Raw genomic sequence first — 223744 nt, 5'->3', positions numbered from 1 at the left:
GTCGCCCCGCCTGCCCACCGCGATGGCAGGCGCCTCGATGAACGAATCCACCATCAACTTGATGCCGGGACGCAACAGTTCAGGCCGTACCTTCTCATCGGCCCGCGCAACCCGAGCCAGCCGGCGCAGGTGAGCTACCTCGTCACGGTCCAGCCGCAGGACGCGGGCGACAGAGTCCAAGACCTCGTCGGAGACGTTGGGGCTCTGCCCCTGCTCCAGCCGCGTGTAATAGCCAACGCTGACACCCGCGAGCGGTGCCAGCTCCTCCCTGCGCAAGCCACTCACCCGCCGATGTTTGACTCCGGGACTCAGCCCCACATCCTCGGGCCGAACCCGGGCCCGACGGGATCGAAGGAACTCACCAAGGGCAGAACTGGGATACATGCCACAAAGAATGCCAGGTCAACCGGACTCACAGGAAGCCATCGACGCTGGGAGCAGACGAGCTACACCACCCGGCGCTCAATGATGGACTGGGTCCCGCACCAGCCCGAGGACCGACGACGCCCAATGATGAACTTCATCTTCGATGGGCGGCGCCCTGCCCATCCTGCCCACCATCCGACTGGAGATCAACGAACCCGCACTGCCCGGGATGAACCAGCAGACGATCTCCCTACAGGCCGAGCAAACCGATCCGGGTGACTTCCGAGATTTGTTCAATCTCGGAAGTAGCCTCCCAGATGAGAGTTCCGAGATTACGCGCTCCGAACCCTCACAGGTGCCCGGATCCGCTCCGCCCTCACCGCACTGGACGACTTCCACGTCCGCCGAGGCTTGGGCAAGGCCGACATCGCCCGCGAAGACCTGCCCAAAAGCGCACCACGCGCCCTGGAGGAGCGCGCCCGCATCCGCTGGCTGCGCGCCGTGGAGGCACATCTGTCCCCCCGGGGCCGGTGCATCGCGCTGATCCCGTACTACGCCGGCGCCCGCATCAGTGAGATCGTCCGCCTCGACGTCGACGACATCCAAACGTCGGCCCGCAAGGGCCGGCTGCGCCTGTATGGCAAGGGCGACAAGTTCCGCGAGGTCGACATCCACCCCAAACTCCGCACCGAACTGCAACTCTGGCTCGACGAACGCTCCGACTGGCCCCACGCCAGCGACAACCGGGCCCTGTTCCTCAACGCCAAGGGCGGACGGCTGACCACCCGGGCTGCAGGCGGCATCATCGCCGAGATCGCCCAGACAGCCGGGCTGGGTGATCCCACCACGGCACATGTCCTGCGCCACACGCTCGCCACCACGCTGGTTCGCGGCAAGATCGATTTGGTCTTGGTCGCCGAGATCCTTGGCCACGCCCGCCTGGAGACCACTCGCCGGTACAGCTTGCCGTCCGACAAGGACAAGGAGGACGCCCTCAAATTGATCACGGTCGACCGCTGACCGCCCACCCGCCTGCGGAAACGGCCGTCAAGATCGACTTATGGCCGGTTTTACCTGTATCTCGGCTGGACCCGCAGACGTCCTCTCCGAAGCCGCCGGCTCCGCTTTCTCCAGCTCACGCTCAAGATCCTCGTCATCCCGTCCATCATGGCCGATCCGCGCCCAGCCCTCCCGCCACGTCGATGCTGCCCGGAACGCCGGCGTACGTACCTCCCTGCGCCACTGCGTCACTGTGTCGAATGGCCCGCCGTTCGCGCACGCCCGCGCCCCGGCGCTGCGCCTCGTCCCTTCGTCGAAGTCCAGGGGCGATCTTCGCTCGCGTCACCGCCGAGCACGACCCCGCCAATCGGCGCCGCTGTGCCCGCTGACCGCTGCACAAACCCTCCACAGGGCTTCGGCTCCGACACTCTGACCAGCGGTTCAGCGCTCGACTAGCCTTGTTTCTCGTGCTTGGTCCGGCCCTCGGCAGGAGTCTCAGGCTCGGGCTGATCAGATGGGCGGCGGGACTGCTGCTCGTGCAGGAGCGCCTGTGCGACGGCGGCGGCCGTGACGGCCTCTTCGCGTTGCCGCTGGGCGTTCTTCAGCGTGCTCGCGAGGCCGGCGAGTTCGTCCCGCAGGCGTTCCGTCTCGCTGAGGGACGCGGCTCTGGCCTGGTCGGCGAGGGTGCGGGCCTGGTCGGCCACGGCGGCCGCGGTGACGGCCTGTTCGCGCTGCTGCTGTTCGGCGGTGAGTGCCTGGCGTAGCCGGTCGATCTCCTCAGCGTGCGCCCCGGCCGTACCGCGAGCCTGGTCGCGTTCCTGCTCGGCCTTCCGGGTCTGAGCTTCCTGCTCCTGCAGCTGGCGGCGAAGGCCGGCGAGTTCGCGTCGCTCCTTCTCGGCCTGCTGCTCCAGTTCGGTGATGCGGGCGGTCGCCGCGGCGTGTTGGTCGGTGAGTTCGGCGGTTCGCCGGCGGGCGGCGTCACGGTCGTGCTCGGCCTGACGCTGCCGGTCGGCGGCTTCGGTGGCGAGTCGCTCGGCCTGGGTGCGCGCGTTCTGGTGCTCGCCGACCTGGCGCCAGGCGTCCTGTTCCCGTTCCTCGGCACGGTCGCGGGCGGTCTCGGCCTGCGACCTGGCCTGTTCTGCGGCGGCGGTCCGGTTGGCGGCGGTGTCGATCGCGGCCGCGGCGCGCCGCTCAGCCGCCGCGGCGACGGCCCGCGCCTCGCCGGCCGCGCCCCGTGCCTCCTCGGCGGCGTGCTCGGCGGCCTCGACCTGGGCAAGCGCGCCGGCGCTGAGTTCGGTCAACTGGGTACGCAGCGCGTCCTGGGCGGCCTGCCACTGCTCACCGGCGGACAGCAGCGGGCCGAGCAGGTCCTGGACGCGCAGCAGGGCGTTGGCGACGGGGGCCGCGTGGGCGGTGGTGCGCACCCGGTAGGCGGCGGCGCGGCAGGCGTCACTGCAGTACTTGGCCCGGCTGCTGCGGCCGGGCAACGCCTTGGCGCAACCCGGCCCGGCGCATCGCGGCGCATCTTCCAGAGGGTCGGTCGCGTTTTCGGCGGTCGTCGTTTGACCGGCTGTGTCGCCGGTCGTGGCGGCAACTGTCTCGCCGGTCGTCTCTGCAGGGGTCTCTGGGGCCGCGGTGCGCTGATCTTCTGCCACGAGAGACAGGTTAGCGTTCGTAGCGATCGAACGCATCTGTTTCGTACGTTCGCAAACGGAACGCTGAAGTGCCGCTGACCCGTGATAACCTTCCTTATCGTGGGTCAGGATGGGAGCCCGAAGCGAGGCAGGGGGACAAGGGTGGGTGACGGTGAGTGGATGCTTCCGGCTGCAGCGAAGGGGGAGTGGGGGCCGGGTGACGCGCTTCCCGAGAACGCGGACGCGCACACCGCCGCCGACTACACCCTCAGCCCTCGCACCCAGGCCCTGATCGCCGACGGCGTTCCGGCCAACACCCGCCGCGCCTACACCCGACAATGGGCCGCCTTCACCGCCTGGTGCGCGCGAAACGGCCGCATCGCGCTGCCCGCCACCGCACACACCCTGGCCGAGTACGCCTCCGGCCTCTGCGCGGCCGACCAAGCCCCGGCCAGTATCGAGCAGGCCATCGCCGCCGTACGCACGATGCACCGCCTGGCCGGCCACACCGGGCAACCCGCCACCGAATCGGCCCGCCTGGCGCTGCGCGCCTACAAGCGCCGCCGCGCCGAAGCCGGCGGGCGCGGCCAGCGCGAGGCGCCGCCCATCACCATCGACGCGCTGCGCGCCATGGTGAGCGCCTGCGACCTCGGCACCCCCGCAGGCCGCCGCGACCGGCTCCTGCTGGTGCTCGGCCTGGCCCTCATGGGCCGGCGCAGCGAGCTCGTCGCGCTCACCCGGGAGGACGTACGCCAGGTCGCCGACGGGCTGGAGGTCACCATCCGCACCTCCAAGACCGACAAGGACTCCACCGGCGAGACCATCGCCATCCCGCGCGGCACTCACCCGCTGACCGACCCTGTCGCCGCCTGGCGCGACTGGCTCCAGGTGCTCGACCAGGCCGGGCAGACCTCAGGTCGGCTGCTGCGCCGCATCGACCGGCACGGCACGGTCGGGCTCTCGCTCGGCGCCGACGCCGTCAACGTCATCGTCCGCGCCCTCGCCGTACGCGCCGGCGTTCCCTCGGCGGAGAACGTCACCGCACACAGCCTGCGCGCCGGCGGCGCCACCGTCGCCTACGCCGCGGGCGTCCCCGTCGCGGTCATCGCCAAGCACGGCCGCTGGGCCCCCGCCTCACCCGTCGTGCTGCGCTACATCCGCGCCGTCGACCGCTGGCGCGACAACGCCATGCGCAACGTCGGGCTCTGACCGCGGTCGCGTGCTGGAACCCGCGACGTGGCTCACGTCCTTGGTGTGAGACCGGAATACCAGCGAAGCGGGCCACGACCCGGTTTCACCGCTGGTAGAGACCTGTCGTTAACGAAGTTGCCACCAGGTACATGCGATTGCGTTATCCCTGCTCAGAGCAGCCTGAATCGGAAGTGGCCAACTGTGCGATCAATGCGCGGCTCGGTCGCGGCATCGGCGGGCGGCGTCATAGGACAGCGGCCCGCCGCGGCCGTTGATGGAGGCGCGAAACAGCGGCCCGGCGGTGTAGCCGGCGGGGGTCAGGTAGAGCTTGAGCAGGGCGACGTAGCCGCGGTCGTCCGAGCAGGACGGTGCGCAAGCTTCCGCCCTTGCCGTGGATCTGGACGTGTTGTCGTCCAGGCGCAGGTCGAGGTCTTCGACGTGCAGGCCGCGCACTTCGGAGGGGCGGGCGCCGCAGACGTAGGCGGTCTCGAACAGCACCCGGTCCCGTAGCCGGTCCAGTGGCGTCTCCTTACGCGGCCGCCGTGAGCAGATCTCCGCCAGCACCTTGGCCACATCGGCCGCGCTGGCGGGACGGGGCAGGGCCTTCGGGACCTTGACGGTGTCGATGCGGTCCATCGGGTTGGCGGCCAGCAGGTCGTGGCGGACGGCCCACTTGGCGAAGGAGGCGACGGCGGCGCGCTTGTGCTTGCGGCTGGCCGGCGACAGCTCGGTGAGTTCGGCCAGGAACGCGCGGACCGGCGTCGCGGTCAGCTGGCCGATGGCCATGTGAGGACTTTGCGTGGCAATGCGGGGATCCGGTCTCCCCGAAGCCGAACACGCGTGCGGCAAGATGATCCACTGTGCTCCTTCGCCTGCCCTGCCTTACCGTCACGAACATCGTCGTGCAGGTTGGCGAATGGTCAGCGGCAACGGGCTTGTCCGCCAAGATCCGCTCTCAGCCGGCGGTCCCGTCCGCCGCGCTGAGGGCGAACAGGATGCCGTTCGAGCCGCCTACATAGACGTGATCGCCCGCCACCACGGGTCCGACCATGACGTGCGTGACACCTGTCTGGAAGCTCCACCGGTCCGTCCCGGTGACCGCGTCGAAGGCGTGCAGCACCCCCTCCTCGTCGCCGACATACTCCGCCTCGCCATGAATTACCACCTCGGTCGAGGGGTCGTCGGGCAGGGCCCGGCTCCACTGCTGCACGCCGGAGGCGGAGTCCAGGGCGTGCAGCAGTCGCTCGTCAGGCCCGAGGATGTACGCGAGGTCCTGGGTGGCGGCCACTCTCCCGGAAACTTCCCGGACGGGCTCGCCCAGGAAGCTCCACCGGCGCTTTCCAATGGTGGCGTCCAGCGCGTACGTCCGGCCCTCACCGGTGACGTACACCGTGCCGCCAGCCGCGATGACAACCGAGTCGATCGAGCCGGACAGCCAGGTACGCCACCGGGTCTTTCCCGTGGCGGGATCCAGCGCGTACGCGTAGCCGTTGCCGTCCCCGGCGTAGACCGCGCGTTCGTTCACCGCCATCGCCCTGCCGCCGAGCCTTGCCCAGTGCCACCGAACCTTCCCTGACATCCGGTCCAGCGCGACGACGCCTCCGCCACCGCTGGCGTACAGGAGACCTCCGACCTCCGACAGAGTGCCGATGTCCTCATTCCCGCGTTCCCGGTACCGCCACCGCTGCCGCCCGGTGGCCTTGTCCAGGGCGACGACCCCATTCTCGCCAAAGACGTACACATGGTCGCGCCCGAGTACGACATCGTCGTTGGACGACATCTGATAACGCCACCGCTCGCGGCCCGTGGTGGCGTCGATCGCGTAGGTCCTCTCCTCTGCTGTCCCGTACACGACCCCGTCCACCACCGCGAAGAAGGACCACACACTGGTGGGCACGGTCCACCGTGGGCGCCCCGTGGTCTCCTCCAGCGCGTAGAACTTGTAACGATCGCCCTCGAGATCATCGCCCATGACATACACGACCCCGCCGTTCACCACGGGGGCGTCGCGAAGCCACGAGTCGGTGACATGGCTCCACCCGCTCCCGTGCACCGGACGCCCGCGGCCCGAGCCCCCCAGATTGGCGCGGATACGCGGAGCGAGGAGCCGCAGCACGCTCGGGCTGTCGGTGTTCAGTTCGGCGATGACCGGTCCCACGTTGACCAGCGTGTTGCCTCTCCGGCCCACGCCGTACACGTCCGGCATCGCCGAGAAGAGCCCGTCGCCATCGGCGACGGGGTCATAGTCGCAGCCGACGCTCTCGCTATCGCCGCACTGCCGCCTGAGCTCATTCACCGCGGCGTCGAACAGCGCCCGCGCCTCAGCGCTCGATCTCGCCACCCAGGCCACCGACACCGAGACCACCGCGCCGCTGTCGGTGGGGGGAATCCAGTCGCAGGTGGCTGGCTTCGGCCATGTCAGGTCCCCCAGCGCCCACCGGTAGGGGACCGGCCGGTAGCCGTCGGCCACGACCCGCAGGTCATGAGCGGTCAGCAGCGTACAGGCGTCCGGCCATGCGGCGGGATCGACCCCGCCCAGCGCGGCCGGGCCCGGCAGATGCCCGCGAACCCGCCGGTACGCCGTGATGTGCCCGCTGCTCTCGTCCTTGACGTATACGAAGGCCAGGTCGCCGGCCGTGCCCAGGAGCTGACCGGCCGAAGCCGGGATATCCAGGGGAAAGGCGCCCAGACGGCCGCTGCCGGACTCGATCGACGTCAGGTACGCGGGCAGCGGCCGCGCGCTGTCGAACCCCTCCAATTCGGCCGCTGGAGCAGGAGGTTCGCCGAACTCCAGGCGCTGGAGGGGCTGGCTCCAGCGGTCGAGCGGGGAGTCCAGCGTGGGCCGTGCGCTCAGAGCGGGCAGCAGCTGCCCGTCCTGCGTGAACGTGAAGACGAAGTCGTCCGTGAAGCCGAGGTCGTCGCCGGCCACCCAAACCTGTGTGGTCCCCTCGGCGGAGACCTGGAGCTCGACGCCGGGCGAAGTGTCCGCGTCACCCCCCGGCCTGCGCAGCGACGTCAGCGGGCGCGTCCAGACCTGCCGCAACGTGTTCGGGTCCATTGCCGTGACCCGTACGCCGTCCGGGCATTGCTCGGCGAACACGATCAACCGCGTCGAGGCGCCTTGGGAGGACGGCTGGCAGCCGACGGGACGGACCACGCGGGCGAGCGTCCGCCCGTCACGCACGTCAATGGATCGTAGGGGCACCGTACCCTTTTTTTCTCGCCCGACGACCACGACGGCGTGCTCGGTCACCATGATCGGCGGCCCTTCGTTCTCGACCACATCAGTGATCGTCTTCCAGACGTGCTCGCCGTCGGCCAGCTTGTACCCGTGCAGGGACCGATGCGCCGGACTGGGCGCCTTCGTGGCCATGACGAGCATCCCGGCGGCCGCCCCAAGGCCGGTCGGCTCGCGAGGCGCCGCGACCACACGCCGGACCGCGCCCGTCCGCGGATCGCGGACCTCTACCGTCCGTTGCCGCGTCGCCACCACCAGACCGTGCGCCGACACCGCCGCGATCGGCGTGTCATCATCCGGCGTCATGACGGGATCGACGGCCATCGACCACGCCGCCCGCCATCCCACCTCCGCCAGCGGCCACCGCGGATCGTCCCCGGCCGCCACCGAGCCGGTCACCAGCAGCACCGCCAGCAACACGATGACGGCACCCGCACCACGCACGCTCACCATCCCATCGCCGCCGGGTCTCCGCAGAATTGAATCAGCAGGCGTCACGGTGAACCACCCGTAAGCCCCCCAGCGGAGACTCCGTGTAGTACGCGTCATAGCCTTTGTTGGACTGGCCGGTCAACCGGAACGGGCCACCGCCGGGAGCCCTGACCACGATGCGTTCGTCATGGTTCCCCGCCGCCACGGTGAGCACGAGCTCAAACTCATAGAAGGCCTTCTCGGCGCGGAAGGTCATGCTGAACGTCACCCGTTCATCGCGTTTGAGATCGATCTGGGTTTCACGGAAGTAGGAGGTGTCGGGCTTGTCCTTGGGTGTGAACCGGGGGGACGGGCGATCAAGGTCGGCGGCTATCTCGACCGTCGGGACCTCTCCTTGCCTGGGCCGCGGCAGGCAGGCGCCCCGCGACACAGACCACCGCTTGAGTATCTGCGGCCGCATGTTCACGATGCGCATGCTGCTGACCCTGCCGACCAGCACGACGGTCACTTCCACGCTGCCGATCGGGGCTTCCTGGTAACGCTCCAGCAGCGCGTCTTGCGCGGTTGACGAGGTGCCCAGCAGCACTGCCCGATCGTCGGGATCGGTCACGGCCTTGCGGAGCGCCCTGTCGCGATCCGCATCATTGATGGAGACGTGCTCGATCGCGAGCGGGCCAGTCCCGCTGGGCCGGTCGATCGTGTCGGCTCCCCGCGCGTTGAACCAGCCGGTGAACACGACCCCGATCACCGCGATCAGCACGACGCTGACTATCCCCGTCAGCCAGGCCAGCATCCCCTTCCACGCCGCGGGCAGCGTGCGCAGCCGACCGGGACTGGCGCCGAGCAGCGTCCACCAGGCGTCGCGATCAGGGAGGGTGTCGATCAGGGTGATCGGCACGATGGTCAGGTCCGAGGCGCCGTGGCGCGGCGCGTGTTCCGACACCACCCCGATCACGCAGTCGCCGGCCAGCACCGCCGCTCCGGACATGCCCGACCAGGCCGACCCGGCCAGCGTGGTACCGGCCGAGGGCAGCGGCGGTCCCTCGGGGCGATGACCGGTCTGCAGGGTGAGCAGCCCCGGCCCCGGCCGCTGCGAGACCGGGATCCGGCCGCTGATCTGGGCGGCCTGGCGGACCACCGACGTGCCGTGGCCGCGTTCCAGAAACTGTGGGAACCCGACCGCGCCGCAGTCCTCGACCACTGCCAGCCGCTCGGTGCGGTCGGCGACGCGCGCGAAAGCGATCAGCGGCAGCCGCCCGATAGCCTCCAGCGTGTCCTCGGCCAACTCCAGCACGGCCAGATCCGCGTGCTCGACCTCGCCGCGCAGCAGCACTCGCGCCCGCCAGCTCCGCTTCGGGCCATCGGGCCAGGGCACGGCGCGCCGGACTTCGATCGCGCCGTCGGCGACGGCGTGCAGCGAGGTCAGCACGTGGCGGCCGTCGATCAGGAAACCCGAGGCGACCCGCCACTCCGTCCGGACCCGAGAGCCCTGGCCGACGGAGACCTGGGCGATCACCTCGACGAACCGGTCCTGGATCGCCACCAGCACGACCCCCGCCCCTCTCCGGCCAGCCCGGCTAGCCTGGCCTCGCCGACGAGCGACGGGCCACCCTGACCGGATCACCCTGCGCATCGACGGGCGGCTGCAGCACGACGGTCACCTTCTGCACCCGCTCGTACTCGACCTTGCCACCGATGCCGGCCTCCAGCACCCACACCTTGACCTTGCCGCTGCCCTCGCCACTCTTGGCCACCCCGACCTGAAACTCCAGCGTCACCTCCCCGACGGGGAACTGAACGTCCTCATCAGCGCCCGCGGCGATCGCCTCCCGCAGTTCCTGACGAATCTGCTCGATCACCTCTGGTAACCCGAGCTCCGCCACACGCCCTCCCACCGCACCAGGGACCGGTCAGGAACCCGATCTTAGGCGCCAAACACTCTGCGGCGCCGCACTTCCCGCCGATCCCGCACAAGCCCGGCACCAGATGACGATGACCGCCGGTACGGCGGCGCCGCCGGCGAACCTGCACCACCACCATCGGTCGGCCCGATAACCCGATCGCGTGAGGCCACGCATGCAGGCCACCGCCGGCCCCCTGTCGCGGCCACCAGGCCAGGGCACCCCCGATCCAGCCGGCGATTACGCCTCAACTGCACGGTTCGTACGACGTCATGTTGGTGGTGAACAGCGGGATCAGGCCGCGCCGGTCGACGTCGGTGAGTACCTGGTCCCATTCCGGCTCGGCGACCGTGTCCTGGATCATGAGCAGATTGATGTAGCCGAGGCTGCTCTGCAAGATCTGTTGGCCCGCTGATCGTTGAGGCATGTGTCGACGTCGATCGACCGAGCCGGGGCCATGACCTGCTGGGCACCGATCTGTCCCTGCACCGGGTGGGGCGCGCGGAACACGTTGTGCGGGTCATGGGCCTGCTTGATCTCCCGCAGTCGCGCGAGCACGCTGCCGGAGAAGGGCTTCGCCGCCGTGTCACCGGACGACATGGTGCCGGCAGATCGCGGCCACCATCGAAGCCGACAAGCGGCCGCTCAACCTGCCCAGCTACATCACCACGTTGGCCCTGGCCGACTGGCAGGACTACGTCCGCGAGCAGCACGCCCGCCCGCAGGGATGCGCGGTCGCCGTCGACCGCCGCACCCGGCCCTGCTGCCCGCACGGCGAATTCGGTGGCGCCGACCTCAACAGCGGCTTGGGCCTGTACGACGGGTCGGACGATCGAGCGTCATCGTGGGTTACTTCTCACCACCACGGTGAAGTGCACTTTGTTTCCCCGCCGACGATCCTTCCGCAGGCTCGGAAAACGTACTCCGCTAGCCCCGCTTACGGTCGAGACCAGCAGCTGCACCCTTCTTCCGCCACCTAAATCGACAGCGTCCTTATGGGTGCCGGACTTGTTGTAAGGGATGCTGACGAAATTGTAGGTGGTGCAGTCCTGAATGGTTGCCTGCGCCGGAGCGACGGCAATGCCTCCGAGCATGCCGGGGATGATGATTCCCGCTGCTGCCGTACGGGACAGGATTCTGTCATCGAACTCATGAGTCCCCTTCTCCTTGGCGGTTCGCTGGATGTGTACCTCTCGATGCTCCTGGTTCGGGGACGCTTTCTTCCAAGGCCAGGATCGGCGGGACGCCGTCACTTAGTAAGGGTGTTTCGTTGACGCCCGAAAGGCCGACGTCAACACCCATCCGGCAGCACTTGCGACCCGGCGCGGGACACGTTCAGCGTCTGCGTCGGAGCCGGGTCGGCTCAGCGTACGGTGAGGACCAATTTGCCGGTGGTGCGGCCCGTTTCTCCTAGAGCGTGGGCTCGGGCGCCTTCGGCGAGGGGGAAGGTGGCGGAGATGTGGGGGCGGAGACGGCCCCGGGCGGCGAGGTCGGCGATGGCGCGCATCCCGGCCTGGTCGTGTTCGACGATCAGGGTGGCGGTGAGGACCTGGGCCTTCTCGGCCGCGGCCGGGGTGTCGTCGGCGCCTGGCACCAGGGAGATGAGGATACCGCCGGGGCGGAGTACGCCTACGGAACGGGTGGCGGTCTGACCGCCGAGGGTGTCGAGGACGACGTTGTAGCGCTCCTCGGTGTCGGTGAAGTCCTCGGTGCGGTGGTCGATGCAGGCGTCCGCGCCCAGTTCGCGCAGGAAGGCGTGCTTGGGGGCGCTCGCCGTGCCGGTGACATGAGCCCCGCGTTCCTTGGCGATCTGTACGGCGAGGTGACCGACGCCGCCGGCCGCGGCGTGGATCAGCACCCGCTGCCCGGCCCGCAGGCGCGCGGTGTCGACGAGGGCTTGCCAGGCGGTGAGCGCGGCGAGCGGGAGAGCGGCCGCCTGGATGTGGTCGATCTCGGTGGGCTTGGCGACGAAGGCGCGGGTGGGACCGGTCACGTACTCGGCGTGGGAGCCGGCCCCCGACGGGTAGGGCAGCATGCCGAACACCTCGTCACCGGGCCGGAAGAGGGTGACGCCCGGGCCGGTCTCGACCACGGTGCCGGAGACGTCCCAGCCGAGGGTCAACGGCGGGGGTGGCAGGAAGATGCTCAGGGCGCGGTGCTTGAAGTCCGTGGGGTTGAGTCCGGCGGCGTGCACGGCGACGAGGATCTGCCCGGGGCCGGGCGCGGGGCGCGGGAGCTCGGTCAGCCGCAGCACGTCGGGGCCGCCGAGGACCGTCTGGTGCAGGGCGAGCATCACAGGGAGTGGGGATGCGGGGCCCGGGGAGCTGAGGGTGTCCGTGGGAGTCATGTCTCGATCCTGGCCGTACGGTCCGGCCCGGGGCGATGGCAGGAAGGTCAGCCTCCGATACATTCTTGCCATGTCCGTCCACCGCGCCCGACCCGTTCGTGACCTCGCTGATCGCGCGGCCGAGCTGGATCCGGCCCCGCCGCGGCCCGGTGCGCACAAGGTCGTCGTCCTCGCCCTCGACGGCGTCTACCCGTTCGAACTGGGCATCCCGCACCGGGTCCTGGGATCCGCCGACGGCCGCTACGAGGTGCTGTCCGCGAGTGTGGACGGGCAGCCCGTACGTACCGACGCGGACCTGACCGTCACCCCCGGGCACGGTCCCGAGGTGCTGGCCGAGGCGGACACCGTGATCATCCCTCCGTACGGGATCACGCCGGAATCAGCCGCCGACCCGGATCCGCGAGCCCTGGCCGCCCTGTCCCGGATCCGTCCCGGCACCCGGCTGGTGTCCATCTGCACCGGAGCCTTCCTGCTGGCCGCCGCCGGTCTCCTGGACGGACGCCGGGCCACCACCCACTGGGAGCTCACCGGGATCTTCCAGGAGCTGTTCCCCCGGGTCGAGCTCGATGCCGGCGTGCTCTTCGTCGACCACGGTGACGTGCTGACCTCCGCGGGGGCGGCGAGCGGTGTCGACATCTGCCTGCACCTGGTGCGCCAGGACCACGGCAGCGAGGTCGCCAACCAGGTCGCCCGCCGCTGCGTCGTGCCGCCGTACCGGGACGGCGGGCAGGCTCAGTACATCGAACGGCCGCTGCCGCCGGCCAGCGAAACCGGCACAGGACCGACCCGCGACTGGGCGCTGCAGCGGCTGGAACTGCCGCTGCAGCTGGAGCAACTGGCCGCGCACGCGGCAATGAGCACCCGCACCTTCGCCCGGCGCTTCCGGCAGGAGACCGGTCTGAGCCCCGGCCGCTGGCTCACCCAGCAGCGGCTGCGGCGGGCGCGGCATCTGCTGGAGTCCAGCGACCTGCCGGTGGAACGGGTCGCCCACGAGGTCGGCTTCGCCACCGCCACCTCGTTGCGGCGGCACCTGGCGGCGGAGACGGGGGTCGTCCCGTCGGTGTACCGGCGCACCTTCCGTGTCTCGGATCCGGCCGGGGAAGGGGATGTCTCCTCGCGCGCCGACGCCGGCAACGCCTGCAGGGGTTCCGGCGGCAATCGCGGATAATCCAACGAACCTACCTCTGACCTGCGGCTACTCGCCTTCTTGGGGCGGTTGACGATCTTTGCCGCTGCGGTTCGTACTGGTTGTAGCGCTTCCGCTGAGGTTGATGGGGTTGGCGACCCAGTTGGCGAGGTCGAGGCCCGGACATCGGCCGGGAGGAACTGATCCGGTTCTTCACGCTGACGCGGAAGGGTCTGGGCTTCATCGACAACCTGGACCGTGGCGGCGGGCGCGGGCCTGCGGCCGCTCGGCGCGGTGGCGTTGCCCAAGGCCGGCACCGCCAGTGCCGCTGTCGTAGACGAGGACGGCGTCTGAAGCGCGGACCGTTCGAATCCCGGTGACGTGAAGGCCGAGTTGTTCGACGGACGGTCCCAGCTGCTGGTCAAGCACTTCATGTTCCATCCCGACGCCGATGCCGGCTGCCTCAGCCGCTCACTGACCGCCGACCATTTCGACGCCGCGATGCCCCATCTCAACAGCCGCGACGTGACCCTCATCAGCGTCTCCCGCGCGCCACTGGAGAAGATCAACGCCTACAAGCGGCGGATGGGCTCGCGGCTCGGCCACCGACCCCGGCCCGACCAGCCACGGTTGGCGATAGCGAGCGACGGGACCTGGTAGCGAGGGATTCTCCACGAAGATGGGGACGGCCGCGTAGACAGCACCCGGGCCCTAGTCTCCGAGCGCGAGCCGGATTCCGAAGGCGGCGATCACGGTCCCGGCGACCCGGTCCAGCAGCCGCCTGGCCCGCTCCTTACGGAGCCATCCGCGCAGGCCGCGGGCGAAGGCGACCAGGGCCGTCGACCAGAGCAGCCCGAGCGCGACGTGCACCGAGGCGAGCAGGATCCCCATCGCCAGATGGCTGGTCTGTGCCGGGATGAACTGCGGCAGCACGGCGACGTAGAAGACGCCCACCTTGGGGTTGAGCAGGTTCGTCGTCAGGCCCTGCCGGAAGCCGCGGAGCATCGTGTCCGTTCCCGAGGTGACCGGGTGCCCGTCCATAGGGGTGGCCGGCTCTCCGTCGGCCGCCTTTCTGCGGAAGGTGCCGGCCAGCATCCGGACGCCCATCCAGACCAGGTACGCCGCCCCGGCCCAGCGCAGCGCCTCGTACGCGATGTGCGAGGCGGTGAGCAGGGCCGTCACGCCGAGCGAGGTGAGCGCACCCCACATCAGGGTGCCGGTCTGGATCCCCAGGACCACGCCCCACGCGCTGCGGTGGCGTCCGAGGGCCGCGGTCCTGAGGATCAGGGTGGTGTCCAGCCCCGGGGTGAGGGTGAGAAGCCCGACAATGAGCGCGAATTGCCATATGGAGGTGGTAACTGCCGCGGCAGGCACCTTACCCGGGGGCCGGCGGTGTCACGCGTACAGCAGAGAGACGTCGATGCTGGAGATGTAGTTGATCGCCATGTAGACGGCCCAGTTGCAACCGGCGGTCCCGGTTCCGCTGGACGACTGGCCCTTGTAGATGCCGTAGGCCCGGTTGGCGTTGAACCAGGGGCCCCCGCTGTCACCCGGGTAGCACTTCAGGTTGGCACCGGACACCCGGATCCAGGTGGCCGCGCAGGTGGGGCCGTCGCAGGCGTTGCGCCAGGTCGGGCGGTAGGAGATGGTGCTGACCCGGCCACAGCTGTAGCCGGTGGACTTCCCCCGGTGACAGACGTAGTCGCCGTTCTGGCCGCTTCGCACCACGCGCCCGGTGACCGGCCGCGTCGCCTCGGTGCTGGCGGCATGGAACCTCGCGTAGGCGACCATGTTGGGACGGGTGTGCCACTGCACGTCGCTGGTGGCGTTGCGTTCCTGCCTCCGGAAGGAGGTCGTCACCCAGGTGCTGGAACCGTAGAGGCGGTACCGCTGCGTGTTGCCGCAGTGCCCGGCGGTGAGGATGCCTTTCTCACCTGCGCCGTTCCTGACGGAGAATCCGCTGGTGCACGTGTCCATCCGCAGTCCGCCCCGCTGGCCGTCGCCGGCGGACTGCGGCGTGAGCCTGATCTCGGCGGAGCGGATCTCCGCGGGCAGGGAGGCGGGCAGCGTCGCCCTCAGCGAGGTGATCACCTCCTCCCGCGAGCGGTCGCCGGTGGCCGCGCCGACCATGTCCAGCACGAATCGCTCGTTGGTCGAGTCGTAGAAGACGCCGTCGACCGCGCCGTGCGTGTCGAGGGTGTTCCCCGTCGAGTCGATGATCTTCTCGGCCTGGATGAGGCTGTAGCGCGCACCCGCCTGGAGGGTGACCCCCGGCACGCCCTTCACGATCTGCGCGGCCTGCTCGGGGACCGTGTCACCGGTGAAACGGACGCGCAGGCCGAAGTCGCCCTCGTGTTCGACCGTCGATCCGGCGAACGTGTCGGGATGGGCCGCTTCGATCTCCTCCACCATGGCGCCGAAGTCGTTCTGCGCCGTGAGCCTGGCACGCGCCTGCTCTGTCGTGACCCCGAACTCCTTGGCGTAGGACTCGGCGTCCACGGCGAGACCGTCCTCGGTCCCACCGGCCTCGGGGTCGAGGTCCCCGGGGTCGTCGTCGACCACGGCGACGGACGCCGCCTGCACCGGGACCGGCGCCAGTAGTCCGCCCATGGATAAGAGGAGTACGGCCAGCACTCCCGGCACCCGCTTGCTGATCCCCATCTTCGTCCCTTCCTCGTCCGCCTGTCATGGTGATCATCGGCGGACTGGATTAATGATCGTTGCACGCGTCGGCAGCAGCGTGGAATACGTCGGGAATACGCCCGGTCTATCCGGCATCGAGAGATGACTTCGGGCGGAGCCCCTTTGCCGGGGGCGCCTGTCTTTGCAGTGATGCTGAAGGAGCCCGGGGTCGAGGGACCGGCGGACAGCCGTTGGCGCTGAGAAGGATCAAGACACGCTTAGGACTGGAAGATACTCACTTGTAACGCGTCAATCACTATGAGTTGATCACGACTGATATGGCCCTACCGTGCGGGCTATGCCTGCGGAATTTCTGTCTGCCGAGCACCGGGTTGCCTACGCCTCGTTTGTCGAGGTGCCATCGCTGTCAGACCTGGAGAAGTTCTTCTTCCTGGACAGCTTCGACCGGAATGTGATCGCGCAGTCGAGGGCCGATTCTCACCGGCTGGGCGTCGCCGTCCAGATCGGGACCGTACGGTACAAGGGGCTGTTCCTGGAGGATCCGCTCGCGGTGCCGTGGCCAGTGGTGGATTACCTGGCCGATCAGTTGGGGATCGGTGACGCGTCGCAGGTCAAGAAGTACGCCGAGCGGCCCAAGACGACGTACGAGCACGCGTGGATGATCCGGGACACCCATGGTTACCACGCCTTCGACGACCGAGACAGCTGATGCGCCAGTTCCGGACTGTCCTGCACGGCCGGGCGTGGACGCATGCCGAGGGGCCGGTGGCGTTGTTTGAGCAGTCGGTGGCGTGGCTGCGGCGGCATCGTGTGCTGCTGCCCGGGGGACCGTGCTGGAGCGGCTGGTGGGCGGCGTGCGGGAACGGGCCGATGTGCGCCTGTACGCGGTGGTGGCCAAGCAGGTGCGCCGTGCCGATCCGCGCCTGCCGGCGGCGTTGTCGGGTCTGCTGGTGGTGCCGGAGGGATCGCGCGTCTCGGAGCTGGAGAAGCTGCGGCAGGCGCCGAAGCGCACGTCGGGGACGGAGATGGTGCGGGCGCTGCAGCGGGTGGACAACCTGGCCGCCTTTGGGCTGGGCCGGGTTGCGGTGTCGATGGTGCCGGTGCGGCGGATGAAGACGCTGGCCAAGTACGGGGCGGGCAGCAAGGCGCCGGCCCTGGACCGGCTGGTCGAGCCGCGTCGGACGGCGACGCTGCTGGCGGTCACCCGGAGCCTGGAGGCCGAGGCGATCGACGACGCTCTCGATCTGTTCGCGCTGCTGATGGCCACCCGGTTGATCAGCCCGGCCCGCCGCAAATCCGCCGACGAACGCTTGCGGATGCTGCCTCGGCTGGAGCGGGCCTCCAAACTGGTGGCCAAGGCCGGCCGCCTCCTGGTCAACCACCTCGACCTGGTCGACCAGCAGGGCGCCGACCTCGATGTGGCGGCGATGTGGACCGCGGTGGCCGAGATCGCCGGCACCAGCAAGGAACAGGTCCGCGCTGCGCTGCAGGTGGTGGAGGAGCTGGTCCCCGAGGAGGACGGCGCGGCCGAGGCGGCGGTGCGGGCCGCGCTGGTGGAGAAGTACAACACGGTGCGCCCGTTCCTGCGGCTGCTGGGCGAGTCCAAGGCGCTGTCGGCGGCGCCGGGCGGGTGCCGGGTGCTGGCCGCGGTGCGCCGGTTGCCGGAGTTGTCACCTGGCTCAACGCAGTCACTCTGGGCTCCAGCCGTCTTGAAATGCCTGGTCGGTAACGGGGGTGTCGGTGACATGCTGACGCCCCGTTACCGAATCTGGTGCCAGTTGTTGCGCTTGATGCAGCTGGACAGTCGGCTGTGCGCAGTTTAATGATCAGTACGCGACGTACTTGACGTACCTAAGTCGGCGTGGCATCGTGGAGGTGCGCTTCGCTGGGAGGTTCGTCATGACCGCTGTTCACTTCGACAGCTATACAGAAGCTCGTGCACATCTCAAGGCGCTTTTGGATGCGGCCGAGAGAGGTCGCGTGGCAACGGTGCGTCGTGAGTCGGCCGTGACCGCCTTCGTGGATGTTGAAAGACTCCGGCACCACCTCGCGATGGTCACTCCTTCTCGAGCGCAGGTGCTTCCTGAAGCTGGCGGCTGGTCGGTTTTCATCCCGGGGCTACCTGTCGCCGCGGACGGTGCGACCTTTGATCAAGCCATTGCGGAGATGATCGAAGGCCTCCGTGAATACGCGGAGGATTGGCAGGGCCGTCTGCTCGACGCGCCGAATCACCGCGAGAACTGGGGGCTTGTGCAGTTGATCAGCCTCAGTGATGATGAGCAACTGCGCGAATGGCTGGTAGGGAAGGGTCGGTGAGCTGGCCCCAGCCTGCCCGTGAGCATCACGACCGGTTCTGTCGGATCGAGGGCTGGCGTCTGGTGCGGAACGCCCGGGGAGGAACGGGGACGTACCATGTCACCTACGAGCTGGATCTTCCCGATGGCAGGATTCTGAGGACCCGGATCTCTCATCCGGTCGACCGAAGCACTTACGGCCCGGGCATTTGGAGTCACATTCTCCGCGATCAACTTCAGGTGGACGAGGCGACCTTCTGGGCGTGCGTTCAGAACGAGGTGAGACCCGATCGCGGAGCCCCCGAGTTGCCATTGGAGGCCCTGCCTGCAGACCTCGTGTTCATGTTGATCTCCAGGGTGGGTCTTGACGAGACGACCGTGGCGGGGATGAGCAAGGAGGAGGCCATCGCGCGACTTCAGAAGTACTGGACCGACGGGGTCTGATCCTGAGGAATACCGCACCTCTCGAATAAGTGCACTGCCCCAGTAATGATCAAGTGGCGGGGATCGGGCAGATGGTGGTGCCGGGCACGCCCCGCGATTCCCTGTACGTCCTGGACTGCCTGATCAACCTGGACGCCGGCCCGAAACCCGAGGTGGTCACGACGGACCAGGCCAGCGACAGCGACATGGTGTTCGGGATCTTCTCCATGCTCGGCTACCGGTTCGCGCCCCGCTTCGCCGATCTGGGCGACCAGCGGTTCTGGCGCGCCGATCTGCCCGACGGCAGCGCCGGCGCGTACGGGGTGCTGGAGGCGATCGCCCGGAACAGGCTGAACCCCAAGAAGGTGATCACGCAGTGGCCGGACATGCTTCGGGTCGCCGGGTCGCTGGTGACCAACCAGGTACGCGCCTACGACCTGCTGCGCATGTTCGCCCGCCAGGGCCACCCGACCCCGCTGGGGCAGGCGTTCGCCGAGTACGGCCGCATCGACAAGACGATGCACCTGCTCAGCATGCTGGACCAGATCGATTCCAGCTACCGCCGCAACTTGGCCAAGCAGCTGTCGGTCCAGGAGTCCCGGCACCGGCTGGCCCGCAAGATCTGCCACGGCAACGCCGGCCGGATCCGGCAGGCCTACCGGGAAGGCCAGGAGGATCAGCTCGCGGCGTTAGGGCTGGTGGTCAATGCCGTCGTGTTGTGGAACTCACGGTATCTGTCGGCGATCGTGGACCAGCTGCGCGCCCAGGGTGTACCGGTCAAGGACGAGGACGTGGCCCGGCTGTCCCCGCTGGGCCACGCCCATCTCAACTGCCTGGGCCGCTACGCGATCGCTTCCTCGCCCCCGGACAAGGGCCTGCGGCCGCTCGGAGCGGCGGCGTTGCCCGAGGCCGGCACCGCCAGTGCCACTGGCGTGGACGAGAAAGGAAGCGCCGCTGGACCGGCGCCGGCTACACCGCCGGGCCGCTGTTCCGTGCCTCGATCAACGGCCGCGGCAGGCCCTTGTCGTACGACGCCGCCCACCACCGCTGGCAGAGCTACTGCGCGCAGGCCGGGGTCGAGATCGACATCCACCAGCTGCGTCACGCCCACGCCACCGAACTCATCAACGCCGGCGTCTCCATCGAGGCCGTGCGGCGGCGCCTCGGGCACGCCTCCACTGAGACCACCCAGCTGTATGCGTTGCTCGACGACAAGGTCGCCGACGCCGAGATCCGCGCCGCCCGCCGACGCCGCGACCGGGCAACCCGCTGAAGAACCTTCACGACCAAGAGCGACCTCACTCGTTGCGACCAAGATCCTTCTCAGCGCCAACGGTTGTCCGCTGGTTCCTCACCCCCGAAGCCGCCGACCATTTCCCCACGATCAAGGACGCAGTCGCTTCTCCGAACCTGAGCGACCCGGCCAGCAGCGGCCCCGCATGCGGGTAACGGGCGTTCGTCACGCCGGGGATCTCCACCCGCAGCATGGTGATCTTCCCCAGGTCACGGCCGGTCAGCGGCTTCCCGCGGACGGGGAAACCTTCCTCGAAGCCGGGTTCGTTGGATTCTGCTCGATAGCTGCTGAGACACCTGAGAGGTCAGGCCTGACGCCCTGCCGCAGCTTGCGGCGGTCACCGAAGGCGGTCACCGAAGGCGGTCACAGAAGAGGGAGCAGGTCTCGCGCGTCAGGGAGGGTGTCGAGGGCCATGACGTGCTCGGCCAGCGGCTCCCGGCCCGGCGCGAGGCCGTGGAACTTGGCCAGGAGTCGCTCGTCGGAGAGAGGATTGGCGGGGGAGCCGAGCGGGTGCCGCACCCTGGCGCGCCGGCGGGCGCCCGAGGTCGTGGTGACGGTCAGGACCGGCTGGTCGATGCCGCCCATCTCCGGGTCCACTTCCAGGTCGATGCGGTTCATGAGCTCGGCGGCCCGGGGGTCGGCGCGTCGTTCCGGGGAATAGGCGGCCAGGTCGGCGTCGCCGTACAGGACTCTGGCGGCGATCGCGTACGGCAGGCTGAGCTGGGCTTGGGGGAGGGTGGCGACGTCGCGTCCGCCGCACATGCCGGCCACGAGCGGGCTCAGGCGCACGTGGATGCGGGCGATCTCGTCGGGGAGCAGGTCCAGGCCGCCGATCGCGTCGATGGACGAGTGGGTGCTGCGGCAGGACGCGTACGGCTTGATCGAGCAGCGGGAGATCCGCCACTCCGTACCGAGGTCGCGAGTCAGGGCGCCGGGGTCGGCGTCGGAGCCCGCGTAGGTGCGCAGGAAGCCGCCCCACACGTCGTCGAAGACGCGGCCGGGGCCGTTCGTACCGGAGGCCGCCAGCAGCGCGGCGGTCAGGCCGCCCTCGGCGGCGCGGCCCGCGTGCAGCCGCTTGCTCGGCGCGCCGTCGTGCACGAAGGCCCACAGCCCGCCGGAGAAGCCGGCCGCCAGTCCCAGCGAGTCGGCGGTCCGCGCGCCGTCCAGCCCCAGCAGCCGCGCGCTCGCCGCCGCCGCGCCGAACGTCCCGCAGGTGCCGGTCGAGTGCCAGCCGGCCTCGTTGTGCGCGGCGTAGCCGCCACACGCCTCCAGTACGCGGCGGGCCACCTCGTATCCCAGGACGATCGCCTCCAGCAGCTCGGAGCCGGAGATCTGGCGGCCGGCGAGATCGAGGCAGGCCAGCACGGCGGGCACCACGACGGCTCCCGAATGATCGCAGCCGCCGGTGTCGTCCAGTTCCAGTGCGTGTGCCGCGACACCGTTGAGCAGCGCAGCGTCCCGGGGGGCCGCGGTGAGCCCGGTGCCCCAGACGGGTGCGTTCCCGGGCGCGGCCAGGCCGGGAGCCGGGGTGGCGGCCCCGGCCAGGGCGGCGCCCAGGGTGTCGAGGAGGTGCCGCTTGGCCCGCTCGATCACCTCGGCCGGCAACGGCGCGGGCTCGGCGACAAGGCCGGCGAGCTCGCCGAGGGCGCCGAGGGAGCCGCGAAAGCCGAGGGAGCCGCGAAAGCCGGGGGAGTCGAGGGAGCCGCGAAAGCCGGGGGAGTCGGGGGAGCTGGGGGAGCCAAGGAGATCGGGGGAGCCGGGGACACTAAGGGGGTCGGGGAAGCGATGGGGGTCGGGGGAGTCGGAGGAGGGAAGGGGTGTCACGAGGTCAGCTCCGCGAAGACGTCGGCGGGATGGCCGGGTTCGTTGCCCGTACGGGTGGCGCGCCAGTGATCGGCCACCTGGCTCCCGGTCGCGAACCACACCCCGGGCCGCTCCCGCATGGTCTCCAGCAGCGACCGCAGCAGCCCGATGCGCCCCGGCGTGCCGATCACCTCGGGCTGCAGGCGCAGCACGTAGCAGAGGCCGAAGCGGTGGTAGGCGTCGAACTCCTGGATCCAGTTCTCCAGCACGGCGGCGTAGGGCGCGATGCGCGACTGCCCGGCCGGGAAGGGCGGGTCGAGGTTGAACATGAAGGCGGGGTGGTCCTCCAGCTCGTGGTGGAGCGGGATCTCCACCAGGCCGGAAGGGTGGAAGTAGGGCAGGTCGTCGCCCCGCCACGACGAGGACCAGTCGACGCCCAGCGCGGGCAGCCCGGCCGCGAGCCCCGGCTTCCATTCGCCGGCCGGGGTGCGGAAGCCGCGCGGGAGCGTCCCGGTCGCCGCGGCCAGCGCGTCCTGGCCGCGCCTGACCGCGTCGAGCTGCCCGGCGAGGTCGAGCGGGTCGAAGTCCTCGTGGGCGTGGCCGTGGTTGGCGATCTCGTGGCCGGCCTGGTGCGCCTCGCGGACGAGCCCCGCGTTCCTGCCGGGCACGAACCAGGTCGACGGCACCCCGTCCAGCGCCCCGAGCAGCCGCTCGACGCCGCGGGTCGCGCCGTACCCGCCGACGGACAGAGTTTTGACGCGGTCGCGGGTGCTCGGGTCGGCGGCCAGGATCGCCAGCTCGGCGTCGAGGTCGACGGTGATCAGTACGGCGCAGCGCGCCTCATCCGGCCAGAGTGCCATGGTGCTCCTTCCACCAGGCGGCCACGTCACGACCGGTGGCGAACCAGACGTCGTCGTGCCCGCGCATGTGCTCGAACAGCCGCTCCAGCAGCAGGATCCGGCCCGGCTTGCCGGACACCTTGGGATGCCACAGCGTGCTCAGGCACAACCCCTCGGCGTGGTAGCCGTCGAACTCCCGCTTGAAGTTGTCCAGTGTCGAGCCGTATCCCGCGATGCGGTCCAGCCCGGCCGGGTAGTCGGGGCGGCGGGTGTAGGCGAGGTAGGCGTAGTCGTCCATGTCCCAGCGGACCGGGATCTCCACCAGCCCGCCGGGATGCAGGTAGGGGCGGTCGTCGCCGCGCATCGAGCTGGAGTGGAGAAACCCCTCCTCGGTCAGGATCCGCGCCGTGACCGGCGACCAGTCGCCCGACGGCGTGCGAAAGCCGGTCGCCTCGACGCCGAGCACGTTCTTGAAGACCGCCTGGCTGCGTGTGAGGATGTCGCGCTGCTCGGCCTCGGACCTGCCGAAGTACGGCTCGTGCCGGTAGCCGTGGTGGGCCACCTCGTGCCCGCGCTCCACGATCGCCCGGCACCGCTCCGGCCACGTCTCCACGATCCAGGCGGGCGTGTAGAAGGTGGCGGGCAGCTCGAAGGCGTCCAGCAGGTCGAGGATCCTGGGCAGTGCCCGCCACGGCCCGTACGAACCGAGTGTGAAGTACTCGGGCTTGCCCCAGATGCTGCCGTCCAGCATCGCGCCGCCCGTCGGCCCGTCGAGGTCGAACGCGAGCGACACGCACGACCTTTTCCCGTGCGGCCAGCGGCTCACGAGCGGGCTCTCACGCGGCGGCCCCGTTGAGGGTGACCTGCTTGATGGCGTTGCCCTTGAGGCCCCACTTGTCGAGCAGCCGCGCGTAGGTGCCGTCCTGCTGCAGCGCGCCCAGCGCCTTGATGACCGCGTCGCGCAGGCGCGGGTCCTGCTTGCCGAATCCCATGGCCTGGTTGACCTCGGTGAACGGCTCGCCGATGACGTTGAACTTGCCGGGGTCCTGCTTGGAGATGTAAGGGAGGGTCTCGCTGCCCTGGACCGCCGCGTCGAGCCTGCCCTGGGTGAGCTGGGTGCGCGCGTCCGCGGAGCCCTCCGTGCCGACGATCTTGATCGGCTTGCCGGAGCAGTTCTGCTCGCTCCACTTCTTGATCTCGCCGGGGAAGGAGGTGCGGCGGCTGGCGCCCACGGTCTTGCCGCACAGGTCCTTCGGATCGGCGATCTTGGAGGTGGAGAAGAACTGCGCGCCCGAGCTCATGTAGCCGACCAGGTCGAGCGTCTCCCGGCGCTCCGGCAGGTCGCTCATCCCCGACAGGATCATGTCGATCCGCCCGGTGGTGACCGCGCTCTGCAACTGCTCGAAGGAGGTCTCCTGCCACTTGACCGTGACGCCGAGCTGCTTGCCGACGGCGTCGCCGAGGTCGATGTCGAAGCCGGTGAGCTGGTTGGTCTTGGGGTCCTTGAACTCCAGCGGCGGGTAGTTGGGCACGTTGCCGACCACCAGGGTCTTGGACTCGGCGATCTTCGGCGGCAGACCGCCGTCCGAGGCGGTCTTGAGGGTTTCTGGCGCCTTCGCGGTGCACGCGGTCGCGGCCACGGCGAGGCAGGCGAGCAGGACGATGGGACGGAACAAAGCGACTCCTAGAGGACTGCTGAGAGAAAGGTCTTCGTACGCTCGTGCGCGGGGTTGACCAGGACCTGGTCGGGCGGTCCCGTCTCGACGACGCGGCCGTCGTCCATGAACACGACCTGGTTCGCGACCTCCTTGGCGAACCCCAGCTCGTGGGTGACGACGATCATGGTCATGCCCGAGCCGGCCAGGTCGCGCATGACCGCCAGCACCTCGCCGACCAGCTCGGGATCGAGCGCCGAGGTGGGCTCGTCGAACAACATCAGCCGCGGCCGCATCGCCAGGGCGCGGGCGATCGCCACCCGCTGCTGCTGGCCGCCCGACAGGGTCGACGGGTAGGCGCCGCCCTTGTCCTTCAGCCCCACCCGCTCCAGCAACTCCAGCCCCCGGGCGTGGGCGGTGTCGCGTGATTCGCGCAGCACCCTGATCGGGCCCTCGACCACGTTCTCCAGCGCGGTCATGTGCGGGAACAGGTTGAACCGCTGGAACACCATCCCGATGGGACGCCGCTGCCGGGCGATCTGGGCGTCGCTGAGCTGGTGCAGCTTCCCGTCGCGCTCGACGTACCCGAGCAGTTCGTCGTCCACCCAGACGGCGCCCTCGTCGATCGTCTCCAGCTGGTTGATGCAGCGCAGGAACGTGCTCTTGCCCGAGCCGGACGGCCCGATGACGCACAGCACCTCGCCCGCGGCCACCTCCAGCGAGATGCCCTTGAGCACGTGGTGGGCGCCGAAGCGCTTGTGCACGTCGACCGCCTTGATCATCTCTTCACTCCTCGGGAGAAACGGCGCTCGACGACCAGCTGGCCCAGGCTCAGGAGGCTGACCACGATCAGGTACCAGAACGTCGCCACGAACAGCAGCTCCATGACGCGGTTGTTGGCGTAGTAGATGTTCTGGGCGCTGTGCAGCACCTCCTGGTACTGGATCGCGCTGGCCAGCGAGGTGAGCTTCACCATGCTGATGAACTCGTTGCCGATCGGCGGCAGGATGACCCGCATCGCCTGCGGCAGCACGATCCTGCGCAGCGTCTGGAAGCGCGTCATCCCGATCGCCTGCGCGGCCTCGGTCTGGCCGTGGTCGACCGAGAGGATGCCGCCGCGGACCACCTCCGAGGTGTAGGCGCCCTGGCAGATGCCCAGCCCGAGCAGCGCGGCGACGAACGGGGTCATCAGGTCGACCGTGCGCGCCTCGACGATGCCGGGGATGACGAAGTAGGGGAAGACGAGCGCCAGGTTGAACCAGAGGAAGAGCTGCAGCAGTTGCGGCGTGCCGCGGAAGATCCAGGTGTAGAGGTAGGAGACGCCGCGGGTGACCGGGTTGCGCGACATGCGCATCACCGCGAACAGCACGCCCAGGGCCAATCCGACGATCATCGCGAAGACCGCCATGACGAACGTGTTGACCACACCGGTCAGGATGGCCCGCGCGGTCAGATACTGCCCGACCACGCTCCACTCGATCTGCCCGCCGGCGAACGAGACGACGATCGCCACGAGCACGGCCACCACGACGACCGCGGCCACGTACCGGCCGTAGTGTTTGCGCGCCACCCGGGGCAGATGGGCGACATCTAGGGACATAGGGATCTCCTCACGAGCGGGAGGTGAGCGCGGGCGCCAACACCCACAGGACTCGGGTGACCTCGTCACCGGGGTTGGTGAAGGTGTGGGGGGTGTCGCCGGGGAACAGGAACGAGTCGCCCTCACGCATCTCGACCCGCTCGCCCGAGGCGTCGATCGTGAACAGCCCCTTGAGGACGTGCACGAACTCGATGTCGACGGGCAGCGCGTACGGCTCGTGGCCCGACCCGCCGCCCGGCTCGATCTCGCTGAGCAGGACCAGCAGCCTGCTCTCGTCCTTCGGCGTGAGCTGGTACTCGGTCATGCCGGTGCCGCCGAACTCGAGCCTGCCCCGGTTCCCGGCCCTGACCAGCCGCCCGCTGGAGCCGTCGAACAGGTCGGCCACGTCCAGGTCGAGCGCCGAGCACAGGCGCAGCAGGGAGGCCACCGAGATGGACACCTGGCCGCGCTCGAACCTGGACAGGAAGCCCTTGGTGAGCCCCGCCCGCTCGGCCACCTCGGTCAGGCTGAGCCGGCGCCGGCGGCGCAGCTCGCGGGCCCGCGGGCCGAGACCGGGGGTGTCGGGAATCGAGATCACGTCGCAGGGCCCGCGTAGTCGCGTGCCCAGGCGCGCTGCCGCTCCAGCAGCCCGTCGAGGCGGTCGATCTGCTCGAGAACCCGCTCGGGCGCGGTGGCGCCGTAGCCCGTGCGCGCGGCCAGCGCCGCCTCGATCGTGAGGTGCGGGCGCACGTCCGGCGTCAGCCGCGGGTCCACCGCGGCCAGGTCCGCGTCCGACAGCTCGTGCAGGTCCAGGCCCTTGTCCTCGCACGTACGCACGAGCATGCCGGTGATCTCGTGGGCCTGGCTGAACGGCACGCCGCGCCGCGAGAGCCAGTCCGCCACCTCGGTGGCCAGCGTGAAGCCCGCGCTCGCCTGCGTGCGCAGCTCGTCGACGTTCACCGACAGCGTGCGCACCAGCCCGGCCATGGCCGGCAGCACGATGGCCAGGGTGTCCACGGTGTCGAAGACGGCGGCCTTGTCCTCGGCCAGGTCCCTGTTGTAGGCCAGCGGCATCGCCTTCAGCGTCGCCATCAGGCCGTTGAGGTTGCCGAGCAGGCGGCCCGCCTTGCCCCTGGTCAGCTCCGCGATGTCGGGGTTCTTCTTCTGCGGCATGATCGAACTGCCGGTGGCGAAGGAGTCGTGCAGCTCCACCCAGCGGAACTGGCGGGCGGCCCAGAGGCAGACCTCCTCGGCCAGCCGCGACAGGTTGACGGCGAGCATCGAGGCGGCGAACAGGAACTCGGCCACGTGGTCGCGGGCGGCGACGGCGTCGATGGAGTTCTCGCACGGGCCGTCGTAGCCCAGCTCCGCCGCCGACAACTCCGGATGGACGGCGATCGCCGACCCCGCCAGCGCGGCCGAGCCCAGCGGGGACAGCGCGGTGCGCCGGTCCCAGTCCCGCAGCCGGTCGGCGTCGCGGGCGAAGGCCTGCGCGTGGGCGAGCAGCTGGTGCCCGAACACGATCGGCTGGGCGGGCTGCAGGTGGGTGAAGCCGGGCGCGGCCGTACGGACGTGCGCGCGGGCCTGGGCCACCAGCGCGTCCTGCAGCCCGGCCAGCGCCAGCACCAGTTTCCTGGCGTGGTCGCGCAGGTAGAGCCGCAGGTCGTTGGCCGTCTGGTCGTTGCGCGAGCGGCCGGCGCGCAGCTTGCCGCCGACCTCGCCCAGCCGCTCGACCAGCACCCGTTCCAGGAAGGTGTGCACGTCCTCGTCGGAGTCGTTCGGGCCGACGCGGCCAGCACGGACGTCCTCGTCCAGCGTGTCGATCGCCGCCAGCAGCCGCTCCGCCTCGCCCTCGTCGAGGATCCCGGCCCGCCGCAGCTCACGGACGTGGGAGCGCGAGCCCGCCAGGTCGTACGGGGACATGCGGAAGTAGCTGTCGGGCGCCCGGGAGAGGGCGAGCAGGGACGGGTCGGCAGGCGAGCGGAAGCGTCCACCCCAGAGTTGATCGGACAACGCGGTTGCCTTCCGGTAAACGAGGTTTTCCGACATAGTGGTCTGCGTTGCCATGGGTGTCAATAGCGCCTTTTAAGCCGAAATATGCTGTTCACAAGGGGAGATTCATGCCGCAGGGACCCGTCGACGCCTCGCAGGTGCCACGCTTCGCAGGGCCCGACACCTACGCCCGGTTGCCCCGCATCGATCAGGTGGAGCGGGCCGACGTCGCGATCGTGGGAGTACCGTTCGACAGCGGGGTCTCCTACCGTCCGGGCGCCCGCTTCGGCCCGGCCGCCGTGCGTCAGGGCAGCAAGCTGATCCGGCCCTACAACCCCGCTCTGGACGTCTCGCCGTTCGCCGATCTCCAGGTCGCCGACGCCGGTGACATCGCCTGCAACCCGTTCGACATCGGGCAGGCCATCGAGACGATCGAGCAGGCGGCAGGGGAGTTCGACGCCCGGCTCCTCACCATCGGCGGCGACCACACCATCGCGCTGCCGCTGCTGCGGGCGGCGGCCCGCGAGCACGGGCCGCTGGCGCTGCTGCACTTCGACGCCCACCTGGACACCTGGGACACCTACTTCGGCGCCGAGTACACCCATGGCACGCCCTTCCGCCGCGCGGTCGAGGAGGGCGTCCTCGACACCGAGGCGCTGAGCCACGTCGGCATCAGGGGCCCGCTCTACGGCAAGGCCGACCTGAAGGAGGACCGCAGGCTCGGATTCGGCATCGTCACCGCGTCCGACGTCATGCGGCGCGGCCCCGACGAGGTCGCCGAGGCCCTGCGGCAGCGGATCGGCGAGCGCCCGCTCTACATCTCCGTCGACATCGACGCGCTCGACCCCGCCCACGCCCCGGGCACGGGCACCCCGGAGGCGGGCGGTCTGACCAGCCGCGAGCTGCTGGAGATCCTGCGCGGGCTGTCGGGCTGCAACCTCGTCGGCGCCGACGTGGTGGAGGTGTCGCCGGCCTACGACCACGCCGAGATCACCGCGGTCGCCGCCGCGCACGTCGCCTACGACCTGATCAGCTTGTTCGCACTGAGGAGGGGACAGGCGTGAGGACGGCGGGCGTGAGAGCGGCGGGCATGACGGCGGTGGGCGGCCTGGTCGCGTGGAGGTGGCGGGCATGAGGACCGGCGGCGACCTGGTCGTCGAGACCCTGGCCGCGCTCGGCGCCACGACCGTGTTCGGCGAGCCGGGCCAGCACGCGCTCGCCCTGTTCGACGCCTTGCGCCGCTCATCGCTGCGCTACGTCGGATGCCGTACCGAACTGGGCGTCGCCTTCGCCGCCGACGGTCACGCGCGGGCCACCGGGACGGTGACCCCGTTCATGGTCTCCACGGGACCCGGCGCGCTGGCCACCCTGCCCGCCCTGATGGAGTCACGCCTGGCCTGCGCGCCCGTGGTCGGGATCTCCAGTCAGATCCCGTCCGACGGGCTGGGCGGCCGCAGGAAGGGCTACCTGCACGAGCTCCCCGACCAGGCGGCCTCCTTCCGCGGCGTGGCCGTCTCGGTCCAGGTGGTGCGGTCGGCCGCGCAGATCCCGTCCGCGCTGGCCCAGGCCTGGGAGGCGGCGCTCAGCGTGCCGCAGGGGCCCGCGTGGGTCGAGATCCCGCAGGACATCCTGCTCGCGCCCACGGACGTCCCGCCTCCGGCCGATCTCAGCGTGCGCCCGCGCACGCCGCTTCCCCGTGCCGAGCTGGTACGCCAGGCCGCGCGGGCACTCGACTCCGCCGCGAACCCCGTCATCCTGGCCGGCGGCGGGACGTCCCTGTCAGGGGCGGGGCCGGAGCTCCTCGCCCTGGCCGAGCGGCTGCGTGCGCCGGTGGCCACCACGTTCGCCGCGAAGGGCGTCTTCCCCTGCGAGCACCCGCTGTCGCTGCGGTCGTGGCTGGAGGACCGGTACGTCACGGACTTCCTGGAGCAGGCGGACGTGCTGCTGGTCGCGGGCACGGGGCTGGGGGAGCTGTCCAGCAACTACCACACGATGCGCCCGAAAGGCCGCGTCATCCACATCGAGGCCGACCTCGGCAAGCTGGAGGCCAACACGAGCGGTTCGCTCGCCGTGCACGCCGACGCCAAGGCGACGCTGGGCGCGCTCGCCGCGGCGGTGCGGCCGCGGGAGGGCGACGGGCGCGCGGAGGCGGCCGTGGCCGGCGTGCTGAGGCGGGTGCGTGACCGGCTCGGCGGCCACGAGCAGGAGTTCGCGCTCCTGGAGGCCATCCCCACCGGCGTGCTGTCGTTCTGGGACATGACGATCCTGACCTACTGGGCATGGTCGGCCTTCCCCGGCCCCATGTGGTCGGCGCAGGGCGCGGGCGGCCTCGGGTACGCGCTGCCCGCCGCCGTGGGCGGGGCCGCCTCGGGACGGCGCGCGCTCGCGATCTCCGGCGACGGCGGCGCGATGTACGGCCTGGCCGAGCTCGCCACCATGCGCCAGCACGACCTGGACGTCACCTGGCTGATCGTGGACGACGGGGGTTACGGCATCCTGCGCGAGTACATGACGGACGCGTTCGGCGCCCCCGCCGGCACCGAACTGGTCAGGCCGGACTTCGCCGAGCTGGCCGCCTCGTTCGGCGTCCCCGCCCGGACCGCCACGCCCGCCTCCCTGGCCGGGCAGCTCACGGACGCCCTGGCCGAACCCGGCCCGAACGTCGTGGTCCTGCGCGCTCGTCCCCGGATGTTCGCCCAGACCTGAGCACCGGCGATCGCCGGCGGGTGCAGCGCTCCTTACGCTTCCTTTACTCTCTAGTTCTCTAAAGTGCTAGGAGACTAGATAAATGGAGCGCCGGTGATCGAGTTCTATCTGGACGGCGGGTCGGGCCTCTCGCCGTACCTGCAACTGGTCCAGCAAGTACGGCACGCGCTGCGGCTCGGCATGCTGCGCGAGGGCGACCAGCTGCCCACGGTCAAGGAGGTCGTTGCGCAGCTGGCGATCAACGCCAACACGGTCCTGAAGGCCTATCGGGAGCTGGAGCACGAGGGCCTGGTCGCCGCCAGGCCGGGGGTGGGCACGTTCGTGACGGCGACGCTCACCGACGCCTCGCTGGCCGCGCACGGCCCGCTGCGGCTGGATCTGCGGCGCTGGCTGGCCAAGGCCCGCCGGGCCGGCCTCGACGACGAGAGCATCGAGGCCCTGTTCATGTCCACCTTTCGCACCACAGCTCAGGAGGACATAGCGTGACCGCTGTCCTGCGGGCCCAGGCACTGGGCCGGAGATACGGCAGACGCTGGGCGCTGCGCGAGTGCACCCTCGACATCCCGGCCGGCCACGTCGTCGGGCTGGTGGGCCCCAACGGAGCCGGCAAGACCACGCTGCTGAAGCTGGCCGGCGGCCAGCTGGCGCCGACGGCGGGCGACATCACCGTGCTCGGCGGCCGGCCCGCCGGCGGCCCGGCGCAGCTGGCCAAGGTCGGTTTCGTCGCCCAGGACACCCCCGTCTACGCCGGGCTGAGCGTCGCCGAGCACCTGCGGCTGGGCGAGCGGCTCAACCCCCGCTGGGACACCGCCACGGCGCGGGAGCGGATCGCGCGGCTCGGCCTCGATCCCGCGCAACGGGCGGGCCGGCTGTCGGGCGGCCAGCGCGCCCAGCTCGCCCTCACCCTCGGGTTAGCCAAGCGGCCCGAGCTGCTCATCCTGGACGAACCCGTCTCCTCGCTCGACCCGCTGGCCCGCCGGGAATTCCTGCAGCACCTGATGGAGGCCACCGCCGAGCACCGCTTCAGCGTCCTGCTCTCCTCCCACCTGGTCCACGACCTGGAACGGGTCTGCGACTTCCTGGTCGTGCTCGTCGACTCCCGCGTGCGCGTGACCGGAGAGGTCGACGAACTGCTCACCACCCACCACCGGCTCACCGGCCCGCGCCGCGATCCCGACCGGCTGCCGGCCGGGCAGCACGTGGTCTCCGCGCGGCACACCGACCGCCAGAGCACGTACGTGATCCGCACCAACGACCCGATCCACGACCCCGCCTGGACGGTCAGCCGGCTCAGCCTGGAAGACCTCGTCCTGGCCTACATGGACCAGCGGACCGCCGAGCGGCGGGTCGCCCTGGAGGTGCAGAGGTGATCTGGCTGACCTGGCGCCAGTTCCGCGGCTCGGCCGCGACGATGGCCGCCCTGCTCGTGCTCCTCGCCGCCGCCCTGGCGCTGACCGGCCCCGGCCTGGCCGCCGACTACTCCGCCGGCATCGCCGCCTGCGCCCAGGACAACACCTGCGACCGCTTCTACGACCACTTCTTCGACGGGCACGACACCTCGTTCATGGCGTTGAGTCTCGCCGTGCTGCTGCTGCCTGCCCTCGCCGGGCTCTTCTGGGGAGCGCCGTTGATCACCCGCGAGCTGGAGGCGGGAACACACCTGCTGGTGTGGAACCAGAGCATCACCCGCGCCCACTGGCTGGCGGTCAAGCTCGGGCTCATGGGCCTGACCGCTATCGCCCTCGCCGGATTGTGCGGCCTCATGGTGACCTGGTGGGCCGACCCCCTGGACCGATCGGCCGCCGAGAACCTGGCCCTGATGGCCCCGCTGGTGTTCGGCGCGCGCGGCATCGCCCCGATGGGGTACGCGGCCTTCGCCTTCGTCCTGGGCGTGAGCGTGGGCATGCTGGTCCGCCGCACGCTCCCGGCCATGGTCCTCACCCTGGCCGTCTTCGCCGCGCTCCAGCTCGCCATGCCGCTGCTGGTCCGGCCGCACCTGATGCCGCCGATCACCGCGACCTTCGAGCTCGGCAGGACGAACGTGGACAGCATCAGCATCCCCCGGGACGGCGGGGCGAACCCGCGGATCTCCCTGGGCCTGGCCGTACCCGGCCAGGCGGGCGCCTGGGTCCTGGCCAACGACCTGCTCGACCCGTCCGGACGTGTGATCTCCGACGGCGGCGAGGGAGCCGTCGTCGCCACCTCCGCGACCTCGGGCCCCTGCGCGCCGACGGCGGGCGGAGGGGACGGCTGCATCGTCGAGATCAACCGGCTCGGCTACCGGCAGCAGGCGACCTACCAGCCGCTGGAGCGCTTCTGGCCCTTCCAGTGGATCGAGACCGGGATCTACGCCCTGCTCACCCTCGGCCTCACCTGGCTGTCGTTCTGGTGGATCCGCAGGCGCCTGACATGAGCGCGGTCAGGACCGCGGCCGCCGCCCTCGCCCTCCTGCTGGCGGCGGCCTGCACGGCACCGACGCCGCCGCGCGAGCAGGCGAGCAGGGCGGCCGGGACGGTCTGCGCGGCCCCCCAGGAACCTCCCGGCCCGCAGACGGCCACCACGATCGACGTCGTCGAGCAGGCGTACTTCTGCATCCTCGGCAACTACTACGGCGGCGCCACGCTGGACGCCCGCCCGCTGCTGCGCACCGCCTTCGCCGCACTGACCCAGGAGCTCAACCGGACCGGGCGCGACGTGCCGGGGGCCACCATGCCGGCGCTGACCGGGGACCGCGCAGCCGACTGGGCCGCGTTCGAGACCGCCTTCCGCGCGATCACCGATAAGGTCCCCGGCCTGCGCGACCGGCTGGGCGTCGTCACCCTTGAGGCCATGGTGGCCGGTCTGGGCGACAACCACGCCGTCTGGGCACATGACATCGTCCGGCATCCCGACCACTACGACGGCGACGGCTACGGCCTGGGGCTCCTCGCGAACGTCGGCGGCGCGCAGGCGGAGGGCGACCCCGGCACCGCCGTTCCGCCGCTGTTCGTCACCACCGTCCAGGGCGGCGCCGCGCGGGCCGCCGGGCTGCGCCCGGGCGACGTCATCGAGTCGATCGACGGCTCGGCCCCCTTCATCGACGGGAAGCCCACGCCCGCGATCGCCGCGCTCTATCCGCGCTACCCGCGGGCGCGCCCGGTCCGGCTGCGGGTGCTGCGGCAGAGCACCGGCCGCCGCTGGAGCGTGACCCTCGAACCCGGCCTGTTCCAGCAGGACCTGAGCGCCCTTCAGCTGGTGCGGTCGCGGCTGCTGGACGACGACATCGTCTACGTACGGGTGCGCGGGTTCGCCTCCGACTCCGCCGACCGGGCGTTGCAGGCGATCGCCCGGCTGCGCACCGGCCGGACGCCGGCCGGCGTCGTCCTGGACCTGCGCGGCAACGGCGGCGGCAGCCCCAGAGAGGCGATCCGGCTGGTGAGCGCGTTCGCCCACGGCGCGACCACCGCCTACCTGTGCACGGCGGACGACAGGTGCGAGAGCCTGCGGACCGACGACACCGTCGCCCTGGTCGGCCTGCCGCTGACGGTGCTCATCGACCGCGGCTGCGCCTCGGCCTGCGAACACTTCAGCTCCGCGATCAAGGACCTGCGGGCCGGCTCGCTGGTCGGCACCAGGACCGCCGGTGCCGTCTCCGGGCCTGCGCAGGGCTACCTGCTGCGCGACAACACCCTGCTGGCCCTCCCCAGCAGGCGCCACCTGGGACCCGATCGCGAGGTGGTCGACCGGATCGGCGTGCCGCCCGACCACCACGTGCCCCTGACCCCCGAGGACGCGGCCGCCGGGCGCGATCCGGCGCTGGCCAAGGCCCTGACCCTGCTGCACAAGTGAGGACGCCTCCATGAGACACCTCCTGGCCGTCGCCGCGGGACTGGTCGTGCTGGCCTCGTCCGCCTGCTCCGCGCCCACGCCGCCCCGCTCGGCCGTTCCCTCGACCACGCCGTCCGGGCCCGCCACCCTGCCCGCCCCCACCGGCGCCCGGCCGGTCGGCACCACCGTCCTGTATCTGAAGGACACCTCCCGGCCCGATCCCTGGAACCTCGACGCCGGCGCGCGCGAGCTCAAGGTCACCCTCTGGTATCCGGCCGCGCGGAGTGACGGGCCGAAGGCGCCGTACATGACGGCGCAGGAATCGCGGCTCGCCATCAGACGCTACGGCGTCATGGGCGTCCCGGACGACATCCTCAGCAGGACGCGCACGAACGCTGTCAAGGACGCCGAAGCCGCGGGACGGAGACTTCCGCTGGTGGTGCTGTCGCCGGGCTTCACCAACCCGGTGAGCACGCTCACCTCCCTGGCCGAGGACCTGGCCAGCCGCGGCTACGTCGTGGCGGGCGTCGACCACACCTACGAGAGTTACGCCACGACCCTGGCCGGCGGGCGGGTCGCCGAATGTCTCGCGTGCGACAGCGACACCGACCCCGGTTTCGGCTCCGGGGCGGTCGCGGGCCGGGCCGCGGACGTCTCGTTCGTCCTCGACCAGCTGCCCGCGAAGTGGGACGACTCCCACCGGATCGACCGCTCCAAGATCGCCATGGTCGGCCAGTCGATGGGCGGGGCGAGTGCCATAGCGGCCATGGTGCGCGACCCCCGCGTGCGAGCCGGCGTCGACATGGACGGCACCACCTACGCCCGCATCCCCAAGAAGGGGTTCTCCCGGCCGTTCCTGTTCCTGGGCACGCCGCAGCACGTCCCCGGCGGCCGCGACCCCTCCTGGGAGCGCGACTGGAAACTGCTGACCGGATGGAAACGCTGGCTGGTGCTGACGGGCGCCGAACACCAGTCCTTCACCGACGGCTCGCTGATGGCGGCCACGCTCGGCGTCAGGCCCGCCTCCGGCGTCCTGCCGGGGCCGCGCGCCGCCGAGCTCACCCGCACGTACGTGGCGGCCTTCCTCGACCAGCACCTGAAGTCGCGGCGCCAGCCCCTGCTGGACGAGCCGTCGCCACGCCACCCCGAGGTCAAGCTCTGCCCCGCGGCCTGCTCGGCTCCTCGTTGAGCCTGCCGTACGACGCCGCCGCCGACTGCCGGAGGACCTCCATCGCACATCCTGTGGGAGACGGCAGTTACGATCACGGCATGCCGAAGCTCATCGTCTCTGTCCTGACGTCCCTCGACGGGTACTACGAAGGTCCCGACAAGGACCTCTCCTCGATGCCGTTCGAGGATGCGTTCAACAGTCACAACCTCGGCCTTCTCCAGCGCGCGGGCACGCTCGTGTACGGCAGCACGTGGTTCCCCGGCAACTGGGAGCACTGGTCCGCCGTGGCCGCCGACGAGTCGCACAACGACCGCGATCGCGAGATCGCTGAGCTCGTTACCTCCCTGGATGCTGTGGTCATCAGCGACTCGATGAAGGTCGACCCTGACGCCCCCTGGGCGGCGACGACGCGGGTGGTGTCTCGCGGCGAGGCTCCGGAGGAGATTGCGCGGCTCAAGCGAGGCAGCGGCGCCGACCTGCTCATGTTCGGCAGCGCGACGACCTGGAATCCGTTGCTCGCGGACGGCCTGGTCGACGAGTTGATCGTCCTCGTCGGCGCCGCCCTGCTCGGTGACGGATCCAAGCTTTACTCGGGATCGCGAGCGGGCCTGAAACTGCTCGCAGCTCGTGTACTGCCCGATTCGCAGCTGGCTGAACTGCGCTATGACGCGACCGGCGTGAAGGACTGACTCTGCGCCTTGATCGACCCGGCTCGGTAGCATGCAACGCATGGCCATCAGACTTGAGAACGTCGGCATTGCCGTTCGCGACCTCGAAGCGGCGATCTCCTTTTTCACAGACCTCGGTCTCACGGTCGTCGGCCGTGACACGGTCAGTGGTGAGTGGACCGACACTGCCGTCGGCCTTGATGGCAACCACGCCAACATTGCGATGCTCCAGACCCCAGACGGTCACGGTCGCCTTGAGCTCTTCGAATACATCCACCCTGAAGCGATCGAATCGGAGCCCACTCGTCCCAACGAGATTGGCATGCACCGCGTCGCCTTCTCCGTCGACGACATCGACAAAGCCCTTGAGACAGCCGCGAAACACGGATGCCGACCTCTCCGCGGTGTGGCCACCTATGAGGACATCTACAAGCTCACGTACGTCCGCGGTCCCAGCGGCATCATCGTGATGCTCGCCGAGGAGCTGAAGAGCTGAGTTCAGTCGGCGGTGCGGGCTGGGCGGGTCGACCATACCTGTGCCACCAGGAAGGTGCCCGCGCCGAACAGCACCACACCAAGGGGCACGTGGATGGCAACGTCGCCGCTGGCGCCGACCACGAACTGGATGCCGGTCAACAGGACCATTAACGCGCTGACGATCAGATATCGCGCTGATCCGTGGCCCACCCGCCACACCAGGAGCGCGGTGATGACCTGGAGGACCAGCGCGACAGAGACGGCGCCGCCCGTGGCATCGTGCAACTGGCGGCCGCCCTCGTTCGACAAGAGCTGTCCAGCGGTGAACGCCTGCATCAGCAGGGTGGCGGCCAGGAACAGCGTTGTCGCCTTCATCAGGCCAAAGAACCGGGGAAGCGGGGCGTGCTCCGCGTGAGCCGGAAAGGGCAGCTTGGCCGACGATGACATGGGATCACTCCTTGGTGGTCGTTTTGCTGGGTGGGGTGAAGGGGTTTGCTGGCTGCGGTGACTCACCCCGGATCCGGACAAGTGCCGAGCCGCCCCCCTCCCGGACAGGCTTCAATGGATCTGCTCCTGGTTGCGGGTGGTGTCAGTTCTCAGCGGCCACCCGCTCACCAGATCACCCGCAGCGTGCGCACGCCGTACACCAGGCTGAAGACCCGGAAGTCCACCTGCTCGTATGCATCGGCCAGGGCCAGGTTGGGGAAGCGTCGCAGCAGGGCAGGGAAGGCGATGCGCATCTCCATCCGCGCCAGCGGCGCCCCGAGACAGTGGTGCACCCCGTGGCCGAAGGCGACGTGGCCGGCGGCTCCCCGGGTGAGGTCGAGGGTGTCGGGATTGTCGATGAAGGCAGGGTCGCGGTTGGCGGCGGGAAGCGAAAGGATCACGAGCGAGCCCGCGGGGATGGCATGCCCGGCGATCTCCACATCCGTCGTGGTCGTACGCGGTGGCAGCGACTGCACGACGGACAGCCAGCGCAGCAGCTCCTCGACGGCGGGCTCGACCTGCGCGGGATCGTCGCGGATCATCGCCAGCTGGTCCGGGTGCCGCAGCAGGGCCAGGGTGCCCAGGCCGAGCATGTTCGAGGTGGTCTCATGCCCGGCCAGCAGCAGAAGTCCCGCGATGCCGATCAGCTCATCGGTACGGAGATCGTGGCCGTGCTCGCGCACCAGCATGCCCAGCATGTCCTCGCCTGGATCCGCCTGGGCGCGGGCCACCAGGCCCGCCATGTAGGCGCGGTCCTCCCGCTGCGCCGCGAGGCGCTGCTCCATCGGCAAGGAGGTGTCCAGCAGGCGTACGGAACGCTCGTGGAACTCGGCGCGATCTGCATGCGGCACGCCCAGCAGCTCGCAGATCACCAGCGACGGCACCGGCAGCGCGAAGTGTGACACCAGATCGGCCGGCTTGCCGGCCCGCTCCAGATCGTCCAGAGCCGTCTGGACGATCTCGGTGATCCGCGGCTCCAGCCTGCGCATCCGCCGTGCCGTGAACTCCGGGGTGAGCATCCGGCGCAACCGCGTGTGCTCGGGCGGGTCGAATCCGATCAGCTGCCCGGCCTGCATCCTGGCCAGCTCGTCGGCGTCCATCTGCCCGGATCCCGGGAACGGCGTCAGGGCACTGCTGAACCGGGCCGGATCCGACAGTACCTGGCGAACATCCTCGTGGCGGCAGACCAGGTACGCGGGCGAGCCGAACGGCGTCTCGACCCGGACCACACCCTCTCCGTCACGAGCCCCGGCCAGCTCCTCAACCGGGTTGAACCCGTTCCGCCGCATGTGCAGCGGCAATTCCGGCGCTTGCGTCATCATCTGTCCATTCATCTGGTGATCGAGTGAGATCTTCAGGCGCGGGTCTTGGCCAGCAGGTCGATGACCTCGGCGGTGGTGGCGCTCTCGCCGAGAAGGGGAAAGATCCGTTCAACGCTGTTGCGATGCGCCTGCGCGTTCAGGTCGGTCATGGCGTCGGTCACCAGCGTGAGGTTGTAGCCGTGTTCGTAGGCGGCGCGGGCGGTGGACTCCACGCCGATGCTGGTGGCAATCCCGGCCAGCACGACCTGTGTGACGTCGCGACGGCGCAACTGCAGGTCGAGGTCGGTGCCGTAGAAGGCACCCCAGGAGCGCTTGGTCACGGTGATGTCGCCGGGGTGGCCAGCCAGGTCATCGACGATGACGTCCCAGCCCTCGGGCAGGGGGCCAGGCGGGCGCGGAATCTCGGTGCGTCCTGGAGCAGCATCCGATCCGTCCGCGCGGGCCGTGACCCGGACCAGGACAACCGGAGCGCTGTGGTCGCGAAAGGCGTCGGCCAGTTCGACCGCACGGGCCACCACCTCGGCGCCGGTGTAAGGGGTTGCGGGGCGGGCGACGATGGCGTTCTGCAGGTCGATGAGGACGAGTGCGGTTGTTGTGTCGATAGTGGTGACGGGCATGAGTGAGCCCCTTTCCGGGATGCGGTGATGAGTCCAGGCGTCAAACGGAGTCCCCGAACGCCGCTGGCGAGCGAGGTTCGGAGGAAACCTTGTTCTCGGAGCTCCGGGCCGTGGAGCTCCGAGAACAAGGCCAGGCCGCGGTCATAGGGCCGGCTCAGGGTTGGGTGTCGAGCCACTCCTGGAAGGTTGGGCCGGCGAGCTTGGCGTGCGGGCTCGGCAGGAACCCGCCCTCGGCGGCGATCTCGGCATCGGGCATGCCCGAGCCGTCGACGCCGACGACCTTGATGCCTCGGCGGGCGCCGAGGAGCCGGGCCGCCTCCGCCAAGATCTCCTTGCGGGGTCCGGCGATCTCGGGGATCGGCGTTCTTGGAGCGGGCTCGCCAGGGTTGAGGGCCAGGTCGACCAGTTCCTCGGCCACGGTGCGGCAGGCCACGAGCTGGGTGGGCAGATCCGGGATGTAGGCGACGTCGCCCTGCTGCCAGTCCAGAAGCTGACCGACGAACTCGTGGAACTGCGCGGCCCGCAGGATGCGGACGGGGATCGGGCCGGACAGGAGGAGTTCCTCGTGCACCTTCTTGGCGGCGAGGAAACCTTCGGTGGCCTTGTCGACGCCGATGATGGACGCCACGGTGATCTGGGCGACCTCGGCCTTCTGACCGTACTCGTGCAGATTGCGGGCCGAGGTGCGGAAGAATTCCGTCGCCGCCTCCTGGTCGGAGGCGTGCCACGAGGCGACGTCGATGATGACATCCACCTCGGTGAGCGCCTCGGCCAGGCCCTCACCGGTGATGATGTCCACGCCGGTGGCTCGGGACATCGGCACGACCTGGTGCCCCCGTGCGGTGAGGACGTCGACGACATGGCGTCCCAGCCGCCCGGTCGCTCCTGCCACCGCGAACGTGGTGATGCTCATGCTGGGTGCCTTTCTTACTCGCTGTAGTTCTGGCCGGGGGGCATGCCGGGGATCGGCTTGGCGATGAGAGCGGCGGGGGTGAAGAAGCCGATGTGGGCGATCGCCATGATGAGCGTCCAGAGCGCCTTGTCGTCGTAGTGCGCGGACGCCTTGGCGTACAGCTCGTCGGGGACGCGCTCCCCGGACGGGTTCGGGGTGAGGACCGCCTCCACGAGCTCCAGCGCGACTCGTTCGGCGTCGGTGAAGTAGGCGGCGTCCCGCCAGGTGGCCACGGCGGTGATGCGCTCCTCTGATTCCCCTGCCTGGCGGAGGTTGCCGGTTTCCCGGATGGTGAAGTACGTGCTGCCGAGCAGCTGCCCGGCGCGCAGCTGCAGCAGGTGGACGGTGGTCTGCGGAATCGCGCCGTTCTTGATGACCTTGTGCAAACCTCCGGCGACTTCTGCCATCTCGGGGACGAACGGGAGGGGGTTGGGCATGCGCGACCGGAGGTCGGTCGTCGTGGGTGCAGACATGGCGAGGGCTTCCCTTCTCAAACTCGGGCTCGTGGTGTCGCGTGCCGTACGGATCGTTCGCACGGCGTCCTGACGAACACGAGACGCCGGCTACCCGCCCTCCGTAACAGCGCTGTCATGTGACGTGGATCACCGATCGCGCGTGTTACGAAACGGTCGGGAGCGGCGTCTCATGCGTGTGGTAGAGCTGAATGTGGACAGGCAGGGGCCAGGCGTGAGTGAGCGCAGCGAGCGAACGACGGACACACCGGGGGCCGCTCGACCGTGCCGACCGCGTGGACCCCGCCACCGAGGCGTTCGTCGCCCATCGCAACCTGCTGTTCACCGTCGCCTACGAGATGCTCGGTTCAGCCACCGACGCCGAAGACGCCCTGCAGGAGACCTGGCTGCGCTGGGTGGACGTCGATCTCGACACCGTGCGGGAGGAGCGTGCCTACCTGGTGCGGATCGTCACCCGGCAGGCGCTGGACCGGCTGCGTGCGCTCGGCCGGCGTAAGGAGTCCTACGTCGGACCGTGGCTGCCCGAGCCGTTGCTGACCGCGCCTGATGTGGCCGAGGACGTGGAGCTGGCCGACAGCGTCTCGATGGCGATGCTGCTGGTGCTGGAGACGCTCCAGCCGATCGAGCGGGCCGTGTTTGTGCTGCGCGAGGTGTTCGACCTGGACTACGACGAGATCGCCGAGGCCGTCGACAAGAGCCCGTCCGCGGTCCGTCAGCTCGCCTATCGGGCCCGGGCACACGTCGCCGCGCGCCGGCCACGCGGCACCGGCTCCCCGGCCGAGCACCGAGCCGCCCTCCAGGCTTTCCAACGAGCGGTCGAGACCGGCGAGCTGCAGAGCCTGCTCGACATCCTCGCGCCGGACGTCGTCGCCCTGAGCGACGGCGGCGGTGTCAAGCATGCCCTGCTGCGGCCCATCGTGGGGGCTGACAACGTTGCTCGCTTGCTGGCCGTCGGCTGGTGGAAGCGCGACGCGGAAAGGTCCGTCGAGTTGGTGCAGATCAATGGCGGCCCGGGGCTGCTCGTCCGAGTCGACGGCGAGATCGATGGCGTGGTGGCGGTGCGAGTGGAGAACGGCTACGTTACCGGCACCTACCACGTGCGCAATCCCGAGAAGCTGTCGCGTATTGACCAGCAGACCGCCGTGACCCGCTGAGAACCCGTCAGAAGACCTGTCACCCGAGGAATCCTGAACGCGCGGATCTTCGCGCACGGTCGCGGCCGGTGTGGTCGCGGCCGTACGCCTGACGTCTCGGGCTCCTTGTCCGAGCACCTGCCGCTACAAGCCGAATACGAAATGCCGCTGGAAGGCGAAGAACACGATCGCGGTGGGGCGCGCCAGAATGCATCTCACAGGACACCAGCTCACGGTTGACACCCAAGCTGTGGCACAGAAGATGAATTATCTGTCGCACTGGCGGTTGCCGGATCCTGCCCAGTTCGGCCTTCGCCGCGCCGCGGGCGACTCGGCACCATTATGTGTCACATCCACGTGCAGGAGGACGGCCCGTGTCCGTCGTGGCGTTCCCCGCACAGCCCGACCCGACCCCTCTTCCCGGCACGGCCGGCTCGACGACCGCCGCAGCCATCGAGCGCTTCCTGGAGTCCCGCACCCCGGCCACTACCCGCGCCGGCTACGCCGAGACCCTCACCCACCTCGCCGCGATCACCGGACCGGATCATTCCGTCGCCGCGCTGACCCCCGAGCAGTACGCCGCGGTAATGGATCGCTGGCAGGCCGCGTCCGCCGCCACCTGGAACCGGCACCTGTCCGCCCTGGTTTCCTTCACCACCTGGGCCCAACGCCAGGAACTGCTGGCCACCAACCCCGCCCGGCGCCTGGAGCGCCGCAAACCCGGCCGCCGCGGCGACCGCGCCATCCCTCGCGCTCGGCTGGAGACGCTGTTCACCGACACCGCGCACGCGCTGCGCGAACGAGTCCTCTGGAGGCTCCCGTACGGCACCGCCGCCCGCGCCGAGGAAATCCTCACCCTCAACGTCGAGGACCTCGACCTGGAGTTCCGCCGCGCCCGCGGCACCAGCAAGGGTGGCGGCCTCGAGTACGTGCACTGGGCCACCCCCACCGCCCGCATCCTGCCCCGCCTGCTGGCATCACCGCCGAAGCCGACTCCGCCCAGCGCCGCCGCCCCCGCTGATCCGACACCGTCCCAGTGCCACGCGTGCCGCCGAACGGAACCCGTTCGTTCTGGACAAATCAAAGGCCTGGATTCTCGCCGATCTTGAGGGCTGCAGCGGCAACCCGAGCGGGCCGGCGCTCAGCACATCCATCAGGCACGCCGCCCACAGCTGCTTGGCCTGCTCCATGTCAGCCTCGGTGACCCGGTCGGCGTCGGCCAGCTTGCCGGAGGCGAGAAGATTCAGTCAGGCCGCCGGACCGGACGATTCTGATCGCAGTTTCGGCACTGATCGCTCTCGACGGTGCGCATGTTGACCGTGGGCTCATCGTTCATCGTTGGACGGTAACACCGGGATGGGCGACATGAGGAGAGCTGACCTGCTTCCAGGTCGCCGGCGCTGGCTGGCAGCAGGGAAGATCTGGGCCCTCAGAGCAGCCCTTCCCGTCAAGATCATTCTTGCTGCTAGTTCCAGCGACCCAAGTGACTCTCCAATAAGGGCGGGTCAGAGACGGCTTCGTTGGATTTTCCGCGATTGCTACCGGGACCTCAACGGCGTCGAAGGTGCCGGCAACCTCCGATCAAGCCGTGATCCGTGCGGCCGTCACGGCGGCCCGCTCGATCTTCGCGCGGTAGGCCGCGCGGGCCGCTTCGTCGATCTGCTGCTCGTGCTCGGGGCGCAGCCCGGTCCGGCCGTCGAGGCCCTCGCGCAGGATGTCGGCATGCCCGGCATGCCGGACGGTCTCGCCGAGGACGTGCACCATGATGGCGAACAGGTTCGAGTGCCGGGCCGGCGTCGACTCCGGCCACCACGGCACGTGGCCGGGGGCGTCCAGGGGAAGCGCGTCGATCGTCGCGTCCGAGTGCTCCCACGTGCGCCGGTAGAACCCGATGATCTGATCGCGGGTCTCGTCCTCGGCCGCCCAGTGATCGCCGCCGTCGGAGTCCTGCCACCGGGGCAGCGGCTCCGGTGAAGGGCGGCCGAAGACCTCGCCGAAGTACCTGGCCTCGACCATGGCCACGTGTTTGACCAGGCCGAGGAGGTTGGTCCCGGTCGCGGTCAGCGGCCGGCGGGAGTCGTACTCGGACAGGCCGTCGAGTTTCCACAGCAGCGCCTCGCGGTCGCGCCGCAGCCTCCCGTGCAGGGTGTCCTTCGCGCAATCATCGATCATGCGGCACGAGCCTGCCATGGGCCGAACGCCGTCTCCAAATCCCGCACCTGCTCCGCGGCCCTCACCGTGCTCCTCACCGTGCTCCTCACCGTGCTCCTCACTGTGCTTCTCACTGGGGCCCTCACTGGGGCCCTTGCTGGGGGACGGCGACCGATTCGGCGGAGAGCGTGACCTGGAGGGTGATGTGCGGGTTGTCCGGTTGCGGGAGCTCAAGCCCACGCCTGAACTCCTCGGCGTCGTCCGGCATCACCTTCGGCTGAACGGTGACCTCGACCCGGCCGGTCTCGTCATCCGCGTGCGCCGTCATCGTGGCCACCTCAGGACGGGAGCGGAGCCAGGAGACGACGGTGTCCTGGGCCCGCCGGAGCTCCGCGGCCGAGAATCCCTTGCCGCCGATCAGGGTGACCTCCATGGGCAGGGTCCTGGCCAGCTCGATCGCGCGAGCCGGAATGGGACCCTTGAAGCCGACGCGCAGCCCCTGGTGGTCCTCGACGTAGGCGACGCCGGAGATCTCGTCAGGGAACTCCGTATGGAGTTCGTCGATCACCCGGCTGTCGGACGACTGTGAGCCGAAGCGGTCGATGGCCTCCTCGTAGGAGATGCCCTCCGACCTGGCCATGGTCCCGAGGTCGACCAGCTCGGCGTAGGGAACGCCGTCGATCGCCACGGCAGGTTCGGTCGCCGCGGGGTCGTACCCGTCGAAGTCCGTCGGCCTGGGCGACGCGCTGGCGGCCAGCCGGGCCGCGTACCGCTTGACGACCTCCTCCAGAGGCCGGCCCGACGCCGCCGCCTCTCGCTTGAGCCTCTCCAGGGTAGGCCGATGCGGTTTCGGCTGATCGGCCCTCGGTAACACGATCGTCTCGGTCCCGGCCGTGCCGGGTGCCGGGCCGGCTACGGTCTGGCCGCAGGCGCACAGCGACGCGAGCAGCGCGAGAACGGCCAGACATGATCTCTTCATATCTTTGGGACGCGTTACCGGCCTGGAGGGTTCAGGCCCGTGGCTACTTGGCCGTTCTGGGCAGCACCATTCTGGACGCGTCGACGAGGAGGAGGCCGGCGACGCCGACGATCGGGAGCAGGGTGAGTTGCCAGAGGCCGGCGCCGTCCCAGCCGAGCGAGCCCACCAGGCGGGCGAACAGCAGCCCGGAGAAGGCCGCGGCCACGTAGTAGGTGAGGATGAACAGGCCGGCGCCGCGGCCGACCTGGTGCGGGCGGACGGCGCGCTGCATGGCCGTGCTGCAGTTGGTGAACAGGAAACCGCTGGCGAACGTGCCCATCAGGAACGACAGCAGGTACTGGGCAGGCGCCGCGGTGGCGATCTGGTACATCAGGTACGCGGTGACGCCGGTGGCGACCATGGCGAACATCAGCAGGCGGGCCTGGTTGAACCGGTCGCCGAGCCAGCCGGCCGGCAGGGCCATCATGGCGCCGAGGCCGCCCATGGACACGGCGAACGCGGCCTGGTCGGGCGCGAAGCCGAGCGCCTCGCGCAGGAACGTCGGGTAGAGGCCGAGGTAGCCGTAGAAGACCAGGCCGGAGACGGCGCAGGCGATGCCGATGCCGAGCGTGTTGCGGTTGTACGGGGAGGCCGGCACGTGGTCGTACGACGCCCCGGCCGGATCCGCGGCGGCGCCGGTGACCGCCTCGGTCATCCTGCGTGACACCGTCGCCGCGATGATCAGGCTCATGACAAGACCGGCGGCGGCGAACAGGAAGAACGGCGCCCGCCAGGTCCCCCAGCCCTCGGCGAGATCGTTGCCGAACAGCGGGCCGAGGAAGACGCCGAGGCCGAAGGCCACGCCGACGACGCCGGCGGCGAGGGCGCGGCGGTGGAAGAAGAACGCGCCGATCACGGCGTACAGGGCGGTGGCCTGGACGCCCTCGCCGACGCCGGAGACCAGCCGGTAGATGCTCATGTCGACGAATCCCACGGCCAGCGGTATGGCGAGGGTGCCGAGCGAGTAGACGAGCACGCTGACGATGACGATGGCCTTGCGGGAGAGCCGGTCGGCCAGGTATCCGGCCGGCGGTCCGGCGAGGGCGAGGCCGAGGGTGAAGCCGGTGGCCAGGAGCCCGCCCTGTTCGAGGGAGAAGCCGAGCTCGGTCCGGATGTCGGGCAGGAGGGGATAGAAGATCTGCCGGTCCATCGCGTTGAGCATGTACGAGGTGCACAGGACCGCGAAGCCGATCGCGATGGAGGTCTTCGTCAATGAACCGGAGTCGGAGCTCGTTCGGGCGCTTCCGCCCTCGGTGGCGCTGCTCATCAAGTGGCTCCTCTGTGGCGCAGGGGGTGAACCCACCTCCGGCCAGAACTTCATCGGACAATCGTCCGTAGAGCGGTCGGCAATGGGTTGGCCTCAGAATGATGCGTGCCGCGGCACCTGTCAAGGGGGTGTTGGGGCTTGTGAGGGGCCCAAGACGTGCGCAGACGGACGAATGTCCGCTCAGCGGCTCCAGACAAGAACGGAAGGCGCAGAGTAGGCTTGCCTGCTGTGGCTGTCACCACCTCCTTATGGCAATTCGCCCTCGTCGTCGGGGTGCTCACCCTCACTCCAGGTCTGGACACCGCCCTGATCCTGCGGACCGCGGCCCTCGGGCGCCGCCGCAGCGCGTGGGGTGTGGTGCTGGGGATCCAGACCGGCACCCTGATGTGGGGCGCGCTCACCTCGCTCGGGGTGACGGCTCTGCTCACCGCCTCGCACATCGCGTACGAGGTGCTGCGCTGGGCCGGGGCGGCGTATCTGGTCTGGATGGGCGTCCGGATGCTGGCCGGCACCTTCCGCGGCAGGACGGCGGGCGGGGAGCCGGACGGGCACCCGCTCGCCTCGGGAGCGGACGCGATGGTCCGCGGCTTCCGGCAGGGCCTGACGACGAACCTGCTCAACCCCAAGGTGGGCGTCTTCTACGTCGCCGTGCTGCCGCAGTTCATCCCGGCGCAGACCAATCACCTGGCGATGGGGGTCCTGCTCGCCTCGGTGCACGTCGCGCTCGGGCTGCTCTGGTCGGCGGCGCTGGTCGCCTTCGCCCGCGGCCTGCGCGGATGGCTCCGCACGGGCCGGGCCAGGCGGCTGCTGGACCGGGTCGCCGGGACCGTGATCGCCGCGTTCGGGATCAGGCTCGCGCTCGGCGACTGATCGTGCTGCACCAGGCGTACACCGCGGGCCCCGTCAGGTGCCGGACGGTCGCGCGCCCACCCCGTCGAGCAGCACCTTGAGCGAGCTCTCCAGCGTGCCCCGCGCGGCGATGTCGGTCAGCTCGCCCGCCAGGTCCCGCACCCGTTCGAAGCCGCGCAGGCGCGCGGTCGCCGCCATCGCGCGCCCGGCCTCCGCCTGCGCCTCGGCGTCGATGTCGCGCCGCGGCCGCTCGAACACGATGTGGCCGAAGGTGAAGGAGAAGATCCGCCAGAACGTCCGCGCCGCCTCCTCACCGGTGATGCCGCCGTCCTCCAGGTTCGCCAGGACGTGCTCGGCCAGCCGTCCGAGACCTTCGGAGTGGGCCGGAACGCGCCTGTTCACCAGCATCTGGACCACGCTGGGATGGGCGAGGAGCAGCTCCCGCCAGGCCACCATGATGTCGATGACCCGCTGTCGCCAGTCCGAGGCGCTGCTGTGCGGCACCTCCATCCTGCTGAGCGCGAGAACGAGCATGGCGTCGATCAGCTCGTCCTTGGAGTCGACGAACCGGTAGATCGTCATGGGGGAGATGCCCAGCTCGGTGGCGACGCTGCGGATCGTCACGGCGTCGAGCCCGGACTGGCCGGCCTGCCGCAGCGCCGCGTCGGCCACGTCGTCCAGGGTGACGGAGACGGCCTGCGTGCGTGACCCGCGGCGGGCTCGCCGGGGCTCGCCGGGCTCGGGACGTCCTTGGTCTGGGGCGGGTCGGGAGGTCACGCCTCCCACCGTACCGCAGACGGATACGTTGTACAGGCGATGAAGATCTTTTCATTCAGCTATTTACAACGTATATGAAATCTATACGCTGTATCGCCAGGAGGTGTCATGACCCACATCACCACCGGCGATCCGGCCGCCCTGCGCTCAGCCACCCGTAAGGCCGCCGTCCGGCTCATCCCCCTGGTCGCGCTGATGTACGTCATCAGCTATCTCGACCGGGTCAACATCGGCTTCGCCGCCGCCACCATGAACGCCGATCTCGGGCTGTCCAGCACCGCGTACGGCCTGGGGGCGGGGCTGTTCTTCATCGGCTACGTGGCGTTCGAGGTGCCCTCCAACGTCATCCTGCACCGGGTCGGCGCCCGGATCTGGCTCGCGCGCATCATGGTGACCTGGGGACTGATCTCGGGGGCCATGGGGTTCGTGCAGTCCGAGCTCGGCTTCTACGCCGTGCGCGTCCTGCTCGGCATCGCCGAGGCGGGGTTCGTGCCGGGCGTCATCTACCTGCTCACGCTCTGGTTCCCCGCGCCGGTACGGGCCCGCACGGTCGCGCTCTTCCTCATCGCGATCCCCGTCGCGGTCGTGCTGGGCGCGCCCCTGTCGGCGCTGCTGATCGAGCACGGGCACGGCCTGTGGGGTCTTGAGGGCTGGCGGTTCATGTTCGTGGCCGAGGCCGTTCCCGCCGTGATCGTGGGCGTGCTCGTGTTCTTCGTCCTGCCCGGCTCACCCAAGGACGTCCCGTGGCTGAGCGAGCACGAACGCGGCGCGCTCCGGGCCACGCTGGAGCGTGAGGCCGGCGCCGCCGCCGAGCACGGCCCGTCGGACGTCCGGTCGGCGCTGAAGGACTGGCGCATCTACGCCGTCTCCTTCATCGGGCTCTCGGTGAACATGGGCGGCTACGCCCTGTCCTTCTTCCTGCCCCAGGTCATCGCCAGCCTGGCCGCGCCGTCCGGCCGGCCGTTCTCGATCTGGGAGACGGCGCTGCTGACCGCCGTGCCGTTCGCGGCGGCGGCGCTGGCCATGTGGCTGGTCGGCCGCAGCTCCGACCGGCACCAAGAGCGCCACTACCACGCCGCGGTCCCGCTGCTCGTGGGCGCCGTCGCCGTGTCGGTGGCCCTCTACCTGCCCGGCACGACGCTCGTGATGATCGCGATCTCCATCGCCGCGGCCGGCAGCTACGCGGTGCTGCCCGTCTTCTGGCAGTTGCCGCCGCGCTTCCTGCGCGGCGCCGCCGCGGCGGCGGGCATCGGCGTGGCGGGCGGGCTGGCGAACGTGGCCGGGTTCGTCGCCCCGTACATGACCGGCGGCCTGTACGGGGCGACCGGCAGCTACCGGCCGGCCATGTTCGTCGTCGCCGCCGTCATGGCGCTCGGAGCCGTGGTCGCGCTGCTGCTCAGGCGGCGGCCCGAGTTCGCCGGCCCGCCGCGCGCCTAGCCCGCTCACCCGAAAGGCCGAACCCTTGCCAGAGATCATCGGACAGTACGTCGACCAGATCATGACCACCGAGCTACGCCCCCTCGGCAACATGCCCAGAGGCGTCGCCCACCAGCTGTACGAGGCCGTACGCCGGCGCACCGGCAAGCCGCTCAGCACCGCCATGGCGCAGGCGATCGTGAACCGGGTCGAACCCGGCGACCGCGTCGTCATCCTGTGCGGCGCGGGCGGCCCGCCGAGCCTGCCCACCGGCGAGATCGACGGCCTCCTCGGCGCGGTGGCCCTCGCCCGGATTCTCACCCTGGGCCTCGGGGCCGAGGTCCACCTCGCCTCCGTCGAACGGTTCCTGGGGCCGCTGGCCGAGGTCGTACGCGCGGGCGAGCTCAACGTCCGGCTCGGCGAGGACGACCACCGGCCGGGCACGGTCACGCTGCACGTCTCACCGCAGGACGACGACGCCGGACGCGAGTTCAGCCGCGCCATCCTGGACGACCTGCGGCCCTGCCTCGTCCTGGCCATCGAACTGCTCGCCCCGAACCGCGCGGGCGTCATCCACGGCGCCACCGGCAACCCCTGGCACGACGTGCACTTCGACAGCGCCGCGCTGTTCGAGCGGGCACACGCCCAGGGCGTGCTCACCTGCGGCATCGGCGACGCCGGCAACGAGGCGGGTTTCGGCGCCATCCCGGAGGTGGCGGCCATCCAGCCCGCGGGCGGAACGTGCCGCTGCCCCTGCGGCGCCGGGATGGCCGCCGCGGTGACGACCGATCACGTGCTCACCGCCGCCATCTCGGACTGGGGCGGGTACGCCGTCACCGCGCTCATCGCCTACCTCGTCGAACGGCCCGACCTGATCGCGGACGCCGACTACGTGGAGAACCTGCTGCGCGCCGCCGTGCGCGCCGGGGTCGTCTGCGGCTGGCACGCCCGTCCCACGCTGAGCGACGACGGCGTTCCGCTCGAGGCCCAGCGCGCCGCCGCCACCCTCATCCGGACGGCCGTCACCCAGGCCCTGACCAGGGCGCCCTCCCCGTCACACTGAGCACACCCGAGAGGCCGTCACGATGACGACGAACCCCCCTGCCACCGGATACGCCGACGTCGGCCGAATCCAGCGCCTGCTCGACGCGGGCCCGTTCGACGCGATCGTGTCGACCTGGCCCGAGAACACCCACTACCTGTCCGGCTTCTACCACCCCGACATGCGGCTCACCTGGGAACGGCTGCACATCGTCGTGTGGCCCGCGAACGGCGCGCCGCCCGTCTACGTCGTCCCGGCCCCGCGCGCCGACGCCTGGAACGGGGCCGGTACCTGGGCTCGCGAAGAGAGCCGCCCGCGCATTCAGGACATCCGGGGCTACCTGGGGGAGCACGACCACATGATCGACGTGGTCGCCGAGGCCCTCACCGGCCTGGGCATCACCTCCGGCCTGATCGGCGTCGAGCACCGCGCCACCCCGTACAAGATCGTGGAGGGTCTGCGGCGCCGGCTGCCCGGGTTGCGGTACGGCGACGCCTGGCCGCTGCTGAACGAGATGCGCAAGGTGAAGACGCCGGCCGAGGTCGCACTCCTCACGCACGTCAACCGGATGACGGCCCGCCACCTGGAGAACGGGCTGCGGAGCATCGTCGCGGGAGAGAGCGAACGGGCCGTCGCCGCGCGCGTCACCGACGCGCTCATGCGCGAAGGAGCGCAGGAACTGACCCATTCGATCTTCGGCGGCGGCTGCCGCGCCGGGCAGTGGCATCCGTGGCCCGGCGACCAGACGCTGGAGGCCGGGATGCTGATCCGGACCGACTGGGGCGTCCGCATCGACGGCTACTGCTCCGACATCGCCCGTACGGCCGTCGTCGGCACCGCGAGCCGGGCCCAACGCACCCGCTTCGACCGCATCAGCGCCGTCCACGACACCATCGTCGAAGCGGCCCGGCCGGGTGTCGTCGCCCGCGAACTCGTGCACCTCGCCCGGCGCGCGTACGAGCGCCAGGGCGAGGAGTTCCGCTGGAGCATCGTCGGGCATGGCATCGGCCTGGTCCTGCACGAGGAGCCCCAGCTGACCGTCGAGTACGACGAGCCGCTCGTCGAAGGCATGACCCTCGAGATCGAACTCGGCTGGACCGACCCCGCGCAGGGCTTCCACATCGAGGACTTCGTCCACGTCGGCCGCGACGAGACCGTCAACCTGACCACACCCCCAGGCACCCGCGTACTGATCGAGAGCGCACGATGACCCAGACCCCGTCCACGGACCTGCTCGCCACAGCCGGCGGCAAGGCGGCCAGGCGCCTCCTGCCGATCCTCATCGCCCTGCTGTTCGTCAACTACCTCGACCGCGTCAACGTCGGCTTCGCGGCCCCCCACATGAACCCCGACCTGGGCATGACCGCCACCGCCTACGGGCTGGGCGTCGCCCTGTTCTTCGTCGGCTACGTCGTGCTCGAAGTGCCCAGCAACTACCTGCTCTATCGGGTGGGCGCGCGCAAGTGGCTGGCCAGGATCGCGGTCACGTGGGGGCTGGCCGCCGCGGCGCACGCCCTGGTCACCGGGGCGGGCTCGTTCGCCGCGATGCGCGTCCTGCTCGGCATCGCCGAGGCGGGCCTGCTGCCCGGGATCCTGTTCTACCTCACGTTGTGGTTCAGCGGGCCGCAGCGCGTCGCGGTGCTCGGCGTGTACTACGTCGCGGTGCCGCTCTCGACGGCTCTGGGCGGCCCCGTCTCCAACTGGCTCATCCACCACGGGACCAGCACGTTCGGGATCGAGGGCTGGCGCTTCATGTTCGCCGTCGAAGGGCTGGCCGCGGTCGTCCTCGGACTCGTCGTGCTCAGGGCCCTGCCTTCGACGCCGCGCGAGGCGACGTGGCTGACCCCGCAGGAGCGGGAGGCCCTCGAACGGTCAAACCCGGCCCGGGAGGCCGGCGAGCACCGCTCGTTCCTGGCGGCCCTGCGCAGCCCGGTGACGATCCGGCTGGCCGGGGTCTTCTTCCTGCTCACCTTCCCGATGTTCGCGATCAGCTTCTTCCTGCCCCTCGTCACCGCCGCCCTCCCCAGCGGCGACAACGCCACCGCCCTCAGCCTCGTGACCTTCGTGCCGTTCACGCTCGGCGCGATCGCCTGCTGGGCGTGGAGCCGGCGCTCCCGTACGCGGGGGCTGCGCCCCTGGCGGTTCGCGGCGCCCGCCGTGCTCGCGGGCCTGGCCGTCCTCATCTGCTCCTACGCCGGCGACTCCTTCCCGCTCCTCATGCTCGGCGTCTCGATCACGGCCATCGGCATCTACGCGGCCATCCCCATCTTCTGGAGCATCGCCGGCGAGTCCCTCACGGGCGCGGCCGCCGCGGCGGGCCTGGCCCTGATCAACACTGTTGGCAGCCTCGGCGGCTTCGCGGCCGGCTACTTCACGGGCTGGCTGCGTGACCTGAGCGGCGGCTACCAGGCCCCGTTCACCGCGATGGCCGTCTGCCTCATCCTGAGCGGCCTGCTCGCGCTGACGACGTCCGCCTCCCACCGCGAGCCCGTCACTCCGATCTCTCCGCCCTGAACCCTCAGGGGTGCGCTTCGACCGGCCGTTGAGGCTTTCCGCGCACCGAGCCCAGGCAGGGGACAGGGCAGCAGGCGAAAGTCTCCGGAGCCCGTTCAACGACAGGCTTGAACGCATGACTGCTTCTGACAGCGCCGGAGTGACCACCGGCGACAACCCCGCTCCGGCCTCGTGGCGGGAACTGCTGGGCCCTGAGCACGCCGGGGCGGCGATCGTGCCGGCCGTCGGCGTGCTCGTCGGCGCGATCAACATCTACCTGGCGTCGAGCCTGCTGCCGACCGCGGTGGCCGACATCGGCGGCGCCGGCTTCTACGCGTGGAACATGACGATCTATCTCGTCGCGATGGTGATCGCGACGATGCTGGTCAGCCGCCTCCTCGCCCGGTGGGATGACGTCGGCGCCTACCTGCTCGGCTTCGGTGTCTTCCTGCTGGGCTCGCTGACCTGCGCGGTGAGCCCGGAGATGCCGGTACTACTGGCCGGTCGCGGCGCCCAGGGGCTGGGCGCGGGGCTGCTGTCCGGGCTGGGCTTCGCCGCCGTCCGATCGGCGCTGCCGCCGCGGTTGTGGGCACGGGGCAACGCGCTCATGTCGGCGATGTACGGTGTCGGCAACTTCGTCGGCCCCGCGCTCGGCGGGCTGTTCGCCCAGTTCGGCGGCTGGCGACTGGCGTTCGTCATGATGGCGGTGATCGCGGGGGTGTGCGGCCTGCTCGTGCCCCGGGTGCTGTCGCGCGGCGACCGCGGTGGAGCCGGGGCGCCGGTCCCAGTGCTGTCGTTGCTGCTGGTCACGGCGGCCACCGCCGCGGTCAGCGTGGCGGGGGTGCTGCCCGGCGCCGCCGCCATGGCGGCCGGCATCGCGGTGGCGCTGCTGCTGATGCTGGCCTTCGTCGCTCATGAACGGCGCAGTGAACGCCGGGTCTTCCCGGCCGCCACCTACCGGCCGGGCTCGGCGCTGAAGTGGCTGTACCTGACGCTGGCGCTGCTGGCCTTCGGCGTGGCGGTGGAGTCGTTCCTGCCGCTGTTCGGCCAGCGGCTGGGCGGGCTGACGCCGGCTGTGGCGGGATTCTTCGGGGCGGTCGTCTCCCTCGGCTGGTCGGCGACACAGCTCGTCAGTTCCTCGGCCGCCGGGGAGCGCACGATCGGCCGGCTGCGCGTCGCCGGGCCGCTGCTGCTGGCGCTCGGCTTCCTCCTCCAGGGGCTGCTGCAGCGCCAGGACGCGCCCGGCTGGCTGGTCCTGCTGTGGGTGCCGGTGCTGTGCGCCGCCGGGGCCGGCGTCGGGCTGGCCTACCCGCACCTGGCGGTGGCGGTGATGGCCGACACCCCTGATCCGGAGGAGGGCGGGCGGGCGGCCGCCGCGATCGCCACCGTGACCAGCCTGTCGATCGCGTTCGGTACGGCCACCGCGGGCGCCCTGGTCAACCTGGGCGGCTCCTCGATGCTCGACGCGGCCCGCTACGTCCTGTTCGGGTTCGCGATCATCTGCTCGATCGGCGCTCTCACCGCCCGTGCGGCGGGCCGCACGGGCGGCCGCCTGAGCCCTGAGCTCAGGTAGGACGCTTACCCGCAGGTTCACCCGCGCCGACCCGGCCGATGCCGGGACGGATCACGCGTCGGCGTCGCGAGGCGCGTCCATGTGGGTGACGAGGTTGATGCCGCCGTCGACGTTGATCACCTCACCGGTGACGAAGGGGGCCTTGACGAGCGCCAGGATCATCGCCGCGACGTCGGACGGCTGCCCGAGCCGGCCCATCGGTGTCATCGCCACGGTGCGCGCCATCCGGGTGGCGAGGCCGGCCGAGGTCAGCCGGGTCTGGAGCGGCCCCGGGGCGATCGCGTTCACCCGGACCTCCGGGCCCACGGCCTTGGCCAGCAGCCTCGTCATGTGGTCGAGCGCGGCCTTGCTGATGGCGTAGGGGATCGAGCTGCCGAGGGGGCGCGAGCCGCCCACCGAGCTGATGTTGACGATCTGGCCGCCGGGCTCCATGACCTTCACGGCGGCGACGGAGACCTGCCACGTCCCGACGACGTTGACACCGAGGATCCGGTGCCAGTCGTCGGCGGTGACCGCGTCCAAGTCGGCGTGGGGGACGGCTCGCGACACCCCGGCGTTGTTCACCAGCAGGTCGAGCCGGCCGTGCCGCGCCACGGCCGTCTCCACCAGGCGCACGGCGTCGGAGGGATCGGCGATGTCGGCCTGGACGTAGCTCGCCCCCGGAAGCTCGGCCGCGAGCCGCTCGCCGGCGTCGACCGAGGTGGCCGAGTTCACCACGACGGTGAAGCCGTCGGCCGCGAGCGCGCGGGCGATCCCTTCTCCGATCCCGGAGCTCGAGCCCGTCACGATGGCGACACGGGGCGCGCTCATCGGGCGACCCGCTCGGCGACCGGCGCCTTCACCGCGTTCACGATCGCCCGGCCTCCGCTGGCGAGGATCGAGGTGTCGTTGCTGACCACCACGTAGTCGTAGCCCCGGGCCAGTGCGGTCCTGGCCTGGTCACTCGTGGCGGACGCGGTGCCGATGGGGACGCCTGCCGCGGCGGCGGCCTCCAGCGCGGACGTGACGAGCCGGTCCACCTCGTCGCTTCCCGCCGTGACGCCCATCGACATCGAGAGGTCGGCCGGCCCGACGAACGCGGCGCCGATGCCGTCGACGGCCAGGATCTCCCTCGTGTTCCTCATCGCCGCCTCGCTCTCGAGCTGGACGACGCACAGGGCCTGCTCGTTGCCGTACTCGAGGTACTCCGCCCGTGGCAGCAGCCCCCAGCGACCCGCGCGGCTGGTGCCGCCGGACCCGCGGTCGCCGCGCGGCGGGAAGCAGGTGGCCCGCACGACCGCCCGGGCCTGCTCGACCGTGTCGACGTGCGGCACGACCACACCGGCCGCGCCGGCGTCCAGGACCCGCTGGATCACGCTGGGGCCGTGGTCGGGCACCCTGACGAGCGGATCCACCCCGAGGGCGCGGGCCATCGCGATGTGGGTCGAGGCGGCGGCCAGGTCCAGTGTCGTGTGTTCGAGGTCGATGACCACGAAGTCGAAGCCCGCGTAGGCCATGATCTCGACACTCTCGGGGCTGGACAGCTTGATCCAGGTCCCGAGCGTGCCGCCGTTGATTCCGTCGCGTACCCGTGTCATGGATCAGACCTCGCTGGCGGCGTTGGAGGGGGTGGCGGTCCAGAAGACCAGCCACTTGCCGAGCTGCACGACGACCGCGTGCAGGACGATGCCGACGGCCGACAGCACGACGATCACCGCGAAGGTCCTGGCCACGTCCAGGGTGAAGTTGCTCGCCTGGATCAGGTAGCCCAGACCTTCCGAGCTGCCCACGAACTCCGCGACCACGGCGCCGGTCACGGACAGGATGACGGCGACCTCCAGTCCCGCGAAGATGTGCGGAAGCGCCGACGGGATCTGCAGGTGCCGCATGACCTGCATGCGGGACGCGCCGAAGGAACGGAGCATCTCGACCTGCTCGTGGGCGGCGGACCTGAATCCCAGGACGGCGTTGATGAGGAGGGGGAAGAACGCGATCAGCGCCACGGTCAGCACCTTCGAGCTGATCCCGATGCCGAACCAGACGATCAGCAGCGGCGCCATGGCGACCTTGGGGATGGTCTGGGTCAGGATGAGCAGCGGGAAGAGCACGCGCTCCACCGTCCGGAACTGGGTGATGAGCACCGCGGAGACCAGCGCCGAGCCGACCGCGATGCCGAACCCGATCAGGATCTCCTTCATGGTGACGATCGAGTGGCTCACCAGGCTGCCGTCCCGGAAGCCGTCGACCAGGGAGACGGCGACGGCCGAGGGCGCGGGGACGAGGATGTTGGAGATGTCGAACATCTCCACCACGACCTGCCAGACCACCAACAGCCCGATGAACACCAGCACGCTGTAGGTGATCTCCGGTACTCGGCGGCGGCGTCGGGCCGGGGTGTCCGAGTTCGTGGGCGCCTTCCCCGGCACGGTCTCACCGTCCGGGACGGCGAGTTCCTCTCGGCCGGCTGCCTGGCGCTTGGTGTTGGTGGACATCAGGTCTCCTAGTGGGCGCTGTGCTCGGAGTCGAGCAGCTTGCGGATCTTCAGGACGATCTCGCCGAACTCCGGCGTGTTGATGTTCTCGAGCCGCCGCGGTCTGGGGAGCGCGACCTCGACGACGTCCGCCAACCGGCCGGGGCGCGGTGTCATGACCACGACGCGGTCGGCGAGGAGCACCGCCTCGGGGATGCTGTGCGTCACGAACAGCACGGTCTTGCGATCCTGGTCCCAGATCTTCAGCAGGTCCAGTCCCATCTGGTCGCGGGTCATCGCGTCGAGGGCGCCGAACGGCTCGTCCATGAGCAGGATGCGCGGGTCGTGCATCAGGGCGCGGCCGATCCCGACCCGCTGCTGCATCCCGCCGGACAGCTCGTTCGGATAGCGGTCGCCGAACTCCTCCAGGCCGAGCATCACCAGCAGTTCGTCGGCCTTCTCGTGGGTCGCGGCGTCCCGGGCGTGGTGCAGGTCCGGCGACGTCAGCAGGTTCTTCCGCACCGTACGCCAGGGCAGCAGCAACGGCTGCTGGAAGACCATCCCGAGCTGGTTGCGGTGGGTGTCCTCCGACGGCCCGAAGGTGACCTGCCCGGAGGTCTGGCGGGACAGGCCCATGATGATCCGCAGCAGCGTGCTCTTGCCGCAGCCGCTGGGGCCGACGATGGAGATGAACTCACCGGCCTGGACGCTGAGGGAGACGTCGTCGAGAGCCTGGACGGTCCCGCCGGACTTCGTCGGGTAGAGCATGGACAGCGAGTCCAAGCGGATCGCGCAGTCGGTGTCGGTGCTGGTCGGCATGTCTGTCATTCCTCACCTGGTTAAAGCGCAGGCTGCCCGCGCCTCGGTTGTCGTGCTGGCAGCGATCAGGCGGTCGCCTCGGGCCACGTGCCGCCCATCTCCTTGGTCAGTCGCTTGCAGACGGCCTTCAACGCCGTGGCCTCCCGGGAGTCCAGCGCGTCCGGCAGCATCCGCTCGGTGCCGACGGCCGCGATCGTGGCGCAGATGCCGGTCGCCGCGAACACCGGCGCCGCGACGACGCAGATGCCGCGGTGGTTGACGTGGCTGCTCATGCCGGCCTGCCGGATCGCCTCGATACGATGGCGCGTCTCGGTGCGCTGGGGCTCGGGGAGGCTGCCGGTGAGCCGGTCGGCGTGGAACTGGTCGGGCAGGAAGGCCAGGAAGACCTTGGCCTGCGAGGAGTCCAGGGCGAGCTGCGAGCCCACCCGCACCGTCACCACGGTGGGATGCTCGGCCTCCTCCACCAGCGAGACCACCGGACCGGAGGTGCCCCACAGCGACAGCACGGTGCTGATCTTGATCTCGAGCGTGAGCTCGCGCATGTAGGCCGGCGCCTTCTGCATGATGCGCTGCTGTCCCAGCATGAAGCTGCCGAGCTGCAGGATCGACCGTCCGGGACGGACGAAGGCGGAGTCCTCCACGCGCTCGAGCAGCCCGGAGCTGATCATCGAGCTGAAGTAGCGGTGCACCGTGGTCCGGTTCAGGCCGAGCCGGCGGGTGGCCTCCGCGACGGAGAGCTCCGGAGTCTCCGGGCCGAACAGCCCGAGGATCTGCGCGGTCCGGCTCACCGCCTGGATGTCCTGCTCGCGAGCAGCCACCGGTTTTTCGTCCTGGTTCTCCGTCATCGGCCCCCACCCCGTCGCGTTGATGTCCCAAAAAAAGTTCTCGCGGTTCGCAGTACGGACAGAGAGTAAGCGTGTCCGGCGTCTTGCTGCAAGGTTTTCCTGGTGTTTCGCGAAAGTGTTTCCGAACGCACCCTATTGACAGACCGGATAGTGAACTCCCAGTCTGTGATGCGAACGGTGATGTGAACCCCGTCGATACCCCGGAGACTTCATGACTGACTCGCCCGCCATCATCAAGCTGCTGAACGGCTGCGTTGACCTGCACTGCCATTCCGGCCCGAACCCGTTCCCTCGCCGCATCGACCATGCCGAGGCCGGCAAGGACGGTGAGCGGCTCGGCATGAGGGGCGTGCTGGTGAAGTCCCACCACCACAACACTGTGATGGACCTGCTCTCGATGAGCGACCGGCTGGCGAAGATCAAAACCCCGGTCTTCGGCGGCATCACGCTGAACAGCATGATCGGCGGCATCAACCCCCAGGCGGTGGCCATGTGCCTGCGCATGGGGGGCAAGGCCGTGTGGTTTCCCACGTTCTCGGCCGGCCGGCACATCGACTGCCATCCGGAGGGCGTCGGCTTCCCCACGGCGAGCGTCGAGGTGCCGTCGTCCCGGGTCGACGTCCACCAGGAGAACGGTGAGCTCATCCCCGAGGTCTACGAGGTGCTCGACCTGGTCAAGGAGACCGGCGCGATGGTGACCGGCGGCCACATGGAGACCGAGTCGATCACCCAGCTGTTCGCCGCGGCCAAGGACAAGGGTGTCACCCGGATGCTGCTCAACCATCCCGACTACGTCATCGGCGCGGACGAGGCGAAGTGCCGTGAGCTCATCGGCTACGGAGCGTTCATCGAGCACGAGACCGGCTTCTACGACCCCGAGGGGACCAAGAAGTGGGACCCGAGGATCCTCCTGGACTGGATCGAGAAGATCGGCCCTGAGCACACCGTGATCTCCTCCGACCTCGGCCAGAAGGATCGGCCGCTGCCGGTGGACTCCTACATCCGCGTCGCGACCGCGCTGCTGGACCTCGGCCTGGACGAGAGGTCGCTGCGGCAGGTCTTCTGCGACAACCCCGCCTTCCTGCTCGGCCTGGACGACTGAACCGGCATCTTGCCGCCGACCCGAAAGGACAGACGATGACCACCCTGGCCACCCCGCCCGAGGCGGAGTTCTCCTACCTCGGTACGGGGGATCCCGACGAGACGACCCCTGGCGGATCGTCGACGTGGTACTTCCGCGGGCACAACTTCGTGCTCGCCTACACGACGCTGGTCGCCGGCGACGTGCTGGAGCGGAGTGATCAGCCGGACGAGTACGTCCTGCTCCTCCCCTACGAGGAGTGCAGCGTCGAGGTCCGCGCGCCGGGGGAGGTCGAGCGGGTCTCGGGCAAGGCGGTGGTGATGGTCCCGCCGGGCGGCAGCGCGATCTCCGGCGTCGCCGACTGCACCGTCGTGCGGCTGTTCAGCTCCGAGTCCACCGACCTGCTGGACAAGGCGCGCAACCGGGACGCGTACGCGAACCCGCACCCGAACACCAAGCCGTTCGAGCCGTGGCCGGACCCGCCGGAGGGTTATCGCATCCGGGCCTACCGGCTGGCCGACCTGCAGGTGACGCAGGACGCCATCCGCCCGGGCCAGATCGTGCGGTGCAGCACCTTCATGATCAACTTCCTGGCGCCCAGGATCGGTCCGCGTGACCCGAACACCCTCTCGCCGCACGACCACGACGACTTCGAGCAGTGCTCGCTCGCCGTGGAAGGGGAGTACGTCCACCACCTGCGGACCCCGTGGTCCAAGCGCCGCACCGAGTGGCGCGAGGACCGGCACCTGCGGTGCGGCAGTCCTTCGGTGGCCGTGATCCCTCCGCCCATGCTGCACACCAGCGAGGCCGTGGGCTCGGGGACCAACCAGCTGATCGACATCTTCTGCCCGCCGCGTCTGGACTTCTCCCTGCAGCCGGGCCGAGTGCTCAACGAAGACACCTACCCACTCCCCAACCAGTAAGAGGCAGGTTCCATCGTGAAGACCGGACGAGCAGTGAAAGTCGTTAGTGGTGCGGTCGCCGTCCTGTGCGCGACCGTAACGCTGAGTGCGTGCGGTTCCGACAGCGGATCCGGCGACTCGGCTCAGGTCGGCGGCAAGCTGACGCCGGTGACGTTCGCGATGGCGTCCCCCAGCTGGAACGCCGGTTACGCGGTCATGGCCGTCGTGGAGGCCGAGGGCTTCTACGAGCAGGAGGGTCTGAAGGTCACGACTAACCTGTTCCCGTCGGCCACCCAGGCGGCGCAGCAGGTCGCCGGCGGCGGGGCCGACCTCGGCCTCATGACGGTCGAGCCCGTGGCCATCGGGCACGACAAGGACCTGAACCTGGCCTACTTCAGCTCCTACTGGGCGAAGTGGATCTACAGCCTGCAGGTGCCGGACGGTTCGGCCGTGAAGAGCATCGCCGACCTGAAGGGCAAGAAGATCGGCGTCTCCGCGGTCGCGAGCTCCGGCGCGACGTTCGCCCGGACCGCGATCAAGCTCAACGGGATGAGCGAGAACGCCGCCAGCCTGGTGCCGATCGGCGCCGGCGCCCAGCAGATCAACGCCATCAAGAGCGGCCAGGTCGACGTGCTGGCGCTCTGGGACATCCAGTACCAGATCGTCAAGAACGCCGGCGTCACCCTGACACCGCTCCCGGTCAAGGAGACGGCGGACGCGTGGGGCGGCGGCTTCGCGGCGACCAAGAAGAACCTCGAGGCCAAGAAGGACATCCTCGAACGGTTCGGCCGGGCGGTGGCGAAGGCGTTCGTCTTCTCCAAGGCCAACCCCGAGGCCGCGATCCGCGACCTGTGGAAACTCCACCCGGAGACCCGCGGGTCAGAACCGGAGGAGAAGGCGCTGGCTGACGGGGTCAAGGTCCTCCAGGTCCGCCTGGACGGACAGGGCTTCGACGACAAGACCCTGGGCCGGATCGACGAGGCCGCGTTCACCCGTTCGCTCGACTTCATGACCTCGGCCGGACTGATCAAGAAGTTCCCGGCGAAGGACATCTACACCGACGCGATGTTCAAGGCGTTCAACGACTTCAAGCACGAGGACGTCGTCAAGCAAGCAGAGAGCGCCGGCTGAATGCGGCTGGGGATCGCACTCGACCTGAGCTCCCAGGAGCCGGTCCGCCCGCAGGTGGATCGCACGGTCACGATGCTCGCCCGCGCGGAGCAGCATGGTTTCGACTCCGCGTGGGTGGGCGAGAGCTATCACGCGGCCTCTCAGCCGTTCCATCTCCCGTCCGTCCTGATGGTCCTGGGACATCTGGCCGGACGGACGTCCCTGGCGCTGGGATCGGCGGTGCTGCTCCTGCGGGCGTACAGTCCGGAGAAGCTGGCCTACGAGGCCGCGCTGCTCGACCAGCTGTGCGGCGGGAAGCTCACCCTCGGCCTCGGGCTCGGCAGCCCGGAGGTCGCCCGACGGGCCGGGCTGTCCGCGCCGGGTCCGGCCGGCGCGGCCTTCGACGCCACGCTGAAGCTGCTGCGCGAGGCCTGGTCCGCCGACGTGAACACCGATGCGCCGGTGGCGATCCCGCCCCCGGTGCGGCGCGGCGGGCCGCGGATCCTGGTGGGCGGCAAGGTGGCCGCCTCGGCCCGTCGTGCCGCGACGCTCGCCGACGGATTCTACGGCGCGACGAACTACTGCGACGACCTGTTGATCAAGCAGTCGGCCGCCTACTGGTCGTATCGCGGCGGACGGCCGGGCGAGACGGGGGGAGTGGTCGCCACCACCAGGTTCTGCGTCGTCCACGAGAATGCCGCCACGGCCCGCGAACTCGCCGCGCGCCACTTCAAGGCCGCGACCGCCTACTACACCGAGCGGGGCGCATGGATGGGTGCGGATGGGCCCGCTGAGCTGGAGCTCCCCATGGTGGGCACGCCCGACGAGATCGACGCGACTATCGCCCGATATGTCCAGGCAGGGGTAACGTCCGTCCAGTTACGGGTGGCCCCGTACGGCACGCCGCCGGAGGTCGCCCGCCACACGCTCGACCTCGTCGGGCGGCACGTCCTCCCGCACTGGCACGACACGACGACTTCAGACGCGATCACGAGTTTCGATGGGGAATGACCGAGGATGACGAGACGACTCAAGAGCGTGGCCGGCCTGTTCGCGGGCATCCTCGTGCTGGCCACGCTGGGCGCCTGCGGTTCGGAGGGGGGCGAATCGGCGGGTGGCGACGGCCTCGACACCGTCACCTTCGCCCTGAGCGCGCCCAGCTGGAACTCCGGCTACACCACCTTGGTGGTCCCCGAGGCCGAGGGCTACTTCAAGGACGAGGGGCTCGACGTCAAGGTCCAGCTGTTCCCCTCCGGCACGCAGTCGGCGCAGCAACTGGCCGCCGGCGGCGCCGACATCGGACTGATGACCGGTGAGCCGGTGGCGATCGGTCACGCCAAGAACCTGGGCCTGGTCTACTTCGCGTCGTACTACCCGCACTGGATCTACAGCCTGCAACTGCCCCAGGGCTCGAACGTGAAGAGCATCGCGGACCTGAAGGGCAAGAAGATCGGGGTGACCGCGGTGGCCAGCTCGGGCGGGACGTTCGCCCGGACCGCGTTGGAGCTCAACGGGATGACCGAGAACGCCGCCGGCCTGGTGCCGATCGGCGCCGGCGCCCAGCAGATCAACGCCATCAAGAGCGGCCAGGTCGACGCGCTGTCCCTCTGGGACACCCAGTACGCGATCGTCGAGGACGCGGGGATCAAGCTCACCCCGCTGCCGGTGCCCCAGACCGCGAGCATCTGGGGCGGCGGGTTCGCGGCGACGCGGAAGACGATCGACGAGAAGAAGGACGTCCTGGTGCGGTTCGGTCGCGCCATCGCGAAGGGCTTCGCCTTCGCCCAGGCCAACCCCGAGGCCGCGATCCGCGACCTGTGGAAGCTGCACCCGGAGACCCGGGGCAACGGACCGGAGCAGGACGCGATGGCGTCCCAGGTCAAGATCCTCAAGGTCCGGCTGGCCGACCAGGGAGTCGAGGACGGCAAGTGGGGCGGGATCGATCCGAAGGCGGCCACCGGGATGGTCGAGTTCATGGCGTCCGCCGGGCTCGTGGACAAGGCGTTCCCGGCCACGGAGATCTACACGCCCGACCTGCTCGACGCCATCAACGACTTCTCCTACGACGACATCCGCAAGCAAGCGAAGAACGCCTCCTGAGATGGGGCAGGAAGTGGAGACGACCCGAATGAGCAGCTCGTTCGTGTACGCGTCGGTCCGGACCCCGTTCGGCCGGTTCAATGGAGCCCTGGCCGACACGAGGACCGACGATCTGGCCGCGACCGCGCTGAAGGGACTGCTCGACCGCTCGCCGGGCCTGGATCCCGGCCTGGTCGACGACGTGTTCTGGGGGAACGCCAACGGCGCGGGCGAGGACAATCGCAACGTCGGCCGGATGGCCGTGCTGCTGGCGGGCATGCCCGTCTCGGTGACCGCCACCACGGTGAACCGGCTCTGCGGCTCGTCGCTGGACGCCGCCATGATGGCTTCACGCATGATCGAGGTCGGCGACGCGGAGGTCGCGATCGCCGGCGGCGTGGAGTCGATGACGCGGGCGCCGTGGGTCCTGCCGAAGCCGTCGCGCCGGTTCCCGGCGGGCGACGTCACCGCCGTCTCCACCACGCTGGGCTGGCGGCTGGTGAACGAGCGGATGCCCGCCGAGTGGACGGTCTCGCTGGGCGAGTGCAACGAGCAGCTGCAGGAGAAGTTCTCGATCTCGCGCGAGCGGCAGGACGAGTTCGGCGCCCGCTCGCACCGCCTCGCGGCAGAGGCGTGGAAGGACGGCTTCTACGACGACCTCGTGGTGCCCGTCCCCGGCGCCGACCTGGTCCAGGACGAGAGCATCCGGGCCGGCACCTCGCTCGAGGCGCTGGCCAAGCTGAAGCCGGCGTTCCGGCCCGACGGGACGATCACCGCCGGCAACTGCTCACCGTTGAACGACGGCGCGAGCGCGGTCCTGCTGGGCTCGGCGAGCGCGGCCGCGACCATCGGTCGTGATCCGGTCGCGCGGATCGCCGGTCGCGGCTGGTCGGCGCTGGAGCCGCAGCAGTTCGGATACGCCCCGGTCGAGGCCGCGAACGCCGCGCTCGAGCGGGCGGGCATCACCTGGGGCGACGTCGGCGCCGTCGAGCTGAACGAGGCGTTCGCCGTCCAGTCGATCGCCTGCGTCGACGCCTGGCTCAAGCTCGGGCTGCGGGACGCCGAACTCGTCAACGCCAAGGGCGGGGCGATCGCCATCGGGCACCCCCTGGGCGCCTCGGGCGGGCGCGTTCTCGGGACCCTCGCCGCGCGGCTCGTGGAGTCGGGTGAACGATGGGGCGTGGCGGCCATCTGCATCGGTGTGGGTCAAGGCCTGGCGGTCGTGCTGGAGAACGTCGCATGACGCTGCTCTGCACCTCCGTCGACGAGGCGGTCAGCGGCATCGCCGACGGCTCGACGGTGCTGGTCGGCGGCTTCGGCACGACCGGCATGCCGTTCGAGCTGATCTACGCGTTGATCCGGCAGGGAGCGCGGGACCTCACCGTCGTGTCGAACAACGCGGGCAACGGGGACACCGGGCTCGCGGCGCTGCTCGCGGCCGGGCGGGTGCGCAAGATCATGTGCTCGTTCCCCCGGCAGACGGACTCCTGGGTCTTCGACGAGCTGTACCGCGGCGGGAAGATCGAGCTGGAGGTCGTGCCGCAGGGGAACCTGGCCGAGCGCATGCGCGCCGCCGGAGCCGGGATCGGCGGGTTCTACACCCGCACCGGAGCCGGGACCCTCCTCGCGGAGGGGAAGGAGACCCGCGAGATCGACGGCCGGACGTACGTCCTCGAATCGCCCATCGCCGCCGACGTCGCGCTCATCAGCGCCCACACCGCGGACACCCTCGGAAACCTCGTTTACCGCAAGACGGCACGCAACTTCAATCCCGTCATGGCGACGGCCGCGACCACCACCGTCGTGCAGGTGCGGCACGTCGTCGAGCCGGGAGAGCTGGATCCCGAGGCCGTGGTCACCCCGGGCATCTACGTCGACCGGATCGTGCGGGTGCCGTCATGAGCGCGGTGTCTCCGAGCGTCGTCGAGCACACCGGCCGCGGCCCGCTCGGGCGGGACGAGATGGCCCAGGTGCTCGCGCGCGACATTCCCCCCGGGGCGTACGTCAACCTCGGCATCGGTCAGCCCACGACCGTCGGCGACCACCTCTCCCCGGAGTCGGGGGTCATCTTCCACACCGAGAACGGCATGCTCGGCATGGGGCCGGCGGCGACGGGCGACGCGATCGATCCCGACCTGATCAACGCCGGCAAGTTCCCGGTGACCGAGCTGCCCGGTGCCGCGTACTTCCACCACGCCGACTCGTTCGCCATGATGCGAGGCGGCCATCTCGACCTGTGCGTCCTCGGCGCCTACCAGGTCTCGGCATCGGGGGATCTCGCCAACTGGCACACCGGCGAGCCCGACGCGATCCCGGCGGTCGGCGGGGCGATGGACCTCGCCGTGGGCGCCAAGCAGGTCTTCGTGCTGATGTCGCTGTTCACCAGGAAAGGCGAGCCGAAGCTCGTCAGCGAATGCACGTATCCGCTCACCGCGCTGCGCTGCGTGAACCGGATCTATACCGACGTCGCCGTATTCGAGATCACCGGAGGGGATCAGGTCCTCGTCCGGGAGACGTGGGGGATCTCGTTCGACGAACTCCGCACGCGCCTCGACGTCCCGCTCGCCGCGGCGACACCATGAGGAGGTTGGACAGTGTCCACTAGGCACCAGTTCTACATCGGGGGTGCGTGGGTCGATCCGGCCACGCCGCGCACCTTGGGCGTCCTCGACCCCGCGACCGAGGAGACGTTCGCGGAGATCAGCCTCGGGACGGCCGAGGACGTCGACCGCGCGGTGGCGGCGGCGCGCGCGGCCTTCCCCACGTACGCGCAGGTCAGCGTGGAGCAGCGGCTGGAGTACCTCGAACGGATCATCTCCGGATTCCGGGCTCGGCTGCCCGAGATCGCGAGGACGATGACGCGCGAGATGGGGTCGCCGATCACGTTCTCGACGGAACGCCAGGCCACGGTGGCGCTGTTCCACTTCGAGGAGGCGGCCCGCGTGCTCGCGGACTACCCCTTCGAGGAGGAGATGGGGGCCGGGATCGTGCGGCGCGAGCCGATCGGCGTCTGCGGTCTCATCACGCCGTGGAACTGGCCGCTGAACCAGGTCGCGTCGAAGGTGGCCCCTGCCCTCGCCACGGGATGCACCGTGGTGCTCAAGCCGAGCGAGATCGCGCCGCTCAGCGCCATGGTGCTGGCCGAGGTCATCCACGACGCCGGGCTGCCGCCCGGCGTGTTCAACCTCGTCAACGGTGACGGTCCCACGGTCGGTGAGGCCATCGCGGCGCACCCCGGCATCGACATGGTCTCGCTCACCGGCTCGACCGGCGCCGGCATCAGGGTCTCCAAGCTCGCGGCCGACACGGTGAAGCGCGTCGCGCTCGAACTCGGTGGCAAGTCGGCCAACATCATCCTGCCCGACGCGGACCTTGAGTCCGCGGTCGTCGCCGGGGTGCACTCGTGCTACACCAACGCCGGCCAGAACTGTCAGTCGCCCACGCGGATGCTCGTGCACCGTTCGCAGCGCGACGAGGCGTACGCCGCCGCGCGCCGGGCGGTCAAGGAGGTCCGTCTCGGGGAGCCGCTCGATCCGTCGACCACGATGGGGCCCCTGGTGAGCCAGGCTCAGCTGGAGAAGGTCACCACGCTCGTGCAGTCGGGGATCGACGAGGGCGCGACGCTCGTGGCCGGCGGCCCGGAGCGCCCCGACGGGCTCGGCAAGGGGTTCTACGTCCGCCCGACCGTGTTCGGCGACGTCACGCCGCGGATGCGGATCGCCCGTGAGGAGATCTTCGGCCCTGTGCTGTCGATCCTGCTCTACGAGAGCGAGGACGAGGCCGTCGAGATCGCGAACGACACGCCGTTCGGGCTGGCGGGCTTCGTGCAGTCGAAGGACCCCGACCACGCCCGCAGGGTCGCCAATCGCATCCGTGCGGGCCGCGTCTATCTCAACGGCGCTCCGTTCGACCGCAGCCTGCCCTTCGGCGGCTACAAGCAGTCCGGGAACGGACGAGAGTTCGGGCGGTTCGGCTTCGAGGAGTACCTCGAGGTGAAGGCCGTGCTCGGTTATCCACGGTGAACGAGAGGACGACATGGTGAACCCTGACCACAGCGAGCGGCTGGCGGCCCTTCTGGACCGCGAGGAGCTCTTCGACCTGGCGCGACGGGAACGGTTCGCCCGCGACCAGCGACTCTTCGACGTGATGCGGGACTGCTTCCACGACGACGCCTACGTCCGGACCACCTGGTACGACGGACACGGCGGTGAGGCCTACGTCGAGGCGACGAAGACGTGGATGGGGCGGACCGGGAACAGCAAGCACTGGGTCTTCCCCGCCTACGCGCGGGTCGAGGGTGACCGGGCGACCGTCGAGAGCCCGGCGAAGATCTTCAACCGGACCACGGTGGAGGGGGTGGAGGTCGACTTCCACGCCTACTGCCGGTTCTTCTCCCGTGCCGTCCGGGAGGAAGGACGGTGGAAGCTGATGAGCTTCGAGGTCCTGATGGAGCGCGACGAGTTGCGCCCCGTCCACGCGGGTGAGGTGCTCCCGGTGGACGCGGCCCAGCTCGCTGAGCTGCGGCCGTCCTACCGGTTCATCACCTGGATCCAGTCGACCCGCGGCGTGACGGTGAGCCAGGACCTGCTCGGCGACGACCGGCCGGCTGAGCTCGACGCGTTCCACAAGGGCGAGACCGCCTGGCTCACCGGCACGGGGTGAGCGCGCGGAAGCCTGGGCGGGTGGCATTTCGGCCGCCACCATGGCGTGAAGTCGGGCGCCGGAAAAGTGGACGATATACCAACCGGTCGGTATCTTCGCCTGCATGACGTGGGTACGCCGCACTTGGCGGACGCTGGAGCCGTTGCACGGGATGATCTACTTTGCTCCGGAGGCGGACGCCGCCTACCGGCAGCTCGGACTGACCGGACGGATGGGATATTTCGCGTCCCGGGCTGCCGCGCTCGGCCCGGTTCGCGCGGAGGTGGTGGTCGCCACCTTCTACAACTTCAATCCGCAGGTGGTACGCAAGGCGATCCCGGCCGCATGGAGCCTGGCTTCCCCCGCCGACATCCTGGACGCCCGGCTGAACGCGGTCGACACGACGTTGCGCCGCGTGCTCGGCGACGCGATTGATTCGCCGGAGATGTCGCAGGCCGCCGCGCTGGCCAGGGAGGCGGCCGAAGCGGTCTCGGGCGAGCTCAGCGGGCGGCCTCTGTATGCCGCGCACACCGCACTGCCCTGGCCTGACGCTCCGCACCTGGTTCTCTGGCACGCCGCGACCCTGCTGCGCGAGTTTCGCGGTGACGGCCATCTGGCCGCCCTGCTGGCCGCCGGGCTCACCGGGATCGAAGCCCTCGTCACCCACGCCGCCACCGGTGCCGTCCCGGCCGAGACGCTCCGGGTCACCCGCGGCTGGACCGAGGCCGACTGGGCGGCCGCCGAGAGCCGGCTGGAGGATCGCGGCCGGCTCCGCGACGGCTCCCTGACCGACCAGGGCCGCCGCGAACGTGAGGCGATCGAGGAGGCGACCGACCGGATGGCCACGGCCCCCTACGCCGCGCTCGGCGACGATCGCTGCCAGGAACTGTGCGGCCTGGTGCGCCCCTGGAGCAAGCACGTGGCAGCCGAGCTGATGCCCTGGGCCGCGGCCCGCGCCTCCAGTCATCCGGGAACGGACTGACTCACTCCTCCAGGGCCTCCAGGGCGAGGGCCTGGGCAGGGCACACGTGCACCGCCTGGCGGGCCTTCTCGACCAGCTCGCCGTGCGGTGTCTCGTTCAGCACGACGATCGTGCCGTCGTCCTCGCTCTGGTCGAACAGCGCGGGCTCGGTGAGCACGCACTGTCCGGCGCCGACGCACCTGCCGGTGTCGGCGACGATCCTCATGGCCCTCTCCTCCTGAGGCGGGGATGACAGCTCGTCCGTCACCAGGTCACCGGGAGCTCGTAGAGGCCGTAGATGTTCGCGTCGTCCTTGAACGGCAGCTCGTCGAGATCCATCGCCAGCTCCAGCGTGGGGACGCGGCGGAACAGCGTGTCGAACACGATCTGCAGCTCCATCCGGGCCAGGTTCTGGCCCAGGCACTGGTGCGGCCCGAACCCGAACGCCACGTGGTGGCGCGCGCCGCGCTCGATGTCGAGCTCGTCCGGGTTAGCGAACGCCCGCGGGTCCCAATTGGCCGCATGGCCGAGCGCCAGCACTCCTTCGCCGGCCTTGATGAGCTGCCCGCCGACCTCGACGTCCTCGACGCACAGCCGGGCGGTCGCCACGTCGATGATCGTGAAGTACCGCAGCATCTCCTCGACCGCGTTGAGCGTCTTGCCCGGGTCGGCCTTGATCATCGCGAGCTGCTCCCCGTTGCGCAGGAACGCCGCGGTCGACAGCGAGATCATGTTCGCCGTGGTCTCGTGGCCCGCCACCAGCAGCAGGAAGCCCATGCCGGCCAGTGCCGTCCGCCGGTACGTGCCGTTCGCGCGCAGCTTGACGATCTGCCGCCCGAGCAGGTCGTCCGGCGGGCTGTCCTCCTTCTCCGCGATGAGGCCGTCCATGTAGCCCCACATGGCCCCCATGGCCGCCAGCCGCTCCTCGGGCGGCGTCGACTGATTGATCATCTTCACCGTGTGGTCCTGGAAGAACTCATGGTCGGCGTACGGCACGCCCAGCATCTCGCAGATCACCAGTGACGGGACCGGCAGTGACAGCGACTGCACCAGGTCACCGGGGCGCGGCCCGGCCAGCAGCGCGTCGATCCGCCCGTCCACGATCTCCTGGATCCGCGGCCGCAGCGCCTCCAGCCGGCGCACCGTGAACTCGCCGAGCACGGCCTTGCGGGCCGGCCCGTGCTCGGGCGCGTCCATCGCGATCAGGACCCGCTCCTCGTCCGGCCGCCGGGTCGCGGCCTCGCCCTTGGTCAGCTGCGGGAAGTCCGGATGCTGCCGGTCGGCGCTGAACCGCCGGTCGTTCAGCACGGTTCGCACGTCTTCGTGCCGGCTGACCACCCAGGCCCTGCCGCCGTCGGGCAGGCTGACCCGGGTGACCGGCTCTTCTTCGCGGATCTGTTCGTACGCCGGCGGCGGCGCGAACGGGCACGTGCGGGCCATGGGGAACGCGTACTTCTCGGCGGTGGTCATGACTTTCCTTCCACGACGTCACGGACAGGCGAGGATCCTCACGCCGCACCTCATGAGGTACGATCGAACTGGAGATAATCTCCACTTTCAAAATATGGAGACCATCTCCATTTGTCAACGCGAGGGAGCGCATGACCGCCGACAAGCCGCTGCGGGCCGACGCCCGGCGCAACCGCGATGTCCTGATCGCCAAGGCGCGAGAGATCTTCGACGCCGGCGACTTCTTCGACCTGCGCTTCGACGACTTCGCCCGCCTGGCCGGGGTGGGCACCGGCACGCTGTACCGCCATTTCCCCACCCGGGAGGCCCTGGCCGAGGCGGTCTACCACGGGGAGGTCGCCGCGATGTGCGACCGTGCCCGCCGGCTTGAGGCCACACTGCCCGCGGCGGAGGCTCTGGCGACCTTTCTGCGAGTGATGGTCGACCACATCCATGCTCACGAGGGCCTGGCCAGGACGCTGGCCACGCTCATGGCCGATCACATGGGCGTCCTCGCCGAGGGCAGCCGGGAGCTGGAGCAGGCCGTCGCCGACCTGGTGGCCGCCGCCGCGCGGGACGGCGCCGTTCGTGACGACGTGGACGCCGGCGCCGTGATGATGGCCCTGCACGGCATCGGCGCGGCCCACGACCGCCCGAATTGGCGAGCCGAGGCCGACGACCTCATCACGCTCGTCCTGGACGGGCTACGCCGCCCGCGGTGACAAGGCGCGACGGCTGTGCGGCCGGCTCCGGAGGGGGCGGCTGGATGGGTGGATCGGCCACCACGCGCAGGGCGGCTCGCGCGGTTCCGCTCTCGTCAGGCGGCCTCGTGCGTGGCGTCGCGAACGGGGGCCAGGCGCAGGTCCGGCCGGGCCTGCGCGTCGGGGAAGACCCACCGGCGCAGCGCCCAGAAGCGGAAGACCATGGCGATCAGGGTGCCGATGACCTGGGCGCTCATGAAGTCGGCGATCTCCTGGGTCAGGAGACTCACCTGCGGGGTGTCCAGGCCGAAGACGTACCGGGAGATCCAGAGTGGTGCGGAGCTGAGCACCAGGCCGATGGCGCTGACCAGGAAGAACAGCGCCGCCTCGTGGCGGCGCTCGCGGCCGCCCCTGGTGCGGAACGACCATTCGCGGTTGAGCACGTAGGACACGATCGTCGCCACGAGCACCGCGATGATCTTCGCGGTCACCGGCTTCGGCTCCAGGAAGGTCAGCTTCAGCCCATAGAAGACCGCGTTGTCCACTAAGAAGGTCGTTCCGCCCACCACGGCGAACTTGAGCAGTTCGCGGTGCTTCAGCGCGAACGCGCGCAGCGGTTCTGGTGATCTGGCGAGCAGGGCCTTCGCGATTCGGAGCACCCTCGATCTTCTCACCGGTCGAACACTCCGATGACCCGCCGATCGCCCTGGGACGGGCACTGCGGCGGTGACCGCCCAGGGACATGACTTGCGTCACATCGCTTGCCTCTGACGTCAATGTCAGGTTCTACCGTGGCGAGCATGCAGATCAACGGAGCACATGTGCTGGTCACCGGAGCCAATCGCGGCCTGGGCCGGCAGTTCGCCCTTTCCCTTCTTGAGCGCGGCGCGGGCAAGGTGTACGCGACCGCCCGCCGTCCGGAGCAGATCGACGTACCGGGGGCCGTCCCGCTGCGACTCGACATCACCGACCCGGCGTCCATCGCCGAGGCGGCGGCAGCGGCGCCGGACGTCAAGATCGTCATCAACAACGCCGGCATCTCCACCGGCGCGAACCTGATCACCGGCGACCTGGACGTGATCCACCGCGAGATGGACACCCACTTCTTCGGCACCCTCAACGTGATCCGCGCCTTCGCGCCCCAGCTGGCCGACGGCGCGATCCTCAACGTGCTGTCCGCGGTCTCGTGGCTCGCCGTCGACGGCGCGGGCGCCTACCACGCCGGCAAGGCCGCCGAGTGGGCGCTCACCAACAACGCCCGCCTCGAACTGGCCGGCCAGCGCACCCTCGTGTCCGGCCTGCACCTGGGCGCCGCCGACACCGACATGATGGCCTGGTACACCGGCGACAAGACCGCCCCCGAAGTGATCGTCAAGACCGCCCTCGACGGCATCGAGGAGGACCGGACCGAGATCCTGGCCGACGAGTGGAGCCGCCAGGTGAAGCTCTGGCTCGCGGAGGACTCCGACGTCATGTACCGCAAGGCCGCGGCCGCCCTCGCCGGCACCACCTGATCGCTCGGCGTAGGCCGCCTGGACGCACCTACCGGACTCACCCGCTCCCGCGGCATCCGCGCCCCCGCACCGATCGCCGCCGGGCCGGCGGGTGAGCCGGCCCCCGCCGTCCCACCCGCCTGCTTCCTCATCCGCCCCCGCCGTCAGGCCCGGTCTAGTTGAAGCAGTCCTGCTTGTGCAGCGCGATGCCGTACTCGGTGACCTTGCCGCGCTCGACGCTGAAGTTGTAGTACGCCTTCTTGTTGCCGGGGACTGTGATCACGTAGAAGCCGTGGAAGTCCTTCTTGATGCGCGGGTACGCCGCCTTCACCTGCTTGAGCGTGGACCCGATCTTGATGCCCTGCGGGGTCTTCATGCCCTTCGCGGCGAAGATGGCGGCCAGCCCCACGCGGGGCGAGATGTAGACGCCCACCGAGTCCTTCGGCGTCCTGAACTTCTTCAGGTCCCAGCCGGAGCAGCCCCCGCCGCCCGGCATCTTCTGGACCACGCCCCCGGTTGCCCTGGCCTGCTTGGCGGTCATCCCGAGCTTGACGCCCCCGTAACCGTACGGCCCCAGCGTCGGCTGTGCCTGGGCGACCGCCGCACCGGCCCCGGAGACCAGCAGCGAGCCCGCGAGGAGCGAGGCCCCGATCATCGTCTTCATCATGCCTGCTTTGACGCCAAGGCACCGGTAAAGGTTCTGAGTCACGATCATCCATTTGATCGCCATTAGCCCCATACGCCCTCCGACACGTCGCAAGGGTCAGCCCGGGCCAGCGTGGCGAGGTACCCCCGGAAGACCACGGTCAGCTCCCCGGCCGGGAAGACCTCCGCGAGCGTGCGCCGACACCAGTCGCCGGCCTCTTCGGCGCTGTCCGCCCCACGTGCGATGGCATTGGCCACGTTGACCTCGCCCAGCACATAGCGGAGATAGCCGTCGAACGTCATCGGCACCGAAACCTCGACGTCGACGTGGTCGAGCAGGCGCAACCCCGCCCCGGCGAGCGGCAACTCCGGCACGGCCAGCGGCCGCCGGCCGGCCGGCGATGGAAACCGCTGCTCGAAAGAGGTGAACCACGTAGCCAGCGCGTCCGCTGTCGGGGAGCACCGGCCTTTCGAGTAGTCGTACAGGAGAAACGTCCCGTCCGGTGTCAGGACGCGGGCCACCTCGGCGAGGGCCGACGGAAGATCGGCGTAGTCGAGCGAGCCGGCGGCGGCGACCAGGTCGAACGACGCCGAGGCGAACGGCAGCGCCTCCGCGGTGCCGACGGCGAAGCGAGCGGACGGTGCGACGGATCGCCGGTGCGCGAGCATCGCCGAGACCGGCTCCAGGCCGATGACCTGCCCGGCCGACGGTACGAGCGCGGCGGTGGAGACGCCGGCGCCGCATCCGATGTCCAGCGCCCGCCCGACAGGACCCTGGAGGCGAGCCGACTTGAGGATCCGCTGATGCACCGGAGGACGGTCGAAGGCGTAACTCGCCGCCAGTCGTTCGTTGTCATAGACGCTTGTCATGGCTGCTCCGTGCTCGTCATAGGCCCTGCGAGCGATCATGCCGCATGGCCTCATGACGGGTCAGCGCCGGATCGGGGTGGGGTGGTGAGGGGCTACTGTGGCTGCGCATGACGCACACCGAGATCGACATCAGCGCGGAGTTCGTCCGGGATCTGCTGCGTGATCAGCACCCCGACCTGGCCGATCGGCCCGTGCGACTGGGGGCGCGGGGGTGGGACAACCAGTTGTGGCGGCTGGGTGACGATCTGGCCGTGCGGTTGCCCTGGGCGACGGAAGGGGCCGATGAGTTGCTGCTCAAGGAGCACACCTGGGTGCCGGCTCTCGCGCCGCGCCTGCCGCTGCCGGTGCCCGTTCCGCAGCGGCTCGGTGAGCCGTCCGCGCGGTTTCCGCGGCGGTGGATCGTCACCACCTGGGTGCCGGGGGAGCCCGCCGACCGTGCCCCCGTCACGCGCGGCGCCGTGTCGGCCGATGCCCTGGCCGCCTTTCTGACCGCGCTGCACCAGCCCGCTCCCGAAGAGGTGGACACCGGCGGCCGGGGGCGCGGCGGGCCTCTGTCCGGATCTTCCGAGTGGGTGGAAAAGCAGATCGCCGACGCCGTCGAGCGGGAGCTGATCTCCGAGGGGGACGCGGAGGACGTACGCGCGGTCTGGGACGACGCCGCCACCGCCCCGGACTGGGCCGGCCCGCCGCTCTGGCTGCACGGCGACCTGCACGCGGCCAACGTCGTCACCGCCGACGGCGCCCTGTGCGGCGTGATCGACTTCGGTGACCTGTTCGCCGGCGATCCGGCCTGCGACCTGTCCGCCGCCTGGACCCTCCTGCCCGATGGCGCCGCCGAACGCTGCTTCACGGCCTACGGGCATGCCCTGGACGCCGCGACCCTGCGCCGGGCCCGTGGCTGGGTGGTGATCCGCGGCCTGGCCGGGCTGCACATCGGCGACGCCGGCGTGCACGGCCGGCCGGGTGGAAAGGCCACGTGGGGTCCGGCCGGCCGGGCGGCACTGCGGCGCGTCCTCGCGGCAGTCCGCCATTGAGAATTCACCCGGCGGCGGCCCGCTGCTGAAAATCCACCCGGCTGCGGCGCCTTCCTCGCGGCGGCCCCCCGCTCAAGGTTCATTCGAGCGGCAGGCCGTGCCGTCCGGCGACCTGGCGGATCAGCTCCAGCGGGTACGGCGTCTGCCTGCTCACACTCTGCCGGGCGTGGTAGTAGTCGTTCAGTACGGTGGCCAGCGGGCTGTGCCGCGACAGCAGCGCCGCGACCCCGTCGGGCACGCCGGCCGGCCGCGCCCCCGCCGCCCACTCCCGCACCAGCTCGCGGCGCTTCGGCCAGTCGGCCCCGTGAAAGGCGCCGGCCAGCCAGTTCACCAGGTACGCCAGCGTGAAGGTGCGGTCGTAGGTGAGGTGCCGCTGGTAGAAGGCCTGTTCGTCGGCCGACAGGTCGAACCGGTCCGACACCGCCTGCCCGAAGTCGGTCAGGTAGAGGCGACGCCCGTCGGTGAGGAAGTTCGCGAAGTGCGCGTCGAAGTGCAGCAGGCCGTTCGCGTTCATGAAGGACACGACTTCACGCAGCTTCCGGTCCGCGAAGGCGCAGGCGCGGTCGGCGTCGCCCGCGCGGACGCGTTCGTCCAGCCACTGGTTCAGGTCGGTGGGGACGTACTCCAGGAAGAGCGTCAGGCTCGCCGGCGCCTCGGCCAGCGCTTCGAGACGGCGGCGTAAGCCGGGGGCGTCCTCCCAGAACGCGACCGCCCGATCGACGTCGGCCAGGTCGCCGTACAGCGGGGCGGGCTCGGCGTTGGGCAGCGCCCGCCAGTGATACAGCAGCGGGAAGCCGGGGAAGCGGCCGGTCAGCACCCATTCGGTGGTCATCGTGTGCGCGGCCAGCTCGCGCCAGGCGCCGAAGCCGGGCGAGCCGATGCCGTACTGGCAGAAGGGCGGCAGACCGAACAGGTTGGCCGTCGAGTGCGGGTGGCGCAGCTCGGGCGCGGTGAGGGGGACGCGTTTGACGAAGACCGGGATGCCGCCGACGTCGAGCCGCGCGGACGTCCCGCCGATGCCGGTGCCGAGGGGCACGGCCGCACGCTCCAGCAGCGCGGCCAGCTCGCGGTCGTCGTGGCGGGCCAGGGCCGTGGAGACGTCGCCGTGCGTGGTCAGCCGCGTGTCGGTCATCATGATCACCCTAGTGGCCGGCGACGGCGCTCAGGCGGACACGGTACGGACGAAGTCGCCGGCCTGGGCCAGGGCGTCGGCGGCCTCGGGCAGGAACGACCAGTACAGATGGAAGCTCTGGGCCGCGACCGGATAGATCTCCAGCCGGACGTCGACGCCCTGGGAGCGCGCGTGGCCGCTCAGCCGTTCCGCGTCGGGGAGCCCTTCGTCGCCCGCCGCCGCCTGGATGAGCATGGGCGGCAGCCCGCGCAGGTCGGCGTGCAGCGGATCCACCGAGGGGTCGTCGAGCGGGTGGCCGTCGAGGTAGCGGGCGACGCCCCATGCCGCACCCCGGCGGGTGGCGCTCGGCGCGGGGAGGTCAAGCTGCGTTTCGGGGGCCGCGGCGCTGAGGTCGACGTGCGGCGTGAACAGGACCGACCCGGCGGGCAGCGGCTGGCCGCGATCTTTGAGCCGCAGGAGGACGGAGAGCGCGAGTCCGGCACCGGAGGTGTCGCCGGCCAGCACGACATCGTGCGGTGCGGCATCTTGGCTGATCAGCCAGGTGTAGGCGGCGTGGACGTCGTCCAGCGCCGCGGGAAACGGATGCTCGGGCGCCAGCCGGTAGTCCGGGGTGAGAACCCGCCCGTGCACGGCGCCGGCCAGCGCGCCGGCCAGGGAACGGAACCCGTACGCCGACCCGGTGGTGTAGGCGCCGCCGTGCAGCAGCAGGACCCAGCCGCGACCGGGTTCGGCCGGGCCGGCCACGAGCGCCGGCACGCCGCCGGCGTTGACCGGGGCGTAGGTGATCTCGGGCGGGATCGGCATCAGCGCGTAGTGGCGTTCGGCGGCGGCGCGGAGCGCTTCCACGTCGGCGTAGGTCAGGTCGGCGAACTGGTCACCCAGCCGCCGGACGCGTTCGGCCAGTTCGCCGCCGGCCGAGCGGGTCGCTCTGACGGCGTCGTCCAGGTCGTCGAGCACGGCCGGCACCCGGTCGAGCAGGGTCCGCCCGGCGGGCGTGAGGGCCACGTACTGGGTGGAGCGGCGCAGCAGCACGCAGCCGAGGACGCGTTCGAGCGCGGCGATCTGGCGGCTGAGCGTGGACTGCGACACGAACAGGCGGGTGGCGGCGCGGCCGAAGTTGAGCTCCTGGGCCACCACGACGAAAGCGCGCAAATGGCGCAGCTCCAGGCTGTCCGGCGTCTGCCCGCGAAGTGCTTCGTCGCTCACCTTTCCCATGATCGGGCATCTGAGCTGCGGTCCTGCACACCGTGCATGAGCGTCATGCGGAATGCGGCGTTCCCTTCTGCCCGCTTCGCCGCCAGGGTGAATCGAGCTGTCATCACCCTTTTCGCGGAACGGAGTAGCGACATGCGGAAGATGTTCTCCTTCATGGCGGTCAGCGCCGACGGGTATCACGCCGATCCAGATGGCGGGCTCGGCTGGCAGACCTTCGGGCCGGAGTTCGCCGACTATTCGGTGGAGCAGCTCGACGAGGTCGACACGCTCGTGCTCGGCCGCACCACGTACACCGGCATGGCCGCGTACTGGACGGGAGACCTCGGCGCGGACTTCGACCGGCGCATCGCCGACCGGATGAACAGCCTGGCCAAGCTCGTCGTCTCCGACACGCTCACCACGGTCACGTGGGCGGACTCGCCCATCGCGCTGACCTCGATCGACGAGCTCGCGCGGGTCAAGCACGCGCCCGGCAAGGACCTCGCGGTGCTCGGCAGCTCCACCCTCACCGGCGCTCTGCTGCGCGCGAACCTCGTCGACGAGGTACGCCTGATGGTCAACCCGATCATCCTGGGCGGTGGCGGCAGACTGTTCGCCGAAGCCGGGACGGTGCCGCTGGAACTGATCCGGGTGCGCCCGTTCCAGTCCGGCAACGTCCTGCTCTACTACCGTCCTCGGATTTAGCCCAGCGGACCGCGATGGAGGCGGAGGCCGCCGCGGGCGTCCACGACGCGCGGCTTCAGCGGAGCAGGAGGTCGATGGCCACCTTCAGTCGTTCCAGGTAGACCTCCCGTGAGGTGACCTGGTGCTTGAGGCCGATGGAGGTGCTGATCATCGTCTGGGAGAGAGGGGGAGCCGCCTGCCGGCCCGACTCGGTGGCGATCGCGTCGGTGATCAGCTCCTCGAAACGTCGCCGCGGCGTCTCGATGATCTCGCCGAGGAGTCCGGGATTGTCGTCGATGACCGCTTCGACGTCGCTCGTCAGCGGGCCGACATAGCGGCCCGCCCACTGGTCAAAGGCATCGGCGAGGCGGTCCCGAAGGGGTCTGCCCGTCGCGGCCAGGGCGTCTTCCACCGCCGTGATGTCGCGGTCCAGGGCCTGGCCGACCGCGGCGCGGAACAGGGTCTCCTTCGAGGAGAACAGGAAATACAGGCCGGGCCTGGAGATGCGCGCCGCCCGCGCCACCTCCTCCATCGAGGTCTTCCGGTAGCCGTAGCGCGCGAATGTGAGCATGGCGGAGTCCAGGACCAGGGCCCGGCGGCCGGTGTCGGCGGCTGTCGGTGTCGGGTGATCGACCTCGGTCATGGAACGAGCATACGAGTGGTAGGCGTACTAAACAAATTTTGTCTCGTCTGTATAGTTGCGGCCGTGAGCACTCATCGACCACTCGTCACCACGCCCTTCACCTCCGCCAGCACCGCGGCCGACGTGCTGCGCGGCGTCGACCTGACCGGCGTCCGCGCGATCGTGACCGGGGCCTCCTCCGGGATCGGGGCCGAGACGGCCCGCGCGCTGGCCTGCGCCGGAGCGGAGGTGACGCTCGCCGTCCGGAACCCGGTCGCGGGTGACGCCGTCGCCGAAAGGATCGCGGCTTCGGCCGGAGGCGTCCGGCCCCGGGTCGCCCGGCTCGACCTCGCCGACCGGGCCGGCGTCGCGCGCTTCGCCGGCGCGTGGAGCGGGCCGCTGCATCTGCTGATCAACAACGCGGGCGTGGTCACCGGCGGCCTCGAACGGACGCGGGAGGGGTGGGAACTGCAGTTCGCGACGAACCATCTCGGCCACTTCGCCCTGGCCGCCGGCCTGCACGACGCCCTCGCCCTGGGCGCAGGAGACCGCGACGGTGCCAGGATCGTCTCGGTCAGTTCGACCGCGCACATGCGTTCCGGCATCGACTTCGGCGACCTCCACTTCGAACGCCGCCCCTATGACCCGCAGCTCGCCTACGCCCAGTCGAAGACGGCCAACTCCCTGTTCGCCGTCGAGGCGACCCGCCGCTGGGCGTCCGACGGCATCGTGGCCAACGCCGTGAACCCCGGCGGCGTGGCGACGGGGCTGCAGCGGAACTTCACCGCGCGGCAGAAGGCGTCACTCGACGCGGCCGAGGCCGCCGGGATCTTCACCTACAAGACGGTCGAGCAGGGAGCCGCCACCAGCGTCGTCGCGGCCGTCGCCCCGGAGTTCGCCCACAGCGGCGGCCACTACCTCGACGACGGGCAGGAGGCGTACACCGTGCCCAACGACGCCGACCTCGCCCAGCACCCGCACGGCGTCAAGGAATGGGCGCTCGATCCCGCCATCGCCCAGCGCCTCTGGACGGTTTCCACCGAATTGCTCGGCGGCTGAGCAGGCCGTTTATCCGGTTGCCGTCGCTTCGCCGGAGGTGGTGAGGTGGTGTGATGAGCACGGATGACGGCACCGCGCCGCCGGCTCCCCGTCTCGCCGGCATCCGGTCCCGGTGGCTGGACGCCGCGATCGCCGGGCTCCGCGACGACCCCGGCGTGGCCGGCGCCGCGCTGGTCGGGTCGCTCGGCGCGCGCCGGGCGGACGACTGGAGCGACATCGACCTGCTGGTGTTCGTGGACGACGCAGATCTTGACGAGTACGCGGTGCCCGGCCGGCTGCCATCCGGTCCTGGGGTGCTGGCGGCGGCCTTCGACGCCCGGCACAACGGCCCCCGCGGCACCAGGGCCGTCAGCGGGCAGCACCTCGTGGACGGGCTTCCGCTCTGGGTCGACTGGCACATCCAACCGGTCTCGCGGGCGGGCTGGCCCGCCGACAGCGCGGTCGTCTTCGATCGGCGTGGCTTCGACCGGCTCCCGGTCACCTTCTCCGACCTGCTCAGCACCGGCGAACCTGAGCCGCCGACGCCCAAGGAACCCGCCGATCTCCAGATCGCGCGGCTGGCGATGGTCCCGATCGCGGGCAAGCGGATCGCGCGCCGCTCGCCTGAGACGGCCCGGATGATCGAGTTCCTCGGCGGCCCTTACCAGCCCGGCGCCTCCTGGCGGCGGCATCTGGCCGAGTTGCGCCGGCTGCTGGACGGATTCGCGCCGCTCGGGTTGCCCGACAGCGTGGCCGCCGGCCACGCCTGCCTCGACCTCGTGGCGGACACCCTCGACTGACGCCGACCCTGGTCAGATCCGTGTGTCGGCCGGGGAGCCGGGGAGGAGGTAGTCGCCGCCGCACGCCTCGGCGAGCGCCGGGCCGAACAGGGCGGCCGGTGTGTAGGCGCCCGGCCGGCCCTCGCCGGCCAGCAGGCGGCGGGCCACCTCGGCCGCCACCGCCGCGGTGAAGGACATCGCCTCGCCGGCGCGCAGCCACCCCTCCCGCGTGACGCCGTCCCGCCAGTGCACGACCGCGTGAGCCCACGAGTACTCCCGCGGCTTCTCCTTGGGCTTGGTGCTGACCGCGGCCAGCCGCCGCCGGGCGAACTCACGTACCGGGCCGATCATGAGCAGGGCGGTCGCGACCGGCAGGATCGCGCGCGCGACCGGGGAGTGCGGAGCCTCGCTCGACGCCGAGACGACGTCCGGCGCGCCGCTCGCCCGCTGGGCCGCCATCAGCTCGCCGAGCGGCACGGCCGCCGTGGTGACCGTCGTACCGTCGGGCAGCGTCAGCTCGGCCGGATCGCCGCCGATCCGGGCCGGCGCCAGGCGGCCACCTCGGTATCGCCGCCCCTGGTAGCGGCCGCCTCCCTCCAGACCGGGCAGCCCCTCGACGAGGGAGCCGGCCAGCGCCTCGCCCGTGACGCCGCCTTCGAGGGCGACCGAGGGGATCATGTCGGTCCGTACCCGATCAGGGGTTCCGCGCCCTTCACAGAGCTTCACGACCACACTCTCGGTCGCGGCCCCGCCGAATCCGGCGCCGGTGACGACCGTACGCCCAGCGGCCGCGGCAGCGTCGCCCAGCCCGAGCGTGGTCGTGAACGAGGCCAGGTCGTTGGCCAGGTCGAGGTAGTGGCCGGCCGCCAGACAGGCGCGTACCAGGGGTTCGGCGGTCCGGGTGAAGGGGCCCACCGTGTTGACGACCACGGCCGGACGCTGCCGGCGGATCTCCGCCGCCATCCCTTCGACGTCGCCGGCCACGACCTTACGTCCCGCGCCGGCCGTCTCGGCCAGGCGCCCGGCGTCCCGCCCGACCAGCGTGGGCTCGACTCCCCTCCGGCGGAGCGCCGCCGCCGTCGCCCGGCCGGTACGCCCCGCGCCGCCCAGGATCCAGACTTCGCTCATTCCGTCACTCTCCTAATGATGACATCGCGTGTCATCACTGTACTCGTCATGACGTGCCGTGTCATCACTACACTTGACGTGTGAGCAGATGGGCACCGGACGCGCGAGAGCGTCTCCAGCGGGCGGCCATGGAACTCTTCGCCGAGCAGGGCTTCGCCGCGACCACCGTCCCCGAGATCACCGCCAGGGCCGGCCTGACCACCCGCACCTTCCACCGGCATTTCGCCGACAAACGCGAGGTGCTGTTCGCCGACGACGCCCGGTTGCCCGACTTCGTCGCGGTGCTGATGGAGAGCTTTCCGCCGTCCGCCGAACCGATCACGCTGATCGTCGAGGGGCTGCGCCTGCTCATCGAGGAGCGCTTCGAGGGCCGCAAGGAAGCTCTGCGAGCCCGGCGCGACCTGGTCCGCTCCGACGACGGCCTGCGCGAACGGGACCTGCACAAACGAGCGGTCATGGCCGAGGCCCTGCGGACGGGCTTCCTGTCCAGGGGGATCGACCCCACGCGGGCGGCGCTGCTGGCCGAGACCGGAGTGACTCTCATGTACGTGTCGGTGGCGGAGTGGCTGGACCGGGAGGATGATCGCAAGCTCCACGACGTCCTGCTCGCGACCCTGGAGACGATGCGCGCCGAGCTGACCCCGTAGAACGTGCCCCCGCCCGCGAAACCGATCCCAAGGACGCCTGCCAGGTGAAACAGCCACAAGACATGTCCCTGAGCGCACGCGTCCGCCGCCACGGCGAGGTCGCAGGCGCGTTGGCCTCCTACGATGACCGGCGGCTCGGCGAGGCTCTGGAACAGGCGCGGCCCCTGGGCGCGGGGATCGGCGGCACGTCGGTGCTGCTGGACGTCGGTGGTGTGCCGGTCTTCGCCAAGCGGATCCCGCTGACCGACCTGGAGCGCCGCTCGGGCAACGAGAGGTCCACCGCGAACCTGTTCGGGATGCCCGCCTTCTGCCAGTACGGGCTCACCGCCGTCGGCAGCGCCGGCTTCGGCGCCTGGCGTGAACTCGCGGCCGGCGAGATGACGACCGAGTGGGTCCTGACCGGCCGCAGCGCCGCCTTTCCGCTGCTGCATCACTGGCGGGTGCTGCCGGGCGCGCCGCCGGCCGCCGGCGAACACGCCGACGTCGAGGCGGCCGTGCGTTACTGGGAGGGTTCAGCGGCCGTACGGGAACGGCTGCACGCGCTCGCCCGCGCCTCGGCCTCCATCGTGCTGTTCCAGGAGTTCATCCCGCACAGCCTCGACACCTGGCTCTCCGCGCAACTCGCCGCCGGCCGGGACGCCGCGACGGCGGCGGGCGCCATGATCGAGTCGTGCCTGCTCGCCGACGTGACCCTCATGAACGGCGAGGGCCTGATGCACTTCGACGGCCATTTCGGCAACCTGCTGACCGACGGTGAACGCCTGTACCTCACGGACTTCGGGCTGGCCACCTCCTCCCGGTTCGACCTGTCCGAGCAGGAGATCGACTTCCTGGGGCGCAACCGCACCCACGACGCGGGGTACGCGCTGATGCGGCTGGTCAACTGGCTTGTCACCGCCTTCTGCGGGGTGACGGCGCCGCCGGAGCGCAACGCGTTCGTGCGCGCCTGCGCGGCCGGCGCGCAGCCCGCCGGCGCTCCGCCCAGCCTGGCCGGGACGATCAGCCGGTACGCGCCCGTGGCCGCGCTCGTGAACGACTTCTACTGGGACCTGTACGGCAGCAGCAGGACGACGCCGTACCCCGACGATCGGATCGAACGCGCCCTGGAGGCGGCCGGCGCTCTTCAGGGCCGCGAGGCTGGAGGATGGGGCGCCCGCTGAGTGTGGTGGTCCAGCAGGCGGGTGAGCAGTCCCACGAACTGGTCGCGTTCGGCGGGTGACAGGGGAGCGAGCAGTTCGTCCTGCAGGTCGTCCAGGATCTTGTCCAGGCGGCGGAGCTGCCGGCGGCCCTGGGCGGTGATCGTGATGACGTTGCGGCGGCGGTCGTCGGGGTCCAGGGTCCGCTCGACGAAGCCGCGTTCGGCCAGTTCGTTGAGGACGCTGACCATGTCGCTGCGGTAAATGCAGGTGCGCCGGCTCAGCGTCGCCTGGCTGCCCGGGCCGAACTCCTGCAACGAGGCGAGCACGGCGTAGTGCCACTTGCGGGCGTCGACGCGGGCCAGCCCGTCGTTCGTCAGCCGGTCCGACTGCGCGGACACGCCTGACAGCAGGCGACCGGCCCTCCGGCGCAGCCGTTCCGGCGTCTTCGTCTCGCTGTCGGGCGGCATGTGCGCCGCGTCGGCTCCGCTGCTCATGGCGCCGATCTTACCGGTGTTGCGTTAGCCCGACTAACGATGTACGTTCGTTCACGACATAAACGTTAGTGGCGCTAACGTTAACTTGGCGAATGAAAGGGATGCCATGTCCACGGAAACGCTGATCGCTGATCGCATCGAGATCGCCGACCTGTTCTCCCGCTTCGCGCGGCTGCTCGACGAGAAGCGATGGGGGGACGCGCGCACGGTCTTCACCGACGACGTGGCGGTGCACTCGCCGCGCGGGGGCGAACTCCGCGGCGTCGACACGGTCGTCGGCTTCATGCGGCGCAGCGAGGTGGAGGGGCAGCAAGCCCAGCACTTCACCACGGACCTGCTGGTGGACCTCGACGGCGATCAGGCGGGCGTCTCGGCGTACTCGCTCGTGTACTACTACCGCGACGGCCGGGCACCTCACTTCACCGGCGGCCTGCGCATGGCGGGCACCGTGGTGCGGACGCCGGCCGGCTGGCGGTTCCGTGAGCAGCGGATCACACCCGCCTGGACCCACGAGAACTGATCCCCGGAAGATCTCGATTCAAGGAGCCCCTCATGCCCACGATCGACGTACTCGGCTCGACGATGCACTACGAGGACCACGGCAGCGGACCCGCCTTCGTCTTCCTGCACGGCAACCCCTCCTCCTCGCACATGTGGCGCAAGGTGCTGCCCCTGGTCGGACCGGGACGGCTGATCGCCCCCGACCTGATCGGCATGGGCCGCTCGGGCAAGCCGGCCGGTGACCACCGGTTCGCCGACCACGCCCGCTACCTCGACGCGTTCTTCGACGCGCTCGGCCTGGACGAGGTGGTGCTCGTCGGCCACGACTGGGGCGGCTCGCTCGCCTTCGACTGGGCGGCCAGGCATCCCGATCGGGTGCGCGGCCTGGCCTTCTTCGAGGCGATCGTCCGTCCGGTCGCCTCGGCCGAACTGTCCGAGCAGGCCCGCGCCCGTACCGTGAAGTTGCGCGGCCCCGAGGGCGAGTCCCTGATGCTGGACTCGACCTTCCTCATCGACACCGCCTACACCGGCGGCGTCCTGCACCCGCTCAGCGAGGAAGAACTCGCCCCTTACCGGGCGCCCTACCCCACCAGGGAGAGCCGCCGTCCGCTGATGAACTGGGCCCGCTCCATCCCGGTCGACGGCGACCCCGCCGACGTGGTCGCGAGGATCGACGCCTACGGCGGCTGGCTGGCCCGCAGCCAGGACGTCCCCAAGCTGCTGTTGACGTTCGACTCCTCACCGACCCTGCTGGTGACGCCGGAGCTCGCCGCGTGGTGCAAGGACAACATCGCCGGCCTGCACGTCGAACACCTCGGTCCGGCCGGGCATCACGCCGGCGAGGACCAGCCCGAGCAGATCGCCGCCGCGATCTCCGCCTGGCTGGACCGGCAGAGCCTGCGGTAGGGCCGTGGGCGGTCGCGCTTGACCCTGACGTAGGGTCAATCTCCCAGTATGGAGGCATGACGGAGCAGAACAACGCGACCGAGTTCGCGCGGGCGTACAGCGGAGAAGAGCGAGCCGGAGCAGTGCGGAGCCGCACGATCCAGCACGACGGCGTCACCATCCCGGTGTCGCGCGGCGGCCGGGGGCGGCCGCTGGTCCTGTGCCCGGGGCTCGGCTCGACCCAGGCGAGCCTGCGCGAGCTGGCCGGGCTGTTGCGGCGCGACCATGACGTGGTGACCTTCGACCTGCGCGGGCACGGCCTCGCCTCGGCGGCCGGCCGGTACTCCTTCGACGACTTCCTCGGCGACCTCACCGCCGTGATGGCCGAGCTGGAACACGACCTGCCGGAGGCTCCCGTGCTGGTCGGCTACTCGCTGGGTGCCGACCTGGCCGTGCACTACGCGTCCGAGCACCCCGGCACCCTCGCCGGGCTGGTGCTGATCGACGGGGCGAACCCGGTGCCGGAGCCGTTCGTCACCGAGGCCGTCCTGCCGGAGTTCCGCGCGATGTGGGAGGAACAGGCGGCGCGGCAGGAGGCCGAGCGGGGCACCGAACGTCAGGTGCTGCTCACCGCACCCCAGCTCGCCGACCTGAACGTCGAGATCGACGTGATCAGGTCCGGCATCCTCGACCGGTACCGGAAGATCGACCGGCCCATCAGCATGATCATGTCGACGTCGATGGCCGGTGACGACGCGGGCGGGCTCGCGCGGCGGTTCAACAGGAACTGGCGGGCCGGCGTCGAACGGCTCGTCCGGGAGCAGCCGCACATCACGACGACCTGGCTCGAAGCGGACCACCAGCTGGTCTCCACCCACGCCCAGGAGATCGCCCGCCTCGTCAGCAGCACGCCGGAGCACCCGGGAGACTGATGACATGCTGACCATCGGCGAGCTGGCGACGTACGCCGGAGTGACGGTGCGCGCGGTGCGGCACTATCACGCCAAGGGGCTGCTGCCGGAGCCGGACCGGGACCACTCCGGCTACCGCAGGTACGACGCGAGCGCGGTGGTCGAGCTGATCAGGATCAGGACCCTGGCCGAGGCGGGAGTGCCACTGGCGCGGGTACGAGAGCTGCTGCGGGCCGGCGAGGAGGAGTTCGCCGCGGCCGTCGCGGACATCGACCGGCGGCTGCGGGCCGAGATCAGGGAACGGCAACTGCACCGCGAACGCATCGCCCGGCTCTCCTCAGGGGACGGCCTGGCGCTGCCGCCGGAGGTGGTCGCGTATCTCGACCGGCTCAGGGAGCTGGGGGTGGACGAGCGGATCGTCCGGGCCGAGCGGGACGGCTGGATCCCGCTGGCCGCGCGCTCGCCGGAGCGGGTCAGGGAGTGGATGGCGCGCAAGCACGAGCAACTCGCCGACCCACGGCTCGTCGCCTTCTACCTCACCCTGAGCCGGGCCCTCGACCGCTCGGAGTCCCTGGACCGGACCGCAGACCGGACCGAGCCCGAGAGCCGCGCCGACCACCGGGCCGGACCCCCGAGCCGCGCCGACGAGGACTCATGGCTGGTCGAGCTGGCCGACGAACTGGCCGCCTACATCACGCGGATGGCCGACGAGCAGGGCGAGCACTACGTCGACGACATCGACCTCGAACCGCCGCTCATCCCGCTGATGGACACACTGGCCTTCGACACCGTCCCGCCCGCGCGCCGCCTGACCGAGCTGCTGGGACAGCGCGGCTGGACAGGCTGGACCAAGCTCGAACGCCTGCCACCCCAGCCCGAGTAGCGCGGCCGGTTACCGGAGCGCGGGGCTGTCCCAGCCGGAGACGAACCAGTGGACCTCGCCGGTGGCGGGGTCGTACGCCCGCCGTCTGATCGTGGCGATGTCGCCGCCGTAGACGTGGATCCCGACGGTGGGCACGGTGCCGACGGCCTCGACGGCGTGGACGTCGTCGTCGGTGGTGCAGCAGACGGTCACCTGCCCGGGCGTCCACCGCGTCTCGCCGGCCGGCGTCAGCGGCGCGCCCTCGGTGGTCGCCGTCGGCTTGAGGTAGCGGAACTCGTGCTCGGCGGCCGCGTAGATGCCGGCCACGCCCCAGGTCTCGTGCGAGTGCACGCCGGTCCGCTGGCCCACGTCCCAGACGACGGACGCCAGCGACCAGCCGCCGTCGGCGGCGATGTGCAGCGGGTACGTCAGGTGACGCTCGGGCGAGGCGCGCGTCAGCTCCGGCGGGAGCCGGTAACCGGCGGCCAGCAGCGCGGACAGCCGTTCGGCGACCCGCGCCGTGATCTCGTGTTCGTCGTCGGTGCCGCCCACCACGAGGTCCACGTCGTCGATGAAGGCTCGCAGGAGATTCGCGTGGTCGGTCATGCTGACGCGCCTCGCAGGATCCGGTACTTCAGGTGGGTGACGCCGGGCGCTTCGACGGCTCTGATCTGCTCCAGCCGTACGTCCGCGCCCCCGAGGTCGTCGAGCAGGCGGGAGCCGCCGCCGAGCAGGACCGGGACGACGTGCAGTTCGAGCTCGTCGAGCAGCCCCGCCGCCAGGTACTGGCGGGCGACGTCGCCGCCGCCCCACAGCATGACGTCCTTGCCGCCCGCCGCCTTCATCGCCTGGTCGAGCGCGGACTCGATGCCGTCGGTGACGAAGTGGTACGTGGTCCCGCCGCGCATCTCCACCGGCTCGCGCGAGTGACGGGTGAGCACGAACACGGGGTAGTGGAACGGCGGCTCGTCCCCCCACCAGCCCTTCCACTCCCCGTCGCCCCAGGCGCCGCCGCCGATGGGGCCGAACATGTTGCGGCCCATCAGCCCGGCGCCCAGGTTCGCGATCGACTCCTCGAAGACCCGTGAGCTGGCGGTCACCTCGCCGCCCTGCCCGCCGTGGGCCTCGCGGAAGGCGGCCAGCGGGGCCACCCAGTCGTGCAGCCGGTCGCCGCCCTCGCCGAGCGGGTTCTGCTCGCTCTGGTTCGGGCCGGCCACGTATCCGTCCAGTGAGATCGAGATGTGGCACCTGAGCTTGCTCATCATGCTCTCCGTCCGGGTTCCGCGCCGTCGTCCGGCGCTCTCACTCCCGAGCATGGCGTGACGTACTCATGACGTCTAATGCCAAACTTTCGCCGGACCCATTGATATCTTCGATGGATGCTGAACCTGGTGCATCTGAAGGTTCTGGCGGCGGTGGCGCGGCACGGGTCCGTGACCGAGGCCGCGAAGGAGCTGCACTACTCGCAGCCGTCGGTGAGCCACCACCTGTCCCGCCTGGAAGCGGCCACCGGCGTCAAGCTCGTCCAGCGGGTGGGACGCGGCATCCGGCTGACTCCGGAGGGGCGGCTGCTGGCCGGGCGGGCCACCGAGATCGTCGGGCGGGTCGACGCGGCGGCCATCGAGCTCGCGGCGCAGGTCGGGCTGCGGGCGGGCCGGGTGCGCCTGGCCGCCAACGCCTCGCCGCTGAGCACGATCGTGCCGTCCGCGGCCGTCGCCCTGGCCGAGGCGCATCCGGGGCTGGAGCTGATCCTGGTCGAGCGCCACCCGGTCGAGGCGCTGCAGCTGTTACGGGCCGGCGAGATCGACGTCGCGCTCATCTTCCGCTACGCCGACGCGCCGGTGGAGGAGGAGGGGTTCCGCCTCGCCCACATCGGCTACGACCCGATCTACCTGGTCAGCCGGCAACCCGGCGACAGCATCGCCAACCATCGCGACTCGGCCTGGATCGGCGGCTGCGAACGGTGCCAGGAGGAGCTGGTCACCCTGTGCCGGACGGAGGGCTTCACGCCGCGCATCGGTTCGCTCAGTGACGACATGGTGGTCGTGCAGGCCCTCGTCGCCGCGGGCAAGGGCGTCACCACCCTGCCGGGCCTGGCGTTGCGCGCCCACCGCCGGCCCGACGTCCACACGACGGAGCTGACCGGCTTCACCCGCCGGCTCTACGCCGTCACCTACGGCGATCCGCCCGACCCGCCCGCCACCGTCGCGCTGATCCAGGCCCTCGCGGACGCCGGCCGCCCGGACGCCGGGACCCGGCTAGGCTCATGATCATGAAGGTGCCCGTCGGAGAGCGGATCTCCAGGGCCGGGCACTGGCTCGGCCGGCGATTGGTGGCTCGTCCCGTCGCCACGTTGACGATCATCGGGGTGATCGCCGCGGCCGGATACTTCCTCTTCGGGGTCGCCGTCTCGCTGGCGACAGGGGAGCAGCCGATCCCCTGGTGGCGCTACAGCAGGGACAGCGGGATGCACCTGCTCGTCTGGGTAGGGGTGGGGTTGCTCGTGCGGAGCCGGCTCAAGAAGGGCGACTGACGCTCCGCCGTACGAGCCGCGCAGGCTGGCCATCTTGGTGTGGATACGCCCCATCTCCGGCCAGTCGCCGGTGGGCGGGGCGACGCAGCGGGTGTCACCTCCAGGCGGGCGCGCGGCCTGCTCGGCGGCGCCTGCCTGACCGTCTCGGGGCTGCTGCTGACCTGCCTGCCGCTGATCGACACCCCGCTTCCCGCCATCGTGCTGCTGATGCTCGGGTACGGCATCTCCGTCACCGTCAACACCTTCGCCAACCCGGCCGTGGCCGAACTCGTGCCGCCCGCGCAGCGCGCCGGGATCCTGGGCGTCTTCTCCGGGCTGAGCGTCACCGCCGGCATCGCCAGCCCCGTCATCACCGGGTGGCTGCTGGTCCGGGCGGACACCCCGGCGGCGGGGTACACCACCGCCTTCCTGCTCAGCGGCACCGTACTCGCCGTCGCCGGAGTCCTGTTCGCCCTGCTCGTCCATCCCGAACGTGACCGCCACGACCCCACCAGGAGCGACCATGTCCCAGCCTGAGATCCACCGTCTCGACCTCACCCCTGACGAACTGCTCACCACCACCCGCGCGGTACGCCGCCGGCTGGACGTGACCAGGCCGGTGCCGCGCGAGGTGCTGCTCGACTGCGCCCGCCTGGCCCAGCAGGCGCCCAGCGGACGAAACAGGCAGCGCTGGGACTTCGTCTTCGTCACCGACCCCGAGCAGCGGCGTGACCTGGCCGCCCTGTGGCGCAAGGGCATGGCCCGGCCCGCCGCCCCGCAGTTCCACGGCGGTCCGAGCCGGCACGACTACACCGAGGGCAGCGGCTGGCCGGCCATCGCCGACAGCCTGCGCCACCTCGTCGACATCATCGACCAGGTGCCCGTGCTCCTGGTGCCGTGCATCCAGGTGGGCGCGCGGGCCGAGCTCGGCGACCCGGCGACCCAGGCCGGGATCTGGGGCTCGGCGCTGCCGGCCGTGTGGAGCTTCATGCTGGCGGCGCGCAGCCGCGGGCTCGGCACCGTGTGGACCACCCCGCACCTGAACTACGAACGCGAGGCGGCCGAGCTACTCGGCCTTCCTTACGAGACGACCGTCCAGTGCGCGCTGATCCCCGTCGCCTGGACGATCGGCACGGACTTCAAGCCCGCCCGCCGGGTCCCGGTGGCCGAGGTCGTCCACTGGGAGCGCTGGTAGCGCCCGGCCGGCGATCCAGACGGCGAGCGCGCAGGCCGCGTACCCGGCTCCGAGGAGACTGGAGCCGGCCCAGCCGTGGGCGGCGAACACGGCGGTGGTCGTCGCCGCGCCCAGCGCGGAGCCGAGGGAGTAGAAGATCATGTAGCCGCCGATGACGGTGCTGGTGCGGTCCGGGTGCGCGGCGGTGAGCAGGTGCTGGTTGCTCACGTGCACGGCCTGGACCGCGAGGTCGAGCAGCACGATCCCGGCGACGAGCAGCCACAGCGCCGCAGGCAGTTGCGCGATGGCCGCCCACGACAGGACGAGCAGGGTGAGCGCGAGACCGGTGACCGGGCCCGCCCGCCCAGCGTCCGCCCACCGGCCCGCGCGGGCCGCGCCCACCGCTCCGGCCAGCCCGGCGAGGCCCAGCAGTCCGATCCGGCTCTCGCTGAGCTCCCACGGCGGGCCCGCCAGCGGCAGGGACAGCCCACTCCACAGGGTGCCGAACGCCGCGAACAGGAAGAAGGCGATGAGCCCGCGCGTCAGAAAGAGACGCCGGGTGAACAGCTCGCCGAGCCCGGCGAGGGCCCGCCGGTATCCGGCGCTCCGGCCGGGGCGCTCCTCCCGGGGCAAGGCGGCCAGGACGAGGGCGGCCAGGCCGAGCGACAGCGCCGCGAGTACGGCGTAGACGCTCCGCCAGCCCCAGAGGTCGGCGAGCGCACCGGTGACGACCCGCGCGCCGAGGATGCCGGCCACGACGCCTGAGGTCACGACCCCGATGTTCCGCCCGCGTTCGGCCGGCGGCGAGAGCGAGGCCGCGTAGGCCACCGTGGTCTGCACCACGACCGCGAACACCCCGGCCGCCGCGAGCCCCGCGAACGCCGTCCACGCGGCCGGCGCCGACGCGGTCAGGATCAGGCCCGCCGCGATGAGCGCCAGGTGCGCGGCGATGAGTCGCCGCCGGTCGACCACGTCGCCGAGCGGCACCAGCAGCACCAGCCCGGCCAGGTAGCCGATCTGGCCGGTCGCCACGATCCACCCGGTCAGCTCCGCAGGAACGCCGAGCTCCTGTCCCATCGGCTGCAGAACGGGCTGCGCCGCGTACACGCTCGCCACCGCGACACCGCACACCACCGCCAGCAGCCACCGCCGCCACACGTCCATCGCACTCCCACCCCGAATCAGTAGCACATTGCAACCGTTTCGACCGTAGGACATAATGGTTTCAAATCGCAACTGATTCAGGAGGGGCTCATGGCGCGCGACTGGACCGACCCCGAGTGCCCCGTCGCCCGGGCGCTCGACCTCGTCGGCGACCGGTGGAGCCTGCTCGTCGTCCGCGACGCGATGGACGGGGCGCGCTCGTTCACCGAGTTCCAGCGGCGCACCGGCATCGCCCGCAACATCCTCACCGACCGCCTGCGCAGGCTCACCGAGAGCGGGCTGCTCGCCCAGCGCACCGCGCCGTCGGGGCGGCGGCGCGAATACGTGCTCACCGACGCCGGCCGCGACCTCTTCCCGGTCATCCTCACCCTGCGGCAGTGGGGGGAACGCCACGCCTTCGACCCGGGGGAGAGCCACTCCACCCTGGTCGACCTGCACGGCGTCCCCGTCCCCGGCCTCACGCCGACCGGCGCGGACGGCACCCGCCTCGGCACCGACACCACCCGGGTGCGGAAGGTGGCGACGGGCTGAACCGGGGCCGTCAGTCCCCGTGGACGGGCTTCTTCGCCACCCGCCGCTCCGACACCAGCGGTCAGCAGCACACGGGGAGAGGGCCGGCCGTCACCGGACGGGTCGCTTCGCCCGCGTCGAGCTCCAGGTGGGTGCCGGTGAAGGCGGCGCGCAGGCGGCGGTCGTGGGTGACGATGACGAGCGCGCCCCGGTAGACGCTCAGCGCCTGCTCCAGGTCGTCCATCAGGCCGGGGGACAGGTGGTTGGTCGGTTCGTCCAGGAGCAGCAGGTCGGCCGGCTCGCTGACCACGCGGGCGAGTTCGAGCCTGCGGCGCAGGCCGGGGGAGAGGGCCGCGACCGGCGTGGCGAGCTGGGCGGCGCGGAACAGGCCGAGCGCGAGCAGCGTGTCGGCGTGCCCGTCCGGATCCCCCGGGCGCCCGGCCGCGAACGCCTCCAGCACCGTGCCCGTCCCGTACGCCAGGCCGTCGTCCTGACGCAGGCGCCCCACGCGCGGCCTTCCGCGGACCGTGCCGGCGTCGGGGGTGAGCTCGCGGGCCAGCACGCGCAGGAGCGTGGTCTTGCCCGCCCCGTTCGGGCCGGTGACCAGCAGCCGGGCTCCCGGTTCGACGCGCAGCGACTCGACCCGCAGGCGTTCCCCCACCCGTACCTCCGTCAGCTCCACGAGGGGGCCCGTGGTGACGTCGGCCGCGATGCGGGCGGCGAAGCGCAGCGGTCGCGGAGGCGGCGGAACCGGGCTCAGGTGGAGCCGGCGCAGCCGTTCACGAGCGCCGCGGATCCTGCTCATCGCCCCGTGCGCCCGCGACCGGGCGCGGAAGGCGCCCGCCCCGCTGAAGGCGGCCGGCGCCTTGCGCGGGATGACGGCCAGCCGTTGCGCGTGCACGTCGGCCAGCCCCTCCGCGCGGGTCACCTCGGCGCGCCACTCCTCGTGCTCACGCGCCCAGCGCGCCCTGGCCGCCGCCTTGGCCGCCAGGAAGCCGGGGTAGCCGTTGCCGTAACGGCGCACGGTACGCAGGTCGCCGTCCACCTCCACGATGACGGAGGTGACCCGTTCCAGGAACAGCCGGTCGTGCGTGACCGCGACCAGGGTGCCCCGGTGCGCCCGCAGGTGCTGCTCCAGCCAGGCCACGGCCTGGTCGTCGAGGTCGTTGGTGGGTTCGTCGAGCAGCAGCACCTCGGGCGCCGCGGCCAGGGTCGCCGCCAGCGCCAGCCTGGACCTCTGCCCGCCCGACAGGGTGCCGAGCGGACGGGCGCGGTCAAGGCCCGGCAGGCCGAGCGCGTCCAGCATGATCTCGACCCTGGTGTCGGCCTGGTACCCGTCGCGGGCTTCGAACCGGGCGACCAGGCCGGCATAGTCGTCCAGCTCGACCGGCGTGGCGTCACCCAGGCCGAGCTCGGCGTCCCTGATCCGGCGTTCCAGCTCGCGCAGGTCCGCCAGCGCGAGATCGACGGCTTCGCCGGCGGTCGCGGTGAGGGGCAGGTCCAGCGTCTGGGCCAGGTAGCCGACACCGCCGGGCGCGGCGAGGTCGGTGACGCCGTTGTCGGGCCGGCAGCGTCCGGCGAGCAGGCGCAGCAGGGTGGACTTGCCGGAGCCGTTGTCGCCGATCACGCCGACCTTCTCGCCGGGCTTGACCGTGAGCGAGACCTCGTTGAGCACGATCGTGTCGTCATACCGCTTGGTGACGCCGGACAGGATGAGCCGGGTGTCGGACGAAGGGGGGCCGATGCGCATGAAACTCCCGATTGATGGTGTGCGAGACGATTCGTCTCGTCTCGTTGCAAGGGGACGATAGCCCTTACACCATTCGAATGCAAGACGGACCGTCTCGTTTCGCTTCTCAGGCGTCAGGACGCGCTCGAAGCGGGGTGCTCCGAGGGGGCCTGCCGTCAAGGACGCTGTCACCACGTACCCGCGAATGCATTGAGGCCGGCCAGTGGGCGCGATCCGATTCAGGTAAGTGGGCGCTTCCCAGGGAAAGTCTTAGTCATATGTTGCCCATTAATATCCAGAAAAATGCCCTTATCTTGCCTTTAGGTGCTGATACGTCGTTTGTCCTGCTTAGTCTGGAAGGCGACCGTGTCGGCCCCGCATGCTGCGATCCGCACGGGGAGGGAGCGAAGTGTCACGACTGCCACACCCGCGCTCCATCCGGGCGCGTTACACCATCGTCGCCGCCGGATTCTCGCTGATCATCATGGCAGTGTTCGGCACGACCCTGGACCTCGCCATTCGCAATCGGATCCAGGCCAACACCTTCGACGAGGCCGAACGCGTGGCCAGCCAATGGAGCGCGCAGGCGCGAACCGGCTACGTCCCCCGGCAGATTCCCGCCCACGCACCCGTCGACCTCATCCAGATCGTCGACGCCCGACGGCGGGTCGTCGACGCCAGCGCGCTCGCTTCCAAGACCGTCCCGCTCAGCCGTCTCAGACCCCCGTCGAACGACCGCTTCCAGCGCGACATCGAGTGCCCGGACAGGGGCCGCTGTGTCATCCTCATGGCCATCCGCCTGACCCCCGCAACCGACGCGGGCGTCGTCTACGCCGGCGTCCGGGAACCCGACCTCCTGGCGACCCACGGCCTCGAATACTCCATCGCCTCCGGCATCCTGCTGATCACCGGCATCGCCGCCTGGACCACCTGGGCACTCGTCGGGCGCACGCTCCGCCCCGTCGAGGCGATCAGAGCCCGGATCTCCGAGATCACCGTGAGCGACCTGAGCCTGCGCGTCCCCGTGCCACCCGGCGGCGACGAGATCAGCGAGCTCGCCAGCACCGCCAACCAGACTCTCTCCCAATTGGAGGGCGCGGTCGAACAGCAACGCCAGTTCGCCTCCACGACCTCCCACGAGCTGCGCACCCCCATCGCCGGGTTGCGCACCCAGCTGGAGGAGGCACTGCGCTATCCCGACGACGTCGACCCCCAGCAGGCCATCAGGTCGGCGCTCACGACCACCGACCGGCTGGAGGCCATCGTCAACGACCTCCTCCTGCTCGCCCGCCTGCGCGCCGCCGACCCGGCGCCCGCGGAGAACATCGACATCGGCGAGCTCATCACCGCCGAGGTGACCACCCGGCCCCAGCCCATCCCCATAAACGTCAATGCGCCCCCCGGGCTCAAGACCTGCGGCTCCAGGATGCAGCTCATCCGCGTGCTGGACAACCTGGTCGCCAACGCCCAGAGACACGCCGAGTCCACCGTCGACATCTCCGCCGAGGCGGTCGGCGACGGGCTCGTCGTCACCGTGGCCGACGACGGGCCCGGCATCCCGCCGGCCCATCGCGAGCGCGTCTTCGAACGCTTCGTCCGCCTCGACGACGGACGCCGCCGGGACCCGGGAGGCAGCGGGCTCGGCCTCGCGATCTCCCGCGACATCGCCCGCGCCCACCAGGGCACGCTCCGGGTGGAGGACTCGCCGAAAGGGGCGAAGTTCGTGTTGTGGCTGCCGCTCCTGCCCTGCCGCCCGGAGCAGACCTGACCCTGCTGTCCCGCGACGACGACGCCGTCACGCCCGCGGCCACGATGCAGGCGATCGAGCCGGTGGCCGTCCTCCTGCGGGACCTGAGGTCATCGCGGGCGGGCGGCCGAGTCGCACACCGCTCGTTCAGGCGCTATCTCACGGCGCGATTGCCCTGCTACCTGGGTCGAATCCGCTCGGGTGTGCTTGGTGACAGCTTCCTCAACGACAGGCCGAGAGCCGTCGCGTACGGACGATTCCCCAGCCGACCAGCGCCGCCGCCACCAGCGTGAGCGCGAGGCCGGCCACCGTGACCGCCTCCCCGAACTCCGCGCTCTGCCGCGCACTCCACCCCGAGGCGGCGATGTCGCCGGTGAACAGCGCCGCGAGGACGGTGCCGATGACCGCGATGCCGGCGCCGGAGGTGACCTCGCCGGCCGTGTCGGTGAGCGCCGCGCCGATCGTGGTCCGGTCGGGCGGCAGGCCGCGGAGCACGTTGACCCCGGCGACGACGCCGACCACGCGCATCCCGGCCGCCGTGAGCACCAGCGCGAGCGCGACCCAGCCGTACCCGAGCCGGCCCAGCAGGGCGTAGACGGCGAGGCCGCCGACGACCGCCGTGGCGCTGAGCCAGGCGGCCCGGTCGAGCCCGGCCCGCCGGACGAACGCGCCGACGAACGCGCCGCCGGCGATGAGGACGGCCACCTGCGGCAACATCCCGATGGCGGCGAGCGCGGGAGTCCACCCCCAGTCGAGCTGCAACTGCAGCGTCACCATGTAGCCGAGGCCGGCGGTCGCCAGCCCGGCCGCGGCCTTGAACGCCAGGCCGCTCGACACCAGCGGGTGCGCGACGAGCTTGAGGTCGAGGAGCGGGTGCCGGGCCGCGCGCTGGCGCAGGACGAACGCGACCGCTCCCGCGACGGCCGCCGCCGTGGCCGTCCACGCCGGCCATGATCCGGCGCCCCCGTCGACGAAGAGCGTCGGCGCGACGAGCGCGAGCACGACCGTCGCCGTGCCCAGCGCCGCCCCCGCGACGTCCACCGGATCGCGGTGCAGGCCGGCCGCGTCGTCCGCGGTGACGCCCGCCCGGATGCCGATGATCGCGAGTACCGCGATCGGCACGTTCACCAGCAGCAGGGCCTGCCAGGGCGCGACCGCGAGCACGAGGCCGCCCGCCGTCGGGCCGATCGCCAGCCCGACCAGGCCCACGGTCGAGATGAGGGTCGTCGCGCGGACGCGCAGGCCGTCTTCCTCGAACAACCGGAAGGCCAGCGCCATCGAGCCGGGCGTCGTCATCGCGGCCGCGACGCCCATCGCCACCCGTACGGCGATGAGCTGCTCCGCCGTGCGCACGAGAACGGTGGCCAGGCCGGCCAGGCCGAGCAGGACCAGCCCGGCGAGCATGACCCGGCGCCGGCCGAACCGGTCGGCGACCGCGCCGAACACCAGCATCGACCCGCCGAACACGACCGCGTACGCCCCCGTCACCCACTGCAGCGCGGTCGTGGAGGCGTGCAGTTCGCGGCCGATGGTGGGCAGTGCGACGTTCAGGATCGAGTTGTCCAGCATCTCGAAGAGAAACACCGCGGACAGCCCCGCCAGGGCCACCCAGGCCTCCCGCAACGATCGCGGCGCACCCGCGGTCTGCTCCAGCACTGACATCTCCTTCACATAGAAGGCCCTGCTTGAATGAACGCGTCATGCCGTCCGATGGGGCGCGGACGCCGATGGCCGGTGGCGCGGGTGGGGGCCCGCCACTAGATTAGGTGACTAAATTTAGTCACACAAGAGAGTGAGGCTGGATGCCCAGAACGGGAGAGCGCGGCGGGCCGCGGACGCGGGCGAAGATCTCGCAGGTCGCGACCCGGTTGTTCCTGGAGCGCGGCTTCGACGCCGTCACGGTCGCCGAGATCGGGCGGGAGGCCGGGGTGTCGAGCGTGACGGTCTTCAACCACTTCCCACGCAAGGAGGACCTGCTCCTCGATCGCGGGGACGACGCCAAGGAGCTCCTGCGCTCGGCGGTGCGCGACCGAGCGGCGGGCGTCGACGTACTGGAGTCCCTGCGTGCGGCGACCCTGCGCCTCGTCGACGACCGGCACGCGCTCTCGGGGCTGAAAGACGGATCCGTCCCCTTCTTCAGGACCGTCGCGGCCTCGCCCGCGCTGATCGCCCGGGCGCGGGAGATCGCCGCCGACCTGCAACGGGTCCTCGCGGAGGAGTTCGAACGCGACCCCGCCTTCGACGGCGACGGCCCGCTGCTCGCCGCCTTCTTCGTCGCCGGCTACGGCAGCGTGATGGTGGAGACCGCGCGCCGCCTCATCGCCGGAGAGCCGCCGGCGGCCGTGGCGGACGACCACCGGGCACGCCTGGAGCGGCTGTTCGCCGCCCTGCGCGACGGGGTGATGCCGCGTACGTGAGTGCCTGGCCGGCCAGGCACTCGCCCTTACCGCCCGCCCTTACTGCTCGCCGGCGGCGGTGGCCTCGGCCGGCCCGTAGATCAGGTACACCACACCGGTGCTGAAGGTCTCGGACCTGATCAGCCGCAGCGGGACGGAGTCCGTGCCCTCGTCGAACAGGCGCTCGCCCTTGCGGACGGCGATCGGGTGCACGAGCAGGTGCAGCTCGTCCACCAGCCCCGCCGCCAGCAGCTGGCGGACCACCGAGACCGACCCGCTCACGGCGATGGGGCCGCCCGGCTCGTTCTTCAGTTCCGTGACCGCCTTCACCAGGTCGCCCTGGAGCAGCTCGGAGTTGCGCCAGGTGAACTCCAGCGGCTGGCGGGACACGACGATCTTCCGCGCGTCGCCGAGCGACGCGGCGAACCCGGCGTCCTCGCCGCCCTCCGCCTCCCGCTCGGGCCACGCTCCGGCGAAGCTGTCGTACGTCTTGCGCCCCAGGATCAGGGTGTCGGCCATCTGCGCCGTCACGGCGGCGCCCATCTCGTCGTTGAAGTACGGGAAGTGCCAGTCCGAGGGCTCCTCGACGACGCCGTCGAGCGAGATGAACAGGCTTGCCGCGATCTTCCTCATGCTGTTTCTCCAGGTGAGGGGCGGGGCCGTCCGGCCCTGCCGTGTTGGTGTGCCTGTAGTCTCGCGGCTCCGGCTTACGGATCCCTTCAGGTCTTCCTCAGGTCTTCCTCTGGACGGGACGAGGCTCGCGGGTACGCCGCCATAAGCCGCTGCGCCTGCCCTTGTGCTTCCCGCAGCACCAGGCCGTGCCCCGTCACGACGAGCGGGGCCGGGTAGCTCCAGCTCGCGATCACCACCGACGGCGGCCAGGCCAAGGGAGAGGTGCGGCTCAACCGCGCCACGGGCACGATCAGCTACATCGTGGGAGCGGCACACCGCGGACAACGCCTGGCCACCCGGGCGCTGCTGCTGATGACCGAACACGCTCGCGGCGAGCTGGGCTTGGCCCAGGTGTCGCTGGAGATCGAGCCCGACAACCACCCCAGCATCGCCGTGGCCAGAGCCGCCGGTTTCCGCCGCACCGACACACCGCCAGAAGTGGTCACGGTCCGGGACCGCAGCTACACCCTGCACGTCTGGTCTCATCAACCATCCGCCTGAGCCGGCCGGAGAACGGGGGCTCAGAATTGCGCGTTGGTCATCGTGTACCACGTCGGAACGAATGTCAGCAGGACAATCCCGATGAGGACCGCGAACGACCCGACCATGCGGGCGGTGGTGATGTTCCCGGGTGCGACAGGCCGCAGCCTCCAACGTCCGGCCGTGATGAAGGCCGCCGCGCCTCCCAGGACGAGATTGGCGGGCACCAACGCGTACTCGCCGCGCACGATGTGAAAAGCCGCCGCGAGGATCATCGTCAGCGTCAGGCCTGCGGCGGCGAGCGGCGTCAGCACCGGCTTCACCTTCGCCATCGCCGGCAGGATCAGGCCGACGCCGCCCAATACCTCGCAGATCCCGATGAAGACGATCAGGGGCTGCGACACGGCGGCGTACCAGGCGACGGCTTGAGGCGCGGCCGCGTAGAGGGCGGCGTCGTACATGAGCACCTTGCCGAAACCACTGCCGGCGAAGAAGAACCCGAACAACGCTTGCAGCACCCAGAGCACGCCATTGAGCGTGAATCGTATTCCGCGCCTCTTCGGCTGCTCGATATCCCTGATGCCGAGCTGGTCGGAACTGACGTGCACGTTCATCTGTGTTCGCTACCTCCTCGGGAATTCAACTTTCGTGACGGCACCACCGGCCGCCCATGGGTGAGCACCGCTGGCCGACGGTGACTTTCCGGACGCCCACCAGCCTGACCGCGGGCCGGCACTGACGACAACGCCAGGTCCGATAACGTGCCTTAACCTCTCGCTTAACGACGAAAGAGCGCACGTGGAGTTGCGGGACATCGAGATCTTCCTGACCCTGGCCGAGGAGCTGCACTTCGGCCGGACCGCCGAGCGGTTGCACGTGACACCCGCCCGCGTCAGTCAGTCGATCAAGAAGCAGGAGCGGCGTATCGGGGCCGCCCTGTTCGAACGCAACAACAGGGCCGTGACGCTGACGCCGATCGGCAGGCAGCTGTTCGAGGACCTGCGGCCGATGTACCGCGGCCTGCACGAAGGCTTCGAACGCGCCATCCGCGCGGCCGGCGGCAAGACCGAGGTGCTGCGCCTGGGCATGCTGTCCAGCAACGTCCAGGATTTCCGGCCGCTGCTCGACGGGTTCCACGCCCGGCATCCGGCGTGCGAGGCGCAGATCCGCTACGTCGGCTTCGGCGACCCGTTCGGGCCGCTGCGCGACGGGGAGGTCGACGTCCAGATCGCCTGGCTACCTGTCAGGGAGGCCGACCTCACAGTGGGTCCGGTCGTCCGCATCGAGCCCGTCGTCCTCGCCGTCGGCGCCGGTCACCGGCTGGCCGGGCAGGAGACCGTCTCGTACGAGGACCTGGCCGGCGAAGCCGTCATCGGCGGCGCCAAACCCGACTACTGGCGCGAAGCCCTCGTCCCCAGCCACACCCCCAGCGGGCGGCCGATCCGCATCGGGCCGGCCGTCACCGCCGAGAGCGAACTGCTCCCCATCCTGTCCAACGGCGAAGCCGTCGCGCTCGTGCACTCCCACGCGAGCCGGTACCACTCGCGGCCCGACATCGCCTACGTGCCCGTCCGCGACGCGCCGCCGGCTCGATGGGCCCTGCTGTGGCGTACCGCCACCGAAACCGACCTGATCCGGTCGTTCGCGCTCACCGCCCGGCAGGTCGGGCCCAACGTGGCTGGGGACGAGCGACCCACGGACAGCGGCCAGGACCAGGAAGGATCTTGATCGAACGGCTTCCTCGCTGGTCACGCCGCCCACGCGGTGATCGCATCCACGTCTGATTCCAGCTGTCCCAATGGTCCCCACCAGGGCCACATCAACAAGATCGGACCAGAGATAGGGCAGGGCGGCGGCGACGATGGCCATGAGGACGACGGCCACCGCCCACCGCAGTGTCTTCTACACGATGCCCGGTCATGGATGGCGTCCGGCCCTCTCGGGGCTGGCCGGGCCCCCGTCCCGGCCGGCCGGCACGGCTTCTGGTCATGGTTCGGCACTTTTTTCCGCCCGCTGTTTTGACGACGGGCTCAGCAGCGGGGTTCGCGATCAGCCTTCGCGGGTGACGGAGTTCGGGATGCTCCAGGGGCTGCAATCGGAGCTGAAGGTGCCGCGGTCGCAGCCTTCGACGCTGAAGCTGAACGTCGTCCTGCAGCCGCCGTGGGCGCTGCAGGTCATGGCCTCCTCACCGTTCGAGCTCGGGGCGTGCACATCGACGGGCAGGCTGAAGCCGCCGCTCCATGGGGTCTGGCGGATGACCCTGACCTGGCGGTTGCCGTTGCCGTTCTTGTAGTCCCAGTCGCGGCCGAGGCCGCTCCAGGCGAAGGAGACGCGGTCGCGGGTGAAGTAGGCCCGGACGAGAGTGCCGTTGCCGAGGTTCGGCGACCAGACGATCTTGCCGTTGCGGAAGCGCTGCCAGGAGCCCTTCTTGTCCGGGTAGCCGAACTCCTTGGTCGTGGGGCAGCCGAACACGCTCCTCTCGCCCCCGTTGGAGCGCCACAGGCCACCGATGAGGCTGCCGGCGGGCGCCACCAGCGAGGAGTCGCACGCGCTACTGGCGGATGCGGCCTGTGGTCCGGCGAGACAGACGGCGGCCGTCGCCACGACGGCGGCCAGAGCGGTGAGGGAACGGGAAGCTGTGCGGTCCATGGGGGTTTCCTTCGGGAGAGATCGGTGTGGCACCGCCTGTGTAGGGGTGCCACACTCATGCGGTTGACGGACTCTTGAGCCGCCTGGCGGTGATCCTCACCGAGTCCAGATGGCGGCGTATCGGCCCAGCTCGGTGCTGATGTGGACCGGGTAGAAGCCCTTGGCCCCGAGCTCGTCGAAGCGGCTCTGGTAGGCCGAGGCGGTCATGTTGATGTAGGAGTACCAAGGGCCGATCTTGTCGTCGCGCCAGACGGTGGTGTACTGGCCGGTCGTGCTCATCGCGATGGCCGTTGCGCGGTAGCCCTTCGCCACCTGGCGCTTGAACTCGGCTTCGTGCTCTGCCTGCGGCAGGCCGACCTTGACCAGCCACTTCGCGCGGCCGGGGTTGGCGGACCAGACCGCGGCGTAGCGCCTGGCGGAGGCGGTGCCGTACACGTCGACCGAGGTGAGCATCAGGCCCTGCGCGCGGGCGGCGGTGGAGGTGCCGCGCAGCTCGGCCGCGCTGATGCCGTGCTTGGCGATGAACCGGGAACCGGGCTTCTTGACGAAGATGGCGGCGAAGCGGGCGCCCGTGCCGGTGCCGGTGGCGCTGATCACGGCGGGCTGGAAGCCCTGGGCGGTGAGCTGCTCGAAGCGCGTCTGGTAGCCGCTGGGGGACATGTCCTGGTAGAGAGCCCAGGGCAGGTTGCCGCCCGGGGCGTGGCCGGAGAGCAACCATGTCGCCGAGTAGCGGGTGCGGCCGGCGGCGTCGAAGGTGACGCTGACCGTGATCGGCCGATAGCCCTTCGCGCGCAGAGTGGCGAACCGGGCGGTCTGCTGGACGGAGCTGATCGCGTGGTAGGAGACGTGCGGTGGCGCCGTCCGCGCGGTCGCGGAATGCGACGGGGAGACTCCCGCCGCCACCGCGGGGGCCGCCATCGGGACGGCGGCGGCGAGGGCGAGCGCGGCCGTGGTCATGCCTACGGCGGCGGTCCTGCGGATCATCGTGTTCATGGAACGGTCCTCTCGGGTGAAGGATGATCGGGCCGGTGCGGTGGATGCCGTGGGGTCGGCGTGGGAAGGCCCAGAGGGGTTAGTGCGGGGAGGTGTAGAGGGTCCGCCATGCGGGGTTGCCGGCGGTGCACTGAATGGAGGGCTTGCTCGCCCGGCGTTCGGAGCAGACCTTCAGATCCACCTGGTAGACGCGGTGGTAGGTGAAGGAGAACGTCTTGGCGGCGCGGAAGGCGCAGGTGCGGACGGGGTGATGCGTCCAGGCCACCCGGGTGCCGGCGGCGTTGATCGTGGCGATGCCGAACACCGCCCACCCGCAGGCGGAGCCCCTGGTCAGGTCGGAGACCGTGCCGGAGACCGTCAGCGTGGCGGCGGAGGGGAGCGTCTCGTGGTTCTCGCCGATCGGGGTGATCATGCCGGATGCTCTGGCTCGTTTGCCGCCAGGGGAGTAGTACGGGCCCCAGGTCGACGCCGAGGCGGCGGCGTGAGTCGTCGGCGAGGAGTGCGTTGTGGCGGTGGCGGACAGTGAGAGCGAAGCCAGGAGCGCCACCGCTGTGAGCCCGATCACGGCGGGCGAGCGATTGTTCATGTGCTTACTCCAGAGGTGAAGGGTGGTCGGAAGCGTGCGCGGTGGGCAGAGCGCGTCGCGAGGGCTGGGTGATGATGGATCCGGCGTAGGCGGTGATCCAGCAGCCGTGGCGCCCGGGCAGGCCCCGCCAGGGCACGCACCACCGTCAGGAGATCTGAGAAAAGCTCCCAGGTCGTGGATGACCGATCAGCGATCAAGCCGCACCTCGGCGGCGGACTGGCGTCGGCGGTCGCGCAGCCACAGGCCGAGCGTCACCAGCCCGAAGCCGGCGAGGTAGACCGTCGAGGTGAAGGCCAGATAGCCGAGGCTGCCGTCGAGCAGCTCTTGCGCGTCACTACGCGGAAAGGCGGCGGTGGCGCCGTTGGTCCACTCCATGACCAGCAGTCCGGTCTGAAATGTGTAGACCTGGGCGAAGACAACAGAGAATGCGAGGTAGGCACCGAGCCGATTACGGATCAGCAGCCCGATCGGCAGGGCCAGCAGAACGACGACGATGGCGATCAAGGTGTGTCTCCCTTGCGAATCAGCGGATCGGGACGCGTCCACTGTCTCCGGGGTGGTCCGGGCCGCACATCGACGCCAGCACGGGATTCCGCTCAGTGCCGGCCGGTAGGTGCTGGCACGGATGCCGGGACGGCCTCCCTCGGTGGACAATGTCGCCGTGACGCGCATGCGCTTGTGGATGGTGACGGCAACGATCGCGTGCGTCGGCGCATGGACTGGACTGGCCGTCGCGGGGATCGGCGGCTGGGCGTTCGCCGTCTACCTGCTGGGGCTGGTGCCTTTGGCGCTCGGCTGGCTGATCGCGATCCGGGCGCCCGCCACTCCGGCGTCGGGCGCGCTGGCGGGGATCGCCGTGTCGATGCTGGGTGTGCCCGCGCTGGAGGCATGGGGACGCGACTCCTGGTGGGGCGGGGCGATCTGGTCATGGCAGATGGTGGGGTTCCTGATCCTGCTGCTGGTCTTCCCCGACGGCCTCCTGCCCGGAAGGCGGTGGCGGCTGGCGGCGTCCGCGGTGCCCCTGTCCGCACTCGGCGTGACGGCGGCGATGACAGTGACCATGAACCATTACGATCCGCCGCCGGTGGTTCCCTCGCCGATCATGGTGCCGCAGGCGATATGGATGCCGCTGATGTTGATCGCGCTGGCCGTGCTGCTCATGGTGGCGGTCGTCAGTGTCAGCGCAGTGGTGGTTCGCTATCGCGGCGGTGACGAGCGAGTCCGCCTGCAGACGCGATGGCTCGTCCTGGCCGCCGGGCTTGTCGTGGTCCTCATGGCGGGCAGCTGGGCGATCACCACGCTCGGCTGGACGGGGCCCGCCGCCTACAACGGCTTTCTCATCGGCATCGTGGTGCTCGTGCCGTCCGCGGTGGCCGTGGCCATCCTGCGCCACGACCTGTTCGAAATCGACAAGATCCTGAGCGACTCGGCGGCATGGGCGCTGACCACGATCATCGCCGCAGGAGTGTTCGCAGCCTCCGCGCTCGGGCTCGGCTCTTTCCTCGGTCGCGACTCCCCTCTGGGCAGATATGGTGCGGTGTTCGTCTCCGCGATGATCCTCATGCCGGTGTTTCGGCGGGTGCACCACGTCACTGGGCGGGTCATCGACCGGGACCGCACGGTAATACTGGCCGGGATCGTGAGCTTCGTCGACCGGGTGCGGGACGGTGCGGCAGAGCCGGAATCGGTCCAGGAGACGCTGCGGGCCCTTCTCGACGATGCCCACCTGCTCGTCCTGCTCATCGAGGCCGAGCATGACGGGTACGTGGACGTTCAGGGTGTGCCGGCGACCGTGCCCGCCGGCCGGACCACGCTGCCTCTGCGCACCGCCGGGGCCGACATCGGGCTGGTCGTCCTCGGCAGAGATTCCGCTCGCCAGCGCAGACGGGTCCGCCTCGCGGTCTCCGCGGCCGCGCTGCCGATCGAGGTGAGCCGGCTACGCCTCGGCCTGCGCAGGGCTCTCACCGAGGTGTCGGAGAGCCGGCGGCGGCTGGTGTCCACCGCGGTCGCCGAACGCAAACGGCTGGAACGCGACCTGCACGACGGTGCGCAGCAGCATTTGCTGGCGGTCGGCATGCAGCTCCGTTCCGCCCAACGCGACCTCAACCCCGCCGACCCCCTGTTCATCGAACTGGACCGAGCCGTGGGCTCGCTGGAGGACACCGTCGGCGAACTGCGCAGGCTCGCGCACGGCCTGCGCCCCGCCGCTCTCGACGACGGGCTCGCCGCCGCGCTGCGCCGGCTCGCCGCACAAAGCGCCCTGCCGGTCGACCTGCGCGCTGACACGGTGGAGACCAGCGACGTCGTGGCCGCCACCGCGTACTTCGTGGTCGCCGAAGCGATGACCAACGTGCTGAAACATGCCCGGGCGACCGGCATTCGCGTACGCGTACGCCAAGCCGAGGAGCACCTGCACATCGCCGTCACCGACGACGGCATCGGCTCTGCCCCGTCCCAGCTGTCCTTGACCACCCTGCGCGATCGTGTCGGCGCGGTCGGCGGGACCCTCTCGGTGACCAGCGCGTCGCACGAGGGCACCACCATCGAGGCGGTCATGCCGTGCGCGTCATAGTGGCAGAAGACTCGGCGCTGTTTCGCGAGGGCATCGTCCGGCTCCTCGAGGACGCCGGCCACCACGTGGTCGCCGCAGTCGGCGACGCCCGTGCCCTGATCGACGCGGTTCGCGCCCATCGGCCCGACATCGCGGTCATCGACGTCCGGATGCCGCCGACGATGACCGACGACGGTGTACAGGCAGCCCAGCTCCTGCGACGGGAACGGCCCGACTTCCCCATGCTGCTGCTGTCCCAGCACATCGAAACGGCCCACTCCGTGCCGCTGGTCAGCACCGGGGCGTTCGGCTATCTGCTCAAGGACCGGGTGCTGCGCGTCGACGATTTCCTCGCCGCCCTCATCAGAGTCGCGGACGGCGGCTCGGCCCTCGACCCGGAGGTGGTGGCGGCGCTGATCCAGGCGCAGGACACACTGATCACGCGCCTGTCCGAGCGTGAGCGCGACGTCCTCGCCCTCGTCGCCGAGGGGCACTCCAACACCGCCATCGCCACCCGCCTGGTCATCGCCGAGCGCACCGTGGAGGCACACATGCGCTCAATCTTCCAGAAACTCCACATTCAGGACTCGACGGAACATCATCGCAGGATTCTGGCCGTCCTGGCCTACCTGAAATCACTCTGATCAGTTCCCCTGTCCCTGCCTGGGACGCCGCTCATGCGGGAAATCGGATGCGGGTCGCCTGCCGACGTCGGTCCGCCCGAGTTCAGGGCCGACGCCGTGGCCGCCGCGCTCGCCCTGCCTACAGCAACGGGCCGACCGAGGGCGTCGTCAACAAGATCAAGATCCTCGAACGGCAGACATACGGCAAGGCCGGGCTACCACTGCTCCGAAAGCGGATACTTCTCGCCCAGAAGCACCACGCTTAGTCACCACAGGAATCTCGGCAGAGCCCGGGATCTGACACGCCCGGGACCTGACACACGGGCTCCGCCGATGGGCGGACATACGTGCCGGTGCCCGACAGATCCGTCACTCGGCCGCCGGCCGATGCCGGCTCCGCACCTCGCCGGCATCGCCGTGCGTGAGCGAAGGCCACCGGTCCGCGGTCCACTCCGGCCAGCCCGGCCACCCTGGTGGCGGGCCGGGGATGTCGCTGCCACCGAGTTCGGCGGCATCGGGTGCCTCGAACCGCTCACGCCAATCGCCGACGTCCGCCTCGCTCATCGGAAACGTCGTGTGCGGCGCGGTCGCCTGGCGGTGCGCGATCCGGATGAGCTGGGCGTCGATGTCGATGGGCAGATAGACGACATGGCAGTCGGCCCCGGCCGTCGTCCCCAGCCGGCGCAGCGCCGAGCGTTCGTCGCGGCTCCAGAGCCCGAAGTCGAGCACGACGTTCGTGCCCAGCCGCAGCACCCGCAGAGCCAGCGCGATGAGCCGTCCCTCCAGGAGGTCGCGCTTGCCGTCCGGCTGGGACCCGTCGAACAGGGAGATCATCCACTCGTCCGGAGTCAGCCGCAGCGCGTGGTGCGCCGTGGCGAGCTCTTCGGCCCGGGTGCTCTTTCCGGCTCCGGGAAGCCCGACCATCAGAAACAACTGGGGGCGCCCGGGCCGCACGTCACGCTCCGTCCTCGTACCGGCCGCTGCCGACTGGCCGGCATCACCAGCGAAGCCGGAGCCGTCGCCGGTGAGAAACGCCTCGGACGCGCGCGAGACCGGACCTTGCTCTGCTGGATGGAACTGCCGCGACATGAATGTGCTCCTGGGATCACGCAGGACGGCCCGGCAGCAACAGCGAGACACGCGATGGGCTGCCGGCAGGACACTGATTCGGCGGTAGGCCCTGACACCAACCCCGGCGAGGCAGGGGCTCTGAGGGCACGGTCTACGACGACCGCGATACCGCCGCTAACCGGCGGCGCGGATGTTCATCGCGGCGCAGCAACCCATACCCATCACCATATCCGACAGCACGAGCACCAGTAGGACCGCCGACCTCAGCCGCGCTCGCTCAGCCACCGATCGCCGCTCCTTGAGAGCAAGACCGACGGAACGACAATCCCTGTACATAACGACTATCGTTATTTACGATTATCGTTATGTCCACGAAATGGCTCACCCGACTCCAGATCCTGCTGACCTTCTTCCTGATCGTGTCCTGCTTCAGCGCCTTATCCATGCTGTTCTCCACCCTCGTGATCGCTTTCGTCGGCACCACGAACGGCACCGGCGTGCCCCTGCGGGTCTTCGACGTGCCGATCGCGGGCATGGCGGCCCCAGACGCCGTGATCAAGAGCGCGTCCGCCGACGTGACGGTCCTTCCCTCAGGGCCCGCGCCGCTGGTCGGCCTGCTCTTCCTGCTTCTCTGGGCGCCGGGCGTCGCGACCACTCTGCTCGCCCTGCTGACCGTCGTCCGCGCGCTGAGCCGGGCGAGCGCAGGGGACAGGGCGCTGTTCTCCGCCGTCACCGCCGCGCACCTGCGCCGCCTCGGCTGGATCCTGATCATCGGCTCGCTCGCCACCGGCCTGCTCGGCATGGTGGCCGAGCGGATGCTGGCCTCCATGCTGCTGAGCAGGAGCTACCCGTTCTACGCCCCGCCGGGCGAGGTGCTGGCCGGAGTCGTGGCGGGCGTGGCGATGCTGGCCGTGTCGGAGATCGTACGGCGCGGCCTGGCACTGCTCGAAGAGACCGAGGCGACCATTTGATGACCGACCCGACCATCCGCGTACGACTGGATGAACTGCTCAAAGAGCGCGACATGACGCTCACCGAGCTGTCGAATCGGGTCCAGATCACCGTCGTCAACCTGTCGATCCTGAAGAACGGCCACGCCAGGGCCATCCGTTTCTCCACCCTCATGCGCCTGTGCGACGCCCTCGACTGCCAGCCAGGCGACCTCCTCCGTTACGACCGGCCATAGCGCTGAGGCCGAGTTCCGCGTGTCAGGCAGGCCGGCTCGCGGGAGAGAGCCGCCGGTGCCGGTCCAGGCGCTGGACAGCGCCCGCGGAGACCAGCCCGGATGCGGCCAGCAGCAACCAGGAAGAGCGCTCCAGCCGGAGACGCGGGCCGCGTCGGGCATGACGCCCGACAACAGGTGGCCGAGCAGGATCCCGACGCCGGACAGCAGGTTGTACAGGCCGTAGTAGGTGCCGATCAGCCGGTCGCCCGCGTGCGTGAGCTCGGCGACGTGCAGATCCTCACGCCCGGCGAGCGTGACGCCTACGGCGCCATCACCGCCTTCCGGCTGTCCGGCCGCGCCGGCGAAGCAGACAATGTCGCCATCGCCGAGCAGCTCATGAGCCGCCACCGCGTCTTCACCGTCGCCCGCACCGGCATGACCGGCGGCGGCGCCGTGCGCGTCACGCCGGCCCTGTTCACCTCCGCCGACGACGTGGACCGGCTGACCGAGGCGTTGCGCGCGATCAGCCGCCGCCCTCCGCCCCGTCGACCGCGCGATGAGGAGCCTGCGGCAGGGGTGAGCGTGATCAGCTCTTGACAGTCCGGCCCGGCGACCCCCTATCTTGCTCATATGAACAGCTCTTCAGATGAGAGAGTGTTGGCGTTGGACGGCTGTACCGTCAAGGTGGTCGACGCCGACCGGGTCGCCGCCGTGCACGAGCGGATGCCGCCGGCCGAGGACCTGACCGACACGGCCGACGTCTTCGGCCTGCTGGCCGACCCCAACCGGCTGCGGCTGCTGGTCGCCCTGCTGGACGGCGAGCTGTGCGTGTGCGACCTCGCCGCGGTGACCGGCCAGAGCGAGTCGGCCGTCTCCCACGCACTGCGGCTGCTGCGCGCGCACCGCATCGTGGCCGCGCGTCGCGCCGGCCGGATGGCCTACTACCGGCTGGAGGACCCGCACGTCCGCATGCTGCTCGACCTCGCGCTGGCTCACACCGAGCACACCGAAGCGCTGCATCCCGAACGCGAGGGGACCACCTGATGGGTGCTGGACACGGGCATGGGCACGCGGCGGGTAAGCACCGGTGGCGGCTGGCGGTCTCGTTCGCCCTGATCGGCGGCTTCTTCGTAGTCGAGTTGATCTTCGGGCTGCTGTCGGGCTCGCTGGCGCTGCTTTCCGACGCCGGGCACATGGCCGCGGACGTGGTCACGCTCGGCGCCGCGCTGGTCGCCACCAGGATCGCCACTCGCCCCGACACCACCGGGCGGCGCAGTTACGGCTCGTACCGGGCCGAGATGTTCGCCTCGCTGCTGGCCGTCGTGCTGATGCTGGGCGTCGCCGTCTACGTCGTGGCCGAGGCGATCGGCCGCATCGGCGAGCCGGCGGAGGTGTCCACCGGGCCGATGCTGATCGTCGGCGCTCTCGGCCTGGCCGTCAATGTGGTCGCGCTGCTCCTGCTACGCTCCGGCGCGAGCGAGAGCCTCAACGTCAAGGGCGCCTACCTGGAGGTCGCGGCCGACACCGCAGGCTCGGCCGGCGTCATCGTGGCCGGCGTTCTGGTGGCCGCCACCGGGCAGCTTTTCTGGGACACGGCGGTCGCCCTGGCGATCGGCGCGTTCGTCGCCGGCCGGGCGATCTCCCTCGGCCGGAAGGTCTTCGCCGTACTGGGTCAGCACGTGCCCGAGGGCATCGACGCCGCCGCGGTCGCCGCCGACCTGGCCGCCATCGACGACGTCCGCGACGTGCACGACCTGCACCTGTGGACGCTCACCTCCGGCATGAACGTGGCCACCGCCCACCTGGTCACCGCCGACGCCGGCGCCCATCACGCCGTCTTGGACCAGGCCCGCGACCTGCTGCGCCACCGGCACGGCGTCGCCCACGCCACCCTGCAGGTCGAGCCGGCCGATCACCGCGGCTGCGACGAACTGAACTGGTGAGCCCCCACCATCCCCGGCGACGATCCGCTTCTTCGGAGAATCACCCATGGCATCCCCCTCACCGGTTCCGCTTCCGCCCGGACCGGGCCGGCCGCACCCGGCACCTGGCCGTTCCCGCTGCCCTTCGCCGTGTACGTACTGCAAACGCTGGAAGAGCTGCAGGGGTTCGCCGCGTGAGCCGGCCGCCACTTCGGCCCCGAGACCACCGGCATGTTCGCCACCTGCCACATCCCGCTGATGCTGCTGGTCCTGCCGGCCACCGCCTACTACCTGGCCCGGCTCCGCCGCGAGGACCGCGCCTGCTCCAGGGAGATCGGCGTGGCCGTCGCGCTGGGCACCGTGATCGCCGCCCTGGCGCTCGGCTTCCTCTTCCTCTGAAGAACCGCACCGGCGGCAGGCCGTCCTGCATCAGGACCTTCCCGGCCTGCCACCGGCCTCGGCGATGGTGAGCCGTCCTGCCGCACCGCACCCCAGGCGCTTCATTTCGGGCAGGCTCGGAGCACGCCGCCGGTAGGGAGTCCAACTGGCGCTGCCACTCCTGCTTCTTCGGTTGCCGGACGTAGCCGTTCCGAGGCCGGCCTGGTCCCGCCATCGGCGACGGCCGCCTCGATCGGGGCCCGCCACCCGGGATCGGCTGCTTCCGCCCAGCCCGCTACCGCGACTTTCGTTCGCATACTGCTCGATCCCCGTCACCAACGCGGATACCGTTCCTGACCCCTTCCCGGGAGGGTCACCTGGCGACGATCAGGAACACGGGATGGCCGGGCGCGATCTGCTGGAATCGCTTCAGCGGCGCCGCAGGGCTGAGCCCGAGGTGGGGTCTGGCCGCGGGGGCGAGGGCGGCGTAGCGGCGCAGGATCTCGGCGCGCTCCTCTGGCGGGACCTCCTTCAGCACGATCGGGATCTCACGACCCCGGCGGTACAGCGTGGCCTGCCCGTCCGCCGCCCGTACATTCCGCACCCAGCTCGCGTCCGGCCCGAGCATCGACACGAGGTAGCCGGCGCCTCGATGTTCGGTGACCACGATCGGAATCGAGGTGCGGTGCCCGGTGCGGCGGCCGGGCGCCTTCAGGACGGCGGTCCGGCGCGGCAACAGCCACCGTGACCCGTACACCAGCGCGTCGAGCCGGTTCGCGTACCGCATGAGGACGTTGGGCCGCCCGTGCCGATACATCCAGCGCTTGACCGCCGCGACCCCCCGAACGACGGCACGGGCAAGCTGCCCGACGCTCACCCCCGCCTCCTCCACAGCAATACGACCGCCGCGAGCCCGGCGAGGCAGGGGAGGACCTGCAGCCGGCCGAGCAGCGGCGCGAGCCCGACGTCGCCACTGGTGTCCTGCACGGTCAGACCGGTGAGCGCGACGCAGGCGGCGATCAACAGCAGGCCGCTCGCCACCCAGCGGGCCGACCCCTTGCCGAGGCGGACCAGCCAGGCGCTGCCCAGCCAGCCGAGCAGCCCCAGCGCCCCGATCACGGCCAGGATCAAGGTGTACGCCATGACGGCGCCGTCGATCTCCGCCGGCTGGTAGGCGGGGTAACCGGCCCTGATGTGATCGGCCAGGCCGGCCCGGCCGATGAAGACGAAGAGGGTGGCGAGCAGCGTGAGAGCGGCGCCGGCGTACATGGTCGCGAGAGCTCCCCGCGTACCGTTCCTGGTTGTCTGGATGGTCATGACAAGAGTCCTTCCGTAGTAAGACGAGCGGCCACGGCTGTGACGCGAACCGGCCCGGCTGTTACTCGCCGAGCTCGATTCTTACGCCGTATGTTTCGCATGCCCCCACTATACTTACGACGTAAGAATCGTCCATGTGAGGTAGGCCGCCATGTCCCCGAACCGCACTCGCGGCCAGAACGCCGGCCTGACCCGTGAGGCCATCCTTGAGGCGGCCCTCGCACTGGCCGACCGCGACGGGCTGAAGGCGTTGTCCATGCGGCGCATCGGTCAGGAGCTAGGGGTCGAGGCCATGTCCCTCTACCAGCACGTCGCGAACAAGGACGCCCTGCTCGACGGCCTGGTCGAGCAGATTTTCACGCAGGCCGCGCCGCCGCTCGCCGAAGCGGTCTCATGGCAGGAGGGGCTGCGTGAGTACGCCCACGCACTGCTGCGCCTCCTGCTCGCCCACCCGAACGTCATCCCCCTGGTGGTGAGCCGCCCCGCGATCACGCCGCAGAACCACCGCTTGATGGAGGACGCCCTCCACACCCTGCGGGCCGCCGGCCTGCCGCCGGAGCGAGCGCTCGACATGTTGTACGCCGTGACGGGTTTCGTCGTCGGCCACGTCGCCATCCTGTCCGGCGGCGGTGACGGGCGATCGCCGTCCCGGGGGATACAGCCGATCCCCGAGGAGGAGCTGCGGCAGACCCCGCTCCTCGCGCAGGCCACGCGGGTGCGGCGGTCCTCCGATTCCGACCCTCGCTTCGACTTCGCGCTTGAGGCCATGCTGCGCGGCTTCGACACACTCTGATTTTTTATTTTTATTTTCCAGAAATTGATAATTGCTAGACTCCGGTATGTGACCGAAGAGACCAGCTTCGTGACGCCGTGTAAGCACTGCGGCGCGCCGATCGAGCAGCGGCGGGGCCGGGGCCGGCCGAAGGCGTACTGTCCCGACAAGGACTGCCAGGCCGCCGCCAAGCGCGAGCGGGAGCTGCGGCGGGCCACCCCGGGACTGGAGGGAGCGCTGGCCAGGGCCGAGCAGTTGTACGACCGGATGGAGGTCGGGCTGGCCGCCGCCCTCGAACCGCTCGCACGGGCGCTGGCCGAGGAGCTCAGCCCCGCCGGGGTCGAGGCCAAGATCAGCGCCGTCCAGGCCGAGGCGCACACCCGGGTGGCCATCGCCCGCACCGAGCGGGAGCAGGCGTTCGAGCAGGTACGGCTGGCGCGGGAGGCCGCCGAGCACGCCAGGAGGCAGACCGCCGAGATGCGGCAGCGCCTGGAGGAGGCCGAGAGCGAGCGCGAGACCGCGCTGGCCGATGCGGAAAGGGCACGGGAGCAGGCTCTGGCCGCCCTGCGCGAGGCCGCCAGCACCGAGCGGCAGGCGTTGCAGACGGTCGAGCAGGCCAAACGGCGGGCCGAGCTGGCCGAGCGCAGAGCCGAGGATGCCGCCCGTCAGGTCGACATGACCGAGCAGGCCAAGGACCAGACGACGCAGGAGCTGGCCGAGCGGGCCGGGCTGGCCGTCAAGCAGGCGGAGGACGCGCGGTCCGAGGTCGTACAGGCTCAGCAGGCGGCCGAGCTGGCGCGGGAGGAACGTGATCGCGCCCGGCAGGACACGGCGGCCGCGGTCCGAGAGCGCGAGCGGGCCGAACGCGAGGCGGCCGGCGCGAAGGCCCGGGAGGAGGTGGCGGCGCAGGAGCGCGAGCGCGCCGTGGCGCGAGCCGTCGCGGCGGAACGGGCCGCCGCTGAAGCGGACCGCGACCGCGCGATGGCGCTCAGGGACGCGACCCAGGCACAGGCCGAGGCCGAACGGCTGGCAGCCAAGGCGGCGGCAGCGGAGACCGACGGGGCGGCGGCCCTGTCACGGGAACGAAAGCTGGTCTCCAAGGAAAGGGCCAGAGCCGATGCGGTGGCCAAGGAGCGCGATCGCTTCCAGAGCGAACTGCGGCTGGAACGAATCCGCCTGGAGGATTTGCGAGCGGAGCTGGACGCGGCACGCGCGGAGGCGGCGCACCTGCGCGAACGAGCGGTGGCTGCGGAGCTGCGCGAACAAGCGGCGGTGGCTGCGGAGCTGCGCGAACAAGCGGTTGGTGCGGAGCTTCGGGAACAGGCGCTGGCGACGCAACAGCGGGAACAAGCTGTGGAGCCGCGGGAAGAGGCTTTGGAGCCGCAAGAATGAAGGCCGGAGGGGCAACCACGCGCAGGTGAGATGGTCGCGGAAACTGCGGGAGCTGACGTTGAAGACATCACCGCGTCGCTCGAAGCAGTGGCGAAGGACGCCGGAGTCGGACACGCCACGCTCTTTCGCCACTTCCCGACCCGGGACGCGCTGCTGGCGAGCCTGCTGCGGATTCACCGCGAGAGGCTGCTGGAGCGACAGCACGGGCTCGACCGGCTCACCGACGCTGGGGAGAGACCTTGCGTCAGTGGTTTCTCGGCGTGGAGGAGTACTGCGGCTTGTACGAGGGCCTCTGGGAACCCCTGGCGGGCGCCGCCCGCAGCGCAGAGGCGGACCTCATCAGCACCGGCACCCACGAGCGTGCCGTCATCGACGCGGCCCGCTTCACCGCACGCGTCCTGAGCAAGGGTGGTTCTCGATGAGCCGGATCTCTCTGACTCCGCTTCCCTCGCCGCTGCTGGAGGCGCTGCAAGCCCGCTTCGCCCGAGTGCTGGGCGACGGCCTCGATCCCTTGACCGTGCAGGGCCACCAACCCCAGGTGCTGGAGTCGATGGCTGCCTTCGAGCGCAGCCTGGCCCGCTGGGACACCGTGTCCCGCGCTCTCAAGGAGTCATCGTCGCGCTCACCCAGAACGGGCCGTAAGCACCAGGGGGTGGCCAGCGCCCGGCACAGACCACCTCCGACGATCACCGCCCACGCCATCTCCTCCACCGAGCGCGGCGCAGGGCTTGTCAGGGCGTCAGTCCCAGTTCACGCAGTTGCGCGGGCCGCAGCGGCCGCCAGCCGCTGGTGTCGAGCTTGGCCAGCTCCGCCTCGACATCCACATTGATCACCCCGAAGAACTGGGCATACCCTGCCAGGAGTTTCCCGGCGGCCACCTGCCGTTCATGCAGCACCCGGAGGAATTCACCAAGACACTCGCCACGAGCCTGGAGGGCTTTTCAGCATGACAGCCGACCCCAGACCGCCGGGCGAACTGCCGGAGCCGCCCATGCGGCCCACCCTCACTCGCGAATATCTCGCCGTCGCCGCGCTCGCCCTCATCGACGCCGCCGGCCTGCGCAAGTTCTCCATGCGCAAGCTCGGCACCGCGGTCGTTTCGACCCGATGGCCGTCTACCGCTACTACGACGACCAGGAGGCGCTTTTGACGGCGTCGCCGAGGCACTGTTCACTGAGATCGACGTCGACAACCTGCCCTGGGACGGTCCCTGGCAGGAGTTGGCGCGCGAATACTGCATGCGGTTGCGCGACATCCTCCTGCGCCACCCCCACGCCGTGCAGGTGTTCGCGACCCGTCCGGTACGCTCATCCGCCTCCATCGACACCGGCGTCAAGATGCTCACCAAACTCCACGCCGCCGGCATCCCCTCGGCCGACGCCCTGCGGATCACCCGTTGCCTGCGCGAGTTCACCATCGGCCACGCCCTGGCCATCGCCGTGACCAAGCTCGGCGCGGAGCGGCGCAGCCGCAAACCACGGCCGGACAGCCCCGACTACAATCTGCTCGCCGAGGCCGCCGAGGCCGCCGCCGCCTGCCGTCACCGCCGCCCGGATTCCGGCCCGCTAGAACCCGCGCCGCATCGTGACCGTGCTCAGCCTGCTGGGCCGCGGCGCACCGGCGGTCACCGCCGAACAGGCGCTGCGGGCTCGCCATGTGGTCAGCGCGACCAGCACCCGCTGCGCCGGCGAACACATGCCTGCCACGACCAAACCTCTTCCGGTTCGGTCTCTACGTTGGGGCGGCATCGTGGATGGCATCGGGGCCCGAGGCCGTTCTGTAAGTGAACGCTCAAACAGTCGCGGGCTGACCCAGGAACCCTGCACCGCACCAGTTCTGCTGGCTGAGATGGTCGAGCATGGCCGTCTCCGCCGGACCCGGATTGCGTCGCACGCCGACGAGGACGGGCTCAGTCAGGGAGGGCAGTAGCGGGCAGGCCAGTTCTTCGAAGCCTTCGGGGATGGCCGAGGCCGGGACCACGGTGACGCCCAAGCCCTGCGCCACGAGCCGTACCGCGGTGGAGATCTGTGACGCTCGGGCCACCGTGTGCGGGCTGAGGCCCGCGTTGGCGAGCAGACGGGCGAGGTAGTCGTCGAGCAGGCTGGCGCTCCGGAACCGGATCCACCCCTCTGCCGCCAGGTCTTCCAGGCGCGGGGCGGCGCCGTCCGAGAGAAGCGGGTGCCCCTTCGGCAAGACGGCGACGTAGGCTTCCTCGCCCAGAGGGTGAATGTCGAAGGTGCACCCGGCGGGGAAGCGGTGCACGAGCATCATGTCGAGGGTTCCCTGGCGGACCAGTCGTTCCATGTCCGCGGGATCAGGCTCCTCGTGGAGAGTCACCTGCAGCTTCGGATGGCGATCGCGCAGCTGCCCCAGAACCTGGGGCAGCTGGCGTGCTCCCAGGCCCATGTGCACAGCCATGATGAGTTCGCCTGCCAGTTCCCCGTCGGCGGCGCGAGCGGCCGTGATGGCACGCCGGGACGCGGTTGTCGCGATCTTCGCCTCCGCCAGGAAAGCCCGCCCTGCCACCGTCACTGTCACCCCGCTCGGGGTGCGGGTGAACAGCTGCACCCCGAGGTGCTTCTCCAAAGTGCCGATCTGTTGCGACAGAGAGGGCTGAGTGACCCGCAGACGTTCGGCTGCCGCTGTCATGGAGCCCTCCTCGGCGACGGCCAGGGCGTATTCGTATTGGCGCAGGTTCATCCATCCAACTTTCGACATGACATAGAAGATGTCAATGGCAAGTATATGCTGCCACTATTTGCCTCTATGTCCGGGCCGGTCTTACCGTGGCGTATGCCCAGCGCAGCACCGGAGCCGAAAGGCTGCGGGGGACGGCAGCCGGGTCCTACGGGCAGGCAAGTCCTGCGACACCGGCTGTCAAAGCAGGATGAGGCAAAGCCATGCGCCCGGTGCTCACCATCACAACTCACGGAGAAAGCATGCGTCTCGCGAAGGCAGAGCTCGAGAACAAGACAGTGTTGATCACGGGGGCCGGGTCTCAAGGCGGCATCGGCGCCGACGCCGCCGAGCTGCTGGCCGAGGAGGGTGCGCGGGTCCTCGTCACCGGTCGCCATCGGGAACGCGGCGAACAGGTGGTCAAGACCATCACCGCCGCCGGGGGCAACGCCCGATTCCTGCTCGCGGACCTTTCCAAGCTCGACGACGTGCACCGCCTCGCCGATGAGGCCGGAGAGGTGGACGTTCTGGTCAACAACGCCGCGGCCTACGCGCTGGGCTCAAGCCTCGAGCTCACCGCCGAGAACTACACCGCGATGTACGACACCAACGTGCGCGCCCCGTTCCTCCTCGTGCAGCGACTCGCGCCGGCCATGATCGCTCGGGGATCAGGCAGCATCATCAACATCAGCACGATCGCCGCTCGTGGATCAATGCCTGGAATGTCGTTGTACGGGTCCACCAAGGGCGCCATCGAGTCGCTCACCCGGAGCTGGGCGGCCGAGTTCGCCCCGTACAACGTCCGGGTCAACGCCCTGGCGCCGGGGACCATCAACACCGACAATGTCTCCGCGGTCATGGGCGAAGCCTGGCACGAACTCGAGAAGGCGAACCCCACCAAGCGCATCGGACGCCCACGAGAGATTTCCCAGGCTGTTCTGTTCCTTGCCAGCGATCGGTCGTCCTATGTCAGCGGCAGCGTGATGACCGTTGACGGCGCCTTCTCATCAGTCCTCTTCCAACGACCCCCCATCACCGGACTCGTGCCGTCCTGATCGACGCAACGGTCGAGTCACTCTGACCCCAATCCCCGGTCAGGCACATCTATCGGCGCAAACATGGGGAAACTTCCTACCTACCGTGCAGAAATGAAGGAGAACGTTGATGTCCCGTGAGAAGCGGATCCCTGGGCCGGACCACCCCATTGAGGTCGTCGAGAACTCCAGTCTGATCCGGGTGGTCACTCGGGACGGCGGGAAGGTCGTCGCCGAGACGACCTCTGCCGTCACGCTGACCGAGGCCGGCTATCCGGCCGTTCACTACATCCCCCTGGCCGATGTCGACCAGGCACTTCTGGAGCGGACGGACTCCCACACCTACTGCCCGTACAAGGGCGAGGCGTCCTACTACAGCCTCGTCACCGCCGAGAAGAGGATCGCGGACGCGGTGTGGTTCTACGAGGAGCCGTTCGAGGCCGTGGGGGCGATCGCCGGCCGCGTCGCCTTCTACCCCGAGCACTTTGCGATCACCTCCGAGGCCGTCTCCAACTGACGGCCCCGCGCGGGGGTGGAGCGATTTCCCCATCGGCGCCCTGGTGTGTCCAGGTTTTCGGTGTATCTCGATCTTGACTTGTTCTCGAGTGGTCGGGAGTCAGGCGGCCTTCGAGGGTGATGGCGAAGACGTTCAGGGCGGCCTTCCAGTGAGTGATCCAGCGTTTGCGGCCCTTGCCGGCCGGGTCCAGGCTCATGATCGCCATGTGGACGCACCTGAGCGCGGCCTGCTCGTTGGGGAAGTGGCCACGGGCCTTGACCGCCCGCCGGATCCTGGCGTGGCTGGCCGATCACGCCGCCACCCATACCGCCGATCCCCTCGCCGACCGGCAAGCACGGGCGCCCTGGGGGAGCGCCCGCATCCGCTGGCTGCGCGCCGTGGAGGCGCATCTGTCCCCCCGGGGCGGGTGCATCGCGCTGATCCCGTACTACGCCGGTGCCCGCATCAGCGAGGTGGCCGATTGGTGACCTGCAGCGCACCTTGACCGGGAATCTGCAGCACTGCTTGGCCGCATGCCACCCGTAGTGACGGACGGGGCCAGTACTGGCTACTCGCTACTGGCACGGAATGAGGAAGGTCATGCGGTTCCTGGCACGGATGCTGGTGCGCATGGCACCATCAGCCGCTCCACCGCCTACGCGGCACTCGCGGGACGCCGGCCAGCAGCTATCCCACCCGTATCCCTCTTCTGCCCTTCGGTCTCCTAGCAGGATCGTTCTCATCGACAACGGCTGTCCACCGGCGTGCGGGCCTGATGGCGGAGACGACGATCACCACCGCCAGGCCGGTCAAGCAGAGCCACGAGAAGAGATCTCCCACGGTGCCGTAGACCGTCCGCACCGCCTGGGCACGGAGGTAGGCGACCATGGACACCTGGTCGGTGGCGAAGGAGTCGGCGGTGGCGAGCACGCGCCCGTGCGGATCAACGGCCTCGGACAGGCCTTCGTCGGCCGGGCGGAGCAGGGTGTATCCGTTCTCGACCGCGCGGAAGACCGCTCGCTGCGCGTGCGCTTCGCCCATGCCCTGCCAGTCCCGTGACGGCACGATCATCAGACCGGCCCGCCCGGCGGCCTGGCGCATCAGCGCGGGGAAGTCGGCGTCGTAGCAGATGGCCCCGGCCAGGTCGCCGTAGGTGGTGGCGATCACGGGGACGCGACCGCTGCCGGGGGTCAGCGCTTCCATCGGTGTGGGATGGGTCTTGTCGTAGTCCCAGGCGACACGGCCGCCGGGGGTGACCATGATGGTCTTGTTGCGCAGGTAAGGAGCCTGGTCGGCGTACACGGACAGGCCGGCCACGAGATACACGTGGTGCTTCGCGGTCAGCGCCCGGACCCGGGCGAGCAACGCGTCGAGATCCCGCTGCATGGTCCAGGCGCCGGTCTCCGACCAGGCGATGATCTTGGCTCCGGCGGCGGCCTCCTGCTCGCTGCGGGCCAGCAGTTCGTCCGTCACGCCCGCGATCGCCTGGCGCTCGGCCTGCGGGGCACGGGTCAGGACCTGCTGGAACGAACCGTACCGCGCACGCAGCCCGGCAGTGGCGGCCGCTCTCTTCTCGGCGGCGGCCCTGGAAGGGCTGATGGCGGCGACGCGTACCAGTGGCGCGGAGGAGGGGAAGAACGTCAGCCGCGCGCCGCCCGCGGCCAGGACGGTGACCAGCACCGCAGCGTAGGTCAGAACCTGCCGGGGCCAGCCGGGAGTCCGCTCCCGAACCTGGTTGACGATCGGGGCGCACCAGGTCACCAGGAAACTCACGCCATACGCGCCGGCCACGGATGCGATCTGGATCAACGGCAGATTGTCGTACTGGGTAGTGCCAAGCACGACAAAGGCGCCGAACGGGGTGATCTGCGCGAGCAGAAACTCCACGCTCACCCAGCCGAGCGGGAACACCAGGCTGCCCACGACTTTCAGGCGGGGCGCGAGCAGGCGGTCGAGCAGAAAGGGCAGGGCCAGCAGGGCGGCTATGGCCGTCACCACCAGCACCGACACGGCGGCGGGCAGTCTGGCGAGCAGGTCCGTCTGATACAGCCACGCCAGTCCGCCGACCGCCTGCACGAGCCACAGCGTGGCGAACCCGGGCAGGACGCGGCTCTGGCGGGCGAACCGCATCAGCAGGACGGGGAACAGCCAGGCCGCGACCGCCACGTGCCATGGACCGTGCCAGCCCAGGACGGCCAGCCCTCCGCCCGTGAGCAGCCAGACATATCGGTGGAGAGTGCCGTGCCTCCGTGACGCCTCGATCATCCCGGCAGTCTGACGAGCTCGGGCAGGTCAGGTGAAGCGTGCTGTCCCCCGAGGGGAGTGGGTGCTGGCACGTATGGCCGTGGCCTGGTGGGAAGGGCAGTTAAATGGTGGGGTGTCTCCAATGTGGCGGATTGTCCCCGCCGTGACCCTCGTCCTCGGCGTGCTCACGACCGTGGTCGTCATCGGCACGGCGGGCGGGCTGACGGTGGTGTTCGTCCTGCTCACGCCGCTGGTGGGCTGGTCGTTCACGATCGCGGGGATGGTGGTGTGGGCGCGCCGTCCGCGACTGCGTACGGGGCCGCTGATGGCCGCCGCCGGACTGGCGTGGTTCGTCCATTTGCTCACCTGGACGCATGCCGCCCCATGGGCGCTGATGGGGCAGGCCCTGAACAACTTGTACGTCGCGCTGGTCGGCCACCTTCTGCTCGCCTACCCCACAGGCAGGCTGCGCACCCGGCCGCTGCGTGCGCTCGTGGCGCTGGGTTACGCCGACGTGCTGGGCGTGCACGCCGCCCGCACGCTCCTGCCGCCGGGCCCGGTGGCCACAATGCTGGCCACCGTCGAGCTCGCCGTCGGGCTCGGGTTGCTGGTGGCGGGGGCCGCGGTACTGGCTGGGTGGTGGCGGCCGGCCGGCCCGGTCGAACGGCACGGGATGCGGTCCCATCTGCTGGCAGGGGGCTTGGCGGGCGTGGCCCTGGCCGCCAACATGCTCAGCGTCTGGCTCGCGCCCGGCTGGCAGTGGCCGCTGTTCGTGCTGTTCACCGGGGCCCTGGCGGCCGTTCCGCTCGCGTTCCTGGCCGGCCTGCTCGACCTGCGGCTGCGCCGGGCCGCGGTGGCCGACCTCCTCACGGGCAACGGCCGGGACGAGCACCTCGCCGCGGGTCTGGCCCGGGCGCTTCGCGACCCGTCGCTGCAGGTCGCCTATCGGGTGACCGGCCAGGACCGTTTCGTCGACGTTCAGGGCCGTCCGGTGGTCATGCCCGCGGAGGGAGATCGCCAGACCGCATCTCTGGTACGGCACGACGGCGACGCCATCGGAGCCGTCATCCACGACCGGGCGCTGCTGGCCGAGCCCGAACTCCTCGACGCGGTGGCCGCCGCCGGCCTGACCCTGCGGAACCGGCACCTGCACGCCGAACTGCGCGCCAGGCTGGCCGAACTGCAGGCGTCCAGGGTGCGATTGGTCGAGGCGGCGGCGGCCGAGCGGCGCCGGATAGAACGCAACCTGCACGACGGCGCCCAGCAGCAACTGGTCTCGGTCGCGATGGGCCTGGCCCTGCTGGAATCCCGGTTGGACCGCTCGCACGACACCCGTACGGTGCTCGCCGAGGCCCGCGCCGGCCTGACCACCGCTCTGAACGATCTCCGCAGGCTGAGCCAGGGCATCCACCCGGCCATCCTGTCCGAACGCGGCCTGCGCGCCGCCGTCTCCGAGCTGGCCTGGTCCTTCCCCGTCCCGGTCACGGTCCGGTGGAGTGCACCCGACCGGCTTCCGCACCCCGTGGAGCCGACGGCCTACTACGTGATCTCCGAAGCGCTGGCCAACGCCGCCAAACACGCTCGCGCCACCGCCGTCTCCGTCGAGGTCACGGCGGAGCCGGGAGAAGTCACCGTCGTCGTCCGCGACGACGGCGCCGGCGGTGCGAATGCCCGCGGCGCCGGCCTGAGCGGCCTGGCCGACAGGGTGGAGACGCTCGACGGCACCATGACGATCATCAGCCGTCCCGGAACGGGCACGACGGTACAGGCAGTGCTGCCATGCGCGTGATCGTGGCCGACGACGCGGTGCTCCTGCGGGAAGGATTGAGCCGGTTGCTGGCCGAGGCGGATTTCGAGATCGCCGGCACCGCGGCCGACCGCGAGGGGCTGCTGGCGCTGGTCGAGGCGGAACGGCCGGACGTCGCCGTCGTGGACATCCGGATGCCGCCCACGTACACCGACGAAGGGCTGCGCGCCGCCCGAGAGATCCGCGCCTCCCACCCGGCGACCGGGGTGCTCGTGCTGTCGCAGTACGTACGTGTGACGTACGCGCTCGAGCTCTTGGGAGACGATCCCCGCGGAGTGGGCTACCTTCTCAAGGATCGGGTCGCCGATCTGGAGGAACTCGCCGCGGCCGTGCGGCGGGTGGCGCACGGCGGCTCGGCGCTGGACCCCGAGGTGGTCGCCCTGCTCCTGGGACGCCACCAGTCCGGCAGCGGCCTGGCCGCGATGACCGGCCGCGAACGGGAAGTCCTCGCCCTCATGGCCGAAGGGCGGTCCAACCGCGCCATCGCCCGGCGACTCGGCATCGCCGAGCGCACGGTGGAGAAACACATCGCCGCCATCTTCGACAAGCTACGCATCCCCGCCGACGCCGACGCCCACCGCCGTGTCCTGGCGGTCATCGCGCATCTCCGCCAATGATCGGGAAGGCTGGCGGCTGTGCTGGTTCGAATCTCGCGCCTGTCCAGCGGGAACCGCGCAAACGCCGGATTCCGTCCCAGTAGCCAGTACTGGTCCTCCCGCCATTCCTACGCCCGCCGCGCCTCGGCAGGTCTTGAGGATCTGGCCCGCGACCACACCTTCCGCCCGGCAGGCAGGCCCGCACCCGACGCGCCGCCGTTCGCGTTCGGGCTGGCCTGGCGTACGAGCGCCTGCACCACCCGGGTCAGGACCTTCGTCGTGACGACCGGCGAGCTCGTCACCGCATGGGGTGGCCCGACGGCGACAGCTCAACGCTGACCCGCCGCCGCCCGCCCATGGTCACTGCCGCGCCCGGCGGGATAGGCCCGTGGCCGCCCAGGCCGCCTCGATCATCTCGAAGATCTCGTCCACCGCGGCCTCGGGATCGGCCGCCTGGCGGGCCAGCGAATGAGCGTCGATCACGAACCTCGCGATCGTCCGGCAGGCCGTGGTGGCCGGTGGCAGGCCGAGGTCGGCGGCGATGGCGGTCGCCAGGGCCTGTGCGTGACGCCGCTTCATCGACTCCTCGTAGTCGCGCAGAGCGGGTGACTGGTCGATCATGCGCCAGGTCGGGGCGGCGCCGTCCGCCGTGCAGTGGCGCACCATGGCGTGGAGCTCACGGCGCAGCGCGGGGATGAGCGGCTCATCAGGCGGCCGGTCGGCGACCGCCCGCGTAAGGCGGTGCTCGAACGTGTCGTCCTGCTCGAACACCAGGGCTTCCTTCGCGGCGAAGTGGGCGAAGATCGTGGTCACCGCCACGTCGGCCTCGGCGGCCACGTCGCGCAGGCCCACCGCGTCGTAGCCGCGATCGAGGAAGAGCCGCAGGGCGGTGTCGGCGATCTTCTGGCGGGTCGCGGCCTTCTTGCGCTCCCTGCGCCCGGACGGGACGGTCATGCGCTGATGCTATCAGCTACAAAAGTAGAGCGATTTCAAAACCCTAACGGTTAGTGCTACGGTCGACCGCATGAAGAAAGTGAGCTTCGCCGAGTTCGGCGGCCCGGAGGTCCTGCGCCTCATCGACGCCGAGGAACCCCACGTGGGTCCCGGTCAAATCCGCATCACCGTACGGGCGGCGGGCGTGAACCCCGTCGATTGGAGGGTCCGTGAAGGTCAGATGCTGAAGGCCCATCCGATCGAGTTGCCCGCCGGTGTAGGGCTGGACGCCGCCGGGGTGGTGGACGAGGTGGGCGAGGGCGTCGAAGACGTCAAGGCCGGCGATCACGTGTTCGGCGAGGGTTTCGAGACCTATGCCGAGTACGCCGTGATGTCCGCTTGGGCCCGTATGCCGGAAGGTCTGACGTTCGAGGAGGCGGCCGGGTACCCCTCCGTGGTCGAGACCGCGCTGCGCATCATCCGCGAGTCCGGGGTGCTGCCGGGCCAGACGCTGCTGGTCAGCGGTGCGTCAGGGGGCGTCGGGTCGGCGGTGCTGCAGATCGCCCGCGACCGCGGCATCTCGGTGATCGGTACGGCCGGGGCCGCGAACCAGGACTATCTGCGCAGCCTGGGCGCCCGCGCCACCACGTACGGGGAAGGGTGGCCCGAGCAAGTACGGCAGCTCGGCCAGGTGGACGCGGCCCTCGACCTGGCCGGCTCGGGCGTGATCCGCGAGCTCGTCGAGCTGACCGGCGACCCGCGCAAGGTGATCTCCATCGCCGACCTCGGCGCGCCGGAGTTCGGCGTGCGCTTCTCCGGCGTGGCGGGGAGCGTGCCGGATGCGCTCGCCGAAGCCGTCGGCCTCATCTCGCGGGGCAGGCTGCACATCCCGGTCGAACGGTCGTACCCGCTCGCCGAGGCCGCGAAGGCGCACATCGACAGCCAGGCCGGTCACGCGCGCGGGCGGCGCGTGCTGGTGATCTGAGCCGTTTCCGCCCCGCACCGGGCGGCTCGTCCCAGGTTGAGGACTCCACAAAGCATGGATTCGGCAAGGCGCTCCGTGGCCCCGGAGGACGCCGACCAGGCTGATCTACCCTTCCGGCATGGCATTCGTTATCCCGGAGATCAAGGTCGGCCTGGCCGAGCTCGGCGGCGAGCAGGGCACCTGGTGTTCGAAGTGCGGCAAGCGCGCGACCCTGTACATCGTCGACCCGGAGACCGGGAGCCACGCGTTCGCCTGCACGGCCGACGTCGGCGCGGAGATCGAGGACATGCTGCTGCGGTCCGCCGGTTAGGCGGCACAAGTCCCATCCATGGTCGTTCCGTCGGGCAGGAGCAGGGGGATCACCGGCCGGCAGCCGTACCGTCGTCGGGCGTTCATGCGCCGGACGGAGGAACTCTCTACAGTGCCCACGCGCGGAAGATCCCGTACGCGTGCGCCTACACAGAAAGTTCCCCCATGCGACTCCCAGGCTTCATCGTCCACCGGCTGCGAACCGCGCTCGTCCACTCGGCGGCACTGGCCGCCGTGGCGGCGACGCTCGTCTCCGCCCAGCCCGGCTCAGCGGCCGCCTCGACGCCACCGGAAACGGCCGCCGGCCACCAGGTGAAGCACGGCAGGCCGGTGGTCTGGTCGCACCGGGGCGCCTCGAAGAACGCGCCGGAGGAGACCACCGCCGCCTACCGGTGGGCCCTGGCCGACGGCGCCGACGTGCTGGAAGGTGACCTGGCCCAGACCAAGGACGGCGTGCTCGTGGTCATCCACGACAACACCCTCGCGCGGACCACGAACGTCGAAGAGGTCTTCCCCGACCGCGCCCCCTGGAACGTCATCGACTTCACCCTGGCCGAGATCAAGCAGCTCGACGCCGGCTCGTGGTCGGACCCGGCCTTCGCCGGGCAGCGTATCCTCACCCTGCGCGAGTGGTTCCGGCTCACCGGCGGCCGGGCGGGCCTCGCGCCCGAGCTCAAGTCACCGACCCTGTACCCCGGCATGGTGGAGAACCTGGTCAAGGAGCTGCGCGCCTGGGGTTACACCCATGACCTCAAGGCCGGGAACGGCGCTCCGCAGATCTGGGTCCAGTCCTTCGACGAGGCCGCGCTGCGCCAGTTCCACGCGCTGCTGCCCAAGGTGCCCACACTGCTGCTGCGCAGCGGCTACCCGTTCATGACGGCGACCGACGAGGTGCTCACCGAGCTGGCCACCTGGACCACCGCCATCGCCGGCAACCCGGTCCTGAGCACCGCCTCGCAGGTCGCCCGGGTCCAGTCCTTCGGCCTGAAAGTCGTCAGCGAGGTCGAGGACGGCCCGTCGATCCTCAGCATGATCGAGCTCCAGGGCTACGACTATGTGTTCACCAACGTGCCCGACGTCGCCAAAGCCGTGCTCAACGGCAAGCAGCCGCTGCGGACGAACCACGGCGTCGTCATCGACAGCGTGGTGTTCAACCCCGACGGCAGCGACGTCGAGCCCGACGGGGGCGAGTACGTCGCCCTCCGCAACACCACCGGCAGGCCGATCGACCTGAACGGCTACACCCTGCGCGAGTTCGGCAACACCCTCCTGCGGGTGGGCGACGGCGCCGTCATCGAGCCGGGCAGCTTCTACAAGGTGTACGTCGGCCCCGGCACCGACCGGCCGGACGCGCACTTCAACGGGCTGAGCGCCGGGGTGCTGGCCAACACGGTCACCGATCACGTCTACCTGTACAACCGCGACCGGGTGATGGAGGACCTGTACTCCTACCTGGCCTCCTGACCGTTCGCCGGCGGAACCTTGGGCGCGGTCCCGGCATCTAACACGCCGTGGACGCGCTCATCGCAGGAGACCCGCAGCACATCGGCGAGTACTGGCTCGCGGGCCGGCTCGGCTCCGGCGGCCAGGGAGTCGTGTACGACGCCTACGACCGTGAGGGACGCCGGGTCGCGCTCAAGGTGCTCCATGCGACCGGCGACGGGGCGGGCCGGGACCGGTTCGCCAAGGAGGCGGCGGCGGCCGGCCGGGTGGCGTCGTTCTGCACGGCCAGGGTGCTGGACTCCGACCTGTCGGGCAGCCGGCCGTACATCGTCAGCGAGTACGTGCCGGGCCCGAGCCTGCGCCAGGCGATCGGCCAGGGGCGCAGGTTCACCGGAGACGACCTGCACCGGCTGGCCACCGCGATCGCCACCGCGCTGACCGCCGTGCACGACGCGGGCGTGATCCACCGCGACCTCAAGCCGGACAACGTGCTGCTCGGCCCCGACGGCCCCCGGGTGATCGACTTCGGCATCGCGCGCACCGCGGACATGTCGCTGACCAGGACGGGCGAGGTGGCCGGCACGCCCACGTACATGGCGCCCGAGGTGTTCATGGGGCAGCGGGCGGGGGCGCCCGCCGATGTGTTCGCCTGGGGCGCGATCATGGTGTTCGCCGCCACCGGCGCGGATCCGTTCAGAGCCGACAATCTGGGCGGGGTCATGCACCAGGTGCTGTCGGCGCAGCCCGACCTGCGGGGGCTGCCGCCGCAACTGGCCACGCTGGTGACCGCCGCGATGGAGAAGGATCCCGCGGTCCGTCCCACGGCCCGCGACCTGCTGCTCGCGCTGGTCAGCGGGAACGGCCGGGACATGCGCGGCCTGCTGACCGCGGGCAGTCACGCGGCCAGGGGTGTGCACGTGCCCGACTCGGTCGTCCCGGCGCTGGGCACGATCGCCGAGGACGCCTACGGGGCGCTGACGCCGGACGAGCGCGACCTGGCCGCCGAGGTCTTCCTGCGCATGGTGGCGGTGACCGACGACGGGCACGAGACCGTCCGCTGGGCGCTGAAGGAGGAGCTGCTGGCCGGGCGCTCGGAGCGGGAGATCGTGGCGATCGAGCGCATTCTGCGCGCTTTCTCCTACCTGGTGACGCAGAAGGGCGACGCGGTGGGGCTGTCGCGTCCCGCCCTGCTGCGGGCCTGGCCGCGGCTGCGGCTGTGGGTGGACGGCGATCGTGACGGGCTCGCCGTACTGAGTCAGATCAGTGACGCGGCCCGCCGCTGGGCCGAGAACGGGCACAAGGACGGCGACCTGCTGCAGGGCAGCCGGCTGGACCACGTGCTGACCTGGGCGGCCACCGGGCGCAGGCACATCACGCTGACGCCGGGTGAGCGTGACTTCATCGCCGCGGGCACCCGGCTGACCAGGAAGCGCATCCGCCGCAGGCGGCTGACCACGCTCGCGCTGTCGGGGCTGCTCGCGGTGGCGCTGGTGGCGGGCGGCATCGCGGTGCTGCAGAGCAGGCAGATGGCCGAGCAGAGCAGGGTGGTCGGCCGGCAGCGCGACGAGGCCGTGGGGCGGCAGGTCGCGGCCGAGGCCGACAAGCTGCGCACCACCGACCCGGCCAGGGCGATGCTGCTCAGCGTGGCCGGGTGGCGGCTGGCCCCGGGCACCGACACCAGGCGGAGCCTGACGACCTCGCTGACGATGCCGGAGAGCGCGGTCTTCCGCGACCCGGGCGCGAAAGGGGTCTCCGCCGCGGCGACGGCGGCCGACGGGCGGACGCGGGTCATCGCCGGCGAGGACGGGGTGCGGGTCTACGACACCCCCTCGCGGCGGCAGACGGCGTTCTGGAAGTGGCCGGACGGGCTGCGCGCCCTGCCGACGGCGGCCGCGCTCAGCCCGGACGGAAAGACGCTGGTGGTCGTCAGCAGGGACATGGCGTACTCCTGGGACACCATGACGGGCAGGAAGCTGTACGAGCACCGCGTGGGCGCGGGCACCCCGGGCGTGCACGTGGCCTTCGACGGGCACGCGAGCCTGGCCGCGGTGATGCGGGAACAGTCGGTGGAGTTCCTCTGGGACACCAGGACCGGCAGGTCGTACCAGCCGGATCTGGAGGCGGGCCAGGCCCCGGCGATCGCCCCTTCCGGCGCCTACATCGCGGGGGTCGGGCTCAACCAGGGCGGGCTGAAGGTGATCCGCCTGCCCGGCCTCACCGTGGACACCCGGATACCGAAGAAGTGCGGCACGGTGGTGGCGTTCACGCCGGACAGCCGGCGGCTGTTGTGCGCGAACGGCGACATCGAGGCGTGGGACCTGCGCACCGCCAGGAAAGTGCCCGACGAGGACCGGCCGTTCTGGCAGGACTCGGCCGGCGACGACCTCAGCGGCGCGAGCCTGCGGGTCAGCCGCGACGGCCGCCGGTTGCTGGCCGCCGACGGACGAAGGATCCACCTGTGGGACGCGGACAAGGGCGACGAGCTCTACACGTACCAGGCGGAGGGCGAGCTCGACGAGGCCTGGCTGGACCCCCGTGGCAGGACCATCCGCTATCTGCTCGACAACTCGATCATCTCCGTCGACCTCGGCTCCCGCAGCTCCTCCCGCGAACTGCCCGGCGGGTACGCGGTCGACGCCTTCAGCCAGGACGCCGGCCTGATCGCCACCACGGAGCTCGACGGCCCCGTACGCGTGGGGGACGGCCGCGGACCCGGCGTGCCGTTGCGCGGCAGCGAGGGCGGCGTCAGCACGCTGTTCGACCCGGCGGGCAGGCGGCTGGCCGTCCTCATGACGGAGCAGACGGCGATCTCCGTCTGGGACGTGGCCAAGGGCACCCGGCTGTGGCGCTACGCCGTTCCGGACAACCAGGCGGTGCTCTCGCGGGCGTTCACCCCCGACGGCGGCAGGCTGGTGCTGTCGCTCAAGGAGCAGAGCGAGCGGGACGCGCGTAACGAGCTGGTCGTGCTGGCCGCCGACAGCGGCCGCGTGCTGTCCCGGCACCCGCTCGACACCGCCACGGGGACGATCGTCTCGACCCGCGACGGCACGGCGGTGGTGAGCAGCTCGGGCAGGGTGCTCGACCTGCGCACCGGTGACGGCGTCGGCCCCGGCTTCGACGGAGCGGGGCTGTCCGTCGCGGTCAGTCCCACGGCGCCGCTCCTGGCCCTCGGCTCCACCACGGTCGAGCTGTGGGACCTGGCGAAGGGCGCCGAACTGTCCCCCTCCCTGCGCGTGGCGAGTAACGCCCAGGTCGAGACCGTGCTGTTCAGCCATCGCGGCGATCTGCTCGCCCTGATCAGCAGAAGCATCGGTGAGACGTTCGACGACGTCTACACCGTCCAGCTCTGGGACGTCGCCTCACGGCAGCGGCTCGGCTCGTTCCCGATCGAGATCTTCGACCTGCTGGCGTTCAGCGCCGACGACCAGCGCCTCTACGTCTCGGGCAACAGATCAGGGACCGTCACGGAGATCCCGGTCGCCGGAGACCGCATCGCCGAGCTCGTGTGCGAGCGCGCCGGCCGCACCCTGAGCCCGGGGGAGTGGGACCAGTACCTGAAGGACGTCCCGTACCGCGACGTCTGCTCACGCTGATCCGGCGGCCCGGGAGCGGACGATCCCGCCGCTGTTGTCCGGTGGTCAATAAACTTGCCGTCCATGGCACCCAGGCGCAGGCGCAGCCCTGCGGAATCACGCGCCGAGCTGCTGGCGGCCGCGGCGAAGCTGATCGGGGAACGGGGTCCGGACGACGTCAGCCTGCGGCAGATCGCGCAGGAGGCCGGCGTCGCGCACGGGCTCGTGGCCCACTACTTCGGCACCTACGCCGCCCTGGTCAGGGAGGTGCTGCGGGCCGAGAACGACCGCATCGAGGCGCGCGTCCGCGAGCGCATCAGCGCCGATGACGGCGTGCCGCTCGCGGCGGGGATCATGGACGTGCTGTTCGACATCCTGGCGGACGAACGTTATCTGCGCCTGTTCGTGTGGACCGAGATGCACGCCGGCTACCGGGGCGCCGAGCGCCCGGAGCTGGTGGAGCTGATCGACACGATGGAGGCCGGCATTCACGCCGCCCTCGCGGGCGGGCCCGTGCCGAGCCGGGCCCGGATCGAGACGGTCGTGCTGACCGGGCTCGCGGCCGCCTACGGGTTCGCCATCGGCGGCAGGTCGTGGCTGGCGGGCATGGGTCACGATCCCGGCGACCCGGCGCACGAAGCGGAGTTCCGCGTCCAGCTCGCGCGAATGATGGCGGCGCACATGGTGGAGGAGGCCGGCTGACTTGTTCTCCACTTGGAGAATAAGATGATCGGGTCACGCCGATCGCACAGACAGGACGCCCCTCATGGCCGAGCCCGACCGTACCCCCGACCTGCTGGTCCGCCCCTCCGACGAGGAGCGCGAACGGGTCGCCAGGCGGCTCCAGGATGCCGCCGCCGCCGGGCGGGTCGGGCTGGACGAACTGGACGCGCGACTGGCCGAGATCTACGGTGCCGGCACCCGGGGCGAGCTCGCGCACGCGGGCCGCGGCCTGCCCGAACCGACTCGCGCGGACCTGCTGGTGGTACCGGACGAGCCCGGCTCCCGGTTCGCCATGAGCGTGTTCGGCTGGTTCAGCCGTAGGGGCCGCTGGGTCGCCCCGCCCGTGTTCACGTCGTTGTCGGTGTTCGGCGGCGGGGAGATCGACCTGCGCGACGCCCGCTTCGCCGGCCGGGAGATCCGGGTGCGCGCCTTCGCCCTGTGGGGGTACACGGAGGTCGTCGTGCCCGACGACGTGGAGGTCGAGGTCAAGGGCTTCGGCCTGTTCGGCGCCTTCGACAGGAGGGCCGCCCGCGCGGAACGCGGAGCGCCGCGAGTCGTCATCAGCGGCCTGGCCCTGTTCGGCGGCGTCGGCACGAAGACCAGGAAGCCGCCGGCCGGGCGCGGCTGAGGCCCCTCATCCGGCCGGGCGCGACTCAGGGCATCCGCCCGCGCCGGACGGGCCGGTTCGTGGGTGACGGCACGAGCCGGTCCCGCCCGGCGCGGGGTGTGGAGCCTCAGAAGTTGCCGTTCACCTGGTTGGACTCGCTGGTGATGGTGTCGCCGGCGCCGTCGACCCACTTGGCCGCGATGAAGATCTCGTCGCCGGCGGTGTCGACCGAGCCCCAGTCCTCGTTGAGCTGATCATGGGTGGCGGAGAGCCGTACATGCAGGTGGATGCCGTCGTCGTCGGCGTAGAGCGGCCCTCTCCGGTAGGTGTACGGGCCCATCTGCACGTTGTCGAACCAGGTGTCGCGTCCCATGACCCGCAGCTCGACCCGCGCGCCGTTGTTGATGTAGCCCTGCCCGTCGTACCTGTTCGACGGGAGCCAGACGTTGATGTTGACGGCGTAGGTGTTGTTGTCGTGGCTCGGGCCGGGGAAGGTCTCGATGCTCAGGCCGACGTGCATCTCGGTCACGGCCGCCGCCGGCAGCGTCGTCACGGACAGGGCCAGGGCGAGGCCGGCTCCCGCGGCGGCCAGCCGTCGTCCGATGCGGCCCGCCCGGCCGGAAGGGACGACCTGCGGCCGCTGATGCCGGACACGGGAGCGCTGGATCAAGGGGAACATGGGTCTCCTTCTCGTCAAGGGCACTGCCCTGCGGCGGTTGGCCGGCGGCCTTCACCGGGAAGACGTTCCGCGCCGTTCCAAGCCGTTCCAGCCGCCTGAGGAGCACGTGGTTGGTCTTGACGTGGCGTCGACCTGTTCAATGAGAGGCATGAGGATCGGCGAGCTGGCGACGCTGGCCGGGGTGTCCACCCGGACCATCCGCCACTACCACCATCTCGGGCTGCTCCCCGAGCCCCAACGGCTGGCCAACGGTTACCGCGAGTACCGGCTGCGCGACGCGGTGGCGCTCGCCCGCGTGCGGCGGCTGGCCGAGCTCGGCCTGTCGCTGGACGAGGTACGCGACGCCCTGGCCGACGACGAGGGCCAGGAGCTGCGGGAGATGCTGCTGGAGCTGGACGCCGACCTGGCCAGGGAGCAGGCCGCGATCGCCGCCAGAAGGGCCCGGCTGGCGGCGCTGCTGACGGAGGCGGACCTGCATCCCGACTCGACGGTCTCACCCGACATAGCCGAGGTGCTGCGCGGCCTGCCCACAGGAACCTCGGCCTTCGCCGAGTTCGACCGCGAACTGCTGACCCTGGCCGCCGGCGGGCGCGACTCCGGGGGCCGGTCCGACTTCGCCGAGCTGCTACGGCCCCTCACCGAGCCAGAGGCGTACGCGCGAGGACAGGCCCTCATCGCCCGGATGGACGAGCTCGCCGAGGCCGGCCCCGATGATCCGCGCGTGGCCGAGGTCGCGCATGACCTCGCGGCCCACCTGCCCGCCGAGATGGTCTCGGTGATGCTGACGAGCCTCGACGACGCGACCACCGGACACTGGCTGGAGGAGATGCTGCGCGAACTCCCCGCCGCCCAGGGGGAGGTCCTCCAGCTGCTCGTGACCCGGCTGAGGCGGCGAGACTGAGGCCGGCTTCCTGCCGGCGGTGAGGCCGGCCGGCGGTGTCAGAGCCGCGTGGCGACGCCGACCAGCCGGGCGAGGGGGAGGGAGCGGCTGTGCGCGGGCCAGGCGAGGGTGGTGGTGACGGCGGGCGCGTCGCTGACGGGAACGGCGGCATGCTCCGCCCACAGCCAGGCGTAGGCGGAGGCGGGGATGACGATCAGCGCGAGCCCGAGCGCGACCAGCTGCGCCATCTGCGCCTGGTCCTTGACCTCGGGTCCGGGGCCGGGCGGATAGGTGCCGTCCAGCCGGGGCCAGCGGGCGATCGGCAGACCGGGTACGTCGGCGGCCTCGGCCATGGACAGCGAGTCGCGCGTGGCGTAAGGATGCCCGGCGGGCAGGACGGCGACCTGCCCCTCGGTCAGCAGGTCCTCGGTGTCGAACCCGGACAGGTCGTCGAAGGGCCGGTGCACGAGCGCCACGTCGGCGCGGCCGTCGCGCAGCAGCCTCGCCTGCTCGCCGATGCCGCACATCAGCACCTCGACCTCGGCCGCCTCCGGTTCGGCGGCGTACGCGTCGAGGAGGTCGCGCAGCAGCTCGTGGGACGCGCCGGCCTTCGTCGCCAGCACCAGGCGCTCGCCGGACCGCGCCGCGCGGCGGGTACGGCGGGCGGCGGCGGTCGCGGCGTCGAGGGCCGCACGGGCCTCGCGCAGCAGCACCTCCCCGGCGGCGGTGAGGGCGACGCCGCGCCGGTCGCGGTCCAGCAGGGTGACGCCCAGGCGCCGCTCCAGCTGCTGGATCGCGCGCGACAGCGGCGGCTGCGCCATCCCGAGGCGCTCGGCGGCCCGGCCGAAGTGCAGCTCTTCGGCGACGGCCACGAAGTACCTCAGCTCGCGGGTCTCCAGGGTGTCCACCGCACCAGCATAGCTTTGTGATACCTGCCGGGTATGACAGCGCACCGGATCGGTGTTGGAGCTCCCGCCGGTCCGGCGGCAGGATCGACGGCGTGAGCGAGAAGAAGATCGCGCTGGTGACCGGCGCGAACAAGGGAATCGGATACGAGATCGCGACCGGGCTGGGCGCTCTCGGTTACGGCGTCGCCGTGGGCGCCCGCGACGACGCCCGGCGGGAGACCGCGGTCGAGAAGCTGCGCGCCGCCGGCGTGGACGCCTTCGGGGTGCCGCTCGACGTGACCAGCGACCAGAGCGTGACCGCCGCGGCGGAACTCGTCCAACGCCGGGCCGGACGGCTGGACGCCCTGGTCAACAACGCGGGCATCTCAGGGGAGATGGCGCCGGGCTGGATCCAGGACCCGACCACGGCCGACCTGGACGAGGTCCGCAGAGTCCTGGAGACCAACGTCCTCGGCGTCATCCGGGTGACGAACGCGATGCTGCCGCTGCTGAGGCAGGCGGCCTCGCCGCGCATCGTCAACCTGTCCAGCAGTGTCGCCTCCCTGACCTGGCAGTCGGACCCCGATGTCGAGGTCGGCCCCCTCATGGGCATCTACGCGCCGACGAAGTCGTACCTGAACGCCGTCACCGTGCAGTACGCCCGGCACTTCGCCGGCACGAACATCCTGATCAACGCGGTCTGCCCGGGCCTGGTCGCGACCGACTTCACCGGCTTCCAGGGGCCCCGTACGCCCGAGCAGGGCGCGGCCGTGGCGATCCGTTTCGCCACGCTGCCCGACGGCGGCCCTTCCGGGTCCTTCGTCCAGGACGAGGGCGTCATTCCCTGGTGACCCGCGCGGCCGGGAGCCTGGCGCGAGCGCAAGTTGACGAGGATGCCGCCCCTGTGACAAGCTGAAGGCGGCACCGAGGTTGACGCTTATAGTAAGTGTAGACACTCGTTTCTCTATTGCGCTATGCTGCTCTCTCGCGCTGCCTTTCTCCGCCCCGGGTCACTCCGGGGCGTTCGGCATGCGCGCAGTCCGACTCCATCCGTGCCTCGGAAGGACATCTGTTGGCAGCCTCGCGCAACGCCTCCGCCGTACCCGCCGGTCCCCGCCGTGTCTCCTTCGCCCGTATCGCCGAGCCTCTCGAAGTTCCCGACCTCCTCGCCCTGCAGACCGAGTCCTTCGACTGGCTGCTCGGCAACGACGCGTGGAAGGCCCGGGTGGAGGCGGCTCGTCTGGCCGGGCGTAAGGACGTTCCGGCCCAGTCGGGCCTCGAAGAGATCTTCGAAGAGATCAGTCCCATCGAGGACTTCTCGGGGACCATGTCCTTGTCGTTCCGCGACCACCGGTTCGAGCCGCCCAAGTACTCGGTGGACGAGTGCAAGGACAAGGACATGACCTTCTCCGCCCCGATGTTCGTGACGGCGGAGTTCGTCAACAACACCACCGGTGAGATCAAGAGCCAGACGGTGTTCATGGGCGACTTTCCGCTCATGACGACCAAAGGCACGTTCATCGTGAACGGCACCGAGCGGGTCGTGGTCACCCAGCTGGTCCGTTCGCCGGGCGTCTACTTCGAGCGCAGCGTCGACAAGACCTCGGACAAGGACCTCTACGGCTGCAAGGTCATCCCCTCGCGGGGTGCCTGGCTGGAGTTCGAGATCGACAAGCGCGACAGCGTCGCCGTACGCGTGGACCGCAAGCGCAAGCAGGCCGTCACCGTGCTTCTCAAGGCGCTGGGCTGGACCAACGAGAAGATCCTCGAGCGCTTCGGCCGGTACGAGTCGATGCGGGCCACCCTGGAGAAGGACCACACGGCCGGCCAGGACGACGCCCTGCTCGACATCTACCGCAAGCTGCGGCCCGGTGAGCCGCCGACCAGGGAGTCGGCGCAGACCCTGCTGGAGAACCTCTACTTCAACCCCAAGCGGTACGACCTCGCCAAGGTCGGTCGCTACAAGATCAACAAAAAGCTCGGGGTGGACGCCGAGATCACGCACGGCACCCTCACCGAGGACGACATCGTCTCGATGATCGAATACCTGGTGCGGCTGCACGCCGGCGAGAGCTCGATGGGCGCGGCGGGCGAGGTCGTGGTGGACGTCGACGACATCGACCACTTCGGCAACCGCCGCCTGCGCAGCGTCGGCGAGCTCATCCAGAACCAGGTCCGTCTCGGCCTGGCCCGGATGGAGCGCGTCGTGCGCGAGCGGATGACGACGCAGGACGTCGAGGCGATCACGCCGCAGACCCTGATCAACATCCGCCCGGTCGTGGCCTCCATCAGGGAGTTCTTCGGCACCTCGCAGCTGTCGCAGTTCATGGACCAGACCAACCCGCTGGCCGGCCTGACGCACAAGCGGCGGCTGAACGCGCTCGGCCCCGGTGGCCTGTCCCGTGAGCGGGCGGGCATGGAGGTGCGCGACGTGCACCCGTCCCACTACGGCCGGATGTGCCCGATCGAGACTCCCGAGGGCCCGAACATCGGCCTCATCGGCTATCTCGCGTGCTTCGCCCGTCTCAACGCGTTCGGCTTCGTCGAGACGCCGTACCGCAAGGTCGTCGACGGCAGGGTGACCGAGCGGATCGACTACCTGACCGCCGACGAGGAGGACCGGTTCGTCATCGCGCAGGCGAACTCCGCGCTGACGGCGGACGGCGGTTTCGCGGAGAGCCGGGTGCTCGTGCGGCGCAAGGGCGAGGAGTTCGAGCACGTACGGGCCGGCGAGGTCGACTACATCGACGTGTCGCCGCGCCAGATGGTGTCGGTGGCCACCGCGATGATCCCCTTCCTGGAGCACGACGACGCCAACCGCGCCCTGATGGGCGCGAACATGCAGCGCCAGTCGGTGCCGCTGCTCAAGAGCGAGGCGCCGCTGGTCGGCACCGGCATGGAATACCGTGCCGCGACCGACACGGGCGACGTGCTCAGCGCGGAGAAGGGGGGCGTGGTGGAGGAGGTCTCCGCCGACTACATCACCGTGATGAACGACGACGGCACGCGGACGACGTACCGGGTGGCCAAGTTCAAGCGCTCCAACCAGGGCACGAGCTTCAACCAGAAGCCGATCGTGGCCGAGGGCGACCGGGTCGAGGTCAACCAGGTCATCGCCGACGGCCCGTGCACCGACAACGGTGAGATGGCGCTGGGCAAGAACCTGCTCGTGGCGTTCATGCCGTGGGAGGGCCACAACTACGAAGACGCGATCATCCTGTCCCAGCGGCTGGTCCAGGACGACGTCCTTTCCTCGATCCACATCGAGGAGCACGAGGTCGACGCCCGTGACACCAAGCTGGGCCCGGAGGAGATCACCCGCGACATCCCCAACGTCTCCGAGGAGGTCTTGGCCGACCTCGACGAGCGCGGGATCATCCGGATCGGCGCCGAGGTCGTGCCCGGCGACATCCTGGTCGGCAAGGTCACGCCCAAGGGCGAGACCGAGCTGACGCCGGAGGAGCGGCTGCTGCGGGCGATCTTCGGTGAGAAGGCCCGTGAGGTCCGCGACACCTCGCTGAAGGTGCCGCACGGCGAGCAGGGCAAGGTCATCGGGGTCCGGGTGTTCTCGCGCGCCGACGGGGACGAACTGCCGCCGGGGGTGAACGAGCTGGTCCGCGTGTACGTGGCGCAGAAGCGTAAGATCACCGACGGTGACAAGCTGGCCGGCCGGCACGGCAACAAGGGTGTCATCTCCAAGATCCTGCCGGTCGAGGACATGCCGTTCCTGGAGGACGGCACCCCGGTCGACATCATCCTCAACCCGCTGGGCGTGCCCGGCCGGATGAACGTCGGCCAGGTGCTGGAGATGCATCTGGGCTGGATCGCGGCCAGAGGCTGGGACATCTCCGGCATCCAGGAGGCGTGGGCCGAGCGGCTGCGCGACAAGGGCTTCGAGCGGGTCGAGCCACGCACCAAGATGGCGACGCCGGTCTTCGACGGGGCGAACGAGGAGGAGATCGTCGGGCTGCTCGACAGCACCGTGCCGAACCGTGACGGTGACCGGATGGTGCGGCGGAGCGGCAAGGCTCAGCTGTTCGACGGCCGTTCCGGGGAGCCGTTCCCGTATCCGATCGCCGTGGGGTACGTGTACATCCTCAAGCTGCATCACCTGGTCGATGACAAGATCCACGCGCGTTCGACCGGCCCGTACTCCATGATCACCCAGCAGCCGCTCGGCGGTAAGGCCCAGTTCGGTGGCCAGCGTTTCGGTGAGATGGAGGTGTGGGCGCTGGAGGCGTACGGCGCGGCCTACGCCCTGCAGGAGCTGCTGACCATCAAGTCCGACGACGTTCTCGGCCGGGTGAAGGTCTACGAGGCCATCGTCAAGGGCGAGAACATCCCCGAGCCCGGCATCCCCGAGTCCTTCAAGGTGCTCATCAAGGAGATGCAGTCGCTGTGCCTGAACGTCGAGGTGCTTTCCAGCGACGGCATGTCCATCGAGATGCGCGACACCGACGAGGACGTCTTCCGCGCGGCGGAGGAGCTCGGTATCGATCTGTCCCGGCGTGAGCCGAGCAGCGTGGAAGAGGTCTGACGCTCCCGCGACCCGGCGGAGGACGCCCGTCCGTCCTCCGCCGCGCTGCGGTGTGCCGACCGGTTCGGACTCGGTGGTCCGGTTCCCGTGAACGCCTTCGTCGGGTCAGCGAAGCGCGTGCAGTTCTTCGAGGGTGCGACGGCCGCGGCCGACCACCTCTGGAACGGCATCGTGGCGCCCGTGACGGATGGGGACCTCAAGCATGTGGAGGGTGCCGCTGCGAGCACCGCCGCCCCCTTCCAGCCGATCAGGTCGAGGATTCTCCTCCACAGTCGCCTTCGGACGTCGGTGATCCCATGCCGGAACCGGATCCCAGCAAGCTCAAGCCACGCACCACCGCACCCACGACCACGGCACGCCTCAAGGGGGTGTGCTGCATCTGCCACACCAGCATCAGAACGGGCGAAACCATCGCCCTCACGTGATGCTCCAGCAGTGGGGGCACCTGCCATGCGTCGACCCCGACCGGCCCCCGAGGCCGCCCAGCCAGCCGCCCCGGCATCCCTGCCTGCCGCCGGCACCAGTCCTCAGCCCACCGCTCGCCGACGGCTACCAGCCAGGATGGCGATGCCCGCATGCTGCCCTTCCTCTACCTGGGGTGCCGGTAAGAAACGCGTCATGAGCCCCGAACGGGGTGTTGCTGTCAGAGCAGCAACCCACCTGGACCCGCACTTCCCGGCCCATCGGTTATGCCGAGGCCCCCAGATGCCGCAGGGCCCGCGGCGCGCGGGCCCTGTCCTGTCCTGAGTGTGCGGCTCGCTGACGCGGTGATCGTTGTGCAGTGGCGGGTTGGAGGAGTTCGATCTCGATGGCCAGCACGCCGAGCGCCTCCTCGGGGGCCGTAGATGCGGCGGATGTTGCTCAGCCCCGAGGACACCAAACAGGGTCTTGCCGCGACACCAAGATCACGATCTAGGCGTCAACGCTCGAAGAAGGGACACCCCTTTAACTGGCCCCCGCTCGGGTCAGCGCGACCAGCCCCAAAGTAGCTATCTGTAATGTCTCGGGTTCGGTACGTAGCGGTCACAGATGGGCGGTACCGGACCGTAGCGACATCTGTGCGGAGCAGTGTGCTTTGCGAATCTTCAGGGCGATCGGGGGAGAGAGGATCCCGGCCGATGCGCAGAGAGTGGGAACTGGAGGACCTCATCGCGTGCTGGACGCTGGATGAGGCGGAGGTCGACTTATTGGCGAATAAGAGCGGTGCCACCCGTCTCGGATTCGCCGTAATCCTTAAGTTCTTCGAGCTGGAGGGCCGTTTCCCGCGCCGGGAGGACGTGCCGAAGGCCGCGGTGGACTACGTGGCCGGACAGGTGAACGTCGATGCGGCCCTGTTCGGCGAGTACCGCTGGTCGGGCAGCACGATCGAGTATCACCGGGCGCAGATCCGCCGGTTCCATGGCTTTCGCGAGACGACGGTCGCCGATGAGGACAAGCTGACGTTCTGGCTGGCCGACAAGATCTGCCCGGTGGAGACGTCGCGGGAGCGGTTGCGCGCTGCGCTGCTGGCCCGCTGTCGCGAGGACCGGACCGAGCCTCCCACGCCCAAGCAGATCGAGCGGTTGACCGGCGCGGCCGAGGCACTGTTCGAGCGGGAGTTCACCGCCACCACGATGAGGCGGTTCCCGGTCTCGGCGGCGGCCGCGCTCGAAGGCTTGATCGCGGTCCCCGACCCGGACGGCGAGGGCGAAGGCGAGGCTGGGGCCGCCGGAGCGCGCAGCTTTCTGCAGGAGCTGAAGGAGGACCCGGGGCCGCTGCAGTTGGAGACGCTGCTGGCCGAGATCGTCAAGCTGGAGCGGGTCAAGGTGATCGGGTTACCGGAGGGCCTGTTCGAGGGGGTGTCGGAGAAGGTCGTGGAGGTGTGGCGGGCACGGGCGATGCGCATGTACCCGTCCGATTTCGCGGCCGCGCCGGAGCCGATCAGGCCGACCCTGCTGGCGGCGCTGTGCTGGGTGCGCAAGGCGGAGATGATCGACGGTCTGGTGGAGTTGCTGATCCAGCTCGTGCACAAGATCAGCGTCCGGCCGAGAAGAAGGTCGAGAACGAGCTGATCAGCGAGTTCCGGCGGGTGCAGGGCAAGTACGGCATCTTGGCCCGGCTCGCCCAGGCGGCGCTGGATCTGCCCGAGGAGCTCGTCCGCAAGGCGATCTACCCGGTGGTGGGCACGGCCACGCTGGCCGACATCATCGCCGAGGCCAGGGCGAATGAGAAGGAGCTCCGTACCCGGGTGCGGGTCAAGCTGCGCGGTTCCTACTCGCGTCACTACCGGCGGGGGCTGCCCAAGCTGCTGCGCGCGCTGGACTTTCACTGCAACAACGCCACCTTCCAGCCGGTGATGGAGGCGCTGGCGCTGCTGGAGCGCTACGCCGACTCCGAGGCCGTCTTCTACGACCGCGCCGAGACGGTTCCGATCGAGCATGTCGTGCCCGAGGACTGGCAGGAGGCGGTGGTCGACGAACGCGGCCGGACCGAGCGCATCCCGTACGAGCTGTGCGTGCTGGTGGCGCTGCGCAAGGCGATCCGCCGGCGGGAAATCTGGGTCGAGGGCGGCAAGATCTGGCGCAACCCCGAGGCGGACCTGCCGGTCGACTTCGACGACAACCGCGACGTGCACTACGAGGCCCTGAGCAAGCCCCGTGACCCGGCGGCGTTCATCGCCGATCTGCAGCGCCGTCACAGCGCGGCCCTGGACCGGCTGGATAGGGCAATGTGCAAGGGCACTACCGGCGGCGTGAAGATCACCCGGAAGAAGGGCGAGCCGTGGATCAGCGTCCCGCCGCTGGGCAAGCAGGAGGAGCCGGTGGGCCTGAAGGCGCTGAAGGCGGAGATCTCCCGCCGGTGGGGCGTGATCGACCTGCTGGACGTGCTCAAGGACGTCGCCCACGTCACCGACTACACCGACGCTTTCACCTCGGTGGCCTCGCGGATCGTCATCGACCCGGCGGTGCTGCAGCGACGGCTGTTGTTGTGCCTGTACGGGCTGGGGACGAACGTCGGGATCAAGAGGGTGGCCGATGGCGTGGCCGCGGCAGCGCTGCCGACCGAGCAGATCGACAACGAGGCGGTGCTGCGGCGGACCCGCCGGTTGTTCATCAACCGGGACAACCTGCGCGAGGCGATCCGCCTCATCGTCAACGCCACCCTGAAGGCGCGCGACACGATGCTGTGGGGCGAGGGCACCTCGTGCGCGTCCGACTCGCGCAAGTTCGGATCGTGGTCGGCGAATTTCATGACCGAGTGGCATGAGCGCTACCACGGGCCGGGGATCATGGTGTACTGGCACGTCGAACGGCGTTCGGTGTGCATCTACAGCCAGGTGACCAGCACGACCGCCTCCGAGGTGGCCTCGATGATCGAGGGCCTGCTACGGCACCTGACGGATGCGGAGATTGATCGCCAGTACACCGATACCCATGGGGCCTCGATCGTCGGGTTCGCCTTCTCGGAGCTGCTGGGCTTCAAACTGCTGCCGCGGCTGAAGAACATCGGCTCGGCGCGGCTGTACCGGCCGGGGGTGGGCGAGGACGAGGCGTGGCCGCGCCTGGAGGAGGTGCTGTCGAACAAGACCATCGACTGGGATCTGATCGCCCGCCACTACGACCAGATGATCAAGTACGCGACCGCGCTCAGGTTGCGTACCGCCGAGTCTCACCAGATGCTGCGCCGCTTCACCCGCGGCGGCCCCAAGCACCCCACCTATCAGGCGATCGAGGAGCTGGGCCGCGTGATCAGGACGATCTTCATCGGTGAGTATCTGGCGGATGAGGAACTCAGGAGGGAGATAGGCGAGGGCCTGAACGTGGTGGAGAACTTCAATTCCGCCAGCAAGGACCTGTTCTACGGCAAGGCTGGCGACCTGACCGGCGACGACCGGGAGAACGTCGAGGTCTCCGCGCTGACGCTGCACCTGATCGCCGCCGCCATCACCTACCTCAACACGCACCTGATCCAGATCGTGCTGCGCAATCCGGCCTGGCAGAAGCGGCTGAGCCCGGCCGACCGGCGCGGGCTGACCGCTCTGTTCTGGTCTCACCTGAACCTGTACGGGCGTTTCGAGCTCGACATGAACCGGCACCTGGAGCTGGAGGCCGTTGACGATCCGCCGACGTGACCCAACTGGCAGGCGGGCTGACCGGCCGCAGCCGCGCGCATGGATGCTCGAAGCAGTCTGCACTCCCGCTGAAGGGGGCCTGTCTGGTCGCGCGACGATGAAGGAGCAAGCCCAGCAACGACGCCGACCGGGGTGAACCAGGTTCTGCGCGCGCCTTGCTGCGTGGTCCTGCGTAGTGACAGGGCCACGGCGGCCTCGCACAGGCGAGCAAACTCGGCCAAGGTCGCCGACGTTGGTGATCGGTTCTCCTGTGTCCGGCGGGCTGTTGCCAGCCCTCGAGGGAACATCGTCGGAACGCAGGGGCCGTGATGATCAAGATGAACGCTGTTGGGGGCGAGTGGTGAAGCCCGGTGAGCAGGCCGGGCCGGTCTGTTCAGGCGAGGACAGGTTCGCCGCTCAGCGTGACACCGGCCTGGCGCAGTTCGTCGAGTGCAGTGCGGGTGGTGTCGGCGGCGACGCCGGCGGTGTAGTCGAGCAGGACCCGCACCGTAAAGCCCGCGCGTGCTCCGTCCAGAGCGGTGGCCTTGACGCAGTGATCGGTCGCGATGCCGACGACATCGAGGTCGGCGATGTCGCGGGCCTTCAGCCAGTCTGACAGTTTTGTGCCGTCCTGGGTCGAGCCCTCGAAACCGCTCTTGGAGGCGGAGTGCGCGCCTTTGAAGAAGACCTCGTCGACGTACCCGGAGTCGACGGCGGGCGCGAAATCCGGATGGAACTCGCCTCCCTCGGTGCCGGCGACGCAATGTACGGGGAATGAGTCGTGGAAGTCGGGGTTGTCGGAGAAGTGGGCTCCCGGGTCGATGTGGTGGTCGCGGGTGGCGACGACGAAGTCGTACTGCCCGTCGGCGCGCCGGACCAGCTCGGCGATGGCGGCGGCTCGGTCCGCGCCGCCCTTCACCGGAACGCTGCCGCCCTCGCAGAAGTCCTTCTGCATATCCACGATGATCAGTGCACGACTCACAGAAATCCCCTTTCTCTGGGCGAACCTCTCCGGTGGTCGCCCTTCCGCCGAAGGCGGGCACGCCACTCGCTGGACGTTGACCGACCCGGGATGGCGTGCAGGGTGGTTCGCCACTCCGCATGCAGGCCACCACATCTATCCAATTGTAACTCTAAGTGCAAGCATATTCACTTTATGTACTCGCATTCTTGAGCCAGAAAAAGGCTAGGGCCGCACGTCTGCGTCAGCAGGCGTCGGCGCCTGCTCGGGGACGGAAGTGGGCCCAGAGGCGTCCAGGTAGGCCGATCCGCCTATAGGCGTGGGTGCGGAGGGCAATCGTATCGTAACGTTGAGTTGCCTAATTTGGAGGAGTGGTCATGCGGGTGGCGGTGCTGGATGTGGACGGCACGTTGGTGCCCGATACCTTGGCCGGGTCGCTGCCCGCCATGCTGGCCGAGCGCGGATGGTGTCCGCCTGACCGGCTGGACAGGCTGCGCCAGGTCATGGCCGGCAGCCACCCGGAATCGACCGCAGCCGCAATGCGTGCCAACGAACTGTTCGCCGCGTCGCTGACCGACGTGCCCTGCCGGGTGGTGGCTCAGGTGGTCGCCGAGCTGTGGCAGGCCAGACGCGGCCGCGTGTTCCCCTTCGTCCGGCCGATGGTGACCGCGCTGCGCCGGGCGGGCTTCACCGTGATGCTCATCTCCGGCGGCCCGCACGACATGGTTGCGCATCTGGCCACCGAGCTGGGGATCGAGCTGTTTCGCGGCACCCGGTTCGCCGAGGAAGACGGCCTGTACACCGGCGAGGTCGCCGGCACGGCCCTGCCGGCCAAGCACGACGTGGTGGCCGACCTGGCCTGCGGGAGGGCGGTGAACTGGTCATCGTCGATGGCGCTGGGCAACTCCCTCGGCGACGCCGCCGTGCTGCGCCGGGCCGGGCACCCCATCGCCTTCGAAGCCTCCCCGGCCCTGCGCCTGCTGGCCGCCGAGCACGGCTGGCCGCTGGCCGACCGCCACAGCCTGCCTGCGGTCCTGCGCAACAGGCTCGGCCTGGACCAGCCGCCTGAACCCGGCCGTGAACCGCAGCCGAGCCCGGCGCCTGGGCCGGTGCCGTCCTTGATGCCTGGGTCGGTGCCGGTTCGACGACCAGGCCGGCCGCCGGGCGCCGCTTCGCGCTGGGGTCCGCGCCCAGGCCCTGGCCCTGCGTCCGTCCCTCTATCAGCTGCTGGGCCTGCCGGTGGGCCACGAGTGAGCGGGGAGGCGGTGCGCCGAGCGGCGCAACGGCTGAGCGAACGCATTCTGGCCGAGGTCTCCGCCCGCGGCGCCATCAAAGGCGCCACCGGCAGCCGGGCGATCGAGTCCGCGTTGCTGCTGACCCTGCTGCGCCGCGAAGGGCGGCTACCGCACCGGCAAGCCCGCCTGCACACCTACCTGGCCCGGTGCGCGCCGGCGGCCGAGCCGTTCGAGGCCGCCGTCATCAACGCCACCCTGCACGGCATCACCATCGGCGAACGCGAGCGTGAACGGCTCATCGACGCCACCTTCCACCGAGCCGAACAGCATTCCTCAGCCCGCAAGAAGCTCGCCCTGGCCGCGATTCTCGCCGCGGTCGGGCCAGAGCCGTTCCAGGTGCACGCCCCCTCCGAGGCGTTCGAACACCGCGGCCAGACCACCTGGACCCGGCTGCGGCTGATGGCCATCCACCTGCTCAACACCGCCGACCCGGTGGCGCCCGAACTCACCGCCCGCCTGCTGGCCACCACCGAGCACGGCCAGCGCCACGGCGTGATCGAGCACATGACCTTCTCCCACCTGTTCGCCCTGCTGGCGCTGCACCGCGTGCTGCCCGGCCACCCGGTGATCAGCGACGGCATCGGCCACCTGGTCGCCGCCCTCAACCCCGACGACGGGCTGCCGTTCATCAGCAGCGAAGAGATCTTCGCCACCGCCACCGCCGGACTGGCCCTGAGCCGAGCCGGCGCCTGCCCGCCCACCGTCACCGCGATGGCCGACTATCTGGCCGGGCAGCAGGCCGGCGACGGCGGCTGGCCGTATGCCGAAGGCGTGCGGCAGACCGACACCGACAGCACCGCCCACGTCCTGGCCTTCCTGCACGCCGTCGACGCCGACCGCTACCGCCGGCCGATCGAAGCCGGCCGCGCCAACCTGTGCCGCTTCATCAGCGCCGGCGGCGGCGTGGCCACCTACCACCCCAGCCACCCGCCGGAAGCGGCGATGACCGCCAACACCGCCCTGGTGCTCACCCCCTACCGGCACGCCCACGCCGCCCCGCTGCACCGCGCGATCAGCTTCCTGCTCGATACCCAGCAGCCCGACGGCACCTTCGAGCGCAGCTGGAGCCTCAGCGAGGCCAACGCCATGTTCCGCGCCATTCATGCGCTCCGCGCCGCCTACCAGCACCACCCCCTGGCCCACCACGGCCGCCTGCAACCCGCCATCGCCGCCGCCGAAGGCCGCCTGCTGGCCACCGCCCACACCGACGGCGGCTGGGGACAAACCCCCGCCGAGCCCAGCGACCCGATCAGCACCGCCTACGCCCTCACCGCTCTGGCACCCGCCCACCAGCACACCGCCACCATCGAGCGCGGCCTGGCCTACCTGCTGCGCCACCAAGACGCCGACGGCGGCTACACCACCTTGATCTCCGACCAAGCCGCACCCCGCCCGCTGCGCTACAGCGTGCCCATCCTGACCAACAACTTCGTGCTGCTGGCCCTGACCTACCTGCATCCCGGCCTGCACCTGAGCAGCCCGCACCGCGGCGGGCGCGGCCCCGCACGCCAGGATCGTGCTCGGCGGTGATCTCCCCGGGGCCCGGGCCCGGTGGTGATCGCGGATACGGCAGAACGGGCCGCCGCATGGCATCAGCCCTGGCCCGGGGCGGCCGGACGTCGACACCGGTCGGCGATATCCGCCTGATTCCGGCATTTACCATCGGGCCCCCGAGACGCAAGACAGGGAACCTGCAGCGGCGAGCCAGCGACCGCGACCCGGGTCGAGTTGTCTAGTTGATGTCAGCGGTTGATGTCAGCGGCGGGTCCCGGGCGGATCATCGAGGTCTTCTCCCGGGTGTGGCCGCAGCCGCCGCGACGGAACGCTAGCTAGGGGGTGAGCCCTGATACGGGAGTTGGCCGCCATGATCATGGCGGCCAACTCCCGTCGTGGAATCCTGCCCGGTACTCAGCAGCCTGCGGCCTCGACGGTGATGTCGGGGACAGGTCCCGATCCGCGTGGGAAGTACCCTGGCCTGTGCTCGTACGTCTGGAGCCCGGTGAACCTCAATGTGTAGGTCCCGGTGTCAGAGCAAGAGTAGGGGAACTGGTAAATCGTTCCCCCACCGTGGATCGGATCTCCGACATAGTCGACGGCGCCCTCCTGGAGTACCTGCCCGTCTTTACTGACGGAGTAGTGCCCTTGAATTCGGCACATCACTTTGCTGTAGGCGAGCACACCCTTGTACTGGCAGTCGTTTTCAATCTTGGCCACGGGACGACCGTTGAAGGTGGTGAGGCAGCCTTGAAGCGCAGCCCACCAACCCGAACTGCCGTATGCCTCCTTACGCTGGCATCCCTGCGGTGGTGCCGCAGCAACAGCAGCCGGATAGGCGGTCCGGGAAAGGTTCATGTGGGCGGTCTGAGCCACGTTGTGTTGGGCGGCGCTGGCCTGTGTGCAGCCGAAGGCCGCGACTGCGGCCACCGTAGCGGCGGTGATGTTGGTGAGCTTGGGCAGCAAGGTGGGGTCCTTTTCCTCGGTGTCCGCAGGAGTCAGCGGTAGTGCACCACGCCTGCTGCCTGTGCCAGGCGGCCGGGTGGACCGTCTCAGTGGAGTGAAACGGCAGCTCATCGATGGGATCCGCTGGCGGTTGCGGGTTGGGTGTGTCGTGTCGGGACGTGCCGAGTGCTTCGGGTCCTGGCGGGCGGTGTAGGGGTTGTTCGTCCAGGATCACCGATGCCGGGTGACGGCCGGTTTGTGCGGGGTGTTGGTTCAGGGGATGTTGACGGTGACGTTCAGGGTCTTCATCGAGATGCGGGAGCTGTCGACGTGGCCCTCGTTGCGCCAGTAACCGCCTTCCTTGGTGACGCCGGCGGTGACCTTGTAGCGGCCGCTGGTCAGGCCTTCGAAGGTGTGGGTGTCGGTGGCGTGGCGGCCCTTGAGCGTGGCGCTGATCTCGCCGGGGACGGGGGCGCCGGTGGGCTTGTTCAGCCAGAAGGTGCCCGTCAAGTGGCAGCCGAAGACGCACTTGTTCTCTTCGTGCCAGGCGAGGCCCCAGTAGTAGAAGAAGTCGCCGCTGAAGGTGACCTGGATGGCGTGGGTGCCGTTGGCGCGCTTGAGCACGCTGGCGCACATGCGCACGTTGCCCTTGGACGACTTGTCGGAGGAGTAGAAGGTGTGCGAGCTGCTGCTGGGGTCGCAGGTGGGGGCCAGGACGTGATGGAGCGCATCTGGGCGGGCGGCGGCCGCAGCCGGCGCGGGGACGACGGCGGGGACCGCTGCTGCGGCTGCGAACGCCAAAGCCGCCAGGCCATGGGCGGTCTTCCGGTCGTCGTTGCGGGGCCCGCGGCCGGCGGGCCGGTGCCGCGGACCCCCTTACCCAAATTGTTGCTTGATGAAGTCACATCGTGACTCTAAGTGATATCGCTGGTAATGGCCAGCCCCGCACCGGCCGGCTTGCGCCCCGATGTGAGGCCTCACAAGCAAACGCGGGCCTGGTCCCGATCGAGAAGGCCGAACGCGCCCGCGCTGACGCGGGCCCGCCTGCAGCAGGTCGACCAGGGGTACCTGCACGCGGAGCGATCTCGACGGCCAACGCCCGACTGAGGGGCCGCACCCCTTCCACGATCCGGCCCCGCGATGTCCCCGCTCCGCAGTCCTGATGCGGGTTCTGCCTGAGACTTGGGCGCACGCCTACCTCAGAACACCGGCGAGTCAGCAGGGATCGCGAGCTGTTGCACAGTTGCGGTTACCCGCGCTTTGGGGACCAGGGGGCCGCGCCGGCTGCTTTCCGCCCGCCGTGCGGCACCTGCTGGTGGCCACCCTCGGCACCCGCGGCCGTCTCGGCGGTCGGCAACGGTTCCGCCTCGGCCAGGGCGCGGTAGACGCTGGCCACCGAGGGATGCCGGCCCTTGTTCTTCCCGGAGGGGATGACCAGCTTGCGGGCAATGTCGGGCACGGCCACTCCTCGTTCGCGCAGCGATCGCGCGTAGGCGATCATGTCGTCGTCGAACACCTTCGGACGGCCCCCGTGTCGGCCCCGCTCCCGGGCAGAGGCCTGGCCCTCCAGCGACTTCTCCCGGATGTACTCCCGCTCGGACTCGGCCATCCCGGCGAAGAAGGCGAACAACGCCGCCCCGTGCCCTGAGGGATTGTAGATCCCCTGCAGCGGGCCGCTCAGCAACTCCAGCTCGATGTCGTGGCGACGTAGTTCCTCGGCGATGGCGAGCAACTCGGCGGCGCCCCGGCCCAGGCGCTTCATCTCGTGCACCGCGACGATCACGCGCTGGTGCGGGACGGCCTGCTTGATGGTGCAGGCGTACTCCATCGCCTTGGCGAACTCTGGCCGCACCTTGATGCGCGTGCTGATCTTCTCGGCGAAGACCGGTTCGCAGCCCGCGTCCTTCAGGGCGTCGAGCTGGCTGTCCAGCTCCTGCTGCGCCGTACTGCACCGGGCATAGCCCACCCGGGTCGGCCTCGCTGCGGCCGCCGACGCCATCGCGTCCACCGCCGGGCCCGCCTGCCAGACGCGGCCGGGCCCGCGCTCGGCGGGCGTGCGCACCTCCAACTCGATGCGCAGCTGAGGCACCAGCATGAAGCGAGGTGTGTGGTACTTGGGAGCGACCTTGCCACCCCGAGTCCGGCAGGTACTGCCCGCGGGCGCCTCGCACATCGGGCAATCGAACTGTTCGACAGCAGCGGCCGGATCCGCGAGCTCGGTCATGTCGCAAAACCTATCGCGGACGCTGTTCTGAGAAGCCTATTTTGCGAGAGGTTCTGAGAACGAAGATCGAGGACAAACCGGACACTCGTCGGGCAGTCACGGGGCCTCGCAGAACTGGTCATTTCTAAGAACACGAAGAGTAGCGACGATTACCCATAGCTACTTTGGGGCTGGTCGTGCGGACCCGAGTGGCGGGCCTAACTGGCCAGGATCTCGGTGACGATGACATACAGCGCCCACAGCGACAACAAGGCCATGATGACGATCTCGCGCCAGCCGAGGGCGGGCCTGGCCTGGATGGCGTACGACATGGTGATGTTGGGCGCCGCTGGCGCGGGCGGGCGCCGGTTCTCGGCCAGGGGCTCGTTGAAGCGGTGGATGAAGATCTGGATGAGGTTCATGCCGGCGACCAGCCCCGCCGCGAAGCTCAGCGCGCTCAACCCGGCGGCGAACTGCAGGGCGATGATGGCCACGACGCACAGCAGCGTGAGGGTGTCGTAGATGCCGATGAGGCGCTGCGAGCGCGCGTAGTAGGCGGCGATCCGCTTGATCCGGACCTGATAGGGGACCAGCAGCCACAGGCCGAACTTGGCCAATGCCTGCAGATAGAACAGCGCGATCACGATGCCCAGCGCGATGGTCATGGCCGGCGTCCTTTCATAAGGTCGAGATGTCGTCGCCACCGATGGCGGAACCGGTGGCGGTGACGGTGGGCGCGGTGGGGGCGGCGGTGAACCACGGGCTCAGCACGGCGGGCTCGACCAGCACGACGGAGTGCCCGGCAAGACCGAGAATCCGCTCCAGGGCCTGGGTGTGGGCGGCCACCGTCTCCTGAGCAGCAGGCAGGCCCGGCCGGCCGGTGGCGTCGAAAGATAGGATCAGCTCGGCCAGCCGGTCGTTGAGGTCCTGCACCAGCGCGACGACAACGCGGCTGGTCGACTCCGGGTGCGTGACGGCCAGGCTGGCCTCGCGCGCGCCCTGCTCAAGGACACCGGCCAGTAGCGGCGCGATGCGGTCGGCGATGCCCGGGCGCAACTTCTGCCGCACGACGGCGTTGTCGTCGGACTGCCAGACACGCAGCAGCGCGACCAGCAACTCGCGCCGCTGGGCCTTCCACCGGCCCAGCCCGGTGAAGAAACTCTGCAGCTTCTCCAGCGCCGGCACGTCCGGATCGGCGACCAGCGGGGCCAATGCCGCGGCGATCTGGTCGGCCATGCGTTCCATCACCGCTTCGATGAGCGCCTGCTTGGAGGCGAAGTAGTGATAGAAGGCACCCTTGGAAGCGCCCACCTGCGACCAGACGTCCTGCACACTCATCCGCTCATAGCCCTTGGTATGCAGCAGGATCTCTGCCGCGTCCAGGAACTGCGTCCGCCGTCCGGCATGCGCAGCCTGATCGACTGTCCGCGCCACTCAGTCCTCCTGGCTCATTAGAAAACCGGCTGCCGGTTTATTTATAGCATGAAGGCCCCGGCCATGTCTTGGCCCACCGGACAACCGTCAGGTGCACATGCCGTTTCTCTTCAGGAAACAGCCCTTCCGTGAAGTAACCTGCCCGCATGCCGTCCTCCACGCCCAGCTCGGCCCCATCCGGACCCGGCCCGGATCGCGCCAAAATCACTTCACGAAAGGTGGTCGGGCTCCCCGAGCGCCTCAATCCGGCCGACGACAGCCTGCCGGCGTGGACGGAGCGCTACCTCGATCTGGCCGTGCGCGGGGTCCGCTCGGCCGAGGTCACCGCCAAGATCTCCCGGCATCTGCAGCGGCGCTCACCCGACGCCGATGCGGCGATGCGGGTCAATGCCTCCGTCGAGGCCACCGGAACTGGTTCCGGTGGCCTCGCGGGTCCACCTTGACCTTGACCCGAGGTCAAGGTGGATGCTGACCGCATGACGCATTCACACGCTTCCTCATGGGCCGGCATGGTGGCCGTCGACGACACGGCCCTGGCGGTCACCGATACGCGCGGCCCCGGTCAAGCCGTCGTGTATCTCAACGGCTCCTATGCGAGCCAGCGCTCCTGGCGGCGGGTGATCGCCGAACTCGGCTCCCGGTGGCGACACCTCACCTACGACGAGCGCGCCCGCGGCAAGTCGAAGCGGTCGGCCGACTACTCCTTCGAGGGCTGTCTGCGCGACGTCGACGCGGTCATCGAGGCGACCGGGGTGGAGCGGCCGCTGCTGGTCGGCTGGTCCTATGGTGCGGCGCTGGCGGTGCACTGGGCCGATCGCAACCCCGACCGGATCGCCGGTGTGGTCTCGGTCGACGGCGCGGTCCCCTGGGGGCTGACCGGGGAGGAGAACCGGGAGCGGATCCGGCGCGCGTTTCGCAGCATGCGGCTGGGGCTGCCGCTCGCGCGTCCGTTCGGCCTGGCCGCCTCGATGAGTGCCGCTCAGCACGCCCAGGTCAACATCGAGATCAACGAGGTCTGCGCCGCCCTCGAACCCATCCTGGACCGGCTGTCCTGCCCGGTGCGATACATCCTGGCCTCCGGAGCCAACCTCGGCGGCGGCGCGGAGGAGATGGAGCAGATGCGCGCCTCTCTCGATCCGGTGCTCCACCGCAACCCCAACCTGCGGGTCAGCACCAAAGTCGAGAGCAACCACACCCAGATCCTGCGCAAGGACTTCCGAGCGATCGCCGCCGCGGTGCGGGAGACCGCCGCCGCCGCGCAGGCGCGAAAGGCTCGCTGAGCCCATGGCCGCAGGGGTGACCATCGGCCAGGCGGCCGCGTTCGCCGGCATCACGATCAAAACGGTGCGGCACTACCACAAGCTCGGGCTGGTGGAGGAGCCCGCGCGCGACAGTTCGGGGTACCGACGCTACGGCTCGGCCGAGCTGTTGAGACTGGAGCAGGTCAAAACGCTCGCCGGCGCCGGGGTGCCGCTGGCCGACATCGGCCCGCTGCTGGACTGCGACGCCGCGCCGTTCGCCGCGGCGATCGCCGACGTCGAGCAGCACCTCACTGCCCGGATCGCCGCGTTGGCCACACAGAGGGACATGCTCAACCGGCTCACCAGCGGCGACCGGACCTTGCTGCCAGACCGCGCCGTGACGATGCTGGAGGCAATGCCGACCCTCGGCTTCACCCCGGAGGACGTACGCACCGCCCGGGAATCCTTCGTCCTGGCCAAGGCCCTGGTCCCCGAAAGCTTCGAGGACTACCTCGCCGACATCGAACACGCGCTGCGCAACCCCCGCTTCGTGGAGCTGACCAAGCGCAGCGCCGAAGTCATCGGCTGGGCACCGGATGATCCCCGCGTTGTGGAGCTGGCCACCGACATGGCCGAGCACTACCTCGCCCACCCCGACCACCTCAGGATCGTGACCGGTCTGCAAGCCCATACCGAGACCGCGACCCGCTACCGGTTGATCGCCCATCACGGCGAAGAACGCGACTCCGCCGCGGCCCGCCTGGCCTCGCTCGTCGAAGCGAGGCTCCGCGTCGGCGGTATCGACATCCCCCGACCGGATCGAAGCTGAGACGACAGGAGCCGCTGGCAAAGATCACGTTCCCCAGGCCGCCGCAGCCCGGAGAACGGGCTTTCTGCCACGAACGACCGTCTGTGAGAGCTGTGCGAGCGCCCGTGGCGGGACGAACCCAATTCGGAAACCCCTCCAACTGTGTGGCCCTGATACGGTCATCCCGACGGTCGCGGCCGTGGGTGCGACCGCGAGTGTTGACACCCCTGTAACGCGGACGAGAGGCTGAAGACGAACACCATGACTCGTCCACGAAGGTGGTCGGGTGTCGTCAGTAGCAGACCATTGAGGGCGAGGATCGCACGTGGCGCCTCACCTCTGCATGTCGAGCACCAGCTTGCCGGTCGTGCGGCCGGACTCGCTGCGGCGGTGGGCCTCAACTGCCTCGGCCAGCGGCAGCGCCTCTACCTGGACCTGTAGTCGCCTGCCGGCGGCCGCGGCGATCGCCCGGCCGGCCTGCTCGGGGTAGGAGGCGGAGAAGGCCGCCAGGTTGAACCCGGAGACCGTCTTGTTGGTGAACCAGCATTGGGCCTTGGCATGGCGACCAGGGCCAAAGCAGGGGCGCGGTGAACTCGCCCAGCACGCCTTCGAGACCGCAGGTCGCCCCCAACAACTCGCTGAGCACATGGAGATTGTCGGCTAGCGCATCGACGGCCTCAGCACCGACCAGTTGAAGGAGCTGGCGAATCTGCTTCGTGGTACGGCGATTCGGGCCGCCCTCGCCAGCGGCAGCGAGGCGATCGTCAGCATGGTCATGGGCAAGCCGATGAAGACCCTCGATCCCGAACAGAGCCCACAGCGGACAGGGCCCTCCCCTCCCCGGGGTTTGACGGGCACGGGACCACAGCGGCGCTGCGATCCCGCCTTCGAATTCGCAAGCGTTGAAGGCATATTGCGGCGAACGTGTGACCAGATGCTCTCCGCCGTGATCTTCCGTGAAACCGCCTGTCTGCTGGGGTGCTCGGCGGGCGCAGCGGGCTCGTTACTCGTGGCGGTCGCGGGCACGGCGTCGCGGGCGAGCCCGGCGACGACCGCGGAATCGAGTTCGGCTCTACCGACCAGGGGTCGGTTGAGCCGAACCCCCACGGCGATTTGGCCGGCAGGTCTACCACTGCCCTTTCCCGAGCAGAGCCCTCACCAGCGCATCTGACCTCAACCTAGGTTGAGCCGATGGGCTGTCGACCGTCGCCCTTCGGACCAGAGAGAGCAAGCAGAATGGACACCGCCACGAATCCGTCCACCGGACCCGGGGTGATTCAAGGCGCCCGCGTGACTCGGCCAGCCCCGTTCGCCGTTGCGGACAAGATCGGATCGTTGCCCTGCGGCCGCAGGCATGCGTACCTTCGACTACGAAGTTGATCAATAGGTATCGACTCGGGGGCAGGACATGGGACGACGTGAACGACCCTTGGATCCGGGCGACGGGCCGGTCGCCCGCTTCGCCGACGAACTGCGCAAGCTTCGCCAGGAGGCCGGAACGCCGACCTACCGCGTGATGGCCGCCCGCGCCCACTACTCCACCGCCACGCTGGCCCAAGCCGCCGCCGGCGAACGACTGCCGTCGCTCCCCGTGACGCTGGCCTACGTCCAGGCGTGCGGCGGCGATCTCGAGCTCTGGCGGCGCCGCTGGGAGGAGATCAGCGGCGAGGTGCTCGAGATCGCCGCCGCCGGCCGCGACGACGAGCAGGCCCCCTACCGGGGGCTGGCGCGCTTCGAGGAAGGCGATCATGCACGCTTCTTCGGCCGCGACGCCGCGGCCGCGCGGCTGGCCGTACTGGTCCGCGCGCACCGCCTGGTATTGCTGGCCGGCCCCTCGGGCAGCGGAAAGTCCTCCCTGCTGCGCGCGGGCTTGATTCCCCGGTTGCGGACGACGGAGGATCGGCCGCCCCCGTCGGTGCGTGTGCTGACGCCGGGAGCGGAGCCGAAGCGCACCCGCCTCGATCCGGCTGACGACGTGATCATCATCGATCAGTTCGAGGAGCTCTTCACCCTGTGCGCCGACGTGGCCGAGCGCGGCGCCTTCATCGACGCGCTGCTGACCGTGGCCCAGGGCGAAAGCGGCGCCCGGGTGGTGATCGCCGTGCGGGCCGACTTCTTTGGCCACTGCGCCGGGCATCGCGCCCTGGCCGAGGCCGTGCAGGAATCGACGCTTCTGGTCGGCCCGATGAGCGCGGCCGAATTACGCGAGGCGATCGTCAAGCCTGCGGCCACGGCCGGTCTGATCGTCGAACGCGAGCTGACCGCCCGCATCATTGAGGAGGTCGACGGTGAGCCCGGCGGGTTGCCGCTGATGTCCCACGCGCTGCTGGAGACCTGGCGCCGCCGGAGCGGCAAGGCCCTGACCATCGCCGCGTACGAGGCGACCGGCGGTATCCACGCCGCCATCGCCCGCACCTGCGAAGCCTGCCACGCCGACCTCACCCCGCACCAGCAAGAGCAGCTGCGGCACCTGCTGTTACGCCTGGTCGAGCCCGGCCGCGACACGCCCGACACCCGCCGCCCAGTCAGCCGCACCGAACTGCCCGCCGACGGCGACACCGCTTTCCTGCTGGACCGCCTGGCCGCAGCCCGCCTGATCACCCTCGGTGAGGAACAGGTGGACCTGGCCCACGAGGCGCTGCTCACAGCTTGGCCCCGGCTCCGCGGCTGGATCGAGGAGGACCGCGAGCGGATCCGGCTGCAACGCCGCCTGACTGAGGCAGCCACCGCCTGGCTAGATCACGACCGCGACCCGGGCGGCCTGTATCGCGGGGCGCGCCTGTCGGCCGTGAGCGAGGAGTTCGCCGTCCTGAACAAGCCCTCGAAGAGGGGCTGGGGCAGGGTTTCTGGCCAGCGGCCACAGCAGCTTTCGGCGGAGCTCACTCCGCTGGAACGCGAGTTCCTCGTCGCGAGCGTCGCCGCCAGGGAGGGGGAGCGGCGCTCCCGCGCGCGGCGGACGGCGGCGATCTCGGGGCTGCTCGTGCTGGCGCTGGTGGCGGCCCTGCTGGCCTGGCAGCAGGGCCAGACCAGCCAGACCCGCCAGCGCGAGGCCGACGCCCGCCGCGCCGCCGCCATCGCGGACAGCCTGCGCGAGACGGATCCGGTCACGGCGATGCGCCTCAGCCTGGCCGCCTGGCACGTGGCCGACCTGTCCGAGACCCGCTCGGCCCTGCTCGCGGCGGGCGCGCAACGGCCCCAGGACGTCTTCACCGATCCTGACGGCGACCCCGAGACCATGCGTTACCTCAGCACCGACGGCCGAACCCTGCTCAGTGTCGGCGCAGGCCAGGTCTCCGCCTGGGACCTGAACACCCATCGCAGGACGGCGCTCCTGCCGGGGCTCGGCACCGACCATCGGCAGGTGGGCGCGAGAAAGGGCGACGCGTGGACACTGCCCATGCTCACGCCGGACGGAGCGGTGGTGTCCTGGGACCTGGCCGCCGGCCGCCGGGACGAGAGAGAGCTGGGCCGCGCAAAGAACGGGTTCGAGATGGGGATGAGCGGGCGCAGCGTCATCGGCTACAACGCCGACGACTCCGCGTATCGGATCCTGGTGTGGAACCTCGCCCAGCGGCGCGAACTCCTGGAGGTGAGCGTCCGCCGCGAGGCCCCTTCGGGGCCGTTGGAGGTGACGTGGGAGGCCGGGCCCGGCATGGTGCGCTCCCAGACCGAGAGGCGGGAGTTCACCGATCCGGGCTTTCCGGATGCGACGCTCAGCCCGGACGACCGGTATCTGGCGCTGTGCGTTCCAGGACAGCGGCTGCAGGTGTGGGATGTGCGGGCCCGCCGCAGGCTGGAGACCCCTTGGGCGCCGGTCATGACCCGGCGGCATTGCCAGTACGAGTTGGTGCGCTTCACGCCCGACAGCCGGCGCCTCGCGGTCATCACCGATGAGGCGGTCCGCCTGTGGGACCTCGCATCCGGAGCAGAGGTGGCCGCCATTGCCCACGGAAGTGTCAAGGAGATCGGGTTCAGCGCGGACGGGGCCTTCCTGGCCGCCTCCGACGGGATCGACCTCCTGCTATGGCGGGTCTCGTGGCCTGAGGAGCCCGTGTTCCGCCATTCCCTCATGGGCGAGCAGGTCACCGACCTGCGCGTCGATCCGCAGGCGAACCGGATCCGCTACCTGGGCGGCTCCGGCTATACCTGGCCGGCCACCGTACGCACCCTCGACCTGGGCTCCGCCGTCACCGCCGAGTGGCGCGACACCGTCGTTCACAAGGCTGTGTTCAGCCCTGACGGTGCCATGCTGGCGCTCGCTTATGAGCTGCGGGAGCCGGGGAACGTGCTGTTCCAGCTCTACCGGCCGCTGTCCGGCGGGCCACCCGCCGAGCTGCCCAAGGTTGCCTGCCCGCATCCGCCGGACGTGCCGAGCTGCTCGGTGCTGCTCGCCTTCTCCTCCGACGGCAGGACGCTGGCCTTCGGCGGCTCACCGGACGACCCGAAGCGGCCGACCCGCGTGTCCCTGTGGGACGTGGCCGGCGGGCGGACGACGGACACGCTGCTGCTGGAGACGGGGAAGCAACCTCAGGCCGGGGCGATCGCGTTCGCGCCGGACGACACCTCGCTGCTGGTCGCTCCGATACCCGAGGACGGGACGGCCAAAGTATGGGATCTGCGCAGGCGCGTCATCACCAAGACGCTGGCCGACGTCACCGCACACCGGATTTCCGTCCATCCCGGCTGGCCGCTCGTCGTCACGTCGATGGGCGACGTCGTGGATCTGCGATCGACCGCGAAGAATCCGTCCTCGACCGGTCCGGGCCCCGCCCAGGCGGAGGCCTTTAGCCCCAGCGGCGGCTATTTCGCCACGGGCGACGACTCGGGTAGGGCCGTCTTGTGGGACGGTACCATGCAGCGCCGCATCGGCACGCTCGGCACGTTCGCCACAGGCGGCTCGGATCTGCGCAGGGCGGTCACCGCGCTGGCGTTCTCCCGTGATGAGTCCGTGCTGGCGGTCGGCACCGCCGGCGGCGTGCTGCAACTGTGGGACGTCGCCTCCCGCCAGCCGATCGGAGCGCCCCTGCCCACCCCCGGCGACGGCATCATGGCCCTCTCCTTCAGCGCCGACGGCAACACGCTGTACGCCGCCGGTCAGCACGTGCCAGTCCAGCGCTACGACCTCGCCCCGGCCGCCACGGTAGCGGCCGTGTGCCGTCGCGCCGGCGGCGGGTTGCCGGAGGCGGATTGGCGGACCTACTTTCCGCGATTGCCGTACCAGCAGGCGTGCCCGCCGCCGGAGCGCGGGCCTGATTCCGCGCCCGGGCCGGTGAGGTCGCCCAGTAGTCGGGCGACCTCACCCGGGCCAAGGATGGCTGGGTTCGGGCGCGACCGGAGGCACCTCGCGGCTATGACGCTGCCGCCGGGAGGCGCACCCGGCACTGGGTGCCTTACCTGCCTGACAAGATCATATCGCTCTGACCTGGGAGAAAAGGTCAAGAACCCCAGATGACCATCGTGCCGCAGGGGTTCTGCCTCGCTACTTGGGCGAGGCCGAGGTCTGGCTCCAGCGCGAGTAATTGACCGGATTCACGGTGGCGGCGATGCGGACGTCCGAGTTACTGGCCTGGTCGTAGAGGTCGTTGTAGCCGCGGCTGACCGCCTCGATCAGGTTGTTGCGGACGACCCAGTCCATCGACGTGCCGTTCCCGCAGCTGCTCGATCCGCGGACACCGTTCGGGCCGGTGTTCTCCGCCCAGAGGCACTTGCCAGTCTTCCAGTTCCTCAGATGGAGACGGCCGCCGCCGTTGGGCGAGTCCTCGATGATCCAGATCTGGTTGTTCCATCGGGTGCTGCTGTAGGCCACGCACGCCTTGGTGACGATGTCGCTGCCGGTGTCCTCAAGACAGGCACTGGTGGCCCAGTTGCTGAATCTGACGGTCTGGACAGCGGTGGCGGCGAGTGCGGGTGCGACTGCAGGGCTGATGGCCAAAGCGCCCGTCATGAAGACGCTGGCCAGGGTAAGCTTCGCCGTTTTCGTGATCACGAAAATGATCCCTTTCGTATGAGAAGTTCAGATGAGAAGTTCAGAGAGTGTGACCGCGGGATCCCGTACACAACAGGCCGCCGCCTGCCGCCCTGTTCCAGCCTGAGCCAGACCACCCCGTTCACAAGCCTGCATGCGGTATCCGGTGCCCATGCGTGAGGGTGGCAGCCGGAATACGGTGAAAGATCACCGCGGACTGAAGGCTGATCGTCAAGGTGGTCGGTGTGGGTGACGGTCTCGGGGGTTGGCGTGACCTCGATCGATCGGACCGCGTATCCGCGGCTTGAGCGGGTAGTGTTGGCGCGTGAGCTGGCCGAGGTGTCACCCCCGCTGCTCGACCTCATCAGGATGATCGACGAGAGTCCTATTCAGTTGAAGCAGAGCCCGCCCCGGGAGATCGTGCGTTGTGCCGTCCGCACTCCCGCCCGGGCGAGAGGAGCATGATCACCGCGTTGCGCGGCCCCGATCCGCCCCCCGGATGCGGCCGGAGGCCGATCCTGCTCATGCTCATACCGGCACGCCCCGCCCGTTGACGAGAGCGGGCTCTCGTCAACGGGTCTGAACCATCCGGCCGCGACCTACCCCGCTGCCCTTGGGCCAGAAATCATCGCCCATCGGCGCGACCCCGCCCCCCTGGGCCAGTACTCGTCGCCAGCGGCGGCCGGGCCGGCGGCGATGGCGAGTCCGGCCGCGGCCGTCAGCCCGACCGCCGCCAACCTGACGATCATCTTGGTCATCTGATCACTCCTGTAGATGCAGGGCCGGCCCGGGGGCCGCGAGAGCGCGCCCCCGGGCACGACCTGTCCATTCCACGACCGCCTCCACCCCCGAAAGGGCGCGAACGGCGTGGCCGAAGCCCAGTGTTCAGGCCGAAAGGATTGTCTGGCACCCCCCATCCACCACTCCAGACAAATCGCCCCAGCCGGGCCGTGCCGATCAGGGCCTGTCTCCCGCTCTGGACGGATGGCGCGATTGTCGCGGTCGGGCTCCAGCTCTCCGGTGACCCTCTGGGTGAGCCAGGCCAGGTGGCCGGGCTGCCGTCGTCATCTTGGGTAGTCGAGCGAAATAGCTGGTCAGCTGCTTGAAGGTCTGTCAGGGACGTCAGGCAAGTAGGTTGGCCATGGCTGTCGCGCGTGGGCCGCAGAAGCCGTGACGCGGTTCTCCGCGTGGGGCTCGATCCCGGGACGGCGCTGATGGCTTCGGGCCTGATATTCGCTGCGCCTGGGTGAGGCGTGTTCGTAGGATCCGTGCATGACGGACGAAGATGAGTGTGCCGTGCAAGCGGCCATCGATGGTGAGTTGCGGCTTCTCGATCCGGAGGTGCGCGCTTGTCCGGCCCTTGTCCGGGAGCTTCTGGATCCGGCGTTCACCGAGATCGGAGCCTCAGGACGCTGGTGGGACGCGGAGTCGATCCTCACTGTGATGGAGGGATCGGTGGCTCCGGAGTCGCCGGTCACGGTCAGCAAGATGTCAGGGGTCGTGCTGGCTCGGGGGATCGTTCACCTGACGTACTTTGCTGACAATCAGGGCCGCCGGGCATGGCGGAGCTCTCTATGGCGCCTGACGGAGACTGGCTGGCGCGTCTACTTTCATCAGGGCACTTTGGCTGGACTCCTTGAGCAGTGACTCCCTCAGGCCAGGAGGCCCAGGGTTTCGGGCGCTTCTATGACGGTCAACTGCCGCTCGGGGTCGGTTTCCTGGTGCGCGAACTGGCTGATCAGGTCGGTGAGGGCTTGCCGGTCCTGTCCGGGGAGGCGCTGCAGGAGTGCGATCACCGGCTCCAGGACCTCCATCGTGCCTCAGGCCTGATGACGTCGTCGTCGCTGAGATCAAGCCCAGATGATGATCTCCGTGAGCGCTTCGGCGAGGGTGCGTTCGAGTGTGGTCCTGGGCTCCTGGCCGGTCGTTGGAGGAGCAAGGCTTGAGACCTGTGGATCGGTCGGGAAGGGGTGTACCTTCCCGATGATCATGCGAGTTCTCAAGCATTGCTCCCCATCTTGGGCCAAGGTGTTCATCGGCCCAGCGTTGCTGCTCGGCGATGATGGCGGCGATCGGCATCGACGAGCATCGTGCGAGGTGCTCTGTCGATCTCTGTCTGCTGGTAGCCGCTGAGGTGAGGATGGTCAACGCGGGGTCGCAGTTGAAGTGGGCGACTTGCTCCATCTTCTCGGCCAGCCCGCTTCAGGGCTCGGGGCGCGCGGGTGAAGGTCCGGTTGGTCTTGTCCTCGGCGATCCCGACGATCAACGTGCCGGAGTCGATGGCGAACGAAACCATGTCCCGGGAAAAGGTCAGCGCACTGAGCGAGAACGACGTGGAGTTCGTACCCGGCGGGGTGCGACTGACGCTGATCAAGCGGGTCAGACGCCGTTCTCACCGCTCGTTCAAGGACAGCAGCCCCTGGGAGATAGCCGACGTGGTCGAAACCGAGGAGTTCAAGGATCGGCCCCGCTGAGAACCCAGTTGTCATCGTCCGGCGGTTGATGGCCGTCACCGAGGACGCGCGACGGCGAGGCGCCGATCGAGAGCGAAGGCTGTCTGCTCGTGCCTGTGTAGAGAACGACCTCACCTTGAGGTTCAGTGAGTACGTGGCCAGGGGAGAGGGAGGCAGTCGATCACGGCCGCTGAGTCTCCATCCACTCCCGTCGAGAAGCCCGCCGCCGTGCTCCTGATTTGCACTGGCCATATCCGGCTCCCTCCTGATGAGGGCCGATGATCGATCGGCGCGCTCGGTGGGCGTGCGCACCTCCAACTCGGTGCACAGCTGGGGCACCACGGAAGGCCATCCAGATCGTCCACAAGGTCAGCGTGCGGGATCGCCACCGTACGACTGAAGCAAAGGGCGCGAGGCCGGCCCTGCGATCAGTCGACCCGGGGCATGCGCAGGACCAGGCAGGTTCCCTGGCCGGGGTCTTCGATGGTCAGGGATCCTTGGTGGGCGCGGGCGATCTCGCGGCAGATGGGCAGGCCCAGGCCGGTGCCCCTGGGGTCGAGGGCGCGTGATTCCGGCAGCCGGGCGAAGCGCTCGAAGACGAGTTCGCGGTGTTCGGGGGCGATGCCTGTGCCGTCGTCGTAGACCACAAGGACTCCGGTGCCGTCCTCGGCCCGGACCGCGACCGTGACGCTGGTGGCGGCGTGGCGCTGGGCGTTGTTCAGCAGGTTGGTCAGCAGCCGGGAGATCAGCAGGGGCTCGCAGGTGACGACCACGCCCGGTCGCAGGTCGCTGTGTATCGGGACGCGGCCAGGTGCGCGGTGCTGCAGCTCGGTGCGGACGAGCTCGGCCAGATCGGTGCGCTGGTGCTGCGCCGGCCGGTCGGCGTCCAGGCGGGCCAGGGTGAGGATGTCCTCGGCGATCGCCTGCTGGCGCTCCACGTCGCCGAGCAGGTCTTTGGCCATGTTCGGCCAGTCCACCGCGCCGGGGTCCATCAACGCCTCCTCCAGACGCAGGCGGGCTCCGGTGATCGGGGAGCGCAGGTCGTGTGAGGCGTCGGCGGTGAAGCTCCGCTCGCGGCGCACGGCCGCCTCCAGCAACTCCAGGGTGCGGTTCACGATCGTGGCCAGGTAGCGGATCTCGTCCTGGTGCGCCGGGACGGGCACCCGGTGGGCGAAATCGGTCTCGGTGATCTCCGCGAGCTCAGCGGTCATGGCCTCCACAGGACGCAAGGAGCGGCCGACGAGGTACGTCGTGCCCAAAGCCACGACGGCCAGCCCGATCGCCACGGCCGCCACCAGCTGGGCCAGCCGCGCTTTGCTCCCGTACCACGGGGGGTCCGGCAGCGCACTGTAGGCGATCAGGTCCCCGCCCGCGGCGGGCACCCACATCGCCACGACGATCATGCACCGGCCGGGGAAGCCAGGCACGTCGCACAGTTGCCGGTCCATGGCCACGGGGCGGCGCGAGGGCACGAAGGTGGCCATCCGCGGCTGCCCTCGCACCTGCTCGGTCGCCGAGACCACCCGTCCGGCAGGATGCACCAGTTGGGTCGCGGCCACCCCTTCAACGTCGATGAGCGGCGGCGGAGCGCGGTGCGCGAAGCGATGCACCATCTCCAGGCTCGCCCCGTAGACGTGCCGGAGCCGTTGGTCCGTCTCGTCGCGGTGCTGGTGATCCAGGAACAGCCATGCCGCGATCACGGACAGGACCAGCGTCACCAGGGTGGTCAGCATCATCATCCGCGCCCGGATGGGCCACGACACACGCCGGATAGCAGCTGCCATGCGCGATGTGAAGTGTGCGGCCCGTCGAAACGGGTCGTTCATGGCGTTCCCATAGCCTCCTGCCCATCACGGACACCCTGCACAGCTGCCACCTCCTCCGGCGATCCTGGTCCACCCCATTCCTCGTGAACCTCCCCCTGACCAGCGGAAACAACACTGCAGGGGAGGGCAGTGCCTGCGTGGACGCTGCCACGAGGGGACGCCCTGTCAAAGGCCGGCGATCACGTGCGGACCGAAATCTAGTTGCCCACGGCACAGCGCTGCTCGATCACATGAGCAGGCTCAAGGTCGGTACGAACCGCTGGTAAAAGTGCTGTATTTGAAGCGCGATGTAGTTCCCGATCATCCTGCTGGTAAGGACACGGGCCAGCGCAAGAACGAGATCTACCGGGCGTTTCGGGAGGTCGGCCACAGCGTACGCACCGTCGCGTTGCTTCGCTTCCTGACCGACCCGGCGCTGCGGCGGCGCATCACCGCGGTCACCAACAAAGTCGAGGGGTTCAACTGCTTTTCTGGCTGGGCTGCGGTTCGGCAAGGACGGTGTCATCGCCGACAGCGACCCGGCCGAGCAGGAGAAGATGATCAGATTTAATTCCTTGCTGGCCAACTGCGTGATCTTCCATACCGCGCTGGACATGATGGCGGTGATGCGCCAGCTGCCGGCGGAGGGCTGAGATCAGCGCCGAGGACGCGCGCAGCTGTCGCCCTGCCTGACCGCGCACATCAGCCGGTTCGGCCTGTACGCGACCGACGTGCTGCGGCTGCGGCCCCGACGACTTCGACCCCGACCTGCCCGAGATCGACTTCACCACCCTGGCCGAGGCGGCGTAGGACTCCACAGCCCACCGGGGGGTACGGGGTACCGGGAGGCGGGGCGTGGCCTGGGCAGGCGGGATGGATTCGTCACTGGTGTGGCGCGGCTGGCGAGGCGAGCGGTGCCGGTGGTGACGCAACCCACGAAGCGGTGTCCAACGCGGCCGTCCTCCTGATCGGTGTGCGGTGGTGTTCGTGGGACCACGACTCCTGGCTCTTCGCCGGCAATCGGGCGTGTTGGTCAGGGACGGATGCCGAAGGGGCCGAGCAGGCCGGTGTCGATTCGCATGGACTCCAGCAGGCCGAAGGCGTTGTCCTTGGTGAACACGTCGGCGGCGGCCAGCGTGCCGAGGTAGGTGGCGATGACCGGGGCGGCGGCCTGCTGGGCGACCGCGTTCAGGTAGCCGGCGAAGATCGCCCACGCGTTGCCTGCCGGACCGTACTTGGCGAAGAAAGGTGCCGGGTCGAGGCTGGAGACCGTGTCACGGACGCTGGTCTGCAGGTCGGCCAGGTATCGCTGTTGCAGGTGTCCGTCGGCGCGGGTGCCGAGGCGGCCGAGGTGGCCGCCGACGAGGGTGCGCCACGGGTATCTCATAGTGGTGTCGTGGGCCCGCAGCCAGCCGGGGATGTCCTGGGAGACGGCGAGGTTCTTGAACGGCACCCAGCCGGGATAGAGCACGTCGACCACCATCAGGGTCTCCTGCTTGGGGGCGTAGACGAAGATGTTGTCGGGTGAGTGGTTGGGGCCGTGGTAGGCCAGTTCGAGACGCTCGCCGCCGACTCGCAGGACGTGGTGGTCGTCGAAGGTGAGTGTGGGCGCCGGCCGGTTCGGGTCGGCGTCCCGGCGCAGGAATCTCGCGGTCTCGGTATGTCCGATGCGGATGACGTCCTTGCCGAAGATCGAGGCGGCTCCGATGTGGTCGGCGTGCGAGTGGGAGTAGATGAGGTGCGTCACCTTCCGGGGGCGGCCGTTGGCCTGGGTGACCTCCTCGATGGCGCGCAGCAGGTTGTGCCCGATGGTGGGTGGCGCGTCGACGAGGACGACTCCCTGGCGTGTGCTCAGGAACATGGCCTGGTAGGAGGAGTCGGTGACCCAGTACAGGTCGCCGTCGATCCGGCCGACGAAGTAACCCTTGTCGTTGAGCGCCGGGCCCTTTGACGCCTCGGGGATGGGCGCGTAGTCGGGCAGGGCGCCGGATGCCGGCGCGTCGCCGATCCCGAGCAGGCCGGCGGCCAGCGGTAGCGCCGATGCGGCGGTCGCTCGGGTGAGGAAGGTTCGCCTGCTCGAGTGGGCGGTGGTGTGGACCATGAGGGTTGTCTCCATTCGGAAGGTGTGGCTGGCAGGCGAACGTAGGACGGGCGGAGCGGTGCGACGGGTCCGGTGGTGGGGGTGGTCAGCCGGTGTCCTGGCCAGTCAGGATCCGCTGGGTCCGCGGATGATGGTCTGGGGAGAGGCCGGAATCGCGGCAGGCGCGGGGATCGCGCCTGCCGTGTTCCGGACCGATCGGGTGGCGTGTGGGATCAGCGGGTGCTGCGGGCTGCCGCTGTGATGACAGCGGTGGTGGTGTCGGGCCGGGAGATCATGATCACGTGTGAGGCGGCCCTGACTTCGCTGGTGTGCGCGCCGGCGCGCTTGGCCATGAACCGCTGGGCTGCGGGCGGGATGGCCTGGTCGGCACCGGCGACGAGGTACCAGGAGGGGATGGTCTTCCAAGCGGGTGCTCCGCTCGGGGAGCCGAGCGCGGCCAGGGCGGCCGGGCGCTGGGTGGCGGCCATCAGGGCGGTGCCGTGGGCGGGCAGGTCGGCGGCGAAGGCGGCGTGGAATGCGGCGGGGTCGATGTAGGCGTCGGTTCCGGTGCCGCCGCCGGGCAGCGGGTACTGGCGGGTGATCAGGCTGGTGGGTAGCAGGCTGCCGGGGAACCGGCCGGTCAGGTCGAGCGCCGACTCGGCCTCCTCGGGGGCGAACGCGGCGATGAAGACCAGCGCTTTCACGTTGGGATGGCCGGTGGCGGCGTTGGAGATGACCGCTCCGCCGTAGGAGTGGCCGACCAGGATGACCGGTCCGTCGATGCTGGAGACGATGCTCGACAGGTAGGCCGAATCGCCTGCTAGGTCGCGCAGGGGGTTGGCGGGGGCGATCACCGGGTAGCCGGCCCCTTGGAGCCGGGCGACGACGGTGTTCCAGCTCGAGGCGTCGGCGAAGGCACCGTGGACCAGCACCACGGTGGGTCTGGCTGTATGCCGGCTCACCGCGGTGGAGGCGGCGGCCGACGAGGGAAGAGCCGTGATCAGAATGGCGAGCATGGCTAAGACGGCCAGCGTCACGGGCAGCAGGATCCGGATTCCCGGCCGGGAGAGCGGATAGGCCGGTGGGGGCACGTGCGCGGACATGGCGAATCTCCTTGGTAGAGGTGAAGTGTCAAGCGAGGCACCGAGGCACCGAGGCAGCGGGAGGCTCAAGACGTCGTCCGCCCGTCGGGCAGCGCAGGGCAGGGGCCGCGGCGCGAAGTGGCGTGGTGGGAGCGGTGCGCCTAGGCCACCGGCGGAGGCCCCGCCACGCGCAGGCGGTATGCCATGGCCGAGGCGACGGTGGCGTCGATGTCGAAGGAGGCCGGCACGTCGTTCACGTCGGAGATGGGCGAGCTGTTGGCGGCGAACCAGTCCTCGATGCCGGCGGGGCCGAAGGCGACGACCATGCGGGCGTCAGATGAGCGGACCAGGTAGCTGTGCGGGACACCGCGGGGACCGTGCGCGACGGCACCGGCGTGCAGGTCGTGGCGCTCGTCCCCGACGAAGAAGGTGATCTTACCGTCGAGCACGATCCAGATCTCGTCCTCTGCCTCGTGCACGTGCAGGGGCGGCGCGTGGCCCTTGGGGTCGGTGAACTCCATCACGCTCAGTGCGCCGCCGGTCGCCGTGCCCGGCACCAGGATCTGGGCCCGGCCGCCGAGGAACCAGAAGGGGGCCTGCGTCTCGTCGGCATGGGGTGGACGTTCCTTGCTCATGTGGCTGCTCCTGAATCGGTGTCGGGTCAGTTCTTCTTGAGGAAACGCAGGAGGGTGCGAGTGAGCTGTCCCGGCTGTTCCTCGAAGATCCAGTGACCGGAGTTCTCGATCACGATCCCGGTCACGTCTCTGGCGTACCGGCGGACTTGGGCAGGGACGGCGTCGCCGAGGCTGCCGCGGGCGCCGATGGCCAGCACGGGCATGGTGAGCTTCTTCCTGCTGTACGCCCTGTTGTCGGCGACGTCCTTGGGAAGGGCGCGGAACCATGCGAAACTCGCCCGCAGGTGAGCGTCATCGCGCAGGTGGCGGGCGTACTCGCGGACCTGTTTGTCGCTGACGCCGTTCTTCTTGACTTCGAGGGAGTCGACGAAGCGCTCCACCCACTGCTCTTCCCTGCCGTTCACCATGCGTTCGGGCAGGCCGTTGGTGAGGCTGAAGAAACCGAAGTTCCAGAAGCCCGGCCCCTCTGCGGTGAGGGAGGGGAAGTCGTAGAGGGTCTTGTCGGGGATGGGGGCCTCGCTGAGGACCAGCTTGGCGACGTCGCGGGGATGGGCGGCGGCGTAGGCGTAGGCGACCATCGTGCCGATGTCGTGTCCCACGAGTCTGATGTGCCGGTTGAGGCCGAGTCCGGTCAGCAACCCGTGCAGGTCGGCGGCGAGGGTCTTCTTGTCGTAGCCGCCGGCGGGTGCGTCGCTCTTGCCCGCTCCGCGAAGATCTGGCGCGATGACGGTGTAGTGCTTGGCGAGTTCGGGCAGGACTTCGCGCCAGGTGTACCAGGTTTGCGGGTATCCGTGCAGCAGGACCAGCGTCGGCCCGTGTCCGCCGCGCACGTAGTTGATCGCGACGTCGCCGGCCCGGACCTTCCTCTCGCGGAAGCCCGCCGGGATGCGCGGCTCAAGGCCTGTCTTCGACGGCGTCTCGGAGGCGATGGCTGTGACGGGCGCCGGTGCGGCCTGAGCGGAGACGGCAGGGGTGAGGGAGGTGAGCATGCCGATCACCGCGATCGGGATGACGACGCCGTGACGTCGCAGGCGGTTCGCCGGGAGCCCCGGCATCGCTGTGTTCATGGCGCAAACCGTAGAAACCGGCTCGCTTTCCGGGCGAGCGTCACTTGACTGCGTCACCGAGCGCTACATGACTGCAGGCCGGGTTCGGCACGCTCAACGCTCTGGGCGGACCCATGCCGTCCGGTCCGCGATCGACCAGGCCGGAAGCCGTCAGTGGCGGGCCTCACCAGAAGAGCGATGACTTAAGGTCGCTGCCGCCGATCTTCGCCGTAAGCTTTAGGTGATCGCCATCAGATCGCGGAGAAGGAGCACCCGATCGCCCCTCCACCCGGCTTCGCGGAGGTGCTGCGTCGCCATAGACACGCGGCACGTCTGACGCTGGAGCGGCTCGCCGAGGCCTCGGGGGTCAGCGCCCGGACTCTGTCGGACATGGAACGCGGGCGCAGCAGGGGTCCCCAGCACCGGACCGTCACCGCGCTGGCCGACGCCCTCGGCCTGGCCGACGCTGATCGCGAACAGCTCGTCGAGCTCGCGCGCGAGGGTCGCCTGCGCGACCACTGGACCCGTCCGACCGGGCTGTGCGAGCTGCCGCGCTCCGTCGACGACTTCACCGGCAGAGCCGCCGAACTGGCCTGGATGAACGAGCTGGTGCAGGCCGGGGACATGCCGGGCACCGCGGGCGTGGGACTCATCACCGGCTCTGCCGGGCTGGGCAAGACCACGTTGACCGTCCGCGCCGCCCATGCCTTGCGGCCCGGCTTTCCCGACGGGGTGTTCTTCCTCGACCTGTTCGGCATGTCTGCGCAGCCTTTGCCCGTCGACGAGGCCCTGGGCATGTTGCTTCGCGCACTTGGCAGCGCGGATCAGCAGATCCCGGGCGATGCCGCCGGGCGGGCGTCCTTGTACCGGTCGCTGCTACGCGACCGGCGCGTGCTGATCGTGCTCGACAACGCCGCCTCCGAGGAGCAGGTGCGGCCGCTGCTGCCTGGTGGAGGCGCGGGCAAGGCCCTGGTGACCAGCCGCCGCCTGCTGGCTGGTCTGGAAGGAGTGCGCAGACTCGTCCTCGGACCTTTGCCTTCGCTGGAGGCCACCGAACTGCTGGCCGGAATCCTGAAGGACCGCGGCGGCTCGGACAGCAACTCGGACGGCGGATCAGCCCTCTGGCAGCTCGCGCAGCTATGTGGCGGTCTGCCGCTCGCGCTCCGGATCGCCGGAAATCGGCTCGCCAGCCGGCCCGGCTGGAGCGCCACCGACCTCGCCGCCCGGCTGACGAACGAGGAACGCCGCCTGGACCAGCTCAGCGCCGGCGATCTCAAGATCGCCACCGCGTTCGGGTTGTCCTACGATCAGCTGGCCCACTCGACGCGGCGAGTCTTCCGCCGGCTCGCCCTGCTGCCGGGCCGGGACTTCGACGCCGCTCTGGCCGCCGTGGCGGGCGGCACACCGGTCGAGGGGGCATGGGACGCCCTCGACGAGCTCGTCGACCTCGGCCTGCTGCAGGACAGCACGTCGGGCCGCTACCGCTTCCACGACCTGGTCCGGCTGTTCGCCCGCGACCGGCTCCGAGAGGAGGAAGCCGCGGCCGAGCGCGACGCGCTCATCGTGACGATGACATCGTGGTTGCTGCGGATGGCCACCACCGCCGGGCGCTGGTTCGAGCCTGGATACGGCCGCCCCGATCGGCCCGATCCCGACCTCACTGATCTGTCCTCCTCAGAGGAGGCCGATCATTGGCTGCGCGTGAACGTGGACAACTGGCTGGGCGCGTTACGTCAGGGGGCGAACATCGGCCGGTACGCCGCCGTGCTCGACTGCGCCGAGTCGATGAACAGGTTCTCCGACCGGTGGATGCACGCGCCGCACTGGCACGAGGTCTTTACCTGCGGCGCCGAGGCCGCCGCCGCCCTGGGTGATGCGGCCCGGCAGGCCATGCAACTGAACCAGCTGGCCTGGGTCCACCTGGTGTCGAGAGATGACCCGGAGACCACCCTGCGCTATGCGGCGCAGGCGATGGACCTGGCCACTCGCAGTGGCGCCACAGCGCAGATCGCCCAAGCCCACCACCAGGCGGGGGGCGCGCTCCGCCGGCTCGGGCGGCTCGATGAGGCCATCGCGTCGGAGATGCAGGCGGCTGAGATGTCCAAGGCCGATGGCAACATGGATCGGTACTGCGACTGTCTCGGCGCCCTCGGCACCTGCCTTCGCGATGCCGGTCGCCACACCGAGGCACTGGAGCAGTACCTCGAACTGCTGGCCCTGGTGAACGACGACCGGTCGGGGATGACACTGAGCGTCGTGGCGTTCATCCGGCCGATCGCGCTGGCCCGCGTCGGTGAATGCCTGGGGCTGCTCGGCCGACGGGCCGAAGCGATCACCAAGCTGACCGAGGCGATCGACCTCATGGAGCAGGTCCATCTGGCCGTCCCGCAGGCCCGCTCTCTGGAGACACTGGCGGCGGTCCTGTCCGAGGAGAACCGGATCGGCGAGAGCCGCCATGCCTACGCACGGGCGGCCGAGGTGTACGAGGCCATCGGCAACGCCGCGGCGAGCGGCCGCTGCCGTGACCTGGCGGCCGCCGCGCCCTGAGCGTTTGCGCGCTACTTCTGCGTCCTGTTCTGCGTGGCCGGGGCACGTGCGCGCGACTTGGATGGAGAGCACCAGGACAGGCGCTCGGCCTGTCCGTCCAGTCAGGAGCGGCCATGACCGCCATCAAGAACATCGTGCTCGTGCACGGCGGCTTCGTGGACGGATCCGGCTGGCAGGGCGTCTATGACGAGCTGACCAGGGACGGACTCCGCGTGCACATCGTGCAGAACCCGACGCGGTCGCTGGCCGATGACGCCGCGGTGACCCGCCGGGTCCTGGACGGCCTCGACGGCCCCGCCGTGCTGGCCGGCCACTGCTATGGCGGCGTCGTCATCACCGAGGCCGGCATCCACCCGAACGTCGCGTCGCTGGTGTACATCGCCGCGTTCGTTCCCGACAAGGGCGAGTCGGTCAGCATCCTCATCGCCGGTTCGCCGGTGCCGTCCGCCCGCCCGCCTGTGGCGGGCTTCCTCCTTCTCGATCGCGACAAGTTCGCCGCCTCGTTCGCCGCCGACCTGCCCGACCAGGTGTCCGCGTTCATGGCCGACTCTCAACTCCCGTGGGGCGTGGACGCCCTCGGCGGGCCAGTCACCGAACCGGCCTGGCGGCACAAGCCGAGCTGGTACCTCGTCGCGGCCCAGGACCGGATGATCCCGCCGTCAGCCCAGCGCAGGATGGCCGAGCGCGCCGAAGCCACCGTCGTCGAGGTCATCGGCAGCCACGCCGTCCACGTCTCCCAGCCCGCCGCTGTCGCCGACCTCATTCGCGAGGCCGCCGCCTGACGACGTCCGCCTCCCGGGGAGGCCGGACCTGTTCTTCCCGCTGACCTGGGAAACCCTCACCGCGGCACAGGCCGCGACCGCCGCCTGCGAGCCGCCCAGGAACACACGCGCACCCGCAGAACTGAACGCATCAGTGAAAGGCCGGAATCCTCATGACCCGCGTTCCAGAAGAAGGCGCGATATCCGACCGCAGGAACACCGCCCCGGCAGACTCAGCCACCGGGCAACAGCGGCCTGATCAGAAACGATCTGTCAACAGACGTGGCAGCGGGTTCGCTGGACGGGACCCCTGGCCCAGGCCATCATCGCCATATATGCCAGCACACCAGCAAGTAATAGCGCTTTTCGGGCGAGAGCCTGAACAGCGGCGTCTCGGTGATTTTGTGGACGGCGTCCGCAGGGGCGGCGGGGCAATGCTGGTGCGCGGAGAGGCGGGAATCGGGAAGTCGGCCCTGCTGCTGGACACGGCGGGGATCGCCGCCGCGCATGGCATGCGGATCTTGCGGACGGTGGGTGTGGAATCAGAGACGCACATGCCCTTCGCCGGTCTGCATCAGGTGCTGCTTCCGCTTCGTAGCGAGATCAGGGAACTGCCCGCCCCGCAGCGCGGCGCGCTGGGAGCGGCGTTCGGGTTGACCGACGCCCGGGTGCCGGATCCGTTCCTCATCGCCCTGGCGGCGCTGAACCTCCTGGGCGAAGCCGCCGCCCGCTCGCCCGTCCTGCTCCTGGCCGAGGACGCCCACTGGCTGGACCGCGCCAGCGCCGATGTGCTCACGTTCGTCGCGCGGCGGCTGGACTCCGAACCGATCGTGCTGCTGGCCGCGATCCGCGACGGATTCCAGAGTCCCCTCGACGGGGCAGGGCTGCAGGAGTTGCTCCTCGATCGGCTCGACGACACCGCCGCGACCGCCTTGCTGGACGCCTACAGCCCCACTCTGACACCGGCGGTGCGCACCTGGTTGCTGCGGGAGGCCGCGGGAAACCCGTTGGCCCTGGTCGAGCTGCCGATCGCCGCGCAAACGCAGGACGGGAAAGGGCCTCTGCCGCCGGGGTGGCTCCCGCTGACCACCCGGCTGGAACAGACCTTCACCGCCCGCATGTCGGGGTTGGCGCCGGTCCTTCGGACCATGCTGCTGGTGGCCGCGCTCAACGACGGCACCGCCCTGTCCGAGACCCTCGACGCCACCGCGCTGATCACCGGCGTACCGGTCACGGCGGACGATCTGGCCCCCGCTGTCACCGTACGGCTGGTCGACGTGGACGAGGCCGGAGTGTCGTTCCGGCACCCGCTCATGCGCTCTGCGATCTACCAGGGCGCGAGCATCTCCCAGAGGCACGCGGTGCACGCCGCGTTGGCCGACGTCCTGACCGGCCGGCCGGACCGTCGCCTCTGGCACCGCGCGGCATCCACCCCGAGGCCGGATGAGAGCATCGCCGCCGAGCTGGAGGCCGCGGCCAAAAGCGCGCGACGCCGGGGCGACCTATTGTCGGCCGTCGCGGCGCTGGAGCACGCGGTCAGGCTCAGCGCGAACCCCGCTCACCGGTGTGAACGGCTGGTGCGGGCCGCCGAGTACGCGGCCGAGATGGGGCGGCGCGACATCGTCGAGCGGCTGCTTGCCGAAGGCGAGCAGGTGCAGCTGTCGGCCCAGCAGCGGGCCCGTATCGTGTGGATCCGCGAGAGCTTCGAGGACGGCATCCGTGACGACAGCGCGGCAGCGCACTCACTGGCCGACCTCGCCGAGACGATGGCGGCACAGGGGGACGTCGATCTCGCGCTGAAGCTCCTGTCCAGTGCGTCCTTGCGATGTTTCTGGGCTCATGCCGACCACCGGTCGCGGCAACGGGTCGTCACCGTGGCCGAGAGCCTGCCCGTCGACGACCTGGACGGACGGCTGCTGACGGTCCTGGCGTTCGCGGCTCCGATCGAGCGTGGCAAGGTCGTGATCGAGCGATTACGCCATCTGGCCGCCCACCCGACCGGCGACCGGCTGGCGGCCCGCCTGCTCGGCAGCTCGGCGTTGATGGTGGGGGCCTTCGACCTGTCGGAGGAATTCTGCGCCGCGTCGCTGCCGGCCCTGCGCGCGCAGGGCCGGCTCAGCCTCCTGGCACGAGACCTCGGGGCACAGGCATGGAGCGCGGCCCGGCTGGCCGACCTGAGCGTAGCCATCCCCGCGGCCGAGGAGGCCGCCCGGCTGGCGCACGAGACGTCCCAGCCGCTGATGCACGCCATCGCTCAGGCCTCGGGCGCGGTGCTCGCCGCGCTACGCGGCGAGCAGGATCGCGTGGAGAGCCTCGCGGCGTCGGCCGAGCAGCTGGCCCTGCCCGTCGGAGCCCGTCCCGTGCTGGCCACGGTGCAGCTCGCGCGCGGGCTCGCCGCACTCGGCGAGGGACGTTACGCCGATGCCTTCGACCATCTGCGACGCATGCACGACCCCGCCGATCCGGCCTTCCACCTGGCGCTGCGCTGCTTCTCCCTGGCCGAACTCGCAGATGCCGCGGTGCACTGCGGTCAAGGCCATGCGGTGGCCGGCATCATCGCGGAGCTGGAGGCGGTGGCGCTCACCACGCCGTCACCGCCCTTGCACGCCGACCTGCGCTACGCCCGGGCCGTCCTGGCCGATGAGGCCGCGGCGGAGCCCTTCTTCGATGCGGCGCTCGGGGCCGACCTGCGGCGATGGCCCTTCGTACGGGCTCGGGTGCAGCTGGCGTACGGTGAATGGCTGCGGCGCCGGCGGCGTACGGCCGAGTCGCGGGCACCCTTGCGCATGGCTCGCGAGACGTTCGACGCCCTGGGGGTGATCCCCTGGAGCGAGCGAGCGCGACAGGAGTTGCGGGCCTCCGGCGAGAGCAGCCGCAGCCGCAGCAGCGAAGCGCGCGACGTGCTGACCGCACAGGAACTCCAGATCGCCCAGATGGCGGCCGACGGCCTGACGAACCGGGAGATCGGCGAGAAGCTCTATCTGTCGCATCGAACCGTCAGCTCCCACCTCTACAGGATTTTCCCCAAGCTGGGGATCACCTCGCGATCGGCGTTGAGCTCGGCCTTGCGCGTATCAGTCTGACCGCACCGCTCGGCTCGGGTGACGCTCGGTGACACAGTCATGTGACGCTCGCGAAGCGCGCAGGGGGCTTTCTACGGTGAGCCCATGACAGCAGAGAGATCCTTCAAGAACGGCAGCACGCCGACCGTCGTCCTGGTCCACGGCGCCTTCGCAGACGCGTCGAGCTGGTCGGGCGTGATCGCCGAACTCCAGGCTTTCGGGATCCCGGTGACCGCGGTGGCCAACCCGCTGCGGGGGCTGGCCACTGACGCCGCCTACCTCGCCGGCGTGGTCGCCGCGATCGACGGTCCGGTCCTGCTGGTGGGTCACTCCTACGGCGGTGCGGTCATCACCTGGGCCGGAGCCGAGGCGGGCAACGTGGTCGGGCTGGTCTACGTGACCGCTTTCGCCCTGGACGCAGGGGAGAGCGTGCTGGACGTCACGGGCCGCTTCCCCGGCAGCCTGCTGGGCCCGGCCCTGCGACCGTCCGTCTTCCGCACAGGCGACGGTGAGGAGGCCGTGGAGCTGTACCTCAGGGACGACCAGTTCCCCACGGTGTTCGCCGCCGACCTGCCCAAGCGCCTTACCTCGGTGGCGGTCGCCGCGCAACGCCCCATCGCGGCCGCGGCGTTCGAGGACAGCTCTCCCGACGCGAGCTGGAAGACCCTGCCGTCCTGGTACGTCGTGGCGACCGCCGACCAGGCGATCCATCCCGACGCCCAGCGTTTCATGGCCAAGCGCGCCGGGGCCGACACCATCGAGGTCGACGCCTCACACGCGATCGCGCTGTCGCAACCGGCAGCCGTGGCCGGCCACATCCGCACCGCCGCGACCGCGACCCAGGCGGTCAAGCACACCCATCCGTCTGCCTGAGGAGCAACGCATGACCGCACCACCCATTCCCGTCCTCTTCATCCACGGCCTCTGGCTGCACGCCACCTCCTGGTCCTCCTGGACCGAGCTGTTCACGAGCGCCGGCTACGACGCGACGGCCCCTGGCTGGCCGGGCGACGGCGAAAGCGTCGAACTATCCCGAAAAGACCCCGGCAGCATCGCCGACCACGGCATCGACGACGTCGTCGCCCACTACACGGAGATCATCAACGCTCTGGACATCAAGCCGATCCTGATCGGCCACTCCTTCGGCGGCATGATCGCCGAGAAGCTGCTCGGGCAGGATCTGGCCGCAGCCGCGATCGCGATCGACGCCGCACAGATCAAGGGGGTACTGCCGCTGCCTCTGTCGGCGCTGCGTTCGACCCTGCCGGTGTTCAAAAACCCGGCCAACAAGCACCGGGCCGTCTCCCTCACCCTCGACCAGTTCACCTACGCGTTCGGCAACGCCATCCCGGCTCAGGAAGCCGCCGAGTTGTACGAACGCTGGACCATCCCCGCGCCCGGCAAGCCGCTGTTCGAGGCCGCCGCCGCGAACTTCTCCCCCCATTCGCCCGCCAAGGTCGACACCGGCAACAACGCCCGGGGACCGCTGCTGCTGATCGCCGGCGGCAAGGACCACACCGTCCCCGAGACCGTCACCGAAGCGACGCTCAAGCAGTACCGGGACTCCAGCGCGGTCACCGAGATCCAGCGCTTCCCCGACCGCGGCCACTCCCTGACCATCGACCACGGCTGGCGTGAGGTGGCCGACGCCTGCCTGACCTGGCTCAGGGGGAACGACCTGTAGACGAGCTGAAAGCGATCCGCAGCGTTGAGCGCGATCACCGGTCAACGCTGCGGACTGTGCCGCAGAAAGGGATGTCATGGACTTGGAACTGCAGGGCAAAATCGCGGTGGTGACCGGCGCCAGCAAGGGAATCGGACTGGCCATCACCCAGGCCCTGGCCGAGGAGGGAGTCCACGTTGTCGCCGGATCACGCCGAAGCACACCCGAGCTGAAGGAACTGGGCGGAAGGGGAAGTGTGCAGGCGATCGAAGTCGATCTCGCCACCACCGCGGGCCCGGCCCGCCTCATCGCCGCCGCGCTGGCACACGGACGCCTCGACATCCTGGTCAACAACGTCGGCGCGCTCGCGCCGCGCCTGACAGGGTTCCTGAACATCACCGACGAACAATGGCTGCACAGCCTGACGCTCAACCTGATGGCGGCGATACGCACCACCCTCGCCGCGTTGCCGACCATGCTCGCGGCCGGGCACGGCAACATCATCACGATCAGTTCCGTCAACGCCTTCCTGCCCGACCCAGCAGTGATCGACTACAGCGCCGCCAAAGCCGCCCTCACCAACTTCTCCAAAGCCCTGTCGAAAGAGGTCGGGGCCCACGGCATCCGAGTCAACACCATCAGTCCCGGCCCGGTCACCACGGACCTGTGGCTCGGAGTCGAAGGCGTCGCCGCGACCGTTGCCCGGGCAAGCGGGGCCGACCCGGAAGCGGTGGCCAAGCAGACCGCCGCCCAAGCCGAGACCGGCAGGTTCACGCACCCACACGAGATCGCTGACCTGGTACTGCTCCTTTCCAGCGACCGGGCGGGGAACGTCACCGGCACCGATTTCGTCATCGACGGAGGACTAACCAAAACCCTGTGAACCTCCCGCCTGTCGCCCATCGCCCGTGTCCGTCGTCGCTTTCCCGGCCCGCCGACCGACCCCGCGACCGGCTCGACGGTCGGCTCGACGCTCGCGGCCGCTGTTGACCGTTTCCTGGAGTCCCGCACCGCGCGCGGAAATTCGAGGCGTTGCTCCCGCATCTGAACGACGGCAGCAGCGGCTGATGCTCGCGACCGAGGCCGGCTTCTGGGACACGGCGGAGTACGAACTGTCGCTCGCGCAGCCGGAGTACCACCGTGCGCAAAGGCGTCTTCGAACTCGAAGGCGGACTGTGTGCCTTGCCGGATGATCGCGTGCGACGATCCGGAGGTGAGCGCAAGCCAATGACCGAGCACGACCCAGGCCTGATGCCTGCACTCATGGCCCTGGTGGAGCCGGATGAGCGAGGAGATCCAGAGTCGCCGCTGCGGTGGACGACCAAGTCGCCGCGGCACCTGGCCGACGAGCTCACCCGGCAGGGCCACATGGTCTCGGCACCGACGGTCGGCGAGTTACTTCGCCGCAACGGCTTCAGCATGCAAGGCACGCGCAAGACCTTGGAGGGCACGCAGCACCCAGATCGAGACGCCCAGTTCCGCTTCAGCGCCGCCACGACCGCCATCTGGTGGAACCACGCCGACCACGTTCGATAACACGCGCCCCAGATAACGATGGTCCGAGCGGGAGGCAGATGTCTCACGATCGCGTCAATCAGGGGAAACACCGTTCATGATCAGCTCAATAGCGTGTGGGCCGGCACGGCGAACCCATGCCCGATGAACCGCTCACCCCACATGTCCACGTCACCGGGACCATCCTGTTCGGCCGTGGGTGAACGGCGCCCTTCCAGGGTGAAGCTCCACGACCAGGTGACACTGACCGACACCGGTCGTCAGGCGGCGTTGGCCTTCCACGCGGAGGTGGGCGCGGAGCTCAGCCGCCTGACCTCCCCCCTGCCGACCCACGATCGCGAACACTTCGGCGCCACGATGGCCGAGATCATCACCAGCTGCCGGACGTCTTCCCTCCCGGACACGCACTGATCGTGCGGCTCAGCCGAGCGCCGCATGGTGGGTGACTCGGACCCTCGGCATCAGCGCACCTACCGGCCCGGGCTGTCCCGGTAATGCTTGGGCGAGATGCCGACGACCCGGCGGAAGGCGGTGCTGAAGGCGCTTTCGGATTCGTAGCCGGTGGCGAAGGCGAGTTCGGTGATGGATCGGGTGCCGCGGCGCAGGGCGTCGCGGGCGAGGCTCATGCGCCATTGGATGAGGTATTCCAGCGGTGGGGTTCCGACCTGGGTTTTGAAGGTCGCGGCGAATGCCGAGCGTGACATGCGGCTGATGTCGGCGAGTTCCTTGAGTGTCCAGCGGTGTGCGACGTGTGCGTGCATGGCGCGGAGTGCCGCGCCGATGCCGTCGTTGTTGAGTGCTCCCAGCCAGCCGGTGGGGCGGTCGGTTTGGTCGGCGTGGGCGCGCAGCATGTGGACGAAGAGGACTTGTGCGAGGTGGTCCAGGACCAGGGAGCTGCCGAGTGCGGTGGTTTCGGCTTCGGTGACCAGCAGGTGGCTGAGGTGTGCGAGAAGTTCGCCTCGGGGGTCTGTGGCGTGGACGTGGACGAGTGGCGGCAGGACATCGAGGAGGATGTCGGCGTTGGTGTCGTCGAAGGAGAAGTGTCCTCCGCACAGGTAGGTGTCCTCCTCGGCTGGGGGCCCGATGCGTACGGCGCCGTCCGCGGCGGTGTCCCACAGTGGTTTCGCGGCGCGGGGTGTCGCGGTGAGCTCGCTGGCCAGCAGGTAGGGCGGGGGATTGCCCAGGAGGTAGAAGTCACCTTCCGTCAGCAGCACTGGTTCGTGTCCTTCGAGGGCGAGCCAGCATTGGCCGCGTGCGACGACGCCGAGACTGACATGCGGATACGGCTCGAAGCGCACCGCCCACGGTCCCGCCGCGTGAAGGCCGACTTTGACCACGGTGCGGGGGCGCAGGAGACCGATGGCGTCGGCGATCGGGTCGCTGGAGCCGAATGCGGACGCCGCAGTGGACGATGCATAAGGAAATGGAGACTCCACGTTATGGATCGTACCGCTTGGATGGTGCAGCATCGAGTACGTGAGCAGCACGCTGGGCTCAATCTCCACGCTCATATCTCCGGGCAACCCTCTGGGACAGATCCCGGGCGCGTTCCAGCAGTGGACAACCGCAATACAGAACTGAGGAAAGACATGTCGACTATCGGATTGATCGGCGCGGGCAAGATCGGCTCCGGCCTTGCGAGAATGGCGATCGGCGCTGGGCACCACGTGGTTCTGAGCAACTCGCGGGGGCCGGAGTCCCTCGCCGATCTGGTCGCCGGACTCGGCGAGCGGGCCCGCGCGGCGACCCCGGCCCAGGCCGCGCTCGCCGGCGACCTCATCGTGGCGAGCCTGCCGCTGTACGCCCTCCAAGACGTCCCCGCCGCGGAACTGGCCGGCAAGGTGGTCATTGACACCAGCAACTCATTCTCGAGACGTTGGCTGACCCCGAGGCTCCCTGGCAAAAGCCGCCATCCACCCTGGCCAGCACGACATAGCCTCTGCGTTGCGCGCTACCGCTGATTCCTGCGGACTTCCTCCTCGACCCCCGATCAGGGTGAGGCCCACCACCGCGGATGGGCGCCGTGCTTGATTCCCAACCCCGGCGTGTCATCAGAACAACTACACAAGGTTAGGAAAGCTCACTCAGGGTAGCTATCGGGTTGCCGACTTCCGCTCGACGGGCTGCCTTCCCTCACCCCGTCACGGCGCCACGTCGAGGCAGGAGCGGCGGACCGGTCGATCACGTGATCGCAAGGATCACGAACCGAATGGAGAACCCCCATGGCCTTTTCCGCTGCCGACCGCCTGCGGATGCGCTTCGAACTCCTCGACGTCAACGGCAGCGGCACGCTGACGTCCGCCGACTTCGAGCTCTACGCCGCGCGCGTCTGCCGTGTGCTGGGCGTGCCCGCCGGCGCCCCCGCGGCCCAGGCGCTCTCGGACGGGTGCCGGCGCTTCTGGACCGGGCTGGCCGCGGCCGCCGACCTGGACCGGGACGGGCAGGTGAGCTACGCGGAATATCGCGCGTTCTCCCACGACGACATCTGGTTCGCCGAGTACGGCGAGGCGTATGTGGCGGCGGTGTCCACCGTCTGCGACCTGGACGACGACGGCCTCATCGAGCGTGACCACTTCCTCGGCCTGCACAGCGCCGCCGGCTTCCCGCTGTCGTACACGGTGAAGCTCTTCGACGACCTCGACGGCGGCGGGACCGGCCGGGTGAGCACGGCCGGTTTCGCCGCGTTCCTGCGCGAGTTCTACACCGGCGCCGGCGAGCTGCTCTGACGGGCCGATCGGACGAGGAGCGGGGACCGCGCTCTCATGCTGGTGTGCGGCGATCGCACGGTGAGCCGCGCCGAGTTGACGGCGCTGGCGGCCGAACGGGCGGCCGGGCTCGCGGCCCGCGGGATCGGCGAAGGCGATCTCGTCGGGCTGTGCCTGCCCAACGGCCTGGAGTGGGTGGTGACGTACCTGGCGCTGGCGCGGCTCCAGGCGTGCTGCGTGCCGCTCAACGCGGCGTCGGCGGTCGCGGAGATCATCCATGTGGTCCATGACTGCGGGCTACGGGCGCTGTTCGTGTCCGCAGACCGGGCCGAGGCGCTGGCGGGCGTGGACCAGGTGCTGCTCTGCCCGGACGGCGCGGTTCCCCGGGACCGGCCGGTCCCATCGCGCGGACAGACGGCGCCGGCCGGCGCCGCCTGCCTGGCCTACACCTCGGGCACGACGGGGTCGCCCAAGGGGGTGATCCAGACGTGGCGGGCGGTTCGCGCGGGCGGCGCCAACCTGGCCGGACGGCTGCGGCTCGGGCCGGAGGATCGGGTGGTGACGGCGCTGCCGCTGGCGCACACGTACGGGACGAACGTCTTGAACGCGGCGCTGCGCAGCGGCGCCGGCCTGATCCTGCTGGAGCGCTTCGACGTGGCGGCGATGGCGGAGCGGGCGGCCCGGCACGCGGTCACCGTTGTGGCGGGCGTGCCCGCGATGTACCGGCGGCTGCTGCTGGAGCCGGACGCGCGGCTGCCCCGGTCGCTGCGGTGCGGCCTTTCCGCCGGCCAGAGCGCCGGGGAGGACCTGGCCATGGCCTGGGAGGAGCGGACCGGCGCCCCGTACGTGGAGGGATGGGGGATGACGGAGCTGGGCGGCATGGCCACGCTGGCCGCGCCCGAGCTGGCCGGTCGCCACGGCACGGCCGGAACGGCGCTGCCCGGCGTGCGGCTGCGGGTGCGGGCGGACGGGAACGTGGCGCCGCCCGGCACGCCGGGCGAGCTCCAGGTGCACGGCCCCATCGTCACGCCCGGCTACTGGAACGCGCCCGACCGCAGCGCCGAGGCGATCGGCGCGGACGGGTGGCTGCGGACCGGGGACGTCGGCGTCATCGCCGCCGACGGGCGCGTCCGGATCCTCGACCGGATCAAGGACGTCGTCCTGTGCGGCGGCTATTCGGTGTTCCCCGCCGAGCTGGAACGTGCCATCCACCGGCATCCTGCGGTTCGTGACGTCGCCGTCGCCGGGCTGCCCGATCCGGTTCTGGGCGAGATCCCGTGCGCGTGGGTGGTAGCCGGACACGGGGCCGCCCCCGCCTTCGACGAGATCGTCGGGCACTGCCGGGCGCTGCTGGCCCCGTACAAGCTGCCGCGCCGGATGGTCCTCGTCCCCGGCCTGCCGGTCACCGCGACCGGCAAGGTCGACAAGCGTGCCCTGACCCTGACCACCTCCGCTGAGGAGCCGTATGTCGCTGGATGACCGATTCGGGCTGCACGGCCGTACCGCACTCGTCACCGGGGCCTCGCGGGGCATCGGCGCGGCCGTCGCCCGCGTGTTCGCCGCCGCGGGCGCCGACGTGGCCGTGATCGGACGCTCCCGCCAGGACCTGGAGTCGGTCGCCGCGGCCGTACGGTCGCACGGCCGCCGGGCCGTGGCGGTCGAGTGCGACGTCACCGACGCGGCCAGGATCGAGTCCGCGTGCGCCACCGTCGAGGAACGGCTCGGCCCGGTCGACATCCTGGTGAACAACGTGGGCGGGCCCGTCTTCCAGGCGTCGCTGCTGGACGTGCGCGACGACGGCTGGGAACGGGTGCACAACCTCAACCTCACCAGCGCCTTCCGCTTCGTCCGGCGACTGGCGCCGGGCATGGCCGAACGGCGCCAGGGGGTCATCGTGAACATCGGGTCGATCGCGGCGGTCCGGCCCTGGCCGGAGATCGCCGCCTACGGAGCGGCCAAGGCCGGCCTGCGCCACCTCACCGAGGCCCTGGCCGGCGAACTCGGGCCGCAGGGGGTACGGGTGAACACGGTCAGCCCGGCGTGGATCGACACCGCGGTCAACCGCGCCTACGTCACCGACCCCGCGCTCTCGGAGACGGCCCTGGACCTGGTGCCACTGGGCCGCTGGGCGAGCCCGGACGAGGTCGCGACGGTGGTGACGTGGCTGGCCTCACCGGCGGCCTCCTTCGTCACCGGGGCCGACATCCCCGTCGACGGAGGCTTCGCGGTGGCCATGCCTTCGGGCGCGCGGGCCGCGCTGAGCAGGGTACGCCCCGCCGAGGAGGCCAGGGCGTGATCGACGGACCGCTCATCGTGGGCGCGGGCCCCGTGGGGTTGTCGGCCGCGCTGCTGGCGCGGGCCCGCGGACTGCCCGCCCACGTGGTGGAGCACCTGCCCGCCGGCGCGGCCAAGCCGGGCAGCCGGGCGATCTTCCTGCACCGGCAGACGATCCAGACCCTCGCGGCCGCCGCTCCCGGCCTCGCCGACCGCATGGTGCGGGAAGGGCTGGTGTGGGCGGGACGCGCGACGTACTGGGCCGGACGACGGGTCCATCACCGCCGCCACGCGCCGATGCCCGCGGGGCTCGCGCCGTACGTGTGCCTGCCGCAGCCCAGAGTGGAAACGCTGCTGCGCGAGACGGCCGTGCGGGCCGGCGTCACGTTCGCCTGGCACGCGCGGGCCGACGAGGTGACCCTGCTGGACGACTCCGTCCTGGTCCGCGCGACCGACGGCAGGCAGTGGTGTGCGGCGTTCGTGGTCGCCGCCGACGGGGCCGGATCGACCGTACGGCGCCGGCTGGGCATCCGGATGGACGGCGACGCCCGTGGCCACGCGTTCGTCGTCGTGGACGTCGCCGACGATCCCGCCCGGCCGCTGCCCGCCGAACGGGTCTTCCACTACCGCCACCCGCGCGCCGCGGGCCGCAACGTGCTCGTCGTCCCCTTCGCCGGCGGTCACCGTGTGGACCTGCAGTGCCGTGCCGACGACGATCCCGCGGCGCTCGCGGCCGACCCGTCCGCGTGGCTGCGGCCCTTGCTGCCGGCCGGTCACGCGGGCGAGATCACCTGGTCCTCCCACTACCTGTTCCGCCAGGCGGTCGCCGAGACCTTCACCTGCGGGCGGGTCCTGCTGGCCGGGGAGGCCGCGCACCTGTTCGCGCCGTTCGGCGCGCGCGGGCTCAACTCGGGCATCGCCGACGCGGCCGCCGCCGTCGACGCCATCGCCTCCGTCGTCCAAGCCGGCCTCGTGCGCCCTCGTGCTGTTTTCGGCACCGACGGCCCTGGTGCCGCCCTCCGCACCGACAGCTCTGGTGCGGCTCTCGGCGCACTCGCCGGCTACGACCGGGTCAGGCGGGCCGCCGCCGAACGTAACCGCGCGGCCGCGGGCAAGGCGCTGGCGCACCTGACCGCCGCCGGCCCGCACCGCCGGGCCGCGCAGCGCGCCGCCGCCGTCGCCGCCCGGGTCCTGCCCCGGGCCGGAGCCTGGCTCGACCGCCGGCCCTTCGGTCCCCGCGACGCCGGCATCCCCGGCAGCCTCTACTGAACGTTCACCCCTGTGAGGTTTTCCATGCTCCAGCGGATCGCGCCGCTGCCCGTCAGCGCCGAGGCCTTCACCGACCCCCGTACCCGAGCCCTCCTCTCCCATCCCGGCAGCACCACCTGCCTGCTCGAACACCTCCTGAACGACCGCCTGACGGTCAGCGCCCTGGAGGTGTCCCGGGCGGCGGTGGGCCGGACGTGCCCTGACGCGGCCGCACCCCTCGGCCTGCCCGCTGACGCTCCCGTCCTGGTCCGCCGCACCACGCTCGGCATCGCGCGCCGGCACGTCTCCCGCAACCTCGTCCTGGCCCCGCTCGGCCGGCTGCCCTGGGCCGAGCGGCTGCTGCGCTCATGCGCCGCGCCGCTGGGACCGCAACTGCCCCAGCCACATCACCGCCGGCCGCTGGGACTCGGCGTGAACGCGTGGAGTCCGGGACGCGCCGCCGCCTGCAGGTGGTACCTCATCATCGACCCCGGCAGCGCTCAGCCGGCCCTCTTCATCCGGGAGACCTTCAACCCACGGCTCTTCGATCCCGCGACCGCATCGAGATCGCCGAGGGAGTCAGCCTAGGATCTGGCGATCACCCGTCTGACGCTCCAGGTCGGTGCGGCAGCCCGCTGAACGCCCGGAAACGGCCGCGCGAACTCAGTACGTGATGAATCCGTAGAGGGCCAGATGGTTCGACTTCGTGCTGCTCACCGTGTGGCCGATCGGCGAGGGCAGCACGGAGCCCTTGACGAAGAGGTAGTCGATCTTCCTGGAGCCCATGGTCGCCTTCGTGCCGTGACCGGTCATCCCGAAGCCGCTGAGCGTGGTGGCGGCGATGTTCGTGCGATTGGCGTCGATCCCGATCACGCGGATGGCCGAGGCGTTCATCAGGGCGGTGGCGTCCGCGCCGACGTGGATGCCGGAGTTTCCGATGCCCGTGGTGCCGGCGCCCGCGCACGCGTTCTGGCCGTTCTGCTCGGGAAGGTGCATGGTCGCGGCGAAGACCGCCGTGCCCGTCTCCCTGATCGTGAACTTCGCCGCGATGGCGCTAGTCCGCTTCCACTTGTGCGCGTTGGTGCTGCCACTGTCGTTGTTCGGCGGCTTGTACAGCGTGCACCCGGCGCCGCCGGCGTACGACGTGCCGGGCTTGAGCCAGCCGGCGCTCCAGTACTTCGAGACGTCGCCCGAGGCGAGGCTCAGCGTCCGGGTGTTGTAGATGAGCGCGTTGGTCTGCTTCTTCTTCAGGTCACCGAGCTCTTGCTGGCTGCACTTGTGCGTGCTGCCCCACGGCTCGGGGTCGTCCCAGGCCACGATCGCCTTGTACGTGCCCGCCGGATAACCCACCTTGACCGAGAGCTGGTCGGCGTAGGCCGAGGCCTGCCCGGTGCCGCGTACCTGCTGCACGATCAGGAGATCGGGCGCCCGCACACCGGAGGTCCCCGTCCGGCCTTCGTCGTCGACCAGCATCGAGGTGAGGTGCGCGGGGCCGGAGATCCGGGTGCACGAGCCGTCGGCGTTGTTCGTCACCAGGTTCTCGAGGTTGTTGCTGTAGACCCGTAAGACCTGGTCCGCGGCGGTCGCGGGCCTCTCGTGCGCCCATGCGGCCGAAGTGGTGGTGGTCATGGTGAGTACGGCGGCGAGCGCCATCGCGCCAGGCGCGCGGTGATCGAACGACATGATCGCAGAGTAACCACAACCCGGCTCCGACGGCAGATACCAGGCCCGGCGGATCAGGACAGATCGACCAGAGTGACGCCGCGGAGTACGTCTGCCGCCCGTCGCCTACGCGACGTCGGGCCGGGTCATGAGGGGGGAGCGCAGGTGCAGCGTCAGGTCGGGGCCGGTCAGGGGCACGGTGCTCCACGTCGCCGTCGCCGTCCCCGCGCCGACCACCAGCCGGACCCGGTGCGGGGTGGTGATGACGTAGAGGTCGGCGACGAACGTGTCGCCCTGCCAGGCGCCGGTCGCGACGACAGGGCGGCCGAGCGGCGAGCTCTCCCGCCACTGGCCGTGGCCGGCCTCGACGGTGAGGAGCGATCCGAAGCGCAGGAGCCAGCCGCCGTCCACGGGATCGACGATCACCGCGGTCCCGTCGGGCAGAGCCGAGTCCTCGGCGGAGGCGTCCAGTCTCGCCTTGGCGGAACGTTCAGGGGCGGCCGAGCCGGGCACCGGCGCGAGGGACAGCCGCCGCAGCCGATCGGTGAGGATCGCGTCGTCGCCGGCGTCGTCCGCCTGGCCCACGCCCGGCAGCAGGCACTCCCAGACGGCGTCGAGCACGGCCTGGGCGTCCCCTTGGGCGGTCACGGCGACCACGAGATCGTGCGACGGGACCACCAAGCACTGCTGACCGAAGGCGCCGTGACCGTGGTAACCGTGACGCGCCATCCAGAACTGGTACCCGTAACCGCGGCTGAAGTCGGCGTCGCTCGATCCGTCCTCGAACGGCCGGCAGTCGATGTGCCGGCTGGTCGCCAGCTCCACCCAGGCGCGGGGGACGAGCTGCCGCTCGCCCCAGAGACCTCCGCGCCGCAGCAGCTCACCGAAGGCGGCGACGGCTTCGGTCGTGAGGTGCAGGCCGTGGAATCCGAAGGCGGCGCCGCTCGCGACCCGGTCCCATTCGGCGTGGCCGACGCTCATCGGCCGGAAGAGGCGCTCGTCGAGCAGTTCGGGGAGGCCGCGGCCCGTGACCCGTTCCACCATCCGGGCCAGGACGAAGGTGGTCGCGTTGTCGTAGGCGTGCCGTGTCCCCTCCGGCTCCGGGAACCGTACGCGCAGAAAGCCCTTCACAAGGTCGGACGGTTCGAGCCGCCAGGCCTCCTGGAGGCTGTCCTCGACGTGCCCGGTCGTCATGGACAGCAGGTGGTGCACGGTGAGACGGCGTCCCTGCTCCGAGACATCGACCGGCACGTGCTCGGGCAGCACGTCCACCACCCGGTCGTCCAGCGAGAGCAGCCCGTCCGCGATCGTGAGGCCCACGGCGATCGAGGTGAACGACTTGGTCAGCGAGTAGAGCAGGTGCGGTCGTCCGGCCGAGTACGGCGCCCACCAGCCTTCGGCGACGACGTGACCGTGGTGCACGACCATGAGGGAGTGACACTCGACGGCTCGCGCTTCGAGCCGGTCCAGCAGCGCGGTGATCGAACGGGACGACATCCCCGAAGCGGCCGGTGTCGAGCGCGGCAGGAGGGTGCGCGGAGTGGACATCCGGACACCCTAACGAACCCACCGAATCCGCCCCATCGATTTCTCGGACCGTGCCGGGGGAACGCGGTCAGCCGCGTGGTTCGGCATGCTGCCGCCGCGCCCCGGCGAGGAGCCGGGCAAGCCCAGGAGCACGGCGACAGGACCCTTTCATGGGCTGAGCTGGCCATGATGATCATGGCGGGTCTGCTGGTCTACGCCGACCTGGTCAACCCGCTCACACTGGCCAACTGACGGCACGGCCGGCGCCGCCCGCCTGGTCCGTTCCGTTCCGCTCCGTGAACCTTCTCGCCTCCGTACCCGACTGTGCCGGGTGACGGGTGGGCGCGACCGCGCCCACCCGAACGAAACGGGAGTACGGACTGTGAGGAATGAGCCGTGGTGAGCGTTACCGGCAGCGGTGGGCGCTGTGTGACGCCGGCATCGTGGTGCCCTCCCCGGAGCCAGGGGCGCGCTGGTCGCCCGGGAGTTCGAGGCCGAGACCCATCAGCTCGCCTGGACCCAGAGCCTGTCGAGAGGGCGCTGGCTGGCGGCCGTCCTCTCCCTGACCGGAGTCGCCTACCTGGCGATCCGGCACCGAGTCTGACCAAGGAGGACCTGATGGCGCACAACCCGAAGTTCATCCGCCGCCGGCTGGGTGCGAAAGCTCTGGTCGTGGTGACCGTGCTCGTCGCCGCGGTGCTGCTCGCCGGGGTGCTCATGCTGCTGAGCTGAGACCTTCCCGCCGCGGACCTGCTATGATGATCACCTCACTTGAGCCTCTTCGGCCCGGACCCGCGTCCGCCGGAGAGGCTTTTTTCGTGCCCGGACCCGATGGCCGGGACCTGATCTCTCGCGGAGGAACGATCATGCACACCTTCAGGCTCGGCGACCTCACCGTCAACCGGATCGGGTTCGGCGCGATGCGGCTGACCGGCCGCATCGCGTTCGGCTCCGGCGCGCCGGGGGACCGCGACCGTTCGATCGCGGTGCTGCGGCGCGCGATCGAGCTCGGGGTCGACCACATCGACACCGCCGCCTTCTACTTCTCGCCGAGCCTGTCCGCGAACGAGCTGATCAGGCAGGCGCTCACCCCGTACCCCGACGACCTGGTGATCGCCACGAAGGTGTGGCCGGCGCGGGACGCCTCCGGCGCCTGGCACTGGGCGACGCCCGAGCAGTTGCGCGGGCAGGTGGAGGAGAACCTGCGCGAGCTCGGCCGCGACCACCTCGACGTGGTCAACCTGCGGGTGCCGCCGAGCCGGCGGGACGGCTCGATCGCCGAGCACTTCGGCGCGCTGGCCGGCCTGCGCGAGGCCGGTCTGATCCGTCACCTGGGCGTCTCCAACGCCACCCCCGCCCAGCTGGCCGAGGCGCAGGCCATCGCGCCGGTGGTGTGCGTACAGAATCCCTTCGGCGTCGGCGCGCCGGCCGGCCAGCGGGAGATGCTGCGGATCTGCGGTGAGCAGGGGATCGCGTTCGTGCCGTTCTTCGCCATCGCCGGTGCCGGGCGTGAGGCCGGGGCCACCGCGCCCGAGCACGAGAGCGTGCTGGCCGTCGCGCGCGCCCACGGCGCGACGGCGGCGCAGGTCCGGCTGGCCTGGACGCTGCGGCAGGGGCCGCATGTGCTGGCCATCCCCGGCACCGGCGACCCCGCCCACCTGGCCGAGAACGTGGCCGCGAAGGATCTGCGGCTGTCCGGCGAGGAGGCGGCGCTGCTCGACCGGATCGGATAGCCGCCGGGCCGGGCCATCACGGGGCGGCCTGCCGGGCCGGATCGTCACCGCGGCCTGCCGGGCTGGGCTCGGGTGGAGCTGTCAGGGCGACAAGCGGGTTGACGTCCGGTCGAGTGGATCCCGACCATCGGTGGATGCGTCTTCCCCGCGTCAAACCCGAGCACGCGCCGCACCGTCTCGCCGACGGCACCATCAGGCTCGGCGGAGCCCTGTACGGCATCGCCTCCGAGATCACCGATGCCGACGGGTGGGCGTGGGCCGCGCTGACGCTCATGGACGGCACCCGTACCCCCGCCGACGTCGCCGCCGGGCTGCGTGCCGCCTTCCCCGTCCTGACCGGGGAGGACGCCGGCGACATCGTCGAGACGCTGCTCGCCTCCGGCCACGTGGAGGAGGCGGGACCGGGCGCCTGCGAGCAGCTGAGCGAACGGGAGAAGGAGCGTTACAGCCGCAGCAGGGACTACTTCCGCTGGGTCGACCTCACCCCGCGCGACCACGGCTGGGAGCCGCAACTGCGGCTCAAGGCCGCCCGCGTGGTGGTGCTCGGCCTCGGCGGGACCGGCAGCCACGCCGCCTGGTCACTGGCCGCCGCGGGGGTCGGCCGCCTGCACCTGGTCGACCCCGACGTCGTGGAGCTGTCGAACCTCAACCGGCAGATCCTCTACACCGAGGCCGACCTGGGCCGGCCCAAGGCGGAGGTGGCGCTGGACCGGCTGCGCCGGGTCAACTCCGACATCGAGATCACCGCGGGAACGGCATCGGTGGACGGTCCGGGGACGCTGGCGCGGCTGATCGACGGGTTCCACGTGCTGGCGCTCTGCGCCGATCTGCCGCGGGAGCCGTACGGGATCCAGACCTGGGCGAACCGCGCCTGCGCGGCGGCCGGGATCCCGTGGGTGAGCGGCGGCTACCACGGGCCGCTGGTCAGCGTGGGCGTCTTCGGTCCCGGCGGGCCCTGCTTCGAGTGCGTGCGCGCCGGGATCGCGCCGCAGCCCGGCGGCGGGTACGCCTGGCCGGGCGTCACGGGGGCGTCGGCCGGGCTGTCGGGGCAGCTCGTCGCGTACGACGTGCTCGCGCAGGTGACCGGCGTGTCGAGCGTGCCGCCCGGCTATTTCCACGGGGTGACGCTGCTGGACCCGGACGGGCACGTGTACGCCAGGCACCCCTCGCGGGACGGTTGTGAGATCTGTTCTTGATCGGAAGGGCTGGAGATCATACTCTCACGGTTGCCGTTCCCGACCTCGATCGGTGAGGAGTGCGATGAGCAACATCCCAGTCCGGCAGGACCGGCAGGAGCGGAACCAGAAGAAGATCGTCGTCCGCAGGCTGGGCAAGTCAGGAGCCGCCGCGGCGCCCAGCCACGGCACCTCCAACTGATCGCCCGGAGGTGAGCAAGGGAGACGGCGGGTCCGCCCGAGACGCGGTCGGTCCCACCCCCGGCGCGGCTCCTGCCGTCTCCGCCTCCGTTGTCGCCGCGGCATTGGTCCTGCCCGGCGGCTCGTACGGTTCCGCGCAGAAGTAGCGGTTGAGCGCGTCGAGGACGCCCAGCAGCATGGGCGCGATCCCGGGATCGCCGCGATGCAGGTTGACCGACACCGTCATCCGGCGCTCGCCGGTGGCGTCGGCGAAGCTGAAGGTCAGGTAGCCGGGGATGGCGCCGGTCGCGCCCCACCGTTCGCCGCAGGTGAGCCCCACCGACTCCAGGCCGAGCCCGTACCGGGGGAAGATCGGGGCCTGGGGCGTGCCGACGCCGGTGCGCATCTGCTTCAGCAGGGCCGGGCCGACGAGCCGGCCGCCGAACAGCGCCTGGTAGAAGCGGTTCAGGTCGCGGGCGTCGGACACCACGCCGTACGCGGCCCAGGCGAACGACGGGTTCAGCCGGGTGATGGGCCGCGGCGCGCCGGTCTCGCCGCCCGCGGGCAGGTAGTAGCCGGTGGCGTGCGGGCCGCGGATGCCCCGCTCGGTCCCGGGCAGGTAGGAGCGGGTCATGCCGGCCGGGCGGAAGATCCGGCGGTCGAGTTCGGCGCTCAGCCGGTGGCCGGTCACCTGCTCCACGAGCAGTCCGAGCAGGATGTAGCCGGTGTTGGAGTAGGAGAAGCGGCCTCGTTCCGGCTGGGGGAGCCGTTCTGCCTCGTCGATGAGCCGCTGCGGGGTGTAGGTCCGCTTTCCGTACCACTCGGGATCGGTGAACTCGGGCGCCTCGTCGTAGGTGGCCAGGCCGCCGGTGTGGTTGAGCAACTGCCGTACGGTGATCAGGTCGCCGTCCTCGATCCGGCCGGGCAGCCGCTCGCCGATGCGCTCGTCCAGGCTCAGCCGGCCCTCCTGCACGAGTTGCAGCACGACGGTGGCGACCATGCTCTTGGTGACGCTGGCGACGCGGAAGCGCGCCTCGCGCGGCACCGGCTCGCGGGTGTCCAGGTCTGCGGTGCCGCTAGTGCCGATCCAGGTGCCGCGCTCGTCGTCGATCCTGGCCAGGACGCCGGGGGCGCCGGCGGCCACGGTCGCGTCGAGCGCCTGCCGCAGCCCGGCGGGCTCTTCGTGCGTTGACCGGGCCGAACTGGAGGCCGGCGTCTGGGTGGACAGCAGGCTCGCGGCGACGAGCGCGGCGATAACCGCGCGTTTACCGTTCATGGGGTGAGATGCGTCTTCCTGGCGGAGGTCGTGGGAACGATCTCCATCCTGGCGACGCGTACGGCCGTTTCCCTCCGCACAGGTGACGATCTCCGCCTGCGACCGGGGTCGCACCGTCGTACGACTCCGGGCTGACAAAGGCTGCTTTAATGAGTGGCGCGGCCGCCGCGGCCACTATTAACGTCTTATCCATCGGAACACGTCAGGAAAGGCCAGTCATGCTGATCGCAGCCATCGAGTACGAGCGCGAACGACGCCGTCGTCAGCGTCGCGCCGCGCTCGCCAGACGGGGCCCCGGATAATCCCGCAGAGGATTCCTCCGGAGGCCGCCAGGTGACGCACCAGGCGGCCTTTCCTTTACCCGCATCTCGCGGCTGAACAATTGCACAGCGGAACATCAAGGGCTGATGGTGAAAAGGCATCACACCTGCCTTGCAAGCAGGAGTTCGGGTTTCGAGATCCCGTCGGTCCACGTTTCAAGCGTCCGTGGCCCAATGGCAGAGGCACCGGTTTAAGGAACCGGACGGTGCGGGTTCGAATCCCGCCGGACGTACGCACCTCCTTAGCGGAGGCTCGCCCCGTTGGTCCAGCGGTCAGGACGCCCGGCTTTCACCCGGGAAATCGCCGGTTCGAGTCCGGTACGGGGTACTGCGGCCTTACAGCTCAATGGGATAGAGCGCCGGCGATCGCCGCGATCTTGATGCCCAGCGTGATCGGCATCCAGATCAGCCAGGGCAGCAACCAGCGAGCCGCAGCGGCTGAGTAGCGGGAGAACACCACCACCGTGGCAGCGGCGAGCAGGAGGCCGGTCGCGTCGGTGACGGCGATCGAGCGCAGGCCGTCGGCCAGCCAGAACAGGTTGGGCTGGAGATAGCCGGCGATCAGCACGGTCAGGGGTACGGTGACGTCGCTTCCGCGTGGCGCCCGGCGCCAGAGCTGCCATGCCGCGGCCCCCATGCCGGCTTTGATCACGAGCCAGACCGCGATGAAGACCCCGGGAGGAACGGGGACCCGGTCCATCTCGAGATCGGTGGCGAGCTCGGGGTTGAGCGTGAAGGCGAGCGCCCCTGGAATCTGCCCGATGAGCACGGGAACAAGGACGAAGAGGAGCCCGACCGGCCAGAAGCGCGAGCGAGCTGCGCCTGCCTCGCGGTAGCGGACGTCGGCCGAGGCGTTCATCAGGATTCCTTCCGTCTGCTGGTGGCCGCGCCGCCGGCGAGCTTGGTGAGCAGCGCGTGCAGGCTCTGCCGTTCCTCAGGCGTCAGCGGGCCGAAGAACTCGCCCGAGATGCGTTCGCTGACCTGCTCGGCGTCCCGGATCTTCCGCACGCCCGCCGGCAGAAGGTGCACCTCCACCGCACGCCGGTCGCGTGGGTGAGGACGCCGCTCCGCCAGGCCCATGGCCTCCAGCTCGTTGACCAGCGTGACCATCACGGGTTTGAACACACTCAGCCGCTCGCTGAGCCGCGACTGAACCAGCGGGCCGTTCTGGAGCTGGGTCAGCACGCCGAGGTGAAGCGGCTTGAGCCCTGTCTCGGCCAGCACCTCCTCGTACTGCTCACCGGCTCGGGCGGCGACCCACGACAGCAGGAAACCGGTCGAGCGCGCCAGCTCCTCGGGGGGACCCTCGCTTCGGGCATCGCCGAACATGCCATCGTTAAAAACCATAACGTTATTCAGATTAACGTTATCTGAGCCACCACGTCAACAGCTGCGATGTCGGGTCGTTGGGGCGCGCAGCGCCGGCCTGCGACGGGCGGTCAGGCGGCGGCGTCGCGTGGAGGGCGGTGCTCGACGTCGGAGCCGGCTGCCCCGCCGTACGCGGCGATCTTGTAGTCGACGGCGACCAGCGACAACGTCAGCTCGCGCAGCCGCCGCACGATCGTGGCGCGGTGCTCGGCCAGCATGGCCGTCCGCTCGGGCACCGTGTGTTCGCCCGCGTCCACCAGCTCGATGTAGTGCCGCAGCTCGCGCATGGACATCCCCGACAGCCGCATCCGGGTCAGGAACACCAGCCGTCGCACCGCGCCGGCGTCGTAGACCCGGTGGCCCTGGCTGTCCCTGGCCACGGTGACCAGCCCGGCCCGCTCGTAGTAGCGCAGCGTGTGCGCCGAAAGGGCGAGCCGGTCGGCGACCTCGGCGATCGTCATCGACGATGGCACCTCGGCCAGGTCGGTGATGTCGTGGATCGCCTCCGCCGTGGGCTGGGCGTCGCCGAGCGCGTCGAGGACCTTGGTCATCAGGTCTCCAGTGGCCATGACCGCCGGCTTAGACGGGCCGGGCCGAGGCGGGCGCGTCGGCGAAGTCGGCGGCCCGGGCGACCTCGGCCCAGCGGGTGGTCTCGGCCAGGCCGCGCCGGTGGAGGCCGGAGATGCGCTCGACCGCCTCACGTCCGAGCGGCAGCCGCAGCGGCACCTCCTCGCCGTGCACGAGCGAGACGATGATCTCCGCCGCCCGCGCCGGGTCGCCTTCCTGGCGGCCGTCGGTGCCGGCCATGTCGGCGCGCACGGCGGCCAGCGCCTGGCGGTAGGTCTGCGACGGCTCGGCGAACTCCAGCACGCCGGCGCCGTTGAAACCGGTGCGGAACCGGCTCGGCTCGACGATCATCACGCGGACGCCGAACGGCGCGACCTCGCCGGCCAGCGCCTCCGACCAGCCTTCCAGGGCGAACTTCGACGCCGAGTAGGCCGACACGCCGGGGAAGGACATGCGCCCGCCCTGGCTGCTCATCTGCACGATGGTGCCGGAGCCACGCGCGCGCATGCCGGGCAGTACCGCCCGCACGAGGGCGGCGGGGCCGAACAGGTGCAGGCCCATCAGGTCGCGCAACTGCTCGTCGCCGACCTCCTCGACCGCTCCGACCACGGCCCGTCCCGCGTTGTTGACCAGCACGTCGACCTGGCCGAACCGGTCGAGCGCGGCCTGCGCGAGTGCGGGCGCGGCGGCGACGTCGCGGACGTCGAAGGGGATGGCCGCGAAGGCTCCCGGGTGCGCGTCCGCCAGGTCGGCGACGCTGCCGGGGGTGCGTACCGCGGCCACGACGTCGCCGCCCGCCGCGAGAGCGGCCTCGGCCAGTGCGCGTCCGAGGCCGCGGGATGCGCCGGTGATGATCCATGTCCGTTTCGTCATGAACGTGACGCTAGGACTTCGAGCGCGCTCTAACGCAAATCACCCTGCATCAGGTGATCTACCCGCCTACGGGCCGGCATTCTCCGCGTGACGGTCGATGCCGAGGGTGGCGATGAGGTCTTCGTGGAGCTGGAACCAGACCCGGTGGCAGGAGTCCACGTCGGTCTTGTCGATCCAGTTGTGCTCGCCGCGCATGCCCCGGCGCAGTGCCGCCGCGTAGCGAGCCATATATCCGTCGAAACGTGGGAGCACCTTTTTGAGGCGATCGGCCAGAGGGGCGAGCTCGGCGCCGAGTGCCGTCAGTTCGTCGAGTACGCCCCCGTCCCATGCATCGTCGCTGTGATCGTTGGGCGCGAACTGGTCGGTGTCGGTCGGCCTGATCTGCCAGTCGGTGACCGCGCGCACCAATCGCGCGTTGAGCGGGAGAAAGGCCCGATAAACGGCTGCGATCGCATTCTCGGGGTCGGCGTGCTCGCGCTCGGCCGTGAGCTGACGTTCGTTCTCGATTTTCCCCGTGTCGGTCAGTGACCAGCCACCGAGGTCCGCGAAGGCGAGGTGCTGCACCCAGCCCGCACGTTCGGCCTCGCGCAACAGGCGAAGTGTTTCGGCCGGTCCCGTTCCGGCGCGCGCGGCGATCACTTCGCCGTCCGCGTAACCGACGAGTCGTACCGCGTGCAGGACGAGCAGTTCCGGCGCCGACTGGTCGCTCATGCTCGTTTGTCCTGCCGGGCGGTGAGCCGGTTCACATACTGCTGGCACGCTTGCGGAGAGTTGAAACCCATGGCGTCCGCGATCTGCGCCCAGGTCAATCCCGCGCTGCGGGCGACGAAGAGCAGCCCGGTCTCCACGCCCTCGATCTCGGCCCGTGCCGCCGGGATCAGCGCGAGCGCGCTCAGCAACTCGTCGGGGCCGAGGTCCGCGGCTCGCCAGAGCGCGTACTGCGCCAGGTCGGCCGCCGGAGGGGGAGCCGGGGCGGGCCGCCACGGGCGCGGTTCGAGGTGATCCGCACCGATGGCCATGATGCGCTCCCGGGCGTCGCGTTCCCGTTGCGCCTGCGCGTGGTCGGCGCGGCCGGCACGGTCGAGGTCGTGCTTGCGTTCCATGCGCCCCATCCTGTTAGCATCAACATAATGTTGTCAATTTAATGTTGATAGGTGATGCGATGCTCACGGCACTCGCCGACGCGACTCATGCGAACTGCGGCGGGAAGGCGGCGACGCTGGGCCTGCTGCTGCGCGAAGGGCTGCCGGTGCCCGACGGGTTCGTCGTTCCGCATGGCGGCGCGCAGGGCGTGCGGGTCACCCGGCCTCTTCGCGCGGCGGTCGCGCGGGAGCTCGCACGTCTGGGCGACCCCGTGGTGGCCGTACGTTCGTCGGCCTTGAACGAGGACACGGCGGACGCGTCGGCGGCGGGCCAGTACGAGAGCGTGATCGGCGTTCGGGGGAGCGCGGGCGTGTGCGAGGCGATAGCCGCCTGCTGGTCGTCGGCGAATGCCGCGAGGGTGAACGACTACTGGAACCGGGCGACGGTCGGCGCCGGGGCGTCCTGTCCCGGGATGGGCGTTCTCGTGCAGCGCGTGATCGGGGCCGAGATCTCGGGGGTCATGTTCACGCCCCAGCGGCCGGGAGAGCCGACCCGGATCGAAGCGGCCTGGGGTCTTGGTCTTGGCGTCGTGGGCGGAACCATCAACCCCGACACCTATGAGGTCGCGGCAGACGGATCCATCCGCTGCACGGTCGGCGGCAAACGAACCCGCATCGACCTCGACCCTGAGCACGGCGGCGTCGTCGAAAGCGCCGTCGCGGCGGAGCAGCAGAAGGCGCGGACACTGGACGACGCCACGACGGCGATTCTGGCGGAGCTCGGGCGTCGGATCGCGGAAATTCAGGGCGGCCCGCAGGACGTCGAATGGGCCGTCGCGGACGGCGTCGTATGGGTGCTGCAAGCGCGCCCGATCACCGCCTCACTTCCCGCCCTCCGAGTTTCCGCATCGCCTTTCCCCGCCCGCGCGTTGACGGGAACGCCGGGATCACACGGAAAGGTCATGGGGGCCGCTCGTCTCGTTCGTGGCCCATCGGACTTCAAAGCCGTGCGGCCTGGCGAAATCGTGGTCTGTCCGTACACCGATCCGGCCTGGACGCCGTTGTTCACGATCGCCGCCGGCGTCGTCACCGAAACCGGCGGTGCGCTCTCACACGCCGCGATCGTCGCCCGCGAGTACGGCATCCCCGCCGTACTCGGCGTGGCCGACGCGCTGAACCGGATCGAGAACGGTCACCGGATCGCCCTCGACGGAACCGCGGGAACCATCACCCTGCTGTGAAAGGACCGCGCGTTCATGGCGACCCGGTATCTCTACCTCGCCCGGCACGGCCACGCCGACGCTCTCGGCAATCTCACCGGCACCGGCCGCGAACAAGCCCGGTCCCTGGGAAAGCGTCTCGCGCACCTTCCCATCGACGCCGTCTGGCACTCCCCGCTCCCACGAGCCGCCGACACAGCCCACGAAATCGACCTGTTCTTCAGCGGCATCACCTCCGTCGCCGAGGCCCCTGAACTCATCGACCACGTACCCTATGTGCCGGAATTGGAGGAGACTCCGCCGTCATGGAGGGCATTTTTCGACGGCTACTCCCCGGAGGACGCGGCTGCGGGCCGTGAAATCGCCCGTAGTCTCACCGCTCGATTCGCCCACGCACCCGAGCAGCAGAACGACGAACACGAACTCCTCATCACCCACGCTTATCCGATCGCGTGGCTCATCCGTGACGCCCTCGACGCACCACCCGTACGCTGGCTCGGGCTCAGCAGCGCCAACGCCGCTCTCACCGTCATCGAATACCGGCCGGGCGCGCTTCCGAGCATCGGCATGTTCAACGACATGAGCCATCTACGCCCCGAACTCCGCTGGACCGGATTCCCGAAGGCTCCACACCCCTGAATCACTGTGGCCCCTCAGTTCGCCGGGTGAGGAACCGCTCGAACGTCAGCAGATCCGGATGCCGCCGGCGCAGGGCCGCGATATCGGCCTGGTATCCCCTCTTCGGCTCGGCTTGTCCCGCTTGACGGGCAGCGCCAGGAGCCGCTCGCCCACGGCGTCGGCGTAGGCAGCAGGTTGTTCATGAAGAACGCCGACCGCAGGATGGTGGCGGGCACGCCGAGGGCCAGGATGTGCTGTTCGATCTCGGCCTTGCTCTCGAAGTGGTCGATGCCGGTCCCGCGTTCGGCGCCGCCCACGAAGCTGCAGACCAGGTGGGTGACGCCGCTGTCGCGGGCGATGCCGGCCACCGCCTTGCCGGCACTCCGCTCGCCGGGTAGCCCCGGTGCATTGCTGCACCGGGGCCCCCTCAGAACCGTGCGTGCCACTCGTCGCGGCACACGGCTCAAGCAAGCCGCGAAGGGCGGTTCAGGTGCGCTGTGCTGAGCTCCTGCGCAGGCGGGCGAGGTGGCCGCGATGGCAGGAGGCGTGAACAAGGCGGGTCTGGCCATCGCCGGTCGGACCGGGCCGTCCATGGTGCGTCAGATAGTCGGCTGCTACCGCGCGTCGGACGACGTTCAACCACCATCGCGCCCATTGTTCAGGCGATTCGGGTGGCTGATCCGCCGTGAGCAGGTGGTCTCCGTAGAGCGAGCAGCGGCCGTCCTGCTTGGTGAGCAGGCGGAGGCTGTAGCGATCGAGCGGAGGCTTCACCCGAGCACGCCGTTTGGCCCAGTACTCGGCCAGGGCAGGGTCATCGGGGGATGCTCGGCCCAGGACGAGCATGTGTCGGACGATGGGGGTCCAGGCGAACTTGGTGAGGTAGGCGCCGGTCTCCTGGTCGCCGAACACCCACCAGTCGTTCCTGAACTTGTTGAACTTGCCGTAGTACCGGTCGACGATCCAGCGCCTCGGCTTGTTCGGATGGCCGCACTTGGCCCACTTGAAGGTGAGCCTCCATACGTAGTTGTCCAGGGCGGTGAACACCTTGGACGAGACCATGCTGCGGTAGTAGGCGGCCCAGCCCCGCGCGATGGGATCGAGCCGGGCGATGACCGCCTGCGCATTCGAGCCGCGCAGGCTGCGCATTTCGGCCGCGAGTCGCAGCTTCAGCCGCCTGACCGCCGAGGGGCTCGGTGTGGTCAGCGTCTTGCCGTTGGGATAGCGGCGGATGAGGACGCCCAGGAACTCGAACCCCTGGGTGAGGTGAACGATGCGGGTCTTATCTTCATTGAAGACCAGACCCCTGGGTCTCAGCCACTGGGCAAGGCGTGCCTTAACCTGTTCGGCCTGCTGCCTGGAGTGGCACAAGGCGATCATGTCGTCGGCGTAGCGGACCACTATCGGGCGTCCTGCCACCGTCTCTCCGGCATGGCAGCCGTCCGTTCGGTAGCTGACCCCGGCGGCTTCTTCCAGCCCGTGCAACGCGACGTTCAGCAGGCACGGGGAGATCACGCCGCCTTGAGGGGTGCCCTCGTCGGTCGGTGAGAATCCCGTGCTCTTCTCGAACACCCCGGCCTTCAGCCAGTCCCGGATCATGTCCCTGGCGGGGAAGGATCCGATGGCCTCCAGAAGCCGGGTGTGGTCGATGCGATCGAACGCCGCCGCCAGGTCCGCATCCAGTACCCACATCCGTTTCGCCAGCTTCTGACTGGTGGCCTGGAAGATGGACTGGATCGCGTCTTGGCAGCTCCGGCCTGGCCGGAACCCATACGATCGGGGCTCGAACCGGGCCTCCCACTCGGGTTCCAGCGCGTTACGGACCCGTGCCTGATGACATCGGTCCATGATCACCGGAATGCCGAGCGGGCGGAGCTTGGCGGGGTTGCTGACTTTCGGGATGTGCACCCGCCTGACCGCGCGCGGCTTCCAGGAACCGATCGTGGCGTGCACACGCACCGCCACCCCGGCCCTGGCCTCGGAGGTCAGCGCGACCTCCCCGTCGATGCCCGCGGTCTTGCGGCCGGCATTGCGCTGCGTCACCTGCCGCACGCTCACCAGCGTGTTGGCCCGGCTGCGCAGCATCAGCTTCTGCAGGTTCCTGACCTTGGGCCAGTCCTCCTCCTGAACCGCCTTGAAGATCCTGCGCCGCAGCCGCCGTACCTGCTCTTCCTGCGCCCGCCAGTCGATGGTCTCCCACTTCTCGGCGTCCAGGCGCAGCAGATCCTCGGGTCCGTTCACCATGTGGCGTCCAACTTGTCCCTCGGCTCCAGCGGAGTCGGTGCTTCGTCGTCAAAGGCTCACCTGCCCACGTCAGCGCCCTTTCGGGCCCGGGCACCGTGCCCGGTATCCGGCCGGTTATCCGAGACCGTCGCTGGAGGAAGCGACCTTGCCGTCCCGGTCTCCCGCTGCCTTTCGGCCGCCGGCCTTGGCTTCTTGGGCATCCTGTTCCCGCCGGGGAGTTCAGCTCTCCTCACGGTCGGCCTACCGCTCAGGTCAAACCTGGAGCGGACCCCGACGGAGTTTCCATGTTCCGCACGCATAAGACACGGCTGGGATCGGGCGTCCTCTGTACCCCGAGGGCAACGGTGTCTGCACGGTCCGGGTTCGGTCCCCGGCCGCCGTTCGCCGCCTTCCAACGGCTCGGCCCCTGTTCACCACGGTCAGCAACCCGTCCCGCAGTGTGGACATGACGAGGCATCAGCAAGGATTCACGGTCGTTCGCCCTTCCAGCCTTCCCCTCGCCTGTGGCCCCCGGACGGAACGGGCACCCTTGGGCTTTCCTCTGGGCTCCGCACCCCACGATTACCCGCAGCGCACGCCAGAGCAGGGACAGGTCTCAGACACTGACCTGGATCACGGTCCCGACATCGTCGGGCCTCCCTTCTCGTGACCACTCACAACGTGCGACCTCATGTCGCAACCAAAGATGTCCCCAGCCGCCAGGTAACGGAATGAGACATCACGATTGCGATTCGTGGTCGTTTTCGTGGTCGTTTCGGGGGTCCCGGTAGCAATGAAGAAATTTCCAACGAAGTATCCTCTGACCTGGATTCATACGGACCCCTATGGCCAAGGTCTCGATTCGCTTACGGTGTTGACCATGAGCGACGACAAGCCGGAGTTCGGGTACGGCGCGGGCGGTCGCCCGTTGTGGACGGCGCGGGACCGGGATGCTGAGGTCATCCGGACGGTGCTGCGCAAGGCGGGGCGTCGGGAGTTCAGCGAGCGCCACGGCGGGTTCGTCGTTGAGGGCGGCGGCGATGGACGGCCGTTCCACGTCGCGTGTGCCGATGACGGTGAAGCGTCCGCGCAGGAACTCCGGGGGTGAGGAACCGGCGGACAGTCGTTGGCGCTGAGAAGGATTTTGATTGCAGCGAGATCGCTCCAGGTCGTGAAGATCCCTCAGCTCGTTCCCCGGTACGGTCTTGGCATGCGGTGGAAAGGGTTATGGATCAACCTTGCGCTGGGTGCCTGCGGGATCGGGCTGGACCTGCTCCTGTCGGGTAAGACCGCCGGTCCTGCAGCTCCACTTTGGCTGGTCATGATCTTCTCTGTGCTGGTCGGTGCCCCGATGGCGGCAGTCCGGCGCTTCCCGTTCAGCGTCGCGTGCTACCTTGCCGCCCTCCTCGTCTACACCGACCACATCGGCGCGTTCACCTCCAACACCGCCCAGATCCTGCTGTGCGTGTCGATAGCGCTGGTCGGCCATCGCTCCCGCCGCCGGCTGGTACCCGTGGCGATCCTGTGTGGGACCGTCGCCACCGCACTCAACCTGGCCGATCCCGGCATGGCGCTCACCCCACGACGCTGGCTGTTGTCAGTGGTGGTCAGCCTGTTGCCCGCGCTAGTCGGCGCTTACTTGCGCGGGCCGGCGGGGCGCCTGCCTGAGCCGGATGCCACGCCGGACGTGTTGCTTGCCGGTGGCGGCATGGCGCTGGCCGTGCTGGGAAGCTGGACGAGCTGGCACACCAGTGCGCAGCCCCTTTGGCTGAATGGCTTGCTCGTCATCGTGGCCGGGTCAGCGCTCGGGATGGCGCGCAGGCTGCCCGCGCTGGTCTTCGCCGTCGAGTGCCTGGCGCTGCTGGCCGCCGGCCAGTACCTGGCCGGGGCGGCCAGCGCGGTCCTGGTCCTGGTGTTCATCAGCGTGGCGGTCTTCTCCATGCGAGTCATCTCGTGGGCATGGACGGCGCTGATCTACCTGGTCGCCTACGGGCTGGGATTGTCCATCGCCGTCAGCGGCGCGCCTAAGGACATCCCACTCAGGGCACTCGTCCTGCTGATCGTGACGATCACTCCTGTGTCCATCGGCCGCTATCTGCACGCCCGGCAGGTCGCGGCGGCGTCGGAGAGGCTTCGGGTCCAGCAGTACGAAAGGCTCGTCCTGACACAGCTGCGGGCCGACGAGCTGGCCATGCGGGAGCACCTTGCGCGCGAGGTGCACGACGTCGTTGCCCACCACGTCGGTGCCATCGTCCTACGGGCCGGAGCGGCCCGATTCGCGGTCTCTGACGGGCCGGCCGCGCAAGCCTTGAGCGACATCCGCGACACCGGCCATCAGGTCCTGGAGGACCTGCGCGCTCTGCTCGCAGTGCTGCGGGACGCTGAGGAAGGGCCCGACCTGCTCGCCGACCCGGGAGACGTGATCCGTGACTCGGCCGAGCGCATATCTCAGGCCGGTCTGACGGTGGAGCTCGACGTCGATCCGGCGACCGACGACGCGCCGCTGGTCGTCCGGGCCTCGGCCGCCCGCATCGTGCAGGAGGGGCTTACCAACGTGCTCAAGCATGCCGGTCCGGGCACCAAGGTCGACGTCACCTTGCGCATGCGGGACGGCAGCATGGCCGTGGAGATCATCAACGAGCGGCCCCCGGCCGAACGGCAATCGCTGCCCTCCTCCGGACACGGTCTGATGGGCATGCGCGAGCGGGCCGACGCCCTCGGGGGGACGCTGTCAGCGGGCCCACATGGCGACGGCGGCTGGTGCCTGAGCGTGACCCTGCCGTGTCAGCCTTCACATGGGGATGACGCCTATGGTCGAGCCGACGCCGCGGACCACGCATAACGCACCTGCAGCTGTAGGGCCGATCACCACCGAGTCGGCATCGTGATCGCTAAGGTCTTCAACTGGGAATTGTTTTCACTCTCCCGCCTGGCGCTGATCGTTCTCAGCGAACGGCTGTCAGCAGGTTCCTCAACGCCGAACTCGCCCGGTACTCCGAAGACCTGCGCAAGGCCGGGTACCTAGTCGAGTCTGACGCTGACAATGACCAGGTGCTGCCGGTTCCGGGAGTCTTCCTGACCGCGTTCGCTCCCGCGCGTGGGCTGGAGGTCAGCGGGGACGGCGGCGCTGGGCGGGGTCGGCTTCGGCGGTGATGCGTGCGGAGGTCTCCTCGCCCAGGCGGACGTAGCGGCCGAGGCTGGCCAGGTGTTGGTGGCGGCTCTTGGCCTGCAGCTCCGGGGCGGTCCGTCCGGCCTGCGCGAGATGTTGCAACGCACTGTGCCGGAGTTGGTGCAAGGTCCATCCCTGCCGGTGTGGGTCGAGGTCGGCGGAGGCGGTCTTGAACAGGTATTCGGCGCGCGGGTAGGACAGCCGCCCTCGCCCGGTGGTCGGGCAGATGTCACCGCGGGCGGGCGCGCGAGTTCCGGAGGTGGGGGCGCGCCGGTCGGCCAGGAACACCGGTCCGGCGGTGCAGCCGGCTAGCAGGCGGGGCAGGAGCCGGGCGGTGACGGTGGCCCAGTGCACGTATTCGATGGCGCCGCCCTTGGAGACGACGCGGGCGCGGCGGAACTCCAGGTCGAGGTCTTCGACGTTGAGGCTGAGGATTTCCTCGGCGCGGGCGGCCGTGTCGTACAGGAGCCTCCACAGCACCCGTTCGCGCAGGGCGTGTGCGGGGTCGGTGAACAGCTTGTCCAGCCGGGTGGCCGGGATGGCGCGGTCGCCGCGGCGGGCGGGTTTGCGCCGCTCCAGGCGCCGGGCGGGGTTGGTGGCCAGCAGGTCCTGGCGCTGGGCCCAGGTGGTGAAGGAGACCAAGGCGGACAGGTGCCGGTTCCAGGTGGCGGCGGCCGCGCTCGTCCAGCGGTCCATCACCGTGGCGTACTGCTCGGGCGTCAGCGCGGCGACCGGATACTGAGGCCCGGCTACGGCGGTCAGGCGGGCGAGGGTCTCGGCGTAGCCGGCGCGGGTGGTGGCCGCCTGCACCGACTCCAGGAAGCGCTCGATCACGGCGGTCAGCGGCGCCTTCATCGGCGCGGCGGGCGAGGGACCGCGCGGGGGTCCAGCGGCCGGGAGCGGCGGGCCGGGAGCGGCGGGCCGGGGAAGGACACGACGGACACGGACGTCCTCCAGGCAGGCGATGTGACACATAATGTAGCCGAGTCGCCGTCGCGGCGGCGGACACCGAGCTGGGCGGACACGGTCCGCAGAGGGTCGCTGTGACAGATAATACAAGTTCTGTGTCACATGGGCGGAGGCAGGCCCACAGGGCCGTGCCCGCGATTTCATGGCGGATCTTCTCCACACCTTCGATCGACGGGCAAGGGGGTGGCCACGAAACGGCGTGTCGGATGTGCCGGCCCGGACGGGCTGAGCCAGCAGGGTGAGCTGAACTGGGACGCGGCCCAGGATCGCCCCAGCTACCTGCCGGCCGGGTACGAGGGGCAAGCGGACGGCCAGAGGGAGCGTTAACCACGCTGCCTGCCTCCGGTGGCCTTCCTGGACTGCGGGCCGGGACGCATGATGGCGTCATGAAGCTGACCACGGCTCAGTTCTCGATCACCTTCGCCCGCTGGTCCAGGATCGCGGCCGCCGTCGGCGGCGCCGTGTTCCTGATCAGCATGGTGACGCCGTTGCGTGGTCCGTTGCGGGTCGGCGTCCCCGTCAGCGTGGCCTTCATGGCCCTGGGGGCCATCGGCCTGTACCTGGCCCTGCGCGGACGGCATCGCCGCCTGGAACTTCTTGGTCTGGTCCTGGCCGGGGTCGGTCTTGCCCTCGGGCTGGTCGGGATGGCGGGCTCGGCGTCGGGGGTCATCGATCCGAATCCCTGGGCTCCGGTCATCAATACCGGTGAACATGTGGGACTGGTGTTCATCGGTGCCGGAATGCTGACCTGGGGAGCGCTGGCTCTGGTGACGGCCTGGACCTCCTATAGCTACGGCGAGCCGCCACCCCGGTCCTGAGGCTACTTGGGCGATATGCGAAGAGTTAGCTATCGATTTCAGTACGTAGTTGTCTCAGGTGACGCATACCTTCCGGTAACCCGCTCGGGCTTCTCGATGGTGATCGCGCCCGTTGATGGCATCGGCCTGGGGAGGACTCCGACGTGCGTACCGACTGGGAACAGGATGAGCTGATCAGCGCGTGGACCCTTGTGGAGGGCGATTGGGACCTGGTCGGGGAAAAGGTGGAGGCCGGCAGACTCGGTTTCGCCTTGATCTTGAAGTTCTACGAGATCGAGGGTCGGTTTCCCGCTTATCTCGAGGAGATCCCGGTGGCTGCGGTGGAGTACGTGGCGTCGCTGGTGAAGGTCGAGCCGGGGCTGCTGGCGAAGTACTCCTGGCGAGGCCGGACCATCGAGCGTCACCGGGCGCAGATTCGCAAGAGGTACGGCACTCGCGCGGCGACCGAGGCCGATGAGGAGCGGCTGGCCCAGTGGCTGGCCGATGAGGTGTGCCCGGTCGAGACGAACCGTGATCGCCTGGCCGAGGCGGTGCGGGAGCGGTGCCGAAGCACGAGTATCGAACCGCCGGCCAGTGGCCAGGTGGAGCGGGTTGTCAATTCCGGGTGCCGCCGTTTCGAGGAGTCCTTCGCCGAGCAGGGGATGGCGCGGCTTGGCCCGATCGTGTGTGCTCGGTTGGAGGAGTTGCTGGCTCGGCCGCACGTGCTGGCCGAGTTGAAGGCCGACCCGGGGCCGCTGGGGCTGGACACCCTGCTGGTGGAGATCGGGAAGCTGGCGACCGCTCGCTCTCTGGGATTGGGTGAGGCGGTGTTCATCGAGATCTCCGATCAGATCGTGGCGGCGTGGCGGGGCCGGGCGATGCGGATGTATCCCTCGGACTTTGCGGCTTGCTCGCCGCCGGTGCGCTACACGCTGCTGGCGGCGTTGTGCTGGACGCGGCAGGCCGAACTCGTGGACGGGCTGGTGGAGTTGCTGATCGGGCTGATCCACCGGATCAACGCCCGTGCCGAGCGGCGGGTGGAAAAGGAACTGATCGGGCAGCTCGCCGCGGTGCCCGGCAAGCGCGGCATCTTCACCAAGATGGTGAACGCCGCGCTGACCAGGCCCGATGAGACGGTCCGGCAGGTGGTCTTCCCCGCGGTGCCGGGCGGGGAGAAGACGCTGCGGGCACTGGCCAAGGAGCTGATGGCCACCGAGCGCGTGGTCGCCGAGCGAATCCGTTACCAGCTGCGCGGCTCCTACTCGCACTACTACCGGCGGATGCTGGCGCCGCTGCTGGCCGCGCTGGAGTTCAAGTGTCACAACACCGCCTACCGGCCGGTGATGGACGCGATCGAACTGCTGGCCCGCTACGCGGGCGTCGACTCCGACCAGCGGCACTACGCCGCGGCCGAGACGGTGCCGATCGACGGGGTGGTGCCCAAGGCCTGGCTGGACGGCGTCGTCGACGACGGCGGCCGGGTGGAGCGCATCCCGTACGAGCTGTGCGTGCTGATCGCGCTGAAGGACGCGCTGCGCCGCCGCGAAATCTATGTCGAGGGCGCCGGCCGCTGGCGTGACCCCGATGAGGACCTGCCCGGCGACTTCGAGGACAACCGGGACGTGCACTACGCGGCGCTGGCCAAACCGCTGGATGCCACGGAGTTCATCACCGGCCTGAAGACGCGGATGCGGGCCGCCCTGGACAAGCTGAACACCGGCCTGACCCAGGGCAGTACCGGCGGGGTGCGGATCATCACCCGGGGCGGCAAGCCGTGGGTGAGCGTCCCGAAGCTCGACAAGCTGCCCGAGCCGAGAAATCTCGGCAAGCTCAAGGCCGAGGTCCAGCGCCGGTGGGGCACCATCGACCTGCTCGACATCCTCAAGGACACCGCCTTCATCACCGACTTCACCGACGCCTTCACTTCGGTGGCCACTCGCGAGGTGCTGGACAGGCAGACCCTGAACCGCCGGTTGCTGCTGGTGCTGTTCGCGTTGGGCACGAACATGGGGATCCGGCAGATGGCCGCGACCGGCGACCACGGCCAGGACGAGGCCGCGCTGCGGCACGTGCGCGCGACCTATGTCACCCGGGAGAACCTGCGGGCGGCGATCGTGGCGGTGGCCAACGCCACCTTGGAGGCCCGCGATCCCACGTGGTGGGGTGAGGCGACCAGCACCGCCTCAGACTCCAAGCGGTTCGCCTCCTGGGACTCCAACCTGATGACTGAGTTCCACGCCCGCTACGGCGGATACGGCGTGATGATCTACTGGCACGTCGACAAGGGCCGGTTGTGCATCTACTCCCAGCTCAAGTCGTGTTCCTCCTCCGAGGTCGCGGCGATGATCGAGGGCCTGCTGCGGCACTGCACCAACGCCGAGGTCGAGGCGAACTACACCGACACTCATGGCGCGACCACGGTCGGGTTCGCCTTCACCGAGCTGCTGGGATTCAAGCTGCTGCCGCGGCTGAAGAACATCGGCGCGATCGAGCTGTACAGCCCTGAGGCCACTGCGACCTCTTGGCCGAGGGTGGACAAGATGCTCAAGAAGCGGCCGATCGACTGGGAGCTCATCGCCCGTAACTACGACCAGATGATCAAGTACGCGACAGCGCTGCGACTGCGGACGGCCGAGACCGAGCAGGTGCTGCGCCGTTTCATGAAGGGGAACGGGCCCAAGCATCCGGTCTACCTGGCCTTGGAGGAACTCGGCCGGGTCGTGCGCACGATCTTCGCTTGCGATTATCTCGCAGATGAGCAGCTACGCCGGGAGATCAACAGCGGCTTGCAGGTCGTGGAGAACTGGAACAGCGCCAACGACAAGATCTTCTACGGGCGCGAAGGAGTTCTGACCGGGGCCGATCGTGAGCACGCCGAGGTGTCCATGCTCACCCTGCACCTGCTGCAGTCGGCATTGGTGTTCATTAATACCCAGCTCCTTCAGGCCGTTCTGCGAGATCCGCAGTGGGCCGGCAAGCTCACCGAGGAGGACCGGCGCGCGCTCAGCCCGCTGTTCTGGGCTCATGTGAACCCCTACGGCCGGTTCCGCCTGGACATGGACACCCGGCTCGACCTCACCGCGGCCTGAGCGGACCACCGGCGGTCGGGTTCTTGCGGTGGGAGAACGGTCCGGTCGCAGGACTTGCATCCGGTACCTAGGTACAGGTTTACCGTCGAGGTATGACACAGAACGTCGCCCTTGACCTGGGATGGGCTCCCTCCGCGTGCACTCTGCCCACCGCCGAGCAGCCGCTGCGGGTGGCCGAGTTCGACGCCCTGTTCACCGAGGCGGTCCAGGCGGTGCAGCGCCCCGAGCCGACGCGGCTGCGGCTGGAGCTCGTCTTCAGCCCGGAGCACGCAGCCCGGGCCGCCGAGCTGGCCGCGCGGGAGAACGGCTGCTGCTCCTTCTTCACCTTCACCCTGACCATCGCCGACGGCAGCCTGGCGCTGGAGGTGACGGTCCCGGCCGAGCACATCGAGGTGCTGGACGCGCTGAGCGAGCGCGCCGGCGCGGCGGCGCGCTCGTGAGGCGCTCGGGTGAAGCGCTGGTGAGCCGGCCGCGGAACGCGGCCGTGAGGGGAGGCTGGTGATGGAGCGCATCACGCGTGAGGACCTGCTCGCCCTGCTGGAGAGCGGGGGCGTGCAACTGGTGGAGGCACTACCGGCTGACGCCTTCGCCGCCGAGCACCTTCCTGGCGCGCGCAACGTGCCGGATCAGGTGTCGGCCGAGCTGGCCGAGCGGGTGGCGCCCGATCGGGCCGCCCCGGTGGTGGTCTACTGCTCGGGCCCGTACTGCAACCGCTCGAAGATAGCGGCTGCGGCGTTCGTCCGGCTCGGGTACGCCGACGTGCGCGTCTACGCGGGCGGCAAGGAGGATTGGGCGCAGGCCGGGTTGGCCTTCGAGGGCAGCCGCGCGAGCACGATCAGCGGGGCGGCCGCCGTGGCGGGGCGGCCGTCGTGAGGCAGGACATCGTGCTGCAGGGCGGCCGGGGCGGGGCGTATCTGCGCAGCGGGCAGGTGGCCGAGCAGGCCGGGGTCAACCTGCAGACGCTGCGCTACTACGAGCGCCGGGGGCTGATCGCCGAACCGGGGCGCAGCCCGGGCGGGCACCGTGCCTACCCGCCGGAGACCGTCACCCTGCTGACGGTGATCAAGGCCGCGCAGCGGCTCGGCTTCACCCTGGAGGAGGTGGCCGAGCTGATCGATACCGGCCGGCGCGGCCATCCCACCCCGGACTTGCGGGAGCGCGCCCAGGCCAAGATCGCTGAGGTGGAGGCGAAGATCGCCGGCTTGACCACCATCCGGGCGGCGCTCGTCCAGGTGGTCAGCGCGGGCTGCGACAGCCTGACCCACTGCACCTGCCCCGACTGCCCCCTGCCGTTCGCCGACCTGGCCGAAGGCAACCGTGCCTCCAACCCTCATGAGGAGAGCTGACCGCTGTGAGCACCGACCACGACCACCGCGCGTCCACCGGACCCGTCACCGTCCCTCTCTCCACGCGCGGCGGCGGGCCGGGCGAGCGCATCACCGACGGCGGCGGGCCGCCGCTGCGCAGCAAGGTCACCGCCGCCATCGCCTTCCTGGCGTGCGCGGCCTGCTGCGCCCTGCCGGTGCTGATCGGCGCCGGGCTGCTCATCGCCGCCGCGGCGGGCATGTGGTGGCTGCACCGCCGCTCCACGCCCCCGGCCCTGAACAGGTCAGGCCGCGCCGGTACCGTCACCTCCGGCGATGGGACGGCACGAGCGGGAGATGAGCGGTGACGCAGCAGGCACAGCAGGTGCCCGGCCCGGCGGCGGGGACGCTGGCGGGGATGGTGGCGGGGATGGAGCGGCACCAGGTCGCCGTCTACGTGGGGGCGATCGCCGCCGGTGCCGTGGCGGGGTGGGCCGCCCCCGGGCTGGGGCCGGTGCTGGAGCATGCGATCAACCCGGTGCTGGCGGCCCTGCTGTATGTGACGTTCCTGCAGGTGCCCGCGGCCGACCTGGTGCGCTCGCTGCGCGCGGGCCGGTTCCTGGCGGCCGCGCTGGTGGTGAACTTCGCCGTGGTGCCGCTGGTCGTCGCGGCCATGTTCGCCTTCCTGCCCGCCGACCTGGCGGTACGCCTCGGCGTGCTGCTGGTGCTGCTGACGCCGTGCGTCGACTACGTGATCGTCTTCTCCGGGCTGGCCGGGGGCGATGCCCGGCGGCTGCTGGCCGCCACGCCGCTGCTGCTGCTGGCTCAGATGCTCGCGTTGCCGGTGCTGCTGGTGGCGTTCATGGGCGAGCAGCTGACCGCGGTGGTCGAGCCGGGGCCGTTTCTCGAGGCGTTCGTGGTGCTGATCGTCATCCCGCTGGCGCTGGCCTGGCTCACCCAGGCGTGGGCGGCCCGCCGCCCGGCCGGGCGCGCGGTCGCCCACGGGGCGGGCGCGGCGATGGTGCCGCTGATGGCGGCCACGCTGATCACGGTGGTCACCTCGCAGGTGCCCAAGCTGGATGGCAACCTGGCCGCGGTGGCCGGTGTGGTGCCGTTCTACGTGCTGTTCTTGGCCGTGATGGCTGTCGCCGGGCTGGCCGTCGGCCGCCTGTTCCGGCTGGACGTGCCGGCCGGGCGGGCGATCGTGTTCACCGGCGCCACCCGTAACTCCCTGGTCGTTCTACCGCTCGCGCTGGCGCTGCCGGACGCGCTGGCCATCGCCGCTGCGGTGGTGGTCGCCCAGACCCTGGTGGAGGTGATGGGCATGGTCGTCTACGTCCGCCTGGTGCCCCGGCTGCTACCGCCGCGCTGACCTCGCGCGCCATGCTCGGAGGCGTTCACTCGCGGGTGGCTCCGCGTGTCCCTTCCGCATGAGGTTGTCGGAAGGGACACGTGCTGGCCTGCGGGACGATACCTAGGTCCGAACGGTTTCGCGTGGGGTTGTTCAGGTACCTGTCGGCGAGACGGTCGGTGCCGTAGAGATCAGGTGTGGCGGGCCATCTTGACGGCGGAGATCAGCAGGACGACGGCCAGGATGGGGATGAGTACCAGGTCCGGGATGACGCCGAGCAGCAGGCCGCCGAGCAGAGCGCCGGTGATGGAGCCGGCGACCATGACGGCGACGAAGCGCAGGTTGGCGCCCAGGACGGCGAAGCTGCCGTCGCGGCTGTAGCGGGCGAAGGCCACCAGCATGGTGGGCAGGGAGACCACCAGGGACAGACTGCCGGCGGTCTTGATGTCGACGGCGTACAGCAGCACGATCGTGGGGATCAGCAGTTCGCCGCCGGCGACGCCCATGATGGCCGCGACCACGCCGATGCCGAACCCGGCCGCCACTCCGGCCACGGCCTGCGCCGGGCCGGGCAGGGCCAGCGCGCCCAGGCTGGTGGTGTGGGTGAGGACCAGGGCGGCGGCCATGAGCACCATGAGGGCCGCGAGCACCTTGTAGAGGGTGGCGGTGCGCATCCGCACCGCCCAGGAGGCTCCCGCCCAGGCGCCGAGGAGGCTTCCGGCCAGCAGGTTGACCGCGACGCTCCAGTGCGCGGCCAGCTCGGCAGCGGGGACGGCGGCCAGCCGGGCGGGCAGCGCGGTGAGGACGACGATGAGGCTCATCGCCTTGTTCATGATGACCGCCGCCAGCGCGGCGAACCCGAACAGGCTGATCAGCAGCGGGAGCCGGAACTCGGCGCCGCCCAGGCCGATCATGCCGCCCAGCACGCCGACCGCCGCGCCGGCGGCGAAGGCTGATGGCAGCGAGCGCACCACACGCGCGGGGACAGCAGCCTCTTCCTGGGTCATGCCGATCAGAGTAGACAGACGAGCAGACCGGCTGCGCCTGCCCACCTCACCACCACGGACGTCTTCACGTCCGAGATGGCCCTAGATGCGCAGGTCAGCCACCGGTGATAGCCAGCAGCAGCCCGGAAGCGATCAGCCCAGCCTCGACTAGGAGCACGAACACGTGGGCGGGCAATCGGTCGACGATCTTCTTGCCGGCCCAGGCGCCGGCCGCGCTCGCGGGGGCCAGGGCCAGTCCGGTGGCGGCGCTGGTGGCGGTCAGCACCGCGGCGGCGCCGAAGACGACCAGCTTGGTCAGGTGCATCACCACCGCGGCGGCTGCCTCGGTGCCGATGTAGGCGCCGCGCAGCAGTCCACGGGCCAGGAAGAACGGGGCGACCATCGGCCCGACCGAGCCGACCAGCGCGGAGCCGAAACCTGAGGCCGCCCCGACAGCGGCGAAGGCCTTGTCATCCAGCCGGGCCGCGTGCGGACGCCAGCGCCGCCAGGCGACCATGACCAGCAGGAACACCCCGATGACGCGAGTCAGCGCAGTCAGTGGGACAGTGGCGAACAGCAGCGCGCCGGCGATCGCGGCCGGGACCGCCCCGATGGCGAAGATGCCGACCAGACGGCGGTCGACCTCGGCCCGGTTGAACCACACCCGGCTGCCGTTGCTGGCCAGTTGCGCGACGGTCAGCACCGCCACGGCGTCCCGGGGGCCCAGGACGGCGACGAACACGGGCAACAGCAGCACGCCGCCGCCGAACCCAGCCACCGCCGACAGCGCCGCGGTGGCGAACGTCGCGGCCACCATCACGATCACCAGCAGCCCCGTGTTCATGGCACCGCATTGTTCCCGCCGGCCCCCAGCCGTCCAAGACCGGGGGGTGCCGTGGCGGGTGGTCACAGGCCGGCAGGCCCAGGGTCGGGCGCTTCCCAGGCGGTCAGATGCCGGCCAGGATCGGTTTCCTGCTGCTGCGCTGATTGATTGATCAGGTCGGTGAGGGCTTGCCGGTCCTGCGCGTGACGGCGGCGGTCGTCGCCAGGCCACCGTGCGGACGGTCGCCGGCGGCATCGGGGGATGTGGGCAACCTGCGGATGCTGGTGATGGTGGACGCGAGCGGGCCGCGGCAGGGGAACGCAACCGGCCACAACACGCCCCCCCGCGTGGCGTGGCCAAACCGATGTACGTGATAATGGTCTATTATCACGTACATGAGCGATCATGGCGGCGCGACGACCTGGAGAACGTCTCGCCGGGGCGGTGCGCGACTCCGGCACGTTATCCGGTACATCCCCCGGGCCGGTGCCACGACCGCCGGGCGGCGGCCGGCATGAGCGCCGTGCCGAAGGTCACCGCCCTGCGCGGGGAAGGCGTCAGCCTTGCCGTGGCCGCCGACGCCTTTCTCGCCACGCCGCGCACAGCCAACCCCAACACTCACCGCGCCTACGCCTCGGCCATCGACCGCGTCATCGCGCTGCTCGGCCGGGACCGGCCGCTCGCCGACGTCACCGACGCCGAGATCGGCGCTGCGCTCACCAAGCTGTGGGGCCGATGCGCGCCGGCGACTTGGAATCGCAACCGCGCCGCTGTCACCTCCTGGCTGCTCTGGTGCCAGACCAAGAAGCACTGGGCCGCCCCGTCCGTCCCGGCTGAGGCCGAACGCCGCAAGGAGAACGTCGACGAGACCCGCTCGGTCGCCAAGAGCACGATCCACCGGCTGCTGTCACGCCGCGACGTTCCGCTTCGAGAGAAGACGCTGTGGCGGATGCTCTACGAAACGGCGGCCAGAGCGGCTGAGATCCTGGCGCTGAACGTCGAGGACCTCGACCTGGAGCATCGCCGCGCCCCGGTCCGGTCCAAGGGCGGCTCGATCGAGTGGGTGTACTGGGACAGCGGCACCGCTCACCTGCTGCCCCGCCTGCTCCGGCTCCCGGACGGCAGCACGCGCACGCGCGGCCCGCTGTTCCTGTCCGAACGCCGCCCCGTCCCCGCCCGCCGCCCGGCGGCCGCCGACATCTGCCCGCACACCGGCCGCGCCCGCCTGGGCTACGACCGCGCCCGCGTCCTGCTGGAGAAGTACGCCGGCCTCGATCTGCACCAGCTGCGCCACAGCGCCGCCACCCATCTCGGCGAGGCCGAGGTCCCCTTGCAGCTCATCATGGGCAAGACCCGGCACAAGAACCCCCGCACCGCCATGCGCTACGTCAAACCCGGACCTGAGGCCATCGCCAAGGCCACCGAGGTCCTGGCACCCCGCCCCCGTACCCACTGATCAACCCAGGGGCGGCTCGCTGGAGCGGTAGGAGGTCCCCGGCCATCACGTCACGGATCCCTAACAGGCGAAGAAGCCCCAGGTCGCTACCGCTAATTCCTGCACTCAGCCTCCTCGAAGGCCGGTAGGCCAGGCGAAGGAGCACAGCCGATCATCATGCCGCACTTGGTTCCCTCTCCTGGGTGGCCGGAGCTCGCGCCGCCACGCGAAGCCCTCGCAGGGTTATGACCTGGGCGGATGTGATTATCGGCAGGCGCACTGCCGAAGAGTGCGCACCGGAGTTCGCCGGCCGGTGCGGGGTGTGGCTGACTTACCTGGTGTAGGTGACCTCGGGGAAGCGCGGCGTCGGCCCGTCCAGCAGTGGCGGCTTCTTGCCGCGCAGGAACCGGTCGAAGAAGGCGAGCGGGTAGGCCCGCTGGAAGGCCAGCGCCCGCTTCGCCGGTATCGTCCCGACGGACTCGTCCAGTTCGTCCTTCGGCAGCCCAACCAGGGGTGCGACCGTTCTGACGAACTGGGCGTCGTCGCCGAAGGAGTTGTGCGCGGCGCCCTTGACGGTCAGGTTGAGCCGCCACCCGCGCAGGTTCTTCCAGAACGTCTGCAGCACCGGGTTGGTGGCCAGCCCGCCCTTGCCCGGGGTGTCGACCACCAGGTACGGGCGGTCCAGTCCGGCCTCGGCGACGGGGCCGAGCACCGCGCCGTCGAGGCCGAGCCCGGCCTTGACGCGCTTGTCGGCGTACATGGCCGAGGAGGTGGTTGCGCCACCGAGGGAGTGGCCGAACATCCCGATCCGCTGCATGTCCAGCACCCCCGACAGCCCGGCGGGAAGCTGGTGCGCGGTCAGCTGGTCGAGCACGAACCTGGCGTCGTCGGCGCGTACCTTGGCGGCCTTGACGAAGTCGGTGATCTCACCCTTGGGGTTGGTGGCGACCCGGCCTCCGGGGAACTCGACGACGGCCGCGTCGTAGGTGTGGTCCATGGTCACCACCACGTAGCCGCGGCTGGCCAGCTCCTCCGCCACGCCGGTGCCGTAGGAGCGTGAGGCGTTGGCGCCGGGCGAGTACAGGAGGACAGGCAGCTTCCCGAGGCGTCGGTCGGCGGGGGCGCCCTGGTGCCCGTCGGTCGTGCCCAGCACCAGCTTTCCCGGTGGGACGCCGAGGTCGTGCAGGTAGCGGTCGGCCGCCGCCTGCCCGAGCCACGGCGCGAGCGGATATCCGGCTGTCTTGCGCGCCGGGTACCAGATGCTGATCATCAGCTCGCGCTGGTGCCCGGCGACCCACGGGTCGGTTCTGGCTTGGTCGATCAGGTGCAGCGCGACCGTGCCGATCTTGTGCGGACCGGTGGGGGACGGCGGGTCGAACCGCACCGGGGCCGTGGCCGCGCCGGCCGGGCCTGCTGTCGCGGCCAGGAGCGCGGCGACGCCGATCAGGAGAGTCGTTCGTTTCATGCTCTCCACGCTGTCGTCCGGGCCGGTGCACGGCATCGCGCCGGGGAAGGATCCTCGCCTCAGCCCAGGACGCTACCCAGGAGCGTCGCTCCTCCTCGCGGACGAGGTCGCTTCCCCGCGGGTGACCTGCGTGGATACTGTCGGCTGGTGAACGAGACCCTGGTGGTGCACAGGCTGCGCCACGGCCACTGGGTGGCCCTGGACGTGGCGGTCGCGCTCCTGCTGGCCACCGCCTTCGCAGCCGCGGCTCAGCTGAGTACGGGCCTGCCGCAGGCCGTGGCTGTGGCCGCCCTGGCCGCGCTGCCGGTCGCGACCAGGCGCGGGTGGCCGCTGCCCGCGCTGTCGCTGTCGCTGGCCGCCGCGGTCGCGGCACTGCTCATGGGGGTCGAGTCCGCATACCTGCCGGTCGCCTTCGTGCTGTACTCGGTCGGCGCCCAGGAGCCACGCGGGCGGGCGGTCACCGCCTTGGCCGGGTCCCTCGTCGCGGTGACCGCCGCCCTGCTCGCCGCCGGGCCGTCATGGATACAGGCGCTCGGCGGCGCGGGATTCGGGCTGGCCCTGATGGGGCTGTCCTGGACGGCCGGGCTGGCCGTGCGCGAACAACACCTGCACGCTGCCCGTACGGCGGAGCGGGCCAGGGTCGAGGAGCGGCTGCGGATCGCCAGAGACCTGCACGACGTCGTCGCGCACAGCATGAGCCTGATCACGATGAAGGCCGGGGTGGCCGGGCTCGTCGCGGAGAGCCGCCCGCAGGAGGCGCGCGAGGCGCTGCACCTCATCGAGACCACCGGCAGGCAGGCGATGCGAGAGATGCGTGCGATGCTCGGCATGCTGCGCTCGGAATCCGGAGCCCCGGGCACCGCGCCCGCGCCCCGGCCGGCGGACCTGCACGCGCTTGCCGCGCACGCGGGGGTCGAGGTGGACCTGCGGGTCGAGGCCGAGGACCTGCCCGAGGGGGTGGGGCTGGCCGTGTATCGGATCGTCCAGGAGGCGTTGACCAACGTGGTGAAGCACGCGCGAACCGGCTGCCGGGTTCGGGTCACCGTACCCGAGCCAGGGATGGTGGAGGTCGAGGTGACCGACGACGGCAGGGGGACGCCGCGCGACGGCGGCGGGTTCGGGCTGGTCGGCATGCGCGAACGCTGTCTCATGTACGGCGGTCGGTTCACCGCCGGTCCGCGCCCGGAGGGCGGGTTCCGCGTCCTGGCCCGGCTGCCGTACACGCTGAAGGAGACGCCGTGATCAGGGTGGCGATCGCCGACGACCAGCCGCTGCTGCGCGCCACCCTGACCATGCTGGTCGGCACCGCCGACGACATGCTCGCCGTCGGCGAGACGGCCACCGGCGCGCAGGTCGTCGAGCTGGCCGTCCGGACCCGGCCCGACGTGGTGCTCATGGACATCCGCATGCCCGATGTGGACGGGCTGGAGGCGACCCGCCGCATCCGGGCGGACCCGTCGCTTTCCGACGTTCATGTCATCATCCTGACCACCTTCGACCTGGACGAGTACGTGTACGCGGCGCTGCGCGCCGGGGCCGGCGGGTTCCTGCTCAAGGACATCCCACCGGCCGACCTGCTGGCCGCGATCCGCGTCGTCGCCTCCGGCGAGGCGCTTCTGGCCCCCACGGTCACCCGCAGGCTCATCGCCGAGTTCACCCGCGCGGCCGCGGCCGCTCCGCTGCTCGCCCGCGACCTGGCCACGGTCACCGGACGCGAGCGTGAGGTCCTGGCCCTGGTCGCCCGCGGCCTGACCAACTCCGAGATCGCCGCGCACCTGGGACTCGGCGTCGCCACCGTCAAGACCCACGTGCGCCGCCTGCTGTCGAAGCTCGACGTGCACGACCGCGCCCAGCTCGTCATCATCGCCTACGAATCAGGCCTGGTCACCGCCGCCAAGCGGAGCGGGTAGCCGACCACGACTAGATGGAGATGAAGAGGCAATGGCCTGCTTCCTTCTTCTGCTCACGTTACGGTGACAGGTGAGCCGTGTGCGGTGACAGGTCGCATGCAGGGTCGGGTACGCGCGTCGGCGTCTACGACCCCAGCAGGATGGGCCAGATGCTGTTCGCCATCTCGGCCGTCGGCGCTCAGCTGGATTGTGCGTTTCCCCTCGTAGCGTGGAGAAACGCACCGGCTCCGGCGTTTCCTCATGCCAGGAAACCCCGCCGCCTGCTGCACGGCTGCTCAGCTCTCCTCTTCGCGGTGGAGTGGCCATCGATGATTCGGCCCGGCTTGGCAGCGCAGCTCATACCATCGGCCGCATGGCATGTGTGCTGGTCGTGGAGGACGATCTGGTGATCAGGTCCGAGCTGGTCGAGGCGCTGGCCGCGCAAGGCTACGAGGCGGAGCCGGCCGCGGACGGGGCCGAGGCGTTGCAGGCGGCCGAGCGGCATCGGCCGGATCTCGTCCTGCTGGATCTGGGGTTGCCCGATGTGGACGGGGTGGCGCTGTGCCGGCGGTTGCGCTCCAGGGTGCCGGAGACGGTGATCGTCGTGCTGACGGCTCGTACGCAGGAGTTCGAGGTCGTGGTGGCGCTGGATGCGGGGGCCGATGACTACCTGACCAAGCCGTTCCGGCTGACCGAGCTGATGGCCAGGATCCGCGCGCACCTACGGCGGCGCGGCCCGGCACCAGGGGACCGGATACTGACGGCCGGGCGGCTGCGGCTCGACCTGCCCGCGCGGCGGGCCTATGTCGGGCAGGACGAGGTGGTGTTGCGGCCCAAGGAGTTCGACCTGCTGGCGGCGCTGGTCAGCCGGGCGGGCGAGGTGGTGACGCGCGAGCAGCTGATGGACGAGGTGTGGGACGTGAACTGGTTCGGCCCCACCAAGACGCTGGATGTGCACGTGTTCGCGCTGCGCCGCAAGCTGGCCGAGCACGGCGAGCCGATGGAGCGGATCGTCACGGTGCGGGGGCGCGGCTACCGCTACGAGCCATGACCCGCCCCCGCCGTCAGGCGTCGTGACCGGGGAGCAGCAGGCTGAACAGCGGGGGCCTGGCGCGGCTGAGTACCAGCCGGCCGCCTTCGGCTTCGGCCAGTGAACGGGCCAGGGCCAGGCCGATGCCGTGGCTGTGTCCGCTGGACCTGATGAACGGGTCGCTATCGGGGGCCACGCCGGGCCCGTGGTCGCTGACCTCGACGGCCGTGCCGGGGCCCACGTCGGAGACGGTGACGGCGACCTCTCCCTGGCCGTGGCGCAGGGCGTTGTCGAGCAGGACGCGCAGGATCTGCCGGACGGCGGCGGGCTGGGCGGTCACCGGCGGCAGTGCGGGTTCCACGGTGATGGTCAGGCGGCGGCCCTGCCGGGCCAGCGGGCCGTGCCATTCTCGCCGGATCTCCTCCATCAGCGCGTCCACGTCGAGGCGTTCGGCGGGCGCGCGGCTGTCCCGGCTGAGCCGTACGAGATCGTCGAGGACTTCCTGCAGGCGTTCGCCCCTGGTCAGCGCCGCCTGGACCGCCGGGGTCAGGTCCGTGCCGGGCCGGGACAGCGCCGATTCCAGGCCGAGCAACAGGCCGGTCAGCCCGGTGCGCAACTGGTGGGAGACGTCGGCGCTGAAGGCCCGCTCGCGGGCCAGCACGTCGCCGAGGCGGCGCGCTGTCGTCTCCAGCGCGTGTGCGGCCTGGTCGGCTTCGCGTAGGCCGGAGGGGGCGGCGCGGACGCTGAAGTCGCCGCCGCCGAGTGCCTGCGCCGCGGCGGTGAGCCGCTCCAGAGGCGCGGCGAGCCGGGCCGACTGGCGTACGGCCGCGCCCGCGGCCAGCGCGATCACGATCAGCGCCAGCCCGCCCATGAGCAGCCACGCCTGATGGATGCGCTGCTCGACCTGCGCGTTCGGCGTCGCCACCCGGATGATCAGCGCGGGGCCCTCGTCGGAGGGGACGGGGGCGGACACCGCCAGGAAGCCGTCCTCGACTGCGTCGTGGACCCGGCCGTCCTTGCTGGAGGCGGCCAGGCGTGAGTGGGCGGGGCCGTTGCCGGACAGCCGGGCGCCGGCCGTGGTGTAGCCGCCGATGGACAGGTCGCCTGGCACTTCTGTGGGCAGCTTCAACGGCCCCCGTGGTTCGTCGGGGACGGCGGCGGCGACCCAGGCGGCGTCGCGTTGCAGCGCGGCCACCGTCTGGTCGTGGTAAAGAATGTTCACCGCGATCGCCAGGGGCACCAGGAAGAGCGCGACGGCAAGGGCGGTCACGCTGACGATCACCACCAGCACCCGCCGCCGCAGCGGCACGCCCTGCGCTGTCACCCTTCCAGGGTGGCAGATGGAAGGTAAACGCCCCGCTAACCCGTTGTTGAGCGGACGCTTGCCGGCCTGTTCCTAGCGTGGGAGACATGAAGGTACGGCAGAGCGTCATCGCCCTGGTCACGGCAGGGCTGGCGGCAGGCTGCTCGTCAGCCATGCCCGCCCAGACCCAGGCCCAGCCTCAGACCCGGCCTCAGACGCAGACACAGGTACAGACACACGCACAGGCGCCCGCGGGCAACGACACCCCGGCTCCGCAGCCCACGGAGTCGAATCCGCCGGGCGACATCCCGGACGACACGATGTTCGTGGCCTACCGGCACCCCGGGCAACCGTATGAGGTGAAGGTGCCCGAAGGGTGGGCGCGCACGGACCTGCCCACCGGGGCGAGCTTCACCGACAAGCTCAACAGCATCCGCATCGAGACCAGGCCCGCCGCCTCCCCGCCGACCGAGGCGTCGGTCAGGAGCCAGGTGCACACCGGTGACATTCGCACGGTGGACACGGTGGCAAGGAACGGCGGCAAGGCCGTGCGGATCGTCTACCGCGCCGACAGCAGCCCCGACCCGGTCACCGGCAAGGTCGTCAAGGACGAGGTCGAACGCTACGCCTTCTACCGGAGCGGGCGCGAGGCGGTCCTGACCCTGTCCGGGCCGGTCGGCGCGGACAACGTGGACCCGTGGCGCACGGTCTCCGACTCCTTCCACTGGACGGCGTCGTGATCGTGCAGGCCGACGAGCTCTACCGGTTCTACCGGTCGGGCGATGAGGAGACCAAGGCGCTGCGCGGCGTCAGCCTCGATGTCGCCGCGGGCGAGGTCGTGCTGGTCAGCGGCCCTTCCGGGTCGGGCAAGTCCACGCTGCTGGCCTGCCTGGGCGGGCTGGACGACCCGGACGGCGGCACCGTCAGGGTGGACGGTCACCGCATCAGCCACCGGCCGGAGGCCGAGCGGGCCGCGCTGCGCGCCCGGCTGGTGGGCGTGCTGTTCCAGAGCGGCAACCTGATCGAGCACCTGACGGTCGCGGCCAACGTCGATCTGGCCCAGCGGGTGGCGGGGCGGCGCGATCGTCGCCTGCGCGATGAGTTGCTGGACGGTCTGGGGCTGGCGGCCAGGGCGCGGGCGTGGCCGAGTGAGCTGTCCGGGGGTGAGGCGGCCCGCGCCGGGCTGGCGGTGGCCCTGGCCAACCGTCCGGCGCTGCTGCTGGCCGACGAGCCAACTGGCGAGCTCGACCAGCACACCGAGGGGCCCGTGCTGCGGCTGATCCGCCGGCAGGCCGGTGAGCGGACCGCCGTGGTGATCGCCTCGCACAGCCCGGCCGTGCGGCGGCTGGCCGACCGCGTCCTGGAGTTGAAGGACGGCCGGGCGACATGACCACGCAGGCGCAGGACCGGGAAGCGGGCATGACCGCGCTGGTCACCTGCCAAGGTTTGGCCCGCTCGTACGGCAAGGGGACGAACGCCCTGGTCGCCGTGCACAGCGTCACCTGCGAGCTGCGGCCAGGGCAGCAGGTCGCGGTCACCGGCCCGTCGGGGTCGGGCAAGACGACGCTGCTGCACCTGCTGGCCGGGCTCGACCGGCCCACGGCGGGCCGGATCACCTGGCCCGCCCTCGACGACCACCCGCGCGGCCACGTCGGCGTGGTCTTCCAGGGGCCCAGCCTGCTGACCCCGCTCAACGTCGCGGAGAACGTCGCGCTACCGCTGATCATCGCCGGCGTCGGCGACGCCGAAGCCAAGGAACGGGCGCTGACCGCGCTGAGTGCGATCGGCCTGGCCGGCCTGGCCACGTCACTGCCCGAACAGCTGTCGGGCGGGCAGGCGCAACGCGTCGCGGTCGCCCGCGTGCTGGCCGCCGAGCCGCGCCTGATCATCGCGGACGAGCCCACCGCGCAACTCGACTCCGGCCTGGCCCGCCACGTGGTGGACCTGCTCACCGGGGTCGCCTCCCGGCTGGAGGCGGCCCTCGTCGTCGCCACCCACGACCCGCTGGTCGCGGCGCGGCTGCCTGCCACCTGGACCATGAGCGACGGAGCACTGTCATGCTGATCCTCATCTGGCTGCGCGGCCTGCTGGCCCGCCGGACGGGCAGGCTGGCCGCGGCCGCGGCGGGCATCGCGCTCGCCGTGGCACTTCCCGCCGCGCTCGGCGCGTTCCTGGCCACCGCCAAGGCCACCATGACGGCCCGCTCGATCCAGCGGGTAGCGGTCGACTGGCAGGTCGAGCAGCAGCCCGGCCAGACCGTGTCCGTCCCGATGCCCGGCACGTCCAAGCGGATGAGCTTCGCCCGGATCGACGGGCTGGAGTCCCGCCAGGCCGGGCAGACGCTGACCACCGGCGCGGGCCAGGTCCTCGGCCTGCCCGCCGGCTATGCCGCCACCTTCCCCGGCGAGCTGCGCCTGCTCGCCGGCAACGCGAACGGGCCGCTGCTGGCCCAGCAGACCGCCGCCAACCTGCACGCCCAGCCCGGCGCCAAGGTCACCGTGCGCCGCCCGGGGCTGCCGGACGCGGAGGTGACGGTCACCGGGGTGGTGGAACTGCCCGCCGCCGACTCGCTGTTCCAGCGCGTCGGCGCACCGCCTGGCGCGCAGCCGCAGGCGCCCCCGGACAACGTACTGCTGCTGCCGGAGGGCGACTGGCACCGGCTGTTCGACGGCGTCCCGCGCGACCGGGTGCGCACCCAGTTCCACGTCCGGATCGACCACCGGCTGCCGTCCGACCCGGCCGCCGCCTACACCGCGGTCACCGGGCAGGCGCGCAACCTGGAGGAGCGCATGGCCGGCAGCGGCCTGGTCGGCGACAACCTCGGCGCGGCCCTGGACGCCGCCCGCGAGGACGCCCTGTACTCCCAAGTGCTGTTCCTGTTCCTGGGCGCCCCGGCAGTCGTGCTCGCGGCCCTGCTCGCCGGCCTCGTGACCCGCGCCGGGGCACCACGGCGGACGGCCGATCAGGCGCTGCTGCGCACCAGGGGCGCCTCCAGGAGCACGCTGGTGCGGCTCGCGCTGGCCGAAACCGCGTTGGTGGGCGTGACCGGAGCGCTGGCAGGATTGGGGCTGGCCGCGCTGGCCGGGCGGGCGCTGTTCGGATCGGCGAACGTGTCGTGGTGGGCCGCCGCCCTGGGACTGCTGGTCGCGGCCGTCACCGTGCTGCCGCCCGTGCTGCCGGCCGCGCTGCGCGCCACCACCGTGGCGGCCGCCCGCCGCCCGGTCGGCGCGGCGCGCCGCTCGCCCGCCTGGCTGCGGTACGGGCTGGACCTGTGGCTGCTGGCCGGATCCGCGGTGATCTTCTGGATCACCAGCAAGAACGGCTACCAGCTCGTCCTGGTCCCCGAGGGCCTGCCCCAGCTGTCGGTCGACTACTGGGCCTTCGCCGGCCCGGCCCTGCTGTGGACCGGCGCAGGCCTGCTCATCTGGCGCCTGACCAGGACGATGCCCATCACCTGGGCGGTGCGGCCGCTGACCGGGGGCCTGGCGGGCACCGTCTCGGCGATGCTGACGCGCCAGCGCGCGCCACTCGCCCGCACGGC

220 protein-coding genes, 3 tRNA genes and 7 pseudogenes (2 of these 230 cut by a window edge) are annotated in these 223744 nt (G+C 70.2%); 135 read left to right on the top strand and 95 right to left on the bottom strand.

Annotation, left to right across the window (positions count from 1 at the left end; all coding sequences use genetic code 11):
* A protein-coding gene (locus OIE67_RS21120) for a helix-turn-helix transcriptional regulator (RefSeq protein WP_326642891.1) crosses the window boundary here: on the bottom strand, positions 1 to 384 show its beginning. The gene continues 462 nt to the left of window position 1, outside the view; the window shows 384 of its 846 coding nt (coding positions 1-384); it begins with the start codon at positions 382 to 384; the stop codon falls past the left edge of the window.
* Positions 385 to 777: 393 nt separating this feature from the next.
* Here OIE67_RS21120 and OIE67_RS21115 point away from each other — a divergent pair, with 393 nt between their 5' ends.
* Positions 778 to 1386, top strand: a complete 609-nt coding sequence (locus tag OIE67_RS21115; protein WP_326642889.1) for a tyrosine-type recombinase/integrase — start codon at positions 778 to 780, stop codon at positions 1384 to 1386.
* Between the two features lie 431 nt (positions 1387 to 1817).
* Here the strand turns inward: OIE67_RS21115 and OIE67_RS21110 are convergent, their stop codons facing one another.
* Positions 1818 to 2852 carry a coiled-coil domain-containing protein gene (locus OIE67_RS21110; protein ID WP_326642887.1) on the bottom strand — a complete coding sequence of 345 codons (1035 nt, stop codon included), beginning with the start codon at positions 2850 to 2852 and terminating at the stop codon, positions 1818 to 1820.
* 327 nt (positions 2853 to 3179) lie between these two features.
* On the opposite strand from OIE67_RS21110, the gene OIE67_RS21105 reads away from it, so the two are divergent.
* Entirely contained in the window at positions 3180 to 4208 is a 1029-nt protein-coding gene (locus OIE67_RS21105; RefSeq protein WP_326642885.1) for a tyrosine-type recombinase/integrase, read from the top strand.
* A 189-nt stretch (positions 4209 to 4397) separates the two neighbouring features.
* Here the strand turns inward: OIE67_RS21105 and OIE67_RS21100 are convergent, their stop codons facing one another.
* From OIE67_RS21100 to OIE67_RS21075, 7 genes are all read right to left on the bottom strand, one after another.
* Complete coding sequence (locus OIE67_RS21100; RefSeq protein ID WP_326642883.1) at positions 4398 to 4976, bottom strand: hypothetical protein; 579 nt, start codon at positions 4974 to 4976, stop codon at positions 4398 to 4400.
* Between the two features lie 169 nt (positions 4977 to 5145).
* Positions 5146 to 7881 carry an outer membrane protein assembly factor BamB family protein gene (locus tag OIE67_RS21095; protein ID WP_326642881.1) on the bottom strand — a complete coding sequence of 912 codons (2736 nt, stop codon included), beginning with the start codon at positions 7879 to 7881 and terminating at the stop codon, positions 5146 to 5148.
* 31 nt (positions 7882 to 7912) lie between these two features.
* On the bottom strand, positions 7913 to 9409 hold the full coding sequence (locus tag OIE67_RS21090; protein WP_326642879.1) for a trypsin-like peptidase domain-containing protein: 1497 nt from the start codon (positions 9407 to 9409) through the stop codon (positions 7913 to 7915).
* Positions 9410 to 9437: 28 nt separating this feature from the next.
* Entirely contained in the window at positions 9438 to 9743 is a 306-nt protein-coding gene (locus OIE67_RS21085) for a trypco2 family protein (RefSeq protein ID WP_326642878.1), read from the bottom strand.
* 378 nt (positions 9744 to 10121) lie between these two features.
* On the bottom strand, positions 10122 to 10361 hold the full coding sequence (locus tag OIE67_RS55505) for a BBE domain-containing protein (protein ID WP_407674872.1): 240 nt from the start codon (positions 10359 to 10361) through the stop codon (positions 10122 to 10124).
* A 239-nt stretch (positions 10362 to 10600) separates the two neighbouring features.
* A complete protein-coding gene (locus OIE67_RS21080) occupies positions 10601 to 10855 on the bottom strand; it encodes a hypothetical protein (RefSeq protein ID WP_326642876.1) in 255 nt (84 codons plus the stop codon).
* A 269-nt stretch (positions 10856 to 11124) separates the two neighbouring features.
* Entirely contained in the window at positions 11125 to 12054 is a 930-nt protein-coding gene (locus OIE67_RS21075) for an NADP-dependent oxidoreductase (protein ID WP_326642874.1), read from the bottom strand.
* 124 nt (positions 12055 to 12178) lie between these two features.
* On the opposite strand from OIE67_RS21075, the gene OIE67_RS21070 reads away from it, so the two are divergent.
* Together OIE67_RS21070 and OIE67_RS21065 are read left to right on the top strand one after the other, a co-directional pair.
* Positions 12179 to 13276 carry a GlxA family transcriptional regulator gene (locus OIE67_RS21070; RefSeq protein ID WP_326642872.1) on the top strand — a complete coding sequence of 366 codons (1098 nt, stop codon included), beginning with the start codon at positions 12179 to 12181 and terminating at the stop codon, positions 13274 to 13276.
* Positions 13277 to 13615: 339 nt separating this feature from the next.
* The gene (locus tag OIE67_RS21065; protein ID WP_326642870.1) at positions 13616 to 13894 is read left to right on the top strand and encodes a DUF899 family protein; all 279 of its coding nucleotides are present in this window, start codon (positions 13616 to 13618) and stop codon (positions 13892 to 13894) included.
* Between the two features lie 51 nt (positions 13895 to 13945).
* Here OIE67_RS21065 and OIE67_RS21060 read toward each other — a convergent pair whose 3' ends face one another.
* Both OIE67_RS21060 and OIE67_RS21055 read right to left on the bottom strand, forming a co-directional pair.
* Positions 13946 to 14608, bottom strand: a complete 663-nt coding sequence (locus OIE67_RS21060; protein ID WP_326642868.1) for a LysE family translocator — start codon at positions 14606 to 14608, stop codon at positions 13946 to 13948.
* A gap of 21 nt (positions 14609 to 14629) precedes the next feature.
* A complete protein-coding gene (locus OIE67_RS21055; RefSeq protein WP_326642866.1) occupies positions 14630 to 15895 on the bottom strand; it encodes a S1 family peptidase in 1266 nt (421 codons plus the stop codon).
* Positions 15896 to 16214: 319 nt separating this feature from the next.
* On the opposite strand from OIE67_RS21055, the pseudogene OIE67_RS55500 reads away from it, so the two are divergent.
* The 5 genes and pseudogenes from OIE67_RS55500 to OIE67_RS21025 form a co-directional block, all read left to right on the top strand.
* Positions 16215 to 17550, top strand: a pseudogene (locus OIE67_RS55500) (DUF4158 domain-containing protein); the annotation flags it as partial.
* A gap of 226 nt (positions 17551 to 17776) precedes the next feature.
* A complete protein-coding gene (locus tag OIE67_RS21040) occupies positions 17777 to 18193 on the top strand; it encodes a prevent-host-death protein (RefSeq protein ID WP_326642860.1) in 417 nt (138 codons plus the stop codon).
* Positions 18190 to 18615: a cytotoxic translational repressor of toxin-antitoxin stability system gene (locus OIE67_RS21035; RefSeq protein WP_326642858.1), complete on the top strand. Its 426-nt coding sequence runs from the start codon at positions 18190 to 18192 to the stop codon at positions 18613 to 18615. Before OIE67_RS21040 ends, OIE67_RS21035 begins: the two co-directional genes overlap by 4 nt.
* 44 nt (positions 18616 to 18659) lie before the next feature.
* Positions 18660 to 19481: pseudogene (locus OIE67_RS21030) on the top strand (Tn3 family transposase); the annotation flags it as partial.
* Complete coding sequence (locus OIE67_RS21025) at positions 19424 to 19867, top strand: tyrosine-type recombinase/integrase (protein ID WP_326645417.1); 444 nt, start codon at positions 19424 to 19426, stop codon at positions 19865 to 19867. The pseudogene OIE67_RS21030 and the gene OIE67_RS21025, both read left to right, overlap by 58 nt.
* A gap of 384 nt (positions 19868 to 20251) precedes the next feature.
* On the opposite strand, the gene OIE67_RS21020 is transcribed toward OIE67_RS21025, so the two are convergent.
* From OIE67_RS21020 to argH, 8 genes are all read right to left on the bottom strand, one after another.
* Positions 20252 to 21493: an MmgE/PrpD family protein gene (locus OIE67_RS21020; protein ID WP_326642856.1), complete on the bottom strand. Its 1242-nt coding sequence runs from the start codon at positions 21491 to 21493 to the stop codon at positions 20252 to 20254.
* A gap of 215 nt (positions 21494 to 21708) precedes the next feature.
* Positions 21709 to 22551 (bottom strand): polysaccharide deacetylase family protein, encoded by an 843-nt coding sequence (locus OIE67_RS21015; protein WP_326642854.1) that lies wholly within the window; start codon positions 22549 to 22551, stop codon positions 21709 to 21711.
* The gene (locus OIE67_RS21010; protein ID WP_326642852.1) at positions 22532 to 23323 is read right to left on the bottom strand and encodes a polysaccharide deacetylase family protein; all 792 of its coding nucleotides are present in this window, start codon (positions 23321 to 23323) and stop codon (positions 22532 to 22534) included. The genes OIE67_RS21015 and OIE67_RS21010 overlap by 20 nt, the downstream gene beginning before the upstream one ends.
* A 43-nt stretch (positions 23324 to 23366) precedes the next feature.
* Positions 23367 to 24206, bottom strand: a complete 840-nt coding sequence (locus OIE67_RS21005; protein ID WP_326642850.1) for an ABC transporter substrate-binding protein — start codon at positions 24204 to 24206, stop codon at positions 23367 to 23369.
* Between the two features lie 8 nt (positions 24207 to 24214).
* The gene (locus tag OIE67_RS21000; protein WP_326642848.1) at positions 24215 to 24967 is read right to left on the bottom strand and encodes an amino acid ABC transporter ATP-binding protein; all 753 of its coding nucleotides are present in this window, start codon (positions 24965 to 24967) and stop codon (positions 24215 to 24217) included.
* Entirely contained in the window at positions 24964 to 25785 is an 822-nt protein-coding gene (locus OIE67_RS20995) for an amino acid ABC transporter permease (RefSeq protein WP_106248557.1), read from the bottom strand. The genes OIE67_RS21000 and OIE67_RS20995 overlap by 4 nt, the downstream gene beginning before the upstream one ends.
* Positions 25786 to 25795: 10 nt before the next feature.
* The gene (locus tag OIE67_RS20990) at positions 25796 to 26362 is read right to left on the bottom strand and encodes a helix-turn-helix domain-containing protein (protein ID WP_106248555.1); all 567 of its coding nucleotides are present in this window, start codon (positions 26360 to 26362) and stop codon (positions 25796 to 25798) included.
* Positions 26359 to 27813, bottom strand: coding sequence for an argininosuccinate lyase (gene argH / locus OIE67_RS20985; protein WP_456094162.1), 1455 nt, complete (start codon positions 27811 to 27813; stop codon positions 26359 to 26361). Before argH ends, OIE67_RS20990 begins: the two co-directional genes overlap by 4 nt.
* A 71-nt stretch (positions 27814 to 27884) precedes the next feature.
* Between argH and speB the strand changes: the two genes are divergently transcribed.
* The 9 genes from speB (at position 27885) to OIE67_RS20940 (ending at position 36604) form a co-directional block, all read left to right on the top strand.
* Positions 27885 to 28820, top strand: a complete 936-nt coding sequence (gene speB / locus OIE67_RS20980; protein WP_326642842.1) for an agmatinase — start codon at positions 27885 to 27887, stop codon at positions 28818 to 28820.
* Positions 28821 to 28887: 67 nt separating this feature from the next.
* A complete protein-coding gene (locus tag OIE67_RS20975; RefSeq protein ID WP_326642840.1) occupies positions 28888 to 30462 on the top strand; it encodes a thiamine pyrophosphate-binding protein in 1575 nt (524 codons plus the stop codon).
* Positions 30463 to 30555: 93 nt separating this feature from the next.
* Entirely contained in the window at positions 30556 to 30948 is a 393-nt protein-coding gene (locus OIE67_RS20970; protein WP_326642838.1) for a GntR family transcriptional regulator, read from the top strand.
* Positions 30945 to 31832, top strand: coding sequence for an ABC transporter ATP-binding protein (locus OIE67_RS20965; RefSeq protein ID WP_326642836.1), 888 nt, complete (start codon positions 30945 to 30947; stop codon positions 31830 to 31832). The genes OIE67_RS20970 and OIE67_RS20965 overlap by 4 nt, the downstream gene beginning before the upstream one ends.
* Positions 31829 to 32875, top strand: a complete 1047-nt coding sequence (locus OIE67_RS20960) for an ABC transporter permease (RefSeq protein WP_326642834.1) — start codon at positions 31829 to 31831, stop codon at positions 32873 to 32875. The genes OIE67_RS20965 and OIE67_RS20960 overlap by 4 nt, the downstream gene beginning before the upstream one ends.
* Positions 32872 to 34290, top strand: a complete 1419-nt coding sequence (locus OIE67_RS20955) for a S41 family peptidase (protein WP_326642831.1) — start codon at positions 32872 to 32874, stop codon at positions 34288 to 34290. The genes OIE67_RS20960 and OIE67_RS20955 overlap by 4 nt, the downstream gene beginning before the upstream one ends.
* Before the next feature lie 10 nt (positions 34291 to 34300).
* Positions 34301 to 35458, top strand: a complete 1158-nt coding sequence (locus OIE67_RS20950; protein ID WP_326642829.1) for an alpha/beta hydrolase family protein — start codon at positions 34301 to 34303, stop codon at positions 35456 to 35458.
* A gap of 80 nt (positions 35459 to 35538) precedes the next feature.
* Entirely contained in the window at positions 35539 to 36129 is a 591-nt protein-coding gene (locus OIE67_RS20945) for a dihydrofolate reductase family protein (protein ID WP_326642827.1), read from the top strand.
* A gap of 40 nt (positions 36130 to 36169) precedes the next feature.
* Positions 36170 to 36604, top strand: a complete 435-nt coding sequence (locus OIE67_RS20940) for a VOC family protein (protein ID WP_326642825.1) — start codon at positions 36170 to 36172, stop codon at positions 36602 to 36604.
* A 2-nt stretch (positions 36605 to 36606) separates the two neighbouring features.
* On the opposite strand, the gene OIE67_RS20935 is transcribed toward OIE67_RS20940, so the two are convergent.
* From OIE67_RS20935 to OIE67_RS20915, 5 genes are all read right to left on the bottom strand, one after another.
* Positions 36607 to 37032 (bottom strand): hypothetical protein, encoded by a 426-nt coding sequence (locus tag OIE67_RS20935; RefSeq protein WP_326642824.1) that lies wholly within the window; start codon positions 37030 to 37032, stop codon positions 36607 to 36609.
* A gap of 164 nt (positions 37033 to 37196) precedes the next feature.
* Positions 37197 to 38393, bottom strand: coding sequence for a cytochrome P450 (locus tag OIE67_RS20930; RefSeq protein WP_326642822.1), 1197 nt, complete (start codon positions 38391 to 38393; stop codon positions 37197 to 37199).
* A 32-nt stretch (positions 38394 to 38425) separates the two neighbouring features.
* Positions 38426 to 39010 carry a hydrolase gene (locus tag OIE67_RS20925; protein WP_326642820.1) on the bottom strand — a complete coding sequence of 195 codons (585 nt, stop codon included), beginning with the start codon at positions 39008 to 39010 and terminating at the stop codon, positions 38426 to 38428.
* Positions 39011 to 39164: 154 nt separating this feature from the next.
* Positions 39165 to 39923, bottom strand: a complete 759-nt coding sequence (locus tag OIE67_RS20920) for an SDR family oxidoreductase (RefSeq protein WP_326642818.1) — start codon at positions 39921 to 39923, stop codon at positions 39165 to 39167.
* 14 nt (positions 39924 to 39937) lie between these two features.
* A complete protein-coding gene (locus OIE67_RS20915; RefSeq protein WP_326642816.1) occupies positions 39938 to 40435 on the bottom strand; it encodes a carboxymuconolactone decarboxylase family protein in 498 nt (165 codons plus the stop codon).
* A gap of 275 nt (positions 40436 to 40710) precedes the next feature.
* Between OIE67_RS20915 and OIE67_RS20910 the strand changes: the two genes are divergently transcribed.
* Both OIE67_RS20910 and OIE67_RS20905 read left to right on the top strand, forming a co-directional pair.
* A complete protein-coding gene (locus tag OIE67_RS20910) occupies positions 40711 to 41589 on the top strand; it encodes an RNA polymerase sigma-70 factor (protein WP_326642814.1) in 879 nt (292 codons plus the stop codon).
* 353 nt (positions 41590 to 41942) lie between these two features.
* On the top strand, positions 41943 to 42677 hold the full coding sequence (locus OIE67_RS20905) for a tyrosine-type recombinase/integrase (protein WP_326642812.1): 735 nt from the start codon (positions 41943 to 41945) through the stop codon (positions 42675 to 42677).
* Positions 42678 to 43149: 472 nt separating this feature from the next.
* Here OIE67_RS20905 and OIE67_RS20900 read toward each other — a convergent pair whose 3' ends face one another.
* The 3 genes from OIE67_RS20900 to OIE67_RS20890 all read right to left on the bottom strand — a co-directional run bounded on the left by OIE67_RS20900 (position 43150) and on the right by OIE67_RS20890 (position 46004).
* Positions 43150 to 43740, bottom strand: a complete 591-nt coding sequence (locus OIE67_RS20900; RefSeq protein WP_326642810.1) for a DinB family protein — start codon at positions 43738 to 43740, stop codon at positions 43150 to 43152.
* A gap of 121 nt (positions 43741 to 43861) precedes the next feature.
* Positions 43862 to 44698: a hypothetical protein gene (locus tag OIE67_RS20895; protein ID WP_326642808.1), complete on the bottom strand. Its 837-nt coding sequence runs from the start codon at positions 44696 to 44698 to the stop codon at positions 43862 to 43864.
* A gap of 43 nt (positions 44699 to 44741) precedes the next feature.
* Entirely contained in the window at positions 44742 to 46004 is a 1263-nt protein-coding gene (locus tag OIE67_RS20890) for an MFS transporter (protein ID WP_326642807.1), read from the bottom strand.
* A 228-nt stretch (positions 46005 to 46232) separates the two neighbouring features.
* On the opposite strand from OIE67_RS20890, the gene OIE67_RS20885 reads away from it, so the two are divergent.
* Entirely contained in the window at positions 46233 to 46874 is a 642-nt protein-coding gene (locus tag OIE67_RS20885; RefSeq protein WP_326642805.1) for a LysE family translocator, read from the top strand.
* Positions 46875 to 46907: 33 nt separating this feature from the next.
* On the opposite strand, the gene OIE67_RS20880 is transcribed toward OIE67_RS20885, so the two are convergent.
* On the bottom strand, positions 46908 to 47630 hold the full coding sequence (locus OIE67_RS20880; protein WP_181308307.1) for a TetR/AcrR family transcriptional regulator: 723 nt from the start codon (positions 47628 to 47630) through the stop codon (positions 46908 to 46910).
* Between the two features lie 108 nt (positions 47631 to 47738).
* Between OIE67_RS20880 and OIE67_RS20875 the strand changes: the two genes are divergently transcribed.
* From OIE67_RS20875 to OIE67_RS20855, 5 genes are all read left to right on the top strand, one after another.
* Complete coding sequence (locus OIE67_RS20875) at positions 47739 to 49067, top strand: MFS transporter (RefSeq protein WP_326642800.1); 1329 nt, start codon at positions 47739 to 47741, stop codon at positions 49065 to 49067.
* A gap of 25 nt (positions 49068 to 49092) precedes the next feature.
* Positions 49093 to 50109 (top strand): glutamate cyclase domain-containing protein, encoded by a 1017-nt coding sequence (locus OIE67_RS20870; RefSeq protein ID WP_326642798.1) that lies wholly within the window; start codon positions 49093 to 49095, stop codon positions 50107 to 50109.
* Positions 50110 to 50131: 22 nt separating this feature from the next.
* On the top strand, positions 50132 to 51298 hold the full coding sequence (locus tag OIE67_RS20865) for a Xaa-Pro peptidase family protein (protein ID WP_326642796.1): 1167 nt from the start codon (positions 50132 to 50134) through the stop codon (positions 51296 to 51298).
* On the top strand, positions 51295 to 52602 hold the full coding sequence (locus tag OIE67_RS20860) for an MFS transporter (protein ID WP_326642794.1): 1308 nt from the start codon (positions 51295 to 51297) through the stop codon (positions 52600 to 52602). The genes OIE67_RS20865 and OIE67_RS20860 overlap by 4 nt, the downstream gene beginning before the upstream one ends.
* Before the next feature lie 115 nt (positions 52603 to 52717).
* Positions 52718 to 54154, top strand: coding sequence for an MFS transporter (locus OIE67_RS20855; RefSeq protein WP_326642792.1), 1437 nt, complete (start codon positions 52718 to 52720; stop codon positions 54152 to 54154).
* Positions 54155 to 54205: 51 nt separating this feature from the next.
* Here OIE67_RS20855 and OIE67_RS20850 read toward each other — a convergent pair whose 3' ends face one another.
* From OIE67_RS20850 to OIE67_RS20830, 5 genes are all read right to left on the bottom strand, one after another.
* Positions 54206 to 54964, bottom strand: a complete 759-nt coding sequence (locus OIE67_RS20850) for an SDR family NAD(P)-dependent oxidoreductase (RefSeq protein ID WP_326642790.1) — start codon at positions 54962 to 54964, stop codon at positions 54206 to 54208.
* The gene (locus OIE67_RS20845) at positions 54961 to 55731 is read right to left on the bottom strand and encodes an HpcH/HpaI aldolase family protein (RefSeq protein WP_326642788.1); all 771 of its coding nucleotides are present in this window, start codon (positions 55729 to 55731) and stop codon (positions 54961 to 54963) included. Before OIE67_RS20845 ends, OIE67_RS20850 begins: the two co-directional genes overlap by 4 nt.
* 3 nt (positions 55732 to 55734) lie before the next feature.
* Complete coding sequence (locus tag OIE67_RS20840) at positions 55735 to 56625, bottom strand: ABC transporter permease (RefSeq protein WP_326642786.1); 891 nt, start codon at positions 56623 to 56625, stop codon at positions 55735 to 55737.
* Between the two features lie 8 nt (positions 56626 to 56633).
* The gene (locus OIE67_RS20835) at positions 56634 to 57422 is read right to left on the bottom strand and encodes an ABC transporter ATP-binding protein (protein ID WP_106248527.1); all 789 of its coding nucleotides are present in this window, start codon (positions 57420 to 57422) and stop codon (positions 56634 to 56636) included.
* 65 nt (positions 57423 to 57487) lie between these two features.
* Positions 57488 to 58267, bottom strand: coding sequence for an IclR family transcriptional regulator (locus OIE67_RS20830; protein WP_106248525.1), 780 nt, complete (start codon positions 58265 to 58267; stop codon positions 57488 to 57490).
* A gap of 211 nt (positions 58268 to 58478) precedes the next feature.
* Here OIE67_RS20830 and OIE67_RS20825 point away from each other — a divergent pair, with 211 nt between their 5' ends.
* From OIE67_RS20825 to OIE67_RS20775, 11 genes are all read left to right on the top strand, one after another.
* The gene (locus OIE67_RS20825; protein WP_106248523.1) at positions 58479 to 59369 is read left to right on the top strand and encodes a DUF6282 family protein; all 891 of its coding nucleotides are present in this window, start codon (positions 58479 to 58481) and stop codon (positions 59367 to 59369) included.
* A gap of 35 nt (positions 59370 to 59404) precedes the next feature.
* A complete protein-coding gene (locus OIE67_RS20820; RefSeq protein ID WP_326642782.1) occupies positions 59405 to 60271 on the top strand; it encodes a cupin domain-containing protein in 867 nt (288 codons plus the stop codon).
* Positions 60272 to 60286: 15 nt separating this feature from the next.
* Positions 60287 to 61381, top strand: a complete 1095-nt coding sequence (locus OIE67_RS20815; protein ID WP_326642781.1) for an ABC transporter substrate-binding protein — start codon at positions 60287 to 60289, stop codon at positions 61379 to 61381.
* Positions 61382 to 62371 (top strand): LLM class flavin-dependent oxidoreductase, encoded by a 990-nt coding sequence (locus tag OIE67_RS20810; RefSeq protein WP_326642779.1) that lies wholly within the window; start codon positions 61382 to 61384, stop codon positions 62369 to 62371. It begins immediately after the preceding gene.
* Between the two features lie 6 nt (positions 62372 to 62377).
* Entirely contained in the window at positions 62378 to 63460 is a 1083-nt protein-coding gene (locus tag OIE67_RS20805; protein WP_326642778.1) for an ABC transporter substrate-binding protein, read from the top strand.
* Between the two features lie 28 nt (positions 63461 to 63488).
* The gene (locus OIE67_RS20800) at positions 63489 to 64682 is read left to right on the top strand and encodes a thiolase family protein (protein WP_326642776.1); all 1194 of its coding nucleotides are present in this window, start codon (positions 63489 to 63491) and stop codon (positions 64680 to 64682) included.
* A complete protein-coding gene (locus OIE67_RS20795; RefSeq protein WP_326642774.1) occupies positions 64679 to 65341 on the top strand; it encodes a 3-oxoacid CoA-transferase subunit A in 663 nt (220 codons plus the stop codon). Before OIE67_RS20800 ends, OIE67_RS20795 begins: the two co-directional genes overlap by 4 nt.
* Positions 65338 to 66021: a 3-oxoacid CoA-transferase subunit B gene (locus tag OIE67_RS20790; protein ID WP_326642772.1), complete on the top strand. Its 684-nt coding sequence runs from the start codon at positions 65338 to 65340 to the stop codon at positions 66019 to 66021. The genes OIE67_RS20795 and OIE67_RS20790 overlap by 4 nt, the downstream gene beginning before the upstream one ends.
* A gap of 12 nt (positions 66022 to 66033) precedes the next feature.
* Entirely contained in the window at positions 66034 to 67461 is a 1428-nt protein-coding gene (locus tag OIE67_RS20785) for an aldehyde dehydrogenase family protein (protein WP_326642770.1), read from the top strand.
* A 13-nt stretch (positions 67462 to 67474) separates the two neighbouring features.
* Entirely contained in the window at positions 67475 to 68101 is a 627-nt protein-coding gene (locus OIE67_RS20780) for a nuclear transport factor 2 family protein (RefSeq protein WP_326642769.1), read from the top strand.
* Positions 68102 to 68204: 103 nt separating this feature from the next.
* Entirely contained in the window at positions 68205 to 69062 is an 858-nt protein-coding gene (locus tag OIE67_RS20775) for an SCO6745 family protein (protein WP_326642768.1), read from the top strand.
* A gap of 1 nt (position 69063) precedes the next feature.
* Here OIE67_RS20775 and OIE67_RS20770 read toward each other — a convergent pair whose 3' ends face one another.
* Together OIE67_RS20770 and OIE67_RS20765 are read right to left on the bottom strand one after the other, a co-directional pair.
* Positions 69064 to 69267: a ferredoxin gene (locus OIE67_RS20770; protein WP_326642765.1), complete on the bottom strand. Its 204-nt coding sequence runs from the start codon at positions 69265 to 69267 to the stop codon at positions 69064 to 69066.
* A gap of 38 nt (positions 69268 to 69305) precedes the next feature.
* A complete protein-coding gene (locus OIE67_RS20765; protein ID WP_326642763.1) occupies positions 69306 to 70511 on the bottom strand; it encodes a cytochrome P450 in 1206 nt (401 codons plus the stop codon).
* A 131-nt stretch (positions 70512 to 70642) separates the two neighbouring features.
* On the opposite strand from OIE67_RS20765, the gene OIE67_RS20760 reads away from it, so the two are divergent.
* Positions 70643 to 71212, top strand: coding sequence for a TetR/AcrR family transcriptional regulator (locus OIE67_RS20760; RefSeq protein ID WP_106248503.1), 570 nt, complete (start codon positions 70643 to 70645; stop codon positions 71210 to 71212).
* Positions 71213 to 71307: 95 nt separating this feature from the next.
* Here OIE67_RS20760 and OIE67_RS20755 read toward each other — a convergent pair whose 3' ends face one another.
* Entirely contained in the window at positions 71308 to 71850 is a 543-nt protein-coding gene (locus OIE67_RS20755; protein WP_326642760.1) for a GtrA family protein, read from the bottom strand.
* A 141-nt stretch (positions 71851 to 71991) separates the two neighbouring features.
* On the opposite strand from OIE67_RS20755, the gene OIE67_RS20750 reads away from it, so the two are divergent.
* Positions 71992 to 72705, top strand: a complete 714-nt coding sequence (locus OIE67_RS20750) for an SDR family oxidoreductase (RefSeq protein WP_326642758.1) — start codon at positions 71992 to 71994, stop codon at positions 72703 to 72705.
* Positions 72706 to 72859: 154 nt separating this feature from the next.
* On the opposite strand, the gene OIE67_RS20745 is transcribed toward OIE67_RS20750, so the two are convergent.
* Complete coding sequence (locus OIE67_RS20745; protein WP_326642757.1) at positions 72860 to 73351, bottom strand: hypothetical protein; 492 nt, start codon at positions 73349 to 73351, stop codon at positions 72860 to 72862.
* 62 nt (positions 73352 to 73413) lie between these two features.
* Positions 73414 to 74199: a class I SAM-dependent methyltransferase gene (locus OIE67_RS20740; RefSeq protein WP_326642756.1), complete on the bottom strand. Its 786-nt coding sequence runs from the start codon at positions 74197 to 74199 to the stop codon at positions 73414 to 73416.
* Between the two features lie 107 nt (positions 74200 to 74306).
* Between OIE67_RS20740 and OIE67_RS20735 the strand changes: the two genes are divergently transcribed.
* On the top strand, positions 74307 to 75233 hold the full coding sequence (locus tag OIE67_RS20735; protein ID WP_326642755.1) for an aminoglycoside phosphotransferase family protein: 927 nt from the start codon (positions 74307 to 74309) through the stop codon (positions 75231 to 75233).
* Positions 75234 to 75312: 79 nt separating this feature from the next.
* Here OIE67_RS20735 and OIE67_RS20730 read toward each other — a convergent pair whose 3' ends face one another.
* Both OIE67_RS20730 and OIE67_RS20725 read right to left on the bottom strand, forming a co-directional pair.
* On the bottom strand, positions 75313 to 76368 hold the full coding sequence (locus tag OIE67_RS20730; protein WP_326642754.1) for a BUD32 family EKC/KEOPS complex subunit: 1056 nt from the start codon (positions 76366 to 76368) through the stop codon (positions 75313 to 75315).
* A 27-nt stretch (positions 76369 to 76395) separates the two neighbouring features.
* Positions 76396 to 77571, bottom strand: coding sequence for an alpha/beta hydrolase fold domain-containing protein (locus OIE67_RS20725; RefSeq protein ID WP_326642752.1), 1176 nt, complete (start codon positions 77569 to 77571; stop codon positions 76396 to 76398).
* 141 nt (positions 77572 to 77712) lie between these two features.
* On the opposite strand from OIE67_RS20725, the gene OIE67_RS20720 reads away from it, so the two are divergent.
* A complete protein-coding gene (locus tag OIE67_RS20720; RefSeq protein ID WP_326642750.1) occupies positions 77713 to 78264 on the top strand; it encodes a dihydrofolate reductase family protein in 552 nt (183 codons plus the stop codon).
* A gap of 55 nt (positions 78265 to 78319) precedes the next feature.
* Here the strand turns inward: OIE67_RS20720 and OIE67_RS20715 are convergent, their stop codons facing one another.
* On the bottom strand, positions 78320 to 78886 hold the full coding sequence (locus OIE67_RS20715; protein ID WP_326642748.1) for a TetR/AcrR family transcriptional regulator: 567 nt from the start codon (positions 78884 to 78886) through the stop codon (positions 78320 to 78322).
* Positions 78887 to 78949: 63 nt separating this feature from the next.
* On the opposite strand from OIE67_RS20715, the gene OIE67_RS20710 reads away from it, so the two are divergent.
* Together OIE67_RS20710 and OIE67_RS20705 are read left to right on the top strand one after the other, a co-directional pair.
* On the top strand, positions 78950 to 79924 hold the full coding sequence (locus tag OIE67_RS20710) for an SDR family NAD(P)-dependent oxidoreductase (RefSeq protein WP_326642746.1): 975 nt from the start codon (positions 78950 to 78952) through the stop codon (positions 79922 to 79924).
* Positions 79925 to 79977: 53 nt separating this feature from the next.
* The gene (locus OIE67_RS20705) at positions 79978 to 80703 is read left to right on the top strand and encodes a nucleotidyltransferase domain-containing protein (RefSeq protein WP_326642744.1); all 726 of its coding nucleotides are present in this window, start codon (positions 79978 to 79980) and stop codon (positions 80701 to 80703) included.
* A 12-nt stretch (positions 80704 to 80715) separates the two neighbouring features.
* On the opposite strand, the gene OIE67_RS20700 is transcribed toward OIE67_RS20705, so the two are convergent.
* On the bottom strand, positions 80716 to 81810 hold the full coding sequence (locus OIE67_RS20700; protein ID WP_326642743.1) for a saccharopine dehydrogenase NADP-binding domain-containing protein: 1095 nt from the start codon (positions 81808 to 81810) through the stop codon (positions 80716 to 80718).
* 80 nt (positions 81811 to 81890) lie between these two features.
* On the opposite strand from OIE67_RS20700, the gene OIE67_RS20695 reads away from it, so the two are divergent.
* Positions 81891 to 82457, top strand: coding sequence for a TetR/AcrR family transcriptional regulator (locus OIE67_RS20695; RefSeq protein ID WP_326642740.1), 567 nt, complete (start codon positions 81891 to 81893; stop codon positions 82455 to 82457).
* A 62-nt stretch (positions 82458 to 82519) separates the two neighbouring features.
* Positions 82520 to 83617, top strand: coding sequence for a serine/threonine protein phosphatase (locus tag OIE67_RS20690; RefSeq protein WP_326642739.1), 1098 nt, complete (start codon positions 82520 to 82522; stop codon positions 83615 to 83617).
* On the opposite strand, the gene OIE67_RS20685 is transcribed toward OIE67_RS20690, so the two are convergent.
* Positions 83581 to 84090 carry a MarR family winged helix-turn-helix transcriptional regulator gene (locus tag OIE67_RS20685; protein ID WP_326642738.1) on the bottom strand — a complete coding sequence of 170 codons (510 nt, stop codon included), beginning with the start codon at positions 84088 to 84090 and terminating at the stop codon, positions 83581 to 83583. The genes OIE67_RS20690 and OIE67_RS20685 overlap by 37 nt on opposite strands.
* Before the next feature lie 106 nt (positions 84091 to 84196).
* Here OIE67_RS20685 and OIE67_RS20680 point away from each other — a divergent pair, with 106 nt between their 5' ends.
* Genes OIE67_RS20680 through OIE67_RS20665 form a run of 4 tightly spaced genes read left to right on the top strand, consistent with a single transcriptional unit; the run spans position 84197 to position 87270 of the window.
* Positions 84197 to 84610, top strand: a complete 414-nt coding sequence (locus OIE67_RS20680) for a nuclear transport factor 2 family protein (protein ID WP_326642735.1) — start codon at positions 84197 to 84199, stop codon at positions 84608 to 84610.
* A 32-nt stretch (positions 84611 to 84642) separates the two neighbouring features.
* Positions 84643 to 85497 (top strand): haloalkane dehalogenase, encoded by an 855-nt coding sequence (locus tag OIE67_RS20675; RefSeq protein ID WP_326642732.1) that lies wholly within the window; start codon positions 84643 to 84645, stop codon positions 85495 to 85497.
* 56 nt (positions 85498 to 85553) lie between these two features.
* Complete coding sequence (locus OIE67_RS20670; RefSeq protein WP_326642730.1) at positions 85554 to 86408, top strand: alpha/beta fold hydrolase; 855 nt, start codon at positions 85554 to 85556, stop codon at positions 86406 to 86408.
* A 4-nt stretch (positions 86409 to 86412) separates the two neighbouring features.
* Positions 86413 to 87270, top strand: coding sequence for a MerR family transcriptional regulator (locus tag OIE67_RS20665; RefSeq protein ID WP_326642728.1), 858 nt, complete (start codon positions 86413 to 86415; stop codon positions 87268 to 87270).
* Positions 87271 to 87279: 9 nt separating this feature from the next.
* On the opposite strand, the gene OIE67_RS20660 is transcribed toward OIE67_RS20665, so the two are convergent.
* Positions 87280 to 87855 (bottom strand): cysteine dioxygenase family protein, encoded by a 576-nt coding sequence (locus tag OIE67_RS20660; RefSeq protein WP_326642726.1) that lies wholly within the window; start codon positions 87853 to 87855, stop codon positions 87280 to 87282.
* Positions 87852 to 88514 carry a dihydrofolate reductase family protein gene (locus tag OIE67_RS20655; protein WP_326642724.1) on the bottom strand — a complete coding sequence of 221 codons (663 nt, stop codon included), beginning with the start codon at positions 88512 to 88514 and terminating at the stop codon, positions 87852 to 87854. The genes OIE67_RS20660 and OIE67_RS20655 overlap by 4 nt, the downstream gene beginning before the upstream one ends.
* A 114-nt stretch (positions 88515 to 88628) precedes the next feature.
* Between OIE67_RS20655 and OIE67_RS20650 the strand changes: the two genes are divergently transcribed.
* The 4 genes and pseudogenes from OIE67_RS20650 to OIE67_RS20635 all read left to right on the top strand — a co-directional run.
* Positions 88629 to 89519 carry a LysR family transcriptional regulator gene (locus tag OIE67_RS20650; RefSeq protein ID WP_326642722.1) on the top strand — a complete coding sequence of 297 codons (891 nt, stop codon included), beginning with the start codon at positions 88629 to 88631 and terminating at the stop codon, positions 89517 to 89519.
* 2 nt (positions 89520 to 89521) lie between these two features.
* Positions 89522 to 89782 carry a hypothetical protein gene (locus tag OIE67_RS20645; RefSeq protein ID WP_326642720.1) on the top strand — a complete coding sequence of 87 codons (261 nt, stop codon included), beginning with the start codon at positions 89522 to 89524 and terminating at the stop codon, positions 89780 to 89782.
* A gap of 39 nt (positions 89783 to 89821) precedes the next feature.
* Entirely contained in the window at positions 89822 to 90298 is a 477-nt protein-coding gene (locus tag OIE67_RS20640) for an MFS transporter (RefSeq protein WP_326642718.1), read from the top strand.
* Positions 90285 to 90809 (top strand): annotated as a pseudogene (locus tag OIE67_RS20635) (nitroreductase family protein); the annotation flags it as partial. The gene OIE67_RS20640 and the pseudogene OIE67_RS20635, both read left to right, overlap by 14 nt.
* Positions 90810 to 90827: 18 nt before the next feature.
* Here the strand turns inward: OIE67_RS20635 and OIE67_RS20630 are convergent.
* Positions 90828 to 92099 (bottom strand): MFS transporter, encoded by a 1272-nt coding sequence (locus tag OIE67_RS20630; protein ID WP_326642715.1) that lies wholly within the window; start codon positions 92097 to 92099, stop codon positions 90828 to 90830.
* A 90-nt stretch (positions 92100 to 92189) separates the two neighbouring features.
* Between OIE67_RS20630 and OIE67_RS20625 the strand changes: the two genes are divergently transcribed.
* A complete protein-coding gene (locus OIE67_RS20625; protein ID WP_326642713.1) occupies positions 92190 to 92630 on the top strand; it encodes a winged helix-turn-helix transcriptional regulator in 441 nt (146 codons plus the stop codon).
* A gap of 61 nt (positions 92631 to 92691) precedes the next feature.
* Here the strand turns inward: OIE67_RS20625 and abc-f are convergent, their stop codons facing one another.
* Entirely contained in the window at positions 92692 to 94359 is a 1668-nt protein-coding gene (gene abc-f / locus OIE67_RS20620; RefSeq protein WP_326642711.1) for a ribosomal protection-like ABC-F family protein, read from the bottom strand.
* Positions 94360 to 94747: 388 nt separating this feature from the next.
* Between abc-f and OIE67_RS20615 the strand changes: the two genes are divergently transcribed.
* Entirely contained in the window at positions 94748 to 96106 is a 1359-nt protein-coding gene (locus OIE67_RS20615) for a sensor histidine kinase (protein ID WP_326642709.1), read from the top strand.
* 201 nt (positions 96107 to 96307) lie between these two features.
* Here the strand turns inward: OIE67_RS20615 and OIE67_RS20610 are convergent, their stop codons facing one another.
* Positions 96308 to 97741 (bottom strand): MFS transporter, encoded by a 1434-nt coding sequence (locus tag OIE67_RS20610; protein ID WP_326642707.1) that lies wholly within the window; start codon positions 97739 to 97741, stop codon positions 96308 to 96310.
* 146 nt (positions 97742 to 97887) lie between these two features.
* Here OIE67_RS20610 and OIE67_RS20605 point away from each other — a divergent pair, with 146 nt between their 5' ends.
* Entirely contained in the window at positions 97888 to 98502 is a 615-nt protein-coding gene (locus tag OIE67_RS20605; RefSeq protein WP_326642705.1) for a TetR/AcrR family transcriptional regulator, read from the top strand.
* A 39-nt stretch (positions 98503 to 98541) separates the two neighbouring features.
* On the opposite strand, the gene OIE67_RS20600 is transcribed toward OIE67_RS20605, so the two are convergent.
* Positions 98542 to 99114 (bottom strand): dihydrofolate reductase family protein, encoded by a 573-nt coding sequence (locus OIE67_RS20600; RefSeq protein WP_326642703.1) that lies wholly within the window; start codon positions 99112 to 99114, stop codon positions 98542 to 98544.
* Positions 99115 to 99375: 261 nt separating this feature from the next.
* On the opposite strand from OIE67_RS20600, the gene OIE67_RS20595 reads away from it, so the two are divergent.
* Positions 99376 to 99654 carry a GNAT family N-acetyltransferase gene (locus OIE67_RS20595; RefSeq protein ID WP_326642701.1) on the top strand — a complete coding sequence of 93 codons (279 nt, stop codon included), beginning with the start codon at positions 99376 to 99378 and terminating at the stop codon, positions 99652 to 99654.
* A 20-nt stretch (positions 99655 to 99674) separates the two neighbouring features.
* Here OIE67_RS20595 and OIE67_RS20590 read toward each other — a convergent pair whose 3' ends face one another.
* On the bottom strand, positions 99675 to 100247 hold the full coding sequence (locus OIE67_RS20590; RefSeq protein ID WP_326642699.1) for a DoxX family protein: 573 nt from the start codon (positions 100245 to 100247) through the stop codon (positions 99675 to 99677).
* A 184-nt stretch (positions 100248 to 100431) separates the two neighbouring features.
* Between OIE67_RS20590 and OIE67_RS20585 the strand changes: the two genes are divergently transcribed.
* On the top strand, positions 100432 to 101361 hold the full coding sequence (locus OIE67_RS20585) for a LysR family transcriptional regulator (protein ID WP_326642697.1): 930 nt from the start codon (positions 100432 to 100434) through the stop codon (positions 101359 to 101361).
* A gap of 321 nt (positions 101362 to 101682) precedes the next feature.
* Here the strand turns inward: OIE67_RS20585 and OIE67_RS20580 are convergent, their stop codons facing one another.
* The 4 genes from OIE67_RS20580 to OIE67_RS20565 all read right to left on the bottom strand — a co-directional run bounded on the left by OIE67_RS20580 (position 101683) and on the right by OIE67_RS20565 (position 104365).
* Entirely contained in the window at positions 101683 to 102282 is a 600-nt protein-coding gene (locus tag OIE67_RS20580; protein ID WP_326642695.1) for an LGFP repeat-containing protein, read from the bottom strand.
* Positions 102283 to 102378: 96 nt separating this feature from the next.
* Positions 102379 to 103275: a hypothetical protein gene (locus OIE67_RS20575; RefSeq protein WP_326642693.1), complete on the bottom strand. Its 897-nt coding sequence runs from the start codon at positions 103273 to 103275 to the stop codon at positions 102379 to 102381.
* A gap of 79 nt (positions 103276 to 103354) precedes the next feature.
* Positions 103355 to 103861 carry a hypothetical protein gene (locus tag OIE67_RS20570; RefSeq protein WP_326642691.1) on the bottom strand — a complete coding sequence of 169 codons (507 nt, stop codon included), beginning with the start codon at positions 103859 to 103861 and terminating at the stop codon, positions 103355 to 103357.
* Between the two features lie 186 nt (positions 103862 to 104047).
* Positions 104048 to 104365, bottom strand: coding sequence for a hypothetical protein (locus OIE67_RS20565; protein ID WP_326642689.1), 318 nt, complete (start codon positions 104363 to 104365; stop codon positions 104048 to 104050).
* Between the two features lie 166 nt (positions 104366 to 104531).
* Between OIE67_RS20565 and OIE67_RS20560 the strand changes: the two genes are divergently transcribed.
* The gene (locus OIE67_RS20560) at positions 104532 to 106433 is read left to right on the top strand and encodes an ATP-binding protein (RefSeq protein WP_326645415.1); all 1902 of its coding nucleotides are present in this window, start codon (positions 104532 to 104534) and stop codon (positions 106431 to 106433) included.
* Positions 106421 to 107056 carry a response regulator transcription factor gene (locus tag OIE67_RS20555; RefSeq protein ID WP_326642687.1) on the top strand — a complete coding sequence of 212 codons (636 nt, stop codon included), beginning with the start codon at positions 106421 to 106423 and terminating at the stop codon, positions 107054 to 107056. The genes OIE67_RS20560 and OIE67_RS20555 overlap by 13 nt, the downstream gene beginning before the upstream one ends.
* 348 nt (positions 107057 to 107404) lie before the next feature.
* Here the strand turns inward: OIE67_RS20555 and OIE67_RS20550 are convergent, their stop codons facing one another.
* Entirely contained in the window at positions 107405 to 107989 is a 585-nt protein-coding gene (locus tag OIE67_RS20550) for an AAA family ATPase (protein WP_326642685.1), read from the bottom strand.
* Positions 107990 to 108471: 482 nt separating this feature from the next.
* Between OIE67_RS20550 and OIE67_RS20545 the strand changes: the two genes are divergently transcribed.
* From OIE67_RS20545 to OIE67_RS20520, 6 genes are all read left to right on the top strand, one after another.
* A complete protein-coding gene (locus tag OIE67_RS20545; protein ID WP_326642683.1) occupies positions 108472 to 109077 on the top strand; it encodes a DUF2975 domain-containing protein in 606 nt (201 codons plus the stop codon).
* Positions 109077 to 109292, top strand: a complete 216-nt coding sequence (locus tag OIE67_RS20540) for a helix-turn-helix domain-containing protein (RefSeq protein ID WP_106248450.1) — start codon at positions 109077 to 109079, stop codon at positions 109290 to 109292. The genes OIE67_RS20545 and OIE67_RS20540 overlap by 1 nt, the downstream gene beginning before the upstream one ends.
* A gap of 99 nt (positions 109293 to 109391) precedes the next feature.
* The gene (locus OIE67_RS20535; protein ID WP_326642679.1) at positions 109392 to 109868 is read left to right on the top strand and encodes an aminotransferase class V-fold PLP-dependent enzyme; all 477 of its coding nucleotides are present in this window, start codon (positions 109392 to 109394) and stop codon (positions 109866 to 109868) included.
* A 57-nt stretch (positions 109869 to 109925) separates the two neighbouring features.
* Positions 109926 to 110315, top strand: a complete 390-nt coding sequence (locus tag OIE67_RS20530) for an ArsR/SmtB family transcription factor (RefSeq protein WP_326642678.1) — start codon at positions 109926 to 109928, stop codon at positions 110313 to 110315.
* Positions 110315 to 111214 carry a cation diffusion facilitator family transporter gene (locus OIE67_RS20525; RefSeq protein ID WP_326642676.1) on the top strand — a complete coding sequence of 300 codons (900 nt, stop codon included), beginning with the start codon at positions 110315 to 110317 and terminating at the stop codon, positions 111212 to 111214. The genes OIE67_RS20530 and OIE67_RS20525 overlap by 1 nt, the downstream gene beginning before the upstream one ends.
* Before the next feature lie 210 nt (positions 111215 to 111424).
* Positions 111425 to 111592, top strand: coding sequence for a hypothetical protein (locus OIE67_RS20520; RefSeq protein WP_326642674.1), 168 nt, complete (start codon positions 111425 to 111427; stop codon positions 111590 to 111592).
* Between the two features lie 352 nt (positions 111593 to 111944).
* Here OIE67_RS20520 and OIE67_RS20515 read toward each other — a convergent pair whose 3' ends face one another.
* Together OIE67_RS20515 and OIE67_RS20510 are read right to left on the bottom strand one after the other, a co-directional pair.
* Complete coding sequence (locus tag OIE67_RS20515; RefSeq protein WP_326642673.1) at positions 111945 to 112448, bottom strand: nitroreductase/quinone reductase family protein; 504 nt, start codon at positions 112446 to 112448, stop codon at positions 111945 to 111947.
* Positions 112445 to 112888 carry a hypothetical protein gene (locus OIE67_RS20510; protein WP_326642671.1) on the bottom strand — a complete coding sequence of 148 codons (444 nt, stop codon included), beginning with the start codon at positions 112886 to 112888 and terminating at the stop codon, positions 112445 to 112447. Before OIE67_RS20510 ends, OIE67_RS20515 begins: the two co-directional genes overlap by 4 nt.
* Positions 112889 to 113039: 151 nt before the next feature.
* Here OIE67_RS20510 and OIE67_RS20505 point away from each other — a divergent pair, with 151 nt between their 5' ends.
* From OIE67_RS20505 to OIE67_RS20490, 4 genes and pseudogenes are all read left to right on the top strand, one after another.
* Positions 113040 to 113681, top strand: a complete 642-nt coding sequence (locus tag OIE67_RS20505) for a TetR/AcrR family transcriptional regulator C-terminal domain-containing protein (protein WP_326642669.1) — start codon at positions 113040 to 113042, stop codon at positions 113679 to 113681.
* A 48-nt stretch (positions 113682 to 113729) separates the two neighbouring features.
* Positions 113730 to 115052: a coiled-coil domain-containing protein gene (locus OIE67_RS20500; protein ID WP_326642667.1), complete on the top strand. Its 1323-nt coding sequence runs from the start codon at positions 113730 to 113732 to the stop codon at positions 115050 to 115052.
* A 30-nt stretch (positions 115053 to 115082) separates the two neighbouring features.
* Positions 115083 to 115202: pseudogene (locus tag OIE67_RS20495) on the top strand (TetR family transcriptional regulator); the annotation flags it as partial.
* An 89-nt stretch (positions 115203 to 115291) separates the two neighbouring features.
* Positions 115292 to 115474, top strand: a complete 183-nt coding sequence (locus OIE67_RS20490) for a hypothetical protein (protein WP_326645849.1) — start codon at positions 115292 to 115294, stop codon at positions 115472 to 115474.
* 309 nt (positions 115475 to 115783) lie between these two features.
* Here OIE67_RS20490 and OIE67_RS20485 read toward each other — a convergent pair whose 3' ends face one another.
* Positions 115784 to 115948, bottom strand: a complete 165-nt coding sequence (locus tag OIE67_RS20485) for a hypothetical protein (RefSeq protein WP_326642665.1) — start codon at positions 115946 to 115948, stop codon at positions 115784 to 115786.
* 50 nt (positions 115949 to 115998) lie between these two features.
* Here OIE67_RS20485 and OIE67_RS20480 point away from each other — a divergent pair, with 50 nt between their 5' ends.
* Entirely contained in the window at positions 115999 to 116202 is a 204-nt protein-coding gene (locus OIE67_RS20480; RefSeq protein WP_326642663.1) for a hypothetical protein, read from the top strand.
* Positions 116203 to 116218: 16 nt separating this feature from the next.
* The gene (locus OIE67_RS20475; RefSeq protein ID WP_326645413.1) at positions 116219 to 116839 is read left to right on the top strand and encodes a TetR/AcrR family transcriptional regulator C-terminal domain-containing protein; all 621 of its coding nucleotides are present in this window, start codon (positions 116219 to 116221) and stop codon (positions 116837 to 116839) included.
* Positions 116840 to 116843: 4 nt separating this feature from the next.
* Here the strand turns inward: OIE67_RS20475 and OIE67_RS20470 are convergent, their stop codons facing one another.
* Positions 116844 to 117752, bottom strand: coding sequence for a LysR family transcriptional regulator (locus OIE67_RS20470; protein ID WP_326642661.1), 909 nt, complete (start codon positions 117750 to 117752; stop codon positions 116844 to 116846).
* Between the two features lie 239 nt (positions 117753 to 117991).
* Between OIE67_RS20470 and OIE67_RS20465 the strand changes: the two genes are divergently transcribed.
* Both OIE67_RS20465 and OIE67_RS20460 read left to right on the top strand, forming a co-directional pair.
* Positions 117992 to 118783 (top strand): SDR family NAD(P)-dependent oxidoreductase, encoded by a 792-nt coding sequence (locus OIE67_RS20465; protein WP_326642659.1) that lies wholly within the window; start codon positions 117992 to 117994, stop codon positions 118781 to 118783.
* A gap of 109 nt (positions 118784 to 118892) precedes the next feature.
* Positions 118893 to 119279, top strand: a complete 387-nt coding sequence (locus OIE67_RS20460; RefSeq protein WP_326642657.1) for a DUF427 domain-containing protein — start codon at positions 118893 to 118895, stop codon at positions 119277 to 119279.
* Positions 119280 to 119382: 103 nt separating this feature from the next.
* Here the strand turns inward: OIE67_RS20460 and OIE67_RS20455 are convergent.
* A pseudogene (locus OIE67_RS20455) lies at positions 119383 to 119559 on the bottom strand (transposase); the annotation flags it as partial.
* On the opposite strand from OIE67_RS20455, the gene OIE67_RS20450 reads away from it, so the two are divergent.
* Positions 119483 to 119746, top strand: a complete 264-nt coding sequence (locus tag OIE67_RS20450) for a hypothetical protein (RefSeq protein WP_326642655.1) — start codon at positions 119483 to 119485, stop codon at positions 119744 to 119746. The pseudogene OIE67_RS20455 and the gene OIE67_RS20450 overlap by 77 nt on opposite strands.
* A gap of 199 nt (positions 119747 to 119945) precedes the next feature.
* Here OIE67_RS20450 and OIE67_RS20445 read toward each other — a convergent pair whose 3' ends face one another.
* Positions 119946 to 121523, bottom strand: coding sequence for a nitrilase-related carbon-nitrogen hydrolase (locus OIE67_RS20445; protein WP_326642653.1), 1578 nt, complete (start codon positions 121521 to 121523; stop codon positions 119946 to 119948).
* Between the two features lie 121 nt (positions 121524 to 121644).
* Here OIE67_RS20445 and OIE67_RS20440 point away from each other — a divergent pair, with 121 nt between their 5' ends.
* Genes OIE67_RS20440 through OIE67_RS20430 form a run of 3 tightly spaced genes read left to right on the top strand, consistent with a single transcriptional unit; the run spans position 121645 to position 124244 of the window.
* On the top strand, positions 121645 to 123291 hold the full coding sequence (locus OIE67_RS20440) for an ATP-binding protein (RefSeq protein WP_326642651.1): 1647 nt from the start codon (positions 121645 to 121647) through the stop codon (positions 123289 to 123291).
* The gene (locus OIE67_RS20435) at positions 123282 to 123926 is read left to right on the top strand and encodes a response regulator transcription factor (protein ID WP_326642649.1); all 645 of its coding nucleotides are present in this window, start codon (positions 123282 to 123284) and stop codon (positions 123924 to 123926) included. Before OIE67_RS20440 ends, OIE67_RS20435 begins: the two co-directional genes overlap by 10 nt.
* 18 nt (positions 123927 to 123944) lie before the next feature.
* The gene (locus OIE67_RS20430; protein ID WP_326642647.1) at positions 123945 to 124244 is read left to right on the top strand and encodes a hypothetical protein; all 300 of its coding nucleotides are present in this window, start codon (positions 123945 to 123947) and stop codon (positions 124242 to 124244) included.
* A 21-nt stretch (positions 124245 to 124265) separates the two neighbouring features.
* Here OIE67_RS20430 and OIE67_RS20425 read toward each other — a convergent pair whose 3' ends face one another.
* Positions 124266 to 124859 carry a TetR/AcrR family transcriptional regulator gene (locus OIE67_RS20425; protein ID WP_326642645.1) on the bottom strand — a complete coding sequence of 198 codons (594 nt, stop codon included), beginning with the start codon at positions 124857 to 124859 and terminating at the stop codon, positions 124266 to 124268.
* A gap of 70 nt (positions 124860 to 124929) precedes the next feature.
* Between OIE67_RS20425 and OIE67_RS20420 the strand changes: the two genes are divergently transcribed.
* From OIE67_RS20420 to OIE67_RS20395, 6 genes are all read left to right on the top strand, one after another.
* Positions 124930 to 125823 (top strand): NADP-dependent oxidoreductase, encoded by an 894-nt coding sequence (locus OIE67_RS20420; protein WP_326642643.1) that lies wholly within the window; start codon positions 124930 to 124932, stop codon positions 125821 to 125823.
* A 118-nt stretch (positions 125824 to 125941) separates the two neighbouring features.
* Positions 125942 to 126133 carry a hypothetical protein gene (locus tag OIE67_RS20415; protein WP_326642641.1) on the top strand — a complete coding sequence of 64 codons (192 nt, stop codon included), beginning with the start codon at positions 125942 to 125944 and terminating at the stop codon, positions 126131 to 126133.
* A 164-nt stretch (positions 126134 to 126297) separates the two neighbouring features.
* Entirely contained in the window at positions 126298 to 127596 is a 1299-nt protein-coding gene (locus OIE67_RS20410) for a glycerophosphodiester phosphodiesterase family protein (RefSeq protein WP_326642638.1), read from the top strand.
* Between the two features lie 47 nt (positions 127597 to 127643).
* Positions 127644 to 131168 (top strand): WD40 repeat domain-containing serine/threonine protein kinase, encoded by a 3525-nt coding sequence (locus OIE67_RS20405; RefSeq protein ID WP_326642637.1) that lies wholly within the window; start codon positions 127644 to 127646, stop codon positions 131166 to 131168.
* Between the two features lie 63 nt (positions 131169 to 131231).
* On the top strand, positions 131232 to 131849 hold the full coding sequence (locus OIE67_RS20400; protein ID WP_326642635.1) for a TetR/AcrR family transcriptional regulator: 618 nt from the start codon (positions 131232 to 131234) through the stop codon (positions 131847 to 131849).
* A gap of 64 nt (positions 131850 to 131913) precedes the next feature.
* The gene (locus tag OIE67_RS20395) at positions 131914 to 132498 is read left to right on the top strand and encodes a DUF1707 SHOCT-like domain-containing protein (RefSeq protein WP_326642633.1); all 585 of its coding nucleotides are present in this window, start codon (positions 131914 to 131916) and stop codon (positions 132496 to 132498) included.
* Between the two features lie 106 nt (positions 132499 to 132604).
* On the opposite strand, the gene OIE67_RS20390 is transcribed toward OIE67_RS20395, so the two are convergent.
* Positions 132605 to 133156, bottom strand: coding sequence for a hypothetical protein (locus OIE67_RS20390; protein WP_326642631.1), 552 nt, complete (start codon positions 133154 to 133156; stop codon positions 132605 to 132607).
* 148 nt (positions 133157 to 133304) lie between these two features.
* On the opposite strand from OIE67_RS20390, the gene OIE67_RS20385 reads away from it, so the two are divergent.
* On the top strand, positions 133305 to 134057 hold the full coding sequence (locus OIE67_RS20385) for a MerR family transcriptional regulator (RefSeq protein WP_326642629.1): 753 nt from the start codon (positions 133305 to 133307) through the stop codon (positions 134055 to 134057).
* A gap of 38 nt (positions 134058 to 134095) precedes the next feature.
* Here OIE67_RS20385 and OIE67_RS20380 read toward each other — a convergent pair whose 3' ends face one another.
* Positions 134096 to 134944, bottom strand: coding sequence for a LysR family transcriptional regulator (locus OIE67_RS20380; protein WP_326642627.1), 849 nt, complete (start codon positions 134942 to 134944; stop codon positions 134096 to 134098).
* Positions 134945 to 135036: 92 nt separating this feature from the next.
* Here OIE67_RS20380 and OIE67_RS20375 point away from each other — a divergent pair, with 92 nt between their 5' ends.
* The 4 genes from OIE67_RS20375 to OIE67_RS20360 all read left to right on the top strand — a co-directional run bounded on the left by OIE67_RS20375 (position 135037) and on the right by OIE67_RS20360 (position 143571).
* On the top strand, positions 135037 to 135774 hold the full coding sequence (locus OIE67_RS20375; protein WP_407674871.1) for an SDR family oxidoreductase: 738 nt from the start codon (positions 135037 to 135039) through the stop codon (positions 135772 to 135774).
* Between the two features lie 221 nt (positions 135775 to 135995).
* Complete coding sequence (gene rpoB / locus OIE67_RS20370) at positions 135996 to 139460, top strand: DNA-directed RNA polymerase subunit beta (RefSeq protein WP_326642624.1); 3465 nt, start codon at positions 135996 to 135998, stop codon at positions 139458 to 139460.
* A gap of 1118 nt (positions 139461 to 140578) precedes the next feature.
* Positions 140579 to 141511, top strand: a complete 933-nt coding sequence (locus OIE67_RS20365) for a DUF4158 domain-containing protein (protein ID WP_326642622.1) — start codon at positions 140579 to 140581, stop codon at positions 141509 to 141511.
* Between the two features lie 17 nt (positions 141512 to 141528).
* Positions 141529 to 143571, top strand: a complete 2043-nt coding sequence (locus OIE67_RS20360) for a Tn3 family transposase (protein WP_326642619.1) — start codon at positions 141529 to 141531, stop codon at positions 143569 to 143571.
* 373 nt (positions 143572 to 143944) lie between these two features.
* Here OIE67_RS20360 and OIE67_RS20355 read toward each other — a convergent pair whose 3' ends face one another.
* Positions 143945 to 144532, bottom strand: a complete 588-nt coding sequence (locus OIE67_RS20355) for an isochorismatase family protein (RefSeq protein WP_326642617.1) — start codon at positions 144530 to 144532, stop codon at positions 143945 to 143947.
* 356 nt (positions 144533 to 144888) lie between these two features.
* Between OIE67_RS20355 and OIE67_RS20350 the strand changes: the two genes are divergently transcribed.
* The gene (locus tag OIE67_RS20350; protein ID WP_326642615.1) at positions 144889 to 147336 is read left to right on the top strand and encodes a haloacid dehalogenase-like hydrolase; all 2448 of its coding nucleotides are present in this window, start codon (positions 144889 to 144891) and stop codon (positions 147334 to 147336) included.
* Between the two features lie 378 nt (positions 147337 to 147714).
* Here OIE67_RS20350 and OIE67_RS20345 read toward each other — a convergent pair whose 3' ends face one another.
* The 5 genes from OIE67_RS20345 to OIE67_RS20325 all read right to left on the bottom strand — a co-directional run bounded on the left by OIE67_RS20345 (position 147715) and on the right by OIE67_RS20325 (position 151882).
* Positions 147715 to 148266 carry a hypothetical protein gene (locus tag OIE67_RS20345; RefSeq protein WP_326642613.1) on the bottom strand — a complete coding sequence of 184 codons (552 nt, stop codon included), beginning with the start codon at positions 148264 to 148266 and terminating at the stop codon, positions 147715 to 147717.
* Positions 148267 to 148518: 252 nt separating this feature from the next.
* Complete coding sequence (locus tag OIE67_RS20340) at positions 148519 to 149046, bottom strand: hypothetical protein (RefSeq protein ID WP_326642611.1); 528 nt, start codon at positions 149044 to 149046, stop codon at positions 148519 to 148521.
* 448 nt (positions 149047 to 149494) lie between these two features.
* Positions 149495 to 150469, bottom strand: coding sequence for a recombinase family protein (locus tag OIE67_RS20335; RefSeq protein ID WP_326642609.1), 975 nt, complete (start codon positions 150467 to 150469; stop codon positions 149495 to 149497).
* 197 nt (positions 150470 to 150666) lie between these two features.
* Complete coding sequence (locus tag OIE67_RS20330) at positions 150667 to 151113, bottom strand: hypothetical protein (protein ID WP_326642607.1); 447 nt, start codon at positions 151111 to 151113, stop codon at positions 150667 to 150669.
* 13 nt (positions 151114 to 151126) lie between these two features.
* Positions 151127 to 151882: a TetR/AcrR family transcriptional regulator gene (locus tag OIE67_RS20325; RefSeq protein WP_326642605.1), complete on the bottom strand. Its 756-nt coding sequence runs from the start codon at positions 151880 to 151882 to the stop codon at positions 151127 to 151129.
* Between the two features lie 146 nt (positions 151883 to 152028).
* On the opposite strand from OIE67_RS20325, the gene OIE67_RS20320 reads away from it, so the two are divergent.
* The 3 genes from OIE67_RS20320 to OIE67_RS20310 are packed head-to-tail and all read left to right on the top strand — an operon-like array spanning position 152029 to position 153952.
* Positions 152029 to 152325: a hypothetical protein gene (locus OIE67_RS20320; protein WP_326642603.1), complete on the top strand. Its 297-nt coding sequence runs from the start codon at positions 152029 to 152031 to the stop codon at positions 152323 to 152325.
* Positions 152326 to 152358: 33 nt separating this feature from the next.
* Entirely contained in the window at positions 152359 to 153162 is an 804-nt protein-coding gene (locus OIE67_RS20315; RefSeq protein ID WP_326642601.1) for an alpha/beta fold hydrolase, read from the top strand.
* A 4-nt stretch (positions 153163 to 153166) separates the two neighbouring features.
* The gene (locus OIE67_RS20310; protein ID WP_326642599.1) at positions 153167 to 153952 is read left to right on the top strand and encodes a MerR family transcriptional regulator; all 786 of its coding nucleotides are present in this window, start codon (positions 153167 to 153169) and stop codon (positions 153950 to 153952) included.
* A 312-nt stretch (positions 153953 to 154264) separates the two neighbouring features.
* Here the strand turns inward: OIE67_RS20310 and OIE67_RS20305 are convergent, their stop codons facing one another.
* Complete coding sequence (locus tag OIE67_RS20305; protein WP_326642597.1) at positions 154265 to 154579, bottom strand: zinc-binding dehydrogenase; 315 nt, start codon at positions 154577 to 154579, stop codon at positions 154265 to 154267.
* Between the two features lie 760 nt (positions 154580 to 155339).
* Between OIE67_RS20305 and OIE67_RS20300 the strand changes: the two genes are divergently transcribed.
* On the top strand, positions 155340 to 159383 hold the full coding sequence (locus OIE67_RS20300; RefSeq protein ID WP_326642595.1) for an nSTAND1 domain-containing NTPase: 4044 nt from the start codon (positions 155340 to 155342) through the stop codon (positions 159381 to 159383).
* 27 nt (positions 159384 to 159410) lie between these two features.
* Here the strand turns inward: OIE67_RS20300 and OIE67_RS20295 are convergent, their stop codons facing one another.
* Entirely contained in the window at positions 159411 to 159917 is a 507-nt protein-coding gene (locus OIE67_RS20295) for a hypothetical protein (protein WP_326642594.1), read from the bottom strand.
* Positions 159918 to 161168: 1251 nt separating this feature from the next.
* On the opposite strand from OIE67_RS20295, the gene OIE67_RS20290 reads away from it, so the two are divergent.
* The gene (locus OIE67_RS20290) at positions 161169 to 161543 is read left to right on the top strand and encodes a nuclear transport factor 2 family protein (RefSeq protein ID WP_326642592.1); all 375 of its coding nucleotides are present in this window, start codon (positions 161169 to 161171) and stop codon (positions 161541 to 161543) included.
* Between the two features lie 5 nt (positions 161544 to 161548).
* Here OIE67_RS20290 and OIE67_RS20285 read toward each other — a convergent pair whose 3' ends face one another.
* Positions 161549 to 161710 (bottom strand): hypothetical protein, encoded by a 162-nt coding sequence (locus tag OIE67_RS20285; protein WP_326642590.1) that lies wholly within the window; start codon positions 161708 to 161710, stop codon positions 161549 to 161551.
* Positions 161711 to 162136: 426 nt separating this feature from the next.
* On the opposite strand from OIE67_RS20285, the gene OIE67_RS20280 reads away from it, so the two are divergent.
* Positions 162137 to 162370: a hypothetical protein gene (locus OIE67_RS20280; protein ID WP_326642589.1), complete on the top strand. Its 234-nt coding sequence runs from the start codon at positions 162137 to 162139 to the stop codon at positions 162368 to 162370.
* A gap of 407 nt (positions 162371 to 162777) precedes the next feature.
* Here OIE67_RS20280 and OIE67_RS20275 read toward each other — a convergent pair whose 3' ends face one another.
* Positions 162778 to 164112, bottom strand: coding sequence for a sensor histidine kinase (locus tag OIE67_RS20275; RefSeq protein ID WP_326642587.1), 1335 nt, complete (start codon positions 164110 to 164112; stop codon positions 162778 to 162780).
* 382 nt (positions 164113 to 164494) lie between these two features.
* On the opposite strand from OIE67_RS20275, the pseudogene OIE67_RS55765 reads away from it, so the two are divergent.
* Positions 164495 to 164964, top strand: a pseudogene (locus tag OIE67_RS55765) (Tn3 family transposase); the annotation flags it as partial.
* 223 nt (positions 164965 to 165187) lie between these two features.
* Here OIE67_RS55765 and OIE67_RS20260 read toward each other — a convergent pair.
* The 4 genes from OIE67_RS20260 to OIE67_RS20245 all read right to left on the bottom strand — a co-directional run bounded on the left by OIE67_RS20260 (position 165188) and on the right by OIE67_RS20245 (position 169018).
* Positions 165188 to 166255, bottom strand: a complete 1068-nt coding sequence (locus OIE67_RS20260; protein ID WP_326642581.1) for an MBL fold metallo-hydrolase — start codon at positions 166253 to 166255, stop codon at positions 165188 to 165190.
* Between the two features lie 212 nt (positions 166256 to 166467).
* Positions 166468 to 167337, bottom strand: a complete 870-nt coding sequence (locus OIE67_RS20255) for an alpha/beta fold hydrolase (RefSeq protein WP_326642578.1) — start codon at positions 167335 to 167337, stop codon at positions 166468 to 166470.
* A gap of 140 nt (positions 167338 to 167477) precedes the next feature.
* Entirely contained in the window at positions 167478 to 167951 is a 474-nt protein-coding gene (locus OIE67_RS20250) for a cupin domain-containing protein (protein WP_326642576.1), read from the bottom strand.
* A 26-nt stretch (positions 167952 to 167977) separates the two neighbouring features.
* Positions 167978 to 169018: an alpha/beta fold hydrolase gene (locus OIE67_RS20245; RefSeq protein WP_326642574.1), complete on the bottom strand. Its 1041-nt coding sequence runs from the start codon at positions 169016 to 169018 to the stop codon at positions 167978 to 167980.
* 282 nt (positions 169019 to 169300) lie between these two features.
* Between OIE67_RS20245 and OIE67_RS20240 the strand changes: the two genes are divergently transcribed.
* From OIE67_RS20240 to OIE67_RS20205, 8 genes and pseudogenes are all read left to right on the top strand, one after another.
* Entirely contained in the window at positions 169301 to 171544 is a 2244-nt protein-coding gene (locus OIE67_RS20240) for a helix-turn-helix domain-containing protein (RefSeq protein ID WP_326642572.1), read from the top strand.
* Positions 171545 to 171657: 113 nt separating this feature from the next.
* Positions 171658 to 172326 (top strand): alpha/beta fold hydrolase, encoded by a 669-nt coding sequence (locus tag OIE67_RS20235; RefSeq protein WP_326642570.1) that lies wholly within the window; start codon positions 171658 to 171660, stop codon positions 172324 to 172326.
* A 314-nt stretch (positions 172327 to 172640) separates the two neighbouring features.
* Complete coding sequence (locus tag OIE67_RS20230; protein ID WP_326642568.1) at positions 172641 to 175388, top strand: helix-turn-helix transcriptional regulator; 2748 nt, start codon at positions 172641 to 172643, stop codon at positions 175386 to 175388.
* Between the two features lie 84 nt (positions 175389 to 175472).
* Entirely contained in the window at positions 175473 to 176240 is a 768-nt protein-coding gene (locus OIE67_RS20225) for an alpha/beta fold hydrolase (protein ID WP_326642566.1), read from the top strand.
* A gap of 10 nt (positions 176241 to 176250) precedes the next feature.
* Entirely contained in the window at positions 176251 to 177051 is an 801-nt protein-coding gene (locus OIE67_RS20220) for an alpha/beta hydrolase (protein WP_326642564.1), read from the top strand.
* A gap of 76 nt (positions 177052 to 177127) precedes the next feature.
* Entirely contained in the window at positions 177128 to 177913 is a 786-nt protein-coding gene (locus OIE67_RS20215; RefSeq protein WP_326642562.1) for an oxidoreductase, read from the top strand.
* A 149-nt stretch (positions 177914 to 178062) separates the two neighbouring features.
* Positions 178063 to 178515, top strand: a pseudogene (locus tag OIE67_RS20210) (ISAzo13-like element transposase-related protein); the annotation flags it as partial.
* A gap of 249 nt (positions 178516 to 178764) precedes the next feature.
* The gene (locus OIE67_RS20205) at positions 178765 to 178956 is read left to right on the top strand and encodes a hypothetical protein (protein ID WP_326642561.1); all 192 of its coding nucleotides are present in this window, start codon (positions 178765 to 178767) and stop codon (positions 178954 to 178956) included.
* Between the two features lie 59 nt (positions 178957 to 179015).
* On the opposite strand, the gene OIE67_RS20200 is transcribed toward OIE67_RS20205, so the two are convergent.
* On the bottom strand, positions 179016 to 180032 hold the full coding sequence (locus OIE67_RS20200; RefSeq protein ID WP_326642560.1) for an AraC family transcriptional regulator: 1017 nt from the start codon (positions 180030 to 180032) through the stop codon (positions 179016 to 179018).
* Between the two features lie 102 nt (positions 180033 to 180134).
* Here OIE67_RS20200 and OIE67_RS20195 point away from each other — a divergent pair, with 102 nt between their 5' ends.
* The 6 genes from OIE67_RS20195 to OIE67_RS20170 all read left to right on the top strand — a co-directional run bounded on the left by OIE67_RS20195 (position 180135) and on the right by OIE67_RS20170 (position 185360).
* Positions 180135 to 180506 carry an NADPH-dependent F420 reductase gene (locus tag OIE67_RS20195; protein ID WP_326642558.1) on the top strand — a complete coding sequence of 124 codons (372 nt, stop codon included), beginning with the start codon at positions 180135 to 180137 and terminating at the stop codon, positions 180504 to 180506.
* A 261-nt stretch (positions 180507 to 180767) separates the two neighbouring features.
* On the top strand, positions 180768 to 181271 hold the full coding sequence (locus OIE67_RS20190; RefSeq protein ID WP_326642556.1) for an EF-hand domain-containing protein: 504 nt from the start codon (positions 180768 to 180770) through the stop codon (positions 181269 to 181271).
* A gap of 36 nt (positions 181272 to 181307) precedes the next feature.
* The gene (locus OIE67_RS20185) at positions 181308 to 182729 is read left to right on the top strand and encodes a class I adenylate-forming enzyme family protein (RefSeq protein ID WP_326642554.1); all 1422 of its coding nucleotides are present in this window, start codon (positions 181308 to 181310) and stop codon (positions 182727 to 182729) included.
* A complete protein-coding gene (locus OIE67_RS20180) occupies positions 182716 to 183546 on the top strand; it encodes an SDR family NAD(P)-dependent oxidoreductase (protein WP_326642552.1) in 831 nt (276 codons plus the stop codon). The genes OIE67_RS20185 and OIE67_RS20180 overlap by 14 nt, the downstream gene beginning before the upstream one ends.
* Positions 183543 to 184793, top strand: a complete 1251-nt coding sequence (locus OIE67_RS20175) for an FAD-dependent monooxygenase (RefSeq protein WP_326642550.1) — start codon at positions 183543 to 183545, stop codon at positions 184791 to 184793. The genes OIE67_RS20180 and OIE67_RS20175 overlap by 4 nt, the downstream gene beginning before the upstream one ends.
* Before the next feature lie 24 nt (positions 184794 to 184817).
* Positions 184818 to 185360 (top strand): hypothetical protein, encoded by a 543-nt coding sequence (locus tag OIE67_RS20170; RefSeq protein ID WP_326642548.1) that lies wholly within the window; start codon positions 184818 to 184820, stop codon positions 185358 to 185360.
* 75 nt (positions 185361 to 185435) lie between these two features.
* Here OIE67_RS20170 and OIE67_RS20165 read toward each other — a convergent pair whose 3' ends face one another.
* Both OIE67_RS20165 and OIE67_RS20160 read right to left on the bottom strand, forming a co-directional pair.
* Positions 185436 to 186455, bottom strand: coding sequence for a hypothetical protein (locus OIE67_RS20165; RefSeq protein WP_326642546.1), 1020 nt, complete (start codon positions 186453 to 186455; stop codon positions 185436 to 185438).
* 105 nt (positions 186456 to 186560) lie between these two features.
* Positions 186561 to 187982, bottom strand: coding sequence for a serine hydrolase domain-containing protein (locus OIE67_RS20160; protein ID WP_326642544.1), 1422 nt, complete (start codon positions 187980 to 187982; stop codon positions 186561 to 186563).
* A gap of 845 nt (positions 187983 to 188827) precedes the next feature.
* Here OIE67_RS20160 and OIE67_RS20155 point away from each other — a divergent pair.
* Both OIE67_RS20155 and OIE67_RS20150 read left to right on the top strand, forming a co-directional pair.
* A complete protein-coding gene (locus tag OIE67_RS20155; protein WP_326642542.1) occupies positions 188828 to 189694 on the top strand; it encodes an oxidoreductase in 867 nt (288 codons plus the stop codon).
* Between the two features lie 134 nt (positions 189695 to 189828).
* Positions 189829 to 190890 (top strand): HesA/MoeB/ThiF family protein, encoded by a 1062-nt coding sequence (locus OIE67_RS20150; protein ID WP_326642541.1) that lies wholly within the window; start codon positions 189829 to 189831, stop codon positions 190888 to 190890.
* A 139-nt stretch (positions 190891 to 191029) separates the two neighbouring features.
* On the opposite strand, the gene OIE67_RS20145 is transcribed toward OIE67_RS20150, so the two are convergent.
* Positions 191030 to 192325 (bottom strand): serine hydrolase domain-containing protein, encoded by a 1296-nt coding sequence (locus tag OIE67_RS20145; protein ID WP_326642539.1) that lies wholly within the window; start codon positions 192323 to 192325, stop codon positions 191030 to 191032.
* A gap of 401 nt (positions 192326 to 192726) precedes the next feature.
* Here OIE67_RS20145 and OIE67_RS20140 point away from each other — a divergent pair.
* From OIE67_RS20140 to OIE67_RS20130, 3 genes are all read left to right on the top strand, one after another.
* Positions 192727 to 192797 (top strand) — tRNA-Ala (locus OIE67_RS20140).
* 8 nt (positions 192798 to 192805) lie between these two features.
* A tRNA-Leu gene (locus tag OIE67_RS20135) sits at positions 192806 to 192878 on the top strand.
* Positions 192879 to 192900: 22 nt separating this feature from the next.
* Positions 192901 to 192973: transfer RNA gene (locus OIE67_RS20130), tRNA-Glu, on the top strand.
* Positions 192974 to 192988: 15 nt separating this feature from the next.
* Here the strand turns inward: OIE67_RS20130 and OIE67_RS20125 are convergent.
* The 6 genes from OIE67_RS20125 to OIE67_RS20100 all read right to left on the bottom strand — a co-directional run bounded on the left by OIE67_RS20125 (position 192989) and on the right by OIE67_RS20100 (position 196556).
* Entirely contained in the window at positions 192989 to 193504 is a 516-nt protein-coding gene (locus OIE67_RS20125; RefSeq protein ID WP_326642536.1) for a TspO/MBR family protein, read from the bottom strand.
* Positions 193504 to 193974, bottom strand: a complete 471-nt coding sequence (locus tag OIE67_RS20120; protein ID WP_326642534.1) for a MarR family winged helix-turn-helix transcriptional regulator — start codon at positions 193972 to 193974, stop codon at positions 193504 to 193506. Before OIE67_RS20120 ends, OIE67_RS20125 begins: the two co-directional genes overlap by 1 nt.
* 110 nt (positions 193975 to 194084) lie before the next feature.
* Positions 194085 to 194582, bottom strand: a complete 498-nt coding sequence (locus OIE67_RS20115) for a MerR family transcriptional regulator (RefSeq protein WP_326642532.1) — start codon at positions 194580 to 194582, stop codon at positions 194085 to 194087.
* A gap of 10 nt (positions 194583 to 194592) precedes the next feature.
* Positions 194593 to 195453 carry an SDR family NAD(P)-dependent oxidoreductase gene (locus tag OIE67_RS20110; RefSeq protein WP_326642530.1) on the bottom strand — a complete coding sequence of 287 codons (861 nt, stop codon included), beginning with the start codon at positions 195451 to 195453 and terminating at the stop codon, positions 194593 to 194595.
* Between the two features lie 66 nt (positions 195454 to 195519).
* Positions 195520 to 196164: a transcriptional regulator gene (locus OIE67_RS20105; protein ID WP_326642528.1), complete on the bottom strand. Its 645-nt coding sequence runs from the start codon at positions 196162 to 196164 to the stop codon at positions 195520 to 195522.
* Positions 196161 to 196556: a DNA-binding protein gene (locus tag OIE67_RS20100; RefSeq protein WP_326642526.1), complete on the bottom strand. Its 396-nt coding sequence runs from the start codon at positions 196554 to 196556 to the stop codon at positions 196161 to 196163. The genes OIE67_RS20105 and OIE67_RS20100 overlap by 4 nt, the downstream gene beginning before the upstream one ends.
* Positions 196557 to 196615: 59 nt before the next feature.
* Between OIE67_RS20100 and OIE67_RS20095 the strand changes: the two genes are divergently transcribed.
* Positions 196616 to 197776, top strand: a complete 1161-nt coding sequence (locus OIE67_RS20095; RefSeq protein ID WP_326642524.1) for a PEP/pyruvate-binding domain-containing protein — start codon at positions 196616 to 196618, stop codon at positions 197774 to 197776.
* A gap of 15 nt (positions 197777 to 197791) precedes the next feature.
* Positions 197792 to 198394 carry a histidine phosphatase family protein gene (locus tag OIE67_RS20090; RefSeq protein WP_326642522.1) on the top strand — a complete coding sequence of 201 codons (603 nt, stop codon included), beginning with the start codon at positions 197792 to 197794 and terminating at the stop codon, positions 198392 to 198394.
* Between the two features lie 14 nt (positions 198395 to 198408).
* Here OIE67_RS20090 and OIE67_RS55760 read toward each other — a convergent pair whose 3' ends face one another.
* On the bottom strand, positions 198409 to 198942 hold the full coding sequence (locus OIE67_RS55760; protein ID WP_456094161.1) for an NmrA family NAD(P)-binding protein: 534 nt from the start codon (positions 198940 to 198942) through the stop codon (positions 198409 to 198411).
* Positions 198860 to 200614 (bottom strand): reverse transcriptase domain-containing protein, encoded by a 1755-nt coding sequence (locus OIE67_RS20080; protein WP_326642439.1) that lies wholly within the window; start codon positions 200612 to 200614, stop codon positions 198860 to 198862. Before OIE67_RS20080 ends, OIE67_RS55760 begins: the two co-directional genes overlap by 83 nt.
* Positions 200615 to 201473: 859 nt before the next feature.
* Between OIE67_RS20080 and OIE67_RS20075 the strand changes: the two genes are divergently transcribed.
* The gene (locus OIE67_RS20075; RefSeq protein WP_326642519.1) at positions 201474 to 201701 is read left to right on the top strand and encodes a hypothetical protein; all 228 of its coding nucleotides are present in this window, start codon (positions 201474 to 201476) and stop codon (positions 201699 to 201701) included.
* 102 nt (positions 201702 to 201803) lie between these two features.
* Complete coding sequence (locus OIE67_RS20070) at positions 201804 to 203435, top strand: sensor histidine kinase (RefSeq protein ID WP_326642517.1); 1632 nt, start codon at positions 201804 to 201806, stop codon at positions 203433 to 203435.
* 267 nt (positions 203436 to 203702) lie between these two features.
* Here the strand turns inward: OIE67_RS20070 and OIE67_RS20065 are convergent, their stop codons facing one another.
* Entirely contained in the window at positions 203703 to 204617 is a 915-nt protein-coding gene (locus tag OIE67_RS20065) for a tyrosine-type recombinase/integrase (protein WP_326642514.1), read from the bottom strand.
* Positions 204618 to 205117: 500 nt separating this feature from the next.
* Here OIE67_RS20065 and OIE67_RS20060 point away from each other — a divergent pair, with 500 nt between their 5' ends.
* The 7 genes from OIE67_RS20060 (at position 205118) to OIE67_RS20030 (ending at position 211293) form a co-directional block, all read left to right on the top strand.
* Positions 205118 to 205549 carry a hypothetical protein gene (locus OIE67_RS20060; RefSeq protein ID WP_326642512.1) on the top strand — a complete coding sequence of 144 codons (432 nt, stop codon included), beginning with the start codon at positions 205118 to 205120 and terminating at the stop codon, positions 205547 to 205549.
* A gap of 143 nt (positions 205550 to 205692) precedes the next feature.
* Positions 205693 to 208617: a Tn3 family transposase gene (locus OIE67_RS20055; RefSeq protein WP_326642510.1), complete on the top strand. Its 2925-nt coding sequence runs from the start codon at positions 205693 to 205695 to the stop codon at positions 208615 to 208617.
* A gap of 92 nt (positions 208618 to 208709) precedes the next feature.
* Positions 208710 to 209057, top strand: a complete 348-nt coding sequence (locus OIE67_RS20050) for a hypothetical protein (RefSeq protein ID WP_326642508.1) — start codon at positions 208710 to 208712, stop codon at positions 209055 to 209057.
* A 61-nt stretch (positions 209058 to 209118) separates the two neighbouring features.
* The gene (locus OIE67_RS20045) at positions 209119 to 209490 is read left to right on the top strand and encodes a rhodanese-like domain-containing protein (protein WP_326642507.1); all 372 of its coding nucleotides are present in this window, start codon (positions 209119 to 209121) and stop codon (positions 209488 to 209490) included.
* Positions 209487 to 209963, top strand: a complete 477-nt coding sequence (locus OIE67_RS20040) for a MerR family transcriptional regulator (RefSeq protein ID WP_326642506.1) — start codon at positions 209487 to 209489, stop codon at positions 209961 to 209963. Before OIE67_RS20045 ends, OIE67_RS20040 begins: the two co-directional genes overlap by 4 nt.
* Positions 209964 to 209968: 5 nt before the next feature.
* Positions 209969 to 210289: a hypothetical protein gene (locus tag OIE67_RS20035; protein ID WP_326642504.1), complete on the top strand. Its 321-nt coding sequence runs from the start codon at positions 209969 to 209971 to the stop codon at positions 210287 to 210289.
* Complete coding sequence (locus tag OIE67_RS20030; RefSeq protein WP_326642502.1) at positions 210286 to 211293, top strand: arsenic resistance protein; 1008 nt, start codon at positions 210286 to 210288, stop codon at positions 211291 to 211293. The genes OIE67_RS20035 and OIE67_RS20030 overlap by 4 nt, the downstream gene beginning before the upstream one ends.
* Before the next feature lie 170 nt (positions 211294 to 211463).
* Here the strand turns inward: OIE67_RS20030 and OIE67_RS20025 are convergent, their stop codons facing one another.
* Positions 211464 to 212279 carry a sulfite exporter TauE/SafE family protein gene (locus OIE67_RS20025; protein WP_326642500.1) on the bottom strand — a complete coding sequence of 272 codons (816 nt, stop codon included), beginning with the start codon at positions 212277 to 212279 and terminating at the stop codon, positions 211464 to 211466.
* A 94-nt stretch (positions 212280 to 212373) separates the two neighbouring features.
* Positions 212374 to 213102 (bottom strand): sulfite exporter TauE/SafE family protein, encoded by a 729-nt coding sequence (locus OIE67_RS20020; protein WP_326642498.1) that lies wholly within the window; start codon positions 213100 to 213102, stop codon positions 212374 to 212376.
* Between the two features lie 493 nt (positions 213103 to 213595).
* Here OIE67_RS20020 and OIE67_RS20015 point away from each other — a divergent pair, with 493 nt between their 5' ends.
* Positions 213596 to 214537: a tyrosine-type recombinase/integrase gene (locus tag OIE67_RS20015; RefSeq protein ID WP_326642496.1), complete on the top strand. Its 942-nt coding sequence runs from the start codon at positions 213596 to 213598 to the stop codon at positions 214535 to 214537.
* Between the two features lie 310 nt (positions 214538 to 214847).
* Here the strand turns inward: OIE67_RS20015 and OIE67_RS20010 are convergent, their stop codons facing one another.
* Positions 214848 to 215981, bottom strand: a complete 1134-nt coding sequence (locus tag OIE67_RS20010; protein WP_326642493.1) for an alpha/beta hydrolase family protein — start codon at positions 215979 to 215981, stop codon at positions 214848 to 214850.
* A 147-nt stretch (positions 215982 to 216128) separates the two neighbouring features.
* Here OIE67_RS20010 and OIE67_RS20005 point away from each other — a divergent pair, with 147 nt between their 5' ends.
* The 3 genes from OIE67_RS20005 to OIE67_RS19995 all read left to right on the top strand — a co-directional run bounded on the left by OIE67_RS20005 (position 216129) and on the right by OIE67_RS19995 (position 218921).
* Entirely contained in the window at positions 216129 to 217223 is a 1095-nt protein-coding gene (locus OIE67_RS20005; protein WP_326642491.1) for a sensor histidine kinase, read from the top strand.
* Positions 217220 to 217891 (top strand): response regulator transcription factor, encoded by a 672-nt coding sequence (locus tag OIE67_RS20000; protein WP_326642489.1) that lies wholly within the window; start codon positions 217220 to 217222, stop codon positions 217889 to 217891. Before OIE67_RS20005 ends, OIE67_RS20000 begins: the two co-directional genes overlap by 4 nt.
* 352 nt (positions 217892 to 218243) lie before the next feature.
* A complete protein-coding gene (locus OIE67_RS19995) occupies positions 218244 to 218921 on the top strand; it encodes a response regulator transcription factor (RefSeq protein ID WP_326642487.1) in 678 nt (225 codons plus the stop codon).
* A 13-nt stretch (positions 218922 to 218934) separates the two neighbouring features.
* Here OIE67_RS19995 and OIE67_RS19990 read toward each other — a convergent pair whose 3' ends face one another.
* Positions 218935 to 220224, bottom strand: coding sequence for a sensor histidine kinase (locus OIE67_RS19990; RefSeq protein WP_326642485.1), 1290 nt, complete (start codon positions 220222 to 220224; stop codon positions 218935 to 218937).
* Positions 220225 to 220310: 86 nt separating this feature from the next.
* On the opposite strand from OIE67_RS19990, the gene OIE67_RS19985 reads away from it, so the two are divergent.
* The 4 genes in view from OIE67_RS19985 to OIE67_RS19970 are tightly spaced (each overlapping or abutting the next) and all read left to right on the top strand, a layout consistent with a single transcriptional unit that may run on beyond the window.
* Positions 220311 to 220943, top strand: coding sequence for a hypothetical protein (locus tag OIE67_RS19985; protein ID WP_326642483.1), 633 nt, complete (start codon positions 220311 to 220313; stop codon positions 220941 to 220943).
* Positions 220901 to 221593, top strand: a complete 693-nt coding sequence (locus tag OIE67_RS19980) for an ABC transporter ATP-binding protein (RefSeq protein ID WP_326642480.1) — start codon at positions 220901 to 220903, stop codon at positions 221591 to 221593. Before OIE67_RS19985 ends, OIE67_RS19980 begins: the two co-directional genes overlap by 43 nt.
* The gene (locus OIE67_RS19975) at positions 221590 to 222267 is read left to right on the top strand and encodes an ABC transporter ATP-binding protein (protein WP_326642478.1); all 678 of its coding nucleotides are present in this window, start codon (positions 221590 to 221592) and stop codon (positions 222265 to 222267) included. The genes OIE67_RS19980 and OIE67_RS19975 overlap by 4 nt, the downstream gene beginning before the upstream one ends.
* Positions 222261 to 223744 carry the 5' portion of an FtsX-like permease family protein gene (locus OIE67_RS19970; protein WP_326642476.1) on the top strand. 1054 nt of this gene lie beyond the right edge of the window, so only the first 1484 of its 2538 coding nucleotides appear in the window; the start codon lies at positions 222261 to 222263; its stop codon lies beyond the right edge, outside the window. The genes OIE67_RS19975 and OIE67_RS19970 overlap by 7 nt, the downstream gene beginning before the upstream one ends.

This window comes from Nonomuraea fuscirosea, assembly GCF_035917475.1.
Lineage (GTDB): Bacteria > Actinomycetota > Actinomycetes > Streptosporangiales > Streptosporangiaceae > Nonomuraea > Nonomuraea fuscirosea.
This window is presented reverse-complemented; position numbering and strand designations above follow the sequence as displayed.

Excerpts from the sequence above, each read along its gene's own strand:
- OIE67_RS20440 (WP_326642651.1), top strand. The coding sequence starts at position 121,645 with ATGTGGCGGATTGTCCCCGCCGTGACCCTCGTCCTCGGCGTGCTCACG.
- OIE67_RS20180 (WP_326642552.1), top strand. The coding sequence starts at position 182,716 with ATGTCGCTGGATGACCGATTCGGGCTGCACGGCCGTACCGCACTCGTC.
- OIE67_RS20930 (WP_326642822.1), bottom strand. The coding sequence starts at position 38,393 with ATGATGACGCAAGCGCCGGAATTGCCGCTGCACATGCGGCGGAACGGG.
- OIE67_RS20250 (WP_326642576.1), bottom strand. The coding sequence starts at position 167,951 with ATGAGCAAGGAACGTCCACCCCATGCCGACGAGACGCAGGCCCCCTTC.
- OIE67_RS20105 (WP_326642528.1), bottom strand. The coding sequence starts at position 196,164 with ATGAGCGACCAGTCGGCGCCGGAACTGCTCGTCCTGCACGCGGTACGA.
- OIE67_RS21015 (WP_326642854.1), bottom strand. The coding sequence starts at position 22,551 with ATGGCACTCTGGCCGGATGAGGCGCGCTGCGCCGTACTGATCACCGTC.
- OIE67_RS20050 (WP_326642508.1), top strand. The coding sequence starts at position 208,710 with ATGACACAGAACGTCGCCCTTGACCTGGGATGGGCTCCCTCCGCGTGC.
- OIE67_RS20945 (WP_326642827.1), top strand. The coding sequence starts at position 35,539 with ATGCCGAAGCTCATCGTCTCTGTCCTGACGTCCCTCGACGGGTACTAC.
- OIE67_RS20955 (WP_326642831.1), top strand. The coding sequence starts at position 32,872 with ATGAGCGCGGTCAGGACCGCGGCCGCCGCCCTCGCCCTCCTGCTGGCG.
- OIE67_RS20110 (WP_326642530.1), bottom strand. The coding sequence starts at position 195,453 with ATGACGAAACGGACATGGATCATCACCGGCGCATCCCGCGGCCTCGGA.
- OIE67_RS20520 (WP_326642674.1), top strand. The coding sequence starts at position 111,425 with ATGTTCGCCACCTGCCACATCCCGCTGATGCTGCTGGTCCTGCCGGCC.
- OIE67_RS20645 (WP_326642720.1), top strand. The coding sequence starts at position 89,522 with ATGAAGGTGCCCGTCGGAGAGCGGATCTCCAGGGCCGGGCACTGGCTC.
- OIE67_RS20505 (WP_326642669.1), top strand. The coding sequence starts at position 113,040 with ATGTCCCCGAACCGCACTCGCGGCCAGAACGCCGGCCTGACCCGTGAG.
- OIE67_RS20170 (WP_326642548.1), top strand. The coding sequence starts at position 184,818 with ATGCTCCAGCGGATCGCGCCGCTGCCCGTCAGCGCCGAGGCCTTCACC.
- OIE67_RS20825 (WP_106248523.1), top strand. The coding sequence starts at position 58,479 with ATGACTGACTCGCCCGCCATCATCAAGCTGCTGAACGGCTGCGTTGAC.
- OIE67_RS21070 (WP_326642872.1), top strand. The coding sequence starts at position 12,179 with ATGTCCGTCCACCGCGCCCGACCCGTTCGTGACCTCGCTGATCGCGCG.
- OIE67_RS20365 (WP_326642622.1), top strand. The coding sequence starts at position 140,579 with ATGCGCAGAGAGTGGGAACTGGAGGACCTCATCGCGTGCTGGACGCTG.
- OIE67_RS20895 (WP_326642808.1), bottom strand. The coding sequence starts at position 44,698 with ATGAAGAGATCATGTCTGGCCGTTCTCGCGCTGCTCGCGTCGCTGTGC.
- OIE67_RS20305 (WP_326642597.1), bottom strand. The coding sequence starts at position 154,579 with ATGTGCTCAGCGAGTTGTTGGGGGCGACCTGCGGTCTCGAAGGCGTGC.
- OIE67_RS20230 (WP_326642568.1), top strand. The coding sequence starts at position 172,641 with ATGCCAGCACACCAGCAAGTAATAGCGCTTTTCGGGCGAGAGCCTGAA.
- OIE67_RS20750 (WP_326642758.1), top strand. The coding sequence starts at position 71,992 with ATGCAGATCAACGGAGCACATGTGCTGGTCACCGGAGCCAATCGCGGC.
- OIE67_RS20765 (WP_326642763.1), bottom strand. The coding sequence starts at position 70,511 with ATGACCACCGCCGAGAAGTACGCGTTCCCCATGGCCCGCACGTGCCCG.
- OIE67_RS20845 (WP_326642788.1), bottom strand. The coding sequence starts at position 55,731 with ATGACACGGGTACGCGACGGAATCAACGGCGGCACGCTCGGGACCTGG.
- OIE67_RS55760 (WP_456094161.1), bottom strand. The coding sequence starts at position 198,942 with ATGGCCAGACCCGCCTTGTTCACGCCTCCTGCCATCGCGGCCACCTCG.
- OIE67_RS20605 (WP_326642705.1), top strand. The coding sequence starts at position 97,888 with ATGCCCAGAACGGGAGAGCGCGGCGGGCCGCGGACGCGGGCGAAGATC.
- OIE67_RS20125 (WP_326642536.1), bottom strand. The coding sequence starts at position 193,504 with ATGAACGCCTCGGCCGACGTCCGCTACCGCGAGGCAGGCGCAGCTCGC.
- OIE67_RS20625 (WP_326642713.1), top strand. The coding sequence starts at position 92,190 with ATGGCGCGCGACTGGACCGACCCCGAGTGCCCCGTCGCCCGGGCGCTC.
- OIE67_RS20400 (WP_326642635.1), top strand. The coding sequence starts at position 131,232 with ATGGCACCCAGGCGCAGGCGCAGCCCTGCGGAATCACGCGCCGAGCTG.
- OIE67_RS20865 (WP_326642796.1), top strand. The coding sequence starts at position 50,132 with ATGACGACGAACCCCCCTGCCACCGGATACGCCGACGTCGGCCGAATC.
- OIE67_RS20215 (WP_326642562.1), top strand. The coding sequence starts at position 177,128 with ATGGACTTGGAACTGCAGGGCAAAATCGCGGTGGTGACCGGCGCCAGC.
- OIE67_RS20730 (WP_326642754.1), bottom strand. The coding sequence starts at position 76,368 with ATGATGACCGACACGCGGCTGACCACGCACGGCGACGTCTCCACGGCC.
- OIE67_RS20835 (WP_106248527.1), bottom strand. The coding sequence starts at position 57,422 with ATGCCGACCAGCACCGACACCGACTGCGCGATCCGCTTGGACTCGCTG.
- OIE67_RS20120 (WP_326642534.1), bottom strand. The coding sequence starts at position 193,974 with ATGTTCGGCGATGCCCGAAGCGAGGGTCCCCCCGAGGAGCTGGCGCGC.
- OIE67_RS20810 (WP_326642779.1), top strand. The coding sequence starts at position 61,382 with ATGCGGCTGGGGATCGCACTCGACCTGAGCTCCCAGGAGCCGGTCCGC.
- OIE67_RS20190 (WP_326642556.1), top strand. The coding sequence starts at position 180,768 with ATGGCCTTTTCCGCTGCCGACCGCCTGCGGATGCGCTTCGAACTCCTC.
- OIE67_RS20590 (WP_326642699.1), bottom strand. The coding sequence starts at position 100,247 with ATGAACGTGCACGTCAGTTCCGACCAGCTCGGCATCAGGGATATCGAG.
- OIE67_RS20915 (WP_326642816.1), bottom strand. The coding sequence starts at position 40,435 with ATGTCTGCACCCACGACGACCGACCTCCGGTCGCGCATGCCCAACCCC.
- OIE67_RS21000 (WP_326642848.1), bottom strand. The coding sequence starts at position 24,967 with ATGATCAAGGCGGTCGACGTGCACAAGCGCTTCGGCGCCCACCACGTG.
- OIE67_RS20310 (WP_326642599.1), top strand. The coding sequence starts at position 153,167 with ATGGCCGCAGGGGTGACCATCGGCCAGGCGGCCGCGTTCGCCGGCATC.
- OIE67_RS20680 (WP_326642735.1), top strand. The coding sequence starts at position 84,197 with ATGTCCACGGAAACGCTGATCGCTGATCGCATCGAGATCGCCGACCTG.
- OIE67_RS20780 (WP_326642769.1), top strand. The coding sequence starts at position 67,475 with ATGGTGAACCCTGACCACAGCGAGCGGCTGGCGGCCCTTCTGGACCGC.
- OIE67_RS20480 (WP_326642663.1), top strand. The coding sequence starts at position 115,999 with ATGACAGCCGACCCCAGACCGCCGGGCGAACTGCCGGAGCCGCCCATG.
- OIE67_RS20095 (WP_326642524.1), top strand. The coding sequence starts at position 196,616 with ATGCTCACGGCACTCGCCGACGCGACTCATGCGAACTGCGGCGGGAAG.
- OIE67_RS21075 (WP_326642874.1), bottom strand. The coding sequence starts at position 12,054 with ATGCTCGCCCTGCACCAGACGGTCCTCGGCGGCCCCGACGTGCTGCGG.
- OIE67_RS20535 (WP_326642679.1), top strand. The coding sequence starts at position 109,392 with ATGCGGCCAGCAGCAACCAGGAAGAGCGCTCCAGCCGGAGACGCGGGC.
- OIE67_RS20925 (WP_326642820.1), bottom strand. The coding sequence starts at position 39,010 with ATGCCCGTCACCACTATCGACACAACAACCGCACTCGTCCTCATCGAC.
- OIE67_RS20570 (WP_326642691.1), bottom strand. The coding sequence starts at position 103,861 with ATGAACAATCGCTCGCCCGCCGTGATCGGGCTCACAGCGGTGGCGCTC.
- OIE67_RS20705 (WP_326642744.1), top strand. The coding sequence starts at position 79,978 with ATGAGCACGGATGACGGCACCGCGCCGCCGGCTCCCCGTCTCGCCGGC.
- OIE67_RS20350 (WP_326642615.1), top strand. The coding sequence starts at position 144,889 with ATGCGGGTGGCGGTGCTGGATGTGGACGGCACGTTGGTGCCCGATACC.
- OIE67_RS20255 (WP_326642578.1), bottom strand. The coding sequence starts at position 167,337 with ATGTCCGCGCACGTGCCCCCACCGGCCTATCCGCTCTCCCGGCCGGGA.
- OIE67_RS20115 (WP_326642532.1), bottom strand. The coding sequence starts at position 194,582 with ATGGCCACTGGAGACCTGATGACCAAGGTCCTCGACGCGCTCGGCGAC.
- OIE67_RS19985 (WP_326642483.1), top strand. The coding sequence starts at position 220,311 with ATGAAGGTACGGCAGAGCGTCATCGCCCTGGTCACGGCAGGGCTGGCG.
- OIE67_RS20975 (WP_326642840.1), top strand. The coding sequence starts at position 28,888 with ATGAGGACCGGCGGCGACCTGGTCGTCGAGACCCTGGCCGCGCTCGGC.
- OIE67_RS20445 (WP_326642653.1), bottom strand. The coding sequence starts at position 121,523 with ATGATCGAGGCGTCACGGAGGCACGGCACTCTCCACCGATATGTCTGG.
- OIE67_RS20465 (WP_326642659.1), top strand. The coding sequence starts at position 117,992 with ATGCGTCTCGCGAAGGCAGAGCTCGAGAACAAGACAGTGTTGATCACG.
- OIE67_RS20410 (WP_326642638.1), top strand. The coding sequence starts at position 126,298 with ATGCGACTCCCAGGCTTCATCGTCCACCGGCTGCGAACCGCGCTCGTC.
- OIE67_RS20795 (WP_326642774.1), top strand. The coding sequence starts at position 64,679 with ATGACGCTGCTCTGCACCTCCGTCGACGAGGCGGTCAGCGGCATCGCC.
- OIE67_RS20145 (WP_326642539.1), bottom strand. The coding sequence starts at position 192,325 with ATGAACGGTAAACGCGCGGTTATCGCCGCGCTCGTCGCCGCGAGCCTG.
- OIE67_RS20850 (WP_326642790.1), bottom strand. The coding sequence starts at position 54,964 with ATGAGCGCGCCCCGTGTCGCCATCGTGACGGGCTCGAGCTCCGGGATC.
- OIE67_RS20185 (WP_326642554.1), top strand. The coding sequence starts at position 181,308 with ATGCTGGTGTGCGGCGATCGCACGGTGAGCCGCGCCGAGTTGACGGCG.
- OIE67_RS20690 (WP_326642739.1), top strand. The coding sequence starts at position 82,520 with ATGTCCCTGAGCGCACGCGTCCGCCGCCACGGCGAGGTCGCAGGCGCG.
- OIE67_RS20860 (WP_326642794.1), top strand. The coding sequence starts at position 51,295 with ATGACCCAGACCCCGTCCACGGACCTGCTCGCCACAGCCGGCGGCAAG.
- OIE67_RS20510 (WP_326642671.1), bottom strand. The coding sequence starts at position 112,888 with ATGACCATCCAGACAACCAGGAACGGTACGCGGGGAGCTCTCGCGACC.
- OIE67_RS20385 (WP_326642629.1), top strand. The coding sequence starts at position 133,305 with ATGAGGATCGGCGAGCTGGCGACGCTGGCCGGGGTGTCCACCCGGACC.
- OIE67_RS20670 (WP_326642730.1), top strand. The coding sequence starts at position 85,554 with ATGACGGAGCAGAACAACGCGACCGAGTTCGCGCGGGCGTACAGCGGA.
- OIE67_RS20685 (WP_326642738.1), bottom strand. The coding sequence starts at position 84,090 with ATGAGCAGCGGAGCCGACGCGGCGCACATGCCGCCCGACAGCGAGACG.
- OIE67_RS20675 (WP_326642732.1), top strand. The coding sequence starts at position 84,643 with ATGCCCACGATCGACGTACTCGGCTCGACGATGCACTACGAGGACCAC.
- argH (WP_456094162.1), bottom strand. The coding sequence starts at position 27,813 with ATGTCGGAAAACCTCGTTTACCGGAAGGCAACCGCGTTGTCCGATCAA.
- OIE67_RS20700 (WP_326642743.1), bottom strand. The coding sequence starts at position 81,810 with ATGAGCGAAGTCTGGATCCTGGGCGGCGCGGGGCGTACCGGCCGGGCG.
- OIE67_RS20775 (WP_326642768.1), top strand. The coding sequence starts at position 68,205 with ATGACGTGGGTACGCCGCACTTGGCGGACGCTGGAGCCGTTGCACGGG.
- OIE67_RS20540 (WP_106248450.1), top strand. The coding sequence starts at position 109,077 with ATGACCGACCCGACCATCCGCGTACGACTGGATGAACTGCTCAAAGAG.
- OIE67_RS20435 (WP_326642649.1), top strand. The coding sequence starts at position 123,282 with ATGCGCGTGATCGTGGCCGACGACGCGGTGCTCCTGCGGGAAGGATTG.
- OIE67_RS21105 (WP_326642885.1), top strand. The coding sequence starts at position 3,180 with ATGCTTCCGGCTGCAGCGAAGGGGGAGTGGGGGCCGGGTGACGCGCTT.
- OIE67_RS20470 (WP_326642661.1), bottom strand. The coding sequence starts at position 117,752 with ATGAACCTGCGCCAATACGAATACGCCCTGGCCGTCGCCGAGGAGGGC.
- OIE67_RS20460 (WP_326642657.1), top strand. The coding sequence starts at position 118,893 with ATGTCCCGTGAGAAGCGGATCCCTGGGCCGGACCACCCCATTGAGGTC.
- OIE67_RS20940 (WP_326642825.1), top strand. The coding sequence starts at position 36,170 with ATGGCCATCAGACTTGAGAACGTCGGCATTGCCGTTCGCGACCTCGAA.
- OIE67_RS20715 (WP_326642748.1), bottom strand. The coding sequence starts at position 78,886 with ATGACCGAGGTCGATCACCCGACACCGACAGCCGCCGACACCGGCCGC.
- OIE67_RS20020 (WP_326642498.1), bottom strand. The coding sequence starts at position 213,102 with ATGAACACGGGGCTGCTGGTGATCGTGATGGTGGCCGCGACGTTCGCC.
- OIE67_RS20630 (WP_326642715.1), bottom strand. The coding sequence starts at position 92,099 with ATGGACGTGTGGCGGCGGTGGCTGCTGGCGGTGGTGTGCGGTGTCGCG.
- OIE67_RS20425 (WP_326642645.1), bottom strand. The coding sequence starts at position 124,859 with ATGACCGTCCCGTCCGGGCGCAGGGAGCGCAAGAAGGCCGCGACCCGC.
- OIE67_RS20015 (WP_326642496.1), top strand. The coding sequence starts at position 213,596 with ATGAGCGCCGTGCCGAAGGTCACCGCCCTGCGCGGGGAAGGCGTCAGC.
- OIE67_RS20330 (WP_326642607.1), bottom strand. The coding sequence starts at position 151,113 with ATGACCATCGCGCTGGGCATCGTGATCGCGCTGTTCTATCTGCAGGCA.
- OIE67_RS20855 (WP_326642792.1), top strand. The coding sequence starts at position 52,718 with ATGACTGCTTCTGACAGCGCCGGAGTGACCACCGGCGACAACCCCGCT.
- OIE67_RS20805 (WP_326642778.1), top strand. The coding sequence starts at position 62,378 with ATGACGAGACGACTCAAGAGCGTGGCCGGCCTGTTCGCGGGCATCCTC.
- OIE67_RS21080 (WP_326642876.1), bottom strand. The coding sequence starts at position 10,855 with ATGCTCGGAGGCATTGCCGTCGCTCCGGCGCAGGCAACCATTCAGGAC.
- OIE67_RS20220 (WP_326642564.1), top strand. The coding sequence starts at position 176,251 with ATGACCGCACCACCCATTCCCGTCCTCTTCATCCACGGCCTCTGGCTG.
- OIE67_RS20840 (WP_326642786.1), bottom strand. The coding sequence starts at position 56,625 with ATGTCCACCAACACCAAGCGCCAGGCAGCCGGCCGAGAGGAACTCGCC.
- OIE67_RS20100 (WP_326642526.1), bottom strand. The coding sequence starts at position 196,556 with ATGGAACGCAAGCACGACCTCGACCGTGCCGGCCGCGCCGACCACGCG.
- OIE67_RS20165 (WP_326642546.1), bottom strand. The coding sequence starts at position 186,455 with ATGTCGTTCGATCACCGCGCGCCTGGCGCGATGGCGCTCGCCGCCGTA.
- OIE67_RS20920 (WP_326642818.1), bottom strand. The coding sequence starts at position 39,923 with ATGAGCATCACCACGTTCGCGGTGGCAGGAGCGACCGGGCGGCTGGGA.
- OIE67_RS20150 (WP_326642541.1), top strand. The coding sequence starts at position 189,829 with ATGCGTCTTCCCCGCGTCAAACCCGAGCACGCGCCGCACCGTCTCGCC.
- OIE67_RS21100 (WP_326642883.1), bottom strand. The coding sequence starts at position 4,976 with ATGGCCATCGGCCAGCTGACCGCGACGCCGGTCCGCGCGTTCCTGGCC.
- OIE67_RS55505 (WP_407674872.1), bottom strand. The coding sequence starts at position 10,361 with ATGTCGTCCGGTGACACGGCGGCGAAGCCCTTCTCCGGCAGCGTGCTC.
- OIE67_RS20010 (WP_326642493.1), bottom strand. The coding sequence starts at position 215,981 with ATGAAACGAACGACTCTCCTGATCGGCGTCGCCGCGCTCCTGGCCGCG.
- OIE67_RS20720 (WP_326642750.1), top strand. The coding sequence starts at position 77,713 with ATGCGGAAGATGTTCTCCTTCATGGCGGTCAGCGCCGACGGGTATCAC.
- OIE67_RS20160 (WP_326642544.1), bottom strand. The coding sequence starts at position 187,982 with ATGTCCACTCCGCGCACCCTCCTGCCGCGCTCGACACCGGCCGCTTCG.
- OIE67_RS20600 (WP_326642703.1), bottom strand. The coding sequence starts at position 99,114 with ATGAGGAAGATCGCGGCAAGCCTGTTCATCTCGCTCGACGGCGTCGTC.
- OIE67_RS20320 (WP_326642603.1), top strand. The coding sequence starts at position 152,029 with ATGCCGTCCTCCACGCCCAGCTCGGCCCCATCCGGACCCGGCCCGGAT.
- OIE67_RS20655 (WP_326642724.1), bottom strand. The coding sequence starts at position 88,514 with ATGATGAGCAAGCTCAGGTGCCACATCTCGATCTCACTGGACGGATAC.
- OIE67_RS20760 (WP_106248503.1), top strand. The coding sequence starts at position 70,643 with ATGACCGCCGACAAGCCGCTGCGGGCCGACGCCCGGCGCAACCGCGAT.
- OIE67_RS20900 (WP_326642810.1), bottom strand. The coding sequence starts at position 43,740 with ATGATCGATGATTGCGCGAAGGACACCCTGCACGGGAGGCTGCGGCGC.
- OIE67_RS20735 (WP_326642755.1), top strand. The coding sequence starts at position 74,307 with ATGACGCACACCGAGATCGACATCAGCGCGGAGTTCGTCCGGGATCTG.
- OIE67_RS20745 (WP_326642757.1), bottom strand. The coding sequence starts at position 73,351 with ATGATGAAGACGATGATCGGGGCCTCGCTCCTCGCGGGCTCGCTGCTG.
- OIE67_RS20285 (WP_326642590.1), bottom strand. The coding sequence starts at position 161,710 with ATGGAGGTCCTGGAGCCGGTGATCGCACTCCTGCAGCGCCTCCCCGGA.
- OIE67_RS20890 (WP_326642807.1), bottom strand. The coding sequence starts at position 46,004 with ATGAGCAGCGCCACCGAGGGCGGAAGCGCCCGAACGAGCTCCGACTCC.
- OIE67_RS20875 (WP_326642800.1), top strand. The coding sequence starts at position 47,739 with ATGACCCACATCACCACCGGCGATCCGGCCGCCCTGCGCTCAGCCACC.
- OIE67_RS20080 (WP_326642439.1), bottom strand. The coding sequence starts at position 200,614 with ATGGTGAACGGACCCGAGGATCTGCTGCGCCTGGACGCCGAGAAGTGG.
- OIE67_RS20065 (WP_326642514.1), bottom strand. The coding sequence starts at position 204,617 with ATGAAGGCGCCGCTGACCGCCGTGATCGAGCGCTTCCTGGAGTCGGTG.
- OIE67_RS20420 (WP_326642643.1), top strand. The coding sequence starts at position 124,930 with ATGAAGAAAGTGAGCTTCGCCGAGTTCGGCGGCCCGGAGGTCCTGCGC.
- OIE67_RS20800 (WP_326642776.1), top strand. The coding sequence starts at position 63,489 with ATGAGCAGCTCGTTCGTGTACGCGTCGGTCCGGACCCCGTTCGGCCGG.
- OIE67_RS20770 (WP_326642765.1), bottom strand. The coding sequence starts at position 69,267 with ATGAGGATCGTCGCCGACACCGGCAGGTGCGTCGGCGCCGGACAGTGC.
- OIE67_RS20235 (WP_326642570.1), top strand. The coding sequence starts at position 171,658 with ATGACCGCCATCAAGAACATCGTGCTCGTGCACGGCGGCTTCGTGGAC.
- OIE67_RS20060 (WP_326642512.1), top strand. The coding sequence starts at position 205,118 with ATGAAGCTGACCACGGCTCAGTTCTCGATCACCTTCGCCCGCTGGTCC.
- OIE67_RS20290 (WP_326642592.1), top strand. The coding sequence starts at position 161,169 with ATGACGGACGAAGATGAGTGTGCCGTGCAAGCGGCCATCGATGGTGAG.
- OIE67_RS21040 (WP_326642860.1), top strand. The coding sequence starts at position 17,777 with ATGACCGCTGTTCACTTCGACAGCTATACAGAAGCTCGTGCACATCTC.
- OIE67_RS20995 (WP_106248557.1), bottom strand. The coding sequence starts at position 25,785 with ATGTCCCTAGATGTCGCCCATCTGCCCCGGGTGGCGCGCAAACACTAC.
- OIE67_RS20300 (WP_326642595.1), top strand. The coding sequence starts at position 155,340 with ATGGGACGACGTGAACGACCCTTGGATCCGGGCGACGGGCCGGTCGCC.
- OIE67_RS20660 (WP_326642726.1), bottom strand. The coding sequence starts at position 87,855 with ATGACCGACCACGCGAATCTCCTGCGAGCCTTCATCGACGACGTGGAC.
- OIE67_RS20070 (WP_326642517.1), top strand. The coding sequence starts at position 201,804 with ATGCGGTGGAAAGGGTTATGGATCAACCTTGCGCTGGGTGCCTGCGGG.
- OIE67_RS20225 (WP_326642566.1), top strand. The coding sequence starts at position 175,473 with ATGACAGCAGAGAGATCCTTCAAGAACGGCAGCACGCCGACCGTCGTC.
- OIE67_RS20045 (WP_326642507.1), top strand. The coding sequence starts at position 209,119 with ATGGAGCGCATCACGCGTGAGGACCTGCTCGCCCTGCTGGAGAGCGGG.
- OIE67_RS20260 (WP_326642581.1), bottom strand. The coding sequence starts at position 166,255 with ATGGTCCACACCACCGCCCACTCGAGCAGGCGAACCTTCCTCACCCGA.
- OIE67_RS20075 (WP_326642519.1), top strand. The coding sequence starts at position 201,474 with ATGAGCGACGACAAGCCGGAGTTCGGGTACGGCGCGGGCGGTCGCCCG.
- OIE67_RS20575 (WP_326642693.1), bottom strand. The coding sequence starts at position 103,275 with ATGAACACGATGATCCGCAGGACCGCCGCCGTAGGCATGACCACGGCC.
- OIE67_RS21095 (WP_326642881.1), bottom strand. The coding sequence starts at position 7,881 with ATGGTGAGCGTGCGTGGTGCGGGTGCCGTCATCGTGTTGCTGGCGGTG.
- OIE67_RS20545 (WP_326642683.1), top strand. The coding sequence starts at position 108,472 with ATGTCCACGAAATGGCTCACCCGACTCCAGATCCTGCTGACCTTCTTC.
- OIE67_RS19975 (WP_326642478.1), top strand. The coding sequence starts at position 221,590 with ATGACCACGCAGGCGCAGGACCGGGAAGCGGGCATGACCGCGCTGGTC.
- OIE67_RS20395 (WP_326642633.1), top strand. The coding sequence starts at position 131,914 with ATGGCCGAGCCCGACCGTACCCCCGACCTGCTGGTCCGCCCCTCCGAC.
- abc-f (WP_326642711.1), bottom strand. The coding sequence starts at position 94,359 with ATGCGCATCGGCCCCCCTTCGTCCGACACCCGGCTCATCCTGTCCGGC.
- OIE67_RS20315 (WP_326642601.1), top strand. The coding sequence starts at position 152,359 with ATGACGCATTCACACGCTTCCTCATGGGCCGGCATGGTGGCCGTCGAC.
- OIE67_RS20580 (WP_326642695.1), bottom strand. The coding sequence starts at position 102,282 with ATGGACCGCACAGCTTCCCGTTCCCTCACCGCTCTGGCCGCCGTCGTG.
- OIE67_RS20245 (WP_326642574.1), bottom strand. The coding sequence starts at position 169,018 with ATGAACACAGCGATGCCGGGGCTCCCGGCGAACCGCCTGCGACGTCAC.
- OIE67_RS20935 (WP_326642824.1), bottom strand. The coding sequence starts at position 37,032 with ATGTCATCGTCGGCCAAGCTGCCCTTTCCGGCTCACGCGGAGCACGCC.
- OIE67_RS20820 (WP_326642782.1), top strand. The coding sequence starts at position 59,405 with ATGACCACCCTGGCCACCCCGCCCGAGGCGGAGTTCTCCTACCTCGGT.
- OIE67_RS20390 (WP_326642631.1), bottom strand. The coding sequence starts at position 133,156 with ATGTTCCCCTTGATCCAGCGCTCCCGTGTCCGGCATCAGCGGCCGCAG.
- OIE67_RS20415 (WP_326642641.1), top strand. The coding sequence starts at position 125,942 with ATGGCATTCGTTATCCCGGAGATCAAGGTCGGCCTGGCCGAGCTCGGC.
- OIE67_RS20830 (WP_106248525.1), bottom strand. The coding sequence starts at position 58,267 with ATGACGGAGAACCAGGACGAAAAACCGGTGGCTGCTCGCGAGCAGGAC.
- OIE67_RS20195 (WP_326642558.1), top strand. The coding sequence starts at position 180,135 with ATGTCGACTATCGGATTGATCGGCGCGGGCAAGATCGGCTCCGGCCTT.
- OIE67_RS20790 (WP_326642772.1), top strand. The coding sequence starts at position 65,338 with ATGAGCGCGGTGTCTCCGAGCGTCGTCGAGCACACCGGCCGCGGCCCG.
- OIE67_RS20090 (WP_326642522.1), top strand. The coding sequence starts at position 197,792 with ATGGCGACCCGGTATCTCTACCTCGCCCGGCACGGCCACGCCGACGCT.
- OIE67_RS20650 (WP_326642722.1), top strand. The coding sequence starts at position 88,629 with ATGCTGAACCTGGTGCATCTGAAGGTTCTGGCGGCGGTGGCGCGGCAC.
- OIE67_RS20950 (WP_326642829.1), top strand. The coding sequence starts at position 34,301 with ATGAGACACCTCCTGGCCGTCGCCGCGGGACTGGTCGTGCTGGCCTCG.
- OIE67_RS20525 (WP_326642676.1), top strand. The coding sequence starts at position 110,315 with ATGGGTGCTGGACACGGGCATGGGCACGCGGCGGGTAAGCACCGGTGG.
- OIE67_RS19995 (WP_326642487.1), top strand. The coding sequence starts at position 218,244 with ATGGCATGTGTGCTGGTCGTGGAGGACGATCTGGTGATCAGGTCCGAG.
- OIE67_RS20025 (WP_326642500.1), bottom strand. The coding sequence starts at position 212,279 with ATGACCCAGGAAGAGGCTGCTGTCCCCGCGCGTGTGGTGCGCTCGCTG.
- OIE67_RS20740 (WP_326642756.1), bottom strand. The coding sequence starts at position 74,199 with ATGACAAGCGTCTATGACAACGAACGACTGGCGGCGAGTTACGCCTTC.
- OIE67_RS20155 (WP_326642542.1), top strand. The coding sequence starts at position 188,828 with ATGCACACCTTCAGGCTCGGCGACCTCACCGTCAACCGGATCGGGTTC.
- OIE67_RS21055 (WP_326642866.1), bottom strand. The coding sequence starts at position 15,895 with ATGGGGATCAGCAAGCGGGTGCCGGGAGTGCTGGCCGTACTCCTCTTA.
- OIE67_RS20560 (WP_326645415.1), top strand. The coding sequence starts at position 104,532 with ATGCGCTTGTGGATGGTGACGGCAACGATCGCGTGCGTCGGCGCATGG.
- OIE67_RS20450 (WP_326642655.1), top strand. The coding sequence starts at position 119,483 with ATGTGGACGCACCTGAGCGCGGCCTGCTCGTTGGGGAAGTGGCCACGG.
- OIE67_RS20335 (WP_326642609.1), bottom strand. The coding sequence starts at position 150,469 with ATGACCGAGCTCGCGGATCCGGCCGCTGCTGTCGAACAGTTCGATTGC.
- speB (WP_326642842.1), top strand. The coding sequence starts at position 27,885 with ATGCCGCAGGGACCCGTCGACGCCTCGCAGGTGCCACGCTTCGCAGGG.
- OIE67_RS20665 (WP_326642728.1), top strand. The coding sequence starts at position 86,413 with ATGCTGACCATCGGCGAGCTGGCGACGTACGCCGGAGTGACGGTGCGC.